This window comes from Gemmatimonadaceae bacterium, from assembly GCA_036496605.1.
Taxonomy (GTDB): Bacteria; Gemmatimonadota; Gemmatimonadetes; order Gemmatimonadales; family Gemmatimonadaceae; genus AG2.
In genome coordinates, this window is record DASXKV010000018.1 from 1 (window position 1) to 213,598 (window position 213,598).

Below are 213,598 nucleotides of genomic sequence, written 5' to 3' on the forward strand. Positions count from 1 at the left end.
CAGAAGAAGAGTGCACTGCGAGCTCAATCGCAGCGGACGATCTCGTCCGCCAAGCAACCATCAGGGCTGATTGCACGGGAAAAAACGCCCACGCAATCCGCACGGACGAAGTCCGCCCTTGACAATCGCTCTCATAGAACCACTGACATGGCGCTGAGACCGCTGACTCGCTCCTCAACAGCGACGGCTCCATGCACCAAGGAGCAGAGGGTTTCTTGTTCCGATGCGTCGGGAAGCCTCCAACGGTCAGGGAGCCTCCCGACACATTCACAAATTCACAACGTCACTGCGCGCGGAGCTGTCTCCGTACACGGAGCCCGTCAGTGGTTTCAGCGCAGTGTCAGCGATTTCAGCGGCCCGCTAATCTCAACCGTTCCCGGAATCCTGTGATGAACCAATTATTGGACTCGAACAGTGGGCCACGGAAGCCACTGACACGGCGTTGGCACCGCCGAAGGATTGCGTGGACCGATCTTTCAGCCGGGAGATGACTGGGTATTCGCGAGTGCTGTCGAGGATGACTCGTTTGACTTTCGGCTTCGGGCCAAAGAATAGAATGAGACCGAGAGGCAGCCGAGTCACGTTCAAGTAGTTGAGCACTTGTGGTATCGCTTCGGAGTCGAGGAATCGGCCCGTCTTTATCTCTACGATAAGCGTCTTTTCGATGATCAGATCGGCGCGATAGCGCCCAATCGCCTCACCCAGATGGAATAGCTCGAAGGGCACTTCTCGCTCAACGCCAAGCCCCGCGAGCTTGAGTTCGACGGACAGTGCCCGTCTGTAGACGGATTCCAAAAAGCCGAATCCAAAGGCGTCGTAGGTACGGTAGAATCCCGCGATGACGTCGCCTGTGAGCTCAGAAAGCGGATAGTTCGCGTCAACGAATGCCATGCGCAACGATGGCCGCAAGCGCACACTAAGTACTCATCCTTCCAGCGCCAGCTGTTGCCTATCGCCGCCGGGAACCAGTCAGCGTTTTCAGGGCCGTGTCAGCAGTTTCAGCGGCCCCCTACGGCTCATTCCGAAATTCCGCGAAAAACCCCTTACTTCGCCGGCGTCGCGATACTGCCCGGATTCGCCAGCCGCGGCGAATCGTGAATGATCTCTCCACCGAGATACGCCGTGCGAGCGACGGTGCTGAGCCCGAAGAGCGCGAGCACGGCGACGACGACGCGGAGCCACACCGGCGGAAGTCCCATCGTCTCGCGGCGAAGCATTCGCCACCACGTATACGCGCTTGCCGCGCCCATGACGAGCACACAGCCCAGCGCCCATCCCGCCGCGGCATCGTGCGCGTCGACCATCGAGCGCACGACGTACCACGTATTGCGAAGCGCGTCGGACGCCTGATCGCCGGCGAAGTACACGGGGTAGATGCTCAGTCCCGCCAGCGTCAACGTCGCCACGGCGTACAGCCAGACGGCGCGTTGCCTAACGATCAGCGCGAGCGCCAACACCGCGCTCCCGACCACGGTGAGGATGATCGGGAAGTGATTGATGAGGATGTGAATGTAGGGCCAGTTCATATGGGTCCGGTGAGATGTCCGGGCGAAGGCTAACCTTTCGTGTCGCGACCGGTGAGCACCACGCGTATCGAGCGGCGAAGCCGGCCCATCGTTCCCTCTTCGCCGCGTCCATCCCCCGATCGCGCGCGTGGGTATGGTCGGCCTTCCTCCTGGAGCACGTCGAGGGGGTAGGCAGCGCCACCATTCATGACGTATCGAATGACTTCCTCGATGCCGCGGCGACGAAGCTTGTATTTCGGGAGCTCCGCAAGCGAAACCCACTCGGCACGCAGCGACTCCCGATCCGGCTTCTGCTTCGTCGTCGTCGCGCCGCGTGGCTCGCCGAGGAACACGACGCGCAGTCGCGCCTCGCTCCCGGGTGTGTGTTCGATGCGCAGGATGCCGGTCAATCGGATCTTGACCCCTGACTCCTCCAGCGTCTCGCGCACCGCTCCTTCGGCGATCGACTCCTCGGGCTCGACGCGCCCTGCCGGAAGATGCCAGCCCTGATCCTTCTTTCGCTCCTGCACGAGGAGAAAGCGGTCGCCATGCTTGACGACGACCGCAGCGAAATACCAGGTAGGAATCGGCTCGCGTGGCAAAGCTCGAGGGGTGGCTGGTCGCTGAAAATTACGGCAACGCGTACGCTACGTAAGCGTCACCGGACGGCGTACCGAGCTTCCCGCCACCCGCCGCGATCACGACGTACTGCTTGCCATGCACCGAGAACGTACTCGGCGTCGCGTAGCCGGCCGCCGGCAGCGACGTCTCCCACAGTAGCCTGCCCGTCGACTTGTCGAACGCGCGAAATTTGGCGTCCTGCGTTGCGGCAATGAAGACGAGTCCGCCCGCGGTCACGATCGGTCCACCGTACTGCTCCGCGCCGGTGTTGCTCATGCCCTTGGCCGACAGCTCGGAGTGATCGCCAAGCGGAATTCGCCACTTGTACGCACCGGTGTTGAGATCGATCGCGCTCAGCGTGCCCCACGGTGGCTTGATCATGGGCATGCCGGCCGAGTCTCGCCATCGCTCGTAGCCAAGGAACGCGTAGGGTGCCTTTGCTGACTCGACGCGATGCGTCGATCTCGCAAGCACTACATGCGGCTTGCCCACGAGATACGCGATCACCGCACTCTTCTCCTTCTCCGGCAGGTTCGCAAACGCCGGCATGAAGCCGCGTCCGCGCTCGATGACGTCCTGCAACTGGTCGATGGAGAGACGCGAGCCGACGCCGACGAGCGATGGCGCGCGCTCCTGTCCGCGCCGGTCGCGTCCATGGCAGCTCGCGCAGGCCGCTGCATAGACTGCCGCTCCGGTGCGCGAGCGACTCGCGATCGGAACCTTCGCGACCTCGCGCATCGCGGCGATCCAGGGGACGTCGCTCGCGTTGACGTAGATCACGCCCGTCGTGGTATCGACGGCCGCGCCGCCCCACTCGCCGCCACCATCGAAGCCGGGGAGAATGATCGTGCCCTCGACACTCGGCGGCGTGAAGAGCGAGTCGGCCCGAAGGGCATGAAAGCGCTCGAGTGCTGCCGCGTGCGCCTCCGGGCTGATACTCGTTAGGTCGACCTCGGTCATGCGCTGCCGCGCGAAGGGAGCCGGCTTCGCGGGAATCGGCTGCGTCGGCCACGCCTGTTCGCCGCGCAAATCGGACGACGGAACGGGTCGCTCCTCGATCGGAAAGAGCGGCTTGCCCGAGGTACGGTCGAACACGAAGACGAACCCACTCTTGGTGATCTGCGCGACCGCGTCGACGCGATGGCCGCCGCTCGTCAGGGTCACGAGATTCGGCGCGGCGGGGAGATCGCGATCCCAGAGATCGTGGTGCACCGACTGGAAGTGCCAGATTCGCCTTCCGGTGTTGGCGTCGAGCGCGAGCAGGGTATTCGCGAAGAGATCCGCGCCGACGCGATCGCCGCCATAAAAATCTGGGGTCGCGGAGCCGGTTGGTATGTAGACGATGCCGCGTTTCACATCTACTGACATGCCCGGCCAGGAATTCGAGCCGCCGACCGTGCGCCACGCATCCGCGGGCCACGTCTCGTAGCCAAACTCGCCGGGTCGCGGAACCGTGTGAAAGGTCCAGCGGATGCGTCCCGTGTGCACGTCGTACGCTCGCACGTCGCCGGGCGCGGAGCCTTCGCCTTCGCCGACCCGCGATCCCTGGATGAGCAAATCCTTATAGGCGACGCCGGGGCTCGTCGCAACGAGATACTCGCCGGCGACGTCGCGGCCGAGTCCAGCCGCGAGATCGAGCGAGCCGAGGTTGCCGAAGACGCGATCCGGCTTTCCCGTGCGCGCGTCGAGCGAATAGAGCCGGCGGCCGGCGGTGAAGAAGATCCGCGCATCGCGATCGTCTGCCCAGTAGACGACGCCCCGGTTCACGTGCGACTCGCGCGTGCCGCTCGCGAATGGATCGAATCGCCAGAGGAGCGCGCCATTGTCGGCGCGAAGCGCAACGATGGCGAGCGCCGGTGTGGTCGTATAGAGAACGCTATCGACGACGATAGGGGTCGCCTGCATCTCGGAATGTTCGGTTGGGATGTCGCCCGTGTGATAGGTCCACGCCACGCGTAGCTGGCCGACGTTGCCACGGTTGATCTGGTCGAGCGACGAGTACCGGGAATTGCCTGGTTCGCCTCCGGTGACGCGCCAATCGATGGATGGTTCGGTGCGCCGGCCGCATGCGCCGGCGCCGAGCAGCGCGCCGACCGTCAGCGCACGCCTAACCGTCGACAGCCACGGCTCGCCCGACGGCCTCAACTCGGGGTCTTGTTCGGTCATTGTCAGGCCGCTCGACGAGATGGGGTACAAAGATGAATTTTGATCTTGATTCCGGCCATCCCCCGCAGCAAGCCCGATCATCAAAAAGGGAGACTCGTGACAAAGCCTCTGGTTCTCTCATGCGCGGCGCTCGCAGTCTTGCTCGTCGGCGCTCCCGCGGCGGCGCAGCAGATCGGTGGTACCGTCTTCGTCGACGCGAACGGCAATGGCCGGCGCGACTCGAACGAGCGCGGCGTCGCTGGCGTCGCCGTCTCCAACCAGGACACGGTTGTGACGACGGACGCATCGGGCGCCTTCCGCATTCCGCGCGGCAGCTCGCGGATCGTTTTCGTCTCCTTCCCCGATGGCTTTCGCGCGCGCGGCGCGTTCTGGCGCGCGGTCGGTGACAGCGCCTCGAGCATCGCCTTCGCACTCACGGCGACAGGACGCGTCCGCGCGTTCAGCTTCGTTCACGCGTCCGATACTCACATCTCGCCCGCGAGCGTCGACCGCACGCGCCGCCTCGGCGCGCTCGTCGATTCACTCTCGCCCGCGTTCCTGATCGTTACCGGCGATCTGGTGCGCGACGCGCTCCGCGTCGGCGAGCCCGAGGCGACGAGCTACTACGATCTCTTCGCGCACGAGACGTCGGCTTTTCGCACGGCCATGTGGACCGTGCCCGGGAACCATGAGAATTTTGGTATCGAGCGCGACAAATCACACGTCAGCGCGACAAATCCGCTGTACGGTCGAGGTATGTACCGCAAGTACTTCGGCCCGGATTACTACTCGTTCAACTACGGCGGCGTGCACTTCGTCGGGCTCAACACCGCGGACATCGAGGATCGGTGGTACTACGGACACGTGGACAGCCTGCAGCTCGCGTGGCTCCAGCGCGACCTCGCGCTCGTTCCGCCGACGATGCCCGTCGTCACCTTCGATCACATTCCATTCGTCTCGACCATCGAAGCATTCAACGGCTACATGGATGGCCCGCCCGCTCCGTCCCTGATCACGGTGAATGGAAAGACGGTGTATCGGCACACGGTCTCCAATGCCGGTGATGTGTTGAGCATCCTGCGCAAACGGAACCACGTCCTCGCTCTCGGCGGCCATTTCCACGCGGCCGAAAAGGTGGTGTACGAGATCGAGGGCCAGCGGACGCGATTCAATCTCGCGGCGGCGATCGTGGGCCCGACGAACTCACATGGCCTGGTCTTTCCGTCGGGCGTGACGCTCTACACGGTGCGCGACGGCGTGATCGACGATGGGAAGTTCATACCACTCGGATTTCCGGAGCGCGTAACGCCGTAGAACACTCTTCAGGTGAACGGCTCGCCGCAAGTTGGTCTCCGCAGAGTTGCGTGTGTTCTCGGTCATGCAATCGCGGAAACAAACCCGCCAGGCCACACTGACGAAGAGCTATTACGGATGCTTCGGATAGGGCGGATGCTTCTGATCTCTCCTCGAGCGCGCACAGCTCCGCTCGCAACGAGCCGGGATGCACTTTGTGAACGACCTCGGTTAGCCACCAGCGTCAGTGCTCGACTGGTGTGCCGTTCACAAAACATTCCGACTCTGGAGAGAGGAGTCCGACGATTCGAGGAACGATCAGAAGCATCCGCCCTATCCGGAGCATCCGCAATGAACCTGTTCAGTGTGGCCACCTCGGCGGGCACCCAAGAGAGCAAAAACCGTTCAGTCCCGAGGCGACGGCGCGACAACGAGAGGCGTTCGATCGATGCGCGCCATGCGGAAGTGGCCTCGAGCAGCACAGCGGTAGGCGCGCTGGGCCCACGCGCCGCTCACGCTGTCGCCCTCAATCCGCCCCCACATCGACAGGCCGCCGTGCGCAACACTTGGAATGAGCTCGACCTGCACGGAGTCCGTGCCGCTGAGTGCGCCGAATACCTCGGTTGCCGTCGTTGTATCGACGGAACCGGCAGCCGTGTCGCGCGCGAGCGGAGCGCCAAACATGGGCGCGAAGTCGACGGAAAACCGTCCACGTGCGGCCGTACCTTCGGTCACGAACATCAAACGGCCGCGCACTCGCCTAACGGTCGGAGCCGGCGCATTGGTGCTCGCCGAGTCGAGCGTGTACTCGACGTCCCAGGTTCCAGTCAGCGACGGCGATGGTGGCGGCGCAGTGACAGCGGCGCCGCCTAACGTCACGGCCGGCGTGGCTGGCGGACGCGCGAACCGGAGATTGTGCCACCAGACTGCCTTGCTCAACTCGCCGTCCGCGCCAAACTGGAGCGGCACGCTGATGGCGAATGCGCCGAGCCCGACGCCAGCGATGACCTGGTCGCGCTTGCTCACGTGACCGGCGCCAATCGCGCGGAGAATAGCGACGCCAATCGCCAGAGCGCCCGCGTCGGTGAAGCCTGCGCCAACTCGACGTAAGTGCAAGGCACGGCGTGCATGCCCGGCCGCCGAGTCGGCGCCGGCCACTGACGCGTCGGGACCACGCAGCGCGTCGGTGACGTCCATTGGCCAGAAGAAATGCAGATTCGCGACGCGCTGTCCCGTGCTTCCACGCACGACGCCGAGACCGTCCCAGCTTGGCGCGATACGAAGCGCGCAGGCGCTATAGCTGCACGTCGTGTCCGCCACAGTAGCGCGAGACGGACCGACCACCTGCGCGTCCGCTTGGGATCCAACGACACACCCAACGACGGTGAATAGCCAGCACTGTCTCATGATATGCGCTCGCTGATCAGGCTCGCCGATCCATTGCTTCAGTGGGACGGCCGGATCGACAATGCGTGCCGGAAGACGTTCCGCGGGTCCCACTGGTCTTTGACACGCTGTAAGCGCGGGTAGTTTGCCTGGTAATACAAAGTCGACCAGGATACGCCAGAAGTATTCAACGACGGATCGGCGAGATCGGTGTCAGGATGGTTGATCAAAGTGCCATCGTAGGCGTCGCCAGGTACCGGCACGCCACCCGTATCGGCGAATAAATCCCGATAAAAAGCCCGCGCCCAGGCCAGGTTCTTCTCTTCCTCGCGTGGATCGAGCCAGCCGGTGTTGCAGGCGATGTCGAAGATGGCGCCGCGTTGAGGCGATGCCGTCGCATCGGGCGCGATGGCGTTCACGCGTCCGCCATACGTCGCGAAGCCCAGCATCCCGCCCATGACGTCGTGCGCGTCGCTCGTTAGGTTGTCGTAAGCGATGGCCACCTGATGATCGGTGAGTCGCCTCTTGAGGAGCGCATCCTTGACCTTCGAGCAGACGCCGCCCGGCGGCATGCCGAAGAGATCGGGGAAGGGGTTCAGCGCGAAGTCGAGCCACGACATTCGTGCAATCTCCTTCTTGCTCGGCGCGATCGTGCGCTCGCCTAACGCCGCAAGGTAATCCTCGATTTGGCCCTCGGCGGCCCCGCCGGCGGTGCTCATCCCGCGAATTACGATCGTCCCGAACTGTTTGCGGTGGAGCTCGAGCAGCGTCCAGAGCGACGTGTTCGGTGACTCGGCGTCGCTGTTGCGCTCCGACCACGTGCCATGATTGGTGAGTAGTTGCTCAAAGATTTCACGATCGACGTCGCTCCAGCTCCACTCCGCCCGGAAGGTGGTGATCGATTCCGGCGCCTTCGGCAACGAACGGAAGCAGTAGCGCGTGACGACGCCGAAGTTTCCGGCGCCGCCGCCGGTGTGCGCCCACCACAGCTCACGATTTGGATCGGACTCCTCGCGGGTGGCGACGACGTTTCGCGCACGGCCACTGGCATCCACGGTCACCACTTCGACGGCGTAGAGATAGTCCGCGGCAAGGCCGAGCTCGCGGCAGAGAAAGCCAAAGGCGCCGCCCGCGACGTGCCCACCCATGCCGATCGCCGGATACTCGCCGAGCGGGAGCAGCGTGCCCCATCGCTCGTGTAGCGCCTTGAAGGTTTCGCCGACGGTGGCGCCAGCCTCGACCGCGACGGCGTGCATCTCGTGATCGTAGTAGACGCGCTTCATCGGTGAGACGTCGAGAATCACTCGAACATCGGGATCGGAGACGAATCCCTCGAGGCAATGGCCGCCGCTCGTCACGACGAGCCGTCGTCCCTCGCGCGACGCGTCTTCTACGGCGCCGATCACCTCCTCGGTCGAGCTAGCGATCACGACGTAGTCGGGCCGCCCGCTGAAGCGTTTGTTGAAGCGCTTGTCGACGACGTCATGGTAACGGCGATCGTCCGGCCCGATGTGGGCTGGTGCGCTCGATGAGTCTTTGCTGATGTCCGTCGACAACATTCTTGGATACGCTCTCGGGTACGGATCGAGCCGAGCGCCGAAGGCCCAACCTCCGGTGTACTCGGTAACGGCAAAGACAATCTCGTTCCGGCCGTGCCCGAGCGGCAGGTACCTTCCCAATCGGCGACGGTGAGCGGCACTGTTATGGTCCGTGCGGCTGCCCTCGTACTACGAATCGATACAGACTTATGCCTTCTCCGCAATTTCTCGATGGCGTGCGCGTGGCGACGATGGCGCAGAACGTCCCTGGGCCGCTCGCGGTCGCGCGCATGTGGCAAGCCGGCGCGCACGTCACCAAGATCGAGCCGCCGGCGGGTGACCCGTTGCGGTCGCTCGCGCCGGCGTGGCATACCGAGTTGCACGAGGGGATCACGATCGAGCATCTCGACCTCAAGACGCACCCAGCGCGCGAGCGCCTGATGACACTCCTCGATGGCGTCGATCTCTGCATAACGAGTCAACGTCCGTCGCAACTCGCGCGGCTCGGTTGCGATCCGGAGGCGCTGCGGGCGCGAGTCCCGGGGTTGCGCATCCTTCGGATTGTCGGGAGCATTGCCGAGCCGGAGCTGGCAGGTCACGATCTGACGTACCAGGCGCAGGCGGGCATCCTCGGCGACGAGATGCCGCGGACGCTCACTGCCGACGTCATAGCGTCGGAGCGCGTCTTTGCGACGGCGCTCGCACTACTCCGTCAGCCGCCGGGCGCAACGATCGACGTCGGCCTGGTCGAGAGTCTCGAGCCGATGCTCGCGTCGCTGCGTCATGGCGTCACGACGCCTAACGGGCCGCTCGGCGGTGCCATAGCGCGTTACCGGCTGTATCCAGCGAGAGTGGGACGTGTCGCTATCGCCGCGCTCGAGCCCCACTTCGCGACCCGGCTTTATCAGCAACTCAACCTGCCCGAAGGCTCCGACCTGTCGTCCAATTTCCGCGAACGGACGGCGACAGAGTGGGAGGCGTGGGCACGAGAGCGCGACCTCCCGGTCGCCGCCGTGAAAGATTACGGCTCGAGAAGCCAGTAGACGTCCGTGCGAACCTTCGCGGGGTCGTCGAACCAGTGTCCGTAAACCTCCCAACGCGTGCCGGTGCGCTTGCGGTTGTTTTCTCGACACCAGGCAATGACGGCGTTGTGCGTTTCGCCGAGTTTGGCGTAGTCGCCCCAGTGAGTCGCGGTCGCCGCCACGCCAACCGGCAATTCCGCGTAGGTCACGGCTCCGTTAGGCGCAAAGGCTGCCGTCACGCCGACGCCGAACTGCACGTCCAGCTCGTGCTGTGGGTCGTCGGTCTCGCGATAAACGAAGATGTTCTGTCCGTCGATTGGGAGTCCCGTAGCGCGCGCCGTCGCGTACACTTGATCGAGATACTGGGCGAAACTCGTCGGAATACGCGACGCCGGCAGGCGCGCTCGCACGGTTGCCATCCCGCGCGGCACCGTGACCGTGAGCGACACGGCTGATGTTGTCATTCTTGTCGTCGTTGTCGGAGGACCTCATAGAGCGCGATCGCGACGCTCGTCGACAAGTTAAGCGAACGCACACGTTCCGACAGGATGGGCATCGTCACGAATCGGCCGCGGTAACGCTCGTGCAGATCGGCGGGCAAACCTCCCGTTTCTCGCCCGAAGATCAGCACGACATTCTCGCCGCCGAGTGGCGCGTCCCAGAACAATCGCTTCGCCTTCGTCGAGAAGAAGAAGGGCTCGCCGAGCGAGGGCAACTCCCTCTCGAACGCATCCCAGCCTGGCCAGACGCGCAGGTCGACGTGTTCCCAGTAGTCGAGCCCCGCGCGCTTCACCTCGCGCTCGTCGAGTGAGAAGCCGAGGGGCTCGACGAGGTGCAGGGTCGCGCCGGCGGCGAGGCAGGTGCGGCCCGCATTGCCCGTGTTCCAGTGAATCTCCGGATGCACCAGCACGACGTGCGTCGCCACTGGAGATTCAGGTTTTCTGCACGCGTTACGCGCGCAAGCGAGAGGCGAGCAGCGCAGTCGCCTCGCTCAGGTCGAGATCGGCGACGAGCAACCCCTCGCATCCGTATGGCTGCCAGGCGAGCACCGATCCATCCGGTTTGATCACCGCGGACGTCGACGGCGATCCATCGCTCGCGCAATTCACGCTCGCGAAGTAGCAGCTGTTTTCGGCGGCGCGACACAGCATCGCTTTCTCATGGAACGTGTTCCGCGGATCGGCGAAGGTGGTCGGCCGGAAGCTCGTCGCGTCTGCCTCGTGGAAGTGTGGATGAAAGACGACGTGCGCGCCGCGTCGCGCAGCCCAACGAACGGTCTCCGGGTAGCGCCATCCTTCGTGACAGATGGCGATGCCGAAGGTGAGCGGACCGGCGTGAAATAGCTGGCGCTCGATGCCTGGACAGTACGTGGCCTCCTCCGACGGGTCGAGCTGCACCTTGTCCTGAAAGCCGGCGACGGTTCCGTCTCGGTCGATGACGACGGCAGTGATGCGCGCCGCATTCTCGACGACACGCTCGGTGCCGAGGATGACGGTGACGTCGGCTTCGCGAGCCGCGCCGGCGACCTCGGTCCACGCGCGCTCGAGAAAGGCAGCGTTAGGCGGAGCCATCGGCTTGCCTGACGTCCGGTATCCCGGCACGTAGCATTCGGGAAAGCAGACGACCGCCGCCTCCTCGTCGGCCGCCCGCGCGATGGCGTTCCGCGCGAGCGCGACCGATTCCTCCGGCGTCGCGGCAGCCCGGATATTCGCAAGGGCGATTCTGACAATACTCATGTCGCCGCGACTGGCCGTCCGACGGTCAACGTCTCACGGAGCGCCGGATCGAGGTCGTTCACGCAAATGAAGGTCATTTCATTTCTCGGTTCATCACAGAATTCCGGGAACGGTTGAGGTCAGCGGGGACGCTGAAACCACTGACATCGCGCAGAAACCACTGACCGCTCCTCGGCTCGGACCGCTCCATGCACCAAGTAGCAGATTGGTTTGTTGTTTAAATGCTCGGAAGCCTGCACTGTCAGGAAATCTCCCGTTGGATTCACAAAAGTCACAACATCATTGGGCGCGGAGCAGTCTCCGCAGACGAAGCCCGTCAGTGATTTCAGGGCCTTGTCAGCGGTATCAGCGGCCTCCTACGCCGGAACTCCACGAAGAATCCATTTCTCGAGATCGCATCGCTGTCATAAGGGAATTATGCCGTCGTTTGATGAGAGCGCTACTGCGCGTGGCGATCGCAGCCTGTCTCGCGCCGGCACGACGGGCGGTGGCTATCGATGCGGTGATCGCGCGGGGCGCGGAGTAGCTCGAGCCATTGAATGAGCCCCGAGGCATAAGTTCCCACAACTCTCTGACAGCTTTGCCGCAATAGAGGGCTTCTGTGCTCGACAATCGGTGATCAGTATCCCCTAATGATCCCGCGACCGCTCGAGAGCGCAATGCAGGACGCACAGTACACGCTCCGCGTGCTGCGTCGCGCGCCGTCGTTCTCCGCTGTCGCCGTACTCACGTTGGCGCTCGGTATCGCCAGCACCACGGCGGCCTTCAGTGTCGTCGACGCGGTGGTACTGCGCGGCCTGCCATATCATGAGCCCAACCGTCTCCTCACCGTGTACGAGCGCAGTGACGAAGGCGGATTGCGCGTTCCCTCCTATCCGACATTCCGCGATTGGCAAGCACAGAGCGCGGCCGTGTCGAGGGCAATCGAGGGAACCGCGTTCGTGCGCGGCGATGGCGTCTTGCTGCCGATGCCCGGCGGCGACGAGCGCGCGATCTCGGCCTATGTCACACCGGGATTCTTTGGCCTCATGGGGACGCGGCCGATCCTCGGTCGAACGTTCCTGCCTGACGAGGAGCAACCAGGCGCGCCACCCGTTGCCGTGCTGTCGTATGACTACTTCCTCAAGCAATTCGGAGGCAATCCATCGGTGATCGGCAAGATCATCGACGTCGACAGCGTTCCGACGACGGTCATCGGCGTGATGCCGCACGCCTTTGTATACCCGAATTTCAGCGGTGGCGACGAATTGCTCGCACCGTCAGTCTGGCAACCGATCGCACTCTTCCGGCTAAATCATGCTGCGCTCGATCAGCGCGGGTTGCACGTTGATAGCCGGGCGATCATGCGGCTGCGTTCCGGAACGGACTCGGCGCGCGCCGCAGCCGCGATGCGGACGATCGCGACGCGCCTCGCCACGGAGTACCCGATCGAGCAGGCCCACTGGACGAACGTGGCTTTTCAATCGCTCTCCGATGAATTGTTCGGCAATGCTCGGGGTGTGTTGACGGTCGTCTCGGGCGCGATCGGGCTCGTTCTCCTCCTTGCGTGCGCGAACGTTGCGAACCTGCTCCTGACGAGAGCGAGCGCGCGCCGGCAGGAGCTGGCGATCCGATCAGCGTTAGGCGCTGGCCGTTGGCGACTGGCGCGCCAGCTGCTTACGGAGGCGCTCTTTCTTTCCGTTGCCGCCGGCGCCGTCGGTCTTCTGCTCGCGTCAATGCTCGTCGGTTACCTGCGACGCTCCGCGACCTCGAGAATACCCTTCGCGTCCGAGCTTGGCGTCGACCACCGCGCGCTGCTCTTCGCGCTCGCTGCGTCGATGCTCACGGCGTTGCTCGTTGGCGTGCTCCCTGCGCTACAGGGCAGCGGCGGACGTCTCATGGACCGCGTGCGAGCGTCCTCTTCGGGAGCGATCGGTGGCGCGCGAGACGCGTGGGCCCGGAACGTCCTTGTCGCCGTGCAGTTCGCGCTCGCGCTCACGCTCCTGTTGGCCGCCGGGCTGCTCATTCAAAGCTTTCGCCGCTTGCTCGCGGTGCCGTTGGGCTATGACCCGAGCGAGACGATCGAATTCGCGATCGCTCCGCCGGCGCATCGCTACGACGCGCCCGCCGAGGCAGCGGCGTTGTACGCACGAATTCTTGCGGCCGTGCGTGCGGTGCCTGGTGTCGTAGGAATAGCGGCCACGAGTGGCGCGCAGATCCCGACGAAGGTGGAGACGGACGCCACGTCGAACGGACGCCCGGTGGAATCAGCGCTCTATCGCACGGTCTCGGCGGACTACCAGAAGACGATGCGCATTCCGATGGTCGCGGGCCGATGGTTTACCGAGGACGATATGCGATCGCCGAACGGCTTCGTCGTCAGCGATCGGTTGGCGAGAATGCTGTGGCCGGGTGGCTCCGCGTTAGGCAAGCGGATCACGGTGCGTCGCTCCTCGCAGATGCGTGCCGACTTTGGCCAGCCCATCAGCATGCCTGTCATCGGTGTAATCAGCAACGTGCGCGAGGGCGGTCCCGACGATGATCCGCAGGCGGAGGTCTACCTGCCGTACACGCTCGAGGTATGGCCATGGATGCGATTCGTGGCGCGCGCGCAGAATGCGGCGCGTGCACTACCGATCGTCGATCGTGCGGTGCGCGACGTCGAGCCGGCCTTACGATTCTTGGGGAAGCCGAGCGTGTCGGAGACGGGGATGGACGCGATCGACCCTCAGCGGCGTTTCGTGACGTTCGTGCTGATTGGCTTCGCGGTGTGTGCGTTGCTCCTTGCGACCATCGGCTTGTACGGCACCGTTGCCTACGGCGTCGTTCAGCGCACGCGAGAGCTTGGCGTCCGCATCGCGCTCGGCGCGTCGGCACGGAATATCCTCGCTCTCGTTATGCGCGATGGATTGAGCTTCGTCTTCTTAGGTGCGTTGGTGGGCATTCTCGGAGCGGTCGCGGCGACGCGGGTCATTCGCACCCTGTTGTTCGCGACGCCCCCGACCGACATGGCGACATTCGTCGTCGTCCCCACGGTCCTTGCGACCGCGGCGCTTCTCGCCAGCTATTTTTCCGCACGACGCGCGACGCGTACGGATCCCATGGTGGCGATCAGAGGAGACTGAGGCCCCTCCCCCCTACGATCGAAGCTTCTCGCGGGCGAGCTTCTCGGCGGTCGTCAGCGCATCGGCGGCCGGGACCTTGACGTCCGGTTCCACACCGGTGCCCTCCCAGTTCGTGTGCGTTGTCGGATTGATCGCGCGGGCAAACGGGACGCCGATCATGAAATGCTCATCGATGCGGTGCCCCGACACTGGGTGCGCGCCGCCGCCGGTCGTCTCGCCCACGAGCGTCGCCCGCTTGATCGACTTCAGATCGTACGCGAATTCCTCACCGCCGGAGAAAGTGTGCGCGGAGGTGAGCACGAACACCGGCTTCTCGCCGCCGAAGCGGCGTCCCGGAAGCGAGTCGCGCGTCCAGAACTCCTCGGTCTTGTCCGTCCTGCGCGTCCACAGATCGTTGAGATGCGTCCGCTGCGAGAAGAGGTATGACGCGATGTAGGAGACCATCGCCGGACTGCCCCCGCCATTGTCGCGCAGGTCGATGATCAGCGCGCGCGTGCCGCCGAGGAAGCTCATCGCCGCGGACGCCGTCGCCGCGCAGAGCTCCGGATCAGCAAAGGCGTTGAACTTCAGATAGCCGATGTTCCCTTCGAGCTGCTCCGCCTTCACGAAGCCGCAGTTCATCTCGTCCATCTGGCGCTGCCGCCGGGCAATGACGTCCGGTGATGGCGTCGAGGACGCCTGCTGCACGGGAAGCGGCCGCGCACTGTAGTCCACCCGCATGTGCTTGTCGTGCCCGATCGCGCGAACGTCGTCGTTGAGACGGAAGGCAAAGCTCATCGCGTTGGGATATGCGTCGTACGCTCCGTGTCCGAGGCGCGCCTGCAGCGAATCGGCGATGCGCCTCGCGACATCGGGGAACACGTAGAACGAATCCAGCTCGGCGATGGCTCCATCGATCACTCGCCGGCGCGTCGCGGCGTCGATGTGTAGATCGGCGGCGCTCACGTTAGGCCCCAACGCCGCGAGCCGAAAGTCTTTCATTCGCAGCGGGCCGGTGTCGGAGAGCGCCATCAGTCCATAGGCCGTAGTCTCTCCCGCGCGCTCCTTCGCGATGAATTCCACGCGACGCGGCTCGCTGCGCTCGATCGTGAGCAGCTGAAAGCCTCCGGTTCGCTCGCGGAAGCTCAGCTCCGACTTGGGATCGTAGTTCGGATCATATTGCCGGGCGTACGCTGCAAGACGCGCGGTGTCGGCGCTATTGAACGCGTCGAGCCACGCGTGGAGCACGGTACCCGCTGCTGTGGTCGGAATGGCGACAGAGCTCGGCGACTGCGCGACGACACGGCTCGCGACAATCGCAATCAGCACAAGTGTTCGGGCCAGTGGTCTCAACATGGCGTCTCCTGCGACGGAAGCTTTGACAAACAGAGATGATCCTGCGGCTCACCTGAGTATGTCAAGGCCAACGCCGTAGAGGTTTCCACGGCGACCGTCGCGGTCGGTCATCTGGTGATCACTTGGCGCGGCGCTCGGACCAACTGCGTGGCGCCGCTGCCGTCGCGCAGCTCCATGACGACGTCCGCGCTATCGCCCGCTGGCCAGGATGGTCCGCCGGTCGCGAGCACAATTTTCAGTCCGATGGCGAGCGGCAATGCCCGCGTATCGGGCGTCGTGTTGGTGACCCAGGCGACGTTGCGATGTAGCACCCACACGCGCCCCGACGACACGGCGCTGGGCCATATCGAATTGTCCGTTGTGCGGAGGAGGGCGCTGAGGTCGAGGCCTGGGTGCGCCGTCAGGCCAACGTCGAAAGCAACCTGTTTGCCGCCCACCGTGACGGTGAGCGGAGTATTGAGCAACGCCGGGGGCGCCGGCTCGAGGAAGCCGGAGAGGTCAGTGCATGACGCGAGAAAAAAGCATCCGCCGATCAACACGCGAAGCATAGGATTCTCCATGCGGGCTGATTGCCAAACGCTTCTGATCCACAAATCGTCACAACCACGTCCGCGCGAACACGTTCGAGGCGATAATACTATCTCATGACGACCATGCGTCCCTTGCGCTGCGCCCTCGTCATCGGTGGGCTCCTCGCGCCGCTGTGCCGTGGATTCGCGCAGACAACCGCCACGCTTGCCGATCTCCGATGGAGCGCAGCCGAGACGCCAGCGGGTCGCTTCGTAATCGTCGCTGGCGAGCGTGGCTTCGTCGGCGGTTACAACACGCCCGGGCTCGAAATCTGGACGTATCCGCTGCAGCTCGTTCGCCACTACTGGGTCAGCTTTCGCGTCGAGGGGGAGGGGGAGGGCGACACGGCCGACGTCGACGGGCGCGTGGCGGTGAGCACGATCGAGCATACGACCACTGCGGCGACACGAGTGTACACCGCGCCTGGCGTCACGCTGCGCGAGCGCATCTTCACTCCCGTCGGTCTGCCCGCGGCGATGATCAGCTATTCCGTCGAATCGAGTCGACCGGTCCTCATCACGGTGCACTTCACACCGTCGCTCAACCTCATGTGGCCGGGATCCATCGGCGGCCAGGAGATCCACTGGGACTCGACACACTCGGCCTACACGCTCGACGAGCCCTCGCGGCGATTTCGAGGTGCTGTGGTATCGCGGCAGATCGTCGCCCATGAGCAGATACAGAACAATCGGCGCGATGCGGAGTTCGAGCGGAGTGTCAGCTTTACCGTCCGCGCTGCGCCGGGAGAGCTGGGGGACGCGACGATCGCGTTTGCCGGTGCGAGCACGCCTGACGAGGCGGCACTCTCGATCGCGAAGAATCTCGCGGGACAGGCGCGAGACTACGAGGCGCGTGCGCGACGTCGGTATGCGGCCCTCGACGTCATCGATGTCGAAACGCCCGACACGGCTGTGAACCGCGCTCTTCACTGGGCGCAGGTGACGCTCGAGCAGGCCTGGGTCTGCAACCCGCAGCTCGGTTGCGGTCTCGTCGCGGGCTACGGCCCGTCGCGCGGCGCGCGGCGGCCGCAGTACGCATGGTTCTTCGCCGGCGACGGGCTCGTTGCCGTCGACGCCCTCCTCCGCGAAGGCGCCTACGCGCGAGCACGCGATGAGCTCTCGTTCATCATGCGCTATCAGAACAAGCGCAGCGGTGCGATATGGCACGAGCTGTCACAGAGCGCCGGATTCCTCGATTGGGAGCACGCGTACCCGTACATGTTCGTCCACGTGGACGTGAGTTTCGATTTTCTGAACACACTGCGGGATTATGTCGAGACCACGGGAGACGTTGCTTTCGCTAAGCGGCACTGGGCATCGATCCGCGCCGCGTACGGCTACTGTCGCTCGACGATCCCGCCAGGTCATTCGCTGCCTGAAATCCCTGCCGGTCAGCAAGGGCGAGACGAACAGGATCCGCAGCGCGACGAGCTGTCGCTGTCACTCGCTTGGGTGACGGCGTCCGAGTCCTTCGCCACTCTCGCGCGCCTAACGGGACACCATGCGCAGGTGGCAGACGCGGAGCGCCAGAGCGGCGTCGCTCGGGACGCCATTCGGCCGGCCTACTATGACTCGCATAAGCAGCAGTGGCTGAGCGGACATCTCCGTTCCGGCGCACCGGTCGAGGGCCTCACGGGTGGCCTCATCGCCTTGTTGCACCAGGGGCTGCTCGGCGAGCCAGAGCAGCGCGCACTGCTCGACGCGCTCGCCGCGCCGCATTACCGCGCGCCGTGGGGGATTCGGAGCACGCCTAACGACTCGCCGCTCTACGAGCCGGATGCCTACGCGCGGGGAAGCGTGTGGGCGATCGGCACGGCTGACGCCATCACCGCTTTCTACGAGGCCGGCCGGTCGGCAACGGCGACGGCGCTCTGGCGCGATCTCGTCCCCTGGTTCGGCCTCGACTCACCGGGCCACATGCACGAAGTCCTCAACGGCGACGCATTCGTGCCCGAGCGCGAGTCGGTGCCGGATCAGACCTGGTCGTCGGCAGCGTTCCTCTCGAGCGGGGTGCGTGGGATGTTGGGACTTCAGGTCGACGCCTCGAAGCGGCTGCTCCGATTCACGCCGCGCATACCACCGGCGTGGGACACCCTTCGTGTGCGTCACATCGAGCTCGGCGGCGCGGAAGTCAATCTCGCGCTGCGGCTCTCGCCTGACCGGGCGGAGCTTGAGATTGAAAACGCGGGACCGGCGATGATGCTCACCTTCCGTCCGCCTTTGCCGAGCGGCGTCAACGTGAGCTCCATGGTGCTGAGCACTGGCGCTCGGCTGACAAGTGCCGCGAACGGCGCCGTGACTGACGAGATCCACGTGATCTGTCCGGCGCATCGCACCAGCCGGATAACATTGCAGCTCGCGTCGCAGCGTTAGGCAGCGCCGAATTTCTCCGAGTGTCCTAGGGCGCCGAGGGTGACGGAGAGCTCGCGACGTCGACGTCGACCGTCGCGCTCTGTCCACCCCACGTCTGCGACACGTCGAACATGCCCTGCCACACCGAGGCGTACGAGAGGCCGACATCGGTCGGTACGGTCGTTAGGCTGAACCCCACCGAGCTCGCGATCCAGAAGGGTGGCGCGTCGTGCCGGCCGGCGGCGACGTAGGCCGCCATCGTCGCCGAGTGCACGGCGTCGGCGTTCGACTTCGCGCAATAGATCGCCGGTCGAAATCGGCCGTCGGCGAGCACGCCAGCGATCCACGCCGACATGTACGTGACGAGCGCTTGCGACACGCTCGTCACGTACTCGACGTCGAGAAAGATCGCGCCCCCAGGTGGGACGCCGTCGGCTGCTGCCTTGGCGACCGCGTCGTCTGCTTCAGCTGTCCCTTGCGTGGCGCTCAAGAGTGAAGCGGAACAGGTGGCTGCGGCCGACAACGAGCTTTGCACAGATCGATCGAACTCGGGACTCGCCGTCGCACGGCGGGAGAGCGCAATGATGTCGGGAATCTGCGACCAATCCTGTTGGCCGACGTACAGCACCGCCGTTCCCCAGCCGAGCGCGGCCACTTTGTGGTACTGTCCCACCCATGTCGTATCACGATGACAGGGCGCGGCGAGATAATACCCGACCCAGTGATAGGGCGACGTCGGGAATCGCCACGCGGTGAGCGCGGCGTCGCCGGGATAGACGCCGATGTCGAAGCCCGGATACGCAACGGGCGTTGGATTCGGTTGCCCTCCTGGCGCGGTCGCGCGGTGACCTTCGCAGCCGACCGTGATCGCGACGACTATCGCGGCTGTGCTCCGGCGAACTGTGCTGATCCGATTCGACGACTTCATGAACTACACGTTATCACGTCGGTATGCTGACCTGCACCGTGCCCTGTTTACACGTCGGTTCACAGTCCGGCCCATTCGGCTGCGACGTCGTGTAGACGATTTGATTAAACGTCGTCGTCGAGGATGCGGCGCCGACGATCACGGTCACGGTCGCACGGTCGGCGATGAGTCCGTTCAGGAAAACGTCCTGTGAGCAGCGCGTAAGATCGGTGCAATCGAACACATAGGCCGCTTGATCACCCGGGGAGATGCGCACTTCGACCCGAAACGGCGCCGTTGGCATGGTTGCCAGATGCACCACGAGACCACTGTCACAGCCGATGAGCGTGCAGGTGTGCTCGCCCGAAATAGCAGTGCACGAGGCGAGACCAATGAACCAGAGCTTCGAGATCGATCGGCATCCCACCATTGATCCCTCCACGGTGCGTCAGAGCGAATCTCGTTGCAACTTCTATGCGTTAGGCGCGCTCGCCAACCGTTTGACGAGCTCGTACAGAAACGTCTGCCCTTCGTAGAACGACTGCACCTTGAGCCGCTCGTCACGTCCGTGAAAGCGAATGTCGTCGCGATCGTAGAAGAGCCCCTGCACGCCGTACGTCGGAATGCCCGCGGCACGCAGGTACGCGCCGTCGGTCGCGCCCATCACCATCATCGGCACCGAGGCCACGCCAGGCCACAGCTCCGTTGTCACTGTGTTCACGGTGTTCAGCAAATCCTCACGCATCGGCGAGGGTGGCGCGCCGCGCGGCGCACCGCTGACGATCACGTTCACCGCCGTGTCGGCGATCACGCGTCGCAGCGTCTCCGTCACGTAATCGACGCTGTCCTCGGGCAGCACGCGACAGTTGACGTTGGCCGCCGCGAGCTGGGGAAGCGCATTCAGCGCGTGGCCACCTTCTAGCATCGTGGCGACGCAGGTAGTGCGCAGCGTCGCGTTCCAGGGCGTCGACGCTTGCGCCAGGCGCGTCATCGCCGCGGTGTCGCCATTGGCCACCGCCGCAAGGTCGGCACTCACCGGTCCTTTCTCGATCGACGACATCGCTGTGAAGTACGCGCGCGTGACGTCGTTGGTCTTGAGCGGGAATCCGAATCGCGAGAGACGATCGAGCGCGCCGGCCAGGTGGTAGATCGCGTTGTCAGAAACAGGCAGCGAGCTGTGGCCACCCTTGTTGCGGACCTCGAGCCGATAGTTGACGACGTACTTCTCGCTCACCTGCACGTCGTTCGAGAGCTTGGTGCCGTTCACGGATTCACCCCAGCCACCCTCGTTGAGCGCATACTCGGCGTCGATGAGCGAACGCTTATTCTTGAGCAGCCACTCAACACCGTTGTACGGGCCGCCGCCTTCTTCATCGGCCGTCAACGCGACGATGATGTCGCGATCGGGCTTGAACCCCTCGCGCTTGTAGCGAATCAGATTCGCGATCCAGATCGCGGCTTGCGCCTTGTCGTCGCCCGTGCCTCGGCCGTAGAAGAAGCCGTCCTTCTCGTTGAGCAGGAATGGATCCATGCTCCAGTCCTCGCGCTTCGCTTCCACGACGTCGGTGTGCGCGAGGAGGAGAATCGGACGCTGACGACCGGTGCCTCGATAGCGAACGACGAGGTTCGCCTTGTTCGGGTTCGCCCCTCCGACGTAGATGTCGCGATCGGAGAAGCCAGCCGCCTTGAGGCGACGCGCTGCCGCCTGCGCGACCGGCGTCGTCGCGCCGGTCGTGAAGCCCGACTTGATCTCGATCATCTCCTTGTAGATCGCGCGTGCGAGCTGCCGGTCCTGCTCGGCGGGCATCGCGCGTGACGCCGACGATTGCTGCGCCTGCGCGACGGGCGCGAGGAGAAAGCAAATGAACGATGCCGATCGTGCGAGTCGGTTCATGGGAGTATTAGTGCTTGTCGAATGGCCAAGGTGCCGACAGTGCCGCGCGCGGACCACGCAGGAAGGCTCGCGCGGCACCAGTCGTCCAGACGCTTGGGATACGACCCGGCGTCGAAGTCCGCAAGGCCGGCGATCGTCACTGCATCGCCCGCCACTCGGGTTCGAGAATCGCATACAGAGCGACGCTCTCGAATTGGCCCCATCGGATGTACGCGTCGCGATGAACGCCCTCGAGCTTCATGCCGACCTTCTGGAGGACGCGACCGGATGCCGGATTACGAAGGAAATGCCTCGCCTGAAGGCGGTGCAGGCCGAGTTCAGTGAATGCATATGCGACGAGCGCGCGGGCTGCCTCTGTCGCATAGCCCTTACCCCACTGCTCTTTGCCGATCCAGTATCCGATCTCCCCGTGCCGATAGTGTTCCTCGACGTGGACACTGATGGCGCCCACAAGATTCCGCGAACCGGTGCGCTGGCAGATCGCGAGCGCGAGCTGTCCGGCTTGGTTCCAGGCATCGGCGTGCGTCCCGATCCACGATGCGCCGCCACCAGCAGGATAGGGATGCGGGATCGACAGTGTCGTGTCGGCGACTTCGCGCACGCCCGCGAGCTGTTCGACGACGGGACCATCGTCGAGCGTGAATGCTCGGAGGACGAGACGCTCACTCGTCAGTCGGGGGATCTCGGGCATTCGTATCCTTACCGACCGCCTAGCATTTCGCGCAAGACTCAGTGGGCGTTAGGCATCGATGCGTTGCGGTCGTGGCCTTCGCACGACGAGAAAGAGGACTACCGTCGCGATGGCGCCGAGGGTGTCCATGAGCATGTCCTTCTGCGTGTCCCAGACGTCGCCCTGACTGCCGAGGAAGTTCGCGCCCGCGGCAGCATTCCCGCCGTACGCCGCGTATAGCCACTCGATCAGCTCGTACGACATCGCGACGAAGCCGATCGCGAATATGGCAAAGAGACACGCGAGCGTTCGGCTCATCGCGTTGCGGCTGAGCAGGTATTCGAGAATGCCGAACGCAAAGAACCCGACCGAGAAATGGCCGACGCGGTCGAACATGTTGCGCTGAAATCCGAACGCGCGATCGAACCAGTCGAACGGCACGCGCTCGAACGTGTAGTGGCCGCCCACCGTGTGCCAGTACGGAAGGAACGCCATGAGCAGATAGGCAAGGGGAGAGAACCGAATCCCGCGCGCATACATAACGACGAGCGAGCCGCGAGACGGCAGCGACGAGTTTCGAGATCGAGCTTCAGATACGAGATTGCTCACGGCTCGAGCTCAATCTCGCACCTCGTTGCTGCCTTCTCGTTGCTCGGAGCTGGGCTCGCTGATGGTGGGTGAGATGCCTGAGTGCCACTTCGAAAAAGCCGGATCTCATTTACTCATGTCTCGCTTCTGGAGCTCGCCCTCGACGTGCGCGGGGGCGTCGCTTAGCGAACCGGAGCTCCCGGCTTATCGTTCGACGAGAGGCGAGAGCGTTGCTGCGGTCGCGTCCAGCTCGGCGCGCGCCGGACGGCGCGTGTAGTACTCGGGACTGAACCTGAGCCCGAACCCATCGCCGCGGAAGCGCGGAAAGACGTGCAGGTGCACGTGGAAGATCTCCTGCATTGCCGCCTCGCCGTCGGCGAGAAAGAAGTTCACTCCTTCGCACGGCAGCCCGCTCGCGCGAAGCGCTGCGGCAGCCGCGTGGCCGACGCGCATCAGGTCGGCGGCGATGCCGCTGTCGTTGTCGGCGAGATAGGCCGCATGACGAACGGGCACGACGAGCAGATGACCGGCGTTGACGGGTTGAATGTCCATGAACGCGGCGCACCGCTCGTCACGATACACGAAGCTTCCAGGAAGATCGCCCGCAAGTATGCGGCAAAATATGCAATCGCTCATGGCCAGCGACGGGCCTGGTTGAGCAGCGCTTCCCAGTCGGCATCGGTCACTTGGTGTAGACGTGGCCCAACCTTCAAGGGCGCCACGTTAATGGCGAGCGCCGAAACGCGGCGAATCTCTGCGCGCGGAAGTACGCGCAGCTCGCCTGTGCTCGCGCGGAAGGTGAACCCAGTCGGTGGAACGGACACCGTGTCGTTGCCGTCGCTGGCGTCAGGATGGTTCGCCGGCAAGCTTGGAATAACCATCCAGCTTATGCCGCGACTGTCGACGAAATGGAACGCCATCATGTAGCAAGTGGAAAGCAATCAACGTGCTCGGTCTTCTCACCCTAACGTCCATCGCGCAATTTTAGAAGATGAGATCATTCCGAAATTCGCTCGGACTCTTCGTCGCCATCGCGTGCGCGATGGTTCACGCTCCGTACGCCGTATCGCAATCGGCGGTACCGCAGCCGAGGATCATTCCGCGCGCGCAGTGGCAGTCGCAGCCGGCACTGGGCTACGTCGCCGACGCCATCCGCCGCAACGAACCGCCGGGCCGCACGCTCGTCTTTCACGATCTGTCGATCACAGTCCTCGGCACGTCGCCCGACACGAATCACGCGACACACGTCGGTAGCGCACGCCTGCAACTTCGGTCCGGCAACTCGCAGGAGGAGCGCGCTGCGCGCGAGGGAGAAGCCTTCAATTGGCACGACTACCACGTCGCGATCGTAGCGATCTACGCGAAGGGCGAGCTGGGCGGAGGTCTCGTGGCACTCGAGGTCGCGACCGTCGCCTCACTCCCGTCTGTCGTCGCGTCATCGCGCGTCGCTGGTGGCGCGGAGATGCGGCTCCGCGTTCCGCAGCGGATCACCAGCATAACGCTGCATCATGAAGGGAGTCCGGGACCACTGCGTCCCCAGGACGATCCCGTCGCCAAGCTGCGCGGCCTGCAGTCGTGGGGCGCGCGAGATCGGAACTGGTGGGACGTGCCGTACCACTTCCTGATCGATCTCGACGGCAAGATCTACGAGGGTCGCGACTGGCACTACATGGGCGAGACCAACACGACGTACGATCCAACCGGGCACCTTCTCATCAGCATCCTTGGCAACTACAACCTTCAGGAGCCGACACAGGCGCAGCTCGATGCGATCGCCAATCTCATGGCGTGGGCGGTGAAACGGTTCGACGTGCCGCTCGACAGCATCCGTGGACACTATCAGTATGCGCAGACGAATTGCCCCGGGAAGAATCTCCGGAAATATCTGGAGGACGGAACGTTCCGGAGGATGGTGAAAGCACGGCTCGAGTAGAGCGAACCGCGCCCCGTCTAGTCGGATCTGAGCGCCGAGATCGGATCGATGCGCGCCGCGCGGAATGCGGGCCGCACGCAGGTCACCGGCGGCGAAGGCGAGCCAGACGACCGCGTGCGCAGCGTAGATGCGGAGGTCGAAGCGTCCCATGCGCGAGAGGGCGTCCTACCTTACGCCTGAAGTCAGCCGTAAGCGAATTGAGCAGATTGGTAACCTGCTAACCGGTCGCGGCATCCGCGAGGCTGGGCCCGGCGGCGACGACTGGATCTGAGTTTGGGCGCTCGTCGTCATTGGGACGAGGAATGCGAACGCGGCGCGCGAGAGAAGGCGTAACATGATCAGGAAGCAGCCTCGCCGAACGTACGCCAACAATACCGCGCGCGGTTGGGCGTTGCACGACTGGTGCCCGCCAGGGCGCGGAGGAGAGTGCCGTCACGTTGATCGTTCGCCGTTCGACTGATGCTCATCACCGAGGACACTGCTGAGCGTGGACACCGGCGCGCTCGAGGCCTCGCGGGCGGGTAAGTGATAAACCTCCTCGTTCCTACGAGTCGTTAGGCTTCGCGGCCGAAGGACTCACCGGACTCGCAACCCAAACAGCGCCGGGATCATCGTCAGGCGATCGCGCCGGTACCGCGGAATCACGACGAATCGCGGGCCGAGGACCAGCCCAATATGGGCTGTGGGAACACAGCGGCATCGAGCTGGCCAACCACGGCGCCGACGCGGGTGCCGTCCACCGAATATGCTGCACCCCCGACGCCAGCCCGTGCCTCGAGGCGTGTCCACGGCGCGAAAAGAACGCCAGTTGACGCACTCGGCCCAGCGATGGAGGGGTAGTGAGGCCGGCAGCCGCCGCTCGAATTCAGAGGGCACGTCAGGTAAACGGCTCCGAGGCCGAGCCATTCGTAGCCGGCCTCGGCGTACACGGCGAGCTTTCCGCGCTTCACCAGAAACTTGCCCAAAGCGAGATGGGCCACGATGCGGCCATCATCGAAGTATTCGCCGCCGTGGCCTGTCCCGTCGCCAATGGTGGCGTCGGCGCTCCAGAGATGTGCTGTCTGGGCGCTTGACCGGTGAGCGACACCGCCCCCGATCGTGACTGCAAGTGCAAGCGAGAATCGACTCCAACTGACCATAAGGAACCTCTTCGATGCCTAACTCGCGATCTGCGCTAGCGGTCATCCACGTGGCCGATCGAGGCCCCCGCTACCCGCTTGGACATGTAGATGTCCGGCCTACCAGGTCCATTCGCGTCCGGCATGATCCCCGTCACCACGAACCCTAGACGCTGATAGAACAAGAAAGGATGCCGCCGATCTAAGTCCCGTAGTTCGCGGAGGTGCCCGACCACGTCGGGATAGAGCTCGACCCCGCCGACCGACGTCATGACCGCATCGTCGTCTGTGCCGAGTGTTAGCGTGCGCGCGCCGCGTCGCTGGATCTCGTGCTCGATGGCTTCGACAAGAGCGCGACCAATACCACGCTGTCGATGATCGCGGTGGACGACGACCGGATGTAGTTCCCATACGTGGCCGTGATATTCAGGTAAGGCGCCAGCCCAACCAACGAGTTGCTCGTCCGCGGTCGCGGCGCGAGCGAATCCATCTCGCAGAATGCATTGGACCTCCTTACGAGCGACGCGCCGATCGCGCCACCCACTCGGTGCATCGAATTCCGACACCAACAACTCCCGAACGCGGGAGTTCAGCGACGCGCGAGCACTGCCTTCGGACGACTTCCGAGTCGATCGTGTAAACCACTGACGATCGGCGCATATGTTCCCCGCAGCTGGTGTGCGGCTATTGTAGCAAATAGTTGGGCAACTGCCAGGGTCAGGCGGCCGCGTCTATCAGCTTCAGCGCTCGTTAGGTGACACGGTCGTCGAAGCCCGAGGGCTGCCAGCTACGCGGTCGAGAAGAAGGCCGACAATCAGCGCGACGACAAATGCCGGCGCTCCAGTCAGCACGGGCCAGGCGAGGAGCGAGAGCAGGGCCAGCTTGAGGCGCGACGGTTCACCCCAATGAGCGCGGAAGGGGCCCAACGCGGCGACGATGAACGCCCCGAGCGCGACAGCCAGTGCGACGTGGGTGGCGACGCTGAGGCGTTGCGCCGTTCGATGGCGCTCGATGGTGAGGTGGAGACCGAACACGGCGAGGCCGAGCAGCCATGCGGCAACGCGCCACCCCTTCACCGCGGCCGGCGACGACGCCATTCCAGCGAGTGCGGCCGTTGCCGTGCCCACGAGTGCATAGGCTGCGCTCGCGAGGACGATGTTCCCAGCTCGAATCTGTCGCATGCGCGAACGCTCCCGCGGCTACTACCGTTAGGCGTCAGGCAGCGCGAGGCCGTCGCGCCGATGGGTTTCTCGCGCCAGGCTATTTCAAACTCTTCGCAACGCACCCCGTATAGGTCTGAAGGAATTCGCGACTCAGGGCGTGATATTGCTCGATTGTCGAAAACCTCGGGGTCTCAGGCGGAGTATTTAGAACGTATAGCGTGACTACTGTCTGGTCGGCATCGCGAAACAGCAGATACACGCTCTGGACGCCTCCTGAGAGTTTTGTTCGGTCGATCGCGTAGATGTCAAAGCCATTCAAAGAAGAGTGCGGAGGCGTTCTTGATTCCATGTCCGGGGTGCCCTCGGCCACCGTGGTCAGGTCATGAATCAAGTGCTTCTTCGCTAGAGCGTAACTGCCCAGGCGCTCTGCCTTGAAGTTCACGAAAGGCGTACCCCCGTAAGCGATGTGCAAGCTGAACCCGTGCGTTACGACGATCTGATTCGGTTCCTGAGCTCCGCCTACGGAACGCACGAAGGGCCGCGCGCGTTCGGCTGATTCCACAACCCAGAATTTGTCTCCAAGATTGCAATCGATGTATCGCCGGAGGTTATCCTGTTGAGCCGGGGCTGTCGGTTGGGAAGACAGCGTAGCCAGTGGCAGGAGGGTCAGAGCTGTCGCGTACTTGAGGAACATTGAGTAGTTCCTAATTGCTCGAAGGCCAGATTTCGGCCAGGATTCGAATCCCGGCCGATTGCAGCTCTGCTATCGGCGTAAACTTACAGCCGGATCATCTATTGAACCCGGACGCGATCGAACGCACGATCGCCAATATCTCGCAATTGTTCTCGAACGGCCATGGGTGGACGGCGCAAGTTCTTTTTGTCGCGCGCGTCAAGCTACGGCAGCGGTTCTCTGGACTCGAGCATCGTCGGCCCCGAACGCTTCGGCGAATGCGCGACCGACATACTCGGGCGGCGTCACACCGATGCCCACCGCCCCTGCTATCCGGCGCACAGAACGTCGCCCAACAATGGTGAAGGTCAATAGTCGGATCTGAGCGCCGAGATCGGATCGATGCGCGCCGCGCGGAATGCGGGCCGCACGCAGCCGAGCGCCGCCGTCGCAAAGCAGACCAGCGCCGCCGTGCCAATCGTGACCGGATCGCCAGCCGACACGCCGAACAGCAGCGCGCTCATCGCGCGCGCGGCGAGATACGCGATCAGCACCCCGGGCACGACGCCGATCACCGCCATCCGCACTCCCTCCGACACGATCATGCGTGCCACCGCGGCACGCTCGGCGCCAAGCGCGAGGCGCACGCCGATCTCGCGATCGCGCTGCGCCACCGTGAAGCTCAACAGGCCGTGAATGCCGACACCGGACAGAATGAGCGCGAGCAGCGCCAGCGCACCGAGCACGTTCACCTGCGTCCTCCGATCGACGGTCTGATACGCCAGGACGTCGGAGAACATGCGGACGTCCGAGAGCGGCTGCTCGGGATCCACTCGCCTAACGATGTCGCGAATTGCCGCCAGTTGCGCCACGGGCGGTGTCGATGAGTGGACCAGCAAGTCCTTCGGCAGATACAGATCGCCGGTCTGCGGTGGAATCTGATGAATCGGCAGGTAGAGCTGTGGCTCGCTCTCCCGCTCGAGCCCACGCACCTTGATGTCGCCGACGACGCCGACGACCGACCGCCTCTGGTCGCGCACGTCGAAGGTCTTGCCGATCGGATCGTCGTTAGGCCAGCGCTGGTGCACGAACGATTCGCTCACCACCGCGACCAGCGGCCGATCGGGGGTATCCCTTTCGCTGATGTCGCGGCCGCGCCGCAAGGGGATGCCGAGCGTCTTGTAGAACTGCGAGGACACGATGCGAAGACTCACGTTCTGCGAGCCGTCGCGCCGATCGACTTCTCCAGGCAGCAACACGCGCGCGATGCCTCCCGTCAGCACAGTCGGCAAACCGCTCGTGTATGCAGCATTCTGCACGCCGGGGAGCGCGCGAACTCCGGTGAGCACTCGATCGTAGAAGTCCGCTCGGCGCACCGAGTCGTCGTACCTGGGACTCGGCAGCGTCGTGCGCAACGTCAACACGTGATCCGTCGTGAACCCCGGAGAGATCTCCCGCACGCGCCAGACGGCGCGAATCAGTAGGCCCGACGAGATCAGCAGGACCACCGACACGGCGACCTCGATTGCGACGAGCGCCGTGCGCAACCGCTGCCGGCGTGCGCCGCTACGCGTCCCCTCGCGCAAAGCGACGAAGCCGGTCTTACTTCCCGCTCGTAAGGCAGGAAGGAGACCGAAACCAAGGCCAGTGAGCGTCGCGAAGGTCGCGGCGAAGACGAACACGCGGACGTCGACCGTCGGCTTCGTCGCGATCGGAAGCGTGGACGGAACGAGTTGGGACAACAACGGCACCGCCGCCGCCGCAACCACAGCACCGGCGATTCCGCCGATCAGCGCCAACAACACGCTCTCCGTCAACATCTGCCTGACGAGACGCTCACGCCCCGCGCCAAGTGCGGCGCGCACCGCCAACTCGCGCTCGCGTCCTGCTGCGCGTGCCAGCGACAAGTTGGCGAGATTCGCGCAGGTGAGCAGAAGCATGCACAGGCTCGCACCGCACAACGTCAGCAGAATCAGTCGATAGCGCGGCGACATCTGGTCGCGCTGGCGAAAGAAGCTGAAAGCGAGATCCTTGTACGCGTCGGGATGCTCGCGATTCATCCGGTCGGCGAGCGCAGCGAGCTCGAGACGCGCCTGTTCGAAGGTCACGCCGGCCTTCAGTCTTCCCACGCCATCGAGATACGAGTTCCCGCGATCGGTATAGTCGTCCGGACGCAACACGAGCGGCATCCACACCTGATTGTCCGCAGTGGGGAAGATGAAGTGCGGCGGCATCACCCCGATCACCACGTAGGGTGTTCCGTCGAAGCTCACTTTCCGTCCCACGACGCCTGGATCGCCCGCGAACTGCGACTGCCACAAGCCAAAGCCGATGACTACCGTCTGTGCATCGCTATCTCCGGTGCCGGTAGAATCGAAGAGGCGACCATACAGCGGTGGCACGCCGAGCAGCGGCAGCAAGTTCGACGTGACGAGAGCACCGTTGACGCGGATGGGATCGCCGGCGCCGACGAGATTCACGCTGCGTCCTGTGAAGGCGCCTAACGCGGCAAACGACCGGCTCTGCTCGCGCACGTCGCGGTACGACGCCGGCGACAACTGGTTCATGCAGCCCCAACCTCTGTCGCCTTTGGACGCTTCGCAGAGTCTCACGACCGCATCGGGCTGTGGGAATGGCAACGGCCGTACGAGCACGAAATCGGCGATGGAGAAGGTTGCCGCGTTGGCCCCCACGCCGAGCGCGGTCACGAGAATAGTCGCCACGGCGAAGCCACGCGATCCGCTCAGCGACCGCATTGCATAACGAATGTCCTGACCGAGCACTTCCCAGTGCGCGGCAATCGCATTCGGCACCACGTCGGCGACGGTGGCCACGATGGCCCCGAACCTCCCATGATCGCGCACCTGATCCTCGTGCGTCCGAAGGAGCTCGGCTTGATAGTCCTCGCGGAACGACGTCGGATGCAGGCGGAGCAGCGCGCGATAGAAGCGATTCACACGGTCCTCGGCGCAAGGCCGCGCGCGCGTGCGTGGCGGACGAGTTGCGACAGACGCCTCACTTCGGCGCGCGCGACGGCGACGCCGAGTGGCGTGATGCGATAGTAGCGTCGCCGTTCGTCTTCGGCGCGTGTGCGGCGCTTTTCGATTTCGATGATGAGCCCCTGCTCGGCCATGCGAGCGATGGAGCGGTAGAGCGTCCCCGCGCTCAGGCGCAGCTCGCCGTCGGTGCGTGCCTCGACGTCCTGGATGATCGCGTAGCCGTGTCGCTCGTTCTCGGCGAGCGCGAGCAGGATGTGCAGCGTGGCGGCGGGGAGTGGGAGCAGCTCTTCGGGTGTCGGGTCGGTAGTCACATCCCGAGTATAGCCACAGTGCGACTAGTTCGTCAATGGTCGAGCGAGGACGATGTAGCCGCTGTGGCTATAAGGCGCTCTGCCGGCGGCGATTTGCGAAGATAAGCAACGCAAGTGCTGCCACTACTAGCAGAGCACCGTAGATCGCCCACTTCGTTTGACCGGTCATGAAGCTGCCAGGAAGGACGTTGATTCCTTGCAGGAACCACACGCAGCCTATGAGGAGGGCAAGAGCCGCGATCACGTTCAGAGCTATTCTCATTGATTCCTCAGCCTCTCGTGGCTATGGCAGACGGGTCGCGCGAATGACGCGACCGTCAGGATAGGCCTGCACGTAGTCGACGACGCGCCCGGCGGCATCGCGCTCGAAGGTGATGACGGCTCCGATGCCATCTGGACTAAAGGCATTCACTGAGACCGGCACAAGACGCGCGCCGGACGTTTGACCAGACGCAGTTGCGACGAGGTGGCCAGCTTCCCAATGAACATTGTCGACGTATCCCGAAGCGATTTGGTAGCGACCAACGAATGGTTGGAGGTCACTCGAATCGGTTGCGATTGCGTTGACCGGTCGCGCAAGCCAGGAAAGTGTATGACGAACTAGTTGCGAACCTCCGCTGCTGCGCACGATGACCGCAAGTGCACGCCAGGAGACGGTAAACTCGCTCGTGCCAAGTGGCCAATGATCGCGGCGAACGTAGTCAGCCACGATGGTGGTGCCGTACTGGTGCGCTCGCAAGCTGACGATCTCGAATCGGACTGGGCTCGGGACCGAAGCTGCCCCGAGCAACTGTGACTTGCTCATGATTGCTCCGTTGCTGCCAACAACCCAGATCAAGTCATCGGCGACTAACGAACGCGCGCTCGTGGAATCGCCGCGACCGATTGCCGTGTAGAGCGTGGAAAGCAGGCGGCGCGCATCGTCCGCGACGGCGACTTGGGCACGCGCGACTGAACTGTATGTGATGGCGAGGCCGATGCTCGCGAGAACACGTTTCGTCACGAGTCTCATACGATGTTCATCGAGCGTAGTGATCGGCGCCAAGAAAATGGAGCGAGACGTACGGCTCATCGCCCAACACCCAGCTATCATGCGGCTCCGGCGGAATGTGGAACAGCGTCCCGGCACTGAGCTCGACAATCCGGCCGTCGGCAAACGCGGCCGTCGCCGCGCCCGATACGACCAAGCCGACATGTTCAACGGCACACCGGGCCTGGCCGAGGGCACGGCCGACGTGCTCTGACCAGCGCCATCCAGGTTCGTAAAGTGCGCGGCCGATCGTCAAGCCGCCGATGCGGACCAACTCGAAGCGACCCTTCTCGAGGTTCCGTACCTCGTCGGGCTGCTCGAAGCGCTTCAGAATGACGTCCGTGTTCATTGTCGGTTGAGCGTGAAAGAATGTACCCGCCGCCTAACGATAGACCAGATATCGGAGCGCAAATCAGTACCCAGCGCCAGCTGCCGATCCGATGACGTCGAGTTGGACACGCGTGCGACCCCGTCGCACGAACGCGAGACTCTCCGCCGCCGCCCGCGAGAGGTCGATAACGTAGCCACGTCGGCGCTCCGCGCGCGATGGCCCGCGATCGACGATTCGGACCACGACGGACTTGCCCGTCTCGATGCGCGTTACCCGGACCTGAGTTCCGAAAGGAAGCGTGGGGTGCGCGGCGACCAAAGCCTTCGGATCGTAGCGTTCGCCGGAGGCGGTTCGCCGTCCCGCGCGTCGCTTCGTGTAGAATGTCGCCCAGCCGTTCTCGCTCGACGCGGGCGACACGCGCCGAGCCAGCGTGGCTGGCGTTGACGGGGCGAGCAGCGCGGCGACGAGCACGCTGTGACGAAGCAGAGCGAGGAGCGACGGCATGGGCCGCCACCCTGCACGGCGCGCGCCGCACGTAGCCTATGTTCAACAGGAGCTTCGGCGGCCCTCTCGGAGTCAACGGCCCGGAGGCGGGCTCAGAGGGGGCCGCGGCTGCTCGCCAGACGATCGCTCGAGCGACACGTCTTCGAAGAGCAGCGACGGCACGACGTACGACGCGAGCGGCAGCGACTCACCGGCCAGGTCGCCTAACGATTCGAGCATCTCCATCGGTGGCGAGAAAGGAAAGGCACCCATCGCAATCGTTGGACGGTGCAGCACCGTCGTGCGGCCCGATACGGCGACGATGTCCTTGAACGACTCGGCGCTCACACCCAGCAGCCGCGCGCCGCGGACCAGCTCCTCGCGACCATCCGGGTACACGCGGTAGGCCAGGAGGACGAGACGTCCCGCGCCGCGCCCACGCAGCTCGCTCATCATCGCGCTCGGATCATCGCGGTTGACGGCGCCACTCCCGAGCTCGCGCACAATCAGGCCGTAGTCGAGGCCACGGTCTTTAACCATCGTGACCAATCGGTTCTTGAGCTCCGCGTCGCTCACGCCGTTCGTCGTCGTTACGACGATGTTGCTCGGTGCGGCGCCGTCGCCCCGGCGATTGCCCGTGCTCTCGAGAAACCCGCGCACCGGCACGCGGGTCGTGAGCACTTGCTTCACAATGCCCCTCTCGATCAGGACCGTGCGCCGCGCCGGGACGCCGTCGTTGTCAACGCGATATGTCCCGAGCAATGGCACGCCGTCTTGCGTGGTGAGGGTGGGATCATCGACAACGGTCATCGAGTTGGGGAGGACACGGCTGCGGACTCGGTCGCTGAGCGGTGTCGCTCCACGGCCAGTCGCGTCCATCATGGCCGCGAAGTCCGCGCTGCCCTGCGGCGTCCGTCGTCCGACCAGCGCGGGCGCAAAGCGCTCAGCGAAGAGCTCCGCCGCTGCACGTCCTTCGAACAGAACGGGGCCGCTGTAATGCTCGAGCACGGGCGCGGAGCGCAAGCTGTCGAGGTGAAGAGCGAGCGTACGGATGTCGCGGGCGAGCTCCTCGCGTGACGGCAGGTCCTTTAGGCTGTGGCCATACACATGGAATGACGCGCCAAGCGGGGCGCCGTCGGTCGCCTGGGTCGACGCCGAGGCGGTCAGAGAGAACTGCGGTCGGCGAACGAAAGCACTCGTTCCCTCGCTGTTGAGCAGATACTGATCGGTATTGTCGACGCCGATGCGCACGCTGGACCGATCGAGCCGCGCGAATTCCGCCACTGCCGACAACGCGCGCACGAGCGACTCAGCTTCGGCGCGATCGAGAGTGATAACGGAGGTCGTGTCGATCGTCTGCGTCGGCGTCACCCGGCTGAAGTCGGGGAGCGAATCGCGCCGCGAATGGTTCAGCAGCGCCGCGCGTTTCTCCGCATAGGTCTCGGCGGCATGCTTGTACGCCATATCGGTCATGAGCCAGACCTGACGCCGGAACTCGAGGTAGCTGTCGTCGAGCGGGAGGGACCCGGCGCCGAAATCGAAATCCTCGCCTCCGAGGGCCATCAACATCCCGCTAGAGCCAAAGTTCATGAAGTTCGTATTGTCGAACGCGTAGTCGCCGACGCGCACTTCGGGCCCGACGTTCCGGCTATGACGCGTCCCGCTCGAAAGCAGGCTTCCACCGGTCGCCGATGCGCCGATGCTGCGAGCGTCGTACGCCCGATAAGCGATGAAGTACGGCCGCTCGAGTTGTCCAAGGCGCAGACCGCGCATCGAGCGATCCAACTCGTCTCGAAGAGCACGTTGCAGGGTCGAGTCCTGTGCTCGTGCGGACGCACCGGCCGCTGACACGAGCCCGCATGCGACACAGACACCAATCAGACATCGCCTAACGATGACGATCATGGCACGGCTCCCGGCGGCGGCAGAATCGGCGGCTTGCTCTGCGCTTTCTCTTTCCGTTGCACCTCGATCTGCGAGATGAGAATGGCGGGTGACGACGCGGAGACTGGCACCCATCCCGACTCGGCACCGCAGACGCCGTTGAAGACACGGACCTGATCGTCGGCGGCGACGATGCGGCTGAACGCGATCAGCGGCGTCCCGACGAGATCGACCCCGCGAACCAGCTCTTCGCGCCCATTCGGAAAGACACGATAGACCATGATCGGCATGACCTCGAAGGCGTTCGGCGTGAAGCGCGTCGTCAGTGTGAAGCCGCCCTCGATGTCGTCGAAGATCAGACCGAATGGCTTGCCCTGTCGCTTGATCTCGGCGATGAGCATGCGCTTGAGCTGTTCGTGCGTGACGGGCTTCGACGACGTGACGACGAGATTCGATTGCCGCGCGACGGCGGGCAAACCCGGCTGGCGCCGCCCATGTCCATTCGAATGAGTGAAGCCGGCGATCGGCGAGCGTGACATGAGAAAGCCCGAGAACACGCCGTTCCGCACGACATCGACGCGATGCGCCGCCACGCCCTCATCATCGTACTGGTAGTAGCCGGCGAGCTCGGTGTTGCCTAACCGTTGCTGCGTCGGGTCGAAATACACCGACAGGTCGCTGGGCAAGAGTCGCTCGCCGATCTTTCCCTTGAAGGTCTGTGCCTCCTCCTCGCTCTTCTGGCGATGTCCTTCGACGCGATGACCGAAGACTTCGTGGAAGAACACGCCGCTGGCCCGTCCCGACAGAATCGCGGGCGCGGTAGCGGCCGAAATGACAGGCGCTTGCTTGAGCGCGTGGAGGTCCTCGATCATCTTGGCCACCGCCGCGTGCACCGCGCTATCGTTAGGCAGCCCCTCGGGCGTGAACGCGACGTAGGACTCGTAGCGTGGCAGGACCATTCCGTCGGCAGCGCGCGCGTAGGCCGAGATCACCAATCGGTAATAGGCAGATGACGTCTCGAGCTCGGAGCCTTCACTGTTGACGTACCAGCGTGTCGTCCCCTCGACGGATAGCGAGGCTTCGCCGTCGTAGATGTCGCTGTATCGGGCGAAGGCGGCGGTGTACGCGCGGATGCGTCTCTCCCAGTCGGTGCGGTCGAAACGAACGTCGACGGACGACTCGTAATGTTTCACCGGCTTCTCGTGGGAGAAATCGGGCGACGTATCCTCGGGCGTGACGCGAAGCTGCGCGCTCGCCTTCACCCGCGCGAGTTGCTCGACCGCACGTTTGTAGAGCGCGTCGGTCTGGTACCAGATGACGCGCCGAATGCCGAGCGTGTCGTCGCCCAACGGCACGGGAGCGAGCGCGTACCGCTGGAAGTAGCCAAAGGACGGCATCCCACTCGCCACTTCATGGGTGTTGTCGAACTCGGGCTTCCCCACGCGAAGATCGACGCCGAGCGCACGGCGTCGGCCGTCCTGGACGCCGGTGATCGTGCCGAACGCGCCACGGACATCGGCCGAGTGCGTCTCGGTGACGTCGTAGCTCAGGAAATAGGGCGGCGTCGGTTGTGACGCGAAGGTGGCGACCGAGCGGGCAAGCTCCTGCCGCATCGCGGCGAGTACGCCAGAACGCGTCGTGGAGTCGACGGTCTGCGCCGTCGCCTGGGGCGTGGCTAGCACGGTCAGTGCAAGCGCAGCTGACCTGACGACTATGAGAAATCGCATGAAGACCCTTCCGATCGACGCTCGAGTTTGCACCGCGGCGAGAAGGGCCGTCAAGTACGGGCTATGGGGAGTGCGCGAACATTAAAGCGCTCTCATTAGAGGCGCGCAACTAGTGAAGCGTAATCCAGATTGTGATAGCTGGGGCTAAGAGGCTGAACTTTGGTATGAAAGGGGCCTGCTGTCACCGGTTCGGTTACAGTCCACTAGGTCACCCTGCTAGGCGTCCCGACGCAGCGCGATCGCTGGGTCGACCCTCGTTGCGCGCCTCGCCGGCAGGTAGCTCCCCGCGAGCGCGGCGCATACGAGCACCACGACTGCCGCACCGAATGCCACTGGATCGTTAGGCGACAGCTGCGTCAGTAGATGGGCCAGCGTTTGCGTCATCAAGACGGCGCCGACAACACCGATCGCGATGCCGATCATGACGAATCGCATCGCTCCGCCGAGCACACCGCGCAAGATGTCGGACGACTGTGCCCCGAGCGCCGTACGGACTCCGATCTCGTGCGTGCGCTGTGCGACGGTGTAGGACATCACGCCGTGGATACCGATCGCCGCCAAAAGCAGCGCGACGAGCGCGAACGCCGCCATCATCTCACTCGTCACGCGCTGCGGAGAGAGCGACGTTCCATGCAGATGGTCGAGCGTGAAGACGCTTCCGGGCGTCACCGTCGGCGCAACGCTCCCGATTGCGCGCTCGATACGGGGCGTCATTGCAGCGGGATCCTGACTCGTGCGGACGACGAGCGACAAGGTTCGCCAGTAAGGCGCCTGCGCGAGGGCTACGTAATAGGTCGGCGCCTCAGCTGGACCGACATTCGGATTGAAGTGAACGTCACCGACGACACCAACGACGGTCGACATTGTGGTGTCGTTGCACGCGCAGCCGATCCGCTTGCCTAACGGGCTCTGTCCTGGCCAATAGGCACGCGCCATCGACTCGCTCACCACGATCGCCGCAGACGACGTCGAATCGTCGTGAACAGTGAATAATCGTCCGCTCACGAGTGGAATCTTCATCGTCGCGAAATAACCAGGCGTCACCATCTGCGAGCGCGGTGTGCGCGCCGGATCGCTGCGCGTTGGACGCCGCTCACCCTCGAGAAAGATCCGCGATCGGTAGTTGCCCCACTCGGGCGGCAGGAGCGAAGTGAACGCCGCATTCTCGACGCCTGGCTCGGCGCGCAGTGACGCCAGCACGCGGTCGTACATCGCTTCGGCGTCCGCCGCCGTCCGGTAGCCCGCGATGGGCGCCGTGAGCTGCATCGTGAGCACGTGGTCAGCACGATAGCCCGGCGCTTCGTTCGCGAGCGTCGTAAAGCTTCGCACCGTCACGATCGTGCCGGCGAGCATCGTGAGCGCTAGCGCCATCTCGGCGCTCACGAGCAGGCCACGCAATCGATGCCGCCCCCGGCTCGGCGAAACACTTCGTCCGCTCTCGGTCAGAGCCTGATGCGGATCGGCGCCGCTCGCGACGAGCGCGGGCACGAGGCCGACGATCAGTGCCGTGATGACCGAGATCGCAGCGGTGAACGCCAGCACACTCCCGTTCAATTCCATCCGCGTCCACCCTGGATTGAGCCGCGCCTGCTCGGCGGGAAGCATCGTGCGCACTACCGCGATGCCCCACACAGCGATTAGCGTTCCGAGAACACCGCCCGCGAGCGCGAGCAGTAGCGATTCGGAGAGCTGCTGGCGCACGATGCGCCGTCGGGACGCGCCGAGTGCAATACGGACGGCGATCTCACGAGCGCGGGTCGTCGCGCGCGCGAGCAGCAGATTGGCGACGTTCGCGCAGGCGATCAGCAAGACGAGTCCAACCGCCGCAAGTTCAGCGAGCATGAATGGACGCGGGTGTTGCCCGTAAAACGCGTTCGCTGATTCGACCCGCATGTCCCACTTGCCGTCGTCTTCGGGATATTCACGCTGGAGCTCCAGCATCATGCCGTGCACATCGTTGTTCGCGCGGCCAATCGACACGCCGGGCCGAAGTCGCGCGAGCACGCCACGCAGAAAGCGTCCGTCGCGCTCGCGACCGAATGCGCCGTCGAGCGACAGCGGTGTCCACAGCTCGGCGCCTGGCGGAAAAACGAAGCCGGGCGGCATCACGCCGACGATCGTTCGTGAAAGGTCGTTGATACGCACGACGCGCCCGAGAATTCCCGGGTCGGCCGCGAAGCGGCGGCGCCACAGACCGTCGCTGAGGATGACCACGTTAGGCGAATCGGTGTACCGCGCATCCTCGCCGCTGAACGCGCGGCCCATAGCGGGTCGCACGCCGAGCACGTGGAAGTAGCTGGGCGTGACGCGGAAACCGGAGACGCGTTCCGGCTGATCGATGCCGGTGAGGTTTGCATCCAGTTCCTCGAATGCGGCCAACTCGCTGAAGCTGCGATTCCGCTTGGACAGATCGACGTAGTTCGCCGGCGCCATGAAGGCGTCGTCAGGACCAGCGCGGGCCGGGGCCACCTCCGCGACCATAACGAGTCCGGTGGGATCCGCGGCCGGCACGGGGTGCAGCACGAGCGCGGCGGTCACGCTGTAGACGATCGTCGTGCCACCGATGCCGAGCGCCAAACAGAGTACCGCTGCTACGGCGAGTCCCCTGGCGCGAAACAGCGCGCGAGCGGCGAATCGAAGATCATCGAACATGCTTCGCCACGACCTCCTCTTCGGCCGACGGGCCGCGAATGCTCGCGGCGCGCAATCGAGGGACATCGGGATGGGCCGAGAGCCATTCATACATCTGGCGGCCTCGCTCCGTCGCGTCAGCGTCTGGACGGGGCGGCGGCCAGGCTCCCTCGAACTCCGCTGTAGGCTCGAGCTGCCCCGCCCGGAAATTGGACCCCGGGCTCGGCATCCCGAGATGCGTGCGGCCCAGCAAGACGCCGCGGCGCCAAACCGTATAGTTCATGCCAGCCCTCAGCAAATGTGCGTACCCGCCTAACGCCGGAGTCAAGGTGCGCGCGAGGCAGGCATCGAACTGATGATGCAACTTAAATTCTACGCGGAATCGCGCCGTCGATGGCCTAAGGGCCCATCCCTGCTGGCGTCGCGATGCCGTAGCCTGCGCTATATCGCGATTACGGCGAGACAAGGAGAGGCAGATGTCGACCTACAGGCGGTCCCTGCTGCTGGCGCTGATGCTCGCGCCGGCGACGACCTGGGCACAGCAGAGCGTGGTCATCCCAGCGGGCACGCGACTCACAGTTCGGCTCAACGAGGAGCTCTCGACCGAGAACAGGCGCAAGGGATCGGTGTTCAGCGCCCGACTCGAGAAGCCCATCATGGTGGATGGACGCGTCGTCGTACCGAGCGGCGCCCTCGCCTACGGGAGAATCCTCGACGTCGAGCGCAACAAGCGGATCGGTCGCCCCAAGCTCGACGGAACGTTGACTTCGCTCATGATCGGCGGACGCGAGGTGCCGATCGTCACCGACGTCGTCGGCGCGGAGGGGAAGCACGGCGGCGGGCTCGTGAAAATTGGAGCGGGGACGCTCATCGGCGCCATCGCTGGGGCACCGGTTGCGGGCGCGGCGGTCGGAGCTGGCGTCGGGGCGGTGATGAAGGGGAGCGATCTGGTGATTCCGGCGGGCACGATTGGCGAGGTCGGACTCAAGCACGACGTGACGGTGAGTCGCTAGGAAACGAGTCCGCGCACGGCGCATTGGAAGCCCGGCACGACCGACTCGCCATCGAGTTGATCGCTCTCGCCGAGGTGGACCTGGCTTCCGTCGGCGCGGTAGACGCGCGCATCGCGTCGCTCGGGATCGATGACCCACACGAGCCGCGCGCCGGCCTCTAGCCAATCGCCGACCTTGCTCAAGACTTCGCCCGGCCGGTCGTCCGGCGACAGCACCTCGACAACCAGATCTGGTGCCAGCTCGGCGAAACCGCGCGGAGCAGGGTGGGGGAGCCGGTCTTGCTTAACGAATGACACATCCGCCGCCCGCACGGTGTCGGGCTTACGGCGGAGCAGAAAGCCTGTTTCCGCGGTGAAGACGCGGCCAAGTGTACGTGAATTCACATACGCGAACAACGCGCCGAGAATGCGCGCAGCGACATCGCCATGCCGATAGCCCGCCGGCTCGCGCACGACGAGCTGCCCGCGGACGAGCTCCGTCCGCTTGTTGGAGGTATCGAGCCGCAGCAACTCGTCAGCCGTCACCGCCTCGGCAAGTGAAGGCCGCTCCGAATGCGCTGAACTTCCCATAACGACCAAGCTACTGCGGAGTGCAATCCGTTAGTCGGCTCGAAGCGCGATTGCCGGGTCCACCCGTGTCGCGCGCCGTGCGGGAATCATCGCCGCACCCATGCCGATTGCGAGCAACAACGCGGCCGCGCCACCGAGAGAGATCGGGTCGAACGGACTCACCTCGAAAAGCTGCGCCGCAAGCACCCGACCGCCGAGCACGGCTCCGACGAGACCAATGGCCGCGCCCACGCCAACGACCCATGCGGCTTCGCTCAACACCAGCCGGTAGACATCACTCGCCGTCGCGCCGAGTGCCACCCGCACGCCGATGTCGCGCGTCTGCTGCCTAACGGCGCTGGACATCACGCCATAGAGCCCGATCCCCGAGAGCAGCAGCGCGACGAGACTGAAGCCCGTCAACAGGAGAGCGCTGAGTCGCGGCTGCGCGAGCGGCGCGTCGAGCAGCTCATCCATCGTCTTCTCGTCGAACAGCACGAGATGCGGATCGGCCTCGCGCATCGCGCCGCGGAGCGCGGGCATCATTGTCGCGAGCGGCGCGCTCGTGCGCACGGCGATGAAGCCGTTCCAGAACGGTTCGACCTGATCCCAGTTGAAGTACGCAACCGGGCCCGTGTTCTTGAACTCGCGGAAGTGCGTGTCACTCGCGACGCCGACGACCGTGTAGGTGTTGTCAGTGTCTCTCCCGCCCTCGATGACGCGCTTGCCGATCGCGTCCTGTCCCGCCCAGAACCGGTGCGCCAGCGTCTCGTTGATCACGACGACCTTCTCGGCCGTCTTGCTGTCCGAAGACAGGAGCCCGCGTCCCTTGCGTATCGTTATGCCGAACGTACGGAAGTAGTCCGGACCGACGAACTCCCACGGTACGAATGGCGCGCGTTCGCGCTCGGTGGCCGGCTGGTCGGCAGCTGCCAGCTTCATAATGAAGAACGACTGTCCCTTGAACGGTTCACTCTCGACCGGCGTCGCCGCCAGAACGCCAGGCACGGCCTCGATGTCTTGGACGACCTGCTTGGCGACGCTGAAGATGCGGTCGTTCGTCGGGAGATCGCTCTGTGGCCCGGTGAAGGAGAGGATCGACAGGTGCTCCGGCTGATAGCCGAGGTCGAGTGACTGCATCCGAGCGAGCGTGCGAACGAGCAGCCCCGCGCCAGTGAGCATAACGAGCGCGAGCGCCATCTGCGATGCGACGAGCCATCGCCGCACGCGTCGCTTGGAGCGGCTCTCGACGCCGGCACGGGTATCGGCGCGAAGCAGCGTATAGGAGCGCACGCGTGAACCAATGATGCTCGGCATGAGCCCGAAGGCCATCGTCGCGAGGATAATGATGCCCGCGGTCGCGACGAGTGGAGTGCTGCCGACGCGAACTGCATCGACACGCGGCAGCTGTGGTGGCGCTGCGGCACTCACGATCTGAATCAGTCCGATCGCGAGCAGACAACCGAGTGTTCCGCCGACGCCAGCGAGCAGGGCGCTTTCGATCAGAAACAATCGCGCAACGTCGCCATGGCTCGCGCCGATCGCGTGACGTACCGCGACCTCACGCTCACGCGCGATGAATCGAACGAGCATGAGGTTGCCGACGTTCACGCAAGCGATCAGCAGCAGAATCCCCACGGCGAGCATGAGCGCGACGAGTGCCGGCCGCGAGGAGCCGAGCACGGTCTCGGCCAACGACTGCGCCGCGACACTCGAGATCTGGTATGCCACGCCGGCGCGAACGCCGACATCCGCGAACGGATTGATCCGACGCGTGAGCGCGAGCAGAGCCTGGCGCGCGGCATCGAGCGTTACGTCAGGCTGAAGACGCGCGATGATATCGACCTGCACCGTGTTGGGTAATTTTTTCCCGCTGGCATCGACATAGTCTGGCGCGAGGGGCAGCCACGCGTCGGCACCTGGCGGGTAAGTGAACCCAGGCCGCAGGATGCCGACGATGCGCGCGCGCTGCTCCGTATATGGAATGACGAGCGTGCGGCCGACGATTGCCGGATCACCGCCGAAGTCGCGCTGCCACGCGGCGTGACTCAGCACGATCACCGGCGCTGCGCCGTGTTCGCCATCCTCGCGCACGAAGAGTCGGCCGTGCTCGGCACGCACGCCGAGCACGTCGAAGAAATTCGAAGAGGCACTGGCGCTAGAGAGGTTGAGCGTCGTCGATCCGTACAAGAACGGAAGCGACTGCGCGCCGAGGTGGGCGGTACCGGCCGCAGCGTGAAAGACAGCGCTGTCGCGCGCGATGTCAGCGAGATAGGGGAACGGCGCATCGAGATGTGTGCCGCGCTGATCGAGCGGGTGCATCACGACAAGCCTGTCCTGGTCGGCGACAGGGAGCCTGTTGACCAGGACAGCATTGAAGACGGTGTACATCGCCGCCGCCATCCCGATGCCAACTGCGAGGATGGCGCAGGTCGTCGCCACGAACGTCGGTGAGCGGCGCAAGCTCCGCAGGGCAACGCGCGCGTCGCTGAGAAATCTCTCCATGATGTGTCTTCCGCTTTGCGCCAAGGATCGATACCAAGCCAGCAGGCCCTCGACAAGACACCCGATCAGCCGTCCACCCCTAATGCGCTCGGTGAAGACTCACGAGAGCGGCGCGTCCAGGGGCAAGCAGCCGAGGTAAGGAGAGCACACGCGGAGCATCGCGCACTTTGACGCTGGCTCGTCGAACTATCACCAGCGAGAGTCGCACAATGCGCGACGATATCGCCACTAGAGAATTCTCGGGCGCCATTTTGCGTAACGGTGCGCCGAGTATGGCAATGACACGTGAGATTAGTCTTTGACCGATGCGGACATACATGGCCTGACGCGCGACAATCGTCGAGATGTGTGTGTGTTCGCCGCGCGCGTACGCAATTTTCCTCGCGAGATGATGGAGTTACACTAGCCGGTTGCTGAGTTTCGCGCGCCGCAGCGCACTTTCGCCACACGAAAGACCACTTTGTGCGTCCGTCGCCGACTTTTCACAATCGAGGCGCTGACTTTCGCCTCTCTGGCGAACAGAATGCGTTCGCTGATGCGCATTTCCACTACGACGTCCTCGATTATGACTGGGGAGCGGTCACACTTCCATCGCGCTCCCTACCACTATCCCGAAGCGGAATGGAACTGACGCTTCTTTACGTTAGACAAGCACGCGGCGGGCGCTGATTAGCACTTCGAGACATTGCGCTTTCACATTGCCAATCGCGACATATCTCGCGAGCGTGTGACATTGTCGACGAAACTTGGCTCGTCACGCTCCTGTTTCGCGCCATCACGCGCCGAGCACCTGGGCTCACGGACGGAACGCGGAGTCTCACGCGCGGACCTTCGCGAAGCAGCCGCCTGACACATGGCATCACGGTGCGACCAAACGCCGACACGCAGGATCTTCGCGTGAAGACGCGGCGCCCTCCTAACGACACCCACTGCCCCTCGTTCGGGACTCACGGCACATCTTCTCGGAGGCACCGCACACCCTAACTCACCCACCGTCTCCGGGAGACAACGCCTCTTGCACCGGCGCCGACGCTGTGCACATGTTATCGACGCTCGGCCCTTCGAGCCTACGCTGAGGTCCCTCGTGACGCACCACCGTCACCGCTGCTACCACGCCCGATGCCTCACCAACCACCTTGCTCGCTCCCGCCAGCCGGCGCCTAACTCGTTTGCGCACGACGAGTCCTCATCACGCAACGTGCCTTCCATCGTCGCACACGAATCTGCTTCAGCCTGACACGTACCGACTTCAGAGCAACACACTCGTTCACTCACTTCACACGCGCCGTACTCGACGAATCACGCACGGTCCTTCACGCACCACCAGTCATCCCTCTTCATCGCCCACGCTCCAGCCACGCCTGGGTATTCCCATGAAAGAGCGCGTCGAACGTCAAATCACGACTCTCTCGGACATCGCGAGATACCTTCGGGGTATTACGTTCACGAATGCGCGAGTGTTGCATCTCAAGGACGAGATTCTCGAGCATAACGACCGTGTCAAGAAACTGGCCAACGAGAACCGAGCCGCCAAGGCGGAGCCCCGGGTACTGCGCCAGGGAAGGCGCCTGACGAAAGACAAGCTGCGAGAGGAACAGCTGCTGCCGCTGTCGCGACGGGGACGGAAGCTCAGCCGCGTATATCCCGCGCTCGAGCTCACGCTCAAGGTGCCGCACAAGAACGCCTCGACCTCCGAGATCGCCGACGCGGCGGAACGGATCGCCGACGCCCTCACGCCACATTTGAGTATGCTAATCGAGGCGAAATACCCTCGCAACTGCCTCGCCACGTTGCGACGGGATGCGCAGGCACTTCGCGTACACGCCGAGGCGACCGAGAAGTCACGAGGGCTGCTCAATCGCTCGAATCGGGAGCTGACCGAGGAGCTCTCCGCCGCCCGCATTACGATCGACGAGCTCGATGTGGTGCTGCGATCGCTCGACGACTTTGCGTCTTACAAGATCGATTGGAGCTTTGTCAATCGCGTGGTTGCGCGCATGGGGCGTCCGTCCAAGCGTCGACTGGCGGCGCGCAAACGCTCGGCGGCGAAGTACGGTCTGCGCGACGAGTAACGTCCCATGCTACAGCCAGCGTCGAACTGAGGCCTTGTATGGCATGTAGTCGCCAGGGAACCGTGCTTCCAAATACCGTTCCTCCCTCGGTATGACGACGAAGCTCATGATCCCGATTGCGGCCGCGAGCGTTACCAGCAGCCAGCCGGCGCGGATCCAAATCGATATGCCAAGAAGGAGTAGTGAGAACGCCAGATAGATCGGATTTCGGCTGAAGCTGTACGGACCGCTGCGAACGATGGCGGTCGTCGGGCGATTGCCCGGCACCGGAGTACCAGCCGCGCGAAAGGTCCGCACCGACGCGAGAAATAGGAGAACGGCCACCAGAATGATGATCAGGCCGATCGGCGCGTTCGCGAAGGTTCTCACGACGGTGATCGGAAAGACCAAGTGAAGTACAAGGCCGAGCACCAGCGCGCCGAGATAGACGAGAGGTGGCCGGAAAACACCTGAGTTGGCAGCGTCGGGCTGGTTCTTTTCGCTGGGATTCATTTGCTCTGCGGTAGCCCGCGTTTTGCCTCGGCCGCCTAGCTGGCTGCTCCGGGGTGCGTGCGCGGCCTCTTCATCGAGCGAGCATGCGACTCAGGGTGTCGGATGGTAGCCAGCGGCCGGCGACAACGACACCCACCGGATGCGCCACCGCCGCGATGTCGACGAGCGGATTTTGATTGAGCAGAAGGAGGTCCGCCGACATACCGGTTTGCACTGCTCCAAACTCGCCAGGCCGGCCAAAACAGAAGGCAGCATCCGCCGATGCTGCGCGGAGAGCGCCATAAGGTGATAGCCCGGCTTCCACGAGCAAGCGCAACTCTTCGTGCAGCGAGAAGCCGGGAATGACGGTGGCGACGGAGGCGTCCGTGCCGGCCAGGATCGGCACATCGGCTGCGGCCAGCGCGCCGACCAAGCGCCGCATCCAACTGTACTGGCGACGAAACTTCGCAAGCGCGTTTGGCAGCTCCGCCTCGTGCCCACGCCACCGCATCACGTACTCGTTGTGGGTCGGCGCCCATTCGCTGCGGAGATCGGGACGTACGTACTGCATTGTCGGTTGCGACAACAGCCCATGTAGCTTCGGGTACTGCTCCGTCATCCGGATCACGTGGTCAAAGGTCACGAGCGTTGGTGTGACGCAGATGCCGGAGCCGCGAAGCTGGGAAACGATGCGCGGAATGTCGGCGTCGGCCGGATCCTGCTCATTCGTTTCCACTTGCATGATGCTTTCGGCGTGCTCGATGGTGCGCTGTCCTGCGCGCACCGCCGCTGCGACCCCGAGGCCGCGCCCTGGGGCGTGACCCACCACAGGAATCTTCTCGACGCGCGCAGCGGCCGTGATCGCCTCGTAGACCGATGGCTGTAAGGGCAGATGAACCTTGACCGCATCATAGCCGTCGAGACGCGCCTGCCGCACGAAAATGCGCGCCTGCTCTGGCGTCGTGAGTCCGTCGGCGAACGCGCTCGTCGTGACGAGCCTGGGACCAAGCCGGGCGCCTGTCGCGATCTCTTGTCGCCAGCGCACGTGGTACGGCTCACCATACATGTTGCGGACGGTCGTGATTCCGTTCGCCAGGTAGAGCGGCAAGTCGGCGGACGACTCCCGGCGAAGTGAGTGGACGTGCGCATCGACAAGTCCTGGAGTGATGAAATAGCTGCGACTGTCGATTCGGATGGCGTCGGCCGGAACCAGGGTTGAATCGACCGGACCAACAGCCACGATTCGTCCAGAGCGAATCAGGACTGTTTGTCGGGGCAACACCACCGGGTCACGGGAATCGCGCAACCGCGGCCCCGTCATTGGAATCACCGTCGCACCGACAAATGCCAGCGAGCGATCGGCAGTGACGGACGCAACTGTCGACGGACTCCGTCTCGCTGACGCCCGACTGGCAGCAAATAGCGCTGCGAGTGCAAGCGCACCGCCAACGACCACCGACAATCGGTGCGACGTCACGGAGCCTCCGGGGAAACGATCATATAAGAACGCTCGCACAGCGAGCGTATTCAATAGCCCCTTTGTCAGCTTCAGCGTTCGTTATGCGTCAGGCCCGGACGATCTCGATCCACCACGATTCGGTAACGGCCCGCTGAATCATGTGCGGTCCGAAGCTCACCTAGTCGTGCCACGCGCACGGACATTTGCTCGCAAGTCCAGCTGCCCTGGTGCAGCCAAAGCGGGTGGCGACGATGAAGCGGACACTCGGGCCACGTGATATCGACGAAACAATCATGAAAATACTGCTGAATCTCCTCAGCCACCTTCTGGAGGTACTCGCGCGAGTCGACGTCGATGGCGTCAGGTTCGTTAAAGAACGTCCGGCGCATCGATGCTTCACGGCGGATCACCTCCTGCTGTCCTGTGCCGACGGTCACCTCAACATCGTGGGTGACCAGCGCCACGGCGCGAGCCTCATCCGCCAGTGAAATCCTCACCGAACATTCTCCCATCAAAACGACCACGGCGTCCTGCTAACGCGTGTTGCAGCGTTCGTTAGACCGCTGCCTCAGAGAAGCGTGCACTCGGCCTCTCGATCACTCTGCCGAGCTTCGCGATCTCCCAACGGTCGCCGAGGAACTTCGCCCGCTTGACCTCGAACCTCGGCGATCAGACGAAAGGGAAGGGCCGCGGCATCGCTGCGGCCCTCGCTAGTTCGGACGTCGGGGTGCTCTTTCTGCCTTCTTCACCGCATCGGTCACCGCCGCTTTCTTCTGCGGAACGATCGTCTCACCGCGAGCGAGCATCGCCACGAGCGTTGCAATCTTTTTCGCGCGGCCCGCGGGCGTCTTCATGTTGTTCGTGCGAAACGTGAGCGCGAACAGGTTCTGCTTGCTGAGCGTCGAGAACGTTTTCAGCGCGCGCGCGTTGGCTTCGATGGCGGCGCGGAGATCACTCGGTATAGTCTCCTTGGAGATCTCGCGGATTGGCGCGTAGGCCGCGTCCCATCGCCCATCCGCTTTGGCGGCGTCGATCTGCTTCTGACCGTGGGGCATCATGCGCCCGGCGCCGATGAGGCGAGCGACGTGCTCGCGGTTCACCTGACTCCAGATGCTCTTCGCGGTCCGCGGTGTAAAGCGCTGCAGGAATGATTGCTCGTCGAACGACTTCTTGATGCCGTCGATCCAACCCCAGCAGAGCGCAACGTCGAGGGCTTGGGCGTAGTCGACGGTCAGCAATCCAGAGCTCTTCTTGTGAATCTTGAGCCAGATCTCCGATTCACTGGCGTGGCGCGTCGCCATCCATTTCTCGAAGGCGGCGGCGGTCTTGAAGCTCTTTATCTTCTCGGGATCGGGAACGACGGGAGGCATGACCGAAATATGCGCGAGGTGATCGACCCCGGCATACAAACGCGTTCGAGGATCATGGCGGCCCGAGAAGTCACGTGGACGGAATCGAGGTTGCGTGGAAGATTCGTGGTGCGCACCCGAGCGACCCGTGGAGCGCGGCAGTCCAGCGCGCGGCCAGACTCACCAGGCATGCGGTCGTACCAATTCAACTCATAGATGCGTGTAGCGGTCTAACGCCAAGTTCAGTTGCGAGCGACTCTACTAAACTAGCGCGACGGACTCGCATACACGAAACGCTTGAAGAGCGTTCAACACAACGACTAACACGCGCTCGTCTGCTGCAACTCCCGTTAGGCCGCGACAGCGGGTGAGCTCTCCAATGCGCGGACACGGCGCAGCGAACGCACGCCGCGGGCTCCGACTAAGAAACCGAGACCTACCAGCAAGCCGAAAGCGAGAACACGTGGTGTGGCGTGCGGAGGTCCAAGCCACGCATAGAGAAACCCGATCGGCCAGACAGCTAGCATGAGCAGTGAAGGCCAGGCATATCGTCGGTATAACACGAGAACGAGGATAAGAATGCCGCTCTTCAACACCGCCTGACCGAAGAGAGTTGGATCAAGCGATCCCGCAGCTGTGAGCTGGAGGTACACAGTGATCAAGCGCGCGATGAGTGTGGCTGCCACAGTGAGCTGTCCGACTGTGATCTCCCATCCGGCGCGAGTTCGTGTACGATCGAGTTCCAACGGGTTCGATTAGCGTTTGAGTCGCGGCCTACGCTCATTAGACAGCGACATTAACAAGCACTCATGCAATTCATTGTGCGTGCCTCGCAACCTAAAATGCGACTGCCTCGCTCGAGCCCAGTTCAAGCCCAAGCAATGGCGGCGCTTGCGAGCGTCCACCCGAAAACCCTCGCAACTTAATTCGCACGCCTCGCAAACTAAGACGCATGCGCTAGACGCAATTCGCCGAGGCCTGGTCCAGAGACCGTAGGCGGGCCAAACCAGGATTCGGCCTGCGTTGACAAGCGGGGCTCCACGCGGAATAGTCCGGCATGCTCTGTCTCGACCACTGGATCGCCGGCCAGCGCGACCACGGCTCCTCCGACCGCGCCGGCACCGTCTACAACCCCGCGACCGGCGAAGCCGCCGCCGAGGTTCCGTTCGCGACCGCCGCCGACGTCGATCGGGCTGTCGCCTCGGCGCTCGCCGCGTTCGAAGGCTGGAGCCGCACGGGCCTCAACAAGCGCGCCACGATCCTGTTCAGTTTCCGTGAACTGGTTAGGCAGCATACCGAGGACCTCGCGCGTCTCATCGTTCGCGAGCACGGCAAAGTGCTCGCCGACGCCCGCGGCGAAGTCCAGCGCGGCCTCGAGGTCGTCGACTTCGCCTGCGGCATCCCGCAGCTCCTCAAGGGCGAGTTCTCCGAGAATGTCTCGGCCGGCGTCGACAGTTACTCACTGCGCCAGCCGTTAGGCGTCGTCGCCGGGATCACGCCGTTCAACTTCCCGGTGATGGTGCCGATGTGGATGTTCCCGATCGCCATCGCGTCCGGGAACACCTTCATCCTCAAACCCTCCGAGCGCGACCCGTCGCCCGCGCTCAAGCTCGCCGAGCTGTGGCTGGAGGCAGGTCTGCCTAACGGGGTGTTCAACGTCCTCCACGGTGACCGCGTCGCCGTCGACCGATTGCTCGAGCATCCCGACGTCGCCGCGGTGAGCTTCGTTGGATCGACCCCAGTCGCACGCCATATCTACGAGACCGGCACACGTCACGGCAAGCGCGTGCAAGCGTTAGGCGGTGCCAAGAATCACATGGTCGTCCTCCCCGACGCCGACCTCGAGCTCGCCGCCGACTCGGCCGTCAACGCGGCGTTCGGGTCGTCGGGACAGCGATGCATGGCGATCTCCGTGCTCGTCGCCGTCGGCGAGGCGGCCGACCGGCTCGTCCCGCTCATTCGCGATCGCATGCACAACATCCACGTCGGCGACGGCATGCGCCCGAACATCGACATGGGCCCACTCGTCACCAGACAGCATCTCGACCGCGTTCGCCGTTACGTCGACGAAGGCGTCGCCGCGGGGGCCAAGCTCGTCGCCGACGGGCGCGACGTGCCTAACGACGACGGTGGCTTTTTCCTCGGCCCATGCCTCTTCGATCACGTCCGCACGGACATGTCGATCTACAAGGACGAGATCTTTGGACCCGTGCTCTCCGTCGTGCGCGCGAAGAGCTACGACGAGGCGGTCGAGCTCGTGAACGACAGCCCGTACGCGAACGGCGTCGCCATCTTCACCAGCGACGGCGGCGCCGCGCGCCGATTCCAGAGCGAGATTCAGGTCGGGATGGTCGGAATCAACGTCCCGATCCCCGTGCCGATGGCGTACTACTCCTTCGGTGGCTGGAAAGACTCACTCTTCGGCGACGCCCACGTGCATGGAATGGAAGGCGTCAAGTTCTACACGCGCGCCAAGGTCGTGACCGCCCGCTGGCCCCAGTCCGCGGCGAAGGGAAAGAATCTCGGTTTTCCTGCCTAGCCTAGATCCTTCGCTTCGTCACGATGACAGGGCGTTCTGCAATGGACCAAGGTCCAGCGCGAACTCGACCATGGCGACGACCAGTGTAGCCTGTTCCCGAAGGCGGACGCCGGTGCATACTACTCCCATGCGTACGATTCAGAAGCTCACCGCTCTTGCGGCGCTATCGCTCACGTATGCCGCGCCCGCACTCGCGCAATCACTCCCGAGCCGGTTGTCCGACGACGACTTCTGGCGATTGATCGGCGAGCTCTCGGAGTCGGGCGGATATTTCCGCTCGGACAATTTTGTATCCAACGAGACGACTTTTCAGTACGTGATTCCGGATTTACAAAAGGCTCATGCTGCCGGTGGCGTTTATCTGGGCGTCGGACCGGATCAGAATTTCACCTACATCGTCGCGCTGAAGCCGCGGATCGCGATCATCACCGACATCCGCCGGCAGAACATGATCGAGCACCTGATGTACAAGGCGGTGATCGAGGTGTCGCCGACGCGCGCGGATTTCCTCTCGCTGCTTTTCTCGCGGCTTCGCCCGGCGGGACTCACCGATACCACCGGCGCGCCAGCGCTGCTGCAGGCATTTGTCGCCGCGGCGTCGGACAGCATTCTCTATCGCAAGAACCTCGCGGCGATCAAGGACCAGCTCACCGGTCGCCATCACTTCGCCCTCACGCCCGACGACCTCGCGTCGATCGCGTACATCTACGACGCATTCTTCGACGCCGGTCCCGAGCTCAATTACTCCTTCTCGACCGGTCGGCAAGGACGCGCGGGATTCTTTGGACGCAGAATGCCGAGTTACGCCGAGCTGATGTCGGAGTCGGACGCGTTAGGCACTCATCGGAGCTATCTCGCGACGGAAGAGAATTACCGTGCGTTGCGCGAGCTCGAGCTGAATAATCTCATCATCCCAATCGTCGGCGACTTTGCCGGCGACAAGGCGCTCCGCGCCGTCGGCGCGTACCTCAAGCAGCACAATGCGACGGTCACGGCATTCTACACGTCCAATGTCGAGCAGTATCTCTTCCAGCAAGCCGACGACTGGAAACACTTCTTCGCGAACGTCGCGACGCTGCCGCTCGATCCGAAGAGCACATTCATTCGTGCGGTCTTCAACTATATGGGCTTCCGCGATCCGTCGACGGGAATACCAGGGCCACGCTCGACGACGATGCTCTCGCCGATTCAGGACGTGCTCAAGGCCGTCGACGAAGGAAAGATCCAGACGTACTACGACGTCATCCAGCTCTCGATTTCTCCGGCTCCGGGGGCTGGGACCGGGGCACCGTGACCGCGTTAGGCGTTGCCGGCAGTGCTGCTTCGTGTGCGCGTGGGCGTCGAATGCGATAGATGAGATAGATGACGACGAAGACGTTGACGACGAACGTCGCGAACTTGATGACTGTCGGGCGCTGGAAGATCTCGTAGATCTCGAAGGGAATGAGTGATCCCGTCGCGATGACCGTCAGATACTCCGCCCAGCGCTTCTCGCGCCAGAGCCCGACCCCTTCCGTTCCGAAGAGCGCCGCGTAGAACAGCGCGACGAGCCCCAACGCGCCGATCTTCTGGCGGCTGAGCCCCGTAATCAGCATGATCGAGTTGCGCACGAGGTGCTGTCCGGTCGTGAACGCGAGGTTCGAGCCCCACTCACGTGCGCGGTCGGCGACTCCTTGCTGCATCAGCCCGAACGCGCCGAGCGCAGCGAAGACAAAGAGAATCGTCTTCAGAAATTTGAAAATCGCGATCGCTTGCATGAACCGATCGTGATGGCGATGCCGTTCTGACGTCACTGTGGTTTCCATACTCCGATTATGCGGATTGCCATAACGCGCCCCGTTAGTTCCAGTCTACCGCGCTGCGAGTTGACCTACCTTACGCGCCAGCCGATCGATCTCGGCCGCGCGCGAGAGCAACATACCGAATATGAATCACTCCTCACCTGCCTCGGATGGCAAATAGTTCGCCTGCCGGCGCTCGACGAGCAACCTGACGCCGTGTTCGTCGAGGACGCGGCAATCGCCGTCGACGAACTTGCAGTACTCGCGCCGATGGGAGCCGCGAGTCGAGTCGGCGAGTCGCGAACCGTCGAGGACGCACTCGGCCGATATCTTCCCGTAGAACATCTCACTCCGCCAGCCACGCTCGACGGCGGCGACGTGCTCCGCGCCGGCCGCCGACTCTTCGTCGGCCTTTCACGTCGCACCAACATCGCTGCTGTCGAGCAACTCGCAAGGCTACTCGGCCCATACGAGTACGAGGTCGTTCCGGTGTCGGTCGCAGGGGCGCTACACCTCAAGTCGGCATGCTCCTTCGTCGGAGAAAACGCCTTGCTCGCGAACACCGACTGGTTCGACGTCGCCCCGTTCGCCGGAATGGAAATCCTGCCTATCGAGACCGCCGAGGCGTGGGGCGCCAGTGTGCTATACGACGACGGTCGCGTCGTCACGCTGGCCGGATTCCCCCTCACGAAGGATCTGCTCGAGAGCCGCGGACTCGATGTGCGCGTCGTCGATTTGTCGGAGCTTCGCAAGGCGGAAGGCGGGCCGACCTGCCTCAGCATTCTCCTCCCACGCGCCGCTTCGTGACGGCCGAGTGCTTCACGCGGTCTGCTCATACGAGCATCGCGACCGTTCGCGATTGCGTCAACCGGAATTCACTCTCTCCCGAGGTCGCCTATGCTTCGAAATTTCTCCGTTCGGGCGTTGGTCATTGCATGCGCATTCGCCCTCGCTCCACTCGCCCTACAGGCGCAGGCGACGACATGCAAGGACGGCACGACTTCCACCGCCAGCGGTAAGGGTGCGTGCTCCGGCCACGGCGGCGTCGGCAAGGCCGCTGCGAAGGCCGCGAAAGCAGAGTCGAAGGCGAACACCAAGGTCGCAAAGACCGACGCCAAAGTCGCGAAGTCAGAATCGAAGGCGGCTAGCAAAGCCACGAAGACGACCGACGCAGCGGGCGCGACGGCGAAGTGCAAGGACGGCACGTATTCGCGCGCGGCCACTCGCCGCGGCGCCTGCTCGCGCCACGGCGGCGTCGCCGAATGGCTCAAGACCTGACGACTCGCTCGGCCCGCCTAACGGTTATGACGATTGCTTTGGAGGCGGGAGTGTTGCTGCCGACGGCGACGTGGTCGTGCGGTACGAGGACGTTCGCCTCGGGGAAATAGGCCGCGGCGCAGCCGCGCGGGACGTCGTACGGTACGACGCGAAAGTTGCGCGCAACGCGCTCCTCGCCGCCGTGATGGCTCGTGATGTCGACGGCCACCTCGGCGGCGAGCTCACGTGCACGCATGTCGTCGGGATGAAGAAAGATCACGCGTCGCCCGTTGCGTACGCCGCGATATCGGTCGTTAGGGGCATAGACGGTGGTATTGAACTGATCGTGCGCCCGCACCGTCGTGAGTAACAGCTGGCCGGGCGCGAGCTGGAACGTGGGAAGAGCGTGGACTGTGAAGCGCGCCTTGCCGGTCGCCGTCAGGAAGACGCGATCGCGCGCGGCGTTCGGCAGATGAAAGCCGCCCGGCACGCGCGCCCGCTCGTTGTAGTGCTCGAAGATCGGGATCACCCGCTCGATCGCGTCCCGAATGCGATCGTAGTCGCCGACGAGCTCGTCCCACGCGACCGCGCTGCGGCTGCCTAACGTCGTCCGTGCGAGGCGCGCGACGATCGCGGGCTCGCTCAGAAGTTGCGGCGACGCCGGCTCGAGCACACCGCGCGACGCCTGAACGATCGCCATCGAGTTCTCGGTCGTCACGAATTGCGGGCCGTGCGCCTGGACGTCGCGCTCGGAGCGGCCGAGGCAGGGAAGGATGAGCGCCTGCTCCCCGGTAACGAGGTGCGCGCGATTGGGCTTGATCGACACGTGGACCGTGAGGCGGCAGCGGCGCAGCGCGGCCGCGACGTACTCCGTGTCGGGCGTCGCTTGCAGGAAGTTACCGCCCAACGCGAAGAAGACCTTGGCGCTTCCCGCATGCATGGCACGAATTGCTCCGACGGTGTCGAACCCGTGATGCCGCGGCGGCACAAACCCGAACACTGCGCCGAGCCGGTCGAGGAACTCGGGGCGGGGACGCTCCCAGATACCGACCGTGCGATCGCCCTGCACGTTGCTGTGACCGCGCACAGGACAGAGGCCCGCGCCAAGCTTGCCGATCTGTCCACGCAGCAGGTGGAGATTGACGATCTCCTGAATGTTCGCGACGGCGTTCACATGCTGGGTGAGTCCCATTCCCCAGCAGGTGATCGTCCTCTCGGACCTGGCAAAGACCTCGGCGGCGCGCACGATGTCGTCGTAAGGCACACCGCTCGCCGATGTGATCATGTCCCACGGCTGGCGCGTCAGCGCGCGCGCATACACGTCGAAACCGTCGGTGCATGCCGCGATGAAAGCGCCGACGAGCGACTTTTCACCGCGCGCATCGCGCTCGAGCAGTGCTTTGGCGATTCCCTGAAACAGAGCGACGTCGCCGCCGACGCGAACGCGCAGGAGAAAGTCGGCGATCTCCGTGCCGCGCCCGAGAAGTCCCGTCAGCTCCTGCGGCTGCTTGAATCGCCGCAATCCCGTTTCGGCGAGCGGATTGATGCCGACGATCGTCGCGCCGTTTCGTTTGGCCTTCTGCAACGTCGACAACATTCGGGGATGGTTCGTTCCCGGATTCTGCCCCGCGATGAAGATTGCTTCCGCGTGCGCGAAGTCCTCCAGCGTTACCGTCCCCTTGCCGACGCCGATCGCTTCCGTGAGCGCAGTGCCGCTCGATTCATGACACATGTTGGAGCAGTCCGGAAGATTGTTGGTCCCGAACTGCCTAACGAACAATTGATACAAGAACGCCGCCTCGTTCGACGTCCGACCGGATGTGTAGAATACGGCCTCGTCCGGCGACGCCAGCGCGTTGAGCTCGGACGCGATGAGCGCGAAGGCATCGTCCCACGAGATCGGCTCGTAATGCGTCGCGTCGCGCCGCAGCAGCATCGGATGCGTGAGGCGTCCAAGCTCGCCGAGCGCGTGATCCGACATCGCCGACAGCTCGCTGATGCTGTGGCGCGCAAAGAGCTCGGGCGTCGCACGACGTGTCGTCGCTTCCCACGCCGTCGCCTTCGCGCCATTCTCGCAAAATTCCGCGATGTGACGGCTACCATCGGGATCGGGCCACGCGCACGACTGGCAATCGTAGCCGTCTTTCTGGTTGAGTGCCGTCAACGTGCGCAGTGACCGGCGCACGCCCATCTCGCCGAGCGCGTGGCGGAAGCTGGCGACGACGCCAGTCATCCCCGCCGCCGCGGATGGGGGGTCGGAGATATCGATCTTGGAGAGATCTTCTTCGGGGGGAAGCTCGTTGCCTGTCACGCCAGGCGGTCCTCGCCGGCATAGACGTTGAACCGTTCCGCGCGCACGAACCCCAGCAACGTCATCCCGCTCTCTCTCGCGAGCTCGACCGCGAGACTCGACGGCGCGCCGATCGCCGCGACGATCGGAATGCCCGCCATGAGCGCCTTCTGAACCAGCTCGAAGCTCACCCGTCCGCTGACGATGAGTATGCGCTCATCAGCCGGAAGGCGGCCCGCCAGCAACTCGGCGCCGATCACCTTGTCGAGCGCATTGTGCCGCCCAACGTCCTCCCGGAGAATGGTCAACCGTCCGTCGAGATCGAACAGCGCCGAGGCGTGCAATCCGCCCGTCGCCGCGAAGAGACGTTGGGCCTCGCGCAGCAGTGCAGGGAGTCGCCGCACGAGCTCGACGTCGACCGTCGGCGCGTCCGTGCGCAGTGTCCACACTGGCGTCGCCCGAAGCGCCGCGGTCGATCGTTTGCCGCAGGCTCCGCAGCTCGAGCTCGTGAACGAATGCCGGTCGAGCCGCGAGAGATCGCTCATGTTGCCTGTCGCGAGCTCCACGCGAATCGCGCCGCTCGAACAGGGATGCACGCCGAGTATGTCTTCGCGCCGGCGAACGATACCCTCGGTGAAGAGATAGCCGGCCGCGAGATCGACGTCGTCACCCGGCGTTCGCATTGTCAGGGAGACCGTCGTCGGGATCCCACCGTCAACCGCAATGCGTATCTCGAGCGGCTCCTCGACGGCGAGCACATCGGAGGACGCGTCGACCGTACTGCCGTCGACTCGTCGCACGTCAAATCTCAAGACGCCTTCGCCCATCGCAACTCCTGTCTCGTTACGGGGAATTAGAGCGCACCGATCGCGACCAGACAAGCAGCATGTCGCCCACGAGCCACCGGCGCAAAATTCGCAAAGTAGGAAACAGACTTCGCAAGGACGACCACGTGACCACTGCGGTGGCGGCGCGACCAGTCTCGCTCTCGCATCAGCAGATCCTCGTTGTCTTCAGCGGACTCGTGCTCGGCATGCTCCTCGCCGCGCTCGATTCCACGATCGTGTCCACCGCGCTGCCAACGATCGTCGGTGAGCTCGGCGGACTCGCGCGTCTATCCTGGGTCGTCACGGCTTATCTGTTGGCACAGACGGTCGTGACGCCGCTTTACGGCAAGCTCGGCGACCTCTACGGTCGCAAGAGCGTGTTGCAGAGCGCGATCGTCCTCTTTCTCGTCGGCTCCGCACTCTGTGGCCTGAGCAGGAACATGCCGCAGCTGATCGTCTTTCGTGCGATCCAGGGACTCGGTGGTGGCGGACTCACGGTGACGACGCAGGCGGTCGTCGGCGACATCGTCCCGCCGCGCGATCGGGGTCGGTATCAAGGAATCTTCGGCGCGGTGTTCGGTCTCGCCAGTATCGCCGGTCCACTCCTCGGCGGCTACTTCACGACGCATCTCTCCTGGCGATGGATCTTCTACGTCAATCTGCCGTTAGGCATCATCGCGTTGCTCGTCATCGCGTCGACATTGCCGGCGACAACGGAGCGGCGGCATCCATCGATCGATTACCTCGGGACGGTGTTCCTCGCGATCGCCCTGAGTGCCATCGTGCTCGTGTCCGACGTCAGCGGCACGCTCCGTCCCTGGCTCTCGCCGATGATGCTCTCGCTGATTGCGGCGGCAGTCGTATCGCTCGTTGCGTTCATTCTGGTCGAGCGCCGCGCGACGGAACCCGTGGTGCCGCTTCGACTCTTCCGCAATCGAACCTTCTCGGTGACGTCGGCGATTGGACTCATCGTCGGCTTCGCGTTGTTCGGCTCCGTGACCTACCTCCCGCTTTTCCTGCAGGTCGTGAAAGGCGCGAGTCCGACCGCGTCGGGTCTCGAGATGCTACCGATGATGGCGGGCATGCTCGTCACGTCGATCGCCTCGGGGCAGCTCATCAGCCGCACGGGTCGATACAAGATCTTCCCGATCATCGGCACGCTCGTCATGGCCATCGGGCTGTACATGCTCTCGCGCATGACCGCGCAGACGACGACCCAGAGCGCGGCGATCATCATGCTCGTTCTCGGTCTCGGACTCGGCATGGTGATGCAGGTGCTCGTGATCGCGGTCCAGAATGACGTCGAGTACCGTGACCTCGGCGTCGCGACCTCGGGCGCGACGCTCTTCCGGCTCGTCGGCGGCTCGTTGGGTACGGCGGCGCTTGGCGCTGTCTTTTCGGCGAGCCTGGCGCATGCACTGGCTCGCGTGCTGCCGGGCAGCGCGCGCGTCACCGGGCACGGCGCTCTCAATCCGGAGACGCTACGCCAGCTCTCGCCGGCCCTGCGCGACATCTACGTCAACGCATTCACCGTAGCGTTAGGCACGATATTCGTTGCCGCGACCGCGGTCGCGCTGCTCGGCTTCGTCCTCACGTGGTTCACGCCCGAACGCCCGCTGCGGCAGACCGTCGCCGCCGCAAGCAGCGCCGAGCTGGGTGAGGCGTTCGCGATGCCCGAAGACCCGCGATCGGAGGGACTGGTGCTCCGCGGGCTCGCCGCGCTCGCCGACCGGCACGTCCAGCGCGAGCACATCGAGCAGATCACGGCTCGCGCCGGTGTCGACCTCGAGCCGCTCGAGGCGTCCTTGCTCGTGCGCATCGATCGGTATCCGGACGCCGACGTCCAGACGTTAGGCAAGGAACGCGGTGCCGGCCCGGAAGAAGTGAGTGTCGCGATGACCGACCTGCGCTCGCGCGGTTTGATCGTGGAACGGCCCGGCGACGGCCGGACTCCGCGATGGGAGCTGACGTTCGCGGGCTGCGCGACGTTGAACAAGCTCGTCGCCGCGCGTCGCGCGTATCTGACCGAGCTTTTCGCAGAATGGGGCCCTTCGCGTCGCGAGGAGCTCGCGGCCGTGCTGCGGCGCTTGGCGGACGAACTCGTTCCCGATGTGCGGAGCGTCGCTCGCGCATGAGGCGACTCGTCGCCTGATCGCTGATCACACTATTGCACGTCCGTGAACGAACGCACACCTTTGTCTTCCCTCCCCGCGAAGCAAAGGCTCCCCCGTGCAGTTCCAACGCCTGCTGGCAGGCGTTCTTGTCGCGTTAGGCAGTCTCCCCGCCAAGAGCAACGCCCAGGACACCATACAAACGCTGGTGGGATCGACGCGTGTCGCGCTCGATCTCTCCTACATGCGCCCCGTGTACTCGTACTTCCGGGGCAGCGGCGCCGCGCTTCCGTTCATCAACGACCACTGGCAAGCAGGCCTTTCGCCAACGTGGGAGGTCGACGGCGGCGTCCAGCACTACTACTTGTCGGGCGGCGCCGAAGCGGTTGCCAACTACTACCCGGTGAGCAGCGGCAGATGGCTGCCCTACGTTGGCGCCTTTGCATCGCAGCGCGGAGCCACCTTCGCGACGGGCAACGGGACCTACGGTGTGCAGGCCGGCTATCTCCACTTCCTATCGCCATCGTTGGCATTCCGCAGCGAATTTCGTTTCCGCCACTCTGACGTCGGTGCCGCATCGAACAGCGAAGATGTCCTCGTCAGCCTCGATCCGTATCTCTTCGGACGAGCGAATCGTCGCCTAACGGCACTCCCTGCATTTGGCATCTTCGACGTCAATCTCTTCGCCGACTACACTCTTCGCCCGACACATTCACTCGCCGTGAATGCGACGCTGGCTCCGTTCCTGACTCGCTGGCTCCAGGCCGGATCGACGGCGAACATGGTCTTTGCCTTCTATCGCAGCAGCGGAAGCCACGTCCTCGAGTTATTCGGCCGCGGCTATCTACCGGTCGCCACGCGCGTCGTCCCCTTCGCCGAGCTGTTCGTCGGCAATGAGAGCCTCGGCCAGAGCTATCAGACGCTCGGGAGCCACGGCACCCGTGCGGGACTGCGGACGTACCTGACGCCAGGCGTGGCGCTCGACCTGGCGCTCCAGTGGCGGACGTACGACACGGAGACGATGGGGCCGAGCAAGTCGAGCACCTCCACACCGCCACCCAATCGAACTTTCCGCGCCACGATGACGACGCAGTTCCGGGCACGGCGCGCGCGTGATTAACGTTCACGCGGCCCGTTTTTCGGAGATCGCTGTGCCTAACATGTCCCGCCTGCGGCGAACGCTGACGCTCGCCGCACTTGCATTCCCTGTCACCACACACGCCCAGTCGCTCGCCTCGCAGGTCGAGGTCGTGCGCACAACGCACGGCGTCCCGCACATACGCGCCGAGAACGTCGAGGCGGCGGCGTACGCGCTCGCGTACGTGCAGCTCGAGGACTACGGACCACGCGTCGCCTTCGCCCTCGTCCACGCGCGGGGTGAGATGGGCAAGTGGTTCGGCCGCGACAGCATCGAGGGTGACTACACGGCGAAGCTCGCCTACGACGAAGCCGTTAGGCATTACGCCCAGCTCGACCAGGATACGCGCAACGTGTACGAGGGTTTCGCGGCGGGCGCCAATCGGTACGTCGAGCTGCATCCGGAGGAGTTTCCGGCGGGCTTCGCGCCCCACTTCACCGGCTACGACGTTGCGACGAAGGACGTGGAGATGCCGTCGCCGGCCGCGGTGCGCCGCTTCCTTGCGAAGATGCAACCGGCAGCCCCGCGTCGTCAGCGGCCTCCGGCATCCAACGAACCACCCGAAGGCTTTCCAGACGACGTGCCCGATTACGGGTCCAACGCGTGGGCCTTCGCGCCAAGTCGCACAAAGTCGGGGCGGGCGATCCTCATGCGCAACCCGCACCTCTCGTGGGACGCGGGCTACTACGAGGCGCAGGTTACCGTGCCTAACGTCTTGGATTTCTACGGCGACTTCCGCATCGGCGGCCCGTTCAGCGTCGTCGGCGGCTTCAATCACGACCTCGGCTTTGCGACGACGAACAACGCGCCGGAGCTGAACGCGATTTACGCGCTCGATGTGGATTCGACGCGCGTCGACCATTACTTGTTCGACGGTGCGTCGCTCAGTCTCGAGCGTCAGCTGGTGACGGTCGAGTACAAGAATGGTCCCGGACTCTCGAGCGAGACGCGCGAGATGTGGCGCACCTCGTTAGGCCCCGTGATCTATCGTGGCGGCGGGAAGGTCTACGTCCTCAAGGCGGCTGGCGACGGCGACTTCCGCGCCGGCGAGCAGTTCCTCCGCATGATGCGCGCAAAGTCGCTCGAGCAATGGAAGGATGCGATGCGCATGCGCGCGCGAGTGAATTCGAATTTCACGTACGCCGACCGCGCCGGCCACATTTTCTATGTATGGAATGCCACCATCCCGTCACTACCGCATCCGAGTGGCGGTGACACGGCGGCGGTACCGGCGCACGGGACGTCGGACGTCTGGACTCGTTATGTGCCATGGGACTCGCTCCCGCAACTCCTCGATCCCAAAGGCGGTTACGTCGAGAACTCGAACGACCCGCCGTATTTTACGAACTTGCATCTGCCACTCGACCGCAAGCGCTATCCCGCGAACTTCCCCGAGCCGAAGGTTGGCCTCCGCACGCAAATGAGCCTCGAGCTCATCGACACGAACCGGAAGCTGAGCCTAGAGGACGTGATCGCGCTGAAGCACTCGTATCACATGCTCCTTGCCGACCGCGTGAAGAGCGATCTCGTCGCGGCCGTGCGCGCGTCGAATCCAACGCCGGCCGTTGCTCAGGCGATCGACGCGATCGAGCGCTGGGACAACTCCGTCGCACCGACGAGCAAAGGTGGCCTGCTGTTCGAGATCTGGTGGCGCCGCTACATCCAGGGCTCGATGGCCGATAGCCTGTTCGCGCAGCCGTGGAGCATAACGTCACCCGCGTCGACGCCACGTGGATTGCGGGACGGCGCCCGCGCCGCGGCCGCCTTCGCATGGGCGGTCGACGAGACGACACACCGCTTCGGCGCCGCCGATGTCGCATGGGGCGACGTCCACCGCGTCCGCGTCGGCAGCGTCGACGTGCCCGTTGGCGGCTGCAACGGTGACCTCGGCTGTTTCCGCGTGATCTGGTACCGCAACGAGCCCGACGGCAAGCGCGCCGCGGCCGGCGGCGATGGCTGGATCCTCGCCGTCGAATTCACGGACATCCCGCACGCGTACTCGGTGCTGGCGTATGGCGAGAGCGATCGCGCCGATTCACCGTTCCACGACGACCAGGCCGCGATGTTCGCGCGCGGTGAGTTGAAGCCGGTCGCATTCACGGCGAAGGACGTCGACGCCCAGTCGATTCGGAGATATCGACCGGGGGTGAGTCGTTAGGTTTGTATGCTCCCGACGCCACGCGGGCTCATGTGTCGGGAGAGATCAACGACTATGAAACACGGACAAAGCCGGCCTTGACCCGGCTTTGTCCGGGGTAAGGCAGTTGACGTAAGCCAAACGAGGCGCCTTCCATGGGGCGCACTAGCACCGCTCGCGATTCACTATCGCCGCTCGCGATTCACTGTAGCCGCTCGAAATGATCGGTCGCGAGGAGCCGGTAGAATTTCGGTTTTGGGCCGAAGTGCAGTAGGAGCCCTACGTCGAACCTGGTTGCGCGAAGATAGTTCAGGAGTTGAGGTCGATCGGTTGGGCTGAGAACGAATCGGGATTTTGTCTCGAGTACGATCAAATCATCGACGACGAAATCCATGACGAAGCGCCCAATCGTGAAACCATCATACCAGACCTCAACCGGCACTTCACGCGCGACCTTGTGACCGCGGCGTCGTAGCTCGATCTCGAGCGCCGACTTGTAGATCCTCTCGAGAAATCCAAACCCAAGTTTGTCGTAGACTGCGAAGAATGCCGCGATGATTGATTGTGTAATCTTTTCGTGCAACAGCTTTCCGGGCTGACGCGTCGAAGGGTCATCGTCGGCAGTGCGGTTGTCGTCCATGACAGCCAATTCAGCATCGAGGGGCGCCGCGTGCATAACCAGAATCCTGCCAGCAGAACGAAAACAATCCGACTGGCGCGGTGAGGCCTTTCGCGGGATATCGCCGACTCCTCGCCGCCGCGCGCGCCGAAGTGTTGGGAGAGATCAACGATTCTGAACGCGGACAAAGCCGGGCAAGGCCGGACAAGGCCGGACGAAAAGCAGAACAGAAATTCTTTTTTGTCTTTTTTTTTTGAAGAAAACACGTTCCCGCTCTTAGTCCGGCAGTGTGCGGCGTTGTCCGGCTTTGTCCGTGTAAATGCCGTAAATGCTGATTGAACCAGGAGCCTTGCCACGCGCGATGGAGGAGTTCTCACCCAGGACGGCGCGTACTATCGGCAGCTGGTTTCACGGGCTCGAACTCCTTTTCGGGAACCCTGAACTGCGGATCGACGCCCGTGTCCTCCCAGACGCCGAGTACGCGCTGCGCGACGTAGTCACCGATCTTTGGCCCGAACTTGAAACCTTCGGCATTTCCGCCTGCGGCGATCCACACGTTCGTCATGTGCGGATGGTGATCAACGATGAAGTTGCCACTCGAGGTGATCTCGTAGTGGCAGGCATGCGTCTGCGCGATCGGCGCATCCTTGAGCAGTGGGAAGCGATGTGCGATGAATCGGCGTGAGCCGTCGAGGCGTTCCTGATTCGCCCAACGATCGCTCGTATCCGGGTCCAGCTGCTGCGGCGGTACTTCGACCTGCGCCTGTCCGCTCTGACGAGCACCACCGGCGTTCGCTGCGTTCGAGCCCGTGTCGACTGCGGGCGCGTTCGGATTCGGCGTCGCGCCGCCATTGGCGACGGTCGACGGTGTGTTCGGTGGCGTCGGCGCCCGCTCGGCGCCGCGCACCCGAAACCCACGATTGTCTACCGGCAACGCCGGCCAGCCCGTCACGCCGGGGAAGTTGAAACTTGGCAGATTAGGATATGTGAAACGATAGTCCCCGATCGGCGTCCCGTAGTAGCAGACGTATCCGATCGGCACTCGCATCTTTTTGGCGAAGAGATCTGGAAAAGTCTTGCCTAACCAGGCTCCAACTGCGTAGACAAAAGTGTCGGCGCGCAGCGTCGTGCCCGTGTCGAGCGCGATCTCCTCGAGGCGGCCATCGACGACTTTCGAGGGCGTCGCCCGGCCGATGACGATCTCACCGCCCAGCTTCTCGAAGGCCGCGGCCACCGCGTGGACGGCGCGGCGCGCGCGCACGACGCCGGCGTCCGGCTCGTAGAGAATCGCACTGATTTCGTCAACGGACATCACTGGAAACGAGCGGCGGACGTCCTCGGGCGCGAGGATGTTGTACGGAATCTTGTGCTTGTCCCACCAGAGCTTGCAGCGCAGCTGAAAGTTGTCCCAGTCCTCGCGCAGGATCAGATCGCCGGTCACATGGAAAAGGTTCAATCTCAGGTCGCGGCCCCATTCGTCGTCGAACGCCTTCCATCGCTTCATTGCCTCACGCGCCCAGAGCATCCACAGCTCGCCTTGCGTGCCTTGCCGGTCCCCATACGATGAGCGCACGCCACGCGACTCGTCGCCGGAGGTCGATCGGCCATTCCCGGGACCATACGCATCGACGAGCGTGACCTTCGCGCCGCTCTTGCGCAGGTGGTACGCGGTGAAGCTCCCCCAGATTCCCGCGCCGATGACGACGACGTCGGGCGAGCGCCGTCCGAGCACCGACGCGCTCCGCTGTTCCGTCTCCTTCGTCGCGAGCCCCTCCGCGCCGGCGCGTCCGCCAAGCAATAGCATTCCGGCGCCCGTGCCGGCGACTTTGATGAAATCCCGTCGGTGGAGGGAGCTGCCGTCTTCTTTCGACTCGTCACTCATGTTTCTTTGGGCCAGGACGGTTGAATCGCGCGTCAACATGCCGTCGGGGCGACGCGGACGCAAACCGGATCGCGAAATGGCATCACTGCAGGATATAATGGTGGCGGTCGCTTATCCGTTGAGGAGCCGTATCATGGGTGCGAGACGTGGAGCAGTCGTGGTCTGGACGATAGTCGTTGCTGGCTGCGCGAGCGGCGCGGCGTCCGCCGGGCGCGTGCTTACGCCCCTTGGCGCGCACCTTACCGCCGACTCGAAGACCGGCGCGCCGGTCCCACTGCGGATTGATCCCAACGCTCGGGTCGTGCGCACGACGACCCCCAACCTGCCTGCGGCGACATATTGGCCGGCGCAGGCTGATCGTGGCGAGAAAGTCTTCACTCAGGTGTGCGCGATGTGCCACGCGCAATCGCAGTTCATCGGACAGGCATTCGTCGAGAACTGGAATGACCATCGTGTGTCGGATTTCTATACGCTCATCCGCAGCACGATGCCGCTCAACAATCCGGGCGGGTTGAAGGATGACGAGTATCTGGCGGTCGTTGCGTATTTGCTCAAAGCGAACCACGCGAGTGCCGGTCAGGATTCGCTCGGCACCGACTCCCTGTCGCTCCGGCACCGAAAGATCGGCGTGCGGTTCCCGTAGGCGCGTGATGCGTGGTGACGCCGGACGCCGAGCGACATACCTCAAATTGTTGGGCACGATAGCTGCTCCGAAACCGCGGGCGAGACATCGCGCCGGCGCGTCGTGCCTCACGAGGGTGATTTCAGCAGTCTAACCCTCGTGTCGTTCCGGAACGATTGTTCACGCTCGCCGTCCACAGACGCGGACAACGACGCTACCTGTGCAGGGGCCCTAACCATGACACATCAGCGAATAGCGACCGCTCTTATCGTAGCGATGAGTATGTGCTCAGTGAGGCTCGGCGCGCAGGCGCCCAACGCGAATAAAGCCTTGGTGAAACCGACGGCGGATCCAGCGGCGCTCGACGACACGGCCCGCGCATTCACTCAGGTCGATCTGATCGGCGGTAATCGGAACGCCTGGATGACGACGGCGGGGTTACGCTTGGGTGGCGGGACGATATTTGGCAGCTACGCATGGACCACCGTCGACCGCGCTTACGGACTCGGGTATGCGCGACCTATTGCCCAGCGCGACTTGGGATTCCTCGGATCGATCGGCACCGGTCTCGACCTGTACGGCGCCTACGATATCGACAAGTGGACCGGGTACAATGAGCGCGCGGTGCGACTGGCGATCCCACTCTCGATTCGGTGGGGCTCGCCCTCGCGGTTGTCCTTGAGTCCCTTCATCGCGCCCTACGCCGAGCTCGGACGCGCAGGCCTCGAGCAAGGTGACTGCGTCTACACGGCGCCGTCATGCACGAACCCGTATCGCGTCGGCCCTGGCCAGACGCGTGAAGCCGGCCTTGGCGCCGGCGCCGAGCTCACGGCATGGCATGTGAGCCTGAACTTCGGCCTTCGCAATCTCTGGATGCGCCGCGACGCTCTCTATTCCGACCAGGCCTCGCTTGGAATCCGTGTCCGATTCTAGGGGTGCCTAACGGAAGGAGTCATCTCCGGCAAGAGACACCTTGCTGGCCTGACCGCGTGCAGTAGGCTATTGTTCCCGCGCGCGGTTAGGGCCGCGGTCGTTCCCACCTCATTGTCCTCCGGCTCCCGGAGATCACGCATGCTCCCACGCTCCGTCAGACGCGGCGCAACGCTGTCTGCGCTCGCGCTCGCTTATCTATTCCATCCAACGCCGCTCCACGCCCAGGCGCTCACGGGCACTATCCGCGGCCACGTCACCGACGGCGCGTCCGGTCGCGGCATCCCCGAAGCCCAGGTCACCATCACCGGCACGCGCCTCGGCCTGCTGACGAACCAGAGTGGCGACTTCACACTCGCTGCCATTCCCACCGGCTCGCGCACCGTCGAGGTGCGACGCATCGGCTATCAGCCTGTCGACCGCGTCGTCAACGTCACCGCCGGCGACAATGACGTCGGTGCGATCGCACTCAGTGTCAGCGCCGTAAACCTCAGCGAGGTCGTCGTCACCGGTACGGGGACCGCGACCGAGAAGCGCGCCGTCGGCACCAGCATCGCTACGGTGGATTCGGCGCTCATCAGCAAGGCCGAAGCGGTCACGGTCGACCAGGCGATGCAAGGCAAAGTCGCCGGCGCGCAGATCACGCAGAACTCGGGGAGTCCCGGCGGCGGCGGTATCTCCGTTCGCCTCCGCGGCACGAATTCGTTCATCTCCGGCTCCGATCCACTCTACATCGTCGACGGCGTGATCATCGACAACGGTTCGGCGCAGCTCGCGGATCTCGGTACTCGCTCGAATCCGCAGAACCGACTCGCCGACCTGAACCCGGATGACATCGAGCACATCGAGGTCACGCGTGGTGCCGCGGCGGCAGCGCTGTATGGCTCGCGCGCGAACAACGGCGTCGTGCAGATCTTCACCAAGCGCGGAACTATCGGCAAAGCGCACTATACGGGCACCACCCGTTTTTCCATGGGCGAGTTGCGCGAGCAGCAGCCTTTCAACTTCTACCCGTTCAACGAAGCGGGACTGCCCGTCCAACGGTACAACTACCAGGACAACATCTTTCATCGGGCGCCCGCGAATGAGCAGAATCTCACCGTCGAAGGCGGGAACGATCAGACCCGTTACTACATCAGCGGCAATTTCGCCGACGAAGACGGGATCATGCGCTCGACCTCGTCCCGCCGCTCGGGCGCCCGCATCAACCTCCAGCAGCAACTCGCGTCGAAGCTGATCGGCAACGTCAGCGCCAACTACGTCACGACGCATAACGAGTTACAGGCCTTTGGCGAGCAGAACGACTACGGCATCATGGGGTCGCTCTTCTTCGCACCGACGCAGGTCAGTTTTTTCCCGGTGAACGGCATCTACCCGTTGCCTCCCTCGCTGGGGACGAATCCGCTGCTTGCGATCGACAGGATCCGCAATCCGCAGCAGATCGACCGGTTCATCGGGTCGACGAAGCTGACCTGGACGCCGCTGACGCATGTCCTCTTCGACTACACGTTAGGCCTCGATAACACCGGCTTCGAGCAGCGTCAGTTCGTGCCGCGAAATGCCGTCCTCGGTACGGCGCCACTCGCGACCGGACGCTCGCAGTCGGTGTTTCAGGCGTCGCGGGTACTCAACCAGGACGGCGTCGGTAGCTACACGTGGAACCCGATCGGTCCGTTCGATCTGCGTACGACGGCGGGTTTCAACTTCACCGACCAACGCGTTCGCATGACTAGTGCGACCGCGAACGGCCTCGCGCCCGTCGGTGATCTCGTCAGCGCCGGCTCGGTGTTCTCGGCGGCGCAGACGGACGTCGAGTTGCGCACGTTAGGCTTCTATGGCCAACAGGAGCTCGCCTGGGAGAACAAGCTCTTTCTCACGGGTGGCGTGCGGTACGACGCGTCCTCGACATTCGCTCCATCCGAACGCTGGCAGGCGTTCCCGAAGTTCTCGGCATCGTACGTCGTCATCGACAACAAACCGGGGGCGCTCAACAATCTTCGCCTCCGCAGCGCCCTGGGCTACGCCGGTAGCCAGCCGAGCATAACGAACGCCTACTCGCAATTCATCACGTATACGCAACTGCCGTTCGCTGGCCGGCCCGGCTTCGTCAACAACACGGTTTATGGCAACCCGAACCTCCGCAACGAACGCGCGCGCGAGTGGGAAGTGGGTGCCGACGTCGGATTCCTCGACGGACGCGTCTCGACCGAAGCGACGTACTACAATCGGCTCGTCTCCGATCTGCTCTTCTTCCGTCCGCTGCCGACGAGCACGGGCTTCTCACAGCAGTTCGCGCCGATTGGGTCGATGTCGAACAAGGGCATCGAGCTGATGCTCCGCACGCAGAACGTCGACAACCAGAAGGTCAGCTGGGCCTCGACGGTCACGTACGCGCACAACAAGAACCTCGTCGAGAGCCTGAGCATCCAGGATTTCCAATCGGCGGGCGGCTATCCGAACCGAATCAGAGCCGGATATCCGGCTGGCGTGTTCTATGGCTCGTACGCCGCTCGCGATTGCATCACCGGACAGCTCCTCGTCGATTCGTTAGGCCGGTATCGCCGCAGCAATCAGACCGTCGACATGGGCGCGACACTCGCTGCGCGCGAGGCGCTCAGCCACGGCACCTGTAATGATTCACTCAACAAGATCATCGGCGATCCGAATCCGAAATGGACCGGCTCGTTCCTGAACGAGGTGACGCTCCTTCGCAAGATTCGCCTCCGCGCGCTGCTCGACGGTGTTTTCGGAAACCAGATCATGAATCTGTCGACGCGCGCGCAGAACGCGGGCATTGCCAGCAACTCGAAGTCCTACGAGCGTGAGCTGTTGCCGTATGGAGATCCCCGCAAGCTGCCTCCGGGATTCAACGCGCGAACACAGGGCATCTTCGAGTACTGGATCGAGGACGGCACGTTCGTGAAGCTGCGCGAGCTCGCGGCGAGCTACACGGTCGATGCACCACCGGTGCGACGCTACTTCAAGGACGGCATCGATCTCACACTGTCGGGTCGCAACCTGTACGTCTGGACGAAGTACAGCGGCTACGATCCCGAGATCAATCTCTTCGGCACCAACGCCGGCGGCATCGGCTCGGTGCAGACGACGGCCGCCGATCGCGGCTTCGACTTCGGTGGCTACCCCATTCCGCGCACGTGGTCGTTGAGCGCGCGGTTCACATTCTGATCGCGGAGATACTCCCATGCGCATCATGAAGCAGCGCGCGGTGACGATCGCCGCGCTCATCGCGAGCGGGGGCGCGCTCACCGCGTGCACGCTCGACATTCAGAATCCCAATCAGCCGACGCAGGAGCAGGTGACGACCAGCGTCGACGGTGTGATCGCGCTCGCAACTGGTCTGCAGGGGCGATTTGCCTCTTCGTACGGCAACTTCGCCTACATGGCAGGACTTGTGACCGACGAGTTTGCGTCGACGAGCGCAGCCCTGGTCTCGATCTCCGACGCCGAGCAGGGCGCGGTCCCGAGCGGCACGGCGATCGCCGACAACGTGTTCAACTCGGTGTATCGCACCGTGCGCACGGCGGACGACCTCCTCGCCGGTTCCGTCGCGCTCGCGACGCAGTTCGACCCCGGAACACGGAGCGGCATCCGCGCCCTGGCGTACGCGCTCAAGGCTGAAGCGTTAGGCGAGGCCTTGCAGTCGTATCAGAAGATCCCGATCGCGACCTACAATATCACCGCACCGACGTACGTCGGCCGCTCGGTGGCGCTCCCGTACATCCGCGCATTGATCGATTCGGCGGCCGCCGAGATCGCCGCGACGCCGCCGAGCGCGTTTTTCAATGCGAACATTCTCACGCCCGGGGTCAGCCTCCCCGACCTGATCCAGCTCTTCCGCGCGCGGTACGCACGGATCGCGAACGACGACGCGACCGCGCTGGCCGCGGCGAACGCCGTCGCGCGCTCCGGGCCGGCAGCGCTCTCGGTGCTGACGTTCCCGTCGCCGACGGTGAACTTCTACGCCAACGTCACCGGCGGCACGAACGGCATCGCCGTGCGGCGTCAATATCGCACGTCGATGGATCCGGCCGATCTCCGCTGGCAGTACTTCGTCACACCCTCCACGACACTCAGCGGCCGCATCGGCGCCTTGCTCGATCCCTGGTCTCGCTATTCGAACCCCCAGGCGCCACTGCCCGTCTACATGCCCGACGAGGCGCTTCTCATCAAGGCCGAGGCGCTGACGCGCCAGAATCAACTCCCCGCCGCGCAAGCCGCGCTCGATTCCGTTCGCACCGATTGCCCCGGCGGCCGCGGTCTGGACGACCCGAAGGCCTGTCTGCCAGCGTTAGGCAGTCAGCTGACGCAGGCGCAGTTGATCACCGAGATCTATGCGCAGCGACGGTACGAGTTGCTAGGCACGGGAAGCCGGTGGGAGGACACGCGTCGCCTCGGCGCGATCATCGGCCCTGTCGCCTCGCCTAACGTGCCGACGTCGGGTCAGCGCTGCTGGCTGCCGTACGCCGTCGGCGATCGCAACGCCAACCCGAACGCGACGTTCACTGCTCTCCCCGATCCGACCGAGCCCTCGACGTTTCCCGCCAGCTGCCCGACGACATGAGCACTCGTATGAATTCATATTCGAAGGTCTCCCCGTGGAGACACGTTAGGCACGGCGCACTCGCAATGGCGGTCGCTGCCGCCGCCGCCTGTGGCACGAAGGAGGCGCCGGGCCCGCTCGAGCCCACGGGCCCAACGGGCCGCATTCGCTTCGTGAACCTGATCACTGATCCGGCGCGCAATCCGGTCAACGCGATCCTCGAGAAGGTCCCCTTCGGTGTGAACCTGGGCTATACGGGGACAACGCCCTCGAGCCTTCCCGCGCCGAACACGGCCAACTATTCGGCGATTCTCGCGGGCGATCGGTCGCTGGTACTCAAGCGGACTGCCGACACGACGGTGACGGTCGCGACGTTGACGGTCACGATCACCTCTGGGCAGGACGTCTCCGTGTACGCCACCGGTGGCGCGGGGGGCGGCGCCGTGTCGTCGTTCGTCACGAAGGATACGAACACGGCGGCGACGTCGACACAAACACGCGTGCGTGTCGTGAACCTCAGTCCGTCCGCCGGTTCGATCGACGTGTTCATCACGGCGCCTAACGCCGATCTCTCGACCGCGACGCCCGTCGCTTCGGGTGTGGCGACGCAGAGTGCATCGGCGTATGTCACAACAATCGCGCCGGGCACCTACCAATTCCGCGCCGTCCCGGCCGGTACTGCCCCCGCCAACCGCTCCGCGAACGTGCTCGTGAACATCGCGAGCGTCGCTCTGGCGGGGACGAGTGGGCGCACGTTCGTGGTCGCAGACAAGGCAGCGGGTGGGACGCCATCGACGGCGTTTGTGTTGAGCGACCAATAGCGCGCAGAAAGGGCAAGAGGGCGAGCCGAAAAGGGTTCGCCCTTTTTTTCGGCCCCTCTCATACCCTAGTTGACATAGGGTTCGCCCGGTCATATACCTATGTCACCAAGGCCTGGAGCCCGGAATGGCAGGCTCGAATCTTTACACGGGGACGCTCGACCTCCTGATCCTGAAAGCCGTCAGCTGGGGCCCCAGCCACGGCTATGCGATCGGCCGCTGGATTCGCGAGACGACCGACGACGTTCTCGTCGTTCAGGAAGGCGTCCTCTATCCCGCGCTCCATCGCCTCGAACGCCGCGGCCTCCTCAAGGAAGAATGGCGCCGCAGCGAGACCGGGCGCGACGCCAAGTACTACTCGCTCACCACCGCCGGCCGGCGTGGGCTGCGCGACGAAACCGCGCGCTGGCTCGAGCACACGCGCGCTGTCAACCGTGCCCTCGCCGTCTCGACGTAGGAGGCCACTCGTTATGCCGCGATCCTTCCGCCTCACCAACAGCAAGCGCGACGTCGCCGAAGAGATTGGCTTTCATCTCGAAATGCGGACACGCGAGTTCATCGAGCGCGGGATGTCGCCCGAGGAGGCCAGACGCGCCGCCGCCGCGTGGTTCGGCGACGTCGCCGCGATCGAAGCCGCGTGCCGCGACGAGCGCGACCACCGCGCCCGCGAGCACGCTCGCCGCGATTGGCTCCAGGGCGTCGGACTCGATCTCAAAGTCGCGCTGCGCTCGCTCTGGCGGCGGCCGGCCTTCACCGCCGCGGCCACGCTGACCCTCGCGTTAGGCATCGGGGCCGCGGCTGCGGTCTTCGCGATCGTGTCCGGCGTGCTCCTGCGCCCGCTTCCCTATCGCGATCCGGCCCGCCTCGTCATGCTCTGGTTCGTCGGACCCGACGTTCGCGGTACGCCGAGTCAAATGCCGCTCTCGGCGCCGACGTATCTCGACATCGTTGAGAGCGTTCCGTCGCTTGGGCCGAGTGCCGCGTTCCGGTCCTGGCCCCTCACCTTGAGCGAGGGAGCGGAGCCGGAGCAAGTCGCCGGAGTGAGAACGACGCCCGGACTCTTCGCGACACTCGGCATACGACCCGCGATCGGTCGTGACTTCACCGTAGGCGACGCCCAGCCCGGCGCGCCGCGCGTCGCCATCATCAGCGATGGTCTCTGGCGCCGTCGGTGGGCGGGCGACCCGTCGATCCTTGGCAAATCGGTCACGCTCAGCGGCGAGCGATGCACCATCATCGGAATCGCTCCGCGTGGCCTCAGCTTCCCGCGTGGTGCCGAGCTTCCCAGTGGTCTTCAATTTCCGACGCGCACGGAGGTATGGACCCCACTCACGTTCACCGACAGCGATCTCAAAAACCGCTGGACACTGAATCTGGCCGTCGTCGCTCGGCGGCGAGATGCTGGCTCGACGGCCACGACCGACGCGCAGCTCGCTGCTCTCAGCAAGCGGCTCGACGCGCAGTTCGCGGGCGGCACCGGACGCGTCCAGCTGTACGCGCCGTCGCTGGCCGAGCAAGCCGCCGCGCCGGTGCAGCGCACGCTCCTGGTTCTACTCGGCGCCGTCGCGCTCGTGCTCGTCATTGCCTGCGTCAATGTTACTAGTCTCCTCATCGCGCGGACGAGCGCGCGAGGGCGCGAGCTGGCCGTTCGCACTGCACTGGGTGCCGGTGCGACGCGGCTTGGGCGGCAGCTGGTAATCGAGAATGTGCTGCTCGCTCTTCTCGGTGCAGCCGCAGGTGTCGTTCTGGCGGCGTTCGCCACGCGTGTCATGCTCGCGCTCGTGCCAGGTCAGCTCCCACGTGCAGATGACGTCTCCCTGGATTGGCGCGTCCTCGTTGCCGCGGCCGTCTGCGCCCTGGCTGCCGGAACGATCTTCGGAATTGCCGCCGCGATCCATGCGCGTGGATCGCCGCTCGCGCCGGCGCTCACTGGCGGCAGTGCGCGAGCGACCGGGAGCGCGGCACGCACGACGGGCCGCCGAATCCTCGTGGGCGCGCAGATCGCGCTGTCGCTCGTGCTGCTCGTCGCCGCTGGATTGCTCGGCGCGAGCTTCGTCAGGCTGCAGCACGTCGATCCGGGTTTCCACGCGGAAGGGGCGGTCAGTGCGAACGTCGCGCTGCCGATTGCGGGCTCGTTCAATCCGCAACGGGACGGTCCCGGCTGGTCGGCTTTCTTCACGACGCTCACCGACCGCGCCGCGGCGCTGCCTAACGTCGTCGCCGCCGGCGCAGTCAGTGTGTTGCCACTCACCGCTGATCCGGAATCGGCAGGCTTTACGATCGAGGGTCGGCCTGCACCCGCCCCGGGACAGGCGCCCGAGACGCAATACTTCGTGACGGCGGGCGATTACTTCCGCGCGATGGGAATACGGCTCCAATCGGGCCGCACGTTCAACGCCAGCGACCGCGCCGAGACGCCGCGCGTGATCGTCGTGAGTCGCGAGCTCGAGCGCCGCCTCTTTCCTGGCGATCGCGCTATCGGTCACCGGATTCATTGCGGATGCGACTTCACGCCGGGGGCGCGAGAGATCATCGGCGTGGTCGACGATGTCCGCGCGTCTTCACTCGACGAGGCGCCGACGCCTGCGGTGTATCTCCCGGAAGCGCAGATGACGTATCCGCAGCTCGTACTCGTTATGCGAACGAAGGGAGATCCCATCGCTGTGCTTCCGTCGCTGCGTCGCGAGCTCCGCGCGCTCCGACCGGACGTCGCGCTCGAGCTGGTGCGTACCCTCCGCGACGTCTTCAGCGCCTCGCTCGCGAGGCAGCGCTTCAGCCTCGTCCTGATTGGCGCGTTCGCGCTCGCAGCGCTCGCGCTTGCGGTCGTCGGTCTCTATGGCGTGATCGCGCTCAGCGTTGGCGAGCGTCGGCGCGAGATTGGCGTTCGCCTTGCCCTGGGCGCTCGTCCGGCGACGGTGCTTGCGCTCGTGCTTGGCGAAGGCGCGCGCATCGCCGTCGTGGGAATCGTCGCGGGCCTGCTCGTCTCATCCCTCGCGACGCGGCTACTGCGAGGAATGTTGTACGACGTCACGGCCTCTGACGTCACGATCTACGCTGCCGCGGCGGTGCTGGTCGCAGTGATTGCGCTCGTGTCGACGTGGGCGCCCGCGCGCGCGGCAACCAAAGTGGATCCGGTGGTAGCGTTGAGATCGGAGTGAAGAGAGCTCGAAGGGCGCTTTTCCAGTGCTCATTCGAGAAGGCTCCGCACAACTTGCAGCAGGACCTTCGGCAAATGATCAGGGCGAGGCAGGATCTCGTATCCCGCCGGCCCAAAGATCCTTTTCAGATAGGCCGAGTCCTCGTGATCAACCGTTAGGCAAAACGGAAACACGTCGCGCGCGCGCGCCTCGTTGATCGCCTGGCGCGAGTCCTCGATTCCGTACTGGCCCTGATACGTGTCGACGTCGTTCGGTTTGCCGTCGGAGAGGATCAGGAGCAGCCGATGCCCGGCGCTCTGGGCGTCGAGGAGCGCCGTTGCATGACGGATGGCGGCGCCGAGGCGGGTATTCGCGTCGGGCGCGAGCGCGGCGATTCGGCTGCGCACTGTCGGCCCGTTACGCTCCGCGAACCCCTTGATCGTGCGTAACTGCACGCTCCGCGCACCTTTTCCGGAGAACGCGAGCATCGCATAACGATCGCCCAGCGCGTCGAGCGCCTCGGCCGCGATGAGGAGCGCTATTTTTTCGACGTCGATGACCTGCAGCGTCTTCGTCACCAGCGTATCGGTCGATCCACTGACATCGACGAGGAGCATGATCGCGAGCTCGCGGCGCGCCGGACGAACAGCGACGTACAGCCGATCGTCGATGGTATGGCCGGTGCGAGCGTCGACGAGCGCCCGGACGCACGCAGCGAGGTCGAGCTCATCGCCTTCGCGCTGACGCGGCACGCGAGTTCGCCGGGCACGGAGCCGCTCGAAGCGCTCGCGCACGTGCCTAACGAGCGCGGCGTGCTCCTTGAGCGTGGCCGTCGCCCAATCCGGAGACGCCTCGCGCGCCGGACGCGCGCGAACGATCACGCTGTCCCGCCGGTATTGGTGGCTCGCCGCGTCCCACTCCGGATACACGACGTCGTCGCGCGTGAGCGGCTCGATCGCGTCAGGGCCAGCGGCGGACGCGCCTGTTCCAGAGAGCGCTTCGTCGTCCGGCTGCGGCGAGCTGCCGATGTCGTCGTCCTCGGCGATTCCCCGCTGCTGCTCGACCACTCCCGCTTGCGGCGCGGGCTGCTCGGGCTCGACCCCACTCTCGGCGGGGACCGGCCTCGGTCGCCCCAGCTGCTCTGCCCCTGCAAGCTCGACGAGATTGAGCAGCCGGTTGTTCATGAGTGAGCTCTCACTCGATCCTCCGGGCGCCAACACTCCGGGACCCGGTGGCAGGACGCGTCCCCAGATGCCCACGGGCGGCACGCCACGATAGCGCTCGTTGACGATTCGCAATCGCGCCGCGGTCTCACGAGCCCAGGCGGCAGATTCCTCCGGCGAGGCGGAGCTCAACGCTGGCGGTGGCGCCGTCGGGTCGGCAGCGAGCAGTTGCCTAACGAAATGCTCCACGTCGCGCTCGGCTCCGGCCAGTGCCTCGAGCACTGGCCGTCGCGCGAGGGCGTCGGCGCGCGCCGCGACCAGGGCCGGAACCAGGTTGCGTACATCGTGCGCGATCGCCGCGTCGATCGTCGCGCTCTCGCGGAGCAGGAACAGGTCGCGTTCGAGTGAGTCGTTCAACCGCGCCGCGGCGGTCGCGGTGCCCCGTACGACACGCTCGGCTTGCTCGATGGCGATCAACCGATAGCGCGCGATCGCGACGTCGCGTCCAGACGCTGCGTCCATCGCCGACGGCAAGCGTAGCGACTCGCCGTCGCTGGCGGGCACACTCTCCGGCTCTTTGAATGGGCTCACCGAGCGCCACGCTCGCGTCAGCCAACCGACGCGTCGGCGCTCGGGAACGGCGATCGGTATGTGCTTGCCGTACATCGCGGCAAGGAGTAACTCGAGTCGCCGGCGAACGGTGTCCAGCTCGACGATCGGTCGCGCGCGGCGCCACGGCAGTGTCGGCAGGGGGATGGGCAATCGCGCAGCAAGCCTTGCCGCCGCGCGTCGCGCGCGAATCAGCCGGCGCCGTGATCGCATAACGACGGAGACCGGAAGAGGAGTGCGCGCGTCGCGCGCGCGAGGATCATATCGTCGCCGCTACCAGGTCATCTATTGCGGCGAGCAAGTCAGGATCGTCTGTGAGCGGCGCGACGAGTGCCGAGCGACACGCCTGCGCCGCTGGAATTCCGCCGGCGATGAGACGCGCCGTCGCGACGAGAGGCCGCGTCCCCGGGCCTTCGGTGAGACCTTGATCGCGCAGACGGCGCACCTTCCGCGCGAGGTCCACGAGAGCGGTCGCCGTTGCCCGCTTCACGCCGCTCTCATGCGCCACGATCTCACTCTCGGTCGCCGGTGGCGGAAAGTCGAACTCCAACGCGACGAAGCGCTGCCGTGTGCTCGGCTTGAGATCTTTCACGGCGTGCTGATATCCGGGATTGTACGAGATCACGAGCTGGAATCCCGGCGCGGCTTCCAGCAACTCTCCGGTCTTCTCGATCGGCAAGATGCGCCGGTCGTCAGCGAGTGGGTGCATGACGACGACCGTGTCCTGACGCGCTTCGACGACCTCGTCGAGATAGCAGATCGCGCCGAGCCTAACGGCCGTCGTGAGCGGTCCGTCGATCCAGATTGTCTCGCCGCCTCGGATGAGGTAGCGTCCGGTGAGATCGGCGGCGGAGAGGTCGTCGTGGCAGGCGATCGTGACGAGCGGTCGTCCGAGCACGTGCGCCATGTGCTCGATGAATCGCGTTTTGCCGCATCCCGTCGGCCCCTTGAGCATCACCGGCAGGCCGCGCTTATGGCAGGCGGTGAAGGTCGGGATCTCGTCGTGAATCGGGACGTAGTACGGCACCTCCGCACCCGGCCAGCGCACGCCGTTTTCCAGGGAGTCGGAGTGAGAGATTGAACGGGTCAGGGTCATTTGTATACAACTTAATGGCGCGATGAAAACCGGAACCCCCGCCGTTCACGCGGTTCCCGCCTCAGGGAATGGCAATGGGTAGACGCCTAACGCGTTTGCCTGTCGCCGCGAAGATCGCGTTCGTCACCGCCGGAGCGATGCTCGGCAGCGTGCCCTCGCCCATCCCGTGCGGCGACTCTTCGCCGCTGTCCACGAAGTGCACCTCGATGCGCGGAACATCGCGCATCCGCAGTACTGGGTAATCGTGAAAGTTCGATTGCACGACGCGGCCGGCCTCGACTGTGATTTGCTGATACAGGGCCGCCGAGAGACCGAAGATCACGGCGCCCTCCACCTGGGCGCGCGCTCCGCTTGGGTTCACGACGAGTCCCGGATCTGCGGCCGTGACGACGCGGTGCACCCGGACATCGCCGTTCGGCGCGACCTCCACCTCGGCGACGTGCGCAACGTACGCACCGTTCGAGTAGGAGCCCGCGATGCCACGGCCGCGCCCAGCGGGCAGCGGCTTTCCCCAATCACTCTGCTTGGCGGCGACGCGGAACACTACGGCGAGCCGGCCAGTGTCATAGCGCGAATCGTAGAAGGGCAGCTGTCGCGCGGGCTCGAGCATCGAGAGCTGGAACTCGAGCGGATCGCGCTTGGCGGCATGCGCCAGCTCGTCAATCATGCTCTGCGTCACGAACACGGTCGCCGACGGCTCGACGGCGCGCCACTGGCCACGCGGAATCTTCGACTGCAGCGCGGTGTAGCCGATGCGCATATTCGGCGCAACGCTCGCCGGCAGATCGTACGGCTCGAGCTCTCCAGGATCGAGAAGCGCGGTCTGATTCGGTCCGGAGCTCCAGCGCAGGTAGTGCCCGCGCGACGCATTCACGAGATGCTGCGACCAGGCGACGATGAGCCCATCCCTGTCGAGACCAGCACGCATCAGGTGATAACCGGCTGGCCGATAGTATCCGTGGCGCATGTCGTCTTCGCGCGTGAACAGTACCTGAACCGGCCTCCGGCTCGCCTTCGCCAGATATGCCGCCTCGGCGACGAAATCGGCGTAGAAGCGCCGGCCGAACCCGCCGCCCATGCGGAGGACGTGGACCGCTACGTCGTTAGGCGACAGTCCGGTCGCATCCGCGGCGGCGCGCCGAGCGCCTTGCGGGTTTTGCGTCGGCGCCCAGACTTCGACGTGTTTGCCGTCGACGCGTGCCGTGCAATTCATCGGCTCCATCGTGGCGTGCGCGAGGAGCGGCAGTTCATACACGGCCTCGAGCTTCATTGCCGCGGCCGCGAACGCATCGTCGAAATGACCGTCGTCCCGCCTGACGAGTTTCGGCGCGCCGGCCGCGATCTGCACCGCCCGCTCGCGCATTGCGGCCGTGCTCTCGGTCTCACCACCGCGCGTATCCCACTCGACCGACAACGCTCGCCGCCCCTGCATCGCCGCCCACGTCGAATCGGCGAGGACCGCGACGCCGTTAGGCATCTTCGGGCTGTTCTCCTCGAACTCGGGCAGCGCATCCGCGTCGATGGGGATTACCGCGCGGACGCCGGGCACCTTGCGCGCCGCGGCGTCGTCGACGCGAACCACGCGTCCGCCGAACACCGGGCTGCGTTCGATCGACGCGAAGAGCATTCCCGGCAGCCGGACGTCGATGCCGAAGGTCGTTCGTCCGGTCACGATCGCCGGTGTATCGACACCAGCACGCGGAGTTCCAATAATGCGAAACTCATGGCGAGACTTGAGCGGCACATCGGGCGGCGCCTGCTGCGCGCTGGCGTCAGCGGCCAACGCACCGTAGGTTGCCATGCGCCGTGTGGCAGCGTGCCGGACAACGCCATCGCGGGTGACGCACTGCTCGACCGGCACATGCCAGCGATTGGCTGCGGCCCTAACGAGCATCAGACGCGCGGCGGCACCGGCGCGCCGGAGCGGCAGCCACGATGTGCGCACGACCGCGCTGCCACCCGCGTATTGGGGACCGTAGCGCGACTCGTCGAGATCCGCCTGCTCGACGCGGATCTCGTTCCAGTCCGCATCGAGCTCCTCGGCAACGAGCATCGCGATCGCCGTCCGCGATCCCTGTCCCATTTCGGGCCGCGGTACGACGACGACTACCGTCGAGTCGGGCTCGATGCGAAGGAAAGCGTTAGGCGACCACGACCCGCTCTCGTTGTCCTGAGCGCTCGAAGACTCGAAGCGAAAGCCTACGGCCAACCCACCGAGCGCGGTGAGCCCGACCGACAGAAAGTCACGACGGTTGAACGCATTCGACACGTACTCATACTACGCCTCGTGGCGCGACACGCGTGTTCGAATCGCGTAAGCTTTGTGCCCGCCTCCCACGCAGATAATCCACGAGGCCGCCCGCGTTCAGAATGTCGTGCAAAAAGGGCGGCATCGGCCGAGCAACCATGACGGCGCCGCTGCGTGCGTTCTCGACTTCGCCGCGATCGTCGCCGAATCGAAGTGTGATCGTGTCACCCTCGGCGATGCTGGCTGTGTCACACTCCGCCGGGATGAGGCCGTTGTTGATCGCGTTGCGATAGAATGTCCTCGCGAAGCTCTGCGCGACGACGGCGCGGATTCCCGCCGCCAGGATGACGGTCACCGCAATCTCCATCGCCGAGCCGCAGCCGAAGTTCCGGCCCGCGACGAGAATATCCCCCGGGCGCACACTGTCGGCGAACCGCGGATCGAGCGTCTCCAGCAGATAGCGAGCGAGCAACTTCTCGTCGAGCGTATCGCGCTTTCGGGTGGACGCGATGATGTAATCGGTGTTGACGTCGTCGCCAAGGCGCCGTGCGCGGCCAGTCAACTCGCGTGTCGAGAGCATATGCTAACCAATCGATGCCGGGTCCGTGATCCGTCCAGTGACTGCCGCGGCGGCGCATGCTTCCGGCGACGCGAGATAGATCGACGCCGTCGCGTTTCCCATGCGTGCCTTGAAGTTGCGATTCGCGGTCGAGAGCACGTTGACGCCATCGCCGGGGATTGCGCCGCTCGTGCCGCAACACGCGCCACAGCCAGGCGTCGTGATCACCGCGCCCATGGCGGCGAGCTTCGCGAGTGTTCCATCCTCCAGAAGACGCGAATACACCTCGCGAGACGCCGGCGTGACGACGAGCTGAACGCCCGGCGCGACACGGCTGCCACCACGCTCGAGGACCGCCAGCGCGGCGTGGAAATCGGAGACACGTCCGCCAGTGCACGTGCCGAGAAACACCATGTGGATCGGCGTACCAATAGCTTCCTCGAGCGCCACGACGTTCTCGGGTGCGTGAGGGAGCGCAACCACCCGTTTCGCCCGCGATAAATCGACGACCAGTGTGCGTGCATAACGAGCACCCGGATCGGACTCGACTGCCCCCGGCTGCCGATCCGTTCGGCCGGCAAGGTACGCAGCGGTCGCGTCGTCGTGTGGGAAGATCGCCGCTTTGGCGCCTGCTTCCACCGCGAGGTTGGAGACGACCAGACGCTCCTCGAGGCTGAGCGCGCCTAACGCATCGCCGTGGAGCTCCAACGTCTGGTAGTTCGCGCCCTCCGCTCCCAGCTCGGCGACGAGCGCGAGCGCGATGTCCTTCGCGGTCAGTCCCTTCGGCCGTTCGCCCGTGATGTCGATTCTGATCGTATCGGGGACACGCAGCCAGATCTCGCCCATAATCATCGCCGCGGCGATGTCCGACGAGCCGACGCCCGTAGCGAATGCACCCAGTGCACCCGCGGTCACCGTGTGGCTATCCGCACCGATCACGAGATCGCCCGCGACGACTCGGCCTTGCTCGACCGCGATCTGATGACTGATGCCTGCGCCGACGTCGTGCACTTCGATGCCATGCTGCCGTGCGAACGCGCGAACGCGATCGTGAAAGCCAGCAGTCTTTGCCGTCGAGGGCGGCGCGTAGTGGTCGAGCGCGAACATCACCCGCGCCGGATCGAAGACTCGCTTGCCGTTCATGCGCTCGAAATAATCGATCGCCATTGGCGCCGACGCATCGGTACCGAGCACCAAATCGACGTTGCAGACCACCACGTCTCCAGCGTGCGAGTCTCGACTCGCGTGCTCCGAGAGAATCTTCTCACTGACGGTCTTCGCGCTCGACATCGGGACGCTCACCGCTGATCGCTCGTCGCTGAACGCTCGCCGCTCGACTCACCGTCGACGTCGAGACGCGGCAGCTGCCACACCGAGAAATCAGCGGGCGGCGTTGTCGGCGTCGCCGCTGGAGTCTCAGTTCGAGCAATCCACGTTGCGCCCACGAGATTGCTCATCGTGTTGACGAGCGAGCGACACATGTCGAGCGGACGATCGATGGCTGCCACGAGCGCGATCCCTGCCGCCGCATGCGAGCCGAGTCCGATCGCGTCGAGGACGATGAGCGTCGTCACGAGCGAGCTACCCGGGACGCCCGCCCCTGCGAACGCAGCCGCCGTCGACGCCAGAACGATCGCCAGCATCGCTCCCGCACCGAGTTCCATTCCGTAGAGTCGCGCCAGAAAAATTGCCGTCACCGCTTTGTAAACCGCCGACCCGTTCTTGTTGAGCGTCGCGCCAGCGGGGAGCAGGAAGCTCGCGACCTCGTTCGAGACACCGAGCCGTGTCGTGGCCGCCTCCATACTCACCGGCAGCGTTGCGCTCGACGACGCCGTCGAGAAGGCGAGGAGGAGCGGCTCCGATGCACCGCGAAAAAAGCTCGTCAGGCTCTCGCGTGCGCCGAAGCGCAGGGCGGGAAGAAGGGTCACGGCGACGTGAATCGCCATCGCGATCACGGCCACGAGCGCGAACCCGACGAGTCCGAGCAACAATCCGGCTCCGGTGCGCGCGATTGCACCGGCTACAAGCAGAAACACGGCGGGCGGCGCAAGCCACATGAGCCAGCGTACGACGACCATGGAGACGTCGTTCACCGCCGTGAAAAATGCCACGAGCGGCTCTCGGCGATTCAGGGGCAGGATCGTTGCCGCCGCGCCGAAGATGCAGACCGCGATCATGAGCGGCAGCAGGTCACCTTGCGCCGCCGCGGCGATCGGGTTCTGCGGCACGAGCTCCACGACGGCGGTTACCAGCCCTGGGGCAGCCGTTGCGGCCGCGGGCACGGACGGCTGATTCGCCAGCGCCGCACGCGTGGCCTGATCCACGTTTACGCCGACGGGTGAGAGCACGGCGACGGTCAGACCAATAGCGGCCGCGATCAGCGTCGTGAAGGCGAAGTATGCCAGCGTCTTGCCCCCGATCGCACCGAGGCGGCGCACGTCGCCTAACGACGCAACGCCGACGAAGAGGCTCGCGATCACGAGTGGCACCACCACCATCGTCACGAGCCGGATGAAGATTGTGCCCAGCGGCTCGGCCGCGATGACGGCGCGGGAAAGTCCGGCGCTCACCGGACCCGGCGCGCGGGCAGCGGCGCCAACGATCGCGCCGCCCAGGAGTCCGACGGCAATCTTCGTCTCCAACCTCATCACGCCACCCCGGCGGCGTTAGGCAGCGCCGCCAGCGCATCGCCGAGCGCCGCCAAGGTTCGCTCGATGTCGGTTGCGCGGATGTCGCCCATGTGGCCGATGCGGAATCCACGCGGCTCGAACCTGCCCATCGCCGCCGCCGTGAGAATTCCCCTCGACCTGAGCGCGTCGCGTAGCGTCTTCGGATTCACGGCATCGGGAAGCGCGATCGCCGTGACCGTCGGCGACAGCGCACCGAGCGTCGGACACTGCAGCTCGAGGCCCAGACGCGTGACGCCATGCCTAACGGCTGCCGCGTTCGTCTCGTGGCGACGCAACACCGAATCAAACCCCTGCTCGTGAATCATGCGCAGCGCTTCGGCAACCTGGAGAACAAGGTGCACCGGCGTCGTGCCGGGCGTCTCCGGGCGCGGCTTGCCGAGGGTCTCGCGGATCGGCCGGAAATCCCAGTAGCTCCGCGGCAATCGCGCGGACTCCGTCGCTTTCCATGCGCGCTCGCTGAGCACCGCGAACGCCAGCCCCGGGCTCGACATGAGACACTTCTGCGACGACGTGATCGCGACATCTACGCCCCATTCGTCGAACGCGAAAGGCATTCCGCCCAGCGCGGACACTCCGTCGACGAATAGCATCGCACTCCGGGACGACACCACTCGGCCGATCGCCGCGATATCGTTGCGCACAGCCGTCGACGTGTCGCAGTAGGCCACGAGCACCGCCCGGATCGACCGGTCGCCTTCGAGAAACCCGGCAATCTCATCGGGCTCCACGTCGCTCGCCCAATCCCGCGCAACGCGATGCACGACGATGCCGTACGTCTCCGCGATCTTCGCCCACATCTCGCCGAACGCGCCGTTGCAGCAGGCGACGATCGCGTCGCCCGGCGAGAGCAGATTGCACAGCGACGCCTCGAGCGCGCCGCGCCCCGTCGTGTGCACGGGCAGCACCGGCTGCCGCGTGCCGAAGATTGGTCCGATCAGCTCGAGCATCTCCGACAGCTCGGCGGAGAACTGCGGCGTCCGATGATGCAGCATTGCCCGCGCGCCCGCGCGCCGCACACGCTCGGGCACGCGCGTCGGACCCGGCGTCATCAACAGATATGGAACGTCATCCGGCCCAAGCGACGTCACGCGATCACGCCCTTCCGCCGCAGCAGATCGTCGACGTCGCCGCGAATGAGCATTCCCTCATTGATCTCCGCGACGCGCTTTCGCTCGCGCTCCAGCAGTTCGTCGAGGAGGTGAAGCACTTCCTCGGCGTGATCGCGCGGAACGACCGCGACGCCGTCGTCGTCACCGACGATAATGTCGCCGGGCATCACAACCGTGCCGCCGCACGCAATCGGAACGTTGACCTCACCCGGACCGTCCTTATCGCAGCTGCCGGGCGTCACCGCACGACTGAACGCGGGGAAATGCAGTGCTGCAATTCCCTCGACATCTCGAATCGCGCCGTCGACGACGATGCCCCCGAGTTTTTTCGCCGCCGCCGTGCGACACATCAGATCGCCAAAGACGGCGGTCGTCGTGCTTCCGACCGTGTTGACGACGACGACATCGCCCGGCTGCGCGACGTCGAGCGCTTTGTGAACCATGAGATTGTCCGCGGGCCGGCAGAGCACCGTCACCGCCGGACCGTACAAGGGAAATCCGCTGCGTGACCGGATTCCCGGATCCATGAAATTGAACCGCCCCATGGCATCGGCGACGTTCGCGCTCGCCGCTCCCTTGAAGCGCGCAATGAGACCGTCACTGAGTCGCGGCGGGGTTGGGAGTATTCGAAACCCGAGCTTGCCGGCCATGTCGATGGCTAGGTGGCTGGTGAATGGTCGTTCGTGATTGGTAGATGATACCAGCCGACCGCGACGCGGCAACCCGCTGGATTACGTCCCCGTTTCCTTCGGATGAGTCCCGAGCGCGGCGAGCGAGTCGTCCGCGAAGCGATTCACTAACTCGACCTGCTCGGTCGCCGAGGCCTTCGCAACGATCTCCGACGCCGTGAGCACTGCGCCGAACCAGTCGGCCGTATGCCAGTGGCCGATCCCGAGCGGTGCCACGGCAAATGTTGGTCGCGGAGATGGTCCGACATAGAAATACGGCTCGGCGTAACTCGTGTCTCCTGGCGACATTCCGATTCCGATGGTTTGAAGCGGACCGCCGGAGCAGCTCACCAGCGTCGCGATATCGAAGTGGTGCGGCCAGCAGCGGACGTCGCTCGCGCCGGGCGTCTGAGCTCGACGCCCCTCGAGCAGGGTGTGTGCGTTGCGATACCACCGCGCCAGCTCCTCTACTGCTTCGCGTTGCCTAACGAAGTGGCCGCCAGAGTCCGTCGAATGCGGCGCGATGGAGAAGTGCAACGACGTGTGCAGCGCTGCTGGGTCGCGGCCCGCGTCGCCAATCCGGGCCCGTAGCCAGGCGATTGCGTCTTTTCGCGTTCGTTCAACGAGCGGAAGGATCGCTGTGTCGTCACCGAATGCATCGAGAAAGAGCAGCGTGAGATCCGCCATTCGCAGGCCGACACGAAACGGGCGCGGGGCATCGACGATCTCGGTTTCCAGTGCGTCCGCGCTCACGAGCCACGTCATGCTCGTGTGACTGTCGTCCGACCGCGAGGGTATGTACGAGGCGCCGACGAGCGCCAGCAGCAGTGCGGCGTGATGCGCTGTCTCGCGCGCGTCGCCGAGCGATTTCGGCGAAACCGTACCAACGCGTTCCCACTCGATTGTCATGCTTCGCTCAGGATGACAAAGAAAAACGGCGCCAGTCGGAAGACTAGCGCCGCCTTTCTCGTTCCATCAAGCGGTTACGGATTGCGGTCGAGGCACCCGTGGAAATTCGGGTTGTTGTTCTCCTCGTCCTTCGGCACCGGCAGGTTTACGTCCGTGCCGTACGTTCCACCACGATAGTGGGTCCCCGCCGGGAACGAGTTCCCAACGTTGTACCACGTCTTGTAGGGATCCTGCCTGACGAGTCGGCGCAGATCGCCCAACCGCTCGCCGCGGCTGAACGTCCAGAATGCTTTCTCGCGGAACAGCTGCGCAACGCGCGCGCTGTCGGTTCCCGGATCGGTAAGCGCCGGAAGCGCGTTGGCCGCCACCGTCACCGTGCCGAGCGTCTGGGCCGCCGCGCGCAGCCCGTTCAGGGTCGCCAACGTTCCCGTCGTCGCCGTTGCGTAATTACCAGACAGGAACGCCGCCTCGGCCTCGATCAGTCGAGCATCGATGCCATTGGTCACGTCGACCGGCGTCTCCTGACCCCAGATCGACGTCGTGCGCGAGAACGTCAGACCGTCCTGCGACTTCGTCGTGTCCTTGCCGTTCGTGCTGATCGTGTACTTCGACGGCACGCGCGGATCTTTCGATGAGAAGAACGGAGTCTGCCCCGTGACGAGAATGTCGTGCGCGTTTCCCTCGAGGCTGTCGCCGACGTTGTACCGACGACCGCTGTTCGGCTGGCCCCAGATCGCGTTGCTTCCCGAGCTCGCCGCGTACGTGTGCTGGTACTTGAACGACGTCGGAATGCCGTTCATAAGCGCCGCCGCCGCAGCGACGTTTGCCGCGCCGCCGAGGCCTAACAAGGCGCGAGCTTTCGTGATCTTGATTGCGCGGCCGACATCGCTCGCGGTGTCCGCGACGGCCAGCAGCTTGTATCCCGAGTCCAGCGTCGAGATTGCCGTCGTGAAGATCGCAGAAACCGGCTGCGGCGTGCCGTAAACGATCGTCGTCGGCGAGGTCGCCGTCGACGCGTCGCTCAACGGAATGCCGTTGCAGAAGTCCGACGCGAGCTGCATTTCCGCATTCCCACGTGCGAGATACAGCTCGGCGATCTGCACCGTCTGCGTCGGATTCCACTTCACCATCGCCGGCAGCGCCTGATCTACTGCTGTACGGACGCGCTCCAACTTGCGGAAGTCGAACGTCACCGTGGCGTTATTGAGCTGAACTCGGCGCTCGTCGAGCTCGTCGTTCTGCACGAAGGTGGACGACGTACCCCACTCGTCGGCGAGCAAGCCGCCGGTGAGCCAGGTGCTTTCCTGTCCGTTCGTGTTGTCACCACCCGTCGCGAAGCGCCAGCGCTGGAGCGCGCCAATGCGCAACGCGTTCGCGCCTTCGGGCGAGTCGAGATCTGACGGCGAGATCAGATCTGGGTCGGTTGCCTGGAGGAGGCTATCGGTGCACGCCGTCGCGCCGAGTGCAACCAGAGTCGCGAACGACCCGAGCAACACCAGCGCGCGCGTCCGCGCAATGCCTCGTAGTCTCGATATATGCATTTATGAATTCTCAGAAGCCGAGGTTGAAGCGAACCGTGTAGTACGTCGGGATACCGAGCGTCTGGAACTCCTCGCCCGGGGCGTTGGGCGAATCGCCGGCAAGACGATCGATTTCCGGATCGATGCCGCGATACTTCGTCCACAGGTGCAGGTTTCGCGCGGCGAAGTTGAGCGACGCGGACCGTGAGCGCAGATACTTGCCGGCCCACACGTCAGGCAGATTCCACGTCGCCGTGAACTCACGCCACCGAATGAAGGAGGCGGGCTGGAAGAAGCCATCCAGCGTCTTCGACGGATCGTCGCGCGTGGCCACGACCATCGCCTGCTCCTCGAGCGACGCGCGCGGAACGAGCTTCCCGTTCACGACGTCTGCGTTCATCAAGCCGTCGCAGTTCTGGCGGCTGACGCAACGGATGCGCTCCGTGTTGTTGTACCACTTGTAACCACCCTTGTAGTCGAACAGCGACGCAAAGCGCAGGCGGTGACCAAAGAGGTCGATGCCCGGCTGGAGCGACGTGAGGTATCGCGGCGAGGAATAGCCGCGGAAGATCGGCTGCGAGCCGACGAACACCTCGTTCAGATTCGGATCGTCGCTGTGGACGAGCACACCGTCTCCGTTCTTGTCCTGCCAGCCAGTGATCGGCTGCGCCCAGAAGCCGAAGAGCGGATACCCGGCAACCGCGCGCCAGGTCGTGTTGATCTGCGGCGGCACTGGGCCAAGGCTCACCAGCTTGTTGTCGTTGATCGAGCCGCTGAGCGTGACGTCGAACGCGATGCGACGCGTGTCAAAGATCTGCGCGTTGAGCGCGAGCTCTTCACCCGCGTTCTTGACCGAACCGATGTTCTCCTTGACGGTGTTCGCGGCGCCCGCGGACGGGGCGACGATCGCGTCGATGAGTGCATCCTTGGTCAGCTTGCTGTAGTACGTGAGCTCGGCGTGGAGGCGATGACCGATCAAGTCGGCATCGAAGCCACCCTCGAACTCGGTCGTGCGCTCCGGCTTGAGGTTCGGATTGCCAAGCGCGGTGAAGGTCGCACCGGCGATGTCCGTCTGCTTCAGGTTTCCGGTGACGCCGCTGAAATAACGGAGCGCATCGTTCGATCCGGGCTGCACACCCGCGGCGCCGTACGCGGCGCGGAAGCGGAACTGATCCAGCCAGTGCGGCTTCGGGAAGAACGGCTCGTCCGAGGCCAGCCAGGAAACGCTCGCTTTCGGATAGAACACGCGCTGGAACTTCGTACCGAAGGCGCTGTTCTGGTCCGAGCGCACGGCGCCGGTCACGAACAGACGGTCGCGGAAACCAACTTGCTGTTCGACGAACACGCCGAAAGTTTTCGTCAGCGTCGTCGCCTCAGTCGCCGACTGCACGGCGCCCGAGTTGGGTGTCTGCGTGCCTGGGCTGAGCTGACTGCCAAACGCATCGTTCTGGTCGAGCTGATAGTTGACGAACTGTGCGCCGAACGTGGTCCGCGAGTTCAGCGTCGGCCTCGGATTGAACGTCTCCGTGCTGCCGAGGTCGAACGAGAAGTTCCGGAGACCGGTGCGGTTGTCGTCCTTGAAGCCGAGGCGATACGTCGAGCTCACCGGTGGACCCTGGCCGTTGCGGTTCAGGTTCAGGTCGACGCGACTTGTGTAATCGAGACCGATGTTCGCGCGATTCTGCATCCAGCTGAATGGACGCCAGTTGGCGTTGCCGCTCGTGATGATGCGGTTGAGCCGCTGCTCGTTGAGCTCCTGGAAGGTGTAGCCAGGAGTCCACGCACGGTAACCGTGAAGTGGCGTGCCGAGACCGCTGACGGTTCCGTTGTTCACGTACCCCGCGCCACCGAAGATCTGCGACCCGATGCCCGCCGTCGCGTTCGACTCGGTTGCATAACGAGTATTGACGTGGATCAGGTTACCGGTGAAGCCGAGGTCGAGCTTCGGCGAGACGGAGGTGTTGAGGTTCGACCTGAAGCTGTACTTGTACTGATCGTTAGGCCGCTGAACGTTGTCGGGCACGACGGTGCCGACGCTGTCGAAGCGCTGCCGCTCGAAATCGGGAAGCTTGAGCACGCCCATCTCGTCTTCGCGCTCACCCGAAACGAAGTAGCGGAGCGACTCCGAGCCGCCCTGCACGTTCGCGCCGAACTTGCTGCGGTGACCGACACCAATCGGTGTCGCGCTCGCATCGTGGAATGGGCTGTACTGCCTGAGGCTGTCGGGGATGCATGCGCCGGAAGCCACCACCGGCATCGAGCACTCCTTGTATGGGAAGGGCGCGGTTGCAGTCGGAGAGTGACCGGCGATCGTGTAGTTGTACGGATAGTCGCTGTTGTCCTGCAGCAGGCCGCCCTCGGCCCAGCCATTCCATCGCGCGGCGCCGGCGCGACCCTTCTTCGTCGTGATGACGATGACGCCGTTGGCCGCATCGGTGCCGTACAACGTCGCCGCTGACGGGCCCTTCACGATCTCGATGTTCTCGATCTCGTCGGGGTTGATGTCGTTGGCGCGGTTCGGTGTCGCACCCCCTGTGAACAACGCCGTCGAGCTGGTGTTGCTCGTCATGCGGATGCCATCGATGATATAGATCGGATCGTTCGAGAGGCTGAGCGAGTTGTTGCCGCGGATACGCACGCGACCGCCGCCACCGACCTGCGATCCACCCGTGACCTGGACGCCCGGCGTACGAGCCGCGAGCACGTCCTGCACGTTGCTGATCGGCGACGTCTCCATGACCTTCGCCGCGTCGATGCTGCCGATGGCGTTGCCCAATTCCGAACGCCGCTGGTCGCCGGTCGCCGTCGTGACAACTTCGGTGAGCTTGACAACGACAGGAACCATCGCGAAGTCGAGCGTCGCGGCCTCCGTGCCGCTTACCTGGACTGGCTTCTTCTGCTCTTCATAGCCAACGCGGAGCACGCGGACCGTGTAGCTGCCCGCCGGTACGTTGCGGATGTTGTAACGTCCGTCCTGTCCAGCCGTCGCGAACAGGCTCGTGCCGACGAGCACGACGCGCGACTCTTGGAGCGGTTCACCACTGCCCGTCGCGGTGACGCGTCCGGTGATACTGGCCTGCTGTGCCTGTGCGACAGCGGCGCTGGCGGCGAGCACTCCTAATGGAAGTGCACACCACGCCAGAAGCCGCCTCGCGACCGTGCGTGGAAGACCCATAACGCTGACCTGTGAGGAGGGTGGGGAAGTGTTGCAGGGACTAAACGACAGTGACGAGATGCACCGGTGTGGTCACACCGGGAACCCGAGGTGAAACTCAGCCTAGCGAGTCGGGGGTCACTGCAGTTCCGGCAATTTAGTCTGCGACCGCGTTATGTGAAGCGGGCGTAACTAGATGCCAAACGACACTTATCGGGGCCAATATCCCTCCAGCGTTTGACGAGGCGTTAATTGTAAGAAAACTTCCAAGCTTTGCTGGGCGCCTAGCAACGGGCAACTCGTTGAGCACCTTGCGAGTCACAATTCTCGTTGGCGCTTATTTCAACACGGATCGAACGATCAGCAATCCGGCCGCCAAACGATTCGTTCCAACCCATCGGTTAATGGTTGTTGGTGGTTAGTGGCGGGGAAAGGACGACGGTGGGTTGATGGTTGTTGGTGATTGGTGGCGTGGAAAAGGAAGGCCGGCGAACTAGGCTCGCCGGCGCATCCACAGATACGAACAACCAATAACGAACAACCAACCACCAACAACTAATCACCACTAACAGCCGCCAACCTCATTTCTTCGGCTCGAGAATCTCGGAGATCCGGTGGTCCGCTCCCGAGAGATGGAGCTGCGTCTCACGGTCCGCGGCGCGCGGTATCGCTCGGCGAATCTCCGCCTGGAGAGTGACGAGCTCGCCACGAAGCTCTGATTTAGCGTCCTCTGATAGCGGCGCCTGTGGCGCGCCAAAGTTGAAGCCGCCGCCTTGAACGGGCGTCGCCACCGTGATCGGAGTCAGCTTCCGATCGATGAGCGACAGATAATCGTTCTGCAGTTGGCGTCGGTAGGCATCGACTTTTGGGGAGGCTTCCGCTACCTCGCTCCACACACCCTTACGAAGATCGTCGAGCATGTCGGCCAACGAGTAGACGTCGCCGCCGCTCTTTGCGAGCGCCTCCTCCTCGAGCAATCGGTTCATGCGGCCATCGTTGAGCACGGCATTGAGGACGCGATTCTGTGCGCCGCCAATCCGTCCAAGCATTCCCTCTGCCTCGATGCGAGACGCGATGTCCGGTCGAATGAGATAGGCCGGTGTCTTGAAAACCTCATCATTGAGGAAGCGCATCGCCTCTGCCTGGCGAGCGCGCGAGAGCGCCGTGTACACCGCGCCCGGCTGGCTACCGGACTTGTACTGCACCGTGCCGCCCCCGATGATCGTGACCACATGTCCCGCCTCGGTGGCCCACTGCCCAACGGTGCGATCGTACAGCTCCTTCAATAGCTCGTTGTCCTCGTCGGGCCGCGTCCCGGCGCTCGGGATGTAGCCGACCACCCGCGCGATGTTCTTGAAGCCGAGCCGCGTCGATTTCACTGGATCGGCGTCGCCGACTGCCTCGTTGAGCGTTCCATACTGGCCAAATGCGTTGTTGCCCGAGAAGCGGTACCACGGAATGGTGTCCTGCATCCGCGTCCACTGCTCGAGCGTCGCGCGCTCATCATCGGGCGACTGAGTCTCGGTGGGTATCTCTTTATAACCCCACATGATCGTGTACTTGTCCCACGGTCCTACCCGCGGCGTAATGTCGCTCAGCGCGAGCTTGTCCTCCGGCTGCGCGACATAGTTCATGCGCGAGTAGTCCATGATGCTCGGGCTGTGTCCCATTTTGTGCACCCACGTAGGGCTGCGCACACTATCAGCTGGATATGTGGAGCTGCCGATCTGGTCGTGCTGGAGGCCTATCGTATGCCCGATCTCGTGGGCGACGCCCCACTCGAGCAGCTTGCCCATCAAGGAGTCGGGGAAGGGAATCGTGCGCGCCCGCGGATCGACCTGAGCCGCTTGCGTGAAGTACCACGCCTGCATCAACGCGATGAGGTTGTGGAAGATTCGCGACGAGCCGTTGAGGATCTCACCGGTCCGCGGATCGCTCACGTGTGGGCCGACCGAATTCTCGACCGTCGAAGGGAGCCAGCGAACCATCGTGTGCCGAATGTCTTCGGGCGACCAATCGGGATCGTTCGCGGGCACTTCGCCTGGAATGATGCCATCCTTGAAGCCCGCGGCCTCGAACGCCGGCTGCCAGTCGAGAATTGCCTGACGAATGTATGGCTGCCACTGCTTCGGTGTGGCCGGATCGACATAGTAGACGATCGGCTTCTTCGGGTAGCAGAGATTCCCCTCGCGCCGATTGGAGCACTCGAGCCGCCAGCGCGTGATGAACTCCTTTGTGACGGCGCGCTGATCGCGCGTGCCGAAGTCCACGGTTCGCACGTTGAAGAAGCCGATGCGTTCGTCGGCCCGCCGCGGCATCATCGGCTGCTCCGGAAGCCTAACGATGCTCCAGTGCGCCACCACGCTCTGCGCCTGCTGCGCCCCGGCGGCTGCACCGCCGCCACCACCACCGCCGCGGCCTGCTGTCGCCGCTGCCCCGGGCACGCCGGTCTGCGTCGCCTCGATCTCGACGTTGTCAGGGAACGCCATCGCGTGCTCGATGTACGACCGCGTCGCGTCGATGTTCCCACGAATCGCTGCGACTTCGGGGACATTTGTCGTGAAGAGACGCGTCACGTCAATTACTGCGGAGCTATCAGGCCCGTAAGCCTCCACGTTCACGACCGCGATGATCGGCCCGTAGTTCGAGTGCTCGACCGCCCGGTAAACGCTGAGCGTCGTGTCGGCGGTGATCGAGAACGATGGCGAGCGGAGGATCACGCGATTGCCATTTCGCTCCCATCGCAGCGTGCGCTCGCCGAACTCGTCGCCCGCGTACTCACCGAAGCCGCCGCCCGCGCCACCGCCGCCACCGTTTCGTCCTTGCGGCTGCGGCGCGGCGGCGAAGGCATACCGTCCAACGAGCAGCTCGTCCCTGCCCATCTCTTTCTCCGGAATCTCGAAGTAGAGTCGGTCGCCGACGCGATGGACGGCGAACATTCCGCGCCGGGTGATCGCCTCACGCGTGATGACGCGGTTGTACGGACGCGGACGCGCCGCGGCGAGACCCAAGCCGGCAGCACCGCCGCCGGCACCACCAGCGCCGCGTTCCGCCTGCGAATCTGAAGGTGTTGTGGGTGAGGCCGTTCCGCGGTTAGGCGACTGTGTTGGACTTTGAACGGGCGACGGCTGCGTCGCCGGCGGTGCTTTCGAGCAGCCGGCGACAACACCGACGGCGCTGAGGAGAATGGCGATTCGTCTGGACATTGGAGGTGACCACGGGAGATGAGAGGCCGCGACGCGCGGACTCTTGGCGTCGTGATCCCGACCTGCGTCGGGAGTGCGCCATGGGATGATGACGGTAGCTCTTGGAAAGCTCAAGCTGCGGAGCGCACGCATTACCACCCCGTTCGTCCGCCTCGACACAGAGGCGTGGATGAAATGGTGACGCGGTACAACGTTGCCTGCCGCCTCTATACGCACGCTACCCGCTTAACGCTCTGGGATCGCCCATGCTCCCCATCCGCGCACTCGGTGTCCTCGGCCTGGTCGGTTCGGCAATCGTAGTTACCGAATCCCGACGCACCCCGCCTGATTTGCCGCCGGAAACGATGTTCCGCGGCGGACCCGCGCACCACGGGGTCTACCATGGTGGTGGTCCAACTCTGCTCGGTCTCGCCTGGCGAGCCGCGACAAATGGCGATGTGGTGTCTTCGCCCGCGATCGCGAATGGCATCGTCTACGTCGGCAGCGGAGATGGCGGCCTCTACGCTTTCGAGCTGGCGACCGGGGTGCGCCGCTGGAAGTACGACGCCGCCAGCCCGGTGAGCTCCTCACCCGCCATCGGCGGTGGTCTCGTGTACGCCGAGTCGCGCGAGGGAAGCATCTTCGCGGTCGACGCCGCCACCGGAGCGCGGCGGTGGCGCATAACGACGGGAAAGGACCTTCCCTTACCGTGGGGGCATGAAAGTGGGGATTATTTCCTGTCGTCGCCGGCGTATGTCGACGGGACGATCGTGGTGGGGGCCGGCGACGGCGGAATCTACGCGCTCGATGCAACGACGGGCCGCCGCAAGTGGCGCGCGCAGACCGAAGGTCGCGTACGCGCTTCGCCCGCGGTCGCGAACGGAAAGGTCTACGCAGGATCATACGACGGCCGCGTCTACTGCTACGACCTAACGAATGGCGCACTCCGCTGGCGCTACGAAACGCAGGGGGTGACGCTTCAGTCCGGCTCGTATGGATTCGACCGGAGGAGCATTCAGTCGTCGCCGGCGGTCGACAACGGCGTCGTCTACGTCGGCGCCCGCGATGGATTCCTGTACGCGATCGGTGCCGATGACGGCAAGCTACGCTGGAGAGTCGATCACAAAGTCTCATGGATCATCACGTCGCCCGCAGTGAGCGAGCATGTGGTCTACGCTGGAAGTTCCGACGCGCACTTTGCCCAGGCTCTCGATTCGGCCGGCACCGAACGGTGGCGTTTCGGCGCCGACGTCCCGGTCTGGTCGTCACCGGCAGTCGCCGGTGATCTGGTCTATTTCGGCGACGCCGCTGGGCGCATCCACGCCGTCGACCGCGCGACCGGCAAGGAGCACTGGATGTTCCGCACGGGCGCAACCGTCTTTTCGTCGCCGGTGGTCGAGGGTAGTCTCGTCATCGTCGGCAGCACGGATGGCGGCGTCTATGCCCTTCGCACCGGCAACGGCCCTGCGATCAAACGCGCGGTTTTCTTCGATAGCACATATTTCAAGGCGGCCACCGTTAGGCAGCCCGACGTCACGGCCCGTTACTTCAACAATCGCGGATATCAGACCATCGATGCCGCCGCGCTCGAGCGCTTTCTCGCGGACCGCATCGCCGACCACGCGCCGAGCATCGTCGTCTTCGCCGTCGATCAGGCGCCCGCCTCGATCGTTGCTCGACCACTCGATCAATCGCTGCTTCGCCGGTATCTCGACGCGGGCGGCAAGGTCGTGTGGCCCGGCAAGCCGCCACTCATCTTCCCGATGGATCTTGCGACCGGCGCCTTCCCACCGATGTCTTCCATGAACTGGGCCGCGCCTAACGACCTGCTCGGCGTGCCGCACGAGGCCGCGATCTTCGACATGCGCGGCGCGCGCGCGACGCCGGCCGGCGCCCGCATCGGGTTGCCCGTACGGTGGCACGACAACTGGTCCGTCGCCCCGGCGGGTGTGACCACCGTGCTCGGTGTCGACGAGTGGGGTCTCGCTGCCGCGTGGATCAAGCGCTACGGTGGAAAGCCGGGCACTGGATTCATCAGAGTGCCGGGCGACGACCCGATGGTGTTGTACGAGGCGGCCGAGTCGATTCAATAGAGAGTCCTGGCTGCAGCTGGTGGCAGATAGGCCGCTGCTGCGCGACATTCCACTCCGTGACCACGCGGCGAACTTTCCTCTCCATGGTTGCCGCCGGATTCGTCGCGCGGCGGGCGGCTGGGTCCGCGCTCTTTTCGGCGCCGCCCCGTCCGCGCCCATCACAAGCGCAGCTCGAGTGGCAACGCGACGAGCTCGCGATGTTCCTCCACTTCGGCGTCAACACGTTCACCGATCGGGAATGGGGAGACGGCCGCGAGGATCCGGCGATCTTCAACCCGACGCAGCTCGACGCGCGACAGTGGGCTCGGACCGCGGGCGAGGCTGGATTCCGGACACTCATTCTCACCGCCAAGCACCACGACGGATTCTGTCTCTGGCCAACGAAGACGACGAATCACTCCGTCGCGCACAGTCCATGGCGGAACGGCCAGGGCGACGTCGTCCGCGAGATGGTCGACGCGTGTCGCGCCGAAGGCCTCGAGGCGGGTATTTATCTGTCGCCGTGGGACCGCCACGAGCCCTCGTACGGTGACTCGGCCCGATACAACAATCTCTACTGCGCGCAACTCACCGAGCTCCTTACGAACTACGGTGCGATCAGCGAGGTGTGGTTCGATGGCGCGAACGGTGAAGGGCCGAACGGGCGCAAGCAGGTCTACGACTGGCCGCGCGTCTGGAGTCTCGTTAGGCGATACCAGCCCAACGCGGTGATCTTTTCGGACGCGGGTCCCGACGTCCGGTGGATCGGCAACGAACGCGGCGCTGCGGGCGAGACGAATTGGTCGATGGTGGATCCGAGCGTCGTGCCGTACCCCGGCGCGTCTGGCGACGCGGTGACGCGCATGCTGCAGCAGGGCGACCCAAATGGCAGTTCGTGGCGTCCTGGAGAGACCGACGTCTCGATTCGCCCCGGCTGGTTCTACCACCCGGCGGAGGACGCACGCGTCAAGAGTGGCGACGAACTGGTCCAACTGTATTTCACGTCCGTCGGCCGGAACTCGAAGCTGCTTTTGAACGTGCCGCCGACGCGCGACGGGAAGCTTCACGACCACGACGTCGCAGCTCTTCTCGCAATGCGACGACGCCTAACGGCGCTATTTCCCATGCCGCCGGGTGGAGCTCGCCCGAATACCTGGCGCGTCACCGGTCCACACAGTGGTGTGCTCGAGATCGACTACGGACACACGGTCAGCGTGTCGATCGCCGACCTGCGCGAGGACATCGCGCGCGGCCAGGTCGTCTCTCGTTACGAGCTCGCTGGCACTACTGGCGGATCGTGGACCACGCTCGCGCGCGGAACGACGATCGGCTATCGCAAGCTCGATCGCTTTGCGACCACGAGAGTGCGCCGCGTCAGACTCACCCTGGAGGCGGTCGACGCGGCGCAACCCGTGAGTATCGCTCTTTACTCGACCTTGAACTTGACCGACTGCAGGACCTTGCCGTCCTGCACGACGTCGCAGCGCCAGTCGCCCGACGCATCGGGGCCGAGGGTCTTGGAGCTGTAGGTACGCCACGGCGACCCGCCAACCTTGAGCTTCACGCGTCCCTGCTCGGCGTCGCCCTTGTACCAGACATGCTCGACTTCGGTGCTGTCAGCGCCGCTGATCTTGCTCATGCAGTAGAGCTTTGCCGTTCCCTTCGGAAAGGACTCGGCGCCGCCAGTGAGCTCGTGATTGGCGACCGCGGTGCCGACGGACACCTCGGCCGTTGCCGCCGCCTTGGCAGCGCCGGCTTGCGTGGCATCTTGCGCGCGCGCGGTCATCGGGGACATCAGCGCGATCGCGGCCCCGAGAAAGAGACTTGCGGACAGGTGGGTGCGCATAGCGCTCCTGGGAGGGGAGGGAGTGGGTTCTCCAAAATGCATGATCGGGTTCCACCCGGCCATAGTAGCCTCGTCACCACTCGAGCCGTGGAGGATCTCTGCTGATGACGACGATCCCAGCGTAACGTTGCAGATCCCTTTGCCACCCGGCTCATCCCCGCCATACTCCAAGGCGTATCCTACTCCGCCCGGAGAATCCCCACGTGCGCAAAACCGTCGTCGCCGCCCTGATCGTACTCGTCGCCGCAACCGCCAAAGCCCAGAGCCCCAACACGTACAGCGACATGCGCTGGCGCGAAATCGGACCCACGCGTGCCGGAAGGGCGCGCGGTGTCTCCGGCGTCCCGAGTCAGCCTAACGTCGCGTACATCGGCTTCGACAACGGGGGCGTCTGGCGCTCCACGGATTACGGATCGACCTGGCATCCACTCTTCGACAGCCAGACGACGGGATCGATCGGCGCGATTGCTGTCGCCCCATCGGACCCGAACGTCATCTATGTCGGTACGGGGGCGGGAATCATCCGGCCTGACCTGGCCGTGGGCGACGGCATGTATAAGTCGACCGACGGCGGCAAGTCATGGCTCCATCTCGGGCTCCACGACACGCAGATGATCGCGATGATCGCCGTCGACGCGAAGGATCCGAACCGCCTTTTCGTCGCCGCCCTCGGTCACCCGTACGGTCCCAACGCCGAACGTGGCGTGTTCCGCTCCACCGACGGCGGACAGACGTTTCAGAAAGTTCTCTACAAGGACGAATACACGAGCGCGAACGACGTCCGCATCGACCCGAGCAATCCGAACATTGTTTACGCTGCGCTCTGGCAACAGCAGCAGAGTTTCATCGAGGGCGGCTCATTCGGTGGCTCGAACGGCGGGATCTTCAAGTCGATCGACGGCGGCACGACGTGGAGTCAGCTCACCGAGGGGCTGCCGACCGTTCTTCAGGCCAACCTCGGGATTGCCGCGAGCGATCCCAATACGATCTACGCAACCGTCGCCGGGGCCGCACCGGGTACCCCGGCTGCACCGGTTGGCTTCGGCGGTGGCGTCATCGGCTTCTTCAAATCGACCGACGCCGGAGCGCACTGGACGCTAGTGAACGGCGCCGGCGTCACAGGACGCGTCCCGGACAATCGACCGCTCGCTCGCATCGGCGGCGGCGACCTTCCGACGATCGCCGTCGACCCGAAGAACCCGAATGTCGTCTACACCTGCTCGACGGTCTCCTGGCGAACGGAGGACGGCGGACTCACCTGGACGGCGGTGCGGGGCGCGCCCGGCGGCGACGATTATCAGCAGATGTGGATCAACCCGAATGATCCAAACATTCTCATCATGGTGAGCGACCAGGGCGGCGTCGTCAGTGCCAACCGGGGCGCTTCGTGGAGCAATTGGTACACACAGCCCACGGCGGCGATGTATCACGTCTCGACCGACAACACCTTCGTCTATCGTGTCTGCGGCGGCCAGCAGGACTCCGGCTCGGCGTGCGTCGACAGCCGGTCGATGGACGGCGAGATCACCTTCCACGACTGGCATCCCGTCAACATCCAGGAGTACGGCATTGCGGCCCCGGATCCGCGCGACGCCGATCTGGTGTTCGGCAGCATGCGCCAGGGTGTCTCACTCTACAATCGACACACGGGCCAGACGACGCTCGTCGGGCCCGACATGAGTGCGAAACTGCCTAACGGCGACCCGATCAACCGCAACGTCCGCACGATGCCGATCGCCTGGCGCGGTGACGAGCTGTTCTACGTCTCGAATGTCGTGTGGCTGACTACCGATCGTGGTCACGCCTGGACGCGCATCAGCCCCGACCTCGCGCGGCAGACGTGGGCCGTCCCGGCGAACGCCGGCAAGTACGCGTCGGGCGTGACACCTGCACCGCAAGGCACGATCACGGCACTCTCGCCATCACCGCGCGCGCACGGAATCCTCTGGGCCGGCACCGACGACGGGCAGATCCAGACCACGAGTGACTTCGGTGCGCACTGGACCAACGTCACACCGCCCGCGATCAAGCCGTGGACGCGCATCTTCAACATCGAGGCAGGCCACTTCGACAACGCCACCGCCTACGCCGCCGCCAACACCTTCCGCGTCGACGACAACAATCCGCACTTCTGGCGAACGCACGATGGCGGTCGGACCTGGACCGAGATCGACAACGGCATTGCACCTGGCGCAGTCGCCAACGCGATCCGCGAAGATCCGCGCAAGCGCGGGCTGCTCTACGCCTCGACTGACACGCAGGTCTGGGTGTCGTTCGATGACGGCAATAATTGGGAAACGCTGCGCCTCAACATGCCAGCGATCTCGGTGCGCGATCTCCAGCTCAAGGACGACTCCAGTTGCCTGTGCTCCGATCTGATCGCCGGAACTCACGGGCGTGGATTCTGGATCCTCGACGATGTGACGCCCCTTCGCCAGGCCGCCGACGCGCGCGCTGCGCGGAGCGCCTACCTGTTCAAGCCCGCGACGGCGGTCCGCGTTCGCTTCGCCACGAACGATCCGACGCCGTGGCCGCCCGAGCTTCCCGCCGGAGAGAATCCACCGCCGGGCGGCATCGTCGATTACTACCTACCTAACGATGCCTCGGGTGAGGTGAAGCTCGAGATCCTCGAGAACGGCGGTAAGGTCATTCGGCGGTACTCCAGCAACGATCCGGTTCTCAATCCCCACCCCGCGCTCGACTCGGCCGCGTACAATCGCGTTTGCCAGGCGACGCCGACCGCACCCTTCTGCGGCCTGCCACTCTACTGGCAAGGACCACCGATGGTGGTCTCGACGCGTCGCGGCATGCACCGCTTCGCGTGGGACCTCCACTTCGATCCTGTCACTGCCGGCGACACCCTACCGAATAGCGACGAAGACGCGCTTGGCGCCGTGCCGCATCGCACCTACACGACGGTGAATTCGCCCTGGGCGCCACCAGGCAACTACACCGTACGCCTAACGGCCAACGGCCAGAGCATGACGCAGCCGCTCACGCTCCGCCTCGATCCGCGCGTCAAGACACCGGCCGCGGGACTCACACAGCTCGCTCGTCTCTCACGCGAACTATACGACCAGGCGGTGGCGACGCACGCGGCCTATTTGCAAGCACGATCGCTTGCCACGTCGACAGCCGAAGGCACGCCGCTGCGCGCGCAGATCGATTCGCTCGCGCCGGCGCCGGCGCGCGGTGGCGGCCGACGCGGCGGATTCGGTCGTCGCGGTGGCGCCGGCGGCGCCACGCCAACGCTCAACGGAGCGAGCGACGCGCTGCTCGCTGCCGCGATGGCCCTGCAGAGTGCCGACGTGACGCCGACCGTGAGTGAAGTTGCGGCCGCCGAGCACGCGCAGGCACAAGCGAAGGAAGTGATGTCGCGATGGAACGCGCTCAAGAGCGGGAAACGACCCGTTCATTAGTCCGCGTGAATCCTTCGCTATCGTGGCTTCCGCATTACGACTCCGGCGTCCCGGCGACGTACATCGTCGGCCTCACTTACGCGCGTACGTTCCCACGACGCGGGTTCTCGCTGCCTCGCGCTCCACGTCGCGAAGGGCCGCGATGACATCCGGATCACCGGCGCGATGCTCGAACTCGAGAACGAAGTGGTACGTCCACGGTTCGCCCGTCGGCCGCGATTCGAGCTTCGTTAGGTTCAACCCGCGGTTCGACAACGGTGTGAGGACGCGTACCAGTGAGCCGGGCCGGTTGTCCACCTGGAGCATGAGCACTGTTTTCGCCGCAGTGCTCGCTTCCAATTGCGCCGGCTCTCGCTCGAGTACCACGAAGCGCGTCTGGTTGTCTCCACGGTCCTCGACATTCTCGGCCAGCAGCTCGAGCCCGTAACGAGCTGCGGCGATCCGACTCGCGAGCGCGCCCCGCGACACGTCCAGTGCGGCCGCCACATCTCGCGCTGCTCCGGCCGTATCGTACGCTGCGCGCTGAACGATCGACGGATGCGCCGCGAACCAGCTCGCGCACTGCGCCAGCGCGATCGGGTGGCTCTCGATCGTTCGAAGCGTGTCCAGCGTGGCTCCCGGGCAAACCATGACGCAGTGATGAATCGGGAGCACGACTTCACCCACGATATGTAGCGTGGGCTCGGCAAGAATCGCATCGTATGATGCCGGCACACTTCCGGCGAGCGTGTTTTCGACCGGCAGGACACCCGCATCGCCCCGGCCGTTGGCAACCTCCCGTGCGACGTCGCGGTTTTCCCTGCAGGGGATGGGCTCGGCGCCGGTGCCAAATGCGCGCTGCACAGCCTCTTCACTGAAAGCGCCGAGCTCACCCTGGAACGCGATGCGAAGCATTACGACCAATCTGTCATCCTGGGGGGCCCTTCGCATTCGCTCAGGATGACAGATTAGCGGGCTACTTCGTCGCGTTCGCGAGGTCGCGAACCGACGTCGCAAGCACACGCACCTTGTCAGCGTCGCTCGAGCTGCCCGCGTCGGTATCGAGCTGCGAGGCAAGCTGCGTCAGCGCATCACGCCGCGGCGCTCCCGACGCCTGCTCGGCGGCCGCCAACGCCGCGCGAACGGCTCCAATCCGCTCCGCCGAGAGACCCGACGACCGCTGCAACTGATCGACGTACGCTCGCGAGACGACAAACGCCGCCGGCCACCGGATCTTCTGCTGGTCCTGAACATTCAGCTCGTCGACGTGTACCAACTTCGCCGCGTCGATCTCGTTCTGCGAGAGCAGCGCACTCGGTTGCAGATCGAACACGTCGAGCCCGCGGGCGATTTCCGAGCTGTAGATGTAGCCGTTGTACCAGTACGCCGACCACGAGCCGCCGACGTACATCTTCGTCGAATCGATCGGGCCACGATCGAAGTAGGCGATCTCCTTCGGGTGCGAGGGATCAGTAAAGTCGAACACCGAGACGCCGCCCTGATACCAGCCTTGCGCCATGATGTCGCGGCCCGGCACCGGCACCAGAGAGCCGTTATGCGCGACACAGTTCTCCTGTGCCGTCTGCGGCGCCGGAAGCTTGAAGTAGCCTTTGAACGACAGCTGATCGCTCGACAGCGTGAAGATCGCGTCGGCGCCCCACTCCGGCTTGTCGGTCACGCGGCAGCGCGGCTGGGTGCCACCACCCCACTCGTCGGTGAAGAGCATTTTCGTACCGTCGTTGTTGAAGCTCGCCGAGTGCCAGAACGAGAAGTTCGAGTCGGCAACGGCACCGACGCGCTTCGGATGTGCCGGGTCGCGAATGTCGAGCAACACGCCGTAGCCGCCGCACGCGCCACCGGCGAGACCGATCGCCGGATACGCGGTAATGTCGTGGCACTGTTGTGGTCCGCGCCGGGGGCCGCCCGCGCCGATCATCTTCTGGATCGATGCCGGCAGATCCTGTCGCAGCTTCGCGCTATCTGCGGACGTCGGTTCGCCGGTGCCACCGCGCAGTTTCACGATGCTGTCGAGCATGTGCTTACTGAACTCGGCAGGAAGCACCCGCTCCATGCCGAAGATGTTCGCCGTGAATTCGCCGCGCGCGCGCGCAGCTTCAGCGATCTTCGCGGCCGCAGCGATGTCCCCCGGCGCTTCGCCATGGGCCTCGACGGGCATAAGGTTCGCGAGAATCGGTGGCTTGCTCACGACGTGCGCCTGCTCCGGATGCGCAACCGGGACCTGGATGACTTCGATGCGGAACAGTTCGCTGGTCGGATCCTGACCCGGATCCATCGCCGAGCACCCGGCGAGCTCGTTAGGCGAGCGGACCGGCGCCGAGCCGGAGATGTAGATGTAGACGTTCGCGTTGTCGTTCGGATCGGTGACGACGCTGTGCGTGTGCGATCCGCGGCAGGTCTGCACCACGCCGATGAGCTTTGGGTGCGCGAGGTCGGCAATGTCGTAAATGCGGATGCCGCGCAGTCGGTCCTTGCTTACCGTATCCGGAACGCCCTCTGCACCGCAGTCGTTGCGTCCGTTGAGCGATTCGCTCGACTCGAAGAGCAAATTCCCGTGCACCGAGACGTCGCTCTGCGTGCCGGGACAGAGGTACGACGAGAACAGCGTTGGCTTGGTCGGGTTCGAGACGTCCCAGATCTGGTACCCGCTGAAGTCTCCCTGGATCACGTACTTGCCCGTGAAGGCAAGGTCGGAGTTCCACTTGCTCGCGTCACCCGGATCGCTGCGATTGATGAACCCCGCAGACGGCTGCGTCGTCGAAACGAGCGACATGTTCCACGACGCTTGCGCCGCGTTGAACCAGCCAGCGCTAAGCCCGACTCGCCGATCGGGCTTGGGGGCCGACGCGGACATGTCGGGAACAGGCATCGCCGCACCGGCCATGGTGACGTTGCCTCTGGATGTCGCGCAACCCGCAACGAGAGCGATGCCAAGGGCGAACGATGGACGAACGAATACACGTGTCACGGGAAACTCTCTGGAAGAGTGGGTCGGTGGGAGGGAACAGGCCTCTGTTCCCGAGTGGCACATCTTACGAGCGAATGGCGTCCCGTCGCAACGGGTCGCCGCAAACGGGAATCGTCACGTTCCGACGCATCGAGGCGGGTGTGGTGTTAGAATCGGTGCGTTCCCATTCCAAGGACTCTCACCCAATCGACGAAGCGCACCGTCGACGAACGCCTGGAGCGGCAATGAAGCACCTCACGATCCTCTTCGCCCTCGTGCTATCTGCAGGCCCGGCCACGGCGCAGAGCACCAGACAACAAGCCCGTCCGATGCCTAACGTGCCGCGCAGCGTCCAGACGCATACCAACGCGCTCCACAAGCTCCTTGGCGAGCAGTGGGAGTACTCGCTCCGCACCAGCCCGGAGTTCGCCTCGATTCTCGGTGACAAGCGCTACAACGACAAATTGAGCGACTTCTCACAGGCGGCGATCGATCGCGATCTGGCGAAGACCCGGGAGTTCCTGAAGCGCTTCGAGGCCATCGATGCGACCGGCTTCCCGGAGCAGGAGCAGCTCAATCGCGATCTCATGGTTCGAAATCTTCGTGAGAGTGTCGAGGCGGAGCAATTCAAGGATTGGGAGATGCCGGTGAATCAATTCAGCGGCATCCACATCGACATGCCGCAGCTCGTCACCTCGCTCTCCTTCGCGACGGTAAAGGATTACGAGGACTACGTCGCGCGGCTGCGCGAGCTGCCGCGCCTCTTCGGCGAGACGGTCGCGCAGATGCGCAAGGGCATGGCGGATGGCCTCATGCCACCGCGCATCCTCCTGGAGCAAGTGGCAACGCAGGCGGAGAACATCGCAAAGCAAAAGCCGGAGGACTCTCCGTTCGCCGTTCCAACCACGCAATTCCCGAAGGAAATCGCCGAGCCGGACCAGATTCGCCTGCGCAACGCCGTGCTGTCCGCGATCAGAGATAGCGTGTTGCCCGCATACGTGACGTTCACTGCCTTCGTCCGCGACGAGTACGCTCCGAAGGGTCGAGCCGACATTGGTATCTGGTCGCTTCCCAATGGAAAGGCGCGTTATGCCTTTGCCGTGCGCCGCATGACTACCACGAACATGACTCCCGAGGAGATCCACGCGCTCGGGTTGCGCGAGGTCGAGCGCATCGAACGCGAGCAGACGGCGATCGCCGCAAAGCTCGGGTTCGCCGACCTCAAATCCTTCCGTGACTCGATCCAGAAGATGCCGAGTCTCCACCCCAAATCGCGCGAGGAAATCCTCGACGAATACCGTCATTACGAAACGCAAATGTGGGCTCGGCTGCCGGAGCTCTTTGGGCGTCTGCCCAAGGCGAAGCTCGAGGTGATGCCAATCGAGGCCTTCCGAGAAAAGGAATCATCGACGCAGTACAACCAGGGAACGCCCGACGGATCTCGTCCCGGACACGTCTTTGTGAATACCTACGACTACGCGAACCAGCTCACGATCAACAACGAATCGACCGCGTATCACGAAGGCGTCCCCGGACACCACATGCAGATCTCCATCGCGCAGGAGCTGCCAGCGCTGCCGCCGTTCCGGCAACAGGCGACCTACACGGCGTACGTCGAGGGCTGGGCGCTCTACTCCGAGCGACTCGGCAAAGAGATCGGGTTCTACACCGATCCATACAAGGACTATGGTCGGCTCGACGACGAGATGCTTCGCGCGATCCGCCTGGTGATCGACACCGGAATTCACGACAAGCACTGGACCCGCGACCAGGCAGTGGCCTTCTTCCGCGCACACTCGAGCGAGAACGAGGCGAGCATTCAGTCGGAGACCGATCGCTACATCGCGTGGCCTGCGCAGGCGCTCGGCTACAAGCTCGGTCAGCTCACGATCCTGCGTCTCCGCGAGCAGGCGAAGCAAGCGTTAGGCGCGAAGTTCGATATTCGCGCATTCCACGACGAGGTCCTCGGGGCCGGCGCATTGCCGCTCGACGTCCTCGAACAGCGCATCGCGCACTGGGTGGCAAGAGGGGCTAGGGGGTAGAGGGTAGGGGGTAGAGGGTAGAGGGTGGAGGGTTATGCGTCCCGCATCATCCACGCGCTACCCTCCACGCTCCACTCTCCACCCTCCACTCTCCACCCCTCGTCTTACTGGCTCACCAGTGTCACGGTCGCCGAATTGCACGACGAGTACGTCACGTCTGCAAACCCGCTTCCCTCCTGGCTCGTGACGGCGACGCGAATGCGCCCTGCCGAGAAGGGTGTGATCGACGTGCCTTGCGCGACGCCTGCCGCGCACGAGGCGCTGTACTGCAGCGGGTCCATCGTCGTCACCGAGAACGATGCGACGCGATTGCCCTGCCGGAAGCCGACCGTCCCGTTAGGCGTGTACGTACCATCCGGGAGCGAATGGCCTGCGGTAATCGACTGACCCGCCGCGGCTGCGAACGTCGACGTCCAGTTGATGTCCACGGTCGCGCTCGTGACGCCCGTCAATAGCGCGACTTCCGTCCAATCTTCCGTCTGCGACAGGCCGCTCCCAGACACATTCACGGAAGCCGTTCCATCACGCGAGACATACCCGCTGCCATCGGCGCCAGAGAACGCGAGCTTGAAGTTGTCGAGACCAAAGCTGAGTGCGAGCCCGGCCGTTCCAGGTTGCGTATCGGTGACGTGCAGCGCGCCCGTAATATCGTACGAGTTCGTCTGATCGGCGAAATGACACGCGGGGAGCGAGAATGTCAGGCTCCAGTTGTCGGGGATGCCATCGCCGTCGCTGTCGACGGGTGGGTTCTGCGACGCGACACCACATTGCGCGATGTCCGTTGTGCTCGACGCGCGGCTCATCGAGCGGCCGAACATCGCCGCCGGCGACCGCGGCACGCGAGAGAAGCTGGGCGCGCCACCATTGCTGTTCATGACGTCCTGCGCGGTGAGTTGCGCAACGCCGCCTTCGAGCTCGGTGGCGACGGATTCGCCAATCGCCTGGAGTTGATCTGGTGTAACGTTGAGCGGAGACGTGCTGGAGTCCTTGCAAGCAGCGAGCGTGAGCGCGCCGATCACGAGCACGCCGCCACGCGATAGAGTGCGAGGCGAGATGGGCATGGATGAAGGGACCTGTGGTTAGGAATGGGGTGTGTTTGGGAGTCGGGCCACAGACATAACGATCGAGGCCGCCTGAGGGATACGTGACAATCAGGGACATCCGCCGGCTGCGACTTGGGGCACAATTCCTCACGACGCCTGGCCTCAGCCGAGCGAGCGACGTCGTGCGCGCCCTCGGTGCCGTACAAGCGCAGGACTACGCCGGCGCCAAGTGGGCGGTTGCCCAACGCACGCACGGCGCCACAGAGGCGTCCGTCGAACGCGAGATCGACGAGGGGCGCATCCTGCGCACGCACGTGCTGCGCCCGACGTGGCACTTCGTCGCGCCCGCCGATCTCCGGTGGATGCTCGGGCTCACCGCTCCGCGCGTGAATGCCATGATCGCGTCGTACAGCCGGAACCTCGAGCTCGATCGCAAGGTGTTCAGTCGGAGCAATGCGGTGTTCACGAGAGCGCTGGCCGGTGGGAAGTGCCTTACGCGGAGCGAGCTGCGTGTCGAGCTGGAGCGAGCGAGAGTGAAGATTCCCACCAGTCAGCACCTCGGCCACTTGATGATGCAGGGTGAGCTCGACGGCGTGATCTGCAGCGGCCCACGACGCGAGAAGCAATTCACCTATGCGCTCCTCGACGAACGGGCGCCGTCGTCGCCGAGCGTTGATCGAGACGAGGCACTGCTCGAGCTGACGCGGCGCTATTTCACGACGCGTAGTCCCGCCACGCCACAGGACCTCGCCTGGTGGTCGGGGCTCACGGTCAAGGACGCCAAGCGCGGAATCGAGATCGCCGGTCGCGAGCTGGAGCCTGTCGCGTTAGGCAGCCAGACCTACTGGGTAGCCCAGAGTCTCCCTCGACCGCGGAAGACGACGCTCACTGTCCATCTGCTACCGAACTACGACGAGTACTTCATCGGCTATCGCGATCGCAGTGCGCTCGGCAATCGCATCGGGCACACGACGCCGATCACCGGTGGGAATGCTCTCATCCCACACGTGATCGTCGCCGATGGAGAGCTCGTCGGCGTGTGGAAGCGGACGTTCGCGAGGAATGCAGTGCGCGTCACGCTTTCACTCATGACGCAACTCAGCGGCGCTGAGGAGAGAAGGCTTCGCGACGCGGTGCAACGTTTCGGCGCGTTTCTCGAATCGCCGGTCGAGATCGACGCATGAGGGCATGTCCTGCAGTGAATGAGAAGGTGGAATTGGACTCATAATCGGTGCGGGCATAGCGTGGCGTATTCGAATTCACGAATCGCGCCTCCCCTCCAGTGACTCGTCGCCATGAGATCCGCTTTCCGCTGGTTCTCCCGCGAAGCAGGGCTCCGCTTCCTCGCGCGGCGCAAGGCCGCCTGCACCGTCGCGGTCCTCACGATGGCGCTCGCGCTCGGCGCCAACACCGCCGTTTTTTCGGTGGTTCGAACATTTCTTCTGGCGAGCATCGGTGTGCCGGACGCGCAGCGACTCTTTCTGCTCGCGCCCGTGCGCAATCTGCCGGGACGGGGATCGGTCGTCTTTAACGAGGCGTATCCGAACTACGAATTGATTCGGCGCACGCAGCACGCCTTTGCCGACGTGACCTGCATCGCGCAGGGCGTCGCGGGTTGGGACGACCACGGCGAGTCGCGTCCGCTGCAGACGGCCCGCGTTACCGCGAGCTTCTTCTCCACCGTGCGCGTCTTTCCAATTCTCGGCCGGGGCTTCACTGCAGCGGAGGAAGGACCGCCGCCCACACGTGTTGTCGTGATCAGCAACGCGCTCTGGCATTCTGCCTTCAATGCCGATCGTTCCGTAATCGGGAGCGCGCTGATCCTCAATGGTGAGCCGCATACGATCATCGGCGTCATGCCAGAGGGGTTCACGCAACCCGTGCCGACCGACGTCTGGCTCCCGTTCGACCTTCCGCCCCAAGCGCGCATCGCCGTCACCGGAGCGCGAACGCTCACGGTCTATGCGCGACTGGCCGAAGGCATGCCGCGCGCCCGAGCCGACGCCGAAGCGCGCGACCTCACGAAACGGGCGCTCGCTGCGACGAGCGAGAATCGCGACTTCTGGTACGAGGCACGCCCGCTCCGCGGCGTCCTGCTGGACGGTGCGGATTCGACGGTGCTACTCGTTCAGGCGGGTGCCGTCGTCCTGCTACTGCTCGCCATCCTCAACCTCGCTTCGCTGCTGCTGGCGTGGGGATTCGAGCGCGGGCAGGAGCTTGCCGTTAGGCAGGCACTCGGCGCCGGACAGGTACGTGTCGTGCGGATGCTCTTCCTGCAGGGCGTTGTCGTCGTCGGCGTTGGCGCTGCACTTGGCGTCGGCCTCACTCGATTGATCGTGCCGTGGCTTCGCCATCTCGATCTCAACCAGAGTGTCGCTTTCTTCACCTCGCAGATCACGCTCGACGGAAGCGTTCTCCTCGCGAGCGCCACCGTCGCCATTCTGTCTGGCCTGGCCGCGGGAGTTTTGCCGGCTGTCTTCACGCGAAATAGCGATGTCGCGACGACGCTGCGTTCAGGCGCGCGCAGCGCAACGTTGTCACCGGCCGCACTGCGATGGCAGCAGGCGATGGTCGTCGTTCAAGCCGCGCTGTCGGTCGTGATTCTCACCGCGGCAGCGCTGATCGGTGTCAGCTTCGCGAAGCTCGTTCGAGTGCCAATCGGATTTGTGCCTCGCGATCTTCTCGTCGCCCGTGTGAATCTGCAGAATGCCGTCTATCTACAAGCTTCCGCGCGCGTTCGCTTCGGCCGTGACCTGTTGGACAATCTCGCGCACGAGCCGGAGATCGCGTCCGCGGCGTTCACGACGACGCTTCCCGTGAGCGACGGCCTCTGGGGTGGACGTTTCTTCGTCGAGCTGCCCGACGGCAGCCTGAGCACCGAACCATCGCTACTCCACATTCGCCGTACGTCGACGAATTATCTGCCGACGATCGGCATTCCGTTGCTGACGGGTAGACAGTTCGCGACGAGCGACGATTCGGCGTCGCCGAATGTCGCGATCGTGAGCCGCAGTCTCGCCGCGCATCTCTGGCCGAACCAGAGCGCGATCGGCAAGCGCATTTATCGATTGGCCGCTGGAAAAACGCAACCCGTGGCCCACGAGGTCGTGGGTGTCGTAGGCGACGTAATGGATGCGGGCAACAGCGTGCCACCGGGTGAGACCGTCTATCTCCCCTGGGGGCAGGTCTCGACGACTCAGCTGTCGATTGTCGTTAGGCCCAGAGCCGGCGACGCCGCTGCCTTCGCCGCCGTGCGACGCGCACTCCGGCATACCGATCTGGTCGTTGCCACACACGATGAGGCCCCTCTCGAGGCGCTCGTCACACAAGCGAATGCGCTCCCGCGCTTGCAGAGCCTCCTGCTGCTCACCTTTGCCATCGCCGCACTGGGGATTGCCACGCTCGGCAGCTACGGTGTCATGAGTCAACTTGTGTCGACGCGCGAGCGCGAATATGCCTTGCGACTCGTCTTTGGTGCGGTGCCGTCTCAATTGGGCCGATCGGTGCTGACCCAGGTCGGAAGGCTGACGCTTCCCGGTGTCGCGGCGGGTCTCGTCGCCGTCGTGCTGCTGGGTGGTACGCTCAAGCGATTCGTGTTTGGAGTCGAGCCGCGGTCGGTGGTGGTCCTGTCGCTCGTGAGCGTTGGCATGCTGTTGGTGGCCTTGGCCGCCACCCTGCCGTCGATGCGGCGAGCGATGCGTGTCGACATTCGCCGCACCATTGGCGCACAATGAACAGGTTCTGACAATTGGCCGCTGTGCGGCCTCGAAGGTGGAATTTTTCCGCACGCGAGCACATCATTGGGCCGCCCTGACCCCACTCAATGATGCGAATCCTACTTCTGCTCGCCCTCGCCGCACAGCAACAGCAACCCACCTCCATTCGTCCGCTCGTTCCGACCGCACCCAAGAAAGAGCAGCAGGTGTTCGGGCCGTCGGTGCCCGCGCCTGCGTCAGCGCGCGGCGTGCGAGATCGCGCCGAGCTCGCGGCATTCCTCGACGGCGTCATGGCCGCCAATCTCCGCGACAAGCATGTCGCTGGCGCTACCGTCGCCGTCGTCAAGGACGGCGCGCTCTTCTACGCCAACGGATACGGCTACTCGAACGTCGCACGTCGAGCTACGGTCGATCCGGAGCACTCGCTCTTTCGGATAGGCTCGACGAGCAAGCTGTTCACCTGGACGGCCGTTATGCAGCTCGTCGAGCAGGGGAAGCTCGACCTCGACACGGACGTCAACAAGTACCTGGACTTCAAGATTCCGGCGACGTATCCGCAGCCGATCACGCTGCGGAATGTCATGACCCACACGCCCGGCTTCGAGGAGGATGGGCGCGACCTCATCATCGACGACTCGACGAAGATGATCCCGCTCGGCCGTTGGCTCGCGACCCACATACCTGGTCGTGTGCGGCCGCCCGGTACGTACTCGTCATACTCGAATTATGCGACCGCCCTCGCCGGCTACATCGTTCAGCGTGTGTCCGGGGAATCGTACGACGACTACATCGAGCACCACATCCTCACGCCGTTAGGCATGACGGAAACGTCGACGCGCCAACCGCTGCCGGCACGCCTCAAGGGCGATATGTCGAAGGGATACGTCTGGCAGGGCGGCGTCTACCAGCCACAGAAATACGAGATCGTCGACGCGTCTCCCGCCGGCGCGATTGCCGCGAGCGCGACCGACATGGCGAAGTTCATGATCGCTCATCTCAACGACGGCGTCCTCAACGGGCAGCGCATTCTCGCCGACTCGACGGCGAAGCGAATGCATGCGCGTGCCTTTGGACACGATCCACGTATCCCTGGATTCGCGCTGGGCTTCTACGAGAAATCGAGCCACGGCCTGCGCATCATCGGCCACGGCGGCGACACGCGCTTCTTCCATACCGATCTGGCGTTGATCCCTGAAGAGAAGCTCGGCGTGTTCGTCTCATACAACACGAGCAGCGGTGGGGAGCTCAGCTTCGGTCCGTTCCTCAACCAGTTCCTCGATCACTACTATCCCACGCCGGTGACTGCCGTTGCGCCTTCCGCGGATGCCGCGAAGGAAGCAGCCCGCGTTGCCGGAGAATACGAGTTCAATCGCCGCTCGTACACGACCTTCCAGAAGGCGATCGGCCTTGCCGGCGACATCCGCATCAGCGCCGCCGACAGCGGCCGCCTCATCCTGCATTCGCCGTTAGGCGATTCGCGTCTCGTACCCGTCGGGCCGCTGCTGTATCGGGATGAATTGGGCGGCGACCTCGTTGCCTTCCAGGCGAACGACAAGGGGAAAGTCGAGCGCGGCTTCCTCGGTGAAGCGCCAATGATGACGATGGAGCGCGTTCCCTTCTCGCAATCTCCACATCTCCATTGGGTCCTGCTCGGGCTTGGAGCGGTGGTGTTCGTCGGTATCGTGCTCGCCGCGATCGGTCGAGCCGTTAGGCGCCGCTTCGGTGAAGCACGTGCCGACGACGTGCTCCCTGGCCGCTGGCTTCTCGTGACGCTCGCGATCGCCGATCTTGTTTTCCTCGTCGTGATCGTCTCGATCATCAGCGGCTCGGGCGGACTCCTCAATGGACCGCTGACTTCGCTCAAGCTTGCGCTTGCACTTCCCGTCATCGCGACGATCTGCACGCTCGCCGCGGTATACGTGGCCACTCGTCAATGGCGCACACGGGTCGGCACGCGCGCGGCGCGATTGCGTTACAGCGGCGCCGTCGTCGTCGCGCTCCTCTTCACCTGGTCGCTGGCGCAGTGGAACCTGCTCGGCTGGCGCATGTAGGCCCCTAACGATCGACGTGCAGCACGGTCATCATGCCGGCGCCAAGGTGCTCGGCGATGTGGCAATGCAGCATCCAGTCGCCCGGATTGGATGCGTCGATGAGCAGATCCACCGTCGAGCCGACCGGTATCAGAGCGGTGTCCTTCCACACCTGGTTTCGTGTGGGGACACCGTCTCTGGCGATGACGAGCATGCGCTGGCCATGCAGGTGAATCGGATGCTGCATCGGGTGAAACGACTTCGGGTCGTTGAAGAGCCGGAGCTTCACCACCGATCCACGCGCGACGTGCCAGTCGATATCCATGTTCTCCTTTCCCGTCGCGTCGTCGCGGAGAATCCAGCGGACCTCCTTGCTCGTCGAGAGCCAGTTCATGTCCGGCATCCCGTCGATCCATTCCACCGGCGCATAGTACGCCGTGTCGATGGTCATGAACTGCACCGTCGCGAGGGCGAGGCCGGTCGTCTGAACGGTCAGGGTAAGCTCCTTGTCGGGCGGCTTGTCGAAATAGCCTCGGTACCGGTCGACGTCTTTGGTCACGGCGCTGTTCACGCGCATCGTCGCGAACGCCCGTCCGTAATCGGCTCTCACCGGCGCGGCGTCCACCGTCACGAAGCCCAGCGTGTCGACCTCGGGCTCGAACTCACCCTTGTAGTGGTTGATTGCCTGTACGGCGTTCACGATCGCGTAGCGACCAGCGCGCGCGAATCGTACGTCGACCACGTACCGCTCCGCGGGCGCGAGCACGACACTCGGCACGAGCTCCTCGTGCTCGAACCGGCTCTGGTCGGACGCGATCACCTTCATCTGCGCTCCACCGAACGAGAGATTATACGTGCGTGAGCTCGCCGCGTTTGTGAGATAGAATCGGGCCACCTCGCCCCTTCGGACGTGCAACGCGTAGCTCGGTTCGCCGTTTGTGAGCAGAACGTTGCCGACGCGTCCCATGAGCGCGAAGTCGGGCCCGTCGGCGCCGAACGGAACGAGCGTGTCCGCGTTGATGAGCAAATCATCAAGCATCAGTGCATGCTCGCTGTTCGCCGGCCCATAGTAGTCCGCGTCCGGCGAGTCGACGATCATGTTGCCGAACAAGCCCATTGCCTGCTCGACGTCCTCACGGACGTGGGGGTGATACCAGTAGATCCCGGCGTCGGGGAAATGCACGCGGTAGACGTAGCTTCCGCCGGGGGCCACCGGTTCCTGCGTCACGCCCGGCGCGCCGTCGCTCCGATTGTCGAGCCGCACCCCGTGCCAGTGCACGGCGCTCGGCAGATCGATGCGATTGTGAAAGCGAGCGATGATTGTCGCGTTTTGCGGCACGCGAATGAGCGGACCCGGGACCTCGCCGTTGAATCCGTACATCGCGAACTCGTGGCCCTTGATCCTGCGCCTGACGAGCATCGCCGTGAGGTCGATCGTGTCGCCGTCTGCGAGACGCAGGAGTTGCGACGGCTTGGCCAATGGCAGACGAGCGGGATCGATGCCGCCACCCGGAACGAATGTGCCACCGGACGGCACCAGTCCGATCAGCCCGGGAATCATCGGCATTCCTCTCGGCATCGGAATCGGCATCCCGGCCGAATCGTGCTTCATCCCCTGCATATGGTCCATCCCGCTCATCGGGTCGCGCTTCTGCTGCGCGGAACCGATCGCGAGCGGCACGCCTAACGATATCGCGACGAGAGCGGCGCGCCCGTTCACCCCGTAATCCCCCGGAACATCGGGTGGTTCAGGAACGACTGCAGCCAACCACTCGGCGACGTCCCGTGCAATACCGTTGGCCCCGCGTGTGACCTCGGCGCCGAATCCGGCTCGGCGGTAATCACGAGCAGGAACTTGTTGAGCGTCACGTGTCCAACCGTGGTCGTACCATTTGCGATCGGGCCGAGTCGATCCCAACGCTGCAGGTCGGGGGTGGCCGCCCACGCGACGTACGCTCGGAATGCGCCGAGAGACGACGGTGACGGTAGCCCCGAGACTGCGACCTGTACATCGTACTGAGCGCGTCCGTCTGCCGTCACCGAGATTCCGAACGGTGACTGCGCGAAGACGAGCCGCGCCGACCCGCTCGCCCTCGGCGCCTTGGGGGTCGAGAACAGCGGAATGTCGTACGGTCCCGCCGCGATCAGCAGCGGGACCGCGAACATCAGGCTCAGCTGCCTAACGCCGATCACCGTCCATCGTGGCTAGTGGTCGCCGTGGACTTCGTCGCACCCTCCGGCCCGTGATCCCAATCCTGCACGCTCGAGATGTTCGGCATCCCGTGGTCGTGGCCATTCCATCCCTTGAACCCATCGACGCGGAACAACCAAAGTCCTGTCCGCATGTCCGAGAGCACCACCAGTCCATCGTAGTTGCGCACGTCGACACCGAACGCACCCTGCTCGACGCTCGTCGTGCTCTGCCAGCCATTGTCTGGATTGCCACCGAACCCGTGCTCGTGTTCGCACTCGCACGTGAACCAGTGACCGACGGTCTTCGGGTTCTTCGGATCGGTGAGATCGAACACCTGCAGCCCGTCCTCGTATGCCGAGACGAAGACATACGGCCAACGCACCTCGTGATTGTGCGACAGATCGCGCCAGTCCGCCGTCCACGCGCTGATCGGAATATCGATGTTCTGCGTCTTCCCTGATTGCCCGGGCTCGAGGTCCCAGATGCGAAGCGGCGTGTACTGATATTCCGTCTCCGTCACCGCATAACGACCATCGGGAGACGGTGTGAAGGTGTGGGCGATGTCCATGCCGAGACTGGTGATCGTGAACAACTGCCGCGGCGCATTCGGGTGCGTGACGTCCCACACCGAATACCCGCCGAGCCCCGCACCGTAGAACTTGTCCTCGTGCGCAACCGGATCGTAGCCGACGTAGAAGTCGTGGTATCCGCCGGCTCCGATCTGCTTGAATGGCGTCGGATTCGGCACCTCGCCGATCAGCCACGTGCTCGGGTCGGCGCCGCTCACGACTTTAGCAAGATCATACACGAGCGCTTTTTGCTGATTCACCGTCGCGAAATACAGCGCGCGACCATCCGAATGCTTGTAGGCGAACGTGTTGTGGAATCCGCCCGGTGCCTGCGGATAGCGAATGCGGGCGACCACCGTGACCTTCGACGCATCCGGCAATCCCGTAACGTCGAAGATCACCGCGCCGAGATCCGCATCCGGGCTGCCCTGCATGAACTGGTACGACTGGGCGTAGTAGTACCGATTTCCGATCTTGAAATACTTCCCGTCCATCGCGCCGATCCCGCGATGGAGCTCCGGGTTCTCGATGGTCCAGTCGTAGATCTTCTTCGGGTTCGCGGGATCGCGCACGTCATAGATCTGCATGTCGAAGTTGGTGAATCCGCAGAGGTAGACGTACGGCCGCGACGGGTCCTGTTCCATTTCGATGTCCGCCGCCTTCCACGCACCTGGATGAGCGGCGACACGACTGAGCATGTGCACTTTCTCATTGCCGCCCCGCTTCTGGTCGAACGATGGCACGGTCGTGCCTCCGTCCTGGGCGCGGGCCGCGGCGGCAAGAGCGAACGTAGTCAACAGAACGACATAGCGACGCATCGAAGCCTCACAACGGTGGGAGGAAACGCCATCCTGTCCGAATCAGCATTCGGAGACGCGAAGGGAAACATGACCATGCACGCGCGACCACGCGAGTCCCGGTAGCCAATGGCCTTTCGCGATCTAAGTGAAATCGCTCAGAGCTTTTCGCCGGCCGGCAGCCAGGTCTTGAGCCTCTCGCGCAAAACGCGCAGCGCCTTGCCCATTTGCACCTCGACCGTCTTCACCGAAATTCCCAGGCGCGTCGCGATCTCGGCGTACTTGAGCCCATCGACCCGACTGAGCTCGAACACCTGCCGGCACCGGTCGGGAAGATCGGCGACCGCAGCCTGAAGGGCGCTCTCGATTTCCCCCTCACGTGCTGCCGTGTCGGTCGATGGCGACCGAGTGGCACTTTCGAGCAGCTCCGGCTCGCTCTTGCGCTCGATAGCCTGATGCCGCAGCGCGTTGAGCGTTCTGTTCCTCGTCGCCTGAAGGAGATAGCCGCGCACTGACTCGGTGACGTCGAGCGACTGCCGGCGTCGCCAGAGCTCGAGCATCACGTCCTGCGCGATTTCCTCGGCCATCGAGCGCTCTCGCAGCATCGCCTCGGCGACGCGCACGAGCAGTGCATAGTTTGCACGAAAGATCGCGTCGAACGCGCTCGTTTCTCCCGCGCGCAGACGCGCCAGGAGCTCACGATCATCAATCGCCGGCGTGCTCGTCACGAGCTTTGTGTATTTTTGAGGACATCCGTTGCTCCGATAAGGGGACACTGAGAGTGGAGTGTCCCTAGCACAAGCCTATGAAGAACACCCCCTCGACACCCGACCAGCCGATTGCCCCCATCGATTGGGAGGCAATTGCGCGCTATCTCTCGGGGGAATCCTCTCCCGCCGACTCGGAGCGGATAGCGCAGTGGCTCGACGAACACGCTTCCGACGCCGAACTGGTGGCCGCGCTCGACAAGGCGATGGCGAGTCTCGTCTTGCGCGACGCATCGGACGTCGACGTCGAGCGCGCGCTGCGGAGCGTCGCTGCCCGGCGTGACAAGCCGATCCCAATCACGGAACGCAAATCGACGCTGAGGCCGGTCAGCCAGCACGTCACCACGACGACCGCATCTTCGTGGCGAATGGTTACCCTGCTGGCTGCAGCCGCAGTTGTCATCCTCGCGGCCCGCGCCGTGCTGGAACGCAGGGGTAGCGCGGTCTCTTCGCCGTCGGGTGCCGGTGGTGTGAGTTCGCGCACGTTTGCAACGGCTGTCGGCAAACGCGAGTCGCTCCGGCTTCCGGATGGTGGTCGAGTGATTCTTGGTCCGAGCAGCCAGTTGACCGTTGCGTCGGGCTATGGCGCAGGCCAGCGAGTGCGAGAGGTCGAATTGCATGGTGAAGCCTACTTCGACGTCGTCCACGACACCACGCGTCCATTCGTGGTGCGCGCGGGAGGCGCAATTATCAGAGATGTCGGCACCAGCTTCGACGTCCTCAACGACAACGGCGCCCGGGTGCGGGTCGTCGTAACCTCGGGATCGGTCTCGCTCCGCGCGGGTGTCGCGAACGACAGCGTCGCCCTCATGGCCGGTGACGTTGGAATGGTTCAGGCCGATGGCCGAGTGTCTGCGCAGCATGGTGCGTCGACCGCGCCCTATCTCGCCTGGATGCGCGACAGCCTGATCTTCCGCGAGGCGAGCATCTCCGAAGTGAGCAGCGGCCTGCGACGCTGGTACGGCGTCGTCCTTCTCGTCGACGACAGCGCACTCGCACGCCAGCACCTAACGATGACATTTGTCGGGGATCCGCTCGCACAGGTCCTGCGCACGATCGGTCTCGAGCTTGGCGCCGATGTCGAGCGTCGTGGTGACACCGCGATCGTCCGTCCTTCCACGCGGAGCACACAACCGCAATGAGCTCGGCGCCGAGTGCGAGAGCGGGACCCTGGCGGGTTCTCGCTCGCGCGACATGCCTTCTTCTTCTCGTCACGCCCGCAGTTTCGCGTGCGGAGCCGGCGTGCGTCGCGCACGCCGGTGCGGCGATGGAGTCGCATCGCTGGCCAGCGCCGCTCGATCGCATGGTGACGTTGCACAATCGCGACCTCGCGTTGCGCGACGCGCTCGATCGCCTTGCGAGCGCCGCGAGGCTTCGCCTCTCGTACTCTTCCGAGCTGCTCACGCTCGATCGCCGTGTTTGCGTCTCCTACGATTCCGTCGCGGCAGGCTCGGTGCTGGCGGACCTCCTCGATGGAAGCGCCGTCGCGCCGGTCGTCGCCGGCGACGATCAGGTGGTACTCGCACCGGTCGCTGCTCCCCATAAGAGTGAGCAGCGCTCCGAGCAGAGCGTCAAGGTCCTCGATCGCGTCGTTGTCACTGGCAGCGCGATCGGCGTGCCGCAGCGTGGGCTCTCATCCGCCGTGACGGTGATCGACCGCTCCGAGCTCGCGTCGCAGCGCGGCGGGACCATTTCGCAGACGCTAAACAGTGCGGTTCCGGGACTCTGGCTCTGGGACGAGGGACCATCCAGCCTGCTCGCCCAGTACGGCAGTCTGCGCGGCGTGAGCTCTTTCCAGGTGAGCTATCCGAAGATCTACATCGACGGAATTCAGGTCGCGAATCCGCTGCTACTCACGGAGCTCAGCCCAGACGCCGTCGAGCGCATCGAGGTCATTCGCGGGCCGCAGGGCGCCGCGCTCTACGGGGCCGATGCGATCGGTGGTGTGATCAACATCATCATGCGCCACGATAGCGGCGATGGCGAGGACGCCGGCGCGCAACTGCGCACGAGCGCCGGCGCCACGCACAGCGCCTACGCGGCGCATCCCGTGCTCGTGCAGGAACACACGCTCGATTTACGTGGCGGGAGTGACCTCAGATCGTCGGCGCTCTCGATCACGTTAGGCAGCGTTGGTTCCTACGTGCCCGACGCGCAGAGCCGGGAAGCGCGCGCCGATGGCGGCTTCCGAATCATTGGCTCGCGGACCGTACTGACCGGTACGGCGCGCCTGTACGCCAAGGACGCAGGCGCTGGCGCGAGCCCGCTCATCGCCGCGCCATCGATGCTGCAGTTCAATCGGTCGGCGATGGAGCAGGAACCCTGGCGTCTGAACGGACAGCACGACTTCGGCGGTCCCCCGCGTGGAATGACGCGAGTCGCCTCGACCAGCTCGCAATCGCTGCGCGAGTATACGTTAGGCACGACGGCGACATTCAACAGTGGCGGCAGATGGACGCAGGCCGTTACGGCCGGTCTCGACGGCTACACGTTGTCAGGCGACGCCTCGGCCGCGCTGACGCCAAATCCGTCGGCAGTCGATTCGGCGTTGCGCGCGGCCCGTGGCAGCGCCAACCGCGCCACGCTCCGCGCGAGCAGTGTCGCGCGTTTTGGATCGAGCGCAGGTACCGCCGCGACGACAACGTTCGCAGCCGAGTACTCCTCGCTCCAACAGATCACGCCCGACGACGGCTGGGCGCCCTCAGGCGAGCAGGCGAGCGATTACACGACGTGGCAGAGCGACGCCGGCGTCGTCGCACAGATCGACGCTTCGTGGCAAAACGCGGTGTTCGCGACGAGCGGCCTGCGTTTGGAGCGAACGCTCGGGCTCGCGGCGACCAACGGACTTCTAACCTTGCCGATGATCGGCGGCGCTGCTGTTCATGACTTCGGCCCAGTAACGACGAAGTTGCGTGCGTCGTACGGGAAGGGAATACGTCCCGCTGGCACCGCGCTTCGTGCTTCGTGGCTCGCTCCTCGGTCGTTGTCGCAACGCAGCCTCGCGCCGGAGGAGCAATCCGGCCTCGAGGTCGGAGTCGACGCGTTCATCGGACGCACCTTTGCGCTTCACCTGACGCGCTTCGATCAGTATGCGTACAACCTGATCCAGCCTGTGGTCATCGCGTCGTCGCTGACCCCGTTGCCGAGCGATGAAAGCTCGATGCGTCTGATGTACGCGCTACAGAATGTCGGTGAGATCACCAATCGCGGCTGGGAGCTCGAGAGTGCCATCGCCAGGGGACCATTGTCGCTGTCAGGCACGGTGTCGCTCGTCGATAGCCGCGTGCGTCAGCTCGCACTCGGTTACAGAGGCGACCTGCAACCGGGCGATCGCATGTTGGGTGTCCCAGCCCTCACGACCGGCCTAACGAGCACCTGGACCGCTCGTCGCTGGTCGGCGTCGCTTACGGCGACGCGGGCGTCCGATTGGTTGAACTACGATGGGCTCGCGCTCGCGTCGGCATTCTCCACCGCGGACCACCCGATTGTTGGTCAGCTGCTGCGCGGCTACTGGCGGTCATACGGCGGCGTGACGCGTATCGATGCCTGGGCATCGCGACAGCTCTTCGGCGGCCTGACGGGCATCCTAGCGGCGCGGAATGTTCTCGACGTCCAGCGCGGTGAGCCGGACAACCTTACGGTGGTGCCGGGCCGGACGCTCACCGCGGGCGTGCAAGCGAAATTTTAGGAGGGCTAGGGGCTAGAGCAAAGGGGCTAGGGATCGTCTCCCTAGCCCCTTTGCTCTAGCTCCTAGCCCCTCGGTTGTTCAGCTGCAAATCAACTTTCCAAACGGCAGCGGCAGCTTGCAGGTCTTCGTCGTTCCGTTCTTCGTGATCACGACCTTCGCGGTGTCCGAGCCGTCGTAAGTGATGACCTCCGTACGCGACTTCGTCACTGGTGGATTGCTACCGAGGGTGAGCGACGCCTGCATGATGCGCGTCACCGTGCCGGCGGTCGGGAACGTCGGGCGATTGTCCATCAACGGAATCACGAGACCCTTGATCGTATCCGCGACCAATCGGGACGAGGTGAACGACGTGCTGTCGGCGGTCTTTCCCGTGGACTCCTCGGTTCCCTTCGACCCGCCGTCCACCGTGCGCTGCGTGCTGCCGGAGACGAGTCCGCCCACCGTACGGCTGCTGCTGTGATCGACCTTGGACGTCACACGACCATCATGTCGCGTCACGGTACCGTCCACCGAGTCGACGACGTTGATGGTGTTCGTCTGGAAGTTCGGGAACGGTTGAACGGTTCCTGAAGCGTCCTTGAAGGCGAACGACCGTTTGATGGTGAGCCCACCTCGCGCGACGGGAGCGCAGGTCACGCGACCATCGGTGCTCGAGAACGTGCAGTTGAACAGAAAGTAGCCGAAGCCGAACGGGCCGCGGTCAAAGCCATGGCCCACGGCGACCCCGCCAAAGAACTCGGGCCCGATCCCACCACCCATCATGTGACCGTCGTCGTCCTTGGCGCTGCGATCGGGCATCCAGGGCTCACCGGAATCGCCACTCGGCGAGAAGCTGTTGTCCGTCGCGCTGTATCCGGCGGGTGTCGAGAGAAAGGCCGCCGTAAGCTCCTGCGCTGCGACTGATGGTGTTGACGACGTCGACGACGTTGAATCAGAACATGCAGCGACAGCGAGGATCGCCGCGGTCGCGGCGACAAGACGGAGGGATAAGCTTTTCATAAGTGTGGTTCTCCGATCAGCGGTGCCCGCGTTGGCCCGGTTGACGACCAAAAAAACGCACGCTGCGAAAGAGCCCGCGCGGGGTCGCAGTCCATGCGTGGTCCGTTTCCTGTTGGGCAGGGTGAATAGCCACGGCGCACGAGAGGCGCCGTGACAATTCTCACACTCGCTGATTTGTTAATGAGTCTTAGCGATCGCCGCTTTACGGTTTCGCGATTCTAGCGCGTTCGCGACGCGCGCGATGTCGAGCGCGGCTTCCCTCGACCACCGCTGCTGGGTCGAGTGCGCCCGCCTTCGCTGGCGACCGTTCTCGTGACCTGTCGGTCGCCTCGCCGGCTCGTCGTCTCGTCCGCGCCTTCTTCAGCCTCCGCGTTGACCGTCGTTTCCGCAATCTGCGTCAGCAGCTCGTTCGCCTTGCCCTCTTCATCGAGTGTCTGCTGAAGCAGCTTTGCGTGGTCGGTGAAGCCAAGCTCCTTCGCATAGGTGCGCACGGTACCGTAGCCGGCCATCTCATAATGCTCCACGTGCTGCGCTTTCGAGATCAGTCCCGCATCGAGCACTTCTTCCGAAGCATCTTCCTCGAGCAGCTCTTTCGCCTCTTCGATCAGGCCCTCCATGCCTTTGCACTTCTTCCCCCCCGCTTTTTCGCCCAGCATCGCGAAGATCTTCTCGAGTCGTTCGACGTGACCTTCGGTCTCGTCCAGATGATCGGAGAATGCCCTCTTCAGCTGAGCATTGCTGGCATTCTTCACCATTTTCGGCAGCGCTTTGACGATCTGCTTTTCGGCGCTGTACAGATCCTTCAACTCCGACACGTACAACTCGTGCAGCGATTCCATCTCCATGTCCGGCCTCCGATGGGTGGGAAACGGGGAACGGCAAGACGCACACCGCAGAGGGACTAGGGGCTCGGGGCTAGGGAATAGGGGCTGGCGCTAGGGTAAAGAGACGAGGGCTATGGCTATAACCCTCGTCCCCATCCCAGCCCCTTTCTCTTGACACCACTTTGGTACCAGTACTAGAGTTCAATCAGGTCGCATTCGGAGCCACTCTATGCGTATCGGGGATTTTGCTGTCGAAGTCGTATCGCGCGGAAAAGGCATCGGCGTTCGCGAGACGGGATCGGGCCACGTGCTCGCTCGGCCGGGGCAGGTATATGCCCTCCGGCTTCGTAATTTCGGCCCTCTTCGCTGCGTCGCGGATGTCAGTGTCGACGGACGCACGGTGACGGCGGGAGGGCTCGTCATCGACGCGTATTGCACGGAGGAGCTCGAGCGTCCGATCACGCCTGACGAGGACGGGCGATTCACCGTGGTCGCGGAGGGCGACGAGCGCGTGTTTGGACCCGATGGTGGCAGAGACAATCCCGACCTCGGGTTGATCGAGGTGCGGTTTCGACGTGAGCTGCCTGGCGGGCCGGAGCGCACGCGCCCGCTGCCACCGACCCTCGGCACTGCCCTTGGCGATCCGGCCCGGCCGTTCCCGGCTCATCCCTCTCGATTCGAACCCGGGACGCTCCGGGGGTTCGGTTCGAGCGACGCTGCGCGGGCACCTAACGGCAACGTGAGACGCATGCTGCTCGGGCGCGAATCCATCATGCGTGAGCCGGTTGAGCCCTCTTCGTTGCCTAACGAACCAGCGTGGGAGGACGTCGAGCGCGCCGCGGGTACTGGACTCACTGGACACTCGAGCCAGCGCTTCACTCCGACGCAGCTCGGACCGCTCGAGCACGAAGCCACGGTCCTTCAGCTCCGCCTCGTGATTGCAACCGCGGAAGCGATCGACGCCGCGCGCTCGCCGGTGGAGTCAATCGCGCCCGTTCGTCCAGCGGCACGGCCTTAGACTGATGTCCGGCGATCGGTCACCCGTGCGCGCGCAGCGCCGTGCGCCGCGACGCCTCGACGCCGGATTGGCGTCGCGAAGCGCGGCGCGAGCCGAGGTCGAGCGTGAGCTCGACGAGTGGCGTGCGCGCGCGGTGCCGGATCCGTCGATGCCGCTCGAGGCGGACGACGTCGCGCGGCTCGTCGGTGATTGCCTAGTTTCCCTCGGACTCGACGAGGCAGCGGCGTCCAACTTCAGTGTGAACACGGTGCACTTCTACCGCCGGAAGGAGATCCTCGACGCTCCGGAGGGACGCACCTCGGCCGCCCGTTACGCACTCCGTCACCTCTGGCAAGCGGTTGGCGCGCGCCTCGCGGGACAGCTCGGGCTCCTCACGCTCGCCGAGGCACGCGACGCGATGAGTGGCCGAAGCGAGACCGTCCTTGTCGGATTCGTTGCCGAGCGAGTGCTCGATGCCCGCGCCCGTCAAGCCGTACGGCGATCGGCGACACCCGTCGTCATGGCGCGCCCGCTCGCGCCGGTCGCGGCGGCGGCGAGCCTAACGACGGCGCGTCCCCTTCCTGGCATCACCAAACGCAGCGCCGGCGCCGAAGCGATTGTCATCGCGCTTCCGGGCAATGCCTGGTGCGTGGTCCCGGCCGTTCACGGTGCCCATCGGTCCGCCGCGGCGGCGCGTGCGCTCGGTCGTGCTCTCACCCACGCGTTGCTTGTCTCCGATGACCCAACAGACTCCTGAGCCCATGTCGACCTTGCATCTGCCGTATATCGTGGAGCGCTCCAACCGTGGTGAGCGGACGTATGACATCTATTCGCGTCTGCTCATGGATCGAATCATCTTCCTCGGTTCGGAGATCAACGACGACGTTGCGAACATCATCATCGCGCAGCTGCTCTTTCTCGAGGCCGACGCGCCAGGGAAGGACATTCAGCTCTACATCAACTCGCCGGGCGGCGACGTCTCCGCCGGTCTCGCCATTTACGACACGATGCAGCACCTGTCCTCTCCCATCTGCACGATTTGCATGGGAATGGCGGCGAGCATGGGTTGCTTTCTCCTCGCAACCGGAAGCAAAGGGAAGCGCAGCGCTCTTCCGCACGCCCGCATCATGATGCATCAGCCATGGGGCGGTACGGCGAAGGGAACCGCCTCGGACATCGAGATCGCGGCAAAGGAGATCATCTACCTGCGCGCGAAGATGTTCGAGTTGCTCGCCAAGCATTCGGGGCAGCCCCTCGAGCGCATCGAGCGCGAGTTCGATCGCGATTACTACATGTCGGCTGAGGAGGCGCGCCGGTACGGGATCATCGATCGCGTCGTCGAGCCAACGAGCGAGGTCGTGGCTCCGGCGAGCGTGATCGAGAAGTCTGCGTAAGGCCTGTCGCCGTCCGTCGGTCTTTCGGGATGACATGAGAGTTCTCGATCGCTAGTTTCGAGTTCATGTACATGCTGCGTGCGGGAAGTGCACTCGCGTTGCTCGTGTTGATCGGCGTCGCCTCGCCATCACCCGTCGACAACGGCCTCGCGCGCACGCCGCCGATGGGCTGGAACAGCTGGAACCACTTCGGCTGCAACGTCAGCGAGAAGCTCATCGAGGAGGAGGCGGATGCTATCGCGGCGAGCGGCATGCGCGACGCTGGCTATCGATACGTCGTCATCGATGATTGCTGGCAAGTGGCGCGCAACGCGCAGGGAGTAATCGTCGCCGACAGCGCGCGCTTTGCGCATGGCATCAAGGCCCTCGCCGACTACGTCCATTCAAAGGGTCTCAAGTTCGGCATCTACACCGACGCGGGAACCTTGACCTGCCAGCGTCGCCCCGGCACGCTCGGGCATGAAGAACAAGACGCGCGTACGTACGCGGCGTGGGGCGTCGATTACGTGAAGGAGGACTGGTGCCATGCGGAACAGCTCGTTGCGCCGACGCAGTATGCGAGGTTCCGCGACGCGCTCGCCCACTCCGGCAGGCAGATTGTGTTCAGTATCTGCGAATGGGGATCGAATCAGCCCTGGGAGTGGGCGCCCACGGTCGGCAATCTCTGGCGCACGACGGACGACATCGAGGACAAATGGCCGTCGATGCTGTCGAACCTCGATCAGGACGGACAGCACGCCTCGGCAGCGCGACCGGGTGCGTGGAACGATCCGGACATGCTCGAGGTCGGGAATGGCGGGATGACGGACGATGAATACCGCGCGCACTTCAGCCTCTGGGCGATCCTCGCCGCACCGTTGATGGCCGGCCACGACGTACGCACGATGTCCCCGGCGACGAAGGAGATTCTGCTCAATCGCGAGGTGATCGCCGTTGATCAGGATTCGTTAGGTAAGCAAGGCATGCTCGTGTGGGAACCGACGCCAGAGCTCCAGGTGTGGTCGAAGCCACTGGCCGACGGCGCGCATGCCGTGGCGCTCCTCAATCGCTCGGCGACGCCCGCCAAGATCACGGCTTACTTGTCACGCGTCGGTTTGCGCACCGATTCTGCGACGGTGAGGGACCTCTGGGCGCATGCCGATCGTGGTCGCGTCCGCCGCGAGTATGCCGTCGAGGTTCCGGCGCACGCCGTCGTCATGGTGAAGATGACGCCGGTGCGTTGAGCGCGGAGCGGGATCGCGCTCGGAGCCACAAGGCCCAGAGGATGAGCGGCGGCACGCCGATCCAGAGCGCCGCGGTGAGCGTGTGGACCGACCCGCTCCAGGTAATTCGCCCCATCTCCTTCACAATGAGGACAAAGGCCCCATCCCCGAAGCTGACGTTGATCTCACCCTTGCCTTTTGGGGCGGTAGCGCGGAGGATGGCCGGTACGGCCGGGCCGACACTCACGAGAACGAGAGCAGTCCAGTAGGCAGCCCAGCTGAGGAACAGCTGAGCGGGACGCCAGCGAGAGAGGGAGAAGAGGCCCATCGGAATCGCGTCGCGAAAGGTTGAATGGCTCTCTCAATGATACGCCGTCGCCGCGCCGTCGTTTCGCGCCCAACCCGTCCGGCTGGTGATTCGCGGATCGGGCTGTACAGTATAGCACTCCATCAACCACCCATCTCACCAATCCCCAGATGCGGCTCCGTTCATTGCTCGCTCTCTCGATACTCCTGGGCGCCAGCTCGCCTGTTCGCGCGCAAGACGCCGAGAAAAGTGCCATACTGGCCACGGTTCAGAAGGTGTTTACCGCCATGCGGACGCGAGACACCGCGCTTTTGCGTCAGGCCTTCGATACGAGCGCGCGGCTCGTCGGCGTTGCGGCGAGAAGCAACCCACCGGCCGTCCGCCTAACGCCTCCCGAGCGTTTCGGCGCCTCGATCGCCTCCGCGCCTGCGGGAGACGTCTGGAACGAACGCATCTGGGATCCGGAGGTGCGCATCGACGGCGACGTCGCGCAAGTCTGGGCCTATTACACCTTCCATCGCAACGACGCCTTCAGTCACTGCGGCGTCGACGCGTTCATGCTCCTCAAGGTCGGCGGCGAATGGAAGATTACGCAGCTCGCCGACTCGCGGCGCACGACGGGATGTACGCATGTGAACGACTAGGGCCTAGAGTCTAGGGCTAAAGAGGCAAACCCTACTCCCTAGCCCCTAGCCCCTTCTCGGGTCAGTGCGCTTCACCCATTCCTGTGCCGCCGCGGGGCTTGCGAAGCAAGAGAATCGCGGGAGTGGTGAGCAGGAAGCTCTTCAGGATGAGCATCCACGTATCGTTGTAGCTGAGCATCAGCGCCTGCGCCGTGAGCGCCTGGTCGACGGCGGCGTACGCCGCGGCCTGAGCTTTGACGTACGAGAAGCCCAACGCTATGAAGTGCGACAGCGCGCCCTGGAATCGCTCGATGAACGCGGGGTTCGCCGCATACGTGTTCGCGACGAGATCGGCGCGGTGGAGCGCCGTGCGACCCTGCAGGTAGGTCGTAATGATCGCGATGCCAAAGGAGCCACCCAGCTGGCGCGCCAGGTTGATCATGCCAGATGCCTGCTGCGCTTCGCTCGGCTTGAGGTTCGCGTACGCGACGTTGTTGATCGGCGTGAAGAGGAAGCCCAGCCCGATACCGCGAATGATCAGCGGATAGCGCGCGTCCGCTTCACCGGCGACTGTCGTTAGGTGGCCGAGTTGCCACATCGAGTACACGAAGATGGCGACGCCGATATAGATCAGGATTCTCGCGTCGACGAGCGGCCGTGCGCCGTTCAGGAGACGTCCGCAAACGATCGCGGTGCAGGCCGTCGCGATACCACCTGGCATCAACGTCAGCCCCGTCTCGGTCGGCGTGAAATGGAGAAGGTTCTGCGTGAACAGCGGGTAGAGAAAGACGCCGCCGTACAGGCCAAAGCCCATCGTCACGAACAGGAAGATCGAGCCCGCAAGATCGCGGTTCTTGAGGATCCGGAAGTTCACGACCGGATGTTCGTTTCGGGGCGATAGCTCCCACCACAGCATGGCTGTCAACGCCATGCCGGCAACGAGGCTCAATCGAATGATCAGCGCGTCGTTGAACCAATCCTTCTCCCGACCTTCCTCGAGCACGTACTGGAGCGACGCGAGCCCGACGGTCAGCAAACTGATACCGACCCAATCGATCGGACCGCTTCGTCGCTTCGCGTGCGGTGGGTCGTGCAGAAAGCTCGTGACGAGAAAGACCGCGACGATGCCGATCGGAATGTTGATGAAAAAGCACCAGCCCCAGTGATAGTTGTCGGTGATCCAGCCGCCGAGCGTCGGCCCGAGGGTTGGCGCCACGATGATCCCCATGATGAAGATCGCTTGCACCAAGCCCTGCTGCTCGCGCGGAAAGATCTGACGCAGCGTTGCCTGCGCCGTCGAGAGAAGGGCGGCGCCCCCGGCGCCCTGAACCACGCGCCACAATATGAGCTCGCCAAGACTGCTCGATGTGCCGCAGAGAAAAGACGCGACGACGAAGAGCATGATGGAGAAGGCGAGGTAGTTCTTCCGTCCGAACGTTGCCGTGAAAAAGGCGGTCATCGGCAGCACGACGACGTTGGAGAGGATATAGCCAGTGCTCACCCACGCGATCTCCTGGATCGTCGCGCCGAGATTACCCGCCATTTGCGGGAGGGCGACGTTGATGATCGTCGTGTCGAGCACTTCCATGATCGCCGCCGTGATCAGGCCGAGGAGGATCAGCCAGCGATACTCCTCGATCTCCGAATCGGCCTGGGCCGGTCGCGGTGGCGATGCGGCGGGCGTGCCGTCACGTATCGCTTCGGTGGACACTTGTGTCAGTGGCTCGATTGCAGACTCTGGATTCTAGTGCCCGAGGCAAGTCTGCGAGGCCTAACGACCGACCTATTCCGGCGGGTGGTCGCGCCCGGTCGTCAGCGCGGCGTTCGTGCGCGCCTCCTTGACCATCTGCAGGGCGTGCTGCAGTTGTTCCCCCGACAGCACCTCGTACGCGTCCTGCTCGGCGCTGTGCATGTTCGATCGCAGCGTGTCGAGCGTGCGCTCGACGTTGGGGTCGCCCGGCTCAGGCAGGTCACCCTTCGAGCGCATTGGTTCGGCGCGCTGGCGCTTGGCCTCTCCGAGCGAGTCGAGCTCGCGCATCAACGGCGCATTCAGCGAATCAAGTCGGCGTTTGATCACCGCGACGCGGGCCAGCTGCTCAGTGGTGAGGGATAGATCCCTCGCGTGGGCGATGATGATGTTGACGCCGTTGGCGAGACGCAGCTCGAGCGCTGGGCCGATTTCCTTCATGCTGGGATCGTCGCGGCCTGGTGACCTGCCGACTCCCATGCGACTGCCGCCACCGGGTAACTGCGCGCCGGCGGCCGCGCTGGACACGAGCACCAGCGCGGTCGCGATGGACAATGCCGAATGTCTCATGCCACTAAGATTACTCCGCGCGCATGGCGATGATGGGATCCACGCCAGCGGCCCGACGTGCGGGGAGATAGCTCGCCAGACATGCGACGAGCACGAACACCGTTGCTACTCCCACAAAGGTCAAAGGGTCCGCCGGGGCAACGCCAAAGAGCATCGTCGCGATGAGTCGGGTCAGAACGAATGCGCCGGCAATCCCGATGAGGATGCCGAACAGCGTGAGCGTCAATCCCTGCCCGATAACGAGGCGAACCACACGCTCACTCTGGGCTCCGAGGGCAATGCGAATGCCGAGCTCGCGGGTCCGCTGGCTCACTGCGTATGAGATCACGCCATAGATGCCTAACGCGGCGATCAGCAGTGCGATACCGGCGAAGGAGCCGAGGAGGATTGCGTAGAACCGCGGCTGCGCTACGGAATCGGACACGACGTCGGTCATCGTCTTGACGTCGAAAACGGGCAGGTCGCCATCCACTTCCTTGATGGCCGCGCGCGTGCCGTTGATGGTGAGCGACGGCGAGACCGTGGCGCGAACCAGCACGCTCAGATCACCGATCGGTCCCTGGTCGAACGGCACGTAGACCGTCGAGGGCGCGGCTTCATTCGCACCGAACGATTTCACGTCCCCCGCGATGCCGACGATCTCGCCGCCCGCCGTGACCGTGTCGGCCTTGTTCGCCGAGCGCTGGCGTCCCCAGCCGAGCACGATGTGCTTGCCGAGCGCGTTCTCGTTAGGATAGAACTGTTTCACGAATGCCTCGCTGACGACGACTGCTTGCGGCGCGTTAGGCAGGTCGGTGGCTTGCAAGCCACGACCGGCAACGATCGGAATTCGGAGCGTCGAGAAGAAAGCGGGCGTGACGACGCGGACATCCGCGACCAGGCGTTTATCGGGCGTGCTTGGCGGCCGATCGGTGCGCTCGAACGTGATGCGCATTCCGTCCTCCGAGAGCGGGCGGCCGAATGCCACCGCCGCGGATTGCACCTCGGGTAACTGTCGCACGCGCTCGAGAAGCTGATCGACGAAATTGATCGCTTGCTGATCCCATGGGTACTTCGTATTCGGCAGGGACACGCTCATCGTCACGACATTCTCGGGGCGGTAGCCGGGATTTACGTTCGTCAGCGCGACGAAGCTTCGCGCGAGCAGCCCGGCACCGATGAGAAGAATGACCGCGAGCGCCATCTCGGCGACAACGAGGGCCCCGCGCGTACGGCGCGTACCGCGTCGCCCGCTCGAACCGCGTGTGCTCTCCTTGAGCATTTGCCCAACGTTGGTCTTCGCGGCATGGAGTGCGGGGGCGAGGCCGAAGAGCAAACCCGCGACGATCGCGACGACGACGCTGAAGATGAGAACACGTGCGTCGATCGTCACGTTTGCGAGCCGCGGTACGCCGCGCGGACCGAAGGTCTTCACGCCGTCGACGGCCCAGGCGGCGAGCGCCGTCCCGACGACAGCGCCACCCAGCGCGAGGAGCATGCTCTCCGTCACGAGCTGACGCACGAGCTGGCGCTGGCCAGCGCCTAACGCAGTGCGGACCGCGATCTCGGTCTCGCGCGTCGACGCGCGTACGAGCAGCAGATTGGCGACGTTCGCGCACGCGATCAGGAGCACGAAGCCGACACCGGCGAGCATGACGACGAGCGCCGGGCGTACGTTCCCGACGATCGCCTCGCGCAACGGAATCACGGTCGCTCCGAAATTCGCGTTACTCTCGGGATATTGTTGCGCCAGGCGTCGCGCGATCTGCGAGAGCTCGAGCGCGGCACGCTCGACCGTCGCGGTCGGAGCGAGCCGTCCGACGCCGCGCAGGAAATGCGCACCGCGATTGGACGGGTCGTCCTCGCCATTCTCGGGAATCAACGGAAGCCAGACGTCGTTGTCCCGTGGAATGTCGATGCGGGGAACGACGCCGAGCACCGTGTGCGGCCGGCCGTCGATGATCAACTGCCGTCCGATGACGGCGGGGTCGCTTCCAAAGTGAGATCGCCACAGCGCCTCGGAGAGCACGACGGTGAAGGCCGCAGCCTTTGCGTCGTCACCGCGAACGAAGCCGCGACCGAGGAGTGGCGAGATACCGAGGATGTCGAAGAAGTTGGCGTTAACGCGAGCGCCGGTGAGCCGAATGGGATCGCCGTCCGTCGCCGTGAGATTGTGGGTGCCGCCATCGATGCCCGACATGGCCGACACGAGCCTGCTGTCCGCGCGATAGTCTGTGAAATCCGGCAACGACATCGGATTTCGCTGTCCATCGCGCCCGACGGAGGAGACCGACACGACACGCGATGGGTCACGCAGTGGGAGCGGCTCGAGCAGAACGCCATTGACGATGCTGAACACGGCGGTCGTCGCGCCGATGGCCAGCGACAGCGTGCCGACGACGATGGTGGTGAAGCCAGGCGTGCGCATCAGCTTGCGCGTCGAATAGCGAATGTCGCGGAGCAGGGTGTCCACGTGGAGGTTGGTGGAATTGTGCGTCGAGCGTGGAGCGAAGAGGGCGGAGCTAGAGTGTGGAAAGTAGAGGGTGATATGGAACAGCCGTGCCGTCGCCAAGGTTGTCCAACTACCGTGACCACAACGGCTTGGTTTCTCACCCAAGGCGCTCGACGTTCGCTTGTGGGATCGGCGGTCCCGAAAACGGACGCTGGAGTCCAGGCAAGAAGCAGCTTCCGGCTGTCTCCGAATGACGGCTGTTGACGCCAACCGAGGATGTAGACATCATACACCCATACGGGTGTAGTTTCTCTACACCCTTCGCCCCTAGCCCCTTTCTCTCGATGCCTCTTTCACGGATCGAGCTTCTTCAGGGCACGCTCGACATGATCGTGCTGCAGACCCTCCGTTGGGGGCCGCGACACGGATACGGACTCGTGCAAATGATCCGCACGAACTCGCGCGGCGTGCTTCAGGTGGACACTGGTTCGCTCTATCCCGCGCTGCATCGGCTCGAGCGAGAAGGTTCGATCGCGGCATCGTGGGAGATTTCCGAGAACCGCCAGCGCGTGCGCGTGTATCGCCTAACGCCGTCCGGTAAGAAGCGGCTCGCCGCGGAACGATCGAAATGGGAGCAGCTGTCGGAGGCCATCAGCGGCATCTTCGTGCCGCCGCCGCAGGAGGAGACATGAGTCCATTCTGGCGCAGCCACGATCGACGCAACGAGGACCTGAACGACGAGATTCGCGCCCACCTCGAGATGGCGACGCGCGATCGCATCGCGCGCGGCGAGTCACCCGAGGAGGCCGCACGCAACGCGCGCCGCGAGTTCGGCGACGTCACGACGGTTCGCGAGGTCACCGGCGATATGTGGTCTGGACAGTCGCTCGATCGACTCATGCAGGACTTGCGCTGGGCGATACGCAGCGTGACGCGCGCCCCCGGCTTCGCGCTCGTCGCCATTCTCACGCTCGCGTTAGGCATCGGCGCGAATACGGCGATCTTCAGCGTCGTCAACGGCGTCTTGCTCGAGCCGCTGCCATTCCCTCATTCCAACCAGCTGGTCTTCATCACCAGTCAGTTCCCCACACTCGGCTTCGACCAGTTTCCCGTCGACGCGGCCGAGTACCTGGAGTTCCACGAGCGAAACCGCTCCTTCTCCGACGTCGGCGCGTATGTCACCAGTGCGGTGAACATCGGCGCGGCAGGGCAGCCGCCGGCGCGCGTCAACTCGGGCATCGCCACCGCGAGTCTCTTTCATACATTGGGCGTCTCACCGCGAATGGGCCGTGCCTTCACGGACGAAGAGACACGGCCCAACGCCGCCCCGGTTGCCGTGCTCTCGTCCGAGCTCTGGCAGAGCACGTTCGCCGGTGAGCGCGACATCGTCGGCCGACAGATCGACGTCGACGGCGTGAAGACGACGGTCGTTGGTGTGATGCCACCCGGATTCGATGTCCACGATCAGAATGTCAAGATCTGGCTGCCGCTGACGCTAGATCCAGCGCAGCGACAGCAGTATCGCGGCGGCCACTTCCTGCTGCTCATCGGCCGTCTCGCGTCTAACGTGACGCTCGCGCGGGCCAGAGTGGAGTTGCAGTCGCTCCTCGCGCAATGGCCGGCGCAGGATGGCGCCGATCCAAACGCGGCACCCGGCGCGCCGGGATTTGTTCACACGCCGACGACGACAAAGCACCGTCTGCGCTACGACGACCTGCAGAAGGACGTGGTCGGAAGCATCGGCACGGCGCTCGTCGTGCTCCAGGCGGCTGTCGGCCTCGTACTGCTCATCGCGTGCGCGAACATGGCGAATCTCATGCTCATGCGTGCCGAGACCCGGCACAAGGAGCTCGCGGTTCGCGCCGCGTTAGGCGCGGGGCGTGGGCGGCTGATGCGGCAGTTCGTGACGGAGAGCCTCGTCTTCTCGCTCGCGGGCGGTCTCGCTGGTCTCGCGCTCGCCTACTGGGGAGTCCACGCTCTCGTCGCTGCCAACGCCGGAAGCATCCCGCGCGCGTCATCGGTCGCGCTGGATGGTCGAGTGTTGCTCTTCACGTTGCTGCTCTCGATCACGACCGGTTTGCTATTCGGCCTCGCGCCGCTGCTGCATCTGAGCACGCGCAGCATCGGCCTGACGCTACGCGACGCGGGGAGTCGCACGACAGCGGCCGCATCGCGCAATCGCGTTCGCCGGGGACTCGTCGTCGCGGAAATGGCTTTCGCCGTTATGCTCGTGGTCGGCGCGGGGCTATTGCTGCGCAGCTTCTGGAACCTGATGCGGGTCGATTCTGGTTTCGATCACTCGCATCTCACGACCTTCGGCGTCGTGCTTCCGTTGGCGACGTATCGAGACAGCACTCGGCCCGTCGCCTTCTTCAACGATCTGACGGGGCGGCTCGGGGCAGTGCCGGGTGTGCAATCCGTGGCGGCGATGAGTGGGCTGCCACCGCGGCGGCAGGTGAATGCCAATGATACGAGCATCGAGGGATACGTCCCGACGCCGAACGGTCCGGCGCAGAACGTCGACTACTACCAGTATGTGACGTCGAATTACGTCTCGACGATGGGCATTCCGGTCGTCGCTGGCCGCGCATTCGGGCCATCCGACGGGCCGCTCTCGACGCCCGTGGTGATGATCAACCAGACGATGGCGAAGCTCTTTTACGAGAACACCAGCCCAGTAGGTCGACGCGTTCAGCCTGGTGGGTCGAAGGTGTGGTTCACGATCGTCGGCGTCTTGAAAGACGTGAAGCAGGGCGGGGTCGACTCCCGCACGGGAACGGAGCTCTACTTCGATTACGAGCAGCAGCCGGCGACGCGAGGTTTTGCTCCGCTCAATATGAACGTCGTCATTCGGTCGCCGCTCGAGCCGGCGGCGCTGGCGACGACGGTGCGCCGCACCGTCAACGCGCTCGATCCAACGCTCCCGATCGTGAGCTTCCGCAGCATGGACGACGTGTTCTCCGATTCGGTGAGTCGGCCGCGGTTCCTCGCCCAATTGTTAGGCATCTTCGCCGTGGTGGCCCTCGCGCTCGCCGCAATCGGCACGTACGGCGTGCTCGCCTACTCCGTTGCCGTTCGCCGACGCGAGTTGGGTATCCGAATGGCGCTTGGCTCCAGCCAGCAGGGTTTGCTCTCGCTCGTGCTGCGGCAGGGCATGGCGCTCGCCGCGCTTGGTCTTGTCGCTGGCTTGTTAGGCGCGCTGGCGGTGACGCGTCTCGCGTCGTCGCTGCTCTTCGGCGTCAAGCCGGCAGATCCGCTGACGTTCATCGGCGTCGCCGTATTCATGATGGTCGTCGCCTTCCTCGCGTGCCTGGTGCCGGCACGTCGAGCGACGCGGGTGGACCCACTCGTGGCACTCAAAGCCGAGTAAGAGGGGCTAGGGTATTTGGAGCATAGAGACTAGGGAACGACGCCCTAGCCCCTATGCTCTAGCCGCTGGCCCTCGGCTCGTTCACCAGCTCCAGTCGCCGAACGGCGAGAACGGTTGTGCCGCCTGCCAGCCCATCGCACTACTGCGTAGCGCGCTTTGCATCCGGCGCGTCGACGCGGCGCTATGCTGGCCATAGATGACCGACGACTCCGTCCCGTAGCCGAGCTCACGCCCATTCTCGCGAGCGCGGAGGGGAACGTGGAAGCAGCCGCCCAGGGCGGCAGCCGCCGCGACGGCGATGAGAGTCTTAGCAACCGACAGTGCCCGTGCGTCACGCATCCCGACCTCCGCGTTTGGATTTGTATACAAGGTCTCTCTCACAGGTGCCTTTTCGCAAGATCCCGAGACCTCCAAATGAAGACACCCATCTCCATGGCTGACCCCTAATCCATCGCCGAACGTGAGCGAGCACGAGCGCCGCGGACCATCTACGCCATTCTGACCGGCGATCTCGGGTTTTGTGCTGCGGTGCTCGATCGGGGAGTGGGCAGCCGTGCGCTATCTTGTGCACCGATGAGTGACATCGTCTTTCACGATCCTCCGCGCTTTCCGCGCGGATTTCGCTGCGCCAGCCGATTGGCTGGGCTCAAGAACGAGGGAAAAGATCTCGCCCTGTTCGTCAGCGACGTCGATGCCGCCGCGGCGGCGATATTCACGCGCAATCACTTTCCTGGCGCGCCGGTAATCGTCGGACGGGAAACGATCCGCGGCGGGCGGCTGCGCGGCGTGGTCGTAAACAGCAAGGTGAGCAACGTCGCGACCGGCGAGGGCGGGCTGGCAGACGTCCATCGCATGGCGACCGCGGCGGCGTCGGAGATCGGAACGTCGGGAGATCGCATGCTCGTGAGCTCCACCGGCGTCATAGGTGTTCGCCTGCCGATCGAAAAAATCGAGGCAGGGCTACGCGGCATGGCCTCCGAACTTCAGCACGATCCGCTCGTCGGGGCGGCCGGGATCATGACGACGGACACGCATCCCAAGGCTCTCTCGGCGAGCGTTGGCGGTTCGACGATCACGTGGGTCGCGAAGGGCTCGGGAATGATCGAGCCGGCGATGGCAACGATGCTGTCGTACATCTTCACCGACGCGCGGCTCGAGGCGGCAACGCTGCATCGGATGCTCGTCGAGGCGGCCCAGCTGTCGTTCAACATGCTCTCGGTCGACACCGACACCAGCACTTCCGATACCTGTGCGATCCTCGCGAATGGCCTCGCCGGCGAGGTATCGGAGCGCACATTTCAGGAAACGCTAAACACCGGCAGTATCCGCATGACCGAGATCCTCGCGCGCGATGGCGAAGGCGCAACGCATCTTCTTCGCGCCACGGTGCGGGGAGCAGCAACCGAGAGCGACGCACGCCGAGTGGCAAAATCCCTCGTGAATTCACCGCTGGTGAAGACGATGGTGCACGGTGCGGACCCGAATGTCGGCCGGCTCTTGATGGCCGTCGGCAAATGCTTCGATTGTACGATTCGTCCGGGGGCCACCGACGCGTGGATCAACGGACATCAGGTCGTGCGAGGCGGCTCGCGACTCGACTTCGATGACGCGATTGTGCGGACGGCACTTCGCGAGGAAGTTGTCGATCTCGAGGTGTCGCTGGGCGTGGGCGCCGCGAGCGCTCGCGCGTACGGGTGCGACCTAACGAAGGGGTACATCGAGGAGAATGCCGCGTACTATTCGAGCTGAAGCTGCCTTGACAAGCAGGCTGTCCGACACTCAACTGCTCACTTCTTCCGCCATGCGCACAATCCTTCTCGCGTCAGCGCTGCTGAGCATCGGGTCTCTCGCCGCGGCACAAGGACCAGCACTCGTGGTCCTCAACAAAGCAGAAGCCACGGCGTCGATCATCTCTCTTGCCGACGGACGGACGATCGCGACGATGCCCGTCGGTGACGGGCCGCATGAAATCGCGATCTCGCCGGATGGCCAGTGGGCGGTCGCGGCGAACTACGGTGGGCGGACGGCGGGGAATTCGCTCACGGTGCTCGATCTGCGCCATCGAAAAGCGGTGCGCACGATCGACCTCGGCCCGTATGCTCGTCCGCACGGCATCGCGTGGATGCCGGACGGAAAGCGCGTTGTCGTGACGTCGGAGCAAGCCAAGGCCCTGGTCATCGTGGACGTGCCTAATGGCAAAATCGATCGCGCCATCGAGACCGGACAACCTGGTCATCTCATGACGCTCGCCAAGGACGGACGTCGAGCGTGGACGGCGAACATTCAGTCGGGAAGTGTATCTCTCGTGGACCTCGACAAGGGCACCGTGATCAGGACGGTCGTCACCGGCCGTGGCCCCGAAGGTCACGACGTGTCGCCAAATGGGCGGGAGCTGTGGGCCGCCGATCGCACGCTGAATCGCATCACCGTACTCGACGCGAACACGCTCGATTCGATCGCCAGCATGCCGACCGGTGAGTTTCCGAACCGGCTACACTTCACGCCCGACGGGCGATGGGTCCTTGTCTCGAACATCCGCTCGGGCACCGTCGACGTCATCGATGCCGTGTCGAAGCGGACCGTCGATCACATCACCTTCACGTTCGACTCGACGAAGGCGAATCCGACGATGCTGGGCGCGATGGGACAGACGCCGCAGCCGGAGGGCATCCTCATCGCGCCCGATGGGAAGCGCGCATGGGTCGCGCTTTCGGCGATGAATCGCATCGCCGAGGTCGACATCGCGAACCGACGGGTACTGCGGTACCTAACAACCGGCCAGGAGCCGGACGGCATGGGCTACGTTGCGGCGCTACCCTAACGACTACAGGTAGCGAGCGACGGCCATTGCCGACGCGGACAGCAGCAGCAGCCACGCGGAGATCGTGAGCGCGCGCGCCAGCCTGGCTTGCAGCGGTCCCGTCTGCGCAACCAGCTCCGCCGGAGGCGCTCCGCCGCCGCGTTGGGATTCCATCTGCTGAGCGAGATCGCCCAGCTTGCGCGCCGCGCGGCGGCCCATGGCGCCGTCGACACCAGCCGCGATGATCGCGAGCAGCGCACCAACCCCGAGCGCCATTCCCATCGGTGAACGCCCGAAGCCAGCGCCACCGGCGCGCGAATCCATCGCGAAGAGAACCAGGCCCGCAAGGATTGCCAGCGCCATGGAGATGTTGATCCATCGCTGGAGGCGTTGTTGTCGCATGAGTTGCGACATCAGCGGCCCCGCGCTCGGTCCGACGGCGCGAATCGCAGGGATGAGAAAGCCGGCGAGGACGAGAGTAGAGCCGACCCAGAAGATGCCGGCGACGATGTGCACGAGGCGCAGGAGCGCCATGAGAGGTCCGGACATGTGCTCAACTATACACTGCCAGAGCGTCGACCGCAGCACGTTCCTCGGCTGACAGCTTCCAATCAGCGGCGGCCGCGTTGGCTCGTATTTGCTCCGGCTTCGTTGCACCGGCGATGACCGAGGAGACCATCGGATGCGCGAGGAGCCAGGCGAACGACAGCTCGAGCAGCGTGTGCTTTCTACTCTCGGCGAAGTGAACGAGCTCCTCGACGATGGAGAGATTCTCATCGGAGAGCGTGTCGTTTCCTTCGGCGAGCCGAGTGCCCTTCGGCACGGGTCTATCCTTCCGATACTTCCCGGTCAACAACCCGCTGGCGAGTGGAAAGTACGGAATGAACGCGAGACCCCGTCGCTCGCATTCGGGGAGCACATCGGCCTCCGGTTCGCGGTGGATGAGACTGTACTCATTTTGTACACTCACAGAACGAGCATGTCCCGGCTGCACTGCGTGCTCTGCCTCGCGAATCTGATCGACGGAGAAGTTCGAGCAGCCAACCTCGCGCACCTTGCCGGCGCGAACCAATTCGTCGAGGGCACCGAGGGTCTCGGCGATCGGAGTCGTCGAATCGGGAGAGTGGAGCTGAAAGAGATCGATGTAGTCGGTGCCGAGTCGCTGCAGGCTCGCGTCAGCAGCGCGTCGAACGTTCGCTGGTTGGCCCCGCCGATCGCGCGGCGCGCTCTTGTGGCCGAACTTCGTCGCGATGATGGCGTCGCGGCGTCTCACTCGTAATGCACGGCCGAGGTATTGCTCGCTGAGGCCATCGCCGTACAACTCCGCGGTATCGAAGAATGTGACGCCGGCGTCGAGCGCCGCGTGCACAACGCGGGCTGTGGCATCGGCGTCGAGACGGCGACCGAAGTTGTTGCCGCCAAGACCGACGATCGAGACTTCGAGCGATCCGATGTGTCTTCGTTGCATGCGAGTGAGCGCTTCGCGAGAGGGAGTGGTCAATTTGGCGAATTTCTCGTGTCGAGCGGCATGGTGCATTCCGCGGGTGTGGCGCAGGTCACGATGAGCGAGTGAATTTCACGGTCGCGGCCGCTCGGGTCGCGGCTCGAATCGGGGCGCGATATCTACGATCAGTACGCTTCTTGCTCAACCGAGCCTCCGCTGTGTACCGGCGTCGTTGAGGACGACCGGCCATTTCAACGGACCCTGGAGGAACCCCCATGCCCACGACACTCGGGCGTCAGTGCATCAGCGCGCTCGCGGCCGCGACGCTACTCGTTGCCTGCAAGCCGAAAAGTGCAACGACAGACACCACGTCAGCGGCCGGAGCGGTCGCAACGGGATCGGACTCGGCGAATCGCGCGCGAATGGACAGCACCAATGCGAATGCGACTCCGAATGCGAACGCGAATGGCGGATGGACGGACGGTCAGATCCTCGCCTTTGCCACGGCGGCGAACAAGGGCGAGATCGCCGAAGGGAAGCTCGCCGAGACGAAGGCGACCAACGCGAAGGTGAAGTCTTTTGGTCGGCTGATGGTGTCCGATCACACGGCGATGCTCCACGAGGGCACCTCGTTCGCGAAGAAGAACAACATCACGGCCGATTCGACGAAGAACGACGTCATCGATTTACAGAAGAATGCGCTCGACGAGATGAAGGATCTTCAGACGAAGCCGAAGGGCAACGACTGGGATAAGGACTTCATCGACAAGGAAATCGATGGCCACAAGGCGGTGCTCGACAAGCTGCAACAGGCGCAGAACGCCACGACCAATCCGCAGCTGAAGGACATGCTCACCAAGGCGACAGCCAAAGTGCAGGATCACTTGACGAAGGCACAGGCGATCAAGGATTCGACGCTGAAGAGCTGAACAAGGGGCTAGAGTCTAGGGGTTGGGGGCTAGGGTGTTCGACCTTGCCCCTAGCCCCTCTGCTTATTCTGGATCCATTCAATCGCCGCCTTCGCCACGTCGGGCGGCACCGTGTGCGGACCGACGAACTCCTTGAGCTCGACCACGTAGCCCGCGTTCGTTAGGCGGGTCGCGAGGCGGCGGCCACAACCGTCGATCGGAAGAATGCGATCGTTCGTGCCGTGCGAGATGAATACGAGGGGGTGTCCGACCTGCGCCGCGGGCGCGAGGATACAGGGCGAGAAGGCGATCACGCGCGAGAACAGGTCGCCATTCGTGATACCTAACGACAAGGCGTACGACGCGCCGTCGGAAAAGCCCTCGATGACGACGCGCGACGGATCGATGGCGCACTGCTCGAAGACGTGCCCGAGCGCGCGATCGATGAACGCCACATCGACGCTGTACGGTCCGTAGAGAAAATCCCACGTGCGGCCCCGCGAGTCGGGCGCGACGAGCACGACCCCAGCGGCGTCGGCGAGCGGCAGAAACGGAGCGATGCCGATCTCCGCCGATTGCCCGGCGCCATGGAGCATGAGTACGAGCGGCGCGGGCCTACTGGGATTGTACCTCTCGGGGACATACACGATGCCATCGCGGCCCGAGGCGAGACCTAACGAGCTGCGACCGATCACGGGGGACAGGCGTGGCCTGCCGGGTCGAGCCGTCAGCCGCCCGGGCGCTTGTCGCGGGGCATCCGTGGCCGGTGTCGAGCGACAACCGTCGATGACGACCCCAGCGAGCGCAATCGCGAGGCGGAGCGCATCGCGTCGCGTCATGGTGCGGTCGGCGAATGACAGGTCGTCGTCGTTAGGCGCTGGGGTGTCCCGGATCATCGTCGCGAAGCTACCGCGCTGCGAGGCGCTGTCCACCTGCCTGTGACGAAGCGACGCCTCCCAGTGCCGAACGCCCCCCATGGGAACGTTCGCCAGCTTCGCTCAATCGCGAAGGGCCGTCGAAGGATCGAGTCGCGCCGCCCGGCGTGCGGGGATCCAGCTCGCGGTGAGCGCCGCGAGTCCGAGCAGGGCTGCGACGATGCCGAACGTCAGCGGGTCGGACGGTGCGACATCGAACAGCAGCGCGCCGAGCGCACGCGTCGCCGCGAACGCCGCAAGCAATCCCAGTCCGACACCCGTTAACGCGAGGCGAACGCCCTGCCTAACGATCAAGCGCAACACTTCGCTCTGCTCGGCGCCGAGCGCAACGCGAATGCCGATCTCACGCGTGCGCTGCTTGACGCCGAACGCCACGACCCCGTAGACGCCCACTGCCGCGAGCACGAGCGCCGATGCCGCGAAGAGCGCCAGGAGGACCGAGCTGAATTGTGCCTGCGCCGAGGCATCGTCAACACGCGACGCGAGGGTGCGCACGTCGTATACGGGCGCCGCAGGAACCAAGTCGCCAATCAGCGATCGCGCCGGCCTGGCGAGCGTCGTTGGATCCGCAACGGTGCGAAGGTAGACGATCGCGGATGGACGCGGTGCTTGATAGTAGGAGACGTACGCATCGAACGCGGGCACCGAATCGATCGTATGAAATCGCACATCGCCGACGACGCCAACGACGTACGCGGTGTCGAATCCACCCATGCCGATGCCGACTATCTTGCCGATCGGCGACTCGTTAGGCCAGAGGCGACGCGCCGCCGTGGCGTTCACGAGAAGAGCCTTGCGGGCGCCGCGGCCATCGGCGTCGGTGAAGACGCGCCCGGCAAAAAGCGGGACGCGCATCACCTTGAACCAGTCCGGTGTTACCCAATGGACTCCGATCTGAGGCTCCTTTCCTGTGATTTCTTTCGCTCGGCCGCCGAGCCAGATCACGGTGCTGTTGCAGCCTCCCGCGAGGGGCGGGCAGTCACCGAGCGCGACCGACTCGACGCCAGGCAACGCGCGGAGGCTGGCAAGGAGGGATTGATAGAGTGCCGGCAACGAGTCGGTCGCGTTGCCGTGCGCGGGGCTATTCATGCGCAGGGTTAACACCCGGCGCGCATCGAAGCCCGGATCGACGCCAGTGAGCTTCGCGAAACTGCGGATCATGACACCCGAGCCGGCGAGTAGGACGAGCGCGAGCGCAAGCTCGAGCACGACGAGACAGTTGCGTGTTGTTAGGCGTCGAAACAGTCCGCCACGCACCGGCGGCTCGGCCGACCCTTCCTTCAGCGCGTCGGTCAACGATGGCCGCGTTGCCTGCAACGCGGGCACCAGACCGAACAGCAAACCGGTCATCACGGCGACCGTGCCCGCGAAGGCCAACCCGCGCCAGTCGAGCCGAATCGTGCTGAAGTTGACCGCACCGAGGCCGGCGAGGCGATGCGGGCCAAGCGCTCGCTCTGGGCTCAAGGTCGATAGCAGGTGCGCGCCCCACCAGGCGACGCCGACGCTCGCCACCGCCCCGAGCGTCGAGAGCACAACACTCTCGGTGAGAAGTTGCCTGACGAGACGCCGCCGCGACGCGCCAATCGCCAATCGCACGGCGATCTCACGCTGCCGTGTCGACGCGCGCACGAGGAAGAGGTTCGCGAGATTGGCACACGCAACGAGAAGGACGAACCCGACGGCACCGAGCAGCACGAGCAGTGATCGGCGCACGATGGGATCGACTCGCGCGCCATCGAGCGGGCGTGCCGTCGCGCCCCATCCCGGCGTGCCATCCGAGGGGAAGGCGTAATTCACGCGCGTCCCCAGCAAGGCCGCGTCGCTGCGCGCACGACGAGCGCTGATGCCCGTCGCCAAACGGGCGACCATCGTGAACTCGTGATCCCACGCCTCGTTCGGCTCGAACATGTAGGGCCGGCGCGCACCGATCGTCATCCAGAAATCGCCTTGGCCCGTAAGGCCGCGGAAGCCGGTCGGCATGACGCCAATTACCGTGTAGGGCGCTCCCTCGATGTCGAGGGTTCGGCCGAGCACAGTCGGATCCGCATTGAGGCGCCCTTGCCAGAAGGCGTAACTCACGAGCACCGAGCGCTTCCCGTTAGGCAAGTTCTCGTCGGAGAGAAAATTCCGCCCGAGGAATGGGTGAATGCCCAGCGTCGGTAGGTAATGCTCGTCGACGACTTCGGCGTGCTCCCGAGTGGCCTGGCCGAGGCGCAGTGTCACCGACTCGCCGCTCGAGAGCGCGAGGTCGGTGTAGTCGCGTTGCGCGTCGCGAAACGCGTTGGCTTTGAGGTAGGACCAGTCGTTGTCATGCGCCGGCTCACCGTGCCGGGCGGCAACGGTCAAGCTGACGAGCATGAGCCGATCCGGTTCGCGGTACGGCAGTTGGCGCAGCAGCATCGCGTCGACAGCGCTGAAGATCGCCGTGTTGGCGCCGATGCCTAACGCCAGCGTGAGAATGGCGACCGCCGTGAACCCAGGGGTCCGTCGCAGCGTCCGGAGCGCGAAGCGCACGTCCTGCCGCGCCATGTCGACGAAGTCGAGGCCGGACATGTGGCGAGTCTCCTCTTTATGGTAGGTGGGATTGCCGAAGCGCCGCCGCGCCCGATCGCGTGCGTCCTGAGGCGACAGGATGCCGCGTCCGGCGTGTTGCTGCTGCATCGCCTCGAGCGAGAGATGGAAACGGAGCTCTTCGTCGATCTCCCGGTCGTAAGACCGCTGCTGAACGAACACCCGCAGACGATGGCGAAGCCCGTCGAGGAGCGACATGTGCCCTAGGCGCGCTCGAGGATGCGCTGTATCGCCGCGAGCACGCGGTCGAAGCTCGTGATCTCGGCGCCGAGCTGGCGCCGCCCCGCCGGCGTGAGGGTGTAATAGCGTGCGCGCCGCCCGGTTGGCGAGGGTCCCCACTTCGACGTGACCCAGCCTTTCTTTTGCAGGCGCTCGAGCGCGGGGTAGAGCGAGCCCTGTTCCACCGTCAGCACGTCACCCGAGAGGCGCTCGATGTGCTGCGCGATGGCGTAGCCATGCATCGACTGCAGCGTGAGCGTTTGCAGAATCAGCATATCGAGAGTGCCCTTGAGCAGCTCTTCCTTCTCATTACGGCCTTCGTCACGCGCCACGCGCCCCTGCCAAGTCTATATGAAGAGCTTCTACCTATCGATAGGAAGAAATCCTACATATGGGTACGGGGGCTGTCAACGCGGGGCTTCCTCGGACGCTAACTTTCCCTGAATCACGCTACCTCGACGATGACTACGGAGTCCTTCGAATCATTCCCGACGTCGGCAGCCTCCTTCGTCGCCATTGCGCCAAGTGCCGGTGCGATCGACGCGGAGGCGCTGCGTTGCGTCCAGATCTTTGCCGATCTCCGACCCGACGAGCTCGCGTGGATTGCGGCGAACACCGAACGCGTCGAGCTCGCGCCGAGACAGCTGCTCCTCGTCTCCGGCCAGCCGGCCGAATGGATGTTCATCGGCATCCAGGGTACGGTCGAGGTGCGGCGTGAGCAGCTCGGATCGAACGTGCCGGCGTACGTCTTTCACGCGGGCGACATCGCGGGCGTCATACCCTTCTCGAGGATGAAGCAGTTCGTGGGGAATGGCCGCGCGGCGACGCACGCGATCGTCGGTCGATTTCCGCGGGCGCTCTTCCCCGAGCTCCTGCAGCGGATACCAGTGTTGGCGCCACGCTTTGTCGCATTCCTCGCCGATCGCGTCCGCGACGCGACTCGGCGCGAAGCCCAAATCGAACGGCTGCTCGCGCTCGGCAAGCTCTCGGCTGGGATCGCTCACGAATTGAACAATCCTGTGTCCGCAATTCTCGGATCGTTTGCGGACGCAGGTCGTCGGCTCCGCCAGCGAGGAGAACTCGTCGTTGAGCTGGTACGGTGCGGTGCGTCGCCGGACGCACTCATGCGACTCGAGGAGCTACGTCGCAGTGTGGGTCCGGAGCGCCGGACGATCGATCCGCTGACGCGAAGCGACAACATTGAGACCATGGACGCCTGGCTCCGGGAGGTGGGTCTCACGGATTCGTGGGCGTATGCCGCGACGTTCGTCGACGCGGGCTTCGACGCGTCCGCGCTTTCGAGGGCGATGACGGGCATGCCTGACGCGGCACAATCACCGGCGCTTCGCTGGCTCGAATCGGGATTGGCGCTCGAGGCGCTGTTCACGTCGGTGGAGCACGCTGGAACGCGCGTCGCGGAGATTGTCGACGCGGTGAAGGGATACACCAATCGCGATCGTGGCCGAGATATGAGCGAGGTCGACCTTCGGCAAGGGCTCGATGCGACGATTGCGCTCTTCGCGAGTCGCTTTCGCGAGCGGGGCGCGACCCTCACGCGTGAATTGGACGTTCAGTTGCCGCGCATGCGCGCGTATCCCGGCGATCTGAATCAGGCCTGGTCGCATCTCATCGACAACGCACTCGACGCTGTCGCTCCGCTTGGGGAGAAGGGACGCGTTGTCATTCGAGCATCGCGCGATGATGGCTGGGTGCAGGTCGAGGTGCGGGATAACGGGCCCGGGATACCCGAGGCGCTTCAGGAGCGCGTGTTCGAGCCGTTCTTCACAACGAAGGAGCCCGGACACGGAACGGGACTCGGCCTCGACATCACGCGCCGCATCGTCACCGATCTGCACGGCGGTGAGTTGACGCTCGAATCCAAGCCCGGCGACACCCGGTTTATCGCTAGGCTGCCGCTGACGACGGTCGCGACGCTTGGGGTCTGAGAAGCTAGGAGTGAGGGGCTAGAGGCCAGGGGCTAGGCTCAGGGTCCGCTATCCCCTAGCCCCGATTCCCTAGCCCCTCACCCAAGGCCCCGCTCGAAAGCCCCCACATCCTGGAAATACCGTACGACCGTGTCTGGCTGACCGCGCTGCGTGTAGATCTCCTCGCGCGGTGAATCGATGAGCGACTCGATCGCGGCGGCCGCGTCGTCGGCAGTTTGCACTTGAGGTCCGCCACCGCCGGGATGCGACGCCCATGTTACCGCCGGCGTCCCGCCAAGTGCATTGCGTGCGAACTCCGTCGTCACCATGCCCGGCATAACGAGTGACACATTGATGCCGGGATACTCTCGGCGCAGATCCATTCGGAGATTCGCTGTGAGCGAATTGAGCGCGGCCTTCGCTGCGTTGTACGCGGAGCGATAGGTCGCGACCGGGACGCGAGAGAGGAATGTCGAAACGTTGATGAGATGACCGCCGCCGCGGTCCTTGAAGTGCGGAACGATCGCCTGCATTCCGTACAAAGCCGACTTCACGTTCACGGCCATCATCAGGTCGAATTGCTCGTCAGTGAGCTCGAGGACGGAAGCGTTGATGCCGCGCCCCGCGTTATTGACCCAGATGTCCACGGAGCCGAAAGCGTGGATCGCTTCGTCGCGAAGACGCTCGACGTCGGCGCGCCGCGTGACATCGGTGACGACGGGGAGGGTATCCGAGGGTATCTCATTACTGAGAGCGCGCAACGCGTCGCCTCTTCTCGCGCCTAGAACGAGCCGGAACCCCTTCTGGCCGAGTCTCCGCGCAAGCGCCGCGCCGATGCCGCTGCTCGCGCCGGTGATCACCGCAACCCCTTGGGTCTGCATGTTGCGCATGGTTTCGGGTTCGAGGGCTCGCGAGACGCGAACCGTTACAGTGAGTAGCTTACACGGTCCATGGCCAGGAAAACCTGTCTTTCGTGTGCCGCAGCGCTCGCGACGCTGATTCTTGTCTTAGGTGGCGTCCAGCGTGCCGCTGCTCAGGCGTCGGCCGCGACCAAGGATACGAGCGACGGCGGGCTGCCGACGCTCATGCTCCGGGCGCCATCCACGTACGGCGGCTGGATTGCCGCGGCCCGACACTCGGCGTTCCGCACGCGCACGGGCGCGGTGGGCTATCGTGACTTCTACCTCGCGAGCGCGCGCTTCGGATGGCAGGTCGGTGGAGACGACGCGTCTCCGGTGCGGGTGACCTATTTCATCGACGTCATTCCGGCGGCGGTGTCGACGGGTATGCCGGAGTATCAGTGGGACTCGCGCTGCCAGCCAACGACGTTTTGCCCCGGAGCGACGCCGATCCCGCACAACGTGTACGGATTCGGCCTCGCGCCGATTGGGTGGTCGCTGGGTGTGGGAAATGGACGGGCGCGCCTGACGATTGAAGCGGCCGGTGGCGGTCTATGGTTCGACCGACGCGTGCCCGATCCGCTTGCGGCGCGATTCAATTTCACCGCGTCGGCGGGACCAACCCTCGAGCTGCGCTTGAGATCGGTGGAATCACTGCGCCTTGGCTATCTCTGGCACCACACGTCCAATGGTGGGACGGGGCACGTGAATCCCGGATTGAATTCCGGGATTCTCACTGCTGGTTTACTCTGGCGCGCCTTGCGCTAACTACTGTCCCGTTGCGGGTTGCAGCGCCGTACTCCGCACAATCTCGACGCTGTAACCATCTCGGCTGAGCAGGTCCCTCAGCGCCCTCGACGCAGCACTATCAGCGTGAACGAGAAGACCCGACTCCTCGCCCGCGGTGTAGAGCTGGTGTCGCACCTGACGCTGAATAGCATCGCGGTCTTCCGGCCGGAACGGATTGAAGAGTCCCGCGCTTTCGTCGTATGTCCGGACGTCGAGCACCTCGACGGACATGAGGCGCGCTCGCGGTAGTGTAATCGTTATGCGGCGGGCCTCCTGATCGATGCGGACGTCGGTCGCGGTGCCGAGATCGATCCCGGCGCTCACCTTGCCGGTCACGACGAGCAATGCGCGCTTCGTGAAGCCATAACGAGAGGCATCGTACACGACGACGTCGCGAAGCGTCATCTCCGTGGATACGAGCTTGGCGACGTCCTGAAGCTGCTGGACGACGAGATCGTGGCTCACGCGTGGCGGCTCCGGCTTCGGCAGCAACGTAAAGCTTATTGCGCGGTTGACCATCCCGGCGCCAATGGCGACCACGATCAGCAAAAGCGCGATGAACGCGAGCCAGGCAATTTTCCGAGTCCACATCTCCTGCCTCTGGGTCGAGGACCCGACTGGCGACGGGGAATTGCCCCTTCGATGGACGAGCGGCATTATCCGCGGGTCAATCCTCCTTCCATGCAGATCATGCACCGACAATTGATGTTTGTTCTCGCGCTCGCCGCGACGCTCTCATCGACGGCCCGTAGTCAGGCGTCAGACACGGTTTACGACGTCGTGATCCGCAACGGGCGCGTGCTCGACGGCGAAGGGAATCCATGGATCGCCGCCGACGTGGCGATCAAGGACGGTCACTTCGCTCGCATCGGCCGCGTTGCCGGACACGGCAAGACCGAAATCGACGCGAGGGGCAAGTACGTTTCGCCGGGCTGGATCGACATGATGGATCAGTCAGGCGGCGTGTTACCGCGGAACGGGCTCGCCCAGAACAAACTGCGCGAGGGCGTGACGACTGCAATCGGCGGTGAAGGTGGAACGCCGGTGCCCGCGTCGCGCATCGGCGAATACTTCGCGACCCTCGAGAGACAGGGGATCAGCATCAACTTTGGCACGTACTTCAGCGAGACGCAGACGCGCGTCGCGGTCCTGGGTCGCTCGGCGCGGGCCCCGACGGCGGCGGAGCTCGATCGGATGCGTGCAATTATGGACACGGCGATGCACGCGGGCGCGATGGGCATGACGACGGCGCTCATCTATCCGCCGTCGAGCTACGCGACGACCGATGAGCTGGTCGAGGTAGCGAAGGCCGCCGCGCCGTTAGGCGGCATCTATGCCAGTCACATTCGTGGAGAAGGGAAGGAAGTCGTGCAAGCCGTTGGCGAGGCGATCGCCGTCGGCGAGCGGGCCGGCATGCCCGTCGAAATCTTCCATCTCAAGGTTGCATATCAGCCGGGATGGGGCGTGCTGATGGATTCGGTTCGCGCCGAGGTCGATGCGGCACGGGCGCGAGGCGTCGACGTCGCCGCCGATATGTACGTCTATACGGCGGGCGGCACGGGGCTCGAGGCCACGATTCCGAGTTGGGCCTTCGCGGGTGGCATCGATTCGCTCAAAGCGCGTCTGGCCAATCCAACGATTCGCGCTCGACTCAAGCACGAGCAACAGACGGGCGTTGCTGGTTGGTGGAACATCATCGAGGCTGCGGGAGGATGGGAGGGCATCGTCCTCGTAAACGCGCGCAATCCCGCGAACAAGAAGTACGAGAACAAGAGCATCGCCCAGATTGCGAAGGAGACCGGAAGGGATCCGTCCGACGTCGCGTTCGATCTCGTAGCGCAGGGGCAGGACCGCGTGATGGCGATCTACCACATGATGGGAGAGCAGGACATCGAGACCGCGCTGCGCTTTCCGTGGACGAGCATCGGCAGCGACGCAGGCGCAATCCTCACCTACGGCGAACCGGACGAGACTGGACTGCCGCATCCACGCAGCTTCGGGAATTTCCCGCGTGTCATCGCTCGTTATGTGAAGGAGCGGCATGTACTCACGCTCGAGGATGCGATCCGCAAGATGACGTCGTGGCCGGCGACCCGGATGCGATTGGCGAATCGCGGCGCGATTCGAGACGGGAACTGGGCTGACGTGACGATCTTCGATCTCGATCAGCTCCAGGACAAGGCCACTTACGAGAGCCCGATGGAGTTTCCGACGGGGATCGACTGGGTGCTCGTGAATGGCGTCGTCACGATCGATCGTGGTCGGCACACAGGGGCAAAAGCGGGACAGGTGCTGCGCGGGCCTGGATACGTCTGTACCCCGAACACCGGCAGCACCTGTCAATCCGTTTCAGCGCGGTAACTGATTTCCAGACGAAAAAATTCGCGTGTCACGAGACTTCCGTGACACGCGAATTTCTTGTTTTCGGGTCTGCGAAACTGCTCTGTGCTTAGATCCCGTAGGACAGGTTCAGACCGAAGACCATCTTGCCCTGATCGATGTAGACTTTCTGAATGCCAAGGCTCGCGCCCCAACCATTGCGGTGCGAGAAGCCGAGGCCAGCGCCGGTCATGAAGCGCGTGCCGCTCTCCGACGTGCCACCGGTCGGGCTCATACGGCCCCAGCCGAGGCCAGGCGTAACGAACGGAGCGAAGGTCATGTCGCCGCTCTTGAGCACGAGCGCGAGGGGCACGCCAGCGCTGAACGAGAGCAGACCAAGATCCTGCGGATTGGCCCAGCCGAAGTCAGCACGTGCACTCATGGTGAAGAGGTTGGCATCCTTTCCATTACCCAGCGCCCAGGCGCCGAGGTTCGTCTCGGCATTCAGGCCGAGCATCATGTTGCTCTTCGATCCCTGCGCGCTCGGGCTGAAGAAGCCGAGGCTGCCCCCGAGCGAGAAACCGCTCACGGGCATCGAAATGGACGCGCCGAAGGAGTTGAAGCCGAGGGCGTTGTCGGACACGTGGCCGTACTGGCCCGCGATCGAGTAGCCCTTGGCGATTCTTCCGAGCATTGCGCTGGTGACGACCGGCGTCATCGCGCCGACCGGCGTGCCCGACAGGGCCACGTAGCCGGCGACGTCGTTGATGCTCGGGCCTTGCTGCGCCTGAGCAGACGCAACGACTCCCAGCGACGCGAGCGAAGTCAGAACGATGGCGAACTTCCGCATGATCCGTCCTCCAAAAGGAGTGGGTGTGATCGAGTTCACATCGGCGGGCTCTACCTTCTGGCCGCCGCTAGGGGGACGAACAGTCCATTTGCCAGGCAACTATTGACCTATTTGTAAACCCCTTGACTTTTCTGGTATGATGTTGAAAAATCAACACACCCCGAATCGAGAGGTCTGCTGGTGTCGCCGCATAAGACTGACGAAGGGCTCACCCGTCGTGAGCGCCAGGTGATGGACATCTTGTTCCGTCGCAGCGAGGCGACCGTGTCGGAAGTAATGGCCGACCTCCCCGATCCGCCGACGTATTCCGCGGTGCGCTCCATTCTTCGTATTCTCAGCGAGAAAGGACTGATCACGCACCGCGACGATGGACCTCGTTATGTCTACCTCCCCGCGAAGAGCGCCGAGCGCGCTCAGGAAGACGCGCTGCAGCACGTCATCAGCACCTTCTTCGACGGGTCTCACGAGCAGGCGATGACTGCACTGCTCAAGATCTCCGACGCCGAGCTCACGGACGGCGAGATCGATCGGCTGCGTGAGCGCATCCGCAGCGCTCGGTCGAGCGGGAGATGACGATGAGTGCTTTCATATATCAGCTGACGCAGACCGATCTCGTTGCCTGGCTCGTCAAGGCGACGATCCTGCTCATCGGCGCGCTCGGCGCGACGGCGCTACTGCGTCGCGCGTCCGCCGGCACTCGTCACCTCGTGTGGCTGGCGACGCTAGCCGGGATTCTTCTCCTGCCGGCGGTCTCGCTGTGGGCGCCAGTCCGGCTCGCGATCGTGCCAAGGACATTCGTGCCGTCGCTGCCGCAAGTGACACCGGCACCGACTCCCGCTGCATCGGCGCCAGTCGTTGCCGAGCCGAATCGCATCGACGTCGCGGCTGCCCCTGCGCCTATCAATTCCGCGACAATCACGCCGGTCACGGCTAACGAACGGACGTTTCCGCTCTGGACGACGATCCTCCTCGTCTGGGCCGCGGTCGCGAGCGTACTGCTCGCCTGGCTGTCGTTTGGCGCCCTCTCTGTCCGGCGCATCGTTCGTGCTGGTCGCGCCCTCGACGAGCGCGCGTGGCAAGCGCCGCTCTGCGAGATTGCCGATCGGCTCGATCTCGATTCGGTGCCGCGGCTGCTCCTGAGCCCCCTCATCGAGATGCCATTCGCGTGTGGTATCCTCGACCCGACGATCGTACTGCCGACGAGCGCCGAGCAGTGGAGCGATAGCCGCCGTCGCGCGGTCCTCTTCCACGAGCTGGCGCACGTCAAGCGGCGTGATCTCGTTGGCCATACGCTCGGCCGTGTTGCGTGCGCCATCTACTGGTTCCATCCGCTGGTGTGGACGGCGGCGCGCCGGCTTCGCGCGGAGAGCGAGCGAGCGTGCGACGATCTCGTGCTGTCATGCGGGGCGCGGGCGAGCGACTATGCGGATCATCTGCTCGACATCGTGATCAGTGTCCGGCGCTACGGCGCGCCGGCAACGGCGATGCCGATGGCGAGGCGTCGCGAGCTGGAAGGGCGCGTCCTCGCGATCCTCGATCCAGCGGTCGCGCGCGTTGGCCCGGGCCGGATTCAGTCGGCGACGTTGCTCCTCGGCTTCGGCGCGCTCGCGCTCTCGGTGGCAGCGATGGCACCGCGCGCAGAACGGAAGGCGCTGAGCGGGGAGCGTGGTGCGCAGAGCGTTGAGCGTCACGCACAGAGCGTAGAGCGTACGACGCGGAGTGTCGGGCGTACGGCGCAGATCACGACTGTGGTCACCAATTCGCATAACGAGACGAACCGAGTAGTACTCTCTCGTGACCCAGCGCCAGAGGCGACTCCCGCACCGACGCCAACTCCCAGCCCGACGCCAGCCGCGTCGTCGACTGGTGCGGAAACGCTCACTGACGCGTTAACGAAGGTCAGCACGTTCGCGGTTCGACAAGCGGCGGCGGCGATCTCGGCCGCCGTTGGCGGCAAACAGGCGAAGGAGGGAGTCGATTCTGCCAAGGTTGCGCTTCTTCTCAAGGTCCTTCGGAGTGATCCGGATGCCGATGTACGTCGCATGGCGGCGTGGGGGCTGAGCGAAGCCGGCGATTCACCGACGGTGGTCGAGGCACTTGCCGTGGCAGCGCGCAGCGACGAAGACGACAACGTGCGTGAAATGGCAGCGTGGGCACTGTCGGATTCGCGCCGGGATAACGCGCATCGCGCGCTCGCCGACGCGGCGCGGCGCGACGCGAGCGACAAAGTGCGTGAGACAGCCGTCTGGGCACTTGGCAACTCCGAGCTGCGTGACGAAGATCGCGATGTCATCGAGGCACTCTTGACTTCGGACCCGAGCGACAACGTACGTGAGTCGGCGGCGTGGGCACTGGGCAACTCGGCTCGGCGTCCCGCAGCGAGGGCGCTCGTCGTTGCGTTAGGCGACAAGAGCCCGCACGTGCGCGAGACGGCGGCCTGGGCGCTCGCCGAGACCGAGGACGACGACACGGCGCCAGCAGTATCGGAAGCGTTCAGGCGCGAGACGAACACCGAGGTGCGGCTGGCCGAACTACGCGCACTCACCTTCCTGCACGTGGATGATGAGAGTGTGATCAAAGAGGCGCTGACCTCGAAGGACGCGGATATGCGCTCGCGCGCCGTGCGGATGCTCGCGGGATCGTCGGGATCGTGGCCCGAGCCGCGTCCCCGCCCACGTCCCCGTCCCATGCCTGATTGACGGTTGATGCGCACCGGGCTCACGCCCGGTGCTCGAGCTTGCACGCAAGTGCTGAATATTCAGCAGTACTTTCCGGAGGAGACGATGATTCGTTCGAGTTTTCTAATCATGAGTGTCTTTGTGACGACGAGCTCACCGCGAATCGCGCCGAGCGTCGCAATTGCCACCATGCACCACCACACGCCGGACGTCCGCGAGCTTCTTACGAGCGCGCGCGGCGTCGCGCCGTCGATCTGCCTGCTCGCCGGCGACGGCGTTGCGTCGACCGGACGCTGGGGTGGCGGCAGCTACTGGGATGCGCCGGCAATGTCGATCGGCGCAGAAGTGCGGATGCGTATCCGCGAAATGATGCGAGCGCGACTCAATCGCGACGATGAGCGGGCGCTGCTCGATGCCCTCGGTGCCGACGACGCCTGCGTTCGGCACCTTGCGGCGATGATCATCGGCCGGAGCGAGGACAAGACGTTCATCGCGCCACTCACGGACCGAACGAGTGCATCCTCGGCGGGCGAGCGACAGTCGGCGGCGATTGCGCTCGGCTTGTTAGGCGCTAAGGATGCCGTCGAACCGTTGCTCCGAGTGTTGCGTGATCCGTCGCCGGACGTGCGCGCCGACGGTGCGTGGGCGCTGGGCCGGATCGGCGACAAGAGCGCGGCACGCAGCGTCGCGACGCTGCTGCGCGATCAGTACCCGGATGTCCGCGGGGCGTCGGTTGTCGCGCTTGGTCGGATGGAAGCAAAGGATAACGTCGATGAGCTGATGCGCGTGCTGCGCGACGACACCAGCCCGGAAGTACGGCGTGTCGCGGCGTGGGCGCTGGGTCAGCTCGAGGCGCGAACGGCAGTCGGCGGACTGTCGTCCGCGCTGCGAACGGATCGCAGCAGTGACGTGCGCGAAATGGCGGCGTGGGCGCTTGGCCAGATGAACTCGCGGGAAGCGGCCGACGGCCTAACGAATGCGCTCAAGAATGACGATAGCGCCGACGTTCGAGAGACGGCCGCCTGGGCGCTCGGCGAGATGAACATGCGCAACAGTGCCGACGCACTTGCCGACGCGCTGGGGCACGATCGCGAGAGCGAGGTCCGTGCGACGGCGGCGTGGGCGCTCGGTCAAATTCACTCCGATCGCGCCCCGGCAGCGCTCACGGCGGCCTTGAGGGACAACGACGACGACGTACGGCTCAAGGCGGCGTGGGCGTTGAGTCAGATCGCCGATCCGTCGACGATTCCCGCCGTGACCGACGCGCTCAAGCAGGATCAGCCCGAACGCGTTCGCCAGGCATTGGTGCGCGCGCTGCTGCAGTCGGGCGAGCACAACGAGGACGCGCTCAGCGGCTTGCTGCAGTCGAAGGACGACAAGACGCGCGAGCTGGCGGTGCGTGCGCTCGCAGGTCGTCGTGGGCCGTGGCCCTGGCCGTGGCCCTGGCCGAGACCGAGGCCGATGCCATGAAGGGTTGAGGTTGAGGGTCGAGGGTTTGCCCTCTGCCCTCTGCTCTGAACCCTCAACCCTCTGCCCTATTCGCTTCTCAACGCTCTCATCGGATCGACGCTCGCGGCGCGGCGAGCTGGGATCCAGATCGCGACCATCGCGACCGAGAGGAGCACGACCGGCACCGTCGTGAATGCGATAAGGTCGATTCCACCGGAGCCGTAAAGAATCCCATGGAGTAGCCGCGCGGCGACAAACGCGCCAGCCAGGCCAATTGCCGCGCCGAGGACGACGAGCGTCATGCCCTGGCGCATTACGAGGCTCACGACCTCGCGGCGCCCGGCACCGATGGCCATTCGAATGCCGATCTCGCGGGTGCGCTGGGAGACGGAGTAGGACATCACGCCGTACACGCCGACGGCGGCGAGGACGAGACCGAGGATGCCGAAGAGGCCGAGGACGGCGCCGACGATCCGCGCCGGAAAGAGCGCGACGCCGAGGAAGTTGTTCATCGTACGGACGTCGGTGAGCGGCAGGTCGGGATCCATCGCGGCGACTTCGGCTCGAAGGCGCGGCGCGAACCGCGCCGGATCGCCGGCGGTGCGTACGTGGATGACGAGTGCGGTGCGATGGAACTGGCCGAGTGGCAAGTACATGAACGGTCGCGGCGCTTCACCTAACGAGAAGTACTTGGCCGTCGCAACGACGGCGACGATCGTGCGATCACGTCCGGCGGTCTTGACGCGCTTGCCGATGGGATCCTGGCCGGGCCAGAAGCGATCGACGAAGCGCTGATTGACGATGATGGCAGGTTCCGCGGTGCTGTCGTCGTGCGCGGAGAAGTCGCGTCCGCGAAGCAGTCTCATGCCCATCGTGGCGAAGTAGCCCGGCGACACGGTGTTGTAATTGATGCTCATGCTCTCATTTTTCGTCGGCGTGTACCCGGGGATGCCGACGCCCATGTCGGAGCTGCTGAGACCAAGAATGACGTCGTCTGCGAAGGCAACATCGCGGACAGATGGCATCTCAGTGAGCCGCGCGAGCAAGCGTCGGTAGAAGTCGTCGACACGCGCGCGATCATAGCCGTTCATTCCGGGATCGACGGCGGCGAGCAGCAAATTGTCGCTCGAGAAGCCTTTGTCGATCGCCGTCGCCGCGCGAAGATTTCGCACGAAAAGACCCGAGCAAACAAGAAGGATCAGCGACAGCGCCATCTGCGCGACGACGAGCGGGCGGCTCATTCGTGCGCGCGATCCTCCAGCCGGCGCTTCGCCTTTGAGCGCGGGAACCAGTGAGGGCCGGGTCGCCTGGAGTGCCGGGACAAGACCGAACAACATTCCCGTCAGCAGCGCGACGACGAGCGTGAAGAGCAGCACCGCACCGTTGAGCCGGAGGTCCGGATCGATGGGGATGTCGATTGGTAGGCGAACACGATTCACGATCGAGATTACGCCCCATGCGACGACGAGACCTGCCACGCCGGCGGCAAGCGAGAAGACGATGCTCTCCGTGAGAAGCTGCCTGACGAGTCGCCCGCGGCCAGCGCCCAGGCTCAACCGCACCGCCATCTCGCGGCCCCGGTCATGCGCACGAGCGAGGAAGAGATTCGCGACGTTGACGCAGGCGATGAGCAGCAAGAGGATCACGACCGCCATCACGACGCTCGAGAGAGCGACCTGCGTACCGTGGAACTTCGGGTGAATCCCCGCCTCGGCCTGACTGAGCAACAGCATGCCGGAGTCCTTGTACTCGTCGGGATAGAGCTCTCGCAACTCCGCGATGATCGCTTTCATGCGATCGCTCGCGCGCTCGATCGTGATGCCGGGTTGGAGACGGGCGACGCAGTTCAGGTAGTTCGCAGCGCGATCCTCGAGATGATGGCCGGAGCTCGGCTCGATCTCGGAAAGCTGCATCAGCGGCACCCAGAGCACGGGGACGACGATGGCTACGGGCCCACGGAATTCGGGCGGTGTGACGCCCACGATCGTGTAGCGATGGCCATTGAGCAGAATCGATCGCCCAATGATCTGCGGGTCTCCGCCGAACACCGACTGCCATCCCGCGTTGCTCAGAACCGCAACGGGATGCGCACCTGGCTTCGTGTCTTCGTCCGGCGTAAAGGTCCGACCGCGCGACGCGTGGACGTCGAACGTCGAAAAGAAATTGGCCGAAACGATCTGCCCCATGATCCGCTCGGTGCGTCCACCAGCGGAAAGGTTGATTGGCGCGAAGTCCCAGACGGCGACTCCGGAGAAGACGTCGGTGGACCGTTGGCGGACGTCGAAGTAATGCGCGGGCGACGTGGCGCCGTATTGATAGCCTGGCCAGGTGCGAAAGATCTGCACGAGACGCGACGCGTCGGGCACACCGGGAAGGGATCGCAGGAGCATCGTCTCGATCGCGGAGAACACAGCGCTGTTCATTCCGATGCCGAGAGCGAGCGTGAGGATCGCGATTCCGGTAAAGAGCGGACTCTTGCGAAGGAGTCGACCAGCGTAGCGCAGGTCGTGCAGAAGGGTGGTCATTGTTGGTCCTCGACCGTTAGCCGTCAGCAGTACGACACTAGTCAGTACTGAGTACGGAGCAGCCCCGGAATGGTTTAGCCGCGAACGGAGATCGCTGATTGACTGGGCCTGCTCCCGATACGATCATCCACTTCCAACTCCGACCGAGGAGCGGCGAGCGAGTGGCCACCGACGTCAGCAATCCGCAGTACTATCACAAGGTCGTCGACTGCCAATGGGCGTGTCCGGCGCACACCAATGTGCCCGAGTACATCCGTCTCATCGCGCAGGGACGTTACACGGAATCGTACCTCCTCAATCGCGAGTCAAACGTCTTTCCGGGGATTCTCGGCCGCACCTGCGACCGGCCGTGCGAGCCCGCCTGTCGTCGAGGGCGCGTCGACGGGAAGCCGGTGGCCATCTGCCGGCTGAAGCGCGTCGCCGCGGATCTTCGCGACGACGTTCGCGAGTTTCTTCCGCCGATTCCGTCGCAGAAGAACGGCAAGCGTGTCGCGCTCATCGGCGCCGGGCCAGCCTCACTCACGGTCGCGAACGACCTCATGCCGCTTGGCTACGAGATCGTGATCTATGAGAAGCATCGACGTGCGGGCGGCCTGATGCGGGTCAACATCCCGTCGTTCCGATTGCCGGCGGAAGTGCTCGACGAGGAAACGCAAATGATCCTCGACATGGGCGTGGACATTCGGTACGACACGCCCGTGACGAGCATGCGCGCGCTCCTGGATGAAGGGTATGACGCGATCTTTGTCGGGAGTGGAGCGCCGACGGGGAAGGAGCTGGAGATTCCGGGACGACACGACACCGATCAGATCTTCATCGGCATCGAATGGTTGGCGAACGTGCACTTCGGCCACATCGACCGCATCGGTGAGCGTGTGCTCATTATCGGCGTCGGCAACACGGCGATGGATTGCTGCCGAACGTCGCGCCGTCTCGGCGGTGCCGACATCAAGGTGATCGCGCGCCGATCACGTCCGTATTTCAAGGCATCACCGTGGGAGTTGGAGGACGCTGAAGAGGAAGGCGTCGAGGTCGTCGAGAACCATTCGCCCAAGCGATTCGTGGTCGAGAGGGGAAAGCTGGTTGGGATGGAGCTCGACAGGTTGCGTTGGTTCGAGCAGAGCGGGAAGCAGAAAAGTGAAGTCGTCGAGACGGTCGTGATTCCGTGCGACTCCGTGATTCTCGCCATCGGGCAGGAGAATGCGTTTCCGTGGCTCGAACGGGACCTCGGCGTCGAGTTCGACGAGAACAACATGCCGAAGGTCGATAAGCTTACGTTCGCGAGTTCACGCGCCGGTGTTTTTTTCGGCGGCGACGCGTCGTGGGGACCGGCGAACATCATCTGGGCCGTGGAGCACGGGCATCAGGCGGCGATCTCCATTCACAATCACTGCATGGGTCTACCGCTGACCGAGCGGCCGGCGTACGGCATGAACCTGGTGAGCGCGAAGGTCGGGATGCACGCGTGGAGCTACAGCAACGATTACAGCTCCGCGATGCGGACGAAGATGACGCATGCGGATCTTACGCGGCGCTTCGCGAAGCTGTCGGTCGAAGTCGAGCTGGGGTTCACGCCAGAGCAGACGGCAACCGAGGTAGAGCGATGTCTCAACTGCGATATCGAGACACACTTCACGTCGAATCTCTGCATCGAGTGCGACGCCTGTGTCGACGTATGTCCGGTGAATTGCCTAACGATCGCCCCGGGCGGCTCGGAGGTTGATCTCAGGTCGCGGCTCTCCGCGCCGGCCACGAACCTCACGCAGGAGATTTATGTCTCGGATTCCTTGCCACAGACCAGACGCGTGATGGTGAAGGACGAAGACGTCTGTCTGCACTGCGGTTTGTGCGCCGAACGGTGTCCGACGGCAGCGTGGGATATGCGGAGGTTCGATCTGCTTGTGCCGTACGCCGGGAAAGAGGGGCTAGGGGCCGGGGGCTTGGGGCTAGGGCCTTCTCCAACGAGTCCGCGCGCGCCGTCGACCCTCGTCCCCAGCCCCTAGCCCCTCGACCATGGTCAACGACTTCGCCTTCAAGATCGCTACGGTCAACGGCACCGGCTCGGCCAGCGCCAACGGCTTGCTCATGCAGTCGATTTATCGCATGGGCATTCCAGTGTCCGGGAAGAACGTATTTCCATCGAACATCCAGGGATTGCCGACGTGGTACGAGATCCGCGTGAGCAAGAAGGGCTACACATCGCGCCCCGCGCACATCGACCTCGTGGTCGCGCTCAATCCGGCGACCTACGCGAAGGACGTCTCAGCCGTTAAGCGTGGCGGGTGGCTGCTCTACGATTCGTCATGGCCGCTCGACGCCGCGCTGGCGCGCGACGACATTCAGATCCTTGGCGTGCCGTTCGGGCAACTCTGTGTCGCAGCCTTCGCCGGAGACCGCGAGCGCACGCTGATGCGCAACATTGCGTACACGGGTGCGCTCGTCGCGCTGCTCGACATCGACATGGACGTCATCGGCGAAATGATCCGCGAGCAGTTCGCGAAGAAGCGCTCTTTGCTCGACTCGAACTTCCGCGCCCTTCATCTCGGCTACGATTACACGAAGAAGCATTACGCCTGTCCGCTGCCGATTCGGCTCGAGCGCATGAACGCGACGCGTGATCAGGTTCTCCTCGACGGTAACACGGCGGCGGCGTTGGGCTGCCTCTATGCCGGCGCGACGGTGGGTGCCTGGTACCCGATCACGCCCGCGACGTCCCTCATGGAGGCCTTCAGCGGGTTTTGCAAACGCTATCGCGTCGATCCCGAGACGAAGCGCAACAACTTCTGCATCCTGCAGGCCGAAGACGAACTCGCGGCAGCCGGCATCACAATCGGCGCCGGGTGGGCGGGTGCGCGCGCGTTCACCTCGACGGCGGGTCCCGGGATCTCGCTCATGAGCGAGTTTATCGGGCTCGCGTACTACACCGAGATCCCGGGGGTCTTTTTCGACATCCAGCGTACCGGTCCGTCCACCGGCATGCCGACGCGCACGCAGCAGGCGGATCTGCTCTCGATTGCGTATCTCTCGCATGGCGACACGAAGCACATCGCGCTCTTTCCGTCCAGTCCCGCTGAGTGCTTCTCCATGTCGGTGACGGCATTCGACCTCACGGAGCGATTCCAGACACCCGTGTTCGTCGTCTCGGACCTCGATATTGGGATGAACGACTGGATGGTGCCGCGCCTAACGTGGGACGACAGCTATCGGCCCGACCGCGGCAAAGTGCTCGGCGCCGACGATCTGGAGCGCGTCAAGCGCTTCTCGCGCTATCTCGACGTCGACGGCGACGGCATCGCCGCCCGTTCACTTCCCGGCGTGCATCCGAAAGGCGCGTACTTCGTGCGCGGTTCCGGTCACGACAAGCACGCCGCGTACACCGAGGACGCCGACGAATATCGAGAGGTCGTCGATCGTCTTGCGAAGAAGCTCAAGACGGCGGAAGGAGCTGTGCCCGAGCCGGAAATGCACCGGAACGGGGGAAAGATATCGGTCGGAATCGTCGCCCTTGGCGGGACGCACGCGGCTCTTCTCGAAGCGCGTGACGCGCTTGCAGCTAATGGGATCGAAGTCGATTACATGCGCATCAAGGCGTTCCCCTTTGGGACGGTGGTGCGGGAGTTCCTCGAGACGCACGAGACGATTTTCGTCGTCGAGCAGAATCGCGACGCGCAACTCCGATCGCTCCTCGCGATCGAGACGGGACTGGCGCGCGATCGGATGACGCCGGTGTTGGATTACGGCGGGATGCCGCTCACCGCCGACTTCGTCACGTCCGAAGTCACGCGGCACCTGGAGGCACGCGTTGCATGACGTCGATTCAGAAGCCGCCCGTTAGGCACCCGTCGCTGCAGATCAACGCGCTTGGTCTCACGAAGCGCGATTACGAAGGCGCGATGTCGACGCTCTGTGCGGGCTGCGGGCACGATTCGGTGACGGCAGCGATGGTGCAGGCCTTCTTCGAGCTCGACATCCCGCCGCATCGCGCGGCGAAGATGAGCGGCATCGGATGCTCGTCGAAGACGACCGCGTACTTCATGCGGCAGTCGCACGGATTCAATTCGGTTCACGGACGCATGCCGTCCGTCGCGAGCGGGGCAAACGCCGCCAACCGCGATCTGATCTACATCGGCGTCTCCGGCGACGGCGACTCACTCTCGATCGGCCTCGGGCAGCTGTGTCACGCGATCCGGCGCAACGTCGACATGCTATATGTGCTCGAGAATAACGGCGTCTACGGCCTAACGAAGGGACAGTTCTCGGCCTCCGCGGACGTGGGGTCGAAATCGAAGCGCGGAGAGTCGAACGTCCAGCGGCCGATTGACCCCGTGTTGCTCGCGTTGAGTCTCGGCGCGACGTTCGTCGCGCGTGGATTCTCGGGGGATAAGACGCGACTGGTACCGATGTTGAAAGCGGGATTGCGGCACAAGGGGTTTGCGCTCATCGACGTGATCTCGCCGTGCGTGAGCTTCAACGATCACGAAGGATCGACGAAGAGTTATCGCTTCACGCGCGAGAATTATCACGAGCTGGCGCCAGTCGATTTCGTCCCCCTGCAGCGCGAGATCACCGCAGAGACCGAGCAGGGCGCCAGCGTCTCGGTGACGATGCACGACGGCAGCATTCTCCGCTTTCGCGAGGTCGCCAGTGAATACGATCCCACTGATCGCGACGCCGCGTACGCGCATGTGCGCGCGCGTCAGGACCGCGGCGAGATCGTCACTGGCCTGCTGTACATCGACGAGCGCTCGGCGGACATGCACGAGACAGCACATACCGTTGAGCGACCGCTCGTCGACGTGCCGTTCGAGGCGCTCTGCCCGGGGAAAGCGGAACTCGAGAAGCTGATGGATGAGTACCGCTAGACTGGCTAGGGGCTAGGGCCGGCTTTGACTCACTCTCTTGCCTGACTTCCCGGCCAATCACGCTGCGTGATGCGGCAGTGGGGATGCTGGACGCTGTTCGCGGCGGCAGGCACGAGGCACTCATATCGCGCGGTGTGATCACCAACCGCGTCCGCATGTACCATCAGCGTATGCTCATCGACGTGCGAGACGTCGCGCAGGCGGAGCAGCCCGCGAGCATTGCCGAAGTTGCGTTCGTCGTCGGCGCAGGCGGAATGCGTCAGCAGACGTGCCGGACCGTGGCCGCTCAGCGCGTGCATGACCGTACTGCTCGGATCGGTATCGGCGCCGTTCGTTGCCGCGATGCTGAGGCACACCTTGTCGGCGCTGTCGCCGATCACTTCATCGAGCAGAGCGCGGAACGCAACGGTGACGTCGGCATCGCTCATCGCGACGTGCGGTGTGACCATCGGCGCGACCATCGGTGATGGGGTGGTTACCGTCGACGAGGCGGGGCGCGTGGCACACGCTGCCGACGCCGCAAGAACGAGTGAAGGCGTCCAAGCAGCCAATCGAGAATGAAGAGTCATATCAGGAGCTCCGAACGTCAAAATCAGCGCCGAGACGGAACGATCGTGGGTGAAAGACGACTCGGAAGCGCGGGTGGTGACGGTCATCACGGGGTGCTGGGATGAATTCGTGCCTCGACCGACGCGGACGTTACGCCCGAGCGCGCGCGTCGTCCCCACAGTGTCTATGCCGCGACGCCACAGAATTGATTGTCCGCACGAGCGCCGCCCTGGGATGGCGGTGTGCCTACACTGCCTCCACGCCGAGCGGCTCGCGGCGCGTGATCGTCGCCAGCGAATGATCGTACGTCTCGTCGCGTGGACGCTGAGTATCGTGGTCGTCGCCGTCGTCGGTGCCGCCGGGGTGAGTGCCGCGATGAGGCAACCAGAGCCGCCGGCGCCACCGCGGACGCCGAGACGCGCCGCAGCGAGTCCGGTGGTGGCCACGCACGATTCGACACCGCCTGCGGCAGCGACGCCCACTGTTCAATTGCAAGGAGCGCCGTCCGTGCCGGCGCAGGTCGTTACCGACTCGGCACCCCATGCGCCGGCTACTACCGTCGCCGTCGCTGCGCCGGCCGCAATCGCGCAAGATTCTGCGTCAAAGCCAGCTCCATTGTTCGGGCCGATCATTCCACAAGGACGTACCGACTTGCAGGACAGCCTCTACGCGGTGCGACGTGGCGAGACCGTGGTTGTGAACTTCGATACCGGCCCGGCTCGCACGCGCCGCGCGGACAAGTTCGAGTCGGTCGTTAGGCAGACGCTGCACGTCGTCTACGGCCCGGTTGCCGACACGCTGCTCGCTGCCGTGCCGAGCGGAAAGCTCGTTCTGGCGAGCGAGCTCGTGACGACGCTTCCGAGGCGAGGTATTCATTTTCAGGGCGCCCATGGACCCAAGCTGGCGCTGTGGCCGGTAACGAGACCCGGGCACAACGGTCTCCTTGTCTTCGCTTACCGCACTGTGGTGGAGCGCTAAGGAAGTCCAGTCTGGCGGAGTGCGGTCGGCGGTTGCATGATCGTCATGACCATGCGCACCAAGCCGGACCTTCTCGAACAACCCGTGGAGCGGGCGGCACGCCTTGTCGCCTTGCGTCTGCTCGATAACGCGGCGAAGGCGCGCAAACGTCTCGACGGCGATGCGGACGCGGACGCACTGCACGACTTCCGCGTTGCGATCCGACGCCTGCGCAGCTGGCTGCGCGCTCTGGGCCCCTGGTTGGAGAAGAGCGTCCCGAAGAAGGCGCGGCGGCGCCTCGAGAAGGCGGCTCATCTCACGGGCGACAGTCGTGATGCCGAGGTTCACCTCGAGTGGCTGCGCGAACAGCGCGCCGCGCTCAGCGCGCGACAGCGTCGCGGTCTCAATTGGCTCATCGAACAGATCGAGACGGCCAAGAAAGACAATGATCGCGCGGTCTTCACGAAGAGCGCGAATGCGTTCGACCGTGCGCGAAGCAGCCTCTCCGACAACCTGCCGGTGTACAGCGCTCACGTCGATAGCCACAAAGAGGCGTCGCGACGCCAGTTCTCGGCCGTCATGGCGGAGTTGCTCCACGATCACGTGGCGGTGCTCGCCGAGCGCCTAACGCGAGTCGAGGCCTTCGAAGACGAGAAGGGTGCCCATGCGGCACGGATTGCCGGCAAGCGACTGCGCTACCTGCTCGAGCCGATCGCCGAGCACGTCGAAGGCGGCGCCGATCTCGTGAGCGATCTGTCGAAGTTGCAAGACACGTTCGGCAGCTGGCACGACGTGCACGTCTTCTCGAATACCATCGTCCGCGCGAGCGAAGATGCCGCGGCGGAAGAGGGACGAAATGTGTCGGAGGCCGTAGTCGAAGGAGAGGATGCGCGGCGCGCGCTGCGGACGGACCGACAGCACCAGATTCGTCTTGGCCTCCTCGCGCTCGCTGGCCGGCTGCACGAGCGAGGGCAGGAAGCGTACGCCGACGCGAAGGACAGATGGCTGAACGCCGGTCCGTCGTTCGTCGAGCGCGTGGAGTCCGTATCGCAGTCGTTGATGGCGCACGCCTCGAGAGGGCAGGAGATCGAGCACAAGTATCTCGTGCGCGAGTTACCGGCCCTGCCTGACGACACGACCGTCGTCGAGATCGAGCAGGGATACATACCGGGCAGGGAAATCGTCGAGCGTCTGCGTCGAGTGCGCTCGGTGGATGGCGAAGTCTTGCGCCATGAGCGAACGGTGAAGTTGGGCAAAGGCGTCGTGCGCACCGAGATCGAAGAGGAGATTCCCGCTGAGTTGTTCGCGCGCATGTGGCCGCTCACGGATGGGCGTCGGCTTCGCAAGCGCCGTCACGTGGCGCAGTGCGGACGACACACCTGGGAGGTCGACGAGTTCCTCGATCGCGACCTGGTTCTCGCCGAAGTCGAGCTCAGCGACGCGCATGAGGATGTCGACATCCCGGAGTGGCTCGCGGCCGTACTGGTGCGCGAGGTCACGGACGAACGCGAATACACGAACGCCGTGCTCGCGTCAGGAGATCGGCGCGTTTCCGAGGAGCCGGAGAAAGATCTCGAGCACGAGGACGAGGGACGTGCCAGCGGCGACGGCGCCACAGACGACGCGCGCATAACGAACCAGCGTCGCCTTGCGTCCAGCTCGCGCTGGCGCCGTGAAGAGCCAGCGGTCAGCGAGCCCCCAGGCGCCTAACGCGGACAACGCTACGCCGAGCGCGGCCACGCGCGGATACCCATGCAGGCCAAAGTCGAGCGCGAGGGGAATACCGAACTGCAGCAACTTGTAAATCCGGGAGGGGACGGTGGTTCGCGCGAAATGAGTCAATACGCCGCCCAACGTCGGCTCCGCGACGTCGGCTGAATGTTGCTCAGCAGTCCGGGTCGGCAGTCTCGTCACGGCGCCTTGAACGGGTTCATTTCCTCGAAGCTCGCGGGACGGACGAAGAGCGTCGCCGGCGGCGTCGTTCGATCGAGCTTCGTCGCGACCATGCTCACAGTCTCGCCGTTGCGGGACATCATGCGCATGCGGAGCACAACCGCACCGTTTTTGAACGTGCGCATGAGACTCGCCGTCGGCGAATTGCCGCCGACCGTCGCTGGGCTATCCGCGTCGATGTCCGTCGCGCCCTCGAAGTAGAGAAAGTGCCCCAGCCCAGTCGTGATGCACCATTCGTCACGAGGAGTGCTCTTGAGCGTGTACACATCGCAGGTGTAACCGGCGATTGTCTCCTGCCGGTGACTCGGCTTGATGTCTTCGAGCGCCTTGCGCACATCGTCTGTGTGCTCGTCGCCGCGCTGGCCCATCGCGTCGCGAAGCGTTTTGAGATTCGTCACCATGTACTTCTTCATGCCCGGCAGAACCGTGGTGACATTCCCGTTTCCATAATCGAAGATCTGATAGGTCTGAGCTTCGGGCGGCGCGTCGGCGGGGAGCACGAAATCCTGACGCACGAGCTTGTCGCGTGAGCTGATGCTGATCTGCATCTGCTTATCGCTCAACGTGACGTCGTAGGTGATCGTACCCGTAAAAGTTTTCTGCGCGCCGGCCCGTGCCGTGATCACGACGATCGGGATCAGGACGACCAGCTCACGAATGGAAAAGCGAATCGTCTTCACGGCGACGGCACCACCGTATTCGCTTCGACGAAGCCCGGCGGCACGGCGAAGAAATCCATCGAGGGCGTCGAGTGATCGATTCTGGTAGCAATCATGCTGATCTCTCGGCCGTCGGCGCTTGTCATGTGCACTCTCAGAACTGCTGCCCCATTCTTGAATTTCGTCGGCGCCGTGCGAGGCAACTTGTCGTCGTTGAGAAAGGCCGCCGTCGTGCCGGCGCGGAGTTGGCCCAGCTGACCCTCGAATGCGAGGAAATGACCCAGTTCGGTCGTGATACACCATTCCGCGCCGGGCGTGCTCTTGAGCGTGTAGATCTCGCACCGCAAGCCGAGGATCGACTCGCGACGGCCAGTTCCTTCGATGTCGGCGAGTCGCTCACGCTCGAGCGCGCGGAGCTCGGTGACCGATCGGGGATCGCCGAGCGACTCACGGAATGTGCTGATCATCATCCGCGTGAAGCGCTTCGTCGAAGGAGAAATCGTGGTGATCGTTCCGTGTTCGTAGTCGAACACTTCGTATGTCGTTGTCACGACGCCGACCGAATCCGGAAGGCTCGTGTCCTGTCGAACCCTCTTGTTGCGAGCCGTGATGACGAACTGGCTCGGCTTGCCATCGAGGACAACGTCGTAGCTGACGCTGCCCTCGAAGACCTTTTGTGCGCCGGCGGATACGCGCACCGAGCTCACGATCAGAAGTACGAAGACAACGACGTGTGAGACGCGCATGATCTCCAGGGCTACTCGATTGGCTCCCCCTTTTTCACCTGGGGCACGCCGTCGCTCATCCACTTCGGTTCCGGCTTGTCCATCAGGTAATGATCGAAGAACTGCTTCATCCTGATCTGAAAATCCTTCTGGTTCTCCTTTCGCGCCAGATGGTGCGGCTCGCCCGGATACGACAACAGGATGACGTGCTTCCCCCAACGACGCGCCGCACCGTAGAACTCCAGGCCCTGGTGCCAATCGACGGCGTTGTCGGCGGTGCCGTGAAGGATGAGGAAGGGGGTGGAGATGTCACGAACATGGAAGATCGGCGACTGATCTTCGTAAAGGTCCTTTGCCGTCCACGGCGTGGCGCCGTCGCCCATGCGCACCTGTCCGAGCTCCATGATCCCTTGCTGCAAGGTGCCCGTGCCCGGGTAGGTCTCGTCATAAAAGCTGATGAGATCCGTCGGCGGGGCACCGGTGACCACAGCAGCGAACAGCTTCGAGCGAGTGAGGATATACGAGCTCTCATAACCGCCCCAGCTGTGCCCCTGGAGCCCAATGTGCTGCGGATCCGCATAGCCGAGCTCGATGACTTTCTTCACGGCGCTCTCGACGCAATCGACCGCTGAACTGCCGGGCTTACCAATTTCATAAACAACGTCCGGCTGGAGCACGAGATACCCGTTGGACGCATAGGTCGAGATGTGGGGCCGGTCGTCGTACACGGGCATGGAGAACGTGTGATGCGTGTTCGACATGATCTCGTAGAAATACACCAGCATCGGATACTTCTTGCCTGGCTGGTATCCCGCGGGGAGGGTCAGCGTCCCTTGCAACTTCTTCCCTTTGCCGTTGGTGTACTCGATGAGGACCTTGCTCCCCCAGGCGTACTCGTTGAGCTGCGGGTTGGCGTCCGTCACCTTGCGCGGTGAGGCGAACGCTGTCGTCGATACCCAGTAGTCGGGGAATTCCTTGAAGGTTTGCTCGGTGAAGACGACGCGATCGGCCTTCTCCGCTTTCTGCGCCTGGCCGATTTGCTTGTCGGCAAAGACGAGGGGCACGGGCGCCTTGCCGAACGACGCGGTCCAGTAGCCCGTCTTCTTCGTCCACTCGCCATACGCGGAAAGGAGGACCGGTTTCGACAGATCGAGTCCCTCGTCATCGTCGCCGCCGAGGTCAGTGCCGAAGATGCCGCCGCCGCGGCCGCCTCGGCCCGCACGCCGGTCGAGCCTAACGACGCGGAACTGAATCTGCTGCGCCGTGCCGACGCCCTGGGTGAGCTCGATCGCCTTCCCGCCATCGAGCGGAATGGCCCACACGTCGTACTTGTGGTTGAGGAGGACATACTTTCCGTCCTTCGACCAACCGGCAACGCCGTACGTTGGCAGCTCATACGGGTGATCGTCGTCGACATCGACGAAGCTGAGCTTCTCGCCGTCGTCGAGATCGACCGTCTTCATCGTCTCGAGGTTCACGGCCTTGACGTGCTTGTCCTTGAGGTAGAGGAACCACTTGCTATCCGGGGACGTCCCCATCGTCCTGACGACCGTGCGCTCGATGAGCGTCCGCTCACCAGTTTCGGTGTTCACGCGATAATAATCCGCGTGGCCGCCGCCCCAGGCGACTTCGCCCCGATACGTGCTGTCGTCGCGGCCGATCGCCCATTTGCCGTTGGCGGTCGGGACCACCTGTGTCATGTCTTCGCTACCGAGCTTCACGAAGCGCTTGGTTGCCAGCACGATCGACGCGGGCGTCGTCGTTCGGCGCAATTGCTGGATGCGGATCATCTGCACCGACTGCGGATCGGGATCCTTCCAGTGCCAGACGTCGACGTTCGCCTGCGGATCGCATTCGCTTCGCTCCGAGCAGACGTCGCTCTTCGCCGTCTCGGCGTCCTGCTGCTTGATGCCGACGAAGACGCGTGAGCCGTCGCGGCTGAAGCGCGGCGATGAGTACTCGCTCAAGACCATCATCTTGGGGAACGAGGCGTCTTTCGAGGGATCGTACTCGACTTTCATCGACTTCGGCGTGCCAGGCTCGGACCAGGTGAGAAGCACGTTGTCGCGCTGCTTCTTGTCGCTCGCCTTCGTGCCACGCAGCACGGCGAGGTTCGACCCATCCGCGCTCCATTGGACCTGATCGTAGATCTGTGCGGCGCCGTCGAGTGTCTTGGTCCCGCCGCTCGCGAGGTCGATCAGGTAGACGCCGTTCCCGAGGTGCTCGGCGGCGTCGATGGTGTAGGCGAGGAGACGTCCGCTGTCGTCGAAGTCGTATTGATTCACGTTCCCGACGTTGCGGCTGGCGCCTGACGAGAGATCGCGGAGCAGCAGATCGGCGCCGTCGTGCGTCGTGTCCGCCACCGCCTTGTTCGTACGGACGGCGAGCCAGTGTCCGCCCTTGGCGAACTTGAAGCTCGCAGCGTTAGGCACGTCGACCTTCGCGCCGCTCTCGAGGTCGAGAAGCTCGAACCTGCGAGCCGTCGCTTCGGCCGCCACGGCCGCGCCGGCGCCGCCACGGCCCCCGCGTCCACCTTGCGCGCCCCGTCCGCGGCCTTTCGAGCCGGGCGAGTTCAGGTAATAGCCAATGAAGCGCGAGTCGTCCGAGAAAGCTGGCCCGTTGGCCGCCGCCGCACCGAAACCGCCGCCGCCATCGCCACGGCCCGCGGCGGGCGCGGTGCCGGCGTTCACGCTGTACACCTTGTCGCCGTCGAGCAACTTCACGAACAAGGTCGCGTCGCCGTCGTTGGGTTGCAGCGTGTACGTCATCCACTTCCCGTCAGGCGAGATCGCCGTCGACGTGATCCGATTCCAGCGGCCATAGTCCTGCAGGTTCAGAACTTTGAGGGCGCCTGGGTCTTTCCTGTTCGTCGCTCCCTGCTGGGAGGGGACACCGGTGTTGGCCTGGGCGAGGGCGCTGCTGGAGGAAATGCCGAGAAAGGCGAACGCGAGCGTAGTTCGCCGCAATGCGGCGAAGGAGGACGGGCGGGACATCGATTCTCCGGGAGAGCGTGACGCTCAACTATACGCCGCAGCGGGGCAGGGCGCTGGCACCCTGAGCACCGTCAAGCAGTTGCGTCGTCCCCCCTACGCCAGCTTTGGCTTCCAGATCGCGGCGTCGATGATCGACCAGAGATGGACCAACCAGCCCAAGAGGATGAACCAGAGCGCCGCGGCGAGACAGAACTGGAAGATGGCCATCAAGAGACGGCCCTGAAGCAGTTGACCGAGACCCGGAACAAAAAGACTGCACAGCGCGGCGATGACGTTTCCGGCCGAGCCCTGACCTGACATTGCGATTCCTCCGAGAGAGTGGAGCGGGCGCGAACGCGCGCCTTGTGCACTACGGCGATGGCGCGACTGCGGATTCGTCGTTAGGCGTTCGTGTCCCTGTCGTCGAGGCCCGCACGGCGCGCGATCGCGCGCTTCATCCAGTCCGGCGCCGAGAGGGCGGCAACATCCGCCTGCTCCACACGACGGCCGGCCAATTCCCAGTCGATCACCGGCGCAACCTCGTCGTCGGCGCCCGCGAGACTCGCCAATGCCCGTTCGACCACGGGCGCCCCATCGGGCACCATCATGCCAAACTCGACCTCGGCACGCCGGCAGAAACGCTCGTGCTTCGCCGCGCAGGACGGATCGTACCTGACGCCGGCATTGTCGAGTCGCGCGTGCATCGCTTCATGGAGGATCGTCGCCGCGACCTGCGTCGGCGTGAACTCGCGGTTGACGACAAAGGTGAGCTCGACGAGACAGATGCGCGTCTCGGGGAAGTAGGCGCCGCGACAGGGGAATCGCCGGATCTGGATGCGCGCGAAGTCGCGATGCATGCGGCGAAAGTGGGACGGCTGATGCCGCTCGATCAGCCCGAGCGCGGCGTCGAGACGCGAGAACACGTCCTCGCTCTCGATGTCGGGTCGCGTGTTGCTGAGTGTGATGGGGAACCCGCGGACGAGACGGTCCTCGGGCAAGTCAGCGCCAGCGCGACGGAGCAGAGTTTTTATCTTGCTAAACATTCTCGTTACCGGGGAGCTAATGTGCCGCGCTCAGCGCTGTGCCCCTTCCCGCCAGATCGGTCGTGCGTTCCCGCCGGCGTCTTCATAGAACTTTACCGCGCCCGGGACCTGTGCCTTGGCGACGAGAATGATCTGGCCGAGATGCAGCGCAAAGTGTTGAACTACCTGATACACGGCGTCGAGCACCGACACATCCCGGGCTTGTACACGGCGACGCTCGGATAGTTGCTCGGGACGAAGCTTGACCAATACCGCGTCGGCCTCGTCGAGCGTTTGCTCGATACGGCGCATCAACTCCTCGCGCGTTGCCCCTTCGCGCGTCGCGAACTCGCCCGCCCGGTTGCGGACATCCGCTGCGCCGCCGACCGCGCCGACGATCCACTGCCGAACATTGCCATCGAGGTGCATCACCAGATTGCCAACGCTGTTCGACTCCTCGTTAGGTCGCCACCACAACATGTCTGGCGGAAGCGTGTCCATGGTCCTCCGCAACTTGATGCGGAACTCGTCGGTGAGATAGGCGCGAGAGCGGTCGATGAAATTCTGCTCGACTGGCATAAGGGCTCGGGGCTAGGGGCCTAGGGGACCAGCATTCGTTCGCGCTCTGCGCTCCGTGCGCCACGCACTACACATCGTGCGCATGCTCGGCGTCGTCGAGCGCAACGTCGGCCATCTCGAGTTGCACGTGCGATACGAGATCGCGCGCGGCGTTCCAGTCGCGACGCGCAATGCGCAGGGACACGCGTCCGCCGGTCGCCGTCGGGACGAGCTCCAGCGGGCCGATGCCCATGGTGCGCAATTCGATGTGCGGCCTCCACCAACGCCGGCGCAGGTCGATGCCTGCGAGATGAGCGGTCGGCAGCACGAGACGCTGCGCCGGCACGGACTGTCGCAGATTGCGCACGCTTCCACTCTCGATCTCGCTGATCTCGATGCTTCCCGACCACTCGAGGGTCAAACGATCGCTCTCCCACCGAGCGATGCCGTGCACCTGGTACACCTTCGACTGCACGCGTCCACGGTCGACATTCGTTTCCTTGCCGAGCGCGAGCGAGAAGGGAACGGCCAGTATGGGCATCAGTCAGCCGTGCGGCGTGCCCGACGACGATGGCTTGCGGGCGACACATCGATCGCCAGCGCGATGATGAGTCCGATCACGGGCCAGAGGGTCCACTGGCCGCCGAACCAATGCAGGACTGCCGTATACCAGAGCATTGTCGTCGGCAAGAAGATGAAACCCAAAACCGGGTACAACGGCGTCTGAAAGATTCCGTTGAACCACGTCGACAGGAAATACAGGCAGAGAATGACCAGCCGCGGCGCGGCGAGCGCCAGAATCAATAAGAGGCACGGCATAGGGCGAATTCTGGGCTTTTCGATTGCATGCGGGAAGAGGCAGCAACGTGCTTGCCATTCGGCGGCTTGGTCTGCTTCTTCGTGGACATGACGACACTACGCTTGGCCGCGCTCCTCGTTGCAATTGGCTCGTTCAGGACATCGCCACCACCCGCGTACGAGGTGTACGCGGTCCGGTTTGCGACCGTCGAGGGCTATCCGACGCGCTATCTCGTTGCCGGCGCGGACTCGACACGGCGAACGACGCTCGCGTTTACGCTCTGGCTCATTCGCGGTGGCGGACGGACGGTTCTCATGGACGCCGGTTTCTATCGCGACAAGTTCGTCTCGCGCTGGAAGCCGACCGGCTTCGCCAAGCCGAGCGATGCCCTCGCCGTGCTCGGCGTAAAGCCAGAAGATGTTACCGACATCGTCATCTCGCACGTGCACTGGGATCACCTCGACGGCGCAGATCTGTTTCCGAAGGCGCGTGTCTGGCTGCAGCGCGACGAGTACGAACACTACACCAACGACAGCGGTGCAGTCCTCGACCGTGCGATCGACGCCGATGACGCAAAGATGCTTGCCGCGCTCAAGCGAGCCGGCCGCGTGCAGCTCATTCCCGGCGACTCGATCGAAATCATGCCGGGGATCACGGTATTCACCGGTGGAAAGCACACGTTCGCGTCGGAGTTCGCGACGGTGCACGCGAGTCTCTCCGGCGGCCGCACGGGCACGATCGTCCTCGCGAGCGACAATGCATATCTCTACGAGAATCTCGAGCGCCATCGGCCCATCACGCAGTCGCTCGATACGACGTCGAATCTCCGGGCGCAGGCGCGAATGGCGACGTTGGCGTCCGAGGCGCGACTCATCGTGCCGGGCCACGACGTCGAGGTGTTCACGCACTTTCCGAAACCCGGGAACGGCATCGCGCGCATAGAATGAAGATCCAGTTTCTCCTCGTGCCGTATGATTCCGGCAGGCGCGAGTGGCGGATGGGGCGGGGACCGTCGTTTCTCCTTCGACACGGCGTCGGGAGTAGCATTCGCGCACTCGGACACGAGGTCGACGCGGAGTACATCGAGCCCGGAAGCGTGGATCAGTCAAACCCGCCTGCATCAACCGAGATCGCGACGAGCTTCTCGCTGTACCGGCAGGTTGCGGAGCGCGCGCGTGAAGCGCGATTACGCGAGGCACTGCCGATCGTGCTCGGAGGCAACTGCGGCGTCACGTTAGGCGCAATCGCGGGCCACGGCACGGCCGGCGTACTGTGGCTCGACGCGCATGCTGACTTCAATACACCGGAGACGACGGCGAGTGGATTTCTCGACGGGATGGCGCTGGCAACCCTCACGGGGCGCTGTTGGCGCACGATGGCGTCACGAATTCCTGGTTTCGCTCCCGTGTCTGACGAGAACGTCGTGCTCGCTGGAGTGCGAGACCTCGATCCACCCGAGGAAGTTCTTCTCGAGCAATCGCAGGTGACGGTGGTCCGTGGAGTGGAGACGCTCACTCCCGCACTGGACGCTCTGCGCGAGCGTGTGAGTCGGTTGCACTTTCATCTCGACGCCGATGTTCTGGATGCGGAACTGGCGCGCGCGAACTCCTTCGCCGCGCGCGGCGGCCTAACGATTCCGCAATTGGCCGACGTCGCTCGGCTCGCCGCGGCGCGGTTCGAGATCACCTCGGTCGCGGTGACGGCGTACGATCCGGCGATCGATACATCGGCCTCGGTTCCACCGGCGATCGCCGCGGCTCTCGAGGCGCTTCTCTCATCCGGCACTCACTAGCACTGGAAAAGTGCTAGTGAGTGACCGGTGCTCAGAACACTGTTTTCAACGTTGTGAATATGGCTCGTGGCTGTCCGGGATCCACGATATGACCGGCGACCAACTCGGGATATGCACGATCGAAGACATTGCGCACGCCGACCTCGAGGCGCACCGATCGCCATTGAGCCGTGCCGCTCACGTGCGCGAGGCCGTATGAGCCGAGCACGACGCCCGGCTCGTCGAACGGCGAATACGGTCCGACCCAATTACCGGCCAACCGGACACTCCACCATGTCCGCGACGGCGCGATCTGCAGTGCCGCCGTGCCGACGTATTGTGCCGTGTTGTACACGCGCAGCCCGTCGAGGGTGGCGGGCGGTTCCGTCTCGTCTTCGGAAACGGCGACGAGATGGTCGTAGCGCGCATCGAGAAACGTCCAGTTGGCATCGATGCTCGCCGTGGTGGTCACCGGGACACGCGCGTCGAGCTCGAGACCTTGCCGGCGACTGGCACCGCCGTTGCTCGCTTGCCCGGTGAGTGGGTTGAACGTTTGCTCATTGCTGACGTTCATTCGGAAGACCGTGGCCGTCGCACTGAACGGCAAACCACTTACCTCGCGGTCGAACTTGAGCCCGGTCTCGTAATTCCAGGCGACGATCGGCGCGAGCGTTGGATCGCTGATCACGCCGTCAGTCGAGCGGAAGCCTTTTGAGGCATTCGCGTAGAGACCGAGATCCGAGGTGAGATGCAGCAGCGCGCCAGCCTTTGGCGAAAAGACGCCGTGGGTCGCGCTGAGCGCCGAGCTTCCATCATCCGGGACGCTGCGCGTTCCCAACTCGTCGAAGCGCGCGCCCAAGTCGAAGCGCAACCGATCGCCGACGTCATAGTGCGACTGCGCGAAGAGGGCCCCTGACAGCTGCCGGGCCATGATCAGGGCGTTGATCGAATCGCGAACGCGCGCGGTGGTGAAGTAGTTCTCGTAATTCGTGTGATCCCAGCGTTCTTCCGTGCCGAACGTGATCTCGCCGTGCTCGCCCTCCCACGTGAGCGCACTCGTTAGGCCGTAGCCATAGCGATGGTCCTCCTCCTCCGTCTGGCTACCCGATCCCTCGAATCGGCCGCCGGCCGGTGGAATCGTGAGAAATAGCTGCCAGCGTCCCTGCGTCGCGTAGACCGTCGTTCGCCACAGCAGCGCGCTCGAGATGAAACGCAGACTCACCCGCTCCTGGCCTCTTTGCTTGAAGCCGCCGTCGCTCGGGTTCGAGACGACGCGGTAGTCGTGCGCCGCGAACTCGTCTTCGCTCAGGAACCCCGCCGACCGCCAGTGTGTGCCATACAGCTCCGAGCCGGCATCGATCGTCCAGCCGGGCGCGATGTCGTGCACGATACGAGCGTGGCCCTGACCGAGATCGAATCCGGCGTTCGGCCGGAACCCGTCCTCGTGCTGATATCGCGCACCGAGCACGCCGCCGCCTCGCGCGCCGTGATCGAAGCCCGTGAGAAGCATTGCATCGCCGCTGCCAAACGAGCCGCCTTCCGCCGTGAACTCGGTGCCGCGCATGCGCTCGAGCGTGCGCACGTTCACGACGCCCGCGAGCGCAAAGTTGCCGAACAGGGCGCTCGTCGGACCGCGCACGACGTCGATGTCGCGCACGCCGCCGGGAAACAGCAAGCTGAAATCATTGTAACCTTCGGCGTGTCCGTTGATCGGCTCGTTGATTGGCACGCCGTCGATCCACAATGCAAGATCGGTCGAGTGGTCGGAGCTGAAGCCACGCAACGACGCGTCCGAAGCGAAGCCCGGACCCTGTCCTTGCTGGTGCACCTCGAGTCCAGCCGCCTGCCTCAGCAGGTCGTACGGACTGTTGGCCGGGGTGACCTCGATCGTCGATGCGTCGATATGCGTCGCGTCGATCGGTTCGACGCGCGCGGCGGGCGTGGCGACGATCGTCACCGGACGCAGCACCGTGCGGCGGAGCGAGTCGCGCGAGGCGCTGTCAGAGCGCGGTGGAGTGGGCGGAGGCTGCTGCGCCGAGGCGCCCAACGATAGGCCGCACAGCGCAGTACAAGCGACGGACGCAAGCGCGGCCGCGCGAAAAAGCGGGGACATGACGGTTCCGGATCTGAGGGACGGACGCGGCGCAATCATCGCCACGTCGGGCCGTCGCGGCGCCCGAATGGCGCCGCGCACGCAATCATCCGGCGATCGCGGGTGGGCCGAGTGCGGGAGGGAGAGTGATCTGGACGTCCGCGGACCTAACGAGTCTCGGGACGGTGACGTCCGGTTCTACGAAGCTGACAATGCGGGTTGGCGCGATCGTCGGTGTCGTCGCGAGCTGCGCACGCGCACCCGGGCAGCACGCGCCAGGACAGGTGCAATTATGGTGGCTCTGCGGAGTGTGCTGGTGCTGCGGGTGATGCGACGCATGTGACGAGGTGCGGCCGACGTCGTGCACCGGGCATGCGTGGATGGCTGCGGGGTCCGCGGTAAAGACCGCGAGCCAGCAGCCGAGCAGCAGCGAAGCAGCTCGTTGAATCCACGAGACCGAGCGGGAACGCATCGGCACAAAGTTAAGGTTCGCGTCAGGCGGCCAGAAGGCCGCAGCGGAAAAGACCGCGATATAGAAACGCAAAGCGGGCGCAGATGCGCCCGCTCCATAGAATCCTGTCCTCGTTGAACTGGTTCGGGGTCGTTAGAAGATGATCCCACCCCCGCCGCGGATGACCGTGCCTGGATTCTGGGGGAACCTTCCTCGGCGACCGCGGCCGTCAGATCGCGGGTCGCAGTGATCACCGTCGACGACACCACCGCGGAGGATTGCGCCGAAGATACCCCCGATAATCGATCCGATGCCATCGCCAGTGCCCGGGCTGCGACCGCCGCCGTTGCCGGCGCCTGGGTTCGGACCACCGCCATCGTGCCCGTGGGCGCCCTCGCCGCCATTCGGATTGGTCGGCGTTGGCGATGGACGCGGAACTGCAGGGGCCGATGGATCGGGCACCTGCTCGGTGGTCGGCGAAGGCGCCTTCTGCGTGACCTCGGTTTCCGGCTCTTCGGCGTTCGCGACCACCGATGGCTCCGGACGCGCCTTCACGGTTGGGTGCTTAGACCTCACGGCCTTTGGACCGGAGGTGGCTTTCTTCAACGCTTTCGAGGGCGAAGGAGCTGGAGAAGTCGGTATTTCGGTGAGAGGGAAGCTCGACGCCGCCTGTTGCGAGGCCAGGTCGAGGCCGGACGAGGACGCGAGCTGCAGGTCTCGTTTGAGATCGTCGCTCATCGCTCTCTTCGCCGGCGTCCCATTTCTCCCGCACGCTGCGACAACCACGGCCGACATCGCGACCGCGAACATCGAGGATCTCAGGACCGTACGCACGTGTGCCTCCAAATAGAAGCGTCCACCCGACATGCGGTGGGGTGTGGTTGCATGCGAGGCGTCGCGCGCTTCTATAAAGCAGCAGCTACACCAGCGCGTAACCGCGCCGATCATGCGTTAATTGCTGCAAATGCAGAAGTTGCGTCCTCCAGTCGAGACAAAGCGATCTCACGGTGTGGACACTTGACCTCGCCGCTACAGGACGGATCACACGGGTATTATCCGGAACCCTCGTTAGCCGATTCCCCTTCCGGACATGCGACATGCTCCGTCTTTCGACGTTGCCCATAGCTGCCCTGGCGCTCATTGCCGTCCTCGGCTGCAGTGGCGGCGCCGATCTCACTCCGGCCGAGCGCACTGCAATCGCGAGCGAGATCGACGCGAAAGTGCGGTCGGCGTACGATCTGTCGGTGCCGAACGCAGAGCAGCGAATGCTCGCGTTGTATGCCGATACTGGGCGGATCGTGTCGGCAAGTGGTGGGCGGGTTGTTGCGTCGCGCGATACGCTCGCGAAGGGTATCGAGCTGTTCTGGCAGAACGTTGGGGTGAACATGCGCCAACCGAAGTGGATCTGGACGCACACCTATGTCGACGTGCTTTCACCCGAGTCGGCGGTGTTCACGGGGACGTACCGCGTGCCGCATCTCACGCCGCGCGGTCAGCCGCACGAGTTGGCGGGGGCGATGACACTCGTGTTCGAAAAGCGCGGATCGAAGTGGGGTGTGGTGCAGGAGCACCTGTCGGATGTACCGGTTGCCGACATGGCGATGGATTCGACCATGAACATGAAAGACGCAACTGACCGCCGTTGATCAGTTGCGCCCTTCATTGCTCACTGCACGGCCCCCGCTGCCCCCGCGCGCCTTGGATCAGCTCCTGCCGTCACGACGCCATCGTGGATCGTAAGCGCTGCGCCGTATCCTTCCCGCAGCTCTCCAAGCAACGACACGAGTCGCGGACGATACCCTAACGACACCAGACGGCGCATGACCTCGGGTGAGAAGCCATCCTCGAGCTCGACGACGATGCCGCTGTCGGATGGACCGCGCGAGCCCGGCAGAAACCGTGGGAGCTCGAGCGCGGACTGCGGGTCGAGATGCTGATCGATGATGCCGACGAGTGTCTCGAACACGGCGGACGTGATCCACGCATTGCCGGCCGCGCCGACGGCCGCTACCGGTTTGGGCGTTCGCCCCGAATCGAAGACGATCGTCGGAGCGATGGTGCTGCCGTGGCGTGCGAAGGGAAGGCGTGCGCCGTACGCGTTCGGGTCTGTGCTGTACGACGCGAGCTTGTCGTTGTAAATGAAGCCGAGTCCGGGGGTAACGTAGAAATTCCCGCCCCAGGTGCCTAACGTCTGCGTGACGGCGACGACGTTGCCGTCGGCGTCGGCGACCGTGAAGGCGGTCGTGCCGGCCGCGTGGTGAAAATGCGTGGAGTCGCCGTCGTCAGCGTCGGGTGTCTTCGTCGCGGCACAGGGGAGCGAATCGCTGCGGAGGAGGTCGAGGCTGAGCGCCTTGCGCGAATCGAAACAGCGCCAGCGCGCCCGCGCTGTGTCACGGCTGGTGAAGGCCTCGAGGTTCACGGGCCAGAGTCCGGGATCGGCGATGCGATTGCGGCTCGATGGAACGAGGAGCCACGCCGAAAGCATCGCGTGCAGCGTCGCCGGATCTTCCGTGTATGGTTTAGGGTCTTTGTATTGCTCGAGGAGGTTGAGCGTGCTGACAAGCTGGGCCCCGCCCGCGACGGGCGGTGCGCTCGAGTACAGCGTGAATCCGCGATAGCTCCCCGAGACCGGGTCGCGTTCGGCGGCGTAATATCGCGAGAGGTCGGTCAGCTGCATCGCGTTCCCCTTGCCGCGGAGGTCGGCGACGATGCGGCGGGCAATCTCACCGCGATAGAAGGCGTCGGCGCCGCCTTTCGCGATCTGCTCCAACGTCCAGGCGAGATCGGGATTGCGGAGCGTGTCCCCCGCATGGAGAGGTTGTCCGTTCCGGAAGAAGAGCGCGCGCGGTCCGTCGTACTTGAGAAAATGCTCACGCTCGGTGGCGAGCGTCGCCGCGAGGCCCTCGCTGACGACGCATCCATCGCGAGCGGCACGGATTGCCGGTGCGAGGATGTCTGCCCAGCTCACTTTGCCGCTTCCATATTTTCTGACGGCGAGATACATGGCGGCGACCGTACCGGGCACGTTGGCGAGCACCGGTCCGTCGTCGGGGAGACGGCCGTTCGGCGCGAGGGCGCCGTTGGCGAGCCCCGCGTCTTCCGGGACCCGCGACATGAATTCAATCAGTCGCGGAGTCTTCAGGTTCGTGCGATACACGAGCATCTCACCGTACCCGCCTGGGCCGCTCGCGTCTGGCTCGACAACGCCTAACGTGAAGGACACCGCGGCTGCCGCGTCGACGACATTGCCGCCCTTGCGAAGGATCTCGATTCCCGCCGCCGTCGCAACGGGGTGCGCGCTCGAGATTGCCGCGCGGCCTGACGCCGTCGATCGATACGAAGGGCGCTCGCGAAGCATCGCGTGCAACACGTCGCGAAGCTCGTCCTCGGTGCGCGCGGCGACCGCGCGCGGACGATATCGGCCGACGAGCGACTCCCACCTCGTACGCGCGGCGCTCGCGAAGGGCCCGTTATAGTACAGCGTCGTCGTCCGCGTCGCGAGCTCGTCGAGCGCAGCAGCATTGTGACGCATCCGTTCGTCGTCGCGTGTGAATGGCGCCGTCGCGGCAGCCGGCGCGGCGCCAATTCCAGCATCGGGAATGGGAGGGACATCGACCGTCCAGATTCCACTCGGCGCGCTCAAGAGATCGTGCGCCTCACGATCGCCGAGACGGTTGGGATCGCCGTTGTAGTCGACGTCCTCGTCAGGCAGCTCGACCAGCGTCAGGTGATTGGCGTCCGGATTCCATGCCGTCGCCGCGTGCCGAGCGCTCACGAGATTCGTATAGTGTCCGTCGATCGGGACGACGTAAACGCCGCGACGCGGAGCCGCGGTCGTGTAGGTGAGCCGCTCGCCGTTAGGCGACCAGGAGGGGTGCTCGATCCCGGCCGCGGCCAGGACGGTCGTGTCGGCCCCGCGGAGGTCGGCGGCCGCGGCAAGCCGCCGAATGACGAGTCGCCGCCCCGACTCCGCGAGCTCGACGAACGCGACACGTTCGCCATTCGCCGAGATCGCTGGCCATCGCTCGGCGATGTGCTCGTTCGTCAGGCGATGCTCGTTCCCATTCGTCTCGCGAACCCAGATGCGTGCTGCGCTGCCGCGGCCGCGGACGAAGAGAATCCGGCCGTCGGCGGCGATCGCCGGTTCCCCTTCGTCGTCGGCAGTGCCGAGCACGCGCGTCGGCGCCGCCGCGGCGCCCGTGTCGCCGAGCGCGACGCGCCAAATGTCGAAGTTGCCGCCACGGTTCGAGGAGAAGACCAGCAACTTACCGTCGGCGGTCCACGCGGGCTCGCGATCCCAGCCTTGGCCGGCGGTGATGCGCGTCCATTTCGCGTCCCTTGACACGATCCACAAGTCGCCGCGCACGCTGAGAGCGAGCCGGCCATCCGGTGCATAGGCAGGGTCGCGAGCGCCGGCGACAGTTGGCGATTGTGCGCGCGCGGCAACGATGGGGAGAATGAGGAGCCAGGTGATCAGGCGCATCACACAACGTTAACGGCGCAACAGCCATTCGCTAATCGGCTCGCAACGCAACGTTCGGATCGACACGCGTCGCCCGACTGGCTGGAACGAGACTCGCCAATACCGCCACTCCGAGCAGCGTCAGTGTCGCCAGGACATAGATCAGCGGATCCTTTGGCGAAACGCGATACAGGAGGGGCGCGATAAAGCGCCCGGCGACGAGCGCGATTGTCCCGCCGATGACGATGCCGGCGATAGCGACGCGGAGTCCGCTACCGACGACGAGCCGCAGGACATCGCGGGCCTGCGCGCCAAGCGCGATTCGGACGCCGAGCTCGTGACTTCGCTGCGTCACATTGTACGCGATGACGGAATACAATCCAACGGCAGCGAGCAGCAGAGCGAGTCCACCGAATAGAGCGAACATCGTTGCGCCGAGGCGCCACGGGCGCACGTTGGGCTCGAGGATTTTGGTCAGCGGCGTCACCGTTACGTACGAGACTCCCGGCATCACCCGCTGGAGCTCGCGCCTAACGGTGCCGACCATGTCCGCGGCCTCGCCACGCGTCCGAACGAAGAGCCCATTTCCACCGTTGCCGGTCTGACTCACCGGTGCGTAGTACTGCAGCCCGGCGGGCTCCGTGAGGTTCCGATCGACGATGTCGGCAGCGACGCCGACGACGGTCGAGCAGGGCATCGTGTCGGCGCCGATGCGAATGCACTGGCCTAACGGTTCGGCTTTCAGGAAGGCCCTTCGCGCCATCGACTGGCTGACGACGATTACGCGCGGCGCGTTCTCCACGTCCGCGGCGGTGAACCCACGTCCGCGAATAATGCGCGTTCCCATCGTCGCGAAGTAGCTCGGCGAGACCGTGTTAAACAGAAAATCGCCGCGGATCGAGTCTTTCGCCTGGGTGAAGAGATCGTTGCTCCAACTCATCCAGAAGGGCACGGAAACTGTCAACGTGGCGTCCGCCACGCCCGGAAGGGCGTGCGCACGCTCGACGAGATCGCGGCGGAGAGCGAGCCCCGCGACGGAATCGAGATGCATCCCGCGCATCTCGATCGAGACGAAGAGTATGCGCGGCGTGTCGTAGCCGAAGTCGAGCTCGTGCACGTTGCGCAAGCTGCGCACGAAGAGTCCCGTACCGACGAGGAGTACCACGGAGAGCGCTCCTTGCACGACGAGGAGCACGGTCCGTGTCCGCGAACGATGGTACGTGCCTTCGCGCGCGCCGGCCTTGAGAGCCGCCGAGACGTCGGTGCGGCGGGCGAGGAGAGCGGGCGCGAGCCCGGTCAGCACGCCGACGCCGACCGCCGCAAGGCTCGTGAAGATGAGCATTCGTGAATCAGCGAAGAGCGGCGGCCACTCGACGTCGGGGAGCATCGCCGAGCGCAGAATCGTCCCGCCCCACTGCGCGACGGCAAGGCCGGCGGCGGCACCGAGGACGGCGAGCACCAGACTCTCGGTCAGGAGCTGAACGAGCAGGCGTCCCCGGCTCACGCCGAGTGCGACGCGGACCGCGATCTCACGTCGCCGCCGGAATGCTCGTGCAAGGAGAAGGTTGGCGACGTTCGCGCACGCGATGATCAACACGATCACCGAGACGCCGACGAGCCAGGTCGCGACTTTCGAATTCGCACCCTGATTCGGTCCTCGCTCCTTGAGCACGGAGGCGACCACCGCCCGCGGTCGCGCAATGTCGATCGGCGTGTGCCGCTCCTGCGCGAGGTAGCTCCGCTTATATGCGTTGGTCAGATCGGCGTTGGCGGCGACCTCAGTCACCAACGGCTTCCGCCTGACGAGCATCTCCATCCAGGTCATGTTGTGCGACGTGTACCACTTCGACGCGTCGACCATACCGGCGACGAAGATGTCGCTCACTCCGGTACTGATTGGAATGAATGCGACGGCGCCGACCGGATCCATGCCCACGAATCCGCGCGGCGCGACGCCCACGATCGTGTAGGTACGTCGGCCTAACGAGATCGACTTGCCGAGGACGTCGCGGCTGCCGCCGAAGCGGGTCTGCCAGTAGGTATAGCCGAGCACGGCGACCGTCGCTCCCTCGGGCGTGTGGTCCTCCGACGGGCCGAAGTAGCGGCCGAGCGCTGGCGGGGCGTCGAAGAAGCGCCAGAAGGCCGCGCTCACCATGCTCACGCGCCGCTCGGCAGTCTCCTGCCCGGTGTCGACGGCGAGGTCACAGTAGAAGAACGCGGCGGTCTGCGAGAATGACGTCGTGTAGTTCGTGAGCTCCACGTAGCGCTTGTAGCTCATGTTCGGCGTGAGCTGCTCCACGCCATCGAAGCTGCGGCCGAGATAGACGACGTTCGTTTCCGTGGCCGCGGCGAGGAAGGGCGGTGGACGCAACAGCAGTCGGTCGATGATGCCGAACATCGTCGCGTTGGCGCCGACGCCGAGCGCGAGCGCAAGGACGACGACGGCGGTGAATGACTTAGTCGCCCGCAGCCCGCGGACGGCGTAGCGGAGGTCTTGCAGGATCGCGCTCCACCATTCGGCGCGCCTCGCGTGCTGAGCCCGAGAGCGATCGATCGCCTCGAGGCGGGTCCGTGTGCGTTCGACGTCGCCAAAGCGGCGTTCTGCTTCGCGGTGCGCGTCGGACTCGCACATGCCACTGTCCATGTAGTGCCTCACGGTCATGTCGAAGTGGAAACGCAGCTCGTCGTCGACGGCGCGCGCGACGCGGCGCGGGCCGAGGTCGATCCGGAACAGGCGACGAATGCCGCGGGGTAGCACGAGTGGCTAGTGGCTAGTGGCGGGTGCGTGCGCGACCTGGAGCACCTTGAAGACCGCGCGCGCATAACGAGCAAAAACGTCGGTCTGGCTGCGCAATTGCTTCCGGCCGACGGCCGTGAGCTCGTAGTACTTGGCCTTGCGGTTGTTCTCGGATACACCCCAGTCGCTCGCGAGGAGACCGCGTTTTTCCATACGGTGGAGCGCGGTGTAGAGCGCACCTTCCTCGATCTGGAGATCGTCGTCGGTGGTGTCGCTGATCCAGCGAGCAACCGCATACCCGTGCATCGGCCCCCAGGTGAGGGTTTTCAGGATGAGCAAGTCGAGGGTGCCCTGGAGGAGGTCGAGGTCGGCCACGTTAACCCCTGAAGTGTTGAGGGGAACGATGCGGACACGCACCTGCGGAGTCAAGTGCGGGGCGCGGCGAGAAGGGCGCGGCGAGAAGGGCGCGTCGAAGAGGGCGCGTCGAGAAGGGCGCGTCGAGAAGGGCGCGTCGAGAGGGGCGACAAACGACCGAGCTGTGAGCCTGCAGGGCCGAGATCTCAGCTGCCTGCTCGCAGCGCTTGGCTGGCGACTCGGTTGGTCAACGCTCTCATCGACGCGCTCTCATCGACGCGCTCTCATCGACGCGCTCTCATCGACGCGCTCTCTTCGGCGCGCCGTCTTCGACGCGCCGTCTTCGACGCGCCCATTCGACGCGCCTTTTTCGCGCCTTACGTGCCCGCCTCCGCCTCTTCCGACTTCAGCCGCCCGCGCGCGCTTATAGCCGCCGTGACGTCGTAGACCGCGTGCACTCCCATCGCCACATATAACGTCCCCGTCGCCGCGACCACGGCTTGCATAACGAGGCCGATCGCGAAGACCCAGCCCATGCTCTTCGCGCCCTGCGGATAGTGCGCCACGGCAAACGCGGCCGCGCTGAGAAGAACAGCGACGATGAAACTCGCTGTCGCGGACGCGAGCAGGACGACGAGCACACCGCGGTACGCGGTCTCCTCGGCGATCCCGGCGGCAAGGGAGACGACGAGCCAGAGCGCCCACTGTCGGGTCGTCTGCGGCAGCAGATGACGCATCCAGAGTGATCGCCGCTCGTCAGGCGTCCGAAGGTGCCACGACAAGGCCCCAACGCTGAGCAGCAACGTCAGAGCGCCGGCTGCGATAGCAATCGTCCCCAGCCTCAGTCCCGTCCACGACCAAAGCGCCATCCCTTCCGTCCGCGCGACGAAGAAGGCGAAAATGAAGAGCAGGAGCTGCACGAGAAGCGCTCGCGTCAGCAGATCCGAACGGCGAGGAGCCGCGCGTCCCCGGCCTCCCGCGATGATCGATCTGCTGCGCACCGCGGCGATCGGCATGAACACAAGCACCACGAGCACGAAAACGGCCGACTGCACGTCGAGCCGAAATGGCGTCAATGGCGGAAATCGAGAGCCGATGAACATGGGCGATCTTGAGCGTTCCGGCCGTATGCGTCAGCTTGCCTATGTGCCACCGTACGACGCGCGGCTGAACTGGTCAAGCATCATTCATCTGGAATCGTGCCCGAGCTACCCGATATCACCGTTTACGTCGAGGCGCTGAATCGTCGCGTCTCGGGCGCGACGCTCGAGGACGTGCGGCTCAGGAGCCCATTCCTTCTTCGCAGCGTGGATCCCCCGATTTCGGCGGTAAAGGGAAAGATCGTCAGCGATGTCAGACGGCTCGGAAAGAGAATCGTGTTTGCGTTCCAAGACGAGCTCTATCTGGTGCTGCACCTCATGATCGCTGGGCGGCTGAAGTGGCGCGAAGCGGGGAAAAAAGCCTCCGGGAAGATCGACCTCGGGGCGTTCGACTTCTCCACCGGCACCTTGCTTCTCACCGAGGCAGGCAGCAAGCGACGTGCGTCACTTCATATCGCGCGCGGCACGGATGCGCTCGCCAATTTCGATCGCGGCGGTCTCGAGGTCCTCGGCGCAACCGTCGAGCAATTCGCCGAGCGCCTGACGAGCGAGAGCCATACGGTGAAGCGAGCGTTGACGGATCCGCGCCTGTTCAGTGGCATCGGCAACGCGTACTCCGACGAAATCCTGCATCGCGCGAAGATATCACCAGTGAAATTGACGCGTCGTCTGAGTGGCGCAGAGACGGAGGCACTCTTCGACGCGACGCGGGCGACGCTGATCGAATGGACCGATCGCCTCCGCGAAGAAACGGGAGACGGATTTCCAGAGAAGGTCACGGCCTTTCGCGACGCGATGGCTGTGCACGGCCGCTACGGCGAACCGTGTCCAGTGTGCGGCTCGCCCGTGCAGCGGATTCGTTATGCGGACAACGAGACGAACTACTGTCCAACCTGTCAGACCGACGGGAAGCTGCTCGCGGATCGCGCGCTTTCGCGTTTGCTGAAAGCAGACTGGCCGCGATCCTTGGAAGAGCTGGAAGAGATCAAACAGCGATAGGCTGCTTGTCATCCTTCGCTTCGCTTCGGATGACAGCTCAGCCTCTCTCTGGCGCGAGTTGCATTCGCCCTTCACAGACTACCACAGAAGTGCCTCCGCACCGGACAGCCGTGATCTTGCCGGCTTTCTTGTCCACCTCCACTTCGAGAATGCTCGGTCGGCCCATCTCGAACCCCTGCTCGATGACCCAGCGCAGGGTGCCGTCGAAGCGTGGATCTCTCGCGGCGAGATAGCCGCCGAGTCCGACGGCGGCGCTTCCGGTAGCTGGATCCTCCGGGACGCCGACGAGAGGAGCGAACATACGGGCGCGCACGTCAGACGTTGGGCGCTCAGCCTCGAGGGCGAAGACCATCACCTTGTCCGTCACATAGCCGCGTAGCGTCTCCTCGAAGAGATCCGGCTTGACGCGAGCACACGCGACGGCGCGTTTATCGCGCAGCGGAACGAAGAGAAATGGCGTACCACAGGAGATGGCCTCGCCGGGCATATCGCTTCCGACGAGGTCATCCGTCGTCAGGGAGAGCATCGCGGCAAGGCGCTCGGGACGCGGCGGCGGGGTAAGCACTTCGGGCAGCTTTGCTACGGTGAGCTGCGCGAACGTCGGCTTGCCGTCCGTCGCACGAATCGTCACCGGCACTGGCCCGACGCCCTCCTCGAGGACGATGTGCGTCTCGTCACCGGTGAGCTCGACCGCGCCGATGGTCGCGAGGACATGCGCGGTGCCGATCGTCGGGTGGCCCGCAAACGCCAGCTCGCTGCCAGGGGTAAAGATGCGTACGCGGCAGGTATGCTTCGGATCGGTAGGCGGAAGCACGAAAGTCGTTTCGGAGTAGTTGAACTCTCGTGCGATGCGTGGCATAAGCTCAGGAGCAATCCCCGACGCGTCGGGAAAGACGGCGAGCTGGTTTCCGCCGAAGACGTGGTCGGTGAAAACGTCGGTGGTGAGATAGCGGGGGTGCATGGACCGGATGAGGGGCTGGGGTTTAAGGGCCAGGGGTTCGAGTGCGAGAGGAGACTCATTCATCTCGCCCCTATGCCCCCAAGCCCCTAACCTAAAGTCCAATGGCTTTGTGCCCGTAAGCTTTTGGTCATTTCTCGCTTCGCGCGACAACGTTGATCGCGCGCGGCGATTACCAATTCGATTGACGCATACCAGCTAGCAAAGCAGCACATGGCGAATTGGCTCGAGTCGCTTTTCGCGTTTCTGTTCAAGTACCGGCCGGCGGTCTTCGAGAAGGGAGATTTCGCGTTCGGATCTCCCACTTCGGTGATCGTGCTGCTGATCGCCGGCGCACTCATTGGCGTTCCCGCGATCCTGACCTACGCCGCAGTTCGCGGGAAGAGCACTCGTCGCGATCGATTGATACTGGGGGCGCTCCGCGGGACGGCGATCCTCCTTCTCGTCTTTTGCTTGTTCCGGCCGATGTTGCTGCTCTCGGCTGCGGTGCCGCAGCGAAATTACGTCGGTGTGCTGATCGACGATTCGCGCAGCATGCAGATCGCCGACGTGGATGCCGGCGACGCGCGGCCGCAGACGCGGGCGGACGTCGTGCGACACCTCGTCGCCGGCCCTGACAGTTCGATTCGCAAGGCGCTCGGCGACCGCTTTCTTGTGCGCTACTTCCGGTTCTCGTCAGGCACGCAGCGGATCGCGAGCGCCGACGACGTGAGCTTCACGGGGACGAGCACGCGGCTGGGTGACGCGATCGAGCACGCGCGCCAGGAGCTCGAGGCCGTGCCGCTGTCGGGGTTGGTGCTGTTCACCGATGGCGCCGACAACGCCAGGATGCCTCTCGGGGAAGAGCTCCTGTCGTTGCGGGCGCGATCGGTGCCGGTGTTCACCGTGGGCATTGGCCGCGACCGGTTCGACAAGGACATCGAGATACGGCGCGTCGAGACGGCGCGCACGGCGCTCAAGGGCAGTGCGCTCGTCGCCGATGTGCTTGTTAGGCAGCGCGGCTACGGCGGACAGAACGTCGCGCTCGTGGTCGAGGATGACGGGCGCGTGATCGCGTCACAGGATGTTACTCTGCCGGCCGACGGCGACCTGGCGCCGGTGCGTGTCCACGTCGCGTTGAATGATGCTGGCCCGCGGACGCTGACGTTTCGCATTGCGCCGCAGCCCGGCGAGCAGGTGACGCAGAACAACGCGCAGCAAGCGCTCGTCGTCGTCCGCGACCGGCGCGAGAAAATTCTTTACGTCGAGGGCGAGCCGCGCTACGAAATGATGTTCGTTCGGCGAGCCGTCGCGAGCGATTCGAATTTGCAACTCGTGACGTTGCAACGCACGGCGGAGAACAAATTCCTGCGTCTCGACGTCGACAACGGCGAAGAGCTCGCTGGCGGCTTCCCCAAAACTCGGGAGGAGCTCTTCAAGTATCGCGGCATCGTACTCGGTAGTGTCGACGCGAGCTTCTTTACGCGCGATCAATTGCAGATGCTCGCCGATTTTGTCGGCGTTCGCGGTGGAGGCTTGCTGTTGTTAGGCGGCCGGCACGCCTTCGGTGAGGGTGGTTACGCCGATACGCCGCTTGCCCCCGTGATGCCGGTCGTGATCGGCGGCGAAGCCGTGCCGGACTCGCTCACATTTCTCGCTGACATCAAAGCCGAGCTGACGCCGGCAGGCGCTGCGAGCGCCGCGACGCAAGTCGCATCGACCGACGACAAGAACAGCGAGCGGTGGAAAACGCTGCCGACACTGACGAGCGTGAACGCCATCCGCGGCATCAAGCCGGGCGCCGTTGTGCTGGTCAATGGCGTCGTGCCCGACGGCCAACGCGCCGATGGACCGGAGGGTCACGTCAGGCACTACGAGCAGCCGGTCCTTGCGTATCAGCGATACGGCAAAGGGCTCGCGATCGCGCTGCCCGTTCAGGACACGTACTTGTGGCGGATGGAATCGGATGTCGACGATCCGACTTTCGTGACTTTCTGGCGGCAACTGCTCCGCTGGCTCACGAGCGATGTTCCCAACAGGATCACGGTGACATCGCAAAGCGACGTCGCCGGCTTGCGCGAGCCGATCTCCCTGACGGCGGAGGTAGCAGATAGCGGCTTCGTGATGCGCAACGACGCACACGTCGTCGCACATCTCACCGCGCCGTCCGGTGCGACGCGCGACATACCGATGGAGTGGGCGGTCGATCGCGATGGTGAATACCGCGCGACGTTCACGCCTGAGGAGGCGGGCAACTATCAGATCGTCGCCGACGCCGGTACGCCGAGCACGGCACAGGCAGCGGCTGGCGGACGCACCGCGTCGGATACGTCGCGCGATCGGATGAGCGATCCGACGTACGTGCGCGTGAATGCTGCCGCGGAATCATCGCGGGAATTCGTCGACGCCGAAATGCGGACGTCGCTGTTGCAACGTATCTCCCGCGAGACCGGTGGCAAGTTCTACACGCCGGCGACGGTGAGCTCGCTGCCGGAAGACATCGCGTTGAGCAAGCGCGGCGTCACCGTCGTGAATCAGATGGATCTGTGGGACATGCCCTTCATCTTCGTCATGCTCATCGGTCTGGTGTGCGCCGAATGGGCCTATCGGAAGAAGAGAGGGCTGGTATGAGAGCGCGGAGGGTGGTGGGGAGAGCGCGGAGGGCGGTGGGCAGAGCGCGAAAGGTGATTCTTGCGTTCCTGTCCCTCTGCACTCTACCCGCGACCCTCTGCATTCTACCCTCTACGCTCTACGCTCAACGTACGCATCTTCTCATCGTCTCCGGTCTGGGCGGCGAGCCGCAGTACAGTGAGCAATTTCGCAACTGGGGGCTCGCGCTCTCCGACGTCGCGCACAAGCGCTATGGAGTGCCGGATTCGGAGGTCGTGTACTTCGCGGAAGACGGCGCGAAGGATCCACGGATCTCGGGCGTGTCGACGAAAGTGAATATCGAAACGACGCTCTCGCGATTCGCGAGAATCGCGGCGCCGGGCGACGAAATCGTGATCGTGCTCATCGGGCATGGCAGTGGCTCGCAGGAGGATTCGAAGATCAGCCTGCCGGGGCCGGACATGAGCGCACGCGACTTCGCGAAGGATCTTGCAGCGTTCAAGACGCAGCAGGTGGGCTTCGTCGATCTCACGAGTGCGAGCGGCGACATGCTGCCACTGCTCTCGGCGCCGAACCGTGTCGTCATCACCGCGACCAAGAGCAGCTTCGAGCGCAACGAATCCGTGTTCGTGAAGTATTTCGTGGCCGCGCTCACCGGCGACGGAGCCGATGTCGACAAGGACGGGCGTGTGTCGCTGCTCGAGGCGTATCGTTATGCGGTGACGGAGACGAAGCGATACTACGAGGATCAGGGTCGCTTGCAGACCGAGCACGCGCAGATCGACGACGATGGCGACAAGAAGGGAACTGCCGAGCCGGACCTGCGCGTCGCGAGCGGCGATGGGGTGCTGGCGCGACGCATCTTTCTCGGCGGCGGCGTGTACGCGTCCATGGCCAGTGCGAACGATCCGCGACTCGCGGGGCTGTACAAGGAGCGGTTCGCGCTCGAGGGCCGCATCGACGAATTGAAGAAGCGCAAAGTATCGATGACTGCCGATGCCTATGATGACGCGCTCGAAAACCTGCTGGTGGAGTTGGCGATGAAGTCCAAGGAGATCCGGACGATGGAGGGACGGTCGTGACGCGCAGAGCGTTGCAGGCAGAGAGCCGAGGGTTGTCGTCCCGAGCGATGTGGCGGATCTGGTTCTCGTTCATCGGCCTCCTATTCTCCTCCTCGCTTCCGGCACAATCAGTCGACGACGCGACGGAGATGTTGCGTTCCGGCAAATACCAGGACGCTGCCGCCGCCTTTGCGAAGGTGCCGGCGACGAACGAGGACTGGGTCGCGGCGCAGCGTGGACTCGTGAGGTCGCTCGTCGCCGTCGGGAAGTATGACGACGCCGAGGGCGCGGCACGCCGGGCGGCATCGTCGCCGAAGGGAGTCGAGCTTCAGAACACCCTGGGCGAAGTGTTGCACGCGCGCGGCAAGAACGCTGAGGCCGAGCAGGCCTTCGTACACGCCGCCGCGCGCGCGTCGGACAGCCTGACGGCAGCGCTCAATCTCGCGATCCTGCATTACGAGCGTGGTGATCGCGATCAGGCCATGAAGGAGTTCGACCGCTTCATCGACGTCTACAATCGAACCGGCGGCGCGTCGCTCTCGAGCGCCGACCTCACTGCCGTCGGCATCGCCTGTCGCTATCTCGGCGCGACCAATCCGCAGCTATTCAAGGATGCGCTCAAAGCGCTTGATCGGGCGATCCAGGAGGGCGCGGACACGCCGGATGGCGACGACGCGCGCATCGCGCTCGGAGAGATGTTTCTCGAGAAGTACAACAGCGCGGACGCGCAGAGCACCTTCGACGAAGTGCTGCGTACCAACCCGTCGGATGCACGCGCGCTCCTCGGCGCGGCGAAGCGCCGCATCTTCGACGGCGCGTCGAACGCCGACTCGCTCGTCCGGGCCGCGCTCAAGGTGAATCCGAACGACGCGGCGGCGCATGTCTTCAGCGCCGAGTTGCATCTGGACCTCGAGGAGTACGCCGACGCGCAGCGAGAGGTGGATCGCGCGCTGGCGGTGAATCCGACGCTTTCCGAGGCGCTCGCCGTGCGCGCCGCGGTGCGCTATCTCGTCGGCGATCAGGCGGGGTTCGACACGGCGAAGCGTCAGGCGCTCGCCGCCAACCCACGCGACGCGGAGCTCTACAATACGCTCGCCGAGCTCTCGTCCCGCGTTAGGCTGTATCGCGAAGCAGCCGATTTTGCGAAGCAGGCGCTCGCGCTCGACGCGAAGAGCTGGCGTGGCTTCGGCTTGTTGGGCATGAACGAGTTGCGGCTCGGACAGATTGCGGACGGCCGCAAGGACCTCGAGACGTCGTTCAAGGGCGATCCCTACAACGTCTGGATCAAGAACACGCTCGATCTGCTCGATACGTTCAAGAACTACGACGAGATCAAGACGGATCATTTCGTCTTCATGATCGAGAAGGACGAATCGGCGTTGCTGGAGCCGTACGTGGCGGAGCTCGGCGAGGCGGCGTATGCGCGCTTCGCGTCGACGTATAAGTACACACCGCCGCCGCCGATCCGGATCGAGGTCTATCGCAGCCATGCCGATTTCTCCGTGCGCACGGTGGGGCTCGCCGGGCTTGGCGCGTTAGGCGTGAGCTTCGGAACGACGCTCGCCTTCGACTCACCGGCCGCGAAGGACGCGGGACCTTTCAATTGGGGCTCGACGGTTTGGCATGAGCTTGCTCATACGTTCACGTTAGGCTCCACCGATCACCGAATTCCAAGGTGGTTGTCGGAGGGCCTGTCCGTCTACGAAGAGCATCGCGCGCGGAAGGGCTGGGGCTTCGACGTGACGCCGTCGTTCCTCGATGCATACCGCAAGAAAAAGCTCGTCTCGGTGAGCCGGATGAACGACGGGTTCATGCACCCGGCGTATCCGGAACAGGTGATGTTCTCGTATTACCAGGCGTCGCTCGTGTGCGACCTCATCGCGCGTGATTACGGAGAGCCAGCGATTCAGCGCATGCTGCAGGCGTACAAGGCAGGGCAGCCGACAGATGCGGTGTTCAAGAATGTGCTGAACACCGACATGGCGACGTTCGATCGCAAATTCGACGCGTACATGCGCGAACGTTTCGCGACGCCGCTCGCCGGCCTCGACGCGTACCGCGTCAAGATGATGGAAGCGCGGGCGCTGATGCAGAGCAATCAGACCGACGCCGCGGTCGCGTCGCTCGAGCGAGCGAAGGCACTGTTTCCGCAGTACGGCGGCGACGACGGTCCGAGCTGGGCGTTGGCGCAGATCTACATCAAGCGAGGCGACACGCAGCGCGCGGCGGAGGAGCTGAAGCAAGTCGTCGCTTCGAACGAAGCGAACTATCAGGCGGAGATCGCGCTCGCGGATGCCCTGACGAAGCTCGGCGACGCGAAGGGCGCAGCGGGGGCGCTCGAGGCGGCGATCTACATCAATCCGTTCGATATGGTGGTGCACCAGAGTCTGGCCGAGCTGGCGAGGACGACGGGTGACAAGCGACTGGCGGTGCGCGAGCGGCGTGCAGTCGTCGCGCTCGCACCTGTCGATCGGCCGGAGGCACTGTATGAGCTGGCCGTGGCGTATCGCGAGGCCGGCGACTCGGTGCAGGCACGACGTGCAATCCTTCGTGCGCTCGAGGATGCGCCTAACTTCGAGAAGGCACAGACGCTCCTGTTGGTGATCCACGAGGAGCGGACGGGAGGGAGAAAGCCATGACCGGTCGAGGGCAGAAGGTTGGGGGCCGGGCGTGGAGTGCGGTGAGCAGAGCGTGCCGCCGAAGCCCGTGGTCGCTTCTCATTGCGGCGGTTGCTCTCAACGCTCCGCCCTCTACCCTCCACGCTCAACGCCGCATGATGGGCTACTTCGGCGACCCTAACGAGTACTACGTGCCGCCGGCGTTTCATGGCAATGCGAAGTACGACGGGCGGTTCACCTTCGCGCGCATCAAATACCGCGGCTACGCGCACTTCACGGATGAAGGACCGGGGTGGTCGCACGACTATCCGCGCTCGGACGTTCACTTCATGAAGATCATGCGCGAGTTGACGGCGCTCCACCCATTCGTGCAGCGTGGCGACATCGTTGGCGGGAACATCTTCGCGCTCGACGATCCGGAGCTGCTGAAATACCCCGTCGCATACTTCTCCGAACCCGGCGGCTGGACGCCGAACGACAAGGAGGTCGCCGGGTTCCGGAATTACCTCCTCAAGGGCGGCTTTGTCATCTTCGATGACTTCGGCGAGATGCGCGGCTTCGACCAGGGCGACTGGCTGAACACGGTGACACAGATGCAACGGGTGCTGCCGGGGTATCAGCTCGTTAGGCTCGATGCAAGTCACCCGATCTTCCATTCCTTCTTCGACGTCAGCCTCGACATCATCGCCCGCACGTACCGTGGAATTCCGGCGTACTACGGCATCTACGAGAACAACGATCCGAAACGCCGTCTGATCGCGATCCTGAATTACAACAACGACATTGGTGAATACTGGGAATTCTCGGACGAAGGTTTCGATCCGATTGCGCTTACGAACGAAGCGTACAAGCTGGGCGTGAACTACGTGATCTATGCGCTCACTCACTGAGAGTGGTGGTTGGTGGTTGGTCGTTCGCCAGCAGCCAACCACCAACCGCCAACACTAATCACCAACCACCAACCACCTCTGTGGCAACTACCATCGCTCCACCCCAAGCCAGTCTCGAGTCTGACGATCTCGAGCTCGCGCGCCGACTCAAGAGTGGGCACGAAGCCATCATCGCCGAGCTGCGCAAGCTCATCGTCGGCCAGCAGGACGTGATCGACCTCGTGCTGCTATCGCTGTTCACTGGCGGAAACAGCCTCATCGTCGGCGTACCGGGACTCGCGAAGACCCTCCTGATCCACACGATGGCGCAGGTACTGGATCTGAAATTTTCGCGAATTCAGTTCACTCCGGATCTCATGCCGAGCGACATCACCGGCACGGAAATAATTCAGGAGGACCCGGAGACGGGCCGGCGGCATCTCGTGTTCACGCCCGGACCGATCTTCGCGAACATCATTCTCGCGGACGAGATCAACCGCACGCCGCCGAAGACGCAGTCGGCGCTGCTCGAGGCGATGCAGGAGCATCGCGTCACCGTGCAGGGGCGCAGCTACACGCTGCAGGAGCCGTTCTTCGTCTTCGCGACGCAGAACCCGATCGAGCTCGAGGGCACCTATCCGCTCCCCGAGGCGCAACTGGATCGCTTCATGTTCGAGATCGTCATCGACTATCTCAACGAGGAGCAGGAGATCGAGGTCGTACAATCGACGACGTCGATCCAGAATTATCGATTTCAGCACGCGGTAACGGGTGCGGACATCGTCGCCTTTCAGCAACTCGTCAGGCGTGTGCCCGTCGCCGATGCCGTCGCTCGTTATGCGGTGAGCATTGCGCGGCTGAGCCGGCCCGGACCGTCGTCGCCCGAGATCATCAAGAAGTACGTCTCCTACGGCGCCAGCGTCCGCGCGCCGCAGCACCTCATCCTCGGCGGCAAGGCGCGCGCGCTGATGCACGGCCGGACGCACGTGAGCTTCGAGGACATTCGCGCGCTGGCGAAGCCGATCCTCCGTCACCGCGTGCTCATCAACTTCCACGCGGAGTCGGAGCGCGTGACGTCAGATATGGTGATCGACGAACTGCTGAAGCATGTGCCGATGCCCAGATCGGGTATGTGAGAAGGGGTTAGGGGCTAGGGGAATAGGGGCTCGGCCCTACGCTCCACTACGCCTAACCCCTACCCTAGCCCCTAGACTCTAGGCTCTAGCCTTCATATGACTTCCCTTCAACCCACTGCCTCCACTCGGCTGATCGATCCGACCGTGCTTGCACGGATCGGCGATCTCGAGTTGGTCGCACGCGTTGTCGTCGAGGGGATGATCAACGGGCTGCATCGCTCGCCGCATCTCGGGTCATCGATGGATTTCGCCGAGCATCGCGCGTACATGCCTGGAGACGACATCCGGCGCATCGACTGGAAGCTGTTCGCGCGAAGCGATCGGCACTTCATCAAGGAGTTCGAGGCGGACACGAATACCAACTTCACGGTGCTCGTGGATACGTCGCCGTCCATGTACTACGGCGGCTCGACCGAGAATGGAGTGACGCGATCGTTGAGCAAGCTCGATTACGCGCGATATCTCGCCGCCTGTCTCGTGTATCTCGCGAGCACGCAGCGCGATCGTGTCGGGCTCGTAACCTTCGATCGTGAGATCCGCGAGTTCGTGCCTCCTTCCGCGAAGCATCTGAATATCGTTTTGCATACGCTCGACCGGTTAGGGAACGCGCCGATGCCGACCGATGTCGGCGGTGGCGCGTCGCCTAACGGCGATCGAATCAGGCCGCCGGTACTGGCCGAGGTCACTCGGCGCATCGGCGAATCCTTCCGGCGACGCTCGATCGTGCTCCTGATCTCCGATCTCTATGAGGAGCCCAAAGCCGTGCTCGATGCGCTCGCGTACATACGGGGCAAGGGGAACGACGTGATCGTGTTCCATTTGCTCGATCGCCGCGAGCTCGAGTTTCCATTCACCGACAGCGCGAACTTCGTGGATCTCGAGACGGGCGAGCGGATGCCGGTCATTCCCGATTATCTCCGCGCGCAGTACCGCGCACTCGTCGCCGAGCACGTCGCGAGTCTGGGCCGCGTGCTCGGTGAAAATCGCGTCGACTACGCGCTCTTCGATACGAGCAAGCCTCTGGATCATGCACTGTTTCGTTTTCTCTCGAACCGCGAGCGGATGCGGCAAGCACGAATGACGTCGAGGGCTTAGTCGTGTCGTTCCTGGCTCCTCTCTTTCTCGCTGGCCTTGGCGCCCTCTCCATCCCGGTATTGATCCACCTGATCAACCGGGAGCGGCGCGAAGTCGTGCCGTTCCCGTCGTTGATGTTCCTGCAACGTATTCCGTATCGATCGGTGCGCCGACAGAAGCTGCGCCACCTTCTGCTGCTCACGCTGCGCTGCCTTGCGCTCGCGATCGTAGTCATGGCCTTTGCACGTCCCTTCATTCGGCGGGAGGGCGCGGTGCGCGCCGCAGGCGCGGGAGCGCGTGAGCTCGTCGTCCTCGTCGACCGGTCGTACAGCATGGGCGCCGGCGATCATTGGTCGCGCGCACAGACGGCGGCGCGGCGTGCCGTGGCGTCGCTCGGCGCGACCGACCGGGCAACGATCGTCGCTTTCGACGACGATGCGGCCGCCGTCACGCCGCCGACGCACGACGTCGCGACGCTCGATGCCGCCATCGGTGCGTTGCGCCCGAGCTCGGAGGCGACTCGTTATGCACCACCACTCAAGCTCGCCTCGCAGATCCTCGCCGGATCGAATCTGCCGCGCCGCGAAGTCGTGCTGATCACCGATTTCCAGCGGTTGGGCTGGACGGTGCGCGACGAGATCTCCTTTCCCGCTGGAACGACAATCACCAACGTCGACGTCGCCGCCGGTGACTCCGGGCTCGCAAATGCCGCCGTCGCCGACGTCAACATTCAGCGCAGTGAAGGCGTGCGCGACCGTGCAACCATCGCCGCACGCCTAACGAACACCGCCGCCGCCGCGCTCGACAACGTCGACGCAACGCTCGAGCTCAACGGTCGCGTCGCCGAGACGAAGCGGGTCGCGATTCCGGCTCACGGGGCGAGCCAGGTGCGATTCGCGCCGATCGCGATTCCGAGTGGCACGTCGACCGGACTCGTGCGCCTCGTCGTGCCGGCGACGAACACGCGCGCCGACCAACTCGGCGCCGACGATAAGTACTATTTCACCATCGCGCCGGAGGCAGGCGTGTCGGTGCTTCTCGTCGAGCCCTCGGCGCCGCGCGCGAATCAGAGCCTCTATGTGACGCGCGCGCTCGCCATCGGCGATCGGCCGTCATTCCGCATCGACGTGAGGAAGACCGGCGGCCTCGCCCCGGCCGATCTCGACGGACGCTCCCTGATCATCTTCGACGAGGTGCCGCCACCGGTCGGCGACGGCGCGGCGCGGCTCCGTGACTTCATCAATAGCGGTGGCGGCGTGTTGATCGTCGCCGGCGACCAATTGCCGGCGAACGCGTGGCAGGGCGAGTGGACCAACGATCTGCCTGGCCCGATCGGCGCGGTGGTCGACCGTGCCGGCGACGCCGGCGGCACGCTCGCGTGGATCGACTACGATCATCCCGTGTTCGACGTCTTCAATGCCCCGCGCTCCGGCGACTTCGCCACCGCGCGCTTCCTGCGCTACCGTCGCCTAACGGTTCGCGCCGACAGCGGGACAAAGCGCGCCGGTGGCGTGGCTGACTCGGCCTCCGGATTGCACGTGCTGGCCCGCTTCGACGACGGCGCGCCGGCGCTCGTCGAGCATCGCGTCGGCCGCGGGAAAGTATTGGTATGGGGATCGACGCTCGACAGCTACTGGAATGATCTTGCGCTGCAGCCTGTCTTTCTCCCATTCGTTCAGCAGGTCGCGAAGTACGCCGGCCGATACAGCGGCGCGCGGTCCTGGTTCACGGCTGGTGAGGTATTGGATCTCTCGCGGCACGCCGAACTGTCCGGCGCGAGCCAGAGAGCTGGCCAGGGCGCGATCGTGGTCGAAGCGCCCTCGGGTGCCAAGACGCGATTGCCGTCGTCTAACGAAGGGCTGGTGCCGTTGCACGAGCAGGGCTTTTACGAGATTCGTCCGGAGGGTGCGGGGCGTGGCATGGGACAGCGGCTGGCCGTCAATCTCGATCCCGCGGAAGCGAATCTTGCACGCATCGATCCCGAGGAGTTGAAAGCGTCGGTTCTGGCCGGTGGAAACGTAGGCGCCTCGACCGGTGCAATCGCCGCCGATGCGCCGAGCCGCGAAGATACGGAGCGCCGACAAACGATCTGGTGGTATCTGCTCGCGCTCGCCGGCGTATTACTCGCGACCGAGACGTTGATGTCGAATCGATTGTCGAGACGAAGTGCATGATTGGTAGTTGGCGGTTCGTGGTTGGTGATTGGTGACGGAAGCAACCAGCAACCAGCGACCAACCACCAGCAACAGTGAACGACCCGCGACGAACAACGGAGGTCGATCGCATGGAATCCACACATCCGCTGCCAAGCGATAGCACCCGCCTAACGGGCGTCGTGCACGGCGTGCGCGATCGATGGCGGCTGAAGCGGGCGCTGCGCGGCGCGAGCATTGTCGTCGCCGCGGCCTTTGTTCTGCTTGCCGGCTCCGCGTTCATCCTCGCGAAGCTGCACGATGGCGGCACGGCACTCACGGTCGCGCGCGTCATCGTGTTGTTCATCGTTGCGGCGCTGGCCATCGTGTTCGTTGTCGTGCCGATGCTCCCTGTGCGCCGACCGAGTGATCGCCGCGTTGCGCTGTACCTCGAGGAGCATGCGCCCTCGCTCGACGCCGCGGTGCTCACCGCGGTCGAGCTGCAGGAGCTCGAGGCCAATCGGGAAAAAGCAGACGCGGTGCGCGCGCGCCGGCCCGTTTCCCCCACGTTGTTGACGCACCTCACCCGCATCGCGCTCGAGCGCGTGCACACGATCGACGACGGACGCCATGTCGACGAGCGGGAGTTGCACCTCAGCGCCGGCATCCTTGCGGGCGTCGCCGGCGTCGCGTTGCTCGTGACGCTGCTCGGCCCCGCGACAATGCGTCACGGCATGGGGCTCATGCTCGTGCCGTGGGATCGCGCGCACGCCGCCGAGGCGTACGCGATCAGCGCCGAGCCGGGAAACATCACGGTCGCTCGCGGCGGCGATTTGTTGATCGCGGCGCAGTTGCGCGGCTTCCAGTCCGACGAGGTCGACCTGCTCGTTAGGCAGAAGGATTCCACGACCTGGCAGCGCCTGACGATGGCGCTCGACAGCGTCGGCAAGTTCGCCGGCCGCTACACCTTCCGGTTGTTCGACATCGCCGCGCCGATGGACTACGTCATCGAATCGAACGGCGTCCGGTCCCCGGGCTATCACATCGACGTCGCCGACGTCCCCTACACCAAGAAGCTGGGGCTCGACTATCGCTTTCCGTCGTATACGGGCCTGGTGCCGCAGGCGGTCGAAGAGGGCGGCGACATTGCCGCCGTGAAGGGTACGCAGGTTCGCGTCCGGGTGACGACGACGGTGCCCGCTCGCGGTGGGCGGCTGATCGTCGAACGGGGCGAGCACACCGATACCGTTCCGCTCGCGCCGCAGACCGACGGAACCCTCGGCGGGTCTTTGCGCGTGGACGCGGCCGGGTTCTACAAGGTCGAGCTCACCGCCCAGGATGGCCGCATTTTCCCGGGTTCGCTCGACTACACGATCGACGCGCTGCCCGATCGTCCGCCGACGATCGTCTTCACCAAGCCGGGCCGTGACGAGAAAGTACTAAACGTCGACGAGGTATACGCGGAGGTCCAGGCGGACGACGATTACGGCGTGCAGAAGCTCGAGCTCGTGTATTCGGTCAACGGCGGGGCCGAGAAGACCGAGCCGCTCTACAACGCAACGCGACGCACGCCGCAGATGACGGCTGCCCACACCTTCTCGCTCGAGGATTTCAAGCTCCAGCCGGGGGACGTCGTGTCGTACTACGCGCGAGCGACCGACAACGACGCGGTGAGCGGCGCGAAAACCGCCACGACGGACATTTACTTCCTCCAGGTGCGTCCCTTCGAGCAGGAGTACAAGCAGGATCAAGGCGGCGGCGGCGGTGGCGGTGGTGGCAGTGACGACGCCGGCCAACTGTCGGAGCAGGAGCGCCAGATCATCGCGGGCACGTTCAACACGATGCGCGATCAGGCGTCGAAGCAGACGAAGGACCTCCAGGAAGACCTGTCGACGCTGCGCGTCTCGCAACAGAAGCTGCGCGGTCAGGCCGAGGAGCTCGCGCGACGCATCGTCGATCGTGGCATTGCCGCGCGCGACAGCAACTTCGCGAAGATCGCCGAGATCCTGAACAAGGCAACGCCAATCATGGACACGGCCGAGAAGCATCTCGCCGACGGCAACGCGCAGACGGCGCTCGCGCCCGAGCAGCGCGCGCTCCAGCAGCTGCAGCGCGCCGAGGCGGTGTTCCGGAATGTGCGCGTGAGCATGGGCGGTGGTGGTGGTGGTGGTGGAGCGAGCTCACAACGTGCGCAGGATCTTGCGGATCTGTTCGAGCTGAATCGTGATAAGTTGCGAAACCAGTACGAGAGCGTGCAGCGCGGTCGCGAGCAGCAGCAGCAGTCGGATCAACAGATCGACGAAACGGCGGACAAGCTCAAGCGGCTCGCGGCGCGAATGCAGCAGGAGAACGAACGGGCGCAGCGAAAAGCCGACAGCCTCGGTCAACGCATGGGCGCGTCCGGCTCGTCGGGCGGCGCAGCGCAGCGTCAGATGGCACAGGAAGCAGAGGAGGCCGCGCGGCAGCTCGAGCGTCTCGCGCGTGAAAAGGCGGAACAGCAGCGCCAGGAAAGCGGGAACGGGTCCCAACAGAACAATTCATCATCGTCGTCCTCATCCTCCGCGCGCTCGAGTCAGTCGTCGTCGGCCAGCTCACCAGCGCAGCAGCGAGAGCAGCGCGCGCTCGAGGAGGCGGCGCGTCGCTTGCGAGACGCGGCGGACGCAATGCGCCGATCGGCGAGCGGGAGCACCTCGTCCCAGCAAGCGGCGACCGACGCGGCCGCGGCGCAGCAGCGAATCGACGAGGCGCGTCGATTACTCGAGGAGCAGCGCTCGGGTCGTCTCGAGCGCGACGTCCAGGACGTGCTGCAGAGCGCGAAGGATCTCGGGCGTCAGGAGCAGCAGGTCGGCAGTGACGTCGGCAAGCTGTGGGAGAATGCAAATGCGCAACAGCGCGCGCAGCAGCTGCAGTCGCTGACGGAGCGAAAGGGTCAGATGGCCGATCAGCTGCGCGATCTCAAGTCGCGCATGGACAAACTCTCGCTCGATTCGCGTCGCGAGAACAAGGAGGCTGCGAACGGCCTTGCCGAGGCGTCGAAGACGATACGCGATCGCAAGACGGAGGAAAAGATTCGCAACTCGCAAGGCGCGATGCGTTACGCCGGTCCGGACTATACCAAAACGCTCGAGTCGGCGATTGGGAACGACCTCAACGACCTCCAGCAACGTCTCGAGCAGGTAGCGGCGGCAGCGCGCAACGGCGAAGGCAAATCGAGCGAGCAGGCGTCGCAATCGCAGGCGCTCGACCGCGCGCGCGATCTCGTACGCGGGATGCAGTCACTCGATGAGCGAATGCGAAACTCGCAATCAGGGAAAGAGCAGGGGCAGCAGGCGAACGGGCAGCAGTCCCGGAATGGCCAACAGGCCCAGACCGGCCAGCAGCAGAATGGCCAGCAAGGGCAGAATGGGCAGCAGGCGCGAGGCGGCCAGCAGGACCAGAACGGTCAACAGAATGGGCAACAGAACGGGCAGCAAAATGGCCAGCGAGGCGCGCAGGGCCAGCAGCCCGGTCAGCCCGGTGGGTCGGCGCAAGGCGGGATGCGCGGCGGGCAGAATGGCGGCGGCCGTCCTGGTACCGAGACCTCGGGCGCGGCGGGACCGCCCGAGGGTCAATCGTTAGGCCAGTACGGTCGCGAGATGCGCGAGCGGCTCTCCGACGCGCAGGCGCTGCGCCGCGATCTGCAGCGCCAGGGGATCGACACGCGCGAGCTCGATCGCGCGATCACCGACATGCAGTCGCTGAGCAACGATCGCATTCTCGCCGACGAACGCTCCGCGGCCGATCTCCGCGCGCAGACGCTCGAGAATCTCAAGGCGTTCGAGTTCTCGCTGCGCAAGAAGCTTGGGGAGAGCGACGAGAATCGCGTGCTCCTCGGCCGCACCGGCGATGTGCCGGCGTCGTTCAAGCAATATGTGGAGGAGTACTACAAATCGTTGGCGAAGAAGCCCTAACGAGGAGCGAGCGGGCTAGCGCACAGGGGCTGGGGTTCGCGAGGACCTTAGCCCTTATGCGCTAGCCCCTTCTCAGGGCAACTCGCCCCGCAGGATCGCGCTGAGCTTTCCGAGGTCGATGTTTCCACCCGACACGATGCACACGATCGGGCCAGTCTTCACCTGACCTGTGAGCGCCGCGGCGACGGCCGCCGCGCCGGCGCCCTCGGCCACGACTCGCGCCCGCTCCACGACTAGCCTAACCGCATCGGCCACGGCGCGCACCGGAACCACGATGGCGCCCTCGAGCAGTGACCGCACCAGGGGCCACATCTCGTCGGCGACGCGCTTCGAGCCGATGCCATCGACGAAGCTCGGCACGTAGGACGCCGTTGCCGGTTGTCCCGTGCGTAGCGCCACATCGAGTGGCGAGGCGCTGTCGACTTCGCACGCGTACACACGCGGCGCACGCGACGGCCAGGCGGCGCGGACGCCCGCGGCGATGCCGCAGGCCAGCCCCCCGCCGCCGTACGGCACGAGGATCGCCCCAGCGTTAGGCAGATCCTCCTGGATCTCGAGCGCGATTGTGGCATTGCCGGCCATCACATCGTTGTCCGCGAAGGGATGAATGAACGTCCCCGGAAGATGCGGATCCCCGTGCTCGGCAATGACTCGCCACCACGCGTCGAACGGCCGCTTGTCGATCCGTGCGCCAAGTCGCTCGATTGCGGCGAGCTTCGTCGAAGGCGCCGTATCGGGAACAACGACGGTACACGCGATGCCTAACGCACGAGCCCCCCACGCGACGCCCTGCGCCATATTCCCCGCGCTCGCCGTGTAGACACCCGCCGACAGGCGCTCCGGTGCGTCTTCGCTCAGCCGGCGCATCGCGTTCGTTGCGCCGCGAAGCTTGAACGATCCGATCGGCTGAAGACACTCGAGCTTGAGCCAGATGTCGGTGGGCGCGTCGACGTAGAGACGCACGAGCGGAGTGCGCAGGGCGGTGCCTTCGATCCTCGCCCGTGCGGCGACGATCTCGTCGAGCGTACTGGCGGCGAGCGTCGGCGTCGTCATGCGTGGAGCTCCGCGTGGGTATCCTCACGGGCACCGCCCAGAACGATCCAGTTGCCGACGCCGTTCGCCGCCGCCTTCTGATACACGTGATGCGCTGCAGCGAGATCTTCGACGGCCAGTCCGAGTGATTTGAAGAGTGTAATCTCGTGCTCGCTGCGGCGGCCGAGGCGGTCGCCGCCCTCGAGCAGGAGTTGCCCGATCTCGGCGACGATGTGGTCCGTCGTGATCGCGCCCTCGTGGAGTGGCATGAGAATATCGCCCGGCTCGGCGAGCGCGGATTCGCGTCGATCGACGTACAGCCGCGACCGGCGGACGACCTCGGTATCGAGCTCGCGCGTCGTCGGAATGCAGGCGCCGACGGCGTTGATGTGTGTGCCCGGCTGGACCCACTCGCCCTCGAGCACGGGCGTCGGCGACGCGGTCGTCGTGCACACGACCGTCGAGCGCTCGACGGCGCGCGCCGGCGACGCCGCCACCTCGGCGTGCAGATCGAACCGCTCGCGCGCGAGCTGCACGAGATTGCGCGCATGCGCGGTCGTGCGACTCCAGACGCGCACGCGGCGAATTGGCCTAACGACTGTCATCGCGTGCAGATGCATCACGCCCTGCGTTCCGGCGCCGAGGATCGCGAGATCCTCGGCGTCCTCCCGCGCGAGCAGACGCGTCGCAACCGCGGAGACGGCCGCGGTACGAATTGCCGTTACCGTCGTCGCGTCGAGGATCGCCAGCAAGCGCCCGTGATCGGCCTCGAAGAGCAGCACGGCGCCTTGGTGCGCATCGATGGCCGTGCCGTGGTTGACGGGAAAGACCGTCAGCACCTTCACGCCGACCGATTTCGGCTCACCGAGGTACGCCGGCATGAGAGCGAAAATGTTCGGTGAATCCGGAAGCCGGATCATCGGTCGGAGCGGCAGAATCGCGTTCCCCTGCGCGACCGTCGCGAGCGCCGCGGCCATGACATCGACGCATTCGTCCATCGGAAGGAGTCGCGTGACATCGTTCCTGTCGAGAACGACCAGACCCGCATGTCCATTGTCAGCCATAACGATCTCCATCGGACGCCGGCACCGAGCAGCGCGCGCGAACTTCGGCGCTCACACGCTGTGGCTTGCCGGTCCGTGCGTCCACCGGACACCACAATGTTCGCGCGCTCGCGAGGAGTCGTCCATCGTCTGTGCGGCGAATTTCCGTGAATCGCTCGAAGCTGAGCCCGTGCGCGACACCGACCCACGTGCGGACGGTGACCTCGTCACCGAGCACGGCGGGACTGTGATAATCGATCTCGTGGCGGAGCGCGACCCAGGCGAGATCGTCTCGGCTGCGTTCGGGTGCGAGCACCGCCCAGTGCGCCGCGGCTGCGTCCTGCACCCATCGGACGTAGACGACGTTGTTGACGTGCGCGCGATCGTCGAGATCTGATTCTCTGACGGCGCGTGCGAGCTCAAAAGGACTGCTATCGTGCATGGATGTGCAGCGGCACTACGAAGGTGCCCCACTGCAGTTGCATCACGGCCGAGTCGGCGTCGACGAAGGGAAAGGAGAACTCGAGCGTCTCGACCGATTGCGCAACGGTGGTCGCCCGCACTTCCACATGGAGCGCGTCCTGGCCTTCGTCGTACGACATGTGGAAGGCGTCGGCAGTCCGGTTGAAGATTACGGTCCAGGCGTCTTTCTCCTCGGGGATCACCCAGAGGCTGTACTTCCCTGCCGGGAGCGCCTTCCCCTCGACCTCGAGTGGGCCAGTCGTCTCGAGCCGCGTCGCACTGTCGGCGCCGGGCGTCCACGTGCGGCCCCAGCTCACGATGTCGGGGAAGGGGAGGCGGCCACGCAGGACGGGGCGATAGTAGCGAATGCTGATCTCGGTGCTGTTCACCGATTGCGTGACCGTTCCGCGCTTGCTTCGGCGGCCAGGCTGCGCTTTCGCCGAGCAGGCACCTAACGCGAGGAATGCGAAGGCCCCTGTCATCCTGAGGAGCGTAGCGACGAAGGATCTACTTCTCGCTTGCGCTCGAAGTAGATCAATCTTATTCGGAGTCGCGCGCGCGTTGCGCGCGCTCCCGCTCCTCCCAGCGAGATCGACAGGAGCGAGCGCACAGCGCGAGCGACTCCAAATAGACAAAGGATCTGCGCGCGCAGCGCGTAGATCCTTCGCTTCGCTCAGGACGACAGACTGAGTGATCATCACTCTTCGCTCATGTACGGGTACCGATACTCCGTCGGCGGCGAGAACGTTTCCTTGATCGCCCGCGGGCTCACCCACCTCACCAGGTTGAGCTTCGAACCCGCCTTGTCGTTGGTTCCCGAGCCACGCGCGCCACCGAACGGCTGTTGGCCCACCACTGCGCCCGTCGGCTTGTCGTTCACGTAGAAGTTGCCCGCGGCATTACGCAGCGCCATCATCGCCTCACGAATTGCGCCGCGATCGGTCGCGAAGACGGCGCCCGTGAGCGCGTACGGCGACGTCCTGTCGACGATCTCCAGCGTCTCCTGCCATCGCGCATCGTCGTACACGTGCGCCGTTACGACGGGGCCGAAGATCTCCTCGCAGAGGAGCCGATATCCCGGATCCTCGGTCTCGATCAACGTCGGCTGAATGAAATACCCCTCCTTGTCTTCCGTCTTACCACCGGTGACGACCGTCGCGTTTTTCTTCGCATCGGCGATGTATTCGGCAATTTTCCGGTGTGCCTTCTGATCGATCACCGCGCCGATGAACGTGCGGAAATCGGTGACGTCACCCATCCGCATCTCCTCGACCATGGCAACGGTGCGATCGCGCACTTCCTTCCACAGCGAGCGCGGCACGTACACGCGGCTCGCCGCCGAACACTTCTGTCCCTGGTACTCGAACCCGCCACGCGCGATCGCGACGGCGAGCGCCTGCGGGTCGGCCGACGGATGCGCGACGATGAAATCCTTACCACCGGTCTCGCCGACGATCCGCGGATAGGATGCATAACGAGACATGTTCGCGCCGATCGTCTTCCACATGCTGTTGAAGACGGCGGTGCTCCCGGTGAAGTGCACGCCGGCGAGGTCGCGGCTGCCTAACGTCACATCGGAAATCGCCGCCGCATCGCCAGGTACGAAGTTGATCACACCCGGCGGCAGGCCCGCGGCCTCGAGCAGCTTCATGATGTAATACGCGGACAGCATCGCGGACGACGCCGGCTTCCACACGACGGTGTTCCCCATCAGCGCCGGCGCCGTCGGCAGGTTACCGCCGATCGACGTGAAGTTGAACGGCGTCACTGCGTAGACAAATCCCTCGAGGCCGCGATAGTCGAGCTGGTTCCACATCGTCGGCGTCGACAACGGCTGTTCGGCGTAGAGCTCCTGCGCGTAGTGCGGGTTGTAGCGCCAGAAGTCGATCAGCTCACACGCGGCATCGATCTCGGCTTGAAACACCGTCTTCGATTGGCCGAGCATCGTTGCGGCGTTGAGCGTCGAGCGCCACGTTGTCGCCAGGAGCTCGGCCGCTTTCAGAAAGACCGCGGCGCGATCTTCCCACGCCCAGTTGGACCACTCGAGTCGCGCCCTACGGCACGACTCCACAGCCTGTGAAACATGCTTCGGCGTCGCCTTGTGCCAGTCCGCGAGCACGTGACGATGATTGTGGGGCATCACCGCCTGCGCCGTCTCCCCACTGCGGATCTCCTTCCCGTCGATAATGATCGGAATCTCGATCCGCTCCTTCGCCATTTGCTTCAGGCGCTCCTTCAGCGCCTTCTTCTCGAGCGATCCCGGCGCGTAGCCCTTCACGGGCTCGTTCACCGGCATCGGCACCCGTCGCGTGCCCGTGAAGCCAGCAATTGGTCCACTCGGCGGTGAAATGGTTTCTTCCGCCTGCCTGGACTCGGCAGCAGCGCGCGAGGCCGGCCGGTTATCGCGCTTGCTGTCTGTCTTCGGAGGACGCTTGGTGGTTGCGACAGGTGCGGCCATGGTGAGCTCGATTATGAGTTGTCAGATTTTGGGACGAACTGCGACGGGGCGGTACGCCCTTCGCACGACGAGACGCGACAGCGCGACGGCGGGCGTCCTGCCCATGAAATTCGTGTGCGCCGGATCACGATGATAGTTTCGCGACTCCAACCCTCTCAAGCTATCAGGATCGAGCGCGTGTTGCTGCTGGCCATTCTGTCCTGTGTGGCAGGCTGCGCCGGCGACGACGTCGCGTGGACCGATCCGCTCACGCTGTCGAGCGCCAGCGACGCGGACAGCCACATAGCTGTCGACGCGAAAGGCCGCGCACGACTGGCCCCAGACACGTCCGTGAGCATCGTCCCCGAGGCGGACCACCGCGCGTGTCCCAGCACCGTGCGCGTCGCTCGCCAGGATGACGGAACACTGACGGCAGCGTGGTGGTCCGTCCGCGACGATAGCAGCGCGCTGCTACTCGCGGCCGTGTCGCCCGATGACGGTAAGACTTGGCGTCCGCCGGTGCGCGTCGACACGGCGGACGTCAGCACTGCCGGCTGCAATCGCCCTCCGCCGGCGATCGCCGCCAGTGCAGGCTTTGTCCACGTCGCCTACGCGATGCGCGGCGCTGAGGGCGTCGGCGTCTTCTACGCGCACTCGATGAATGCCGGTAAGACCTATGAGGTGCCCGTCACCATTCTCTACGGCGACCGGCTCACCCGGACGGCGGTCGCGGCGAATAGAGGCACGCTTGCGGTCGCATATGAGGAGCCGAGTGGCTCGACCCCGCAAATTGGTCTCGCGCTTTCGCGAGACTGGGGACACATTTTTGGCGACCGCATCCGTGGCTCGACTGGCGTTGGTTCGGCGACCGACCCTCAAGTTGCCGTGACCGGTCGAGAGGTCGCGGTCTCTTGGATCGTTAACCCCGCCGGAGGGGAGTCCGACGCCAGACCGACCCGCATCGTCCGCGTTGGCCGACTCCAGTGAGTCGGCCGCGTTACACCGCAAGCCCGGGTACCCTCGACCTACAAGGCCGATGAAAGCACTCGTTGCCGACGACGATGCGACGACTTGCGCGCTCATGTGCGCCGTGCTGCAGGAGCTTGGTCACGAGTCGGAGGCGGTGGGCGACGGCAACGCAGCGTGGACGCGTTTTCAGGAAGCGCGTCCGCCACTCGTGGTGCTCGACATCATCATGCCGGGTCTCGACGGGATCGAGGTGTGCCGCCGCATTCGCCAGCTCGACGAGAAGCACGAGACGTTCGTTCTCGTGCTCACGGGGCGCGACCAGCCGGGCGATCTGGTCGCGGTGCTCGACGCGGGCGCCGACGACTACGTCGCGAAGCCGGCATCCGCAGAGCATCTGCGCGCGCGGCTCGTGATCGCCGAGCGCCGGAGCGCACAGGACGTGGCGCGTCGTAAGGCGGAAGCGGAGCTCGCGATCGCCCGCTGGCGGGCCGGCATCGGCGAGACGGCGATCGCGCTCCAGCACGAAATCAACAATCCCCTCGCCGCGCTTCTCGGGCACGCCGAGCTCCTCCTCATGGAGTTCAACGATCGCGGGGAGAAGAATGAGCAAGCGCTCATCATCCTCGAGCAAGCGAAGCGCATCGGGGACGTCGTGAAGCGCATCGCGCGCCTGCGCAATCCGCAGAGCGTGGAGTACGTCGAAGGCTCCCGCATGCTCGATCTATCGAAGCCCGAGGAGAAGGGAGATTAGCTTTCGGGCATGTCTTTGTATCTGGGCGGTCACACGGTCGACAACGGCGGCATCGACATGGCCGCGCGGCGGGCCGGGCGCGCGGGAATGAAGGCGCTGCAGATCTTCACCGCGATCCCGAAGTACTACGGTGACAAGACCTCGATTCGCTCGGAGCGCGTCGAGCGGTTTCGCACCGCACTGGGCGAGACGGATATCGCGCCGCGGCAGGTCGTCGCGCACGCGGCGTACGTGCTCAATACCGCGACGCCCGAGGCAGACAAGTGGACGCGCGCGCGCGATGGCCTAACGAAAGAGCTCGAGCGCTCGACGCGACTCGGGCTCGGCGTCGTCTGCTTCCACCCGGGCGCGGCAATCGACGGCGACACGACGGCGGCCGCCGAACGCGTCGCGTCGGCCATTGCCTACGCGCTCGATCAAGTTCCCGGTGAGACCCGCGTGCTCGTCGAGAACACCGCGGGCGCGGGCCGCACTTTCGCGCGCACCGCCGCCGAGGTCGCGGCCATCCTGCATCATGTCCCCGCGCGCGTGCGTGCACGCACGGGCTATGGTCTCGACACGTGCCATCTCTGGGCGTCAGGCTACGACATCGGTGCCTCTCGTGAAGCACTGACCCGTGTGCTCGACGAGTTCGAGGGCGCGTCGGGCGAGCCACCGGGCTTCTTCCATCTCAACGACAGCGAAGGCGCCTTCGCGTCCAACCGCGATCGCCACGTGCTCCTCGGCGAGGGCACGATCGGCGCCGAGCCGTTCAAATGGCTCCTCGAGGATCGACGCGTGCGTGACATCCCACTCATCCTCGAAACACCGCAGCGGAACATGGAAATCGCGGATGATGATGCGAGCGCGGATCCGTATGATGTGAGGATGATGGAGTTGCTTTCGGGGTGATCGGCGCGAAGCGGCGGCATTCCATCGGCACCGCGAACGTCCTGCGCAGATCAGTGATCAACTGCCAGGGCCACCGTCTCACGCCGCGCACGCACCGAGTCGCCGGATATTTTTTGCTCGCCGGCGCGGGCATCGTGTTGCTCGTTGCCGCTGCCTTTCCCAGGCCGTGGACGCTGACGTTAGGCGTCGTGGCCGTTGTCGGGGCTGGATTTGCCTCCCTCGTCTATTCGTACTTCGCCTGGAATCAGGAGACCTCACAATGACCTTCCGACCGTCGCACGTCGCCGCTGCCGCCTTCGCTCTGCTCTTGGGTTTCGCGGCGCACGCTCAGCAGCCGACGACCTTCGTGATGCTGTTAGGCAACGACACCCTCGCCGTCGAGCGCGTCACACGCAGCGCCAATCGTCTCGAGGGTGATTTCGTGAGCCCGGCGCGCGGCGCGCACGTTCGTTACGCAGCGACGCTCGCCGCCGACGGAACGATGTCGCGCATGGATCTCTGGGCGTATCGGGGCGCGGACACCACGGGCACGCATGCGACGATGGAGGAGCAGGGCGATAGCATGGCAGTCGAACTGCAGGGGAGAACGCAACACTTCGCGACGAAGCCCGGCGCGATCGTCTACTTCAATCCGTCGATGGGACTCCTCGAGCAGGCGATCATTCGCGCGCGCTCGCTCGGTGGAAAGACGGCAGAGGTTCCGCTCTTCGCGTCCGAAGGCGGTGCAACGGTGCCGCTCTCGGTGACGTGGGTTGGATCCGACTCCGCGCACGTCACACTTGGCGGCGTCACGATGAACGTCGCTCTTGGCGTCGACGGGAGAGTCGCCGGCATGGCGGCTCCGTCGCAGAACGTGCGCGTCGTACGCGTCGACGGCGCGCGCATTACGACGACGATCGCGAAGCCCGACTATTCGGCACCGGCCGACGCGCCATACACCGCTGAAGACGTGACGGTGACGACGCCCAAAGGGCTCAAGCTCACGGGAACGCTGACGCTTCCCAAGGCGAGGCCGGCGCGCGGTGCGCCGGCGATCGTCACGATCACCGGCTCGGGAACGGAGGAGCGCGACGAATCACTTCCCGGCGTGAATGGTTATCGTCCCTTCCGTCAGGTCGCGGACACGTTAGGTCGCCGCGGGATCGCCGTGCTGCGACTCGACGATCGAGGCGCGGGCGGCTCGGACCTCGGACCGAAGGGTCCGACATCGGCGGATTTCGCGGACGACATTCGGGCGGCACTCGCGTATCTGCGCACGCGTCACGACGTCGACGGCGACCGGCTCGGACTCGTTGGGCATAGCGAGGGCGGAATGATCGCGCCAATGGTCGCGGCGTCGGATCCGAAGCTCCGCGCGATCGTGCTCATGGCGGGGCCGGCGCACACCGGGCGCGCCATTCTCAAATACCAGCAGGAGTACGCGGCCGATTCGATGCTTCATCTCACTGGGGCGAAGCGCGACTCCGCGGTGAAGGCGATGGCGCGTACGCTCGACTCCGCATCAGCCGCAGAGCCGTGGATTCACTTCTTCCTCGACTATGATCCGCTCGCGACGGCGAAGCGCGTGAAGCAACCCGTACTCATTCTCCAGGGCGCGACCGACAAACAGGTCACACCGGAGCAGGCAGCGGAGCTTGCGGCGGCCTTTCGCTCGGGCGGCGACAATGATGTCACGATGAAGGCATTTCCCTCGACGGATCATCTTTTCCTCGCTGATCCCGTGGGAAACCCAAGTGGATACGCGAGTCTTCCCTCGAAGAATGTGCGTGTCGAAGTGCTAGGAATGATTGCCGATTGGCTTGCCGCGCGGCTGCGGTGAGTGGCTGGTTGTTGGTTCTTGGTTGTTGGCGAATGCTTGTCGGTGAATGCGATTTGAGATCGCTGAGCAGCAGCCACCAACCACCAACCACCAGCAACCAATCACCAATTTCATAGGGAAAACGATGTGCTTCCCTATTGCGCTCAGGAACGGCCGACATACTTTTCGCCCCGATAGCCGTTCGTGTTCAGAGTGAAAACGAGCGACTTTCAGAGGGAAAACAGTACACCATTCCATCTACCGGGAGAGAGAATGGCAGCGAAAAAAGCAAAGCGGGGCGGCGCCAAGCGCGGTGCGAAACGTGGTGCGAAGAAGGCACGTGGTAGCGCGCGCAAGGCGGGTCGGAAGCGCACCGGTGCGAAGCGCGCACCGAATCCTGCGTTCATGAAGCCGATGCAGCCGGATGCTGCGCTTGGCGCCGTCGTCGGGAACAGCCCGATGCCGCGCACCGAAATCACGAAGAAGTTGTGGCAGTACATCAAGCGGAATGGCTGCCAGGACCAGAAGGAGCGTCGGATGATCAACGCCGACGACAAGCTCCGCCCCGTCTTCGGCGGCAAAAACAAAGTCTCGATGTTCGAGATGACCAAGCTCGTCAACAAGCACATGAAGTAAGCCACCGCTGGTTTGCACTCGGAGGGGGGACGTGCGCATCGCACGCCCCCCCGCTGCGTTTCAGGAGCACTAGATTCCCACGCCATGGCGAAAGGCGCGCCCAAGTCCACCAAACGATCTCCGTCCGGTCGACCCTCCAACGTCGTCGCGCGCGCGCGTGCGAACGCCGACAAGGGCCCGTCGCCGATTGCCCGCTGGCTCTGGGAGAACTTCAAATCTCTCGTCGGCGCCATCCTCATCTACCTCGTCGTGCGGACGCTGTTCGTCGAGGCGTACCGCATTCCGTCGGGCAGCATGATCCCGACGCTGCTCGTCGGCGACTGGCTGTTCGTCAACAAGCTCGC

170 protein-coding genes are annotated in these 213,598 nt (G+C 64.4%); 70 read left to right on the top strand and 100 right to left on the bottom strand.

Annotation, left to right across the window (positions count from 1 at the left end):
• Positions 1-366: 366 nt before the first annotated feature.
• From VGH98_06235 to VGH98_06250, 4 genes are all read right to left on the bottom strand, one after another.
• Positions 367-891 (bottom strand): GxxExxY protein, encoded by a 525-nt coding sequence (locus VGH98_06235; protein ID HEY2375556.1) that lies wholly within the window; start codon positions 889-891, stop codon positions 367-369.
• A gap of 152 nt (positions 892-1,043) precedes the next feature.
• On the bottom strand, positions 1,044-1,526 hold the full coding sequence (locus tag VGH98_06240) for a hypothetical protein (GenBank protein HEY2375557.1): 483 nt from the start codon (positions 1,524-1,526) through the stop codon (positions 1,044-1,046).
• Between the two features lie 29 nt (positions 1,527-1,555).
• Complete coding sequence (locus VGH98_06245; GenBank protein HEY2375558.1) at positions 1,556-2,107, bottom strand: NUDIX domain-containing protein; 552 nt, start codon at positions 2,105-2,107, stop codon at positions 1,556-1,558.
• 28 nt (positions 2,108-2,135) lie between these two features.
• On the bottom strand, positions 2,136-4,292 hold the full coding sequence (locus VGH98_06250; GenBank protein HEY2375559.1) for a PQQ-binding-like beta-propeller repeat protein: 2,157 nt from the start codon (positions 4,290-4,292) through the stop codon (positions 2,136-2,138).
• Between the two features lie 96 nt (positions 4,293-4,388).
• Between VGH98_06250 and VGH98_06255 the strand changes: the two genes are divergently transcribed.
• Positions 4,389-5,585, top strand: a complete 1,197-nt coding sequence (locus VGH98_06255) for a metallophosphoesterase (GenBank protein ID HEY2375560.1) — start codon at positions 4,389-4,391, stop codon at positions 5,583-5,585.
• Positions 5,586-5,969: 384 nt separating this feature from the next.
• On the opposite strand, the gene VGH98_06260 is transcribed toward VGH98_06255, so the two are convergent.
• Both VGH98_06260 and VGH98_06265 read right to left on the bottom strand, forming a co-directional pair.
• The gene (locus VGH98_06260; GenBank protein HEY2375561.1) at positions 5,970-6,971 is read right to left on the bottom strand and encodes a hypothetical protein; all 1,002 of its coding nucleotides are present in this window, start codon (positions 6,969-6,971) and stop codon (positions 5,970-5,972) included.
• A gap of 38 nt (positions 6,972-7,009) precedes the next feature.
• The gene (locus tag VGH98_06265; GenBank protein ID HEY2375562.1) at positions 7,010-8,629 is read right to left on the bottom strand and encodes an FAD-binding oxidoreductase; all 1,620 of its coding nucleotides are present in this window, start codon (positions 8,627-8,629) and stop codon (positions 7,010-7,012) included.
• A gap of 68 nt (positions 8,630-8,697) precedes the next feature.
• Here VGH98_06265 and VGH98_06270 point away from each other — a divergent pair, with 68 nt between their 5' ends.
• Positions 8,698-9,531 carry a CoA transferase gene (locus VGH98_06270; GenBank protein HEY2375563.1) on the top strand — a complete coding sequence of 278 codons (834 nt, stop codon included), beginning with the start codon at positions 8,698-8,700 and terminating at the stop codon, positions 9,529-9,531.
• Here VGH98_06270 and VGH98_06275 read toward each other — a convergent pair.
• The 3 genes from VGH98_06275 to VGH98_06285 are packed head-to-tail and all read right to left on the bottom strand — an operon-like array spanning position 9,510 to position 11,246.
• Positions 9,510-9,974 carry a GyrI-like domain-containing protein gene (locus tag VGH98_06275; GenBank protein ID HEY2375564.1) on the bottom strand — a complete coding sequence of 155 codons (465 nt, stop codon included), beginning with the start codon at positions 9,972-9,974 and terminating at the stop codon, positions 9,510-9,512. The genes VGH98_06270 and VGH98_06275 overlap by 22 nt on opposite strands.
• The gene (locus VGH98_06280; GenBank protein ID HEY2375565.1) at positions 9,971-10,435 is read right to left on the bottom strand and encodes a tRNA (cytidine(34)-2'-O)-methyltransferase; all 465 of its coding nucleotides are present in this window, start codon (positions 10,433-10,435) and stop codon (positions 9,971-9,973) included. Before VGH98_06280 ends, VGH98_06275 begins: the two co-directional genes overlap by 4 nt.
• A 25-nt stretch (positions 10,436-10,460) precedes the next feature.
• Positions 10,461-11,246, bottom strand: a complete 786-nt coding sequence (locus VGH98_06285; GenBank protein ID HEY2375566.1) for a carbon-nitrogen hydrolase family protein — start codon at positions 11,244-11,246, stop codon at positions 10,461-10,463.
• Positions 11,247-11,905: 659 nt separating this feature from the next.
• Here VGH98_06285 and VGH98_06290 point away from each other — a divergent pair.
• The gene (locus VGH98_06290) at positions 11,906-14,350 is read left to right on the top strand and encodes an ABC transporter permease (protein ID HEY2375567.1); all 2,445 of its coding nucleotides are present in this window, start codon (positions 11,906-11,908) and stop codon (positions 14,348-14,350) included.
• A 12-nt stretch (positions 14,351-14,362) separates the two neighbouring features.
• On the opposite strand, the gene VGH98_06295 is transcribed toward VGH98_06290, so the two are convergent.
• Both VGH98_06295 and VGH98_06300 read right to left on the bottom strand, forming a co-directional pair.
• Positions 14,363-15,685, bottom strand: a complete 1,323-nt coding sequence (locus tag VGH98_06295) for a S41 family peptidase (protein ID HEY2375568.1) — start codon at positions 15,683-15,685, stop codon at positions 14,363-14,365.
• Positions 15,686-15,792: 107 nt separating this feature from the next.
• A complete protein-coding gene (locus VGH98_06300; protein HEY2375569.1) occupies positions 15,793-16,233 on the bottom strand; it encodes a hypothetical protein in 441 nt (146 codons plus the stop codon).
• A 96-nt stretch (positions 16,234-16,329) separates the two neighbouring features.
• Between VGH98_06300 and VGH98_06305 the strand changes: the two genes are divergently transcribed.
• Positions 16,330-18,627 carry a hypothetical protein gene (locus VGH98_06305; GenBank protein ID HEY2375570.1) on the top strand — a complete coding sequence of 766 codons (2,298 nt, stop codon included), beginning with the start codon at positions 16,330-16,332 and terminating at the stop codon, positions 18,625-18,627.
• Between the two features lie 25 nt (positions 18,628-18,652).
• Here the strand turns inward: VGH98_06305 and VGH98_06310 are convergent, their stop codons facing one another.
• From VGH98_06310 to VGH98_06340, 7 genes are all read right to left on the bottom strand, one after another.
• Positions 18,653-19,534: a glycoside hydrolase domain-containing protein gene (locus VGH98_06310; GenBank protein ID HEY2375571.1), complete on the bottom strand. Its 882-nt coding sequence runs from the start codon at positions 19,532-19,534 to the stop codon at positions 18,653-18,655.
• 13 nt (positions 19,535-19,547) lie between these two features.
• A complete protein-coding gene (locus tag VGH98_06315) occupies positions 19,548-19,943 on the bottom strand; it encodes a hypothetical protein (GenBank protein ID HEY2375572.1) in 396 nt (131 codons plus the stop codon).
• 42 nt (positions 19,944-19,985) lie between these two features.
• The gene (locus VGH98_06320) at positions 19,986-21,407 is read right to left on the bottom strand and encodes a M20/M25/M40 family metallo-hydrolase (protein ID HEY2375573.1); all 1,422 of its coding nucleotides are present in this window, start codon (positions 21,405-21,407) and stop codon (positions 19,986-19,988) included.
• 136 nt (positions 21,408-21,543) lie between these two features.
• The gene (locus VGH98_06325; GenBank protein ID HEY2375574.1) at positions 21,544-22,098 is read right to left on the bottom strand and encodes a GNAT family protein; all 555 of its coding nucleotides are present in this window, start codon (positions 22,096-22,098) and stop codon (positions 21,544-21,546) included.
• Between the two features lie 48 nt (positions 22,099-22,146).
• The gene (locus VGH98_06330) at positions 22,147-22,686 is read right to left on the bottom strand and encodes a DUF2238 domain-containing protein (GenBank protein ID HEY2375575.1); all 540 of its coding nucleotides are present in this window, start codon (positions 22,684-22,686) and stop codon (positions 22,147-22,149) included.
• A gap of 183 nt (positions 22,687-22,869) precedes the next feature.
• Complete coding sequence (locus tag VGH98_06335; GenBank protein HEY2375576.1) at positions 22,870-23,301, bottom strand: HIT family protein; 432 nt, start codon at positions 23,299-23,301, stop codon at positions 22,870-22,872.
• On the bottom strand, positions 23,298-23,606 hold the full coding sequence (locus VGH98_06340) for a hypothetical protein (protein HEY2375577.1): 309 nt from the start codon (positions 23,604-23,606) through the stop codon (positions 23,298-23,300). The genes VGH98_06335 and VGH98_06340 overlap by 4 nt, the downstream gene beginning before the upstream one ends.
• 50 nt (positions 23,607-23,656) lie before the next feature.
• Here VGH98_06340 and VGH98_06345 point away from each other — a divergent pair, with 50 nt between their 5' ends.
• Positions 23,657-24,598, top strand: coding sequence for a peptidoglycan recognition family protein (locus VGH98_06345; protein ID HEY2375578.1), 942 nt, complete (start codon positions 23,657-23,659; stop codon positions 24,596-24,598).
• A 641-nt stretch (positions 24,599-25,239) separates the two neighbouring features.
• Here the strand turns inward: VGH98_06345 and VGH98_06350 are convergent.
• The 13 genes from VGH98_06350 to VGH98_06410 form a co-directional block, all read right to left on the bottom strand.
• Positions 25,240-25,737: a hypothetical protein gene (locus VGH98_06350; protein HEY2375579.1), complete on the bottom strand. Its 498-nt coding sequence runs from the start codon at positions 25,735-25,737 to the stop codon at positions 25,240-25,242.
• A 35-nt stretch (positions 25,738-25,772) separates the two neighbouring features.
• A complete protein-coding gene (locus VGH98_06355; GenBank protein HEY2375580.1) occupies positions 25,773-26,282 on the bottom strand; it encodes a GNAT family N-acetyltransferase in 510 nt (169 codons plus the stop codon).
• A 174-nt stretch (positions 26,283-26,456) separates the two neighbouring features.
• Complete coding sequence (locus VGH98_06360; protein ID HEY2375581.1) at positions 26,457-26,897, bottom strand: hypothetical protein; 441 nt, start codon at positions 26,895-26,897, stop codon at positions 26,457-26,459.
• Between the two features lie 79 nt (positions 26,898-26,976).
• Positions 26,977-27,573 carry a hypothetical protein gene (locus VGH98_06365; protein HEY2375582.1) on the bottom strand — a complete coding sequence of 199 codons (597 nt, stop codon included), beginning with the start codon at positions 27,571-27,573 and terminating at the stop codon, positions 26,977-26,979.
• Positions 27,574-27,920: 347 nt separating this feature from the next.
• Positions 27,921-30,509: an ABC transporter permease gene (locus VGH98_06370; GenBank protein ID HEY2375583.1), complete on the bottom strand. Its 2,589-nt coding sequence runs from the start codon at positions 30,507-30,509 to the stop codon at positions 27,921-27,923.
• On the bottom strand, positions 30,506-30,862 hold the full coding sequence (locus VGH98_06375) for a helix-turn-helix transcriptional regulator (protein HEY2375584.1): 357 nt from the start codon (positions 30,860-30,862) through the stop codon (positions 30,506-30,508). Before VGH98_06375 ends, VGH98_06370 begins: the two co-directional genes overlap by 4 nt.
• A 283-nt stretch (positions 30,863-31,145) precedes the next feature.
• Positions 31,146-31,865, bottom strand: coding sequence for a nuclear transport factor 2 family protein (locus VGH98_06380; GenBank protein ID HEY2375585.1), 720 nt, complete (start codon positions 31,863-31,865; stop codon positions 31,146-31,148).
• A 16-nt stretch (positions 31,866-31,881) separates the two neighbouring features.
• Positions 31,882-32,241, bottom strand: a complete 360-nt coding sequence (locus VGH98_06385; GenBank protein HEY2375586.1) for a hypothetical protein — start codon at positions 32,239-32,241, stop codon at positions 31,882-31,884.
• A gap of 63 nt (positions 32,242-32,304) precedes the next feature.
• Positions 32,305-32,727 (bottom strand): septal ring lytic transglycosylase RlpA family protein, encoded by a 423-nt coding sequence (locus VGH98_06390; GenBank protein ID HEY2375587.1) that lies wholly within the window; start codon positions 32,725-32,727, stop codon positions 32,305-32,307.
• A gap of 72 nt (positions 32,728-32,799) precedes the next feature.
• Complete coding sequence (locus VGH98_06395) at positions 32,800-34,479, bottom strand: metallopeptidase TldD-related protein (GenBank protein HEY2375588.1); 1,680 nt, start codon at positions 34,477-34,479, stop codon at positions 32,800-32,802.
• Positions 34,480-34,607: 128 nt separating this feature from the next.
• Positions 34,608-36,317: a TldD/PmbA family protein gene (locus tag VGH98_06400; protein ID HEY2375589.1), complete on the bottom strand. Its 1,710-nt coding sequence runs from the start codon at positions 36,315-36,317 to the stop codon at positions 34,608-34,610.
• Between the two features lie 216 nt (positions 36,318-36,533).
• The gene (locus tag VGH98_06405) at positions 36,534-38,969 is read right to left on the bottom strand and encodes an ABC transporter permease (protein ID HEY2375590.1); all 2,436 of its coding nucleotides are present in this window, start codon (positions 38,967-38,969) and stop codon (positions 36,534-36,536) included.
• Positions 38,959-39,231, bottom strand: a complete 273-nt coding sequence (locus VGH98_06410; GenBank protein ID HEY2375591.1) for a hypothetical protein — start codon at positions 39,229-39,231, stop codon at positions 38,959-38,961. The genes VGH98_06405 and VGH98_06410 overlap by 11 nt, the downstream gene beginning before the upstream one ends.
• A 193-nt stretch (positions 39,232-39,424) precedes the next feature.
• On the opposite strand from VGH98_06410, the gene VGH98_06415 reads away from it, so the two are divergent.
• Positions 39,425-39,961 (top strand): hypothetical protein, encoded by a 537-nt coding sequence (locus VGH98_06415; GenBank protein HEY2375592.1) that lies wholly within the window; start codon positions 39,425-39,427, stop codon positions 39,959-39,961.
• Here the strand turns inward: VGH98_06415 and VGH98_06420 are convergent.
• Together VGH98_06420 and VGH98_06425 are read right to left on the bottom strand one after the other, a co-directional pair.
• Positions 39,958-40,530: a Uma2 family endonuclease gene (locus tag VGH98_06420; GenBank protein HEY2375593.1), complete on the bottom strand. Its 573-nt coding sequence runs from the start codon at positions 40,528-40,530 to the stop codon at positions 39,958-39,960. The two genes, VGH98_06415 and VGH98_06420, sit on opposite strands and share 4 nt — an antisense overlap.
• Positions 40,531-40,560: 30 nt before the next feature.
• Entirely contained in the window at positions 40,561-43,014 is a 2,454-nt protein-coding gene (locus tag VGH98_06425; protein ID HEY2375594.1) for an ABC transporter permease, read from the bottom strand.
• Between the two features lie 1,373 nt (positions 43,015-44,387).
• On the opposite strand from VGH98_06425, the gene VGH98_06430 reads away from it, so the two are divergent.
• A complete protein-coding gene (locus VGH98_06430) occupies positions 44,388-45,086 on the top strand; it encodes a hypothetical protein (protein ID HEY2375595.1) in 699 nt (232 codons plus the stop codon).
• Positions 45,087-45,095: 9 nt separating this feature from the next.
• Here VGH98_06430 and VGH98_06435 read toward each other — a convergent pair whose 3' ends face one another.
• From VGH98_06435 to VGH98_06450, 4 genes are all read right to left on the bottom strand, one after another.
• Entirely contained in the window at positions 45,096-45,578 is a 483-nt protein-coding gene (locus VGH98_06435) for an isoprenylcysteine carboxylmethyltransferase family protein (protein ID HEY2375596.1), read from the bottom strand.
• A 70-nt stretch (positions 45,579-45,648) separates the two neighbouring features.
• Positions 45,649-47,034, bottom strand: a complete 1,386-nt coding sequence (locus VGH98_06440) for an amidohydrolase family protein (GenBank protein HEY2375597.1) — start codon at positions 47,032-47,034, stop codon at positions 45,649-45,651.
• A 71-nt stretch (positions 47,035-47,105) separates the two neighbouring features.
• The gene (locus VGH98_06445; protein ID HEY2375598.1) at positions 47,106-47,540 is read right to left on the bottom strand and encodes a hypothetical protein; all 435 of its coding nucleotides are present in this window, start codon (positions 47,538-47,540) and stop codon (positions 47,106-47,108) included.
• 186 nt (positions 47,541-47,726) lie between these two features.
• Complete coding sequence (locus VGH98_06450) at positions 47,727-48,386, bottom strand: YdeI/OmpD-associated family protein (GenBank protein HEY2375599.1); 660 nt, start codon at positions 48,384-48,386, stop codon at positions 47,727-47,729.
• A 1,036-nt stretch (positions 48,387-49,422) separates the two neighbouring features.
• Here VGH98_06450 and VGH98_06455 point away from each other — a divergent pair.
• Complete coding sequence (locus VGH98_06455) at positions 49,423-50,904, top strand: CoA-acylating methylmalonate-semialdehyde dehydrogenase (GenBank protein HEY2375600.1); 1,482 nt, start codon at positions 49,423-49,425, stop codon at positions 50,902-50,904.
• A gap of 112 nt (positions 50,905-51,016) precedes the next feature.
• A complete protein-coding gene (locus tag VGH98_06460) occupies positions 51,017-52,198 on the top strand; it encodes a hypothetical protein (protein ID HEY2375601.1) in 1,182 nt (393 codons plus the stop codon).
• Here the strand turns inward: VGH98_06460 and VGH98_06465 are convergent.
• The gene (locus VGH98_06465) at positions 52,146-52,697 is read right to left on the bottom strand and encodes a DUF2127 domain-containing protein (protein HEY2375602.1); all 552 of its coding nucleotides are present in this window, start codon (positions 52,695-52,697) and stop codon (positions 52,146-52,148) included. The two genes, VGH98_06460 and VGH98_06465, sit on opposite strands and share 53 nt — an antisense overlap.
• 72 nt (positions 52,698-52,769) lie before the next feature.
• Here VGH98_06465 and VGH98_06470 point away from each other — a divergent pair, with 72 nt between their 5' ends.
• Together VGH98_06470 and VGH98_06475 are read left to right on the top strand one after the other, a co-directional pair.
• Positions 52,770-53,492 carry a hypothetical protein gene (locus tag VGH98_06470; protein ID HEY2375603.1) on the top strand — a complete coding sequence of 241 codons (723 nt, stop codon included), beginning with the start codon at positions 52,770-52,772 and terminating at the stop codon, positions 53,490-53,492.
• Positions 53,493-53,582: 90 nt separating this feature from the next.
• Complete coding sequence (locus tag VGH98_06475; protein ID HEY2375604.1) at positions 53,583-53,963, top strand: DUF3761 domain-containing protein; 381 nt, start codon at positions 53,583-53,585, stop codon at positions 53,961-53,963.
• Here VGH98_06475 and VGH98_06480 read toward each other — a convergent pair.
• Together VGH98_06480 and fdhD are read right to left on the bottom strand one after the other, a co-directional pair.
• Complete coding sequence (locus VGH98_06480; protein ID HEY2375605.1) at positions 53,953-56,253, bottom strand: FdhF/YdeP family oxidoreductase; 2,301 nt, start codon at positions 56,251-56,253, stop codon at positions 53,953-53,955. The two genes, VGH98_06475 and VGH98_06480, sit on opposite strands and share 11 nt — an antisense overlap.
• A complete protein-coding gene (fdhD, locus tag VGH98_06485; GenBank protein ID HEY2375606.1) occupies positions 56,250-57,059 on the bottom strand; it encodes a formate dehydrogenase accessory sulfurtransferase FdhD in 810 nt (269 codons plus the stop codon). Before fdhD ends, VGH98_06480 begins: the two co-directional genes overlap by 4 nt.
• Positions 57,060-57,118: 59 nt before the next feature.
• Between fdhD and VGH98_06490 the strand changes: the two genes are divergently transcribed.
• From VGH98_06490 to VGH98_06500, 3 genes are all read left to right on the top strand, one after another.
• A complete protein-coding gene (locus VGH98_06490) occupies positions 57,119-59,194 on the top strand; it encodes an MFS transporter (GenBank protein HEY2375607.1) in 2,076 nt (691 codons plus the stop codon).
• Between the two features lie 94 nt (positions 59,195-59,288).
• The gene (locus tag VGH98_06495; protein HEY2375608.1) at positions 59,289-60,290 is read left to right on the top strand and encodes a hypothetical protein; all 1,002 of its coding nucleotides are present in this window, start codon (positions 59,289-59,291) and stop codon (positions 60,288-60,290) included.
• Between the two features lie 40 nt (positions 60,291-60,330).
• Positions 60,331-62,466 (top strand): penicillin acylase family protein, encoded by a 2,136-nt coding sequence (locus tag VGH98_06500; GenBank protein HEY2375609.1) that lies wholly within the window; start codon positions 60,331-60,333, stop codon positions 62,464-62,466.
• Between the two features lie 181 nt (positions 62,467-62,647).
• Here VGH98_06500 and VGH98_06505 read toward each other — a convergent pair whose 3' ends face one another.
• Together VGH98_06505 and VGH98_06510 are read right to left on the bottom strand one after the other, a co-directional pair.
• Entirely contained in the window at positions 62,648-63,085 is a 438-nt protein-coding gene (locus VGH98_06505) for a GxxExxY protein (protein ID HEY2375610.1), read from the bottom strand.
• Between the two features lie 352 nt (positions 63,086-63,437).
• Positions 63,438-64,946 carry an FAD-binding oxidoreductase gene (locus tag VGH98_06510; protein HEY2375611.1) on the bottom strand — a complete coding sequence of 503 codons (1,509 nt, stop codon included), beginning with the start codon at positions 64,944-64,946 and terminating at the stop codon, positions 63,438-63,440.
• 133 nt (positions 64,947-65,079) lie between these two features.
• On the opposite strand from VGH98_06510, the gene VGH98_06515 reads away from it, so the two are divergent.
• The 7 genes from VGH98_06515 (at position 65,080) to VGH98_06545 (ending at position 75,035) form a co-directional block, all read left to right on the top strand.
• Positions 65,080-65,589 (top strand): cytochrome c, encoded by a 510-nt coding sequence (locus tag VGH98_06515; protein ID HEY2375612.1) that lies wholly within the window; start codon positions 65,080-65,082, stop codon positions 65,587-65,589.
• A gap of 312 nt (positions 65,590-65,901) precedes the next feature.
• On the top strand, positions 65,902-66,501 hold the full coding sequence (locus VGH98_06520; GenBank protein HEY2375613.1) for a hypothetical protein: 600 nt from the start codon (positions 65,902-65,904) through the stop codon (positions 66,499-66,501).
• Positions 66,502-66,639: 138 nt separating this feature from the next.
• The gene (locus VGH98_06525) at positions 66,640-69,684 is read left to right on the top strand and encodes a TonB-dependent receptor (protein HEY2375614.1); all 3,045 of its coding nucleotides are present in this window, start codon (positions 66,640-66,642) and stop codon (positions 69,682-69,684) included.
• Between the two features lie 16 nt (positions 69,685-69,700).
• On the top strand, positions 69,701-71,080 hold the full coding sequence (locus VGH98_06530) for a RagB/SusD family nutrient uptake outer membrane protein (GenBank protein HEY2375615.1): 1,380 nt from the start codon (positions 69,701-69,703) through the stop codon (positions 71,078-71,080).
• Positions 71,081-71,088: 8 nt separating this feature from the next.
• A complete protein-coding gene (locus VGH98_06535) occupies positions 71,089-71,880 on the top strand; it encodes a DUF4397 domain-containing protein (GenBank protein HEY2375616.1) in 792 nt (263 codons plus the stop codon).
• A gap of 124 nt (positions 71,881-72,004) precedes the next feature.
• On the top strand, positions 72,005-72,334 hold the full coding sequence (locus VGH98_06540) for a PadR family transcriptional regulator (protein HEY2375617.1): 330 nt from the start codon (positions 72,005-72,007) through the stop codon (positions 72,332-72,334).
• A gap of 13 nt (positions 72,335-72,347) precedes the next feature.
• Entirely contained in the window at positions 72,348-75,035 is a 2,688-nt protein-coding gene (locus VGH98_06545; GenBank protein HEY2375618.1) for an ABC transporter permease, read from the top strand.
• A 29-nt stretch (positions 75,036-75,064) separates the two neighbouring features.
• Here the strand turns inward: VGH98_06545 and VGH98_06550 are convergent, their stop codons facing one another.
• From VGH98_06550 to VGH98_06605, 12 genes are all read right to left on the bottom strand, one after another.
• The gene (locus tag VGH98_06550) at positions 75,065-76,999 is read right to left on the bottom strand and encodes a VWA domain-containing protein (protein ID HEY2375619.1); all 1,935 of its coding nucleotides are present in this window, start codon (positions 76,997-76,999) and stop codon (positions 75,065-75,067) included.
• A gap of 46 nt (positions 77,000-77,045) precedes the next feature.
• On the bottom strand, positions 77,046-77,834 hold the full coding sequence (locus VGH98_06555; GenBank protein ID HEY2375620.1) for a CbbQ/NirQ/NorQ/GpvN family protein: 789 nt from the start codon (positions 77,832-77,834) through the stop codon (positions 77,046-77,048).
• Between the two features lie 109 nt (positions 77,835-77,943).
• Positions 77,944-80,151 carry a xanthine dehydrogenase family protein molybdopterin-binding subunit gene (locus VGH98_06560; protein ID HEY2375621.1) on the bottom strand — a complete coding sequence of 736 codons (2,208 nt, stop codon included), beginning with the start codon at positions 80,149-80,151 and terminating at the stop codon, positions 77,944-77,946.
• A gap of 4 nt (positions 80,152-80,155) precedes the next feature.
• Positions 80,156-80,710 carry a 3-isopropylmalate dehydratase gene (locus VGH98_06565; protein ID HEY2375622.1) on the bottom strand — a complete coding sequence of 185 codons (555 nt, stop codon included), beginning with the start codon at positions 80,708-80,710 and terminating at the stop codon, positions 80,156-80,158.
• 3 nt (positions 80,711-80,713) lie between these two features.
• Entirely contained in the window at positions 80,714-81,979 is a 1,266-nt protein-coding gene (locus VGH98_06570; protein ID HEY2375623.1) for an aconitase/3-isopropylmalate dehydratase large subunit family protein, read from the bottom strand.
• Between the two features lie 8 nt (positions 81,980-81,987).
• On the bottom strand, positions 81,988-83,337 hold the full coding sequence (locus tag VGH98_06575) for a dicarboxylate/amino acid:cation symporter (protein HEY2375624.1): 1,350 nt from the start codon (positions 83,335-83,337) through the stop codon (positions 81,988-81,990).
• Positions 83,337-84,467, bottom strand: a complete 1,131-nt coding sequence (locus VGH98_06580; GenBank protein ID HEY2375625.1) for an alanine--glyoxylate aminotransferase family protein — start codon at positions 84,465-84,467, stop codon at positions 83,337-83,339. Before VGH98_06580 ends, VGH98_06575 begins: the two co-directional genes overlap by 1 nt.
• Positions 84,464-85,138 (bottom strand): hypothetical protein, encoded by a 675-nt coding sequence (locus VGH98_06585; GenBank protein ID HEY2375626.1) that lies wholly within the window; start codon positions 85,136-85,138, stop codon positions 84,464-84,466. Before VGH98_06585 ends, VGH98_06580 begins: the two co-directional genes overlap by 4 nt.
• Positions 85,139-85,219: 81 nt before the next feature.
• Positions 85,220-86,065 carry a hypothetical protein gene (locus VGH98_06590; GenBank protein HEY2375627.1) on the bottom strand — a complete coding sequence of 282 codons (846 nt, stop codon included), beginning with the start codon at positions 86,063-86,065 and terminating at the stop codon, positions 85,220-85,222.
• A gap of 74 nt (positions 86,066-86,139) precedes the next feature.
• Positions 86,140-87,606, bottom strand: coding sequence for a hypothetical protein (locus VGH98_06595; protein ID HEY2375628.1), 1,467 nt, complete (start codon positions 87,604-87,606; stop codon positions 86,140-86,142).
• A 10-nt stretch (positions 87,607-87,616) separates the two neighbouring features.
• Positions 87,617-90,760, bottom strand: coding sequence for a SusC/RagA family TonB-linked outer membrane protein (locus VGH98_06600; GenBank protein ID HEY2375629.1), 3,144 nt, complete (start codon positions 90,758-90,760; stop codon positions 87,617-87,619).
• A gap of 560 nt (positions 90,761-91,320) precedes the next feature.
• The gene (locus VGH98_06605) at positions 91,321-93,945 is read right to left on the bottom strand and encodes a zinc-dependent metalloprotease (protein HEY2375630.1); all 2,625 of its coding nucleotides are present in this window, start codon (positions 93,943-93,945) and stop codon (positions 91,321-91,323) included.
• A gap of 245 nt (positions 93,946-94,190) precedes the next feature.
• Between VGH98_06605 and VGH98_06610 the strand changes: the two genes are divergently transcribed.
• A complete protein-coding gene (locus VGH98_06610; GenBank protein HEY2375631.1) occupies positions 94,191-96,017 on the top strand; it encodes a PQQ-binding-like beta-propeller repeat protein in 1,827 nt (608 codons plus the stop codon).
• Positions 96,018-96,073: 56 nt separating this feature from the next.
• Positions 96,074-97,525 (top strand): alpha-L-fucosidase, encoded by a 1,452-nt coding sequence (locus tag VGH98_06615; GenBank protein ID HEY2375632.1) that lies wholly within the window; start codon positions 96,074-96,076, stop codon positions 97,523-97,525.
• Here the strand turns inward: VGH98_06615 and VGH98_06620 are convergent.
• On the bottom strand, positions 97,423-97,842 hold the full coding sequence (locus VGH98_06620) for a DUF2914 domain-containing protein (protein ID HEY2375633.1): 420 nt from the start codon (positions 97,840-97,842) through the stop codon (positions 97,423-97,425). The genes VGH98_06615 and VGH98_06620 overlap by 103 nt on opposite strands.
• Before the next feature lie 203 nt (positions 97,843-98,045).
• Between VGH98_06620 and VGH98_06625 the strand changes: the two genes are divergently transcribed.
• Entirely contained in the window at positions 98,046-101,261 is a 3,216-nt protein-coding gene (locus VGH98_06625) for a hypothetical protein (GenBank protein ID HEY2375634.1), read from the top strand.
• 72 nt (positions 101,262-101,333) lie between these two features.
• Here the strand turns inward: VGH98_06625 and pheA are convergent, their stop codons facing one another.
• Both pheA and VGH98_06635 read right to left on the bottom strand, forming a co-directional pair.
• Positions 101,334-102,155 carry a prephenate dehydratase gene (gene pheA / locus VGH98_06630; protein ID HEY2375635.1) on the bottom strand — a complete coding sequence of 274 codons (822 nt, stop codon included), beginning with the start codon at positions 102,153-102,155 and terminating at the stop codon, positions 101,334-101,336.
• A gap of 61 nt (positions 102,156-102,216) precedes the next feature.
• Entirely contained in the window at positions 102,217-104,226 is a 2,010-nt protein-coding gene (locus VGH98_06635; protein HEY2375636.1) for a hypothetical protein, read from the bottom strand.
• 224 nt (positions 104,227-104,450) lie between these two features.
• Here VGH98_06635 and VGH98_06640 point away from each other — a divergent pair, with 224 nt between their 5' ends.
• On the top strand, positions 104,451-106,247 hold the full coding sequence (locus VGH98_06640) for a DUF885 family protein (GenBank protein HEY2375637.1): 1,797 nt from the start codon (positions 104,451-104,453) through the stop codon (positions 106,245-106,247).
• A gap of 104 nt (positions 106,248-106,351) precedes the next feature.
• Here VGH98_06640 and VGH98_06645 read toward each other — a convergent pair whose 3' ends face one another.
• Positions 106,352-107,308, bottom strand: coding sequence for a hypothetical protein (locus tag VGH98_06645; GenBank protein ID HEY2375638.1), 957 nt, complete (start codon positions 107,306-107,308; stop codon positions 106,352-106,354).
• 83 nt (positions 107,309-107,391) lie between these two features.
• On the opposite strand from VGH98_06645, the gene VGH98_06650 reads away from it, so the two are divergent.
• The 3 genes from VGH98_06650 (at position 107,392) to VGH98_06660 (ending at position 113,057) form a co-directional block, all read left to right on the top strand.
• The gene (locus VGH98_06650) at positions 107,392-108,474 is read left to right on the top strand and encodes a winged helix DNA-binding domain-containing protein (GenBank protein HEY2375639.1); all 1,083 of its coding nucleotides are present in this window, start codon (positions 107,392-107,394) and stop codon (positions 108,472-108,474) included.
• A gap of 111 nt (positions 108,475-108,585) precedes the next feature.
• Positions 108,586-111,024 (top strand): ABC transporter permease, encoded by a 2,439-nt coding sequence (locus VGH98_06655; GenBank protein ID HEY2375640.1) that lies wholly within the window; start codon positions 108,586-108,588, stop codon positions 111,022-111,024.
• Positions 111,025-111,113: 89 nt separating this feature from the next.
• A complete protein-coding gene (locus tag VGH98_06660; protein ID HEY2375641.1) occupies positions 111,114-113,057 on the top strand; it encodes a serine hydrolase domain-containing protein in 1,944 nt (647 codons plus the stop codon).
• A gap of 4 nt (positions 113,058-113,061) precedes the next feature.
• Here the strand turns inward: VGH98_06660 and VGH98_06665 are convergent, their stop codons facing one another.
• The 4 genes from VGH98_06665 to VGH98_06680 all read right to left on the bottom strand — a co-directional run bounded on the left by VGH98_06665 (position 113,062) and on the right by VGH98_06680 (position 117,324).
• Entirely contained in the window at positions 113,062-114,756 is a 1,695-nt protein-coding gene (locus VGH98_06665; protein ID HEY2375642.1) for a multicopper oxidase family protein, read from the bottom strand.
• A complete protein-coding gene (locus VGH98_06670) occupies positions 114,753-115,229 on the bottom strand; it encodes a hypothetical protein (protein HEY2375643.1) in 477 nt (158 codons plus the stop codon). The genes VGH98_06665 and VGH98_06670 overlap by 4 nt, the downstream gene beginning before the upstream one ends.
• Complete coding sequence (locus VGH98_06675) at positions 115,226-116,617, bottom strand: hypothetical protein (GenBank protein ID HEY2375644.1); 1,392 nt, start codon at positions 116,615-116,617, stop codon at positions 115,226-115,228. The genes VGH98_06670 and VGH98_06675 overlap by 4 nt, the downstream gene beginning before the upstream one ends.
• Before the next feature lie 137 nt (positions 116,618-116,754).
• Positions 116,755-117,324 (bottom strand): RNA polymerase sigma-70 factor, encoded by a 570-nt coding sequence (locus VGH98_06680; GenBank protein HEY2375645.1) that lies wholly within the window; start codon positions 117,322-117,324, stop codon positions 116,755-116,757.
• Between the two features lie 77 nt (positions 117,325-117,401).
• Here VGH98_06680 and VGH98_06685 point away from each other — a divergent pair, with 77 nt between their 5' ends.
• The gene (locus VGH98_06685; GenBank protein ID HEY2375646.1) at positions 117,402-118,505 is read left to right on the top strand and encodes a FecR domain-containing protein; all 1,104 of its coding nucleotides are present in this window, start codon (positions 117,402-117,404) and stop codon (positions 118,503-118,505) included.
• A 125-nt stretch (positions 118,506-118,630) separates the two neighbouring features.
• Complete coding sequence (locus tag VGH98_06690; GenBank protein ID HEY2375647.1) at positions 118,631-121,051, top strand: TonB-dependent receptor; 2,421 nt, start codon at positions 118,631-118,633, stop codon at positions 121,049-121,051.
• 78 nt (positions 121,052-121,129) lie between these two features.
• Here the strand turns inward: VGH98_06690 and VGH98_06695 are convergent, their stop codons facing one another.
• On the bottom strand, positions 121,130-122,050 hold the full coding sequence (locus tag VGH98_06695; protein HEY2375648.1) for a hypothetical protein: 921 nt from the start codon (positions 122,048-122,050) through the stop codon (positions 121,130-121,132).
• Between the two features lie 218 nt (positions 122,051-122,268).
• On the bottom strand, positions 122,269-122,895 hold the full coding sequence (locus VGH98_06700; GenBank protein ID HEY2375649.1) for a ferritin-like domain-containing protein: 627 nt from the start codon (positions 122,893-122,895) through the stop codon (positions 122,269-122,271).
• 208 nt (positions 122,896-123,103) lie between these two features.
• Here VGH98_06700 and VGH98_06705 point away from each other — a divergent pair, with 208 nt between their 5' ends.
• The 4 genes from VGH98_06705 (at position 123,104) to VGH98_06720 (ending at position 126,488) form a co-directional block, all read left to right on the top strand.
• On the top strand, positions 123,104-123,892 hold the full coding sequence (locus tag VGH98_06705) for a hypothetical protein (protein HEY2375650.1): 789 nt from the start codon (positions 123,104-123,106) through the stop codon (positions 123,890-123,892).
• 4 nt (positions 123,893-123,896) lie between these two features.
• The gene (locus VGH98_06710; protein HEY2375651.1) at positions 123,897-124,628 is read left to right on the top strand and encodes a hypothetical protein; all 732 of its coding nucleotides are present in this window, start codon (positions 123,897-123,899) and stop codon (positions 124,626-124,628) included.
• 4 nt (positions 124,629-124,632) lie between these two features.
• Entirely contained in the window at positions 124,633-125,265 is a 633-nt protein-coding gene (locus tag VGH98_06715) for an ATP-dependent Clp protease proteolytic subunit (GenBank protein HEY2375652.1), read from the top strand.
• 65 nt (positions 125,266-125,330) lie between these two features.
• On the top strand, positions 125,331-126,488 hold the full coding sequence (locus VGH98_06720) for an alpha-galactosidase (GenBank protein HEY2375653.1): 1,158 nt from the start codon (positions 125,331-125,333) through the stop codon (positions 126,486-126,488).
• On the opposite strand, the gene VGH98_06725 is transcribed toward VGH98_06720, so the two are convergent.
• Positions 126,460-126,795: a hypothetical protein gene (locus VGH98_06725; protein ID HEY2375654.1), complete on the bottom strand. Its 336-nt coding sequence runs from the start codon at positions 126,793-126,795 to the stop codon at positions 126,460-126,462. The genes VGH98_06720 and VGH98_06725 overlap by 29 nt on opposite strands.
• Before the next feature lie 149 nt (positions 126,796-126,944).
• On the opposite strand from VGH98_06725, the gene VGH98_06730 reads away from it, so the two are divergent.
• The gene (locus VGH98_06730) at positions 126,945-127,418 is read left to right on the top strand and encodes a nuclear transport factor 2 family protein (protein ID HEY2375655.1); all 474 of its coding nucleotides are present in this window, start codon (positions 126,945-126,947) and stop codon (positions 127,416-127,418) included.
• A gap of 61 nt (positions 127,419-127,479) precedes the next feature.
• Here VGH98_06730 and VGH98_06735 read toward each other — a convergent pair whose 3' ends face one another.
• From VGH98_06735 to VGH98_06745, 3 genes are all read right to left on the bottom strand, one after another.
• On the bottom strand, positions 127,480-129,108 hold the full coding sequence (locus VGH98_06735) for a DHA2 family efflux MFS transporter permease subunit (GenBank protein HEY2375656.1): 1,629 nt from the start codon (positions 129,106-129,108) through the stop codon (positions 127,480-127,482).
• 72 nt (positions 129,109-129,180) lie between these two features.
• Positions 129,181-129,699: a hypothetical protein gene (locus VGH98_06740; protein ID HEY2375657.1), complete on the bottom strand. Its 519-nt coding sequence runs from the start codon at positions 129,697-129,699 to the stop codon at positions 129,181-129,183.
• Positions 129,700-129,724: 25 nt separating this feature from the next.
• The gene (locus tag VGH98_06745) at positions 129,725-132,166 is read right to left on the bottom strand and encodes an ABC transporter permease (GenBank protein ID HEY2375658.1); all 2,442 of its coding nucleotides are present in this window, start codon (positions 132,164-132,166) and stop codon (positions 129,725-129,727) included.
• Positions 132,167-132,489: 323 nt separating this feature from the next.
• Between VGH98_06745 and VGH98_06750 the strand changes: the two genes are divergently transcribed.
• Positions 132,490-132,837: a PadR family transcriptional regulator gene (locus tag VGH98_06750; GenBank protein ID HEY2375659.1), complete on the top strand. Its 348-nt coding sequence runs from the start codon at positions 132,490-132,492 to the stop codon at positions 132,835-132,837.
• Positions 132,834-135,515 (top strand): ABC transporter permease, encoded by a 2,682-nt coding sequence (locus VGH98_06755; protein HEY2375660.1) that lies wholly within the window; start codon positions 132,834-132,836, stop codon positions 135,513-135,515. The genes VGH98_06750 and VGH98_06755 overlap by 4 nt, the downstream gene beginning before the upstream one ends.
• 81 nt (positions 135,516-135,596) lie before the next feature.
• On the opposite strand, the gene VGH98_06760 is transcribed toward VGH98_06755, so the two are convergent.
• Complete coding sequence (locus tag VGH98_06760) at positions 135,597-135,854, bottom strand: hypothetical protein (protein ID HEY2375661.1); 258 nt, start codon at positions 135,852-135,854, stop codon at positions 135,597-135,599.
• Positions 135,855-136,088: 234 nt separating this feature from the next.
• On the opposite strand from VGH98_06760, the gene argJ reads away from it, so the two are divergent.
• Positions 136,089-137,264, top strand: a complete 1,176-nt coding sequence (gene argJ, locus VGH98_06765) for a bifunctional glutamate N-acetyltransferase/amino-acid acetyltransferase ArgJ (GenBank protein ID HEY2375662.1) — start codon at positions 136,089-136,091, stop codon at positions 137,262-137,264.
• Between the two features lie 52 nt (positions 137,265-137,316).
• The gene (locus VGH98_06770; protein HEY2375663.1) at positions 137,317-138,336 is read left to right on the top strand and encodes a beta-propeller fold lactonase family protein; all 1,020 of its coding nucleotides are present in this window, start codon (positions 137,317-137,319) and stop codon (positions 138,334-138,336) included.
• A gap of 3 nt (positions 138,337-138,339) precedes the next feature.
• On the opposite strand, the gene VGH98_06775 is transcribed toward VGH98_06770, so the two are convergent.
• Together VGH98_06775 and VGH98_06780 are read right to left on the bottom strand one after the other, a co-directional pair.
• Positions 138,340-138,864 carry a hypothetical protein gene (locus tag VGH98_06775; protein HEY2375664.1) on the bottom strand — a complete coding sequence of 175 codons (525 nt, stop codon included), beginning with the start codon at positions 138,862-138,864 and terminating at the stop codon, positions 138,340-138,342.
• 4 nt (positions 138,865-138,868) lie between these two features.
• Entirely contained in the window at positions 138,869-139,783 is a 915-nt protein-coding gene (locus tag VGH98_06780) for an aldo/keto reductase (protein HEY2375665.1), read from the bottom strand.
• Positions 139,784-140,034: 251 nt separating this feature from the next.
• Between VGH98_06780 and VGH98_06785 the strand changes: the two genes are divergently transcribed.
• The gene (locus tag VGH98_06785; protein HEY2375666.1) at positions 140,035-140,688 is read left to right on the top strand and encodes a DUF4142 domain-containing protein; all 654 of its coding nucleotides are present in this window, start codon (positions 140,035-140,037) and stop codon (positions 140,686-140,688) included.
• Positions 140,689-140,738: 50 nt separating this feature from the next.
• Here the strand turns inward: VGH98_06785 and VGH98_06790 are convergent, their stop codons facing one another.
• The 3 genes from VGH98_06790 to VGH98_06800 all read right to left on the bottom strand — a co-directional run bounded on the left by VGH98_06790 (position 140,739) and on the right by VGH98_06800 (position 144,724).
• The gene (locus VGH98_06790) at positions 140,739-141,563 is read right to left on the bottom strand and encodes an alpha/beta hydrolase-fold protein (protein ID HEY2375667.1); all 825 of its coding nucleotides are present in this window, start codon (positions 141,561-141,563) and stop codon (positions 140,739-140,741) included.
• A 102-nt stretch (positions 141,564-141,665) separates the two neighbouring features.
• Complete coding sequence (locus VGH98_06795; GenBank protein HEY2375668.1) at positions 141,666-144,371, bottom strand: ABC transporter permease; 2,706 nt, start codon at positions 144,369-144,371, stop codon at positions 141,666-141,668.
• 5 nt (positions 144,372-144,376) lie between these two features.
• Positions 144,377-144,724: a PadR family transcriptional regulator gene (locus VGH98_06800; GenBank protein ID HEY2375669.1), complete on the bottom strand. Its 348-nt coding sequence runs from the start codon at positions 144,722-144,724 to the stop codon at positions 144,377-144,379.
• A 129-nt stretch (positions 144,725-144,853) separates the two neighbouring features.
• Here VGH98_06800 and VGH98_06805 point away from each other — a divergent pair, with 129 nt between their 5' ends.
• Entirely contained in the window at positions 144,854-146,338 is a 1,485-nt protein-coding gene (locus tag VGH98_06805) for an ATP-binding protein (GenBank protein ID HEY2375670.1), read from the top strand.
• Positions 146,339-146,415: 77 nt separating this feature from the next.
• Here the strand turns inward: VGH98_06805 and VGH98_06810 are convergent, their stop codons facing one another.
• Positions 146,416-147,207: an SDR family oxidoreductase gene (locus VGH98_06810; GenBank protein ID HEY2375671.1), complete on the bottom strand. Its 792-nt coding sequence runs from the start codon at positions 147,205-147,207 to the stop codon at positions 146,416-146,418.
• A gap of 60 nt (positions 147,208-147,267) precedes the next feature.
• Here VGH98_06810 and VGH98_06815 point away from each other — a divergent pair, with 60 nt between their 5' ends.
• On the top strand, positions 147,268-147,984 hold the full coding sequence (locus tag VGH98_06815; GenBank protein HEY2375672.1) for an acyloxyacyl hydrolase: 717 nt from the start codon (positions 147,268-147,270) through the stop codon (positions 147,982-147,984).
• Here VGH98_06815 and VGH98_06820 read toward each other — a convergent pair whose 3' ends face one another.
• Positions 147,985-148,596: a DUF4230 domain-containing protein gene (locus VGH98_06820; GenBank protein ID HEY2375673.1), complete on the bottom strand. Its 612-nt coding sequence runs from the start codon at positions 148,594-148,596 to the stop codon at positions 147,985-147,987. It lies immediately after the preceding gene.
• Positions 148,597-148,695: 99 nt separating this feature from the next.
• Here VGH98_06820 and VGH98_06825 point away from each other — a divergent pair, with 99 nt between their 5' ends.
• A complete protein-coding gene (locus tag VGH98_06825; GenBank protein HEY2375674.1) occupies positions 148,696-150,366 on the top strand; it encodes an amidohydrolase family protein in 1,671 nt (556 codons plus the stop codon).
• Between the two features lie 88 nt (positions 150,367-150,454).
• On the opposite strand, the gene VGH98_06830 is transcribed toward VGH98_06825, so the two are convergent.
• Positions 150,455-151,174 (bottom strand): outer membrane beta-barrel protein, encoded by a 720-nt coding sequence (locus VGH98_06830; GenBank protein ID HEY2375675.1) that lies wholly within the window; start codon positions 151,172-151,174, stop codon positions 150,455-150,457.
• 180 nt (positions 151,175-151,354) lie between these two features.
• Here VGH98_06830 and VGH98_06835 point away from each other — a divergent pair, with 180 nt between their 5' ends.
• The 3 genes from VGH98_06835 (at position 151,355) to VGH98_06845 (ending at position 155,322) form a co-directional block, all read left to right on the top strand.
• Positions 151,355-151,747, top strand: a complete 393-nt coding sequence (locus VGH98_06835) for a BlaI/MecI/CopY family transcriptional regulator (protein HEY2375676.1) — start codon at positions 151,355-151,357, stop codon at positions 151,745-151,747.
• A 2-nt stretch (positions 151,748-151,749) separates the two neighbouring features.
• Positions 151,750-153,873, top strand: a complete 2,124-nt coding sequence (locus tag VGH98_06840) for a M56 family metallopeptidase (GenBank protein ID HEY2375677.1) — start codon at positions 151,750-151,752, stop codon at positions 153,871-153,873.
• 84 nt (positions 153,874-153,957) lie between these two features.
• A complete protein-coding gene (locus tag VGH98_06845) occupies positions 153,958-155,322 on the top strand; it encodes a HEAT repeat domain-containing protein (GenBank protein ID HEY2375678.1) in 1,365 nt (454 codons plus the stop codon).
• 65 nt (positions 155,323-155,387) lie between these two features.
• Here the strand turns inward: VGH98_06845 and VGH98_06850 are convergent, their stop codons facing one another.
• The gene (locus tag VGH98_06850) at positions 155,388-157,826 is read right to left on the bottom strand and encodes an ABC transporter permease (GenBank protein ID HEY2375679.1); all 2,439 of its coding nucleotides are present in this window, start codon (positions 157,824-157,826) and stop codon (positions 155,388-155,390) included.
• Between the two features lie 161 nt (positions 157,827-157,987).
• Between VGH98_06850 and VGH98_06855 the strand changes: the two genes are divergently transcribed.
• The 3 genes from VGH98_06855 to VGH98_06865 are packed head-to-tail and all read left to right on the top strand — an operon-like array spanning position 157,988 to position 162,688.
• Positions 157,988-159,829, top strand: coding sequence for an FAD-dependent oxidoreductase (locus tag VGH98_06855; protein HEY2375680.1), 1,842 nt, complete (start codon positions 157,988-157,990; stop codon positions 159,827-159,829).
• Positions 159,830-159,839: 10 nt separating this feature from the next.
• Entirely contained in the window at positions 159,840-161,636 is a 1,797-nt protein-coding gene (locus VGH98_06860; GenBank protein ID HEY2375681.1) for a 2-oxoacid:acceptor oxidoreductase subunit alpha, read from the top strand.
• Complete coding sequence (locus VGH98_06865) at positions 161,633-162,688, top strand: 2-oxoacid:ferredoxin oxidoreductase subunit beta (protein HEY2375682.1); 1,056 nt, start codon at positions 161,633-161,635, stop codon at positions 162,686-162,688. Before VGH98_06860 ends, VGH98_06865 begins: the two co-directional genes overlap by 4 nt.
• Positions 162,689-162,717: 29 nt before the next feature.
• Here VGH98_06865 and VGH98_06870 read toward each other — a convergent pair whose 3' ends face one another.
• Complete coding sequence (locus VGH98_06870) at positions 162,718-163,257, bottom strand: hypothetical protein (protein ID HEY2375683.1); 540 nt, start codon at positions 163,255-163,257, stop codon at positions 162,718-162,720.
• A gap of 277 nt (positions 163,258-163,534) precedes the next feature.
• Here VGH98_06870 and VGH98_06875 point away from each other — a divergent pair, with 277 nt between their 5' ends.
• Complete coding sequence (locus VGH98_06875; protein ID HEY2375684.1) at positions 163,535-164,215, top strand: hypothetical protein; 681 nt, start codon at positions 163,535-163,537, stop codon at positions 164,213-164,215.
• A 36-nt stretch (positions 164,216-164,251) separates the two neighbouring features.
• On the top strand, positions 164,252-165,904 hold the full coding sequence (locus tag VGH98_06880; protein HEY2375685.1) for a CHAD domain-containing protein: 1,653 nt from the start codon (positions 164,252-164,254) through the stop codon (positions 165,902-165,904).
• 200 nt (positions 165,905-166,104) lie between these two features.
• On the opposite strand, the gene VGH98_06885 is transcribed toward VGH98_06880, so the two are convergent.
• From VGH98_06885 to VGH98_06920, 8 genes are all read right to left on the bottom strand, one after another.
• A complete protein-coding gene (locus VGH98_06885) occupies positions 166,105-166,827 on the bottom strand; it encodes a DUF4412 domain-containing protein (GenBank protein HEY2375686.1) in 723 nt (240 codons plus the stop codon).
• On the bottom strand, positions 166,824-167,552 hold the full coding sequence (locus VGH98_06890) for a DUF4412 domain-containing protein (protein HEY2375687.1): 729 nt from the start codon (positions 167,550-167,552) through the stop codon (positions 166,824-166,826). The genes VGH98_06885 and VGH98_06890 overlap by 4 nt, the downstream gene beginning before the upstream one ends.
• 11 nt (positions 167,553-167,563) lie before the next feature.
• Positions 167,564-170,524, bottom strand: coding sequence for a prolyl oligopeptidase family serine peptidase (locus VGH98_06895; protein HEY2375688.1), 2,961 nt, complete (start codon positions 170,522-170,524; stop codon positions 167,564-167,566).
• A 93-nt stretch (positions 170,525-170,617) separates the two neighbouring features.
• Complete coding sequence (locus VGH98_06900) at positions 170,618-170,824, bottom strand: hypothetical protein (protein ID HEY2375689.1); 207 nt, start codon at positions 170,822-170,824, stop codon at positions 170,618-170,620.
• An 80-nt stretch (positions 170,825-170,904) separates the two neighbouring features.
• Entirely contained in the window at positions 170,905-171,546 is a 642-nt protein-coding gene (locus VGH98_06905; GenBank protein HEY2375690.1) for a hypothetical protein, read from the bottom strand.
• Positions 171,547-171,576: 30 nt separating this feature from the next.
• Complete coding sequence (locus tag VGH98_06910; protein ID HEY2375691.1) at positions 171,577-172,104, bottom strand: DUF1572 family protein; 528 nt, start codon at positions 172,102-172,104, stop codon at positions 171,577-171,579.
• A gap of 67 nt (positions 172,105-172,171) precedes the next feature.
• The gene (locus tag VGH98_06915; GenBank protein ID HEY2375692.1) at positions 172,172-172,624 is read right to left on the bottom strand and encodes a hypothetical protein; all 453 of its coding nucleotides are present in this window, start codon (positions 172,622-172,624) and stop codon (positions 172,172-172,174) included.
• Complete coding sequence (locus VGH98_06920) at positions 172,624-172,902, bottom strand: hypothetical protein (protein ID HEY2375693.1); 279 nt, start codon at positions 172,900-172,902, stop codon at positions 172,624-172,626. Before VGH98_06920 ends, VGH98_06915 begins: the two co-directional genes overlap by 1 nt.
• Before the next feature lie 87 nt (positions 172,903-172,989).
• Here VGH98_06920 and VGH98_06925 point away from each other — a divergent pair, with 87 nt between their 5' ends.
• On the top strand, positions 172,990-173,829 hold the full coding sequence (locus VGH98_06925; GenBank protein HEY2375694.1) for an N-acyl homoserine lactonase family protein: 840 nt from the start codon (positions 172,990-172,992) through the stop codon (positions 173,827-173,829).
• Positions 173,826-174,674 carry an arginase family protein gene (locus VGH98_06930; protein ID HEY2375695.1) on the top strand — a complete coding sequence of 283 codons (849 nt, stop codon included), beginning with the start codon at positions 173,826-173,828 and terminating at the stop codon, positions 174,672-174,674. Before VGH98_06925 ends, VGH98_06930 begins: the two co-directional genes overlap by 4 nt.
• A gap of 31 nt (positions 174,675-174,705) precedes the next feature.
• Here the strand turns inward: VGH98_06930 and VGH98_06935 are convergent, their stop codons facing one another.
• The 3 genes from VGH98_06935 to VGH98_06945 form a co-directional block, all read right to left on the bottom strand.
• The gene (locus tag VGH98_06935; GenBank protein ID HEY2375696.1) at positions 174,706-176,766 is read right to left on the bottom strand and encodes a TonB-dependent receptor; all 2,061 of its coding nucleotides are present in this window, start codon (positions 176,764-176,766) and stop codon (positions 174,706-174,708) included.
• Between the two features lie 85 nt (positions 176,767-176,851).
• Positions 176,852-177,217 carry a hypothetical protein gene (locus VGH98_06940; protein ID HEY2375697.1) on the bottom strand — a complete coding sequence of 122 codons (366 nt, stop codon included), beginning with the start codon at positions 177,215-177,217 and terminating at the stop codon, positions 176,852-176,854.
• 132 nt (positions 177,218-177,349) lie between these two features.
• Complete coding sequence (locus VGH98_06945) at positions 177,350-177,772, bottom strand: hypothetical protein (GenBank protein ID HEY2375698.1); 423 nt, start codon at positions 177,770-177,772, stop codon at positions 177,350-177,352.
• A 521-nt stretch (positions 177,773-178,293) separates the two neighbouring features.
• Between VGH98_06945 and VGH98_06950 the strand changes: the two genes are divergently transcribed.
• Positions 178,294-178,842 (top strand): DUF4440 domain-containing protein, encoded by a 549-nt coding sequence (locus tag VGH98_06950; protein HEY2375699.1) that lies wholly within the window; start codon positions 178,294-178,296, stop codon positions 178,840-178,842.
• Between the two features lie 20 nt (positions 178,843-178,862).
• Here VGH98_06950 and VGH98_06955 read toward each other — a convergent pair whose 3' ends face one another.
• From VGH98_06955 to VGH98_06970, 4 genes are all read right to left on the bottom strand, one after another.
• Positions 178,863-181,679 (bottom strand): gamma-glutamyltransferase, encoded by a 2,817-nt coding sequence (locus tag VGH98_06955; GenBank protein ID HEY2375700.1) that lies wholly within the window; start codon positions 181,677-181,679, stop codon positions 178,863-178,865.
• Between the two features lie 31 nt (positions 181,680-181,710).
• Positions 181,711-184,416: an ADOP family duplicated permease gene (locus VGH98_06960; protein ID HEY2375701.1), complete on the bottom strand. Its 2,706-nt coding sequence runs from the start codon at positions 184,414-184,416 to the stop codon at positions 181,711-181,713.
• A 6-nt stretch (positions 184,417-184,422) separates the two neighbouring features.
• Positions 184,423-184,770 carry a PadR family transcriptional regulator gene (locus VGH98_06965; protein ID HEY2375702.1) on the bottom strand — a complete coding sequence of 116 codons (348 nt, stop codon included), beginning with the start codon at positions 184,768-184,770 and terminating at the stop codon, positions 184,423-184,425.
• Positions 184,771-185,126: 356 nt separating this feature from the next.
• Positions 185,127-185,852 (bottom strand): CPBP family intramembrane glutamic endopeptidase, encoded by a 726-nt coding sequence (locus VGH98_06970; protein HEY2375703.1) that lies wholly within the window; start codon positions 185,850-185,852, stop codon positions 185,127-185,129.
• Positions 185,853-185,948: 96 nt separating this feature from the next.
• On the opposite strand from VGH98_06970, the gene VGH98_06975 reads away from it, so the two are divergent.
• Positions 185,949-186,848: a DNA-formamidopyrimidine glycosylase family protein gene (locus VGH98_06975; GenBank protein ID HEY2375704.1), complete on the top strand. Its 900-nt coding sequence runs from the start codon at positions 185,949-185,951 to the stop codon at positions 186,846-186,848.
• A 37-nt stretch (positions 186,849-186,885) separates the two neighbouring features.
• Here the strand turns inward: VGH98_06975 and VGH98_06980 are convergent, their stop codons facing one another.
• Positions 186,886-187,809, bottom strand: a complete 924-nt coding sequence (locus VGH98_06980; protein HEY2375705.1) for a PhzF family phenazine biosynthesis protein — start codon at positions 187,807-187,809, stop codon at positions 186,886-186,888.
• 210 nt (positions 187,810-188,019) lie between these two features.
• On the opposite strand from VGH98_06980, the gene VGH98_06985 reads away from it, so the two are divergent.
• The 8 genes from VGH98_06985 to VGH98_07020 all read left to right on the top strand — a co-directional run bounded on the left by VGH98_06985 (position 188,020) and on the right by VGH98_07020 (position 203,235).
• A complete protein-coding gene (locus VGH98_06985) occupies positions 188,020-190,416 on the top strand; it encodes a hypothetical protein (GenBank protein ID HEY2375706.1) in 2,397 nt (798 codons plus the stop codon).
• Positions 190,417-190,469: 53 nt separating this feature from the next.
• The gene (locus VGH98_06990) at positions 190,470-191,477 is read left to right on the top strand and encodes a hypothetical protein (protein HEY2375707.1); all 1,008 of its coding nucleotides are present in this window, start codon (positions 190,470-190,472) and stop codon (positions 191,475-191,477) included.
• Positions 191,474-194,095, top strand: coding sequence for a tetratricopeptide repeat protein (locus VGH98_06995; protein ID HEY2375708.1), 2,622 nt, complete (start codon positions 191,474-191,476; stop codon positions 194,093-194,095). Before VGH98_06990 ends, VGH98_06995 begins: the two co-directional genes overlap by 4 nt.
• Positions 194,092-194,964 (top strand): DUF4159 domain-containing protein, encoded by an 873-nt coding sequence (locus VGH98_07000; protein HEY2375709.1) that lies wholly within the window; start codon positions 194,092-194,094, stop codon positions 194,962-194,964. Before VGH98_06995 ends, VGH98_07000 begins: the two co-directional genes overlap by 4 nt.
• Positions 194,965-195,044: 80 nt before the next feature.
• Positions 195,045-196,079 carry a MoxR family ATPase gene (locus tag VGH98_07005; protein HEY2375710.1) on the top strand — a complete coding sequence of 345 codons (1,035 nt, stop codon included), beginning with the start codon at positions 195,045-195,047 and terminating at the stop codon, positions 196,077-196,079.
• Between the two features lie 96 nt (positions 196,080-196,175).
• Positions 196,176-197,174: a DUF58 domain-containing protein gene (locus tag VGH98_07010; protein HEY2375711.1), complete on the top strand. Its 999-nt coding sequence runs from the start codon at positions 196,176-196,178 to the stop codon at positions 197,172-197,174.
• A gap of 2 nt (positions 197,175-197,176) precedes the next feature.
• Complete coding sequence (locus tag VGH98_07015; protein HEY2375712.1) at positions 197,177-199,327, top strand: BatA domain-containing protein; 2,151 nt, start codon at positions 197,177-197,179, stop codon at positions 199,325-199,327.
• A gap of 110 nt (positions 199,328-199,437) precedes the next feature.
• Positions 199,438-203,235: a DUF4175 family protein gene (locus VGH98_07020; GenBank protein HEY2375713.1), complete on the top strand. Its 3,798-nt coding sequence runs from the start codon at positions 199,438-199,440 to the stop codon at positions 203,233-203,235.
• Positions 203,236-203,307: 72 nt separating this feature from the next.
• On the opposite strand, the gene VGH98_07025 is transcribed toward VGH98_07020, so the two are convergent.
• From VGH98_07025 to pruA, 5 genes are all read right to left on the bottom strand, one after another.
• Positions 203,308-204,288, bottom strand: a complete 981-nt coding sequence (locus VGH98_07025; GenBank protein HEY2375714.1) for a pyridoxal-phosphate dependent enzyme — start codon at positions 204,286-204,288, stop codon at positions 203,308-203,310.
• Positions 204,285-205,331 carry an ornithine cyclodeaminase family protein gene (locus tag VGH98_07030; GenBank protein HEY2375715.1) on the bottom strand — a complete coding sequence of 349 codons (1,047 nt, stop codon included), beginning with the start codon at positions 205,329-205,331 and terminating at the stop codon, positions 204,285-204,287. The genes VGH98_07025 and VGH98_07030 overlap by 4 nt, the downstream gene beginning before the upstream one ends.
• Entirely contained in the window at positions 205,324-205,752 is a 429-nt protein-coding gene (locus VGH98_07035) for a thioesterase family protein (GenBank protein HEY2375716.1), read from the bottom strand. Before VGH98_07035 ends, VGH98_07030 begins: the two co-directional genes overlap by 8 nt.
• Complete coding sequence (locus VGH98_07040) at positions 205,742-206,254, bottom strand: DUF2911 domain-containing protein (protein HEY2375717.1); 513 nt, start codon at positions 206,252-206,254, stop codon at positions 205,742-205,744. The genes VGH98_07035 and VGH98_07040 overlap by 11 nt, the downstream gene beginning before the upstream one ends.
• 215 nt (positions 206,255-206,469) lie before the next feature.
• Positions 206,470-208,230: an L-glutamate gamma-semialdehyde dehydrogenase gene (gene pruA / locus VGH98_07045; protein HEY2375718.1), complete on the bottom strand. Its 1,761-nt coding sequence runs from the start codon at positions 208,228-208,230 to the stop codon at positions 206,470-206,472.
• A 177-nt stretch (positions 208,231-208,407) separates the two neighbouring features.
• Here pruA and VGH98_07050 point away from each other — a divergent pair, with 177 nt between their 5' ends.
• From VGH98_07050 to VGH98_07080, 7 genes are all read left to right on the top strand, one after another.
• The gene (locus tag VGH98_07050; protein HEY2375719.1) at positions 208,408-209,196 is read left to right on the top strand and encodes a hypothetical protein; all 789 of its coding nucleotides are present in this window, start codon (positions 208,408-208,410) and stop codon (positions 209,194-209,196) included.
• 49 nt (positions 209,197-209,245) lie between these two features.
• Complete coding sequence (locus VGH98_07055; GenBank protein HEY2375720.1) at positions 209,246-209,929, top strand: response regulator; 684 nt, start codon at positions 209,246-209,248, stop codon at positions 209,927-209,929.
• 9 nt (positions 209,930-209,938) lie between these two features.
• Entirely contained in the window at positions 209,939-210,820 is an 882-nt protein-coding gene (locus VGH98_07060) for a deoxyribonuclease IV (protein ID HEY2375721.1), read from the top strand.
• Entirely contained in the window at positions 210,817-211,083 is a 267-nt protein-coding gene (locus VGH98_07065; GenBank protein HEY2375722.1) for a hypothetical protein, read from the top strand. The genes VGH98_07060 and VGH98_07065 overlap by 4 nt, the downstream gene beginning before the upstream one ends.
• Entirely contained in the window at positions 211,080-212,639 is a 1,560-nt protein-coding gene (locus VGH98_07070) for an alpha/beta fold hydrolase (protein HEY2375723.1), read from the top strand. The genes VGH98_07065 and VGH98_07070 overlap by 4 nt, the downstream gene beginning before the upstream one ends.
• A gap of 252 nt (positions 212,640-212,891) precedes the next feature.
• Entirely contained in the window at positions 212,892-213,254 is a 363-nt protein-coding gene (locus VGH98_07075; GenBank protein ID HEY2375724.1) for an SWIB/MDM2 domain-containing protein, read from the top strand.
• Positions 213,255-213,338: 84 nt separating this feature from the next.
• Positions 213,339-213,598, top strand: a 260-nt coding sequence (locus VGH98_07080) for a S26 family signal peptidase (protein ID HEY2375725.1), incomplete at its 3' end; no start/stop codon positions are given.

Excerpts from the sequence above, each read along its gene's own strand:
- VGH98_06730 (HEY2375655.1), top strand. The coding sequence starts at position 126,945 with ATGCGGCTCCGTTCATTGCTCGCTCTCTCGATACTCCTGGGCGCCAGC.
- VGH98_07020 (HEY2375713.1), top strand. The coding sequence starts at position 199,438 with ATGGAATCCACACATCCGCTGCCAAGCGATAGCACCCGCCTAACGGGC.
- VGH98_06310 (HEY2375571.1), bottom strand. The coding sequence starts at position 19,534 with ATGAAGTCGTCGAATCGGATCAGCACAGTTCGCCGGAGCACAGCCGCG.
- VGH98_06685 (HEY2375646.1), top strand. The coding sequence starts at position 117,402 with ATGAAGAACACCCCCTCGACACCCGACCAGCCGATTGCCCCCATCGAT.
- VGH98_07010 (HEY2375711.1), top strand. The coding sequence starts at position 196,176 with ATGACTTCCCTTCAACCCACTGCCTCCACTCGGCTGATCGATCCGACC.
- VGH98_06850 (HEY2375679.1), bottom strand. The coding sequence starts at position 157,826 with ATGACCACCCTTCTGCACGACCTGCGCTACGCTGGTCGACTCCTTCGC.
- argJ (HEY2375662.1), top strand. The coding sequence starts at position 136,089 with ATGAGTGACATCGTCTTTCACGATCCTCCGCGCTTTCCGCGCGGATTT.
- fdhD (HEY2375606.1), bottom strand. The coding sequence starts at position 57,059 with ATGGGCGAAGGCGTCTTGAGATTTGACGTGCGACGAGTCGACGGCAGT.
- VGH98_06865 (HEY2375682.1), top strand. The coding sequence starts at position 161,633 with ATGACGTCGATTCAGAAGCCGCCCGTTAGGCACCCGTCGCTGCAGATC.
- VGH98_06980 (HEY2375705.1), bottom strand. The coding sequence starts at position 187,809 with ATGCACCCCCGCTATCTCACCACCGACGTTTTCACCGACCACGTCTTC.
- VGH98_06430 (HEY2375595.1), top strand. The coding sequence starts at position 44,388 with ATGAAAGAGCGCGTCGAACGTCAAATCACGACTCTCTCGGACATCGCG.
- pruA (HEY2375718.1), bottom strand. The coding sequence starts at position 208,230 with ATGGCCGCACCTGTCGCAACCACCAAGCGTCCTCCGAAGACAGACAGC.
- VGH98_06235 (HEY2375556.1), bottom strand. The coding sequence starts at position 891 with ATGGCATTCGTTGACGCGAACTATCCGCTTTCTGAGCTCACAGGCGAC.
- VGH98_06530 (HEY2375615.1), top strand. The coding sequence starts at position 69,701 with ATGCGCATCATGAAGCAGCGCGCGGTGACGATCGCCGCGCTCATCGCG.
- VGH98_06640 (HEY2375637.1), top strand. The coding sequence starts at position 104,451 with ATGAAGCACCTCACGATCCTCTTCGCCCTCGTGCTATCTGCAGGCCCG.
- VGH98_06425 (HEY2375594.1), bottom strand. The coding sequence starts at position 43,014 with ATGGAGAGATTTCTCAGCGACGCGCGCGTTGCCCTGCGGAGCTTGCGC.
- VGH98_06755 (HEY2375660.1), top strand. The coding sequence starts at position 132,834 with ATGAGTCCATTCTGGCGCAGCCACGATCGACGCAACGAGGACCTGAAC.
- VGH98_06250 (HEY2375559.1), bottom strand. The coding sequence starts at position 4,292 with ATGACCGAACAAGACCCCGAGTTGAGGCCGTCGGGCGAGCCGTGGCTG.
- VGH98_06600 (HEY2375629.1), bottom strand. The coding sequence starts at position 90,760 with ATGGGTCTTCCACGCACGGTCGCGAGGCGGCTTCTGGCGTGGTGTGCA.
- VGH98_06385 (HEY2375586.1), bottom strand. The coding sequence starts at position 32,241 with ATGAACACGGACGTCATTCTGAAGCGCTTCGAGCAGCCCGACGAGGTA.
- VGH98_06655 (HEY2375640.1), top strand. The coding sequence starts at position 108,586 with ATGAGATCCGCTTTCCGCTGGTTCTCCCGCGAAGCAGGGCTCCGCTTC.
- VGH98_06825 (HEY2375674.1), top strand. The coding sequence starts at position 148,696 with ATGCACCGACAATTGATGTTTGTTCTCGCGCTCGCCGCGACGCTCTCA.
- VGH98_06830 (HEY2375675.1), bottom strand. The coding sequence starts at position 151,174 with ATGCGGAAGTTCGCCATCGTTCTGACTTCGCTCGCGTCGCTGGGAGTC.
- VGH98_07040 (HEY2375717.1), bottom strand. The coding sequence starts at position 206,254 with ATGACAGGGGCCTTCGCATTCCTCGCGTTAGGTGCCTGCTCGGCGAAA.
- VGH98_06350 (HEY2375579.1), bottom strand. The coding sequence starts at position 25,737 with ATGGTCAGTTGGAGTCGATTCTCGCTTGCACTTGCAGTCACGATCGGG.
- VGH98_06275 (HEY2375564.1), bottom strand. The coding sequence starts at position 9,974 with ATGACAACATCAGCCGTGTCGCTCACGGTCACGGTGCCGCGCGGGATG.
- VGH98_06925 (HEY2375694.1), top strand. The coding sequence starts at position 172,990 with ATGACGACACTACGCTTGGCCGCGCTCCTCGTTGCAATTGGCTCGTTC.
- VGH98_06345 (HEY2375578.1), top strand. The coding sequence starts at position 23,657 with ATGAGATCATTCCGAAATTCGCTCGGACTCTTCGTCGCCATCGCGTGC.
- VGH98_06660 (HEY2375641.1), top strand. The coding sequence starts at position 111,114 with ATGATGCGAATCCTACTTCTGCTCGCCCTCGCCGCACAGCAACAGCAA.
- VGH98_07075 (HEY2375724.1), top strand. The coding sequence starts at position 212,892 with ATGGCAGCGAAAAAAGCAAAGCGGGGCGGCGCCAAGCGCGGTGCGAAA.
- VGH98_07000 (HEY2375709.1), top strand. The coding sequence starts at position 194,092 with ATGACCGGTCGAGGGCAGAAGGTTGGGGGCCGGGCGTGGAGTGCGGTG.
- VGH98_06410 (HEY2375591.1), bottom strand. The coding sequence starts at position 39,231 with ATGAACTATACGGTTTGGCGCCGCGGCGTCTTGCTGGGCCGCACGCAT.
- VGH98_06360 (HEY2375581.1), bottom strand. The coding sequence starts at position 26,897 with ATGCGACAGATTCGAGCTGGGAACATCGTCCTCGCGAGCGCAGCCTAT.
- VGH98_06595 (HEY2375628.1), bottom strand. The coding sequence starts at position 87,606 with ATGCATATATCGAGACTACGAGGCATTGCGCGGACGCGCGCGCTGGTG.
- VGH98_06290 (HEY2375567.1), top strand. The coding sequence starts at position 11,906 with ATGCAGGACGCACAGTACACGCTCCGCGTGCTGCGTCGCGCGCCGTCG.
- VGH98_06295 (HEY2375568.1), bottom strand. The coding sequence starts at position 15,685 with ATGTTGAGACCACTGGCCCGAACACTTGTGCTGATTGCGATTGTCGCG.
- VGH98_06610 (HEY2375631.1), top strand. The coding sequence starts at position 94,191 with ATGCTCCCCATCCGCGCACTCGGTGTCCTCGGCCTGGTCGGTTCGGCA.
- VGH98_06535 (HEY2375616.1), top strand. The coding sequence starts at position 71,089 with ATGAATTCATATTCGAAGGTCTCCCCGTGGAGACACGTTAGGCACGGC.
- VGH98_06905 (HEY2375690.1), bottom strand. The coding sequence starts at position 171,546 with ATGTTTAGCAAGATAAAAACTCTGCTCCGTCGCGCTGGCGCTGACTTG.
- VGH98_07030 (HEY2375715.1), bottom strand. The coding sequence starts at position 205,331 with ATGGCTGACAATGGACATGCGGGTCTGGTCGTTCTCGACAGGAACGAT.
- VGH98_06910 (HEY2375691.1), bottom strand. The coding sequence starts at position 172,104 with ATGCCAGTCGAGCAGAATTTCATCGACCGCTCTCGCGCCTATCTCACC.
- VGH98_06900 (HEY2375689.1), bottom strand. The coding sequence starts at position 170,824 with ATGTCAGGTCAGGGCTCGGCCGGAAACGTCATCGCCGCGCTGTGCAGT.
- VGH98_06540 (HEY2375617.1), top strand. The coding sequence starts at position 72,005 with ATGGCAGGCTCGAATCTTTACACGGGGACGCTCGACCTCCTGATCCTG.
- VGH98_06405 (HEY2375590.1), bottom strand. The coding sequence starts at position 38,969 with ATGTTCGATGATCTTCGATTCGCCGCTCGCGCGCTGTTTCGCGCCAGG.
- VGH98_06585 (HEY2375626.1), bottom strand. The coding sequence starts at position 85,138 with ATGGCCGGCAAGCTCGGGTTTCGAATACTCCCAACCCCGCCGCGACTC.
- VGH98_06570 (HEY2375623.1), bottom strand. The coding sequence starts at position 81,979 with ATGTCGAGCGCGAAGACCGTCAGTGAGAAGATTCTCTCGGAGCACGCG.
- VGH98_06940 (HEY2375697.1), bottom strand. The coding sequence starts at position 177,217 with ATGCGTTCCCGCTCGGTCTCGTGGATTCAACGAGCTGCTTCGCTGCTG.
- VGH98_06705 (HEY2375650.1), top strand. The coding sequence starts at position 123,104 with ATGCGTATCGGGGATTTTGCTGTCGAAGTCGTATCGCGCGGAAAAGGC.
- VGH98_06260 (HEY2375561.1), bottom strand. The coding sequence starts at position 6,971 with ATGAGACAGTGCTGGCTATTCACCGTCGTTGGGTGTGTCGTTGGATCC.
- VGH98_06695 (HEY2375648.1), bottom strand. The coding sequence starts at position 122,050 with ATGAAAAGCTTATCCCTCCGTCTTGTCGCCGCGACCGCGGCGATCCTC.
- VGH98_06720 (HEY2375653.1), top strand. The coding sequence starts at position 125,331 with ATGTACATGCTGCGTGCGGGAAGTGCACTCGCGTTGCTCGTGTTGATC.
- VGH98_07070 (HEY2375723.1), top strand. The coding sequence starts at position 211,080 with ATGACCTTCCGACCGTCGCACGTCGCCGCTGCCGCCTTCGCTCTGCTC.
- VGH98_06805 (HEY2375670.1), top strand. The coding sequence starts at position 144,854 with ATGACTACGGAGTCCTTCGAATCATTCCCGACGTCGGCAGCCTCCTTC.
- VGH98_06415 (HEY2375592.1), top strand. The coding sequence starts at position 39,425 with ATGTCGACCTACAGGCGGTCCCTGCTGCTGGCGCTGATGCTCGCGCCG.
- VGH98_06395 (HEY2375588.1), bottom strand. The coding sequence starts at position 34,479 with ATGCGCGGTCTGCGCCTTGGACAACTCGAGCGGCCGTACTTCATCGCT.
- VGH98_06515 (HEY2375612.1), top strand. The coding sequence starts at position 65,080 with ATGGGTGCGAGACGTGGAGCAGTCGTGGTCTGGACGATAGTCGTTGCT.
- VGH98_06575 (HEY2375624.1), bottom strand. The coding sequence starts at position 83,337 with ATGAGGTTGGAGACGAAGATTGCCGTCGGACTCCTGGGCGGCGCGATC.
- VGH98_06420 (HEY2375593.1), bottom strand. The coding sequence starts at position 40,530 with ATGGGAAGTTCAGCGCATTCGGAGCGGCCTTCACTTGCCGAGGCGGTG.
- VGH98_06845 (HEY2375678.1), top strand. The coding sequence starts at position 153,958 with ATGATTCGTTCGAGTTTTCTAATCATGAGTGTCTTTGTGACGACGAGC.
- VGH98_06955 (HEY2375700.1), bottom strand. The coding sequence starts at position 181,679 with ATGCGCCTGATCACCTGGCTCCTCATTCTCCCCATCGTTGCCGCGCGC.
- VGH98_06860 (HEY2375681.1), top strand. The coding sequence starts at position 159,840 with ATGGTCAACGACTTCGCCTTCAAGATCGCTACGGTCAACGGCACCGGC.
- VGH98_06315 (HEY2375572.1), bottom strand. The coding sequence starts at position 19,943 with ATGGTGGGATGCCGATCGATCTCGAAGCTCTGGTTCATTGGTCTCGCC.
- VGH98_06895 (HEY2375688.1), bottom strand. The coding sequence starts at position 170,524 with ATGTCCCGCCCGTCCTCCTTCGCCGCATTGCGGCGAACTACGCTCGCG.
- VGH98_06775 (HEY2375664.1), bottom strand. The coding sequence starts at position 138,864 with ATGTCCGGACCTCTCATGGCGCTCCTGCGCCTCGTGCACATCGTCGCC.
- VGH98_07055 (HEY2375720.1), top strand. The coding sequence starts at position 209,246 with ATGAAAGCACTCGTTGCCGACGACGATGCGACGACTTGCGCGCTCATG.
- VGH98_06970 (HEY2375703.1), bottom strand. The coding sequence starts at position 185,852 with ATGTTCATCGGCTCTCGATTTCCGCCATTGACGCCATTTCGGCTCGAC.
- VGH98_06545 (HEY2375618.1), top strand. The coding sequence starts at position 72,348 with ATGCCGCGATCCTTCCGCCTCACCAACAGCAAGCGCGACGTCGCCGAA.
- VGH98_06450 (HEY2375599.1), bottom strand. The coding sequence starts at position 48,386 with ATGCCTCCCGTCGTTCCCGATCCCGAGAAGATAAAGAGCTTCAAGACC.
- VGH98_06590 (HEY2375627.1), bottom strand. The coding sequence starts at position 86,065 with ATGACAATCGAGTGGGAACGCGTTGGTACGGTTTCGCCGAAATCGCTC.
- VGH98_06550 (HEY2375619.1), bottom strand. The coding sequence starts at position 76,999 with ATGCGATCACGGCGCCGGCTGATTCGCGCGCGACGCGCGGCGGCAAGG.
- VGH98_06710 (HEY2375651.1), top strand. The coding sequence starts at position 123,897 with ATGTCCGGCGATCGGTCACCCGTGCGCGCGCAGCGCCGTGCGCCGCGA.
- VGH98_06525 (HEY2375614.1), top strand. The coding sequence starts at position 66,640 with ATGCTCCCACGCTCCGTCAGACGCGGCGCAACGCTGTCTGCGCTCGCG.
- VGH98_06305 (HEY2375570.1), top strand. The coding sequence starts at position 16,330 with ATGACGACCATGCGTCCCTTGCGCTGCGCCCTCGTCATCGGTGGGCTC.
- VGH98_06750 (HEY2375659.1), top strand. The coding sequence starts at position 132,490 with ATGCCTCTTTCACGGATCGAGCTTCTTCAGGGCACGCTCGACATGATC.
- VGH98_06780 (HEY2375665.1), bottom strand. The coding sequence starts at position 139,783 with ATGCAACGAAGACACATCGGATCGCTCGAAGTCTCGATCGTCGGTCTT.
- VGH98_07060 (HEY2375721.1), top strand. The coding sequence starts at position 209,939 with ATGTCTTTGTATCTGGGCGGTCACACGGTCGACAACGGCGGCATCGAC.
- VGH98_06790 (HEY2375667.1), bottom strand. The coding sequence starts at position 141,563 with ATGATCCGGGACACCCCAGCGCCTAACGACGACGACCTGTCATTCGCC.
- VGH98_06880 (HEY2375685.1), top strand. The coding sequence starts at position 164,252 with ATGATCGTCATGACCATGCGCACCAAGCCGGACCTTCTCGAACAACCC.
- VGH98_06500 (HEY2375609.1), top strand. The coding sequence starts at position 60,331 with ATGTCCCGCCTGCGGCGAACGCTGACGCTCGCCGCACTTGCATTCCCT.
- VGH98_06365 (HEY2375582.1), bottom strand. The coding sequence starts at position 27,573 with ATGTTCCTCAAGTACGCGACAGCTCTGACCCTCCTGCCACTGGCTACG.
- VGH98_06335 (HEY2375576.1), bottom strand. The coding sequence starts at position 23,301 with ATGAGCGATTGCATATTTTGCCGCATACTTGCGGGCGATCTTCCTGGA.
- VGH98_06400 (HEY2375589.1), bottom strand. The coding sequence starts at position 36,317 with ATGCGATTTCTCATAGTCGTCAGGTCAGCTGCGCTTGCACTGACCGTG.
- VGH98_06785 (HEY2375666.1), top strand. The coding sequence starts at position 140,035 with ATGCCCACGACACTCGGGCGTCAGTGCATCAGCGCGCTCGCGGCCGCG.
- VGH98_06490 (HEY2375607.1), top strand. The coding sequence starts at position 57,119 with ATGTCGCCCACGAGCCACCGGCGCAAAATTCGCAAAGTAGGAAACAGA.
- VGH98_06870 (HEY2375683.1), bottom strand. The coding sequence starts at position 163,257 with ATGACTCTTCATTCTCGATTGGCTGCTTGGACGCCTTCACTCGTTCTT.
- VGH98_06390 (HEY2375587.1), bottom strand. The coding sequence starts at position 32,727 with ATGCCGTCGCTCCTCGCTCTGCTTCGTCACAGCGTGCTCGTCGCCGCG.
- VGH98_06715 (HEY2375652.1), top strand. The coding sequence starts at position 124,633 with ATGTCGACCTTGCATCTGCCGTATATCGTGGAGCGCTCCAACCGTGGT.
- VGH98_06815 (HEY2375672.1), top strand. The coding sequence starts at position 147,268 with ATGGCCAGGAAAACCTGTCTTTCGTGTGCCGCAGCGCTCGCGACGCTG.
- VGH98_07035 (HEY2375716.1), bottom strand. The coding sequence starts at position 205,752 with ATGCACGATAGCAGTCCTTTTGAGCTCGCACGCGCCGTCAGAGAATCA.
- VGH98_06620 (HEY2375633.1), bottom strand. The coding sequence starts at position 97,842 with ATGCGCACCCACCTGTCCGCAAGTCTCTTTCTCGGGGCCGCGATCGCG.
- pheA (HEY2375635.1), bottom strand. The coding sequence starts at position 102,155 with ATGCTTCGCATCGCGTTCCAGGGTGAGCTCGGCGCTTTCAGTGAAGAG.
- VGH98_06725 (HEY2375654.1), bottom strand. The coding sequence starts at position 126,795 with ATGGGCCTCTTCTCCCTCTCTCGCTGGCGTCCCGCTCAGCTGTTCCTC.
- VGH98_06300 (HEY2375569.1), bottom strand. The coding sequence starts at position 16,233 with ATGCTTCGCGTGTTGATCGGCGGATGCTTTTTTCTCGCGTCATGCACT.
- VGH98_06505 (HEY2375610.1), bottom strand. The coding sequence starts at position 63,085 with ATGGACGACAACCGCACTGCCGACGATGACCCTTCGACGCGTCAGCCC.
- VGH98_06915 (HEY2375692.1), bottom strand. The coding sequence starts at position 172,624 with ATGCCCATACTGGCCGTTCCCTTCTCGCTCGCGCTCGGCAAGGAAACG.
- VGH98_07025 (HEY2375714.1), bottom strand. The coding sequence starts at position 204,288 with ATGACGACGCCGACGCTCGCCGCCAGTACGCTCGACGAGATCGTCGCC.
- VGH98_06645 (HEY2375638.1), bottom strand. The coding sequence starts at position 107,308 with ATGCCCATCTCGCCTCGCACTCTATCGCGTGGCGGCGTGCTCGTGATC.
- VGH98_06985 (HEY2375706.1), top strand. The coding sequence starts at position 188,020 with ATGGCGAATTGGCTCGAGTCGCTTTTCGCGTTTCTGTTCAAGTACCGG.
- VGH98_06950 (HEY2375699.1), top strand. The coding sequence starts at position 178,294 with ATGCTCCGTCTTTCGACGTTGCCCATAGCTGCCCTGGCGCTCATTGCC.
- VGH98_06270 (HEY2375563.1), top strand. The coding sequence starts at position 8,698 with ATGCCTTCTCCGCAATTTCTCGATGGCGTGCGCGTGGCGACGATGGCG.
- VGH98_06770 (HEY2375663.1), top strand. The coding sequence starts at position 137,317 with ATGCGCACAATCCTTCTCGCGTCAGCGCTGCTGAGCATCGGGTCTCTC.
- VGH98_06605 (HEY2375630.1), bottom strand. The coding sequence starts at position 93,945 with ATGTCCAGACGAATCGCCATTCTCCTCAGCGCCGTCGGTGTTGTCGCC.
- VGH98_06920 (HEY2375693.1), bottom strand. The coding sequence starts at position 172,902 with ATGCCGTGCCTCTTATTGATTCTGGCGCTCGCCGCGCCGCGGCTGGTC.
- VGH98_06890 (HEY2375687.1), bottom strand. The coding sequence starts at position 167,552 with ATGCGCGTCTCACACGTCGTTGTCTTCGTACTTCTGATCGTGAGCTCG.
- VGH98_06475 (HEY2375604.1), top strand. The coding sequence starts at position 53,583 with ATGCTTCGAAATTTCTCCGTTCGGGCGTTGGTCATTGCATGCGCATTC.
- VGH98_06325 (HEY2375574.1), bottom strand. The coding sequence starts at position 22,098 with ATGCCCGAGATCCCCCGACTGACGAGTGAGCGTCTCGTCCTCCGAGCA.
- VGH98_06565 (HEY2375622.1), bottom strand. The coding sequence starts at position 80,710 with ATGCTCTCGACACGCGAGTTGACTGGCCGCGCACGGCGCCTTGGCGAC.
- VGH98_06810 (HEY2375671.1), bottom strand. The coding sequence starts at position 147,207 with ATGCGCAACATGCAGACCCAAGGGGTTGCGGTGATCACCGGCGCGAGC.
- VGH98_06875 (HEY2375684.1), top strand. The coding sequence starts at position 163,535 with ATGATCGTACGTCTCGTCGCGTGGACGCTGAGTATCGTGGTCGTCGCC.
- VGH98_06820 (HEY2375673.1), bottom strand. The coding sequence starts at position 148,596 with ATGTGGACTCGGAAAATTGCCTGGCTCGCGTTCATCGCGCTTTTGCTG.
- VGH98_06795 (HEY2375668.1), bottom strand. The coding sequence starts at position 144,371 with ATGTCGCTCCTCGACGGGCTTCGCCATCGTCTGCGGGTGTTCGTTCAG.
- VGH98_06435 (HEY2375596.1), bottom strand. The coding sequence starts at position 45,578 with ATGAATCCCAGCGAAAAGAACCAGCCCGACGCTGCCAACTCAGGTGTT.
- VGH98_06320 (HEY2375573.1), bottom strand. The coding sequence starts at position 21,407 with ATGAACCGACTCGCACGATCGGCATCGTTCATTTGCTTTCTCCTCGCG.
- VGH98_06840 (HEY2375677.1), top strand. The coding sequence starts at position 151,750 with ATGAGTGCTTTCATATATCAGCTGACGCAGACCGATCTCGTTGCCTGG.
- VGH98_06930 (HEY2375695.1), top strand. The coding sequence starts at position 173,826 with ATGAAGATCCAGTTTCTCCTCGTGCCGTATGATTCCGGCAGGCGCGAG.
- VGH98_06455 (HEY2375600.1), top strand. The coding sequence starts at position 49,423 with ATGCTCTGTCTCGACCACTGGATCGCCGGCCAGCGCGACCACGGCTCC.
- VGH98_06240 (HEY2375557.1), bottom strand. The coding sequence starts at position 1,526 with ATGAACTGGCCCTACATTCACATCCTCATCAATCACTTCCCGATCATC.
- VGH98_06760 (HEY2375661.1), bottom strand. The coding sequence starts at position 135,854 with ATGCGTGACGCACGGGCACTGTCGGTTGCTAAGACTCTCATCGCCGTC.
- VGH98_06510 (HEY2375611.1), bottom strand. The coding sequence starts at position 64,946 with ATGAGTGACGAGTCGAAAGAAGACGGCAGCTCCCTCCACCGACGGGAT.
- VGH98_06675 (HEY2375644.1), bottom strand. The coding sequence starts at position 116,617 with ATGCGTCGCTATGTCGTTCTGTTGACTACGTTCGCTCTTGCCGCCGCG.
- VGH98_06285 (HEY2375566.1), bottom strand. The coding sequence starts at position 11,246 with ATGAGTATTGTCAGAATCGCCCTTGCGAATATCCGGGCTGCCGCGACG.
- VGH98_06700 (HEY2375649.1), bottom strand. The coding sequence starts at position 122,895 with ATGGAGATGGAATCGCTGCACGAGTTGTACGTGTCGGAGTTGAAGGAT.
- VGH98_06935 (HEY2375696.1), bottom strand. The coding sequence starts at position 176,766 with ATGTCCCCGCTTTTTCGCGCGGCCGCGCTTGCGTCCGTCGCTTGTACT.
- VGH98_06690 (HEY2375647.1), top strand. The coding sequence starts at position 118,631 with ATGGAGTCGCATCGCTGGCCAGCGCCGCTCGATCGCATGGTGACGTTG.